At 72.3% G+C, this 226,873-nt stretch carries 201 protein-coding genes (2 of these 201 only partly in view); 100 read left to right on the plus strand and 101 right to left on the minus strand.

All coding sequences use genetic code 11. From position 1 onward, the window contains the following. The 3 genes from CG740_RS01080 to CG740_RS01090 form a co-directional block, all read left to right on the plus strand. Positions 1-144, plus strand: partial view of an ABC transporter substrate-binding protein gene (locus tag CG740_RS01080; RefSeq protein WP_100572951.1) — the end only. 1,152 nt of this gene lie to the left of the window's left edge; only the last 144 of its 1,296 coding nucleotides appear in the window; its start codon lies off the left edge, out of view; it ends in the stop codon at positions 142-144. A 75-nt stretch (positions 145-219) separates the two neighbouring features. Continuing rightward, on the plus strand, positions 220-1,134 hold the full coding sequence (locus CG740_RS01085) for a carbohydrate ABC transporter permease (RefSeq protein ID WP_100572952.1): 915 nt from the start codon (positions 220-222) through the stop codon (positions 1,132-1,134). Next, positions 1,131-2,051, plus strand: coding sequence for a carbohydrate ABC transporter permease (locus CG740_RS01090; protein WP_100572953.1), 921 nt, complete (start codon positions 1,131-1,133; stop codon positions 2,049-2,051). Before CG740_RS01085 ends, CG740_RS01090 begins: the two co-directional genes overlap by 4 nt. 43 nt (positions 2,052-2,094) lie before the next feature. Here CG740_RS01090 and CG740_RS01095 read toward each other — a convergent pair whose 3' ends face one another. Beyond that, positions 2,095-2,373 (minus strand): hypothetical protein, encoded by a 279-nt coding sequence (locus CG740_RS01095; RefSeq protein ID WP_100572954.1) that lies wholly within the window; start codon positions 2,371-2,373, stop codon positions 2,095-2,097. 53 nt (positions 2,374-2,426) lie between these two features. On the opposite strand from CG740_RS01095, the gene CG740_RS01100 reads away from it, so the two are divergent. The 3 genes from CG740_RS01100 to CG740_RS01110 all read left to right on the plus strand — a co-directional run bounded on the left by CG740_RS01100 (position 2,427) and on the right by CG740_RS01110 (position 5,612). Continuing rightward, the gene (locus tag CG740_RS01100) at positions 2,427-3,167 is read left to right on the plus strand and encodes a MerR family transcriptional regulator (protein WP_100572955.1); all 741 of its coding nucleotides are present in this window, start codon (positions 2,427-2,429) and stop codon (positions 3,165-3,167) included. 307 nt (positions 3,168-3,474) lie between these two features. Further along, positions 3,475-4,680 carry a T4 RnlA family RNA ligase gene (locus CG740_RS01105; protein WP_234375976.1) on the plus strand — a complete coding sequence of 402 codons (1,206 nt, stop codon included), beginning with the start codon at positions 3,475-3,477 and terminating at the stop codon, positions 4,678-4,680. Between the two features lie 8 nt (positions 4,681-4,688). Beyond that, positions 4,689-5,612 carry a phosphatase domain-containing protein gene (locus CG740_RS01110; protein WP_100572956.1) on the plus strand — a complete coding sequence of 308 codons (924 nt, stop codon included), beginning with the start codon at positions 4,689-4,691 and terminating at the stop codon, positions 5,610-5,612. 23 nt (positions 5,613-5,635) lie between these two features. On the opposite strand, the gene CG740_RS01115 is transcribed toward CG740_RS01110, so the two are convergent. After that, a complete protein-coding gene (locus CG740_RS01115; RefSeq protein WP_100572957.1) occupies positions 5,636-6,352 on the minus strand; it encodes a 2OG-Fe(II) oxygenase in 717 nt (238 codons plus the stop codon). A gap of 144 nt (positions 6,353-6,496) precedes the next feature. Next, positions 6,497-6,673 (minus strand): hypothetical protein, encoded by a 177-nt coding sequence (locus CG740_RS40195; RefSeq protein ID WP_167155607.1) that lies wholly within the window; start codon positions 6,671-6,673, stop codon positions 6,497-6,499. Between the two features lie 251 nt (positions 6,674-6,924). Between CG740_RS40195 and CG740_RS01120 the strand changes: the two genes are divergently transcribed. Next, positions 6,925-7,965: an NUDIX domain-containing protein gene (locus CG740_RS01120; protein WP_100572958.1), complete on the plus strand. Its 1,041-nt coding sequence runs from the start codon at positions 6,925-6,927 to the stop codon at positions 7,963-7,965. A gap of 270 nt (positions 7,966-8,235) precedes the next feature. Here the strand turns inward: CG740_RS01120 and CG740_RS01125 are convergent, their stop codons facing one another. After that, positions 8,236-9,600, minus strand: coding sequence for a dipeptidase (locus CG740_RS01125; RefSeq protein ID WP_100572959.1), 1,365 nt, complete (start codon positions 9,598-9,600; stop codon positions 8,236-8,238). Between the two features lie 218 nt (positions 9,601-9,818). Here CG740_RS01125 and CG740_RS01130 point away from each other — a divergent pair, with 218 nt between their 5' ends. The 5 genes from CG740_RS01130 to CG740_RS01150 all read left to right on the plus strand — a co-directional run bounded on the left by CG740_RS01130 (position 9,819) and on the right by CG740_RS01150 (position 16,361). Continuing rightward, complete coding sequence (locus CG740_RS01130) at positions 9,819-11,045, plus strand: geranylgeranyl reductase family protein (protein ID WP_376207715.1); 1,227 nt, start codon at positions 9,819-9,821, stop codon at positions 11,043-11,045. A 585-nt stretch (positions 11,046-11,630) separates the two neighbouring features. After that, positions 11,631-12,959 carry an ABC transporter substrate-binding protein gene (locus tag CG740_RS01135; RefSeq protein WP_234376057.1) on the plus strand — a complete coding sequence of 443 codons (1,329 nt, stop codon included), beginning with the start codon at positions 11,631-11,633 and terminating at the stop codon, positions 12,957-12,959. Between the two features lie 96 nt (positions 12,960-13,055). Further along, positions 13,056-14,072: a carbohydrate ABC transporter permease gene (locus tag CG740_RS01140; RefSeq protein ID WP_100572962.1), complete on the plus strand. Its 1,017-nt coding sequence runs from the start codon at positions 13,056-13,058 to the stop codon at positions 14,070-14,072. Beyond that, entirely contained in the window at positions 14,069-14,959 is an 891-nt protein-coding gene (locus tag CG740_RS01145) for a carbohydrate ABC transporter permease (protein WP_376207481.1), read from the plus strand. The genes CG740_RS01140 and CG740_RS01145 overlap by 4 nt, the downstream gene beginning before the upstream one ends. Positions 14,960-15,032: 73 nt before the next feature. Further along, positions 15,033-16,361 (plus strand): alpha-glucosidase/alpha-galactosidase, encoded by a 1,329-nt coding sequence (locus CG740_RS01150; RefSeq protein ID WP_100572963.1) that lies wholly within the window; start codon positions 15,033-15,035, stop codon positions 16,359-16,361. Here the strand turns inward: CG740_RS01150 and CG740_RS01155 are convergent. Beyond that, on the minus strand, positions 16,351-16,806 hold the full coding sequence (locus CG740_RS01155) for a nitroreductase family deazaflavin-dependent oxidoreductase (RefSeq protein WP_100572964.1): 456 nt from the start codon (positions 16,804-16,806) through the stop codon (positions 16,351-16,353). The genes CG740_RS01150 and CG740_RS01155 overlap by 11 nt on opposite strands. A gap of 169 nt (positions 16,807-16,975) precedes the next feature. Between CG740_RS01155 and CG740_RS01160 the strand changes: the two genes are divergently transcribed. From CG740_RS01160 to CG740_RS01170, 3 genes are all read left to right on the plus strand, one after another. Continuing rightward, positions 16,976-17,674, plus strand: a complete 699-nt coding sequence (locus CG740_RS01160; protein WP_100572965.1) for a TetR/AcrR family transcriptional regulator — start codon at positions 16,976-16,978, stop codon at positions 17,672-17,674. Between the two features lie 166 nt (positions 17,675-17,840). Next, positions 17,841-19,103 carry a sensor histidine kinase gene (locus tag CG740_RS01165; RefSeq protein ID WP_100572966.1) on the plus strand — a complete coding sequence of 421 codons (1,263 nt, stop codon included), beginning with the start codon at positions 17,841-17,843 and terminating at the stop codon, positions 19,101-19,103. Further along, positions 19,100-19,765: a response regulator transcription factor gene (locus CG740_RS01170; protein WP_100572967.1), complete on the plus strand. Its 666-nt coding sequence runs from the start codon at positions 19,100-19,102 to the stop codon at positions 19,763-19,765. Before CG740_RS01165 ends, CG740_RS01170 begins: the two co-directional genes overlap by 4 nt. Here the strand turns inward: CG740_RS01170 and CG740_RS01175 are convergent. Beyond that, the gene (locus CG740_RS01175) at positions 19,726-20,013 is read right to left on the minus strand and encodes a DUF6332 family protein (RefSeq protein WP_100572968.1); all 288 of its coding nucleotides are present in this window, start codon (positions 20,011-20,013) and stop codon (positions 19,726-19,728) included. The two genes, CG740_RS01170 and CG740_RS01175, sit on opposite strands and share 40 nt — an antisense overlap. 157 nt (positions 20,014-20,170) lie before the next feature. Here CG740_RS01175 and CG740_RS01180 point away from each other — a divergent pair, with 157 nt between their 5' ends. After that, entirely contained in the window at positions 20,171-20,626 is a 456-nt protein-coding gene (locus CG740_RS01180; RefSeq protein ID WP_100572969.1) for a MarR family transcriptional regulator, read from the plus strand. 133 nt (positions 20,627-20,759) lie between these two features. Here CG740_RS01180 and CG740_RS01185 read toward each other — a convergent pair whose 3' ends face one another. Then, a complete protein-coding gene (locus tag CG740_RS01185; RefSeq protein WP_100572970.1) occupies positions 20,760-21,974 on the minus strand; it encodes an MFS transporter in 1,215 nt (404 codons plus the stop codon). Positions 21,975-22,185: 211 nt separating this feature from the next. Between CG740_RS01185 and CG740_RS01190 the strand changes: the two genes are divergently transcribed. Beyond that, positions 22,186-23,406 (plus strand): ROK family protein, encoded by a 1,221-nt coding sequence (locus tag CG740_RS01190; RefSeq protein WP_100572971.1) that lies wholly within the window; start codon positions 22,186-22,188, stop codon positions 23,404-23,406. Here the strand turns inward: CG740_RS01190 and CG740_RS01195 are convergent. The 3 genes from CG740_RS01195 to CG740_RS01205 form a co-directional block, all read right to left on the minus strand. Then, complete coding sequence (locus CG740_RS01195; RefSeq protein WP_100572972.1) at positions 23,394-24,278, minus strand: phosphotriesterase family protein; 885 nt, start codon at positions 24,276-24,278, stop codon at positions 23,394-23,396. The genes CG740_RS01190 and CG740_RS01195 overlap by 13 nt on opposite strands. After that, positions 24,272-24,841: a DUF4865 family protein gene (locus CG740_RS01200; RefSeq protein WP_100572973.1), complete on the minus strand. Its 570-nt coding sequence runs from the start codon at positions 24,839-24,841 to the stop codon at positions 24,272-24,274. Before CG740_RS01200 ends, CG740_RS01195 begins: the two co-directional genes overlap by 7 nt. Positions 24,842-24,956: 115 nt before the next feature. Next, entirely contained in the window at positions 24,957-25,526 is a 570-nt protein-coding gene (locus tag CG740_RS01205; RefSeq protein ID WP_234375978.1) for a TetR/AcrR family transcriptional regulator, read from the minus strand. 167 nt (positions 25,527-25,693) lie between these two features. On the opposite strand from CG740_RS01205, the gene CG740_RS01210 reads away from it, so the two are divergent. Further along, positions 25,694-25,996, plus strand: a complete 303-nt coding sequence (locus tag CG740_RS01210; RefSeq protein WP_100572975.1) for an SHOCT domain-containing protein — start codon at positions 25,694-25,696, stop codon at positions 25,994-25,996. Between the two features lie 93 nt (positions 25,997-26,089). On the opposite strand, the gene CG740_RS01215 is transcribed toward CG740_RS01210, so the two are convergent. Beyond that, complete coding sequence (locus CG740_RS01215) at positions 26,090-26,614, minus strand: ATP-binding protein (protein ID WP_100572976.1); 525 nt, start codon at positions 26,612-26,614, stop codon at positions 26,090-26,092. Positions 26,615-26,777: 163 nt separating this feature from the next. Next, positions 26,778-27,107: a hypothetical protein gene (locus tag CG740_RS01220; protein WP_100572977.1), complete on the minus strand. Its 330-nt coding sequence runs from the start codon at positions 27,105-27,107 to the stop codon at positions 26,778-26,780. Positions 27,108-27,326: 219 nt separating this feature from the next. Here CG740_RS01220 and CG740_RS01225 point away from each other — a divergent pair, with 219 nt between their 5' ends. Continuing rightward, positions 27,327-28,427: a PLP-dependent cysteine synthase family protein gene (locus tag CG740_RS01225; protein ID WP_100572978.1), complete on the plus strand. Its 1,101-nt coding sequence runs from the start codon at positions 27,327-27,329 to the stop codon at positions 28,425-28,427. A 61-nt stretch (positions 28,428-28,488) separates the two neighbouring features. Further along, complete coding sequence (locus CG740_RS01230; protein ID WP_100572979.1) at positions 28,489-29,394, plus strand: universal stress protein; 906 nt, start codon at positions 28,489-28,491, stop codon at positions 29,392-29,394. A gap of 70 nt (positions 29,395-29,464) precedes the next feature. On the opposite strand, the gene CG740_RS01235 is transcribed toward CG740_RS01230, so the two are convergent. Both CG740_RS01235 and CG740_RS01240 read right to left on the minus strand, forming a co-directional pair. Continuing rightward, positions 29,465-29,947: an SRPBCC family protein gene (locus CG740_RS01235; RefSeq protein ID WP_100572980.1), complete on the minus strand. Its 483-nt coding sequence runs from the start codon at positions 29,945-29,947 to the stop codon at positions 29,465-29,467. 83 nt (positions 29,948-30,030) lie between these two features. Then, positions 30,031-30,894, minus strand: a complete 864-nt coding sequence (locus CG740_RS01240) for a DeoR/GlpR family DNA-binding transcription regulator (RefSeq protein ID WP_100573592.1) — start codon at positions 30,892-30,894, stop codon at positions 30,031-30,033. A 187-nt stretch (positions 30,895-31,081) separates the two neighbouring features. On the opposite strand from CG740_RS01240, the gene CG740_RS01245 reads away from it, so the two are divergent. After that, complete coding sequence (locus CG740_RS01245) at positions 31,082-33,433, plus strand: hypothetical protein (protein ID WP_100572981.1); 2,352 nt, start codon at positions 31,082-31,084, stop codon at positions 33,431-33,433. Here the strand turns inward: CG740_RS01245 and CG740_RS01250 are convergent. The 4 genes from CG740_RS01250 to CG740_RS01265 all read right to left on the minus strand — a co-directional run bounded on the left by CG740_RS01250 (position 33,403) and on the right by CG740_RS01265 (position 38,007). Continuing rightward, positions 33,403-35,805, minus strand: a complete 2,403-nt coding sequence (locus CG740_RS01250; protein WP_100572982.1) for a right-handed parallel beta-helix repeat-containing protein — start codon at positions 35,803-35,805, stop codon at positions 33,403-33,405. The two genes, CG740_RS01245 and CG740_RS01250, sit on opposite strands and share 31 nt — an antisense overlap. A gap of 113 nt (positions 35,806-35,918) precedes the next feature. Next, positions 35,919-36,515 (minus strand): Rv1733c family protein, encoded by a 597-nt coding sequence (locus tag CG740_RS01255; RefSeq protein WP_324901051.1) that lies wholly within the window; start codon positions 36,513-36,515, stop codon positions 35,919-35,921. A gap of 147 nt (positions 36,516-36,662) precedes the next feature. Further along, complete coding sequence (locus tag CG740_RS01260; protein ID WP_100572983.1) at positions 36,663-37,496, minus strand: MOSC domain-containing protein; 834 nt, start codon at positions 37,494-37,496, stop codon at positions 36,663-36,665. Between the two features lie 58 nt (positions 37,497-37,554). After that, on the minus strand, positions 37,555-38,007 hold the full coding sequence (locus tag CG740_RS01265) for a DUF6643 family protein (protein ID WP_100572984.1): 453 nt from the start codon (positions 38,005-38,007) through the stop codon (positions 37,555-37,557). A gap of 768 nt (positions 38,008-38,775) precedes the next feature. Here CG740_RS01265 and CG740_RS01270 point away from each other — a divergent pair. Next, positions 38,776-40,134, plus strand: a complete 1,359-nt coding sequence (locus CG740_RS01270; RefSeq protein WP_100572985.1) for a TerD family protein — start codon at positions 38,776-38,778, stop codon at positions 40,132-40,134. 16 nt (positions 40,135-40,150) lie between these two features. On the opposite strand, the gene CG740_RS01275 is transcribed toward CG740_RS01270, so the two are convergent. Beyond that, positions 40,151-41,326: a glycosyltransferase gene (locus CG740_RS01275; protein WP_100572986.1), complete on the minus strand. Its 1,176-nt coding sequence runs from the start codon at positions 41,324-41,326 to the stop codon at positions 40,151-40,153. A gap of 80 nt (positions 41,327-41,406) precedes the next feature. On the opposite strand from CG740_RS01275, the gene CG740_RS01280 reads away from it, so the two are divergent. The 6 genes from CG740_RS01280 (at position 41,407) to CG740_RS01305 (ending at position 47,963) form a co-directional block, all read left to right on the plus strand. Continuing rightward, positions 41,407-42,189, plus strand: coding sequence for a glutamate racemase (locus tag CG740_RS01280; protein WP_199846290.1), 783 nt, complete (start codon positions 41,407-41,409; stop codon positions 42,187-42,189). Between the two features lie 46 nt (positions 42,190-42,235). Beyond that, positions 42,236-42,823, plus strand: a complete 588-nt coding sequence (locus tag CG740_RS01285; RefSeq protein WP_100572987.1) for a hypothetical protein — start codon at positions 42,236-42,238, stop codon at positions 42,821-42,823. Positions 42,824-42,937: 114 nt separating this feature from the next. Further along, positions 42,938-44,584, plus strand: a complete 1,647-nt coding sequence (lnt, locus tag CG740_RS01290; protein ID WP_100572988.1) for an apolipoprotein N-acyltransferase — start codon at positions 42,938-42,940, stop codon at positions 44,582-44,584. 34 nt (positions 44,585-44,618) lie between these two features. Continuing rightward, on the plus strand, positions 44,619-45,101 hold the full coding sequence (locus CG740_RS01295) for an NUDIX hydrolase (protein WP_100572989.1): 483 nt from the start codon (positions 44,619-44,621) through the stop codon (positions 45,099-45,101). Positions 45,102-45,157: 56 nt separating this feature from the next. Next, a complete protein-coding gene (locus CG740_RS01300; RefSeq protein ID WP_100572990.1) occupies positions 45,158-45,961 on the plus strand; it encodes a 3-hydroxybutyrate dehydrogenase in 804 nt (267 codons plus the stop codon). Between the two features lie 85 nt (positions 45,962-46,046). Next, positions 46,047-47,963 (plus strand): GAF domain-containing protein, encoded by a 1,917-nt coding sequence (locus CG740_RS01305; protein WP_100573595.1) that lies wholly within the window; start codon positions 46,047-46,049, stop codon positions 47,961-47,963. A 66-nt stretch (positions 47,964-48,029) separates the two neighbouring features. On the opposite strand, the gene CG740_RS01310 is transcribed toward CG740_RS01305, so the two are convergent. Continuing rightward, positions 48,030-49,421 carry an MFS transporter gene (locus CG740_RS01310; RefSeq protein WP_234375979.1) on the minus strand — a complete coding sequence of 464 codons (1,392 nt, stop codon included), beginning with the start codon at positions 49,419-49,421 and terminating at the stop codon, positions 48,030-48,032. Positions 49,422-50,005: 584 nt separating this feature from the next. On the opposite strand from CG740_RS01310, the gene CG740_RS01315 reads away from it, so the two are divergent. Together CG740_RS01315 and CG740_RS01320 are read left to right on the plus strand one after the other, a co-directional pair. After that, the gene (locus CG740_RS01315) at positions 50,006-51,313 is read left to right on the plus strand and encodes a GAF domain-containing SpoIIE family protein phosphatase (RefSeq protein ID WP_100572991.1); all 1,308 of its coding nucleotides are present in this window, start codon (positions 50,006-50,008) and stop codon (positions 51,311-51,313) included. An 88-nt stretch (positions 51,314-51,401) separates the two neighbouring features. Then, on the plus strand, positions 51,402-51,758 hold the full coding sequence (locus CG740_RS01320; protein WP_100572992.1) for an STAS domain-containing protein: 357 nt from the start codon (positions 51,402-51,404) through the stop codon (positions 51,756-51,758). A 179-nt stretch (positions 51,759-51,937) separates the two neighbouring features. Here the strand turns inward: CG740_RS01320 and CG740_RS01325 are convergent, their stop codons facing one another. Continuing rightward, positions 51,938-52,912 (minus strand): SGNH/GDSL hydrolase family protein, encoded by a 975-nt coding sequence (locus CG740_RS01325; RefSeq protein WP_199846291.1) that lies wholly within the window; start codon positions 52,910-52,912, stop codon positions 51,938-51,940. Between the two features lie 732 nt (positions 52,913-53,644). Here CG740_RS01325 and CG740_RS01330 point away from each other — a divergent pair. Further along, entirely contained in the window at positions 53,645-55,630 is a 1,986-nt protein-coding gene (locus CG740_RS01330; protein ID WP_234375980.1) for a CASTOR/POLLUX-related putative ion channel, read from the plus strand. A gap of 28 nt (positions 55,631-55,658) precedes the next feature. Next, positions 55,659-56,228 (plus strand): potassium channel family protein, encoded by a 570-nt coding sequence (locus tag CG740_RS01335; protein WP_100572994.1) that lies wholly within the window; start codon positions 55,659-55,661, stop codon positions 56,226-56,228. Positions 56,229-56,330: 102 nt separating this feature from the next. On the opposite strand, the gene CG740_RS01340 is transcribed toward CG740_RS01335, so the two are convergent. From CG740_RS01340 to CG740_RS01355, 4 genes are all read right to left on the minus strand, one after another. After that, positions 56,331-59,384 carry a hypothetical protein gene (locus CG740_RS01340; protein WP_100572995.1) on the minus strand — a complete coding sequence of 1,018 codons (3,054 nt, stop codon included), beginning with the start codon at positions 59,382-59,384 and terminating at the stop codon, positions 56,331-56,333. Then, positions 59,385-61,247 carry an HSP90 family protein gene (locus tag CG740_RS01345; protein WP_100572996.1) on the minus strand — a complete coding sequence of 621 codons (1,863 nt, stop codon included), beginning with the start codon at positions 61,245-61,247 and terminating at the stop codon, positions 59,385-59,387. 246 nt (positions 61,248-61,493) lie between these two features. Then, on the minus strand, positions 61,494-62,471 hold the full coding sequence (locus tag CG740_RS01350; protein ID WP_234375981.1) for a hypothetical protein: 978 nt from the start codon (positions 62,469-62,471) through the stop codon (positions 61,494-61,496). 175 nt (positions 62,472-62,646) lie between these two features. Further along, entirely contained in the window at positions 62,647-63,486 is an 840-nt protein-coding gene (locus CG740_RS01355) for an SDR family oxidoreductase (RefSeq protein WP_100572997.1), read from the minus strand. 92 nt (positions 63,487-63,578) lie between these two features. Between CG740_RS01355 and CG740_RS01360 the strand changes: the two genes are divergently transcribed. After that, positions 63,579-63,950, plus strand: a complete 372-nt coding sequence (locus CG740_RS01360) for a winged helix-turn-helix transcriptional regulator (RefSeq protein WP_100572998.1) — start codon at positions 63,579-63,581, stop codon at positions 63,948-63,950. Positions 63,951-63,982: 32 nt separating this feature from the next. Here CG740_RS01360 and CG740_RS01365 read toward each other — a convergent pair whose 3' ends face one another. Next, positions 63,983-65,077: a PAS domain S-box protein gene (locus CG740_RS01365; RefSeq protein ID WP_234375982.1), complete on the minus strand. Its 1,095-nt coding sequence runs from the start codon at positions 65,075-65,077 to the stop codon at positions 63,983-63,985. A gap of 378 nt (positions 65,078-65,455) precedes the next feature. Here CG740_RS01365 and CG740_RS01370 point away from each other — a divergent pair, with 378 nt between their 5' ends. Genes CG740_RS01370 through CG740_RS01380 form a run of 3 tightly spaced genes read left to right on the plus strand, consistent with a single transcriptional unit; the run spans position 65,456 to position 70,154 of the window. Beyond that, a complete protein-coding gene (locus CG740_RS01370; protein ID WP_100573000.1) occupies positions 65,456-66,829 on the plus strand; it encodes an ATP-grasp domain-containing protein in 1,374 nt (457 codons plus the stop codon). Then, positions 66,826-68,835, plus strand: a complete 2,010-nt coding sequence (locus tag CG740_RS01375) for a PEP/pyruvate-binding domain-containing protein (protein WP_100573001.1) — start codon at positions 66,826-66,828, stop codon at positions 68,833-68,835. Before CG740_RS01370 ends, CG740_RS01375 begins: the two co-directional genes overlap by 4 nt. 32 nt (positions 68,836-68,867) lie before the next feature. Then, entirely contained in the window at positions 68,868-70,154 is a 1,287-nt protein-coding gene (locus CG740_RS01380) for an MFS transporter (protein ID WP_234375983.1), read from the plus strand. Positions 70,155-70,201: 47 nt separating this feature from the next. On the opposite strand, the gene CG740_RS01385 is transcribed toward CG740_RS01380, so the two are convergent. The 5 genes from CG740_RS01385 to CG740_RS01405 all read right to left on the minus strand — a co-directional run bounded on the left by CG740_RS01385 (position 70,202) and on the right by CG740_RS01405 (position 73,980). Next, positions 70,202-70,840 carry a hypothetical protein gene (locus tag CG740_RS01385; RefSeq protein WP_100573003.1) on the minus strand — a complete coding sequence of 213 codons (639 nt, stop codon included), beginning with the start codon at positions 70,838-70,840 and terminating at the stop codon, positions 70,202-70,204. A gap of 142 nt (positions 70,841-70,982) precedes the next feature. After that, positions 70,983-71,393 (minus strand): VOC family protein, encoded by a 411-nt coding sequence (locus CG740_RS01390; RefSeq protein ID WP_100573599.1) that lies wholly within the window; start codon positions 71,391-71,393, stop codon positions 70,983-70,985. A 10-nt stretch (positions 71,394-71,403) separates the two neighbouring features. After that, on the minus strand, positions 71,404-71,934 hold the full coding sequence (locus tag CG740_RS01395; RefSeq protein WP_100573004.1) for a helix-turn-helix transcriptional regulator: 531 nt from the start codon (positions 71,932-71,934) through the stop codon (positions 71,404-71,406). Between the two features lie 57 nt (positions 71,935-71,991). Beyond that, positions 71,992-73,119 carry a mechanosensitive ion channel family protein gene (locus tag CG740_RS01400; protein WP_100573005.1) on the minus strand — a complete coding sequence of 376 codons (1,128 nt, stop codon included), beginning with the start codon at positions 73,117-73,119 and terminating at the stop codon, positions 71,992-71,994. A gap of 300 nt (positions 73,120-73,419) precedes the next feature. After that, entirely contained in the window at positions 73,420-73,980 is a 561-nt protein-coding gene (locus CG740_RS01405) for a hypothetical protein (RefSeq protein WP_100573006.1), read from the minus strand. A gap of 391 nt (positions 73,981-74,371) precedes the next feature. Between CG740_RS01405 and CG740_RS01410 the strand changes: the two genes are divergently transcribed. The 3 genes from CG740_RS01410 (at position 74,372) to CG740_RS01420 (ending at position 79,483) form a co-directional block, all read left to right on the plus strand. Further along, positions 74,372-74,578, plus strand: coding sequence for a cold shock domain-containing protein (locus tag CG740_RS01410; RefSeq protein ID WP_100573007.1), 207 nt, complete (start codon positions 74,372-74,374; stop codon positions 74,576-74,578). 130 nt (positions 74,579-74,708) lie between these two features. After that, the gene (locus tag CG740_RS01415; RefSeq protein WP_100573008.1) at positions 74,709-76,931 is read left to right on the plus strand and encodes an NADP-dependent isocitrate dehydrogenase; all 2,223 of its coding nucleotides are present in this window, start codon (positions 74,709-74,711) and stop codon (positions 76,929-76,931) included. 242 nt (positions 76,932-77,173) lie between these two features. Continuing rightward, positions 77,174-79,483: a glycosyl hydrolase family 18 protein gene (locus CG740_RS01420; RefSeq protein WP_100573009.1), complete on the plus strand. Its 2,310-nt coding sequence runs from the start codon at positions 77,174-77,176 to the stop codon at positions 79,481-79,483. A 45-nt stretch (positions 79,484-79,528) separates the two neighbouring features. Here CG740_RS01420 and CG740_RS01425 read toward each other — a convergent pair whose 3' ends face one another. Together CG740_RS01425 and CG740_RS01430 are read right to left on the minus strand one after the other, a co-directional pair. Next, positions 79,529-80,437: a DUF4436 family protein gene (locus CG740_RS01425; protein ID WP_159030183.1), complete on the minus strand. Its 909-nt coding sequence runs from the start codon at positions 80,435-80,437 to the stop codon at positions 79,529-79,531. Between the two features lie 67 nt (positions 80,438-80,504). Then, on the minus strand, positions 80,505-81,584 hold the full coding sequence (locus CG740_RS01430) for an esterase-like activity of phytase family protein (RefSeq protein WP_100573011.1): 1,080 nt from the start codon (positions 81,582-81,584) through the stop codon (positions 80,505-80,507). Positions 81,585-81,869: 285 nt separating this feature from the next. Here CG740_RS01430 and CG740_RS01435 point away from each other — a divergent pair, with 285 nt between their 5' ends. Further along, complete coding sequence (locus CG740_RS01435) at positions 81,870-83,150, plus strand: cytochrome P450 (protein ID WP_100573012.1); 1,281 nt, start codon at positions 81,870-81,872, stop codon at positions 83,148-83,150. A 39-nt stretch (positions 83,151-83,189) separates the two neighbouring features. Here the strand turns inward: CG740_RS01435 and CG740_RS01440 are convergent, their stop codons facing one another. After that, complete coding sequence (locus CG740_RS01440; protein WP_100573013.1) at positions 83,190-84,683, minus strand: hydrolase; 1,494 nt, start codon at positions 84,681-84,683, stop codon at positions 83,190-83,192. Between the two features lie 265 nt (positions 84,684-84,948). Here CG740_RS01440 and CG740_RS01445 point away from each other — a divergent pair, with 265 nt between their 5' ends. Then, a complete protein-coding gene (locus CG740_RS01445) occupies positions 84,949-85,968 on the plus strand; it encodes an alpha/beta fold hydrolase (protein ID WP_100573014.1) in 1,020 nt (339 codons plus the stop codon). 46 nt (positions 85,969-86,014) lie between these two features. Here CG740_RS01445 and CG740_RS01450 read toward each other — a convergent pair whose 3' ends face one another. Further along, positions 86,015-87,493 (minus strand): peptidoglycan D,D-transpeptidase FtsI family protein, encoded by a 1,479-nt coding sequence (locus tag CG740_RS01450; RefSeq protein WP_100573015.1) that lies wholly within the window; start codon positions 87,491-87,493, stop codon positions 86,015-86,017. Positions 87,494-87,872: 379 nt separating this feature from the next. Between CG740_RS01450 and CG740_RS01455 the strand changes: the two genes are divergently transcribed. The 3 genes from CG740_RS01455 to CG740_RS01465 are packed head-to-tail and all read left to right on the plus strand — an operon-like array spanning position 87,873 to position 90,188. Then, complete coding sequence (locus CG740_RS01455) at positions 87,873-88,655, plus strand: GNAT family N-acetyltransferase (RefSeq protein WP_100573600.1); 783 nt, start codon at positions 87,873-87,875, stop codon at positions 88,653-88,655. Then, positions 88,652-89,449: a lysophospholipid acyltransferase family protein gene (locus tag CG740_RS01460; protein WP_100573016.1), complete on the plus strand. Its 798-nt coding sequence runs from the start codon at positions 88,652-88,654 to the stop codon at positions 89,447-89,449. The genes CG740_RS01455 and CG740_RS01460 overlap by 4 nt, the downstream gene beginning before the upstream one ends. A 31-nt stretch (positions 89,450-89,480) precedes the next feature. Beyond that, complete coding sequence (locus CG740_RS01465) at positions 89,481-90,188, plus strand: class I SAM-dependent DNA methyltransferase (protein WP_100573017.1); 708 nt, start codon at positions 89,481-89,483, stop codon at positions 90,186-90,188. A gap of 15 nt (positions 90,189-90,203) precedes the next feature. Here the strand turns inward: CG740_RS01465 and CG740_RS01470 are convergent, their stop codons facing one another. The 8 genes from CG740_RS01470 to CG740_RS01505 form a co-directional block, all read right to left on the minus strand. Next, positions 90,204-92,411, minus strand: coding sequence for an NPCBM/NEW2 domain-containing protein (locus CG740_RS01470; protein WP_100573018.1), 2,208 nt, complete (start codon positions 92,409-92,411; stop codon positions 90,204-90,206). Positions 92,412-92,569: 158 nt separating this feature from the next. Then, positions 92,570-92,917, minus strand: coding sequence for an SH3 domain-containing protein (locus tag CG740_RS01475; protein WP_100573019.1), 348 nt, complete (start codon positions 92,915-92,917; stop codon positions 92,570-92,572). A 167-nt stretch (positions 92,918-93,084) separates the two neighbouring features. Next, a complete protein-coding gene (locus CG740_RS01480; RefSeq protein ID WP_100573020.1) occupies positions 93,085-94,353 on the minus strand; it encodes a cysteine desulfurase in 1,269 nt (422 codons plus the stop codon). Continuing rightward, a complete protein-coding gene (locus CG740_RS01485) occupies positions 94,340-95,806 on the minus strand; it encodes a family 2B encapsulin nanocompartment shell protein (protein ID WP_100573021.1) in 1,467 nt (488 codons plus the stop codon). Before CG740_RS01485 ends, CG740_RS01480 begins: the two co-directional genes overlap by 14 nt. A 199-nt stretch (positions 95,807-96,005) precedes the next feature. Beyond that, the gene (locus tag CG740_RS01490; protein ID WP_100573022.1) at positions 96,006-97,319 is read right to left on the minus strand and encodes an ROK family transcriptional regulator; all 1,314 of its coding nucleotides are present in this window, start codon (positions 97,317-97,319) and stop codon (positions 96,006-96,008) included. Positions 97,320-97,481: 162 nt separating this feature from the next. Then, on the minus strand, positions 97,482-97,946 hold the full coding sequence (locus CG740_RS01495; RefSeq protein WP_100573601.1) for an NUDIX domain-containing protein: 465 nt from the start codon (positions 97,944-97,946) through the stop codon (positions 97,482-97,484). Between the two features lie 84 nt (positions 97,947-98,030). Next, positions 98,031-98,474 carry a VOC family protein gene (locus CG740_RS01500; protein ID WP_159030184.1) on the minus strand — a complete coding sequence of 148 codons (444 nt, stop codon included), beginning with the start codon at positions 98,472-98,474 and terminating at the stop codon, positions 98,031-98,033. 29 nt (positions 98,475-98,503) lie between these two features. Next, a complete protein-coding gene (locus CG740_RS01505) occupies positions 98,504-99,307 on the minus strand; it encodes a GNAT family N-acetyltransferase (protein WP_100573023.1) in 804 nt (267 codons plus the stop codon). A 557-nt stretch (positions 99,308-99,864) separates the two neighbouring features. On the opposite strand from CG740_RS01505, the gene lysA reads away from it, so the two are divergent. Beyond that, entirely contained in the window at positions 99,865-101,205 is a 1,341-nt protein-coding gene (gene lysA, locus CG740_RS01510; protein WP_100573024.1) for a diaminopimelate decarboxylase, read from the plus strand. Positions 101,206-101,331: 126 nt separating this feature from the next. Here lysA and CG740_RS01515 read toward each other — a convergent pair whose 3' ends face one another. From CG740_RS01515 to CG740_RS01525, 3 genes are all read right to left on the minus strand, one after another. Continuing rightward, positions 101,332-103,323 (minus strand): potassium channel family protein, encoded by a 1,992-nt coding sequence (locus CG740_RS01515; RefSeq protein WP_389375297.1) that lies wholly within the window; start codon positions 103,321-103,323, stop codon positions 101,332-101,334. Beyond that, on the minus strand, positions 103,323-104,654 hold the full coding sequence (locus CG740_RS01520) for a uracil-xanthine permease family protein (protein ID WP_234375986.1): 1,332 nt from the start codon (positions 104,652-104,654) through the stop codon (positions 103,323-103,325). The genes CG740_RS01515 and CG740_RS01520 overlap by 1 nt, the downstream gene beginning before the upstream one ends. Before the next feature lie 65 nt (positions 104,655-104,719). Further along, positions 104,720-105,856 carry an aryl-sulfate sulfotransferase gene (locus tag CG740_RS01525; RefSeq protein ID WP_100573027.1) on the minus strand — a complete coding sequence of 379 codons (1,137 nt, stop codon included), beginning with the start codon at positions 105,854-105,856 and terminating at the stop codon, positions 104,720-104,722. 134 nt (positions 105,857-105,990) lie between these two features. On the opposite strand from CG740_RS01525, the gene CG740_RS01530 reads away from it, so the two are divergent. Continuing rightward, positions 105,991-106,554 (plus strand): helix-turn-helix domain-containing protein, encoded by a 564-nt coding sequence (locus CG740_RS01530; protein ID WP_100573028.1) that lies wholly within the window; start codon positions 105,991-105,993, stop codon positions 106,552-106,554. Positions 106,555-106,590: 36 nt separating this feature from the next. Here CG740_RS01530 and CG740_RS01535 read toward each other — a convergent pair whose 3' ends face one another. The 8 genes from CG740_RS01535 to CG740_RS01570 all read right to left on the minus strand — a co-directional run bounded on the left by CG740_RS01535 (position 106,591) and on the right by CG740_RS01570 (position 112,913). Then, positions 106,591-107,025 carry a MarR family winged helix-turn-helix transcriptional regulator gene (locus tag CG740_RS01535; RefSeq protein ID WP_100573029.1) on the minus strand — a complete coding sequence of 145 codons (435 nt, stop codon included), beginning with the start codon at positions 107,023-107,025 and terminating at the stop codon, positions 106,591-106,593. Between the two features lie 141 nt (positions 107,026-107,166). Continuing rightward, positions 107,167-107,718: a PadR family transcriptional regulator gene (locus tag CG740_RS01540; RefSeq protein WP_100573030.1), complete on the minus strand. Its 552-nt coding sequence runs from the start codon at positions 107,716-107,718 to the stop codon at positions 107,167-107,169. Between the two features lie 90 nt (positions 107,719-107,808). After that, positions 107,809-109,830, minus strand: coding sequence for an NADPH-dependent 2,4-dienoyl-CoA reductase (locus CG740_RS01545; protein ID WP_100573031.1), 2,022 nt, complete (start codon positions 109,828-109,830; stop codon positions 107,809-107,811). A gap of 162 nt (positions 109,831-109,992) precedes the next feature. Further along, on the minus strand, positions 109,993-110,406 hold the full coding sequence (locus CG740_RS01550) for a PTS-dependent dihydroxyacetone kinase phosphotransferase subunit DhaM (RefSeq protein WP_100573032.1): 414 nt from the start codon (positions 110,404-110,406) through the stop codon (positions 109,993-109,995). After that, positions 110,403-110,999, minus strand: a complete 597-nt coding sequence (gene dhaL, locus CG740_RS01555) for a dihydroxyacetone kinase subunit DhaL (protein WP_100573033.1) — start codon at positions 110,997-110,999, stop codon at positions 110,403-110,405. The genes CG740_RS01550 and dhaL overlap by 4 nt, the downstream gene beginning before the upstream one ends. A gap of 21 nt (positions 111,000-111,020) precedes the next feature. Then, complete coding sequence (dhaK, locus tag CG740_RS01560; protein ID WP_100573602.1) at positions 111,021-112,013, minus strand: dihydroxyacetone kinase subunit DhaK; 993 nt, start codon at positions 112,011-112,013, stop codon at positions 111,021-111,023. A gap of 108 nt (positions 112,014-112,121) precedes the next feature. Beyond that, entirely contained in the window at positions 112,122-112,370 is a 249-nt protein-coding gene (locus tag CG740_RS01565; RefSeq protein ID WP_100573034.1) for a type B 50S ribosomal protein L31, read from the minus strand. 27 nt (positions 112,371-112,397) lie between these two features. Next, entirely contained in the window at positions 112,398-112,913 is a 516-nt protein-coding gene (locus CG740_RS01570) for a DUF5709 domain-containing protein (protein WP_100573035.1), read from the minus strand. 181 nt (positions 112,914-113,094) lie between these two features. Between CG740_RS01570 and CG740_RS01575 the strand changes: the two genes are divergently transcribed. Further along, a complete protein-coding gene (locus CG740_RS01575) occupies positions 113,095-114,051 on the plus strand; it encodes a TIGR01777 family oxidoreductase (RefSeq protein ID WP_100573036.1) in 957 nt (318 codons plus the stop codon). Here CG740_RS01575 and CG740_RS01580 read toward each other — a convergent pair. Next, entirely contained in the window at positions 114,048-114,989 is a 942-nt protein-coding gene (locus CG740_RS01580) for a tellurite resistance/C4-dicarboxylate transporter family protein (RefSeq protein ID WP_100573037.1), read from the minus strand. The two genes, CG740_RS01575 and CG740_RS01580, sit on opposite strands and share 4 nt — an antisense overlap. A 149-nt stretch (positions 114,990-115,138) precedes the next feature. On the opposite strand from CG740_RS01580, the gene CG740_RS01585 reads away from it, so the two are divergent. The 3 genes from CG740_RS01585 (at position 115,139) to CG740_RS01595 (ending at position 118,424) form a co-directional block, all read left to right on the plus strand. Beyond that, the gene (locus CG740_RS01585; RefSeq protein ID WP_442802790.1) at positions 115,139-116,284 is read left to right on the plus strand and encodes a hypothetical protein; all 1,146 of its coding nucleotides are present in this window, start codon (positions 115,139-115,141) and stop codon (positions 116,282-116,284) included. Positions 116,285-116,435: 151 nt separating this feature from the next. Next, entirely contained in the window at positions 116,436-116,813 is a 378-nt protein-coding gene (locus CG740_RS01590) for a DUF488 domain-containing protein (protein WP_100573038.1), read from the plus strand. A gap of 51 nt (positions 116,814-116,864) precedes the next feature. Continuing rightward, positions 116,865-118,424: a bifunctional phosphatase PAP2/diacylglycerol kinase family protein gene (locus tag CG740_RS01595; protein ID WP_100573039.1), complete on the plus strand. Its 1,560-nt coding sequence runs from the start codon at positions 116,865-116,867 to the stop codon at positions 118,422-118,424. 6 nt (positions 118,425-118,430) lie between these two features. On the opposite strand, the gene CG740_RS01600 is transcribed toward CG740_RS01595, so the two are convergent. Further along, positions 118,431-119,567 (minus strand): MFS transporter, encoded by a 1,137-nt coding sequence (locus CG740_RS01600; protein WP_442802791.1) that lies wholly within the window; start codon positions 119,565-119,567, stop codon positions 118,431-118,433. A 189-nt stretch (positions 119,568-119,756) separates the two neighbouring features. Here CG740_RS01600 and CG740_RS01605 point away from each other — a divergent pair, with 189 nt between their 5' ends. From CG740_RS01605 to rho, 3 genes are all read left to right on the plus strand, one after another. Then, complete coding sequence (locus CG740_RS01605) at positions 119,757-120,503, plus strand: AraC family transcriptional regulator (RefSeq protein ID WP_100573604.1); 747 nt, start codon at positions 119,757-119,759, stop codon at positions 120,501-120,503. Positions 120,504-120,532: 29 nt separating this feature from the next. Next, positions 120,533-121,375 carry a carboxymuconolactone decarboxylase family protein gene (locus CG740_RS01610; RefSeq protein ID WP_100573041.1) on the plus strand — a complete coding sequence of 281 codons (843 nt, stop codon included), beginning with the start codon at positions 120,533-120,535 and terminating at the stop codon, positions 121,373-121,375. A gap of 397 nt (positions 121,376-121,772) precedes the next feature. Further along, complete coding sequence (rho, locus tag CG740_RS01615; RefSeq protein WP_442802792.1) at positions 121,773-122,912, plus strand: transcription termination factor Rho; 1,140 nt, start codon at positions 121,773-121,775, stop codon at positions 122,910-122,912. Positions 122,913-123,056: 144 nt separating this feature from the next. Here rho and CG740_RS01620 read toward each other — a convergent pair whose 3' ends face one another. Together CG740_RS01620 and CG740_RS01625 are read right to left on the minus strand one after the other, a co-directional pair. Next, complete coding sequence (locus tag CG740_RS01620; protein WP_100573042.1) at positions 123,057-123,254, minus strand: hypothetical protein; 198 nt, start codon at positions 123,252-123,254, stop codon at positions 123,057-123,059. A gap of 102 nt (positions 123,255-123,356) precedes the next feature. After that, the gene (locus CG740_RS01625) at positions 123,357-123,776 is read right to left on the minus strand and encodes a CBS domain-containing protein (protein ID WP_100573043.1); all 420 of its coding nucleotides are present in this window, start codon (positions 123,774-123,776) and stop codon (positions 123,357-123,359) included. Positions 123,777-124,001: 225 nt separating this feature from the next. Here CG740_RS01625 and CG740_RS01630 point away from each other — a divergent pair, with 225 nt between their 5' ends. Then, entirely contained in the window at positions 124,002-125,192 is a 1,191-nt protein-coding gene (locus tag CG740_RS01630) for an acyl-CoA dehydrogenase family protein (protein ID WP_100573044.1), read from the plus strand. Positions 125,193-125,369: 177 nt separating this feature from the next. Here the strand turns inward: CG740_RS01630 and CG740_RS01635 are convergent, their stop codons facing one another. The 6 genes from CG740_RS01635 to CG740_RS01660 all read right to left on the minus strand — a co-directional run bounded on the left by CG740_RS01635 (position 125,370) and on the right by CG740_RS01660 (position 134,284). After that, a complete protein-coding gene (locus tag CG740_RS01635; protein ID WP_234375988.1) occupies positions 125,370-126,482 on the minus strand; it encodes a type IV pilus twitching motility protein PilT in 1,113 nt (370 codons plus the stop codon). Continuing rightward, on the minus strand, positions 126,479-130,375 hold the full coding sequence (locus CG740_RS01640) for a hypothetical protein (protein WP_234375989.1): 3,897 nt from the start codon (positions 130,373-130,375) through the stop codon (positions 126,479-126,481). The genes CG740_RS01635 and CG740_RS01640 overlap by 4 nt, the downstream gene beginning before the upstream one ends. Next, positions 130,372-130,896: a type II secretion system protein gene (locus CG740_RS01645; protein ID WP_100573046.1), complete on the minus strand. Its 525-nt coding sequence runs from the start codon at positions 130,894-130,896 to the stop codon at positions 130,372-130,374. Before CG740_RS01645 ends, CG740_RS01640 begins: the two co-directional genes overlap by 4 nt. Continuing rightward, on the minus strand, positions 130,893-131,273 hold the full coding sequence (locus CG740_RS01650) for a type IV pilus modification PilV family protein (RefSeq protein WP_234375990.1): 381 nt from the start codon (positions 131,271-131,273) through the stop codon (positions 130,893-130,895). The genes CG740_RS01645 and CG740_RS01650 overlap by 4 nt, the downstream gene beginning before the upstream one ends. A gap of 50 nt (positions 131,274-131,323) precedes the next feature. Beyond that, positions 131,324-132,535: a type II secretion system F family protein gene (locus CG740_RS01655; protein WP_100573048.1), complete on the minus strand. Its 1,212-nt coding sequence runs from the start codon at positions 132,533-132,535 to the stop codon at positions 131,324-131,326. Positions 132,536-132,610: 75 nt separating this feature from the next. Further along, positions 132,611-134,284 carry a GspE/PulE family protein gene (locus CG740_RS01660; RefSeq protein WP_234375991.1) on the minus strand — a complete coding sequence of 558 codons (1,674 nt, stop codon included), beginning with the start codon at positions 134,282-134,284 and terminating at the stop codon, positions 132,611-132,613. Between the two features lie 445 nt (positions 134,285-134,729). Here CG740_RS01660 and CG740_RS01665 point away from each other — a divergent pair, with 445 nt between their 5' ends. From CG740_RS01665 to CG740_RS01675, 3 genes are all read left to right on the plus strand, one after another. Further along, on the plus strand, positions 134,730-135,074 hold the full coding sequence (locus tag CG740_RS01665; protein ID WP_234375992.1) for a competence type IV pilus major pilin ComGC: 345 nt from the start codon (positions 134,730-134,732) through the stop codon (positions 135,072-135,074). Between the two features lie 257 nt (positions 135,075-135,331). Next, positions 135,332-136,150: a prepilin peptidase gene (locus CG740_RS01670; RefSeq protein WP_100573050.1), complete on the plus strand. Its 819-nt coding sequence runs from the start codon at positions 135,332-135,334 to the stop codon at positions 136,148-136,150. A gap of 166 nt (positions 136,151-136,316) precedes the next feature. Further along, positions 136,317-136,874: a PadR family transcriptional regulator gene (locus CG740_RS01675; RefSeq protein WP_234375993.1), complete on the plus strand. Its 558-nt coding sequence runs from the start codon at positions 136,317-136,319 to the stop codon at positions 136,872-136,874. A gap of 444 nt (positions 136,875-137,318) precedes the next feature. Here the strand turns inward: CG740_RS01675 and CG740_RS01680 are convergent, their stop codons facing one another. Next, positions 137,319-138,551, minus strand: coding sequence for a hypothetical protein (locus CG740_RS01680; RefSeq protein WP_234375994.1), 1,233 nt, complete (start codon positions 138,549-138,551; stop codon positions 137,319-137,321). A gap of 299 nt (positions 138,552-138,850) precedes the next feature. On the opposite strand from CG740_RS01680, the gene CG740_RS01685 reads away from it, so the two are divergent. From CG740_RS01685 to CG740_RS01700, 4 genes are all read left to right on the plus strand, one after another. Next, the gene (locus CG740_RS01685) at positions 138,851-139,486 is read left to right on the plus strand and encodes a hypothetical protein (RefSeq protein WP_159030185.1); all 636 of its coding nucleotides are present in this window, start codon (positions 138,851-138,853) and stop codon (positions 139,484-139,486) included. 71 nt (positions 139,487-139,557) lie between these two features. Further along, a complete protein-coding gene (locus tag CG740_RS41485) occupies positions 139,558-141,135 on the plus strand; it encodes a prepilin-type N-terminal cleavage/methylation domain-containing protein (RefSeq protein ID WP_100573053.1) in 1,578 nt (525 codons plus the stop codon). Between the two features lie 186 nt (positions 141,136-141,321). After that, a complete protein-coding gene (locus tag CG740_RS01695; protein WP_100573054.1) occupies positions 141,322-142,212 on the plus strand; it encodes an oxygenase MpaB family protein in 891 nt (296 codons plus the stop codon). Between the two features lie 18 nt (positions 142,213-142,230). Further along, positions 142,231-144,447: a serine/threonine-protein kinase gene (locus tag CG740_RS01700; protein WP_100573055.1), complete on the plus strand. Its 2,217-nt coding sequence runs from the start codon at positions 142,231-142,233 to the stop codon at positions 144,445-144,447. Positions 144,448-144,532: 85 nt separating this feature from the next. On the opposite strand, the gene CG740_RS01705 is transcribed toward CG740_RS01700, so the two are convergent. Beyond that, on the minus strand, positions 144,533-145,657 hold the full coding sequence (locus tag CG740_RS01705; protein ID WP_100573609.1) for an FAD-dependent oxidoreductase: 1,125 nt from the start codon (positions 145,655-145,657) through the stop codon (positions 144,533-144,535). Between the two features lie 119 nt (positions 145,658-145,776). Between CG740_RS01705 and CG740_RS01710 the strand changes: the two genes are divergently transcribed. Beyond that, a complete protein-coding gene (locus CG740_RS01710) occupies positions 145,777-146,502 on the plus strand; it encodes a TetR/AcrR family transcriptional regulator (protein WP_100573056.1) in 726 nt (241 codons plus the stop codon). 24 nt (positions 146,503-146,526) lie between these two features. Here CG740_RS01710 and CG740_RS01715 read toward each other — a convergent pair whose 3' ends face one another. After that, a complete protein-coding gene (locus tag CG740_RS01715) occupies positions 146,527-147,258 on the minus strand; it encodes an SDR family oxidoreductase (protein ID WP_100573610.1) in 732 nt (243 codons plus the stop codon). Positions 147,259-147,352: 94 nt separating this feature from the next. Here CG740_RS01715 and CG740_RS01720 point away from each other — a divergent pair, with 94 nt between their 5' ends. Together CG740_RS01720 and CG740_RS01725 are read left to right on the plus strand one after the other, a co-directional pair. After that, a complete protein-coding gene (locus CG740_RS01720) occupies positions 147,353-148,204 on the plus strand; it encodes a LysR family transcriptional regulator (RefSeq protein ID WP_100573057.1) in 852 nt (283 codons plus the stop codon). 234 nt (positions 148,205-148,438) lie between these two features. Beyond that, entirely contained in the window at positions 148,439-150,004 is a 1,566-nt protein-coding gene (locus CG740_RS01725) for a phytoene desaturase family protein (RefSeq protein ID WP_100573058.1), read from the plus strand. 63 nt (positions 150,005-150,067) lie between these two features. Here CG740_RS01725 and CG740_RS01730 read toward each other — a convergent pair whose 3' ends face one another. Then, positions 150,068-151,837: a serine hydrolase gene (locus CG740_RS01730; RefSeq protein ID WP_100573059.1), complete on the minus strand. Its 1,770-nt coding sequence runs from the start codon at positions 151,835-151,837 to the stop codon at positions 150,068-150,070. Between the two features lie 196 nt (positions 151,838-152,033). On the opposite strand from CG740_RS01730, the gene CG740_RS01735 reads away from it, so the two are divergent. From CG740_RS01735 to CG740_RS01745, 3 genes are all read left to right on the plus strand, one after another. Then, entirely contained in the window at positions 152,034-153,143 is a 1,110-nt protein-coding gene (locus CG740_RS01735; RefSeq protein ID WP_100573060.1) for an NAD(P)H-dependent flavin oxidoreductase, read from the plus strand. Beyond that, positions 153,140-154,690, plus strand: a complete 1,551-nt coding sequence (locus CG740_RS01740; RefSeq protein WP_100573061.1) for an acyl-CoA synthetase — start codon at positions 153,140-153,142, stop codon at positions 154,688-154,690. Before CG740_RS01735 ends, CG740_RS01740 begins: the two co-directional genes overlap by 4 nt. An 81-nt stretch (positions 154,691-154,771) precedes the next feature. Continuing rightward, on the plus strand, positions 154,772-156,283 hold the full coding sequence (locus CG740_RS01745) for an acyl-CoA synthetase (RefSeq protein ID WP_100573062.1): 1,512 nt from the start codon (positions 154,772-154,774) through the stop codon (positions 156,281-156,283). Between the two features lie 46 nt (positions 156,284-156,329). On the opposite strand, the gene paaK is transcribed toward CG740_RS01745, so the two are convergent. Then, the gene (paaK, locus tag CG740_RS01750) at positions 156,330-157,622 is read right to left on the minus strand and encodes a phenylacetate--CoA ligase PaaK (protein WP_100573063.1); all 1,293 of its coding nucleotides are present in this window, start codon (positions 157,620-157,622) and stop codon (positions 156,330-156,332) included. 224 nt (positions 157,623-157,846) lie between these two features. On the opposite strand from paaK, the gene CG740_RS01755 reads away from it, so the two are divergent. Further along, complete coding sequence (locus CG740_RS01755) at positions 157,847-158,791, plus strand: alpha/beta fold hydrolase (RefSeq protein ID WP_100573064.1); 945 nt, start codon at positions 157,847-157,849, stop codon at positions 158,789-158,791. Here CG740_RS01755 and CG740_RS01760 read toward each other — a convergent pair. Further along, positions 158,746-160,368 (minus strand): acyl-CoA synthetase, encoded by a 1,623-nt coding sequence (locus CG740_RS01760; RefSeq protein WP_100573611.1) that lies wholly within the window; start codon positions 160,366-160,368, stop codon positions 158,746-158,748. The two genes, CG740_RS01755 and CG740_RS01760, sit on opposite strands and share 46 nt — an antisense overlap. 168 nt (positions 160,369-160,536) lie before the next feature. Between CG740_RS01760 and CG740_RS01765 the strand changes: the two genes are divergently transcribed. The 5 genes from CG740_RS01765 (at position 160,537) to CG740_RS01785 (ending at position 165,105) form a co-directional block, all read left to right on the plus strand. Further along, positions 160,537-161,337 (plus strand): crotonase/enoyl-CoA hydratase family protein, encoded by an 801-nt coding sequence (locus tag CG740_RS01765; protein WP_100573065.1) that lies wholly within the window; start codon positions 160,537-160,539, stop codon positions 161,335-161,337. A 207-nt stretch (positions 161,338-161,544) separates the two neighbouring features. Then, entirely contained in the window at positions 161,545-162,507 is a 963-nt protein-coding gene (locus tag CG740_RS01770; RefSeq protein WP_100573066.1) for a Zn-ribbon domain-containing OB-fold protein, read from the plus strand. Continuing rightward, positions 162,507-163,568: a thiolase domain-containing protein gene (locus CG740_RS01775; protein ID WP_100573067.1), complete on the plus strand. Its 1,062-nt coding sequence runs from the start codon at positions 162,507-162,509 to the stop codon at positions 163,566-163,568. The genes CG740_RS01770 and CG740_RS01775 overlap by 1 nt, the downstream gene beginning before the upstream one ends. After that, entirely contained in the window at positions 163,565-164,731 is a 1,167-nt protein-coding gene (locus CG740_RS01780; protein ID WP_100573068.1) for a thiolase domain-containing protein, read from the plus strand. Before CG740_RS01775 ends, CG740_RS01780 begins: the two co-directional genes overlap by 4 nt. 107 nt (positions 164,732-164,838) lie before the next feature. Further along, positions 164,839-165,105 carry a DUF397 domain-containing protein gene (locus CG740_RS01785; RefSeq protein WP_376207347.1) on the plus strand — a complete coding sequence of 89 codons (267 nt, stop codon included), beginning with the start codon at positions 164,839-164,841 and terminating at the stop codon, positions 165,103-165,105. A 113-nt stretch (positions 165,106-165,218) separates the two neighbouring features. Here CG740_RS01785 and CG740_RS01790 read toward each other — a convergent pair whose 3' ends face one another. Then, positions 165,219-166,292, minus strand: coding sequence for an isoafricanol synthase (locus CG740_RS01790; RefSeq protein ID WP_100573069.1), 1,074 nt, complete (start codon positions 166,290-166,292; stop codon positions 165,219-165,221). A 300-nt stretch (positions 166,293-166,592) separates the two neighbouring features. Between CG740_RS01790 and CG740_RS01795 the strand changes: the two genes are divergently transcribed. The 3 genes from CG740_RS01795 to CG740_RS01805 all read left to right on the plus strand — a co-directional run bounded on the left by CG740_RS01795 (position 166,593) and on the right by CG740_RS01805 (position 171,774). Further along, the gene (locus CG740_RS01795) at positions 166,593-169,481 is read left to right on the plus strand and encodes an ATP-binding protein (protein ID WP_100573613.1); all 2,889 of its coding nucleotides are present in this window, start codon (positions 166,593-166,595) and stop codon (positions 169,479-169,481) included. A gap of 193 nt (positions 169,482-169,674) precedes the next feature. Beyond that, a complete protein-coding gene (locus CG740_RS01800) occupies positions 169,675-170,175 on the plus strand; it encodes a hypothetical protein (protein WP_100573614.1) in 501 nt (166 codons plus the stop codon). A 270-nt stretch (positions 170,176-170,445) separates the two neighbouring features. After that, positions 170,446-171,774, plus strand: coding sequence for an N-acetylmuramoyl-L-alanine amidase (locus CG740_RS01805; RefSeq protein WP_100573070.1), 1,329 nt, complete (start codon positions 170,446-170,448; stop codon positions 171,772-171,774). 85 nt (positions 171,775-171,859) lie between these two features. On the opposite strand, the gene CG740_RS01810 is transcribed toward CG740_RS01805, so the two are convergent. Further along, on the minus strand, positions 171,860-172,990 hold the full coding sequence (locus CG740_RS01810) for an aminoglycoside phosphotransferase family protein (protein ID WP_100573071.1): 1,131 nt from the start codon (positions 172,988-172,990) through the stop codon (positions 171,860-171,862). 233 nt (positions 172,991-173,223) lie between these two features. Here CG740_RS01810 and CG740_RS01815 point away from each other — a divergent pair, with 233 nt between their 5' ends. Next, a complete protein-coding gene (locus CG740_RS01815) occupies positions 173,224-174,717 on the plus strand; it encodes a DNA-binding protein NsdB (RefSeq protein WP_100573072.1) in 1,494 nt (497 codons plus the stop codon). Positions 174,718-174,798: 81 nt separating this feature from the next. Here the strand turns inward: CG740_RS01815 and CG740_RS01820 are convergent, their stop codons facing one another. Together CG740_RS01820 and CG740_RS01825 are read right to left on the minus strand one after the other, a co-directional pair. Further along, a complete protein-coding gene (locus tag CG740_RS01820; RefSeq protein ID WP_100573073.1) occupies positions 174,799-176,232 on the minus strand; it encodes a PP2C family protein-serine/threonine phosphatase in 1,434 nt (477 codons plus the stop codon). A 190-nt stretch (positions 176,233-176,422) separates the two neighbouring features. Further along, positions 176,423-177,052: a DUF1275 family protein gene (locus CG740_RS01825; RefSeq protein ID WP_100573074.1), complete on the minus strand. Its 630-nt coding sequence runs from the start codon at positions 177,050-177,052 to the stop codon at positions 176,423-176,425. Between the two features lie 195 nt (positions 177,053-177,247). Between CG740_RS01825 and CG740_RS01830 the strand changes: the two genes are divergently transcribed. Both CG740_RS01830 and CG740_RS01835 read left to right on the plus strand, forming a co-directional pair. Continuing rightward, entirely contained in the window at positions 177,248-178,018 is a 771-nt protein-coding gene (locus tag CG740_RS01830) for a DUF2127 domain-containing protein (protein ID WP_100573075.1), read from the plus strand. A 100-nt stretch (positions 178,019-178,118) separates the two neighbouring features. Continuing rightward, positions 178,119-178,517, plus strand: a complete 399-nt coding sequence (locus tag CG740_RS01835) for a hypothetical protein (RefSeq protein WP_100573076.1) — start codon at positions 178,119-178,121, stop codon at positions 178,515-178,517. Between the two features lie 4 nt (positions 178,518-178,521). Here the strand turns inward: CG740_RS01835 and CG740_RS01840 are convergent, their stop codons facing one another. Further along, entirely contained in the window at positions 178,522-179,526 is a 1,005-nt protein-coding gene (locus tag CG740_RS01840) for a cytochrome c oxidase assembly protein (RefSeq protein ID WP_234375995.1), read from the minus strand. Between the two features lie 209 nt (positions 179,527-179,735). Between CG740_RS01840 and CG740_RS01845 the strand changes: the two genes are divergently transcribed. After that, on the plus strand, positions 179,736-180,968 hold the full coding sequence (locus tag CG740_RS01845; protein ID WP_100573616.1) for a cytochrome P450: 1,233 nt from the start codon (positions 179,736-179,738) through the stop codon (positions 180,966-180,968). Positions 180,969-181,010: 42 nt separating this feature from the next. After that, positions 181,011-181,202 (plus strand): ferredoxin, encoded by a 192-nt coding sequence (locus tag CG740_RS01850; protein WP_100573077.1) that lies wholly within the window; start codon positions 181,011-181,013, stop codon positions 181,200-181,202. Between the two features lie 18 nt (positions 181,203-181,220). On the opposite strand, the gene CG740_RS01855 is transcribed toward CG740_RS01850, so the two are convergent. The 3 genes from CG740_RS01855 to CG740_RS01865 form a co-directional block, all read right to left on the minus strand. Next, on the minus strand, positions 181,221-181,793 hold the full coding sequence (locus CG740_RS01855) for a TetR/AcrR family transcriptional regulator (protein WP_100573078.1): 573 nt from the start codon (positions 181,791-181,793) through the stop codon (positions 181,221-181,223). Then, positions 181,790-183,265 (minus strand): MFS transporter, encoded by a 1,476-nt coding sequence (locus CG740_RS01860; RefSeq protein ID WP_100573079.1) that lies wholly within the window; start codon positions 183,263-183,265, stop codon positions 181,790-181,792. The genes CG740_RS01855 and CG740_RS01860 overlap by 4 nt, the downstream gene beginning before the upstream one ends. A gap of 119 nt (positions 183,266-183,384) precedes the next feature. Continuing rightward, complete coding sequence (locus CG740_RS01865) at positions 183,385-184,926, minus strand: alpha/beta hydrolase (protein WP_100573080.1); 1,542 nt, start codon at positions 184,924-184,926, stop codon at positions 183,385-183,387. Positions 184,927-185,155: 229 nt separating this feature from the next. Between CG740_RS01865 and CG740_RS01870 the strand changes: the two genes are divergently transcribed. Continuing rightward, positions 185,156-185,995 (plus strand): hypothetical protein, encoded by an 840-nt coding sequence (locus tag CG740_RS01870; protein WP_159030186.1) that lies wholly within the window; start codon positions 185,156-185,158, stop codon positions 185,993-185,995. A gap of 161 nt (positions 185,996-186,156) precedes the next feature. Here the strand turns inward: CG740_RS01870 and CG740_RS01875 are convergent, their stop codons facing one another. Together CG740_RS01875 and CG740_RS01880 are read right to left on the minus strand one after the other, a co-directional pair. Continuing rightward, positions 186,157-186,843, minus strand: a complete 687-nt coding sequence (locus CG740_RS01875) for a transcriptional regulator (RefSeq protein ID WP_100573082.1) — start codon at positions 186,841-186,843, stop codon at positions 186,157-186,159. A gap of 120 nt (positions 186,844-186,963) precedes the next feature. Beyond that, on the minus strand, positions 186,964-188,082 hold the full coding sequence (locus tag CG740_RS01880) for a hypothetical protein (protein WP_100573083.1): 1,119 nt from the start codon (positions 188,080-188,082) through the stop codon (positions 186,964-186,966). A gap of 236 nt (positions 188,083-188,318) precedes the next feature. Here CG740_RS01880 and CG740_RS01885 point away from each other — a divergent pair, with 236 nt between their 5' ends. The 4 genes from CG740_RS01885 to CG740_RS01900 are packed head-to-tail and all read left to right on the plus strand — an operon-like array spanning position 188,319 to position 191,307. Then, complete coding sequence (locus CG740_RS01885; RefSeq protein WP_100573084.1) at positions 188,319-188,798, plus strand: MarR family winged helix-turn-helix transcriptional regulator; 480 nt, start codon at positions 188,319-188,321, stop codon at positions 188,796-188,798. After that, complete coding sequence (locus CG740_RS01890) at positions 188,795-189,649, plus strand: ATP-binding cassette domain-containing protein (protein WP_100573085.1); 855 nt, start codon at positions 188,795-188,797, stop codon at positions 189,647-189,649. Before CG740_RS01885 ends, CG740_RS01890 begins: the two co-directional genes overlap by 4 nt. After that, positions 189,609-190,487: an ABC transporter permease gene (locus tag CG740_RS01895; protein ID WP_100573086.1), complete on the plus strand. Its 879-nt coding sequence runs from the start codon at positions 189,609-189,611 to the stop codon at positions 190,485-190,487. The genes CG740_RS01890 and CG740_RS01895 overlap by 41 nt, the downstream gene beginning before the upstream one ends. A 19-nt stretch (positions 190,488-190,506) precedes the next feature. Beyond that, entirely contained in the window at positions 190,507-191,307 is an 801-nt protein-coding gene (locus tag CG740_RS01900; protein WP_100573087.1) for a methyltransferase domain-containing protein, read from the plus strand. Positions 191,308-191,329: 22 nt separating this feature from the next. On the opposite strand, the gene melC2 is transcribed toward CG740_RS01900, so the two are convergent. The 5 genes from melC2 to CG740_RS01925 form a co-directional block, all read right to left on the minus strand. Beyond that, entirely contained in the window at positions 191,330-192,157 is an 828-nt protein-coding gene (melC2, locus tag CG740_RS01905) for a tyrosinase MelC2 (RefSeq protein WP_100573088.1), read from the minus strand. A 54-nt stretch (positions 192,158-192,211) separates the two neighbouring features. Then, positions 192,212-192,583 carry an apotyrosinase chaperone MelC1 gene (melC1, locus tag CG740_RS01910; RefSeq protein WP_100573617.1) on the minus strand — a complete coding sequence of 124 codons (372 nt, stop codon included), beginning with the start codon at positions 192,581-192,583 and terminating at the stop codon, positions 192,212-192,214. Positions 192,584-193,059: 476 nt separating this feature from the next. Further along, positions 193,060-194,151 carry a phosphatidylinositol-specific phospholipase C domain-containing protein gene (locus CG740_RS01915; RefSeq protein ID WP_100573089.1) on the minus strand — a complete coding sequence of 364 codons (1,092 nt, stop codon included), beginning with the start codon at positions 194,149-194,151 and terminating at the stop codon, positions 193,060-193,062. A 201-nt stretch (positions 194,152-194,352) separates the two neighbouring features. Continuing rightward, positions 194,353-194,799: a subtilase-type protease inhibitor gene (locus CG740_RS01920; protein ID WP_100573090.1), complete on the minus strand. Its 447-nt coding sequence runs from the start codon at positions 194,797-194,799 to the stop codon at positions 194,353-194,355. A 407-nt stretch (positions 194,800-195,206) separates the two neighbouring features. Further along, positions 195,207-196,373 (minus strand): D-alanyl-D-alanine carboxypeptidase family protein, encoded by a 1,167-nt coding sequence (locus CG740_RS01925; protein ID WP_100573091.1) that lies wholly within the window; start codon positions 196,371-196,373, stop codon positions 195,207-195,209. Positions 196,374-196,656: 283 nt separating this feature from the next. Here CG740_RS01925 and CG740_RS01930 point away from each other — a divergent pair, with 283 nt between their 5' ends. The 4 genes from CG740_RS01930 to CG740_RS01945 all read left to right on the plus strand — a co-directional run bounded on the left by CG740_RS01930 (position 196,657) and on the right by CG740_RS01945 (position 199,799). Next, positions 196,657-197,889, plus strand: coding sequence for a carbohydrate-binding protein (locus CG740_RS01930; protein ID WP_100573092.1), 1,233 nt, complete (start codon positions 196,657-196,659; stop codon positions 197,887-197,889). Positions 197,890-198,079: 190 nt separating this feature from the next. After that, entirely contained in the window at positions 198,080-198,574 is a 495-nt protein-coding gene (locus CG740_RS01935) for an LPXTG cell wall anchor domain-containing protein (protein ID WP_159030187.1), read from the plus strand. Positions 198,575-198,642: 68 nt separating this feature from the next. Continuing rightward, entirely contained in the window at positions 198,643-199,299 is a 657-nt protein-coding gene (locus tag CG740_RS01940) for an RNA polymerase sigma factor (protein ID WP_100573094.1), read from the plus strand. After that, positions 199,296-199,799 carry a hypothetical protein gene (locus tag CG740_RS01945; RefSeq protein WP_100573095.1) on the plus strand — a complete coding sequence of 168 codons (504 nt, stop codon included), beginning with the start codon at positions 199,296-199,298 and terminating at the stop codon, positions 199,797-199,799. The genes CG740_RS01940 and CG740_RS01945 overlap by 4 nt, the downstream gene beginning before the upstream one ends. A gap of 2 nt (positions 199,800-199,801) precedes the next feature. Here the strand turns inward: CG740_RS01945 and lepB are convergent, their stop codons facing one another. From lepB to CG740_RS01965, 4 genes are all read right to left on the minus strand, one after another. After that, a complete protein-coding gene (gene lepB / locus CG740_RS01950) occupies positions 199,802-200,644 on the minus strand; it encodes a signal peptidase I (protein ID WP_100573096.1) in 843 nt (280 codons plus the stop codon). 147 nt (positions 200,645-200,791) lie between these two features. After that, positions 200,792-201,901 (minus strand): alpha/beta hydrolase, encoded by a 1,110-nt coding sequence (locus CG740_RS01955; protein WP_100573097.1) that lies wholly within the window; start codon positions 201,899-201,901, stop codon positions 200,792-200,794. 185 nt (positions 201,902-202,086) lie between these two features. After that, positions 202,087-202,368, minus strand: a complete 282-nt coding sequence (locus CG740_RS01960) for a hypothetical protein (protein WP_234375996.1) — start codon at positions 202,366-202,368, stop codon at positions 202,087-202,089. Between the two features lie 108 nt (positions 202,369-202,476). Next, positions 202,477-203,001, minus strand: a complete 525-nt coding sequence (locus CG740_RS01965) for a YceI family protein (protein WP_100573098.1) — start codon at positions 202,999-203,001, stop codon at positions 202,477-202,479. Positions 203,002-203,169: 168 nt separating this feature from the next. On the opposite strand from CG740_RS01965, the gene CG740_RS01970 reads away from it, so the two are divergent. The 3 genes from CG740_RS01970 (at position 203,170) to CG740_RS01980 (ending at position 207,061) form a co-directional block, all read left to right on the plus strand. After that, complete coding sequence (locus tag CG740_RS01970; RefSeq protein ID WP_100573618.1) at positions 203,170-204,375, plus strand: sensor histidine kinase; 1,206 nt, start codon at positions 203,170-203,172, stop codon at positions 204,373-204,375. Between the two features lie 5 nt (positions 204,376-204,380). Further along, on the plus strand, positions 204,381-205,034 hold the full coding sequence (locus CG740_RS01975) for a response regulator transcription factor (protein WP_100573619.1): 654 nt from the start codon (positions 204,381-204,383) through the stop codon (positions 205,032-205,034). A 314-nt stretch (positions 205,035-205,348) separates the two neighbouring features. Beyond that, positions 205,349-207,061 (plus strand): ricin-type beta-trefoil lectin domain protein, encoded by a 1,713-nt coding sequence (locus CG740_RS01980; RefSeq protein ID WP_234375997.1) that lies wholly within the window; start codon positions 205,349-205,351, stop codon positions 207,059-207,061. Between the two features lie 9 nt (positions 207,062-207,070). On the opposite strand, the gene CG740_RS01985 is transcribed toward CG740_RS01980, so the two are convergent. Further along, a complete protein-coding gene (locus tag CG740_RS01985; RefSeq protein WP_100573100.1) occupies positions 207,071-207,670 on the minus strand; it encodes a Type-2Aa cytolytic delta-endotoxin in 600 nt (199 codons plus the stop codon). A gap of 281 nt (positions 207,671-207,951) precedes the next feature. Here CG740_RS01985 and CG740_RS01990 point away from each other — a divergent pair, with 281 nt between their 5' ends. The 3 genes from CG740_RS01990 (at position 207,952) to CG740_RS02000 (ending at position 212,635) form a co-directional block, all read left to right on the plus strand. Beyond that, on the plus strand, positions 207,952-209,439 hold the full coding sequence (locus CG740_RS01990) for an aldehyde dehydrogenase family protein (RefSeq protein ID WP_100573101.1): 1,488 nt from the start codon (positions 207,952-207,954) through the stop codon (positions 209,437-209,439). Positions 209,440-209,529: 90 nt separating this feature from the next. Next, on the plus strand, positions 209,530-211,071 hold the full coding sequence (locus CG740_RS01995) for an APC family permease (protein WP_100573102.1): 1,542 nt from the start codon (positions 209,530-209,532) through the stop codon (positions 211,069-211,071). Then, a complete protein-coding gene (locus CG740_RS02000) occupies positions 211,052-212,635 on the plus strand; it encodes a GMC family oxidoreductase (RefSeq protein ID WP_100573103.1) in 1,584 nt (527 codons plus the stop codon). The genes CG740_RS01995 and CG740_RS02000 overlap by 20 nt, the downstream gene beginning before the upstream one ends. 59 nt (positions 212,636-212,694) lie before the next feature. Here the strand turns inward: CG740_RS02000 and CG740_RS02005 are convergent, their stop codons facing one another. Then, on the minus strand, positions 212,695-213,168 hold the full coding sequence (locus tag CG740_RS02005) for an Lrp/AsnC family transcriptional regulator (protein ID WP_100573104.1): 474 nt from the start codon (positions 213,166-213,168) through the stop codon (positions 212,695-212,697). Positions 213,169-213,227: 59 nt separating this feature from the next. Here CG740_RS02005 and CG740_RS02010 point away from each other — a divergent pair, with 59 nt between their 5' ends. Then, a complete protein-coding gene (locus CG740_RS02010) occupies positions 213,228-214,445 on the plus strand; it encodes a trans-sulfuration enzyme family protein (RefSeq protein WP_100573105.1) in 1,218 nt (405 codons plus the stop codon). 79 nt (positions 214,446-214,524) lie between these two features. Here the strand turns inward: CG740_RS02010 and CG740_RS39510 are convergent, their stop codons facing one another. After that, positions 214,525-215,043: a hypothetical protein gene (locus CG740_RS39510; protein ID WP_159030188.1), complete on the minus strand. Its 519-nt coding sequence runs from the start codon at positions 215,041-215,043 to the stop codon at positions 214,525-214,527. Between the two features lie 237 nt (positions 215,044-215,280). On the opposite strand from CG740_RS39510, the gene CG740_RS02020 reads away from it, so the two are divergent. Beyond that, positions 215,281-217,512, plus strand: a complete 2,232-nt coding sequence (locus CG740_RS02020) for an RICIN domain-containing protein (protein ID WP_100573107.1) — start codon at positions 215,281-215,283, stop codon at positions 217,510-217,512. 9 nt (positions 217,513-217,521) lie between these two features. Here CG740_RS02020 and CG740_RS02025 read toward each other — a convergent pair whose 3' ends face one another. Then, positions 217,522-217,908 carry a PPOX class F420-dependent oxidoreductase gene (locus CG740_RS02025; protein WP_100573108.1) on the minus strand — a complete coding sequence of 129 codons (387 nt, stop codon included), beginning with the start codon at positions 217,906-217,908 and terminating at the stop codon, positions 217,522-217,524. Positions 217,909-218,140: 232 nt separating this feature from the next. Here CG740_RS02025 and CG740_RS02030 point away from each other — a divergent pair, with 232 nt between their 5' ends. Further along, positions 218,141-219,184 (plus strand): methyltransferase, encoded by a 1,044-nt coding sequence (locus CG740_RS02030; protein WP_100573109.1) that lies wholly within the window; start codon positions 218,141-218,143, stop codon positions 219,182-219,184. A 28-nt stretch (positions 219,185-219,212) separates the two neighbouring features. On the opposite strand, the gene CG740_RS02035 is transcribed toward CG740_RS02030, so the two are convergent. From CG740_RS02035 to CG740_RS02055, 5 genes are all read right to left on the minus strand, one after another. Next, positions 219,213-219,683, minus strand: coding sequence for a hypothetical protein (locus CG740_RS02035; RefSeq protein WP_100573110.1), 471 nt, complete (start codon positions 219,681-219,683; stop codon positions 219,213-219,215). Between the two features lie 83 nt (positions 219,684-219,766). Further along, positions 219,767-220,207: a hypothetical protein gene (locus tag CG740_RS02040; protein WP_100573111.1), complete on the minus strand. Its 441-nt coding sequence runs from the start codon at positions 220,205-220,207 to the stop codon at positions 219,767-219,769. A gap of 37 nt (positions 220,208-220,244) precedes the next feature. Beyond that, positions 220,245-220,985 carry an SDR family oxidoreductase gene (locus CG740_RS02045; protein ID WP_100573112.1) on the minus strand — a complete coding sequence of 247 codons (741 nt, stop codon included), beginning with the start codon at positions 220,983-220,985 and terminating at the stop codon, positions 220,245-220,247. Positions 220,986-221,087: 102 nt separating this feature from the next. After that, on the minus strand, positions 221,088-221,510 hold the full coding sequence (locus CG740_RS02050) for a hypothetical protein (protein WP_159030189.1): 423 nt from the start codon (positions 221,508-221,510) through the stop codon (positions 221,088-221,090). Between the two features lie 52 nt (positions 221,511-221,562). Further along, positions 221,563-222,039, minus strand: coding sequence for a MarR family winged helix-turn-helix transcriptional regulator (locus CG740_RS02055; RefSeq protein ID WP_100573114.1), 477 nt, complete (start codon positions 222,037-222,039; stop codon positions 221,563-221,565). Positions 222,040-222,173: 134 nt separating this feature from the next. Between CG740_RS02055 and CG740_RS02060 the strand changes: the two genes are divergently transcribed. Further along, a complete protein-coding gene (locus CG740_RS02060; RefSeq protein ID WP_100573115.1) occupies positions 222,174-222,590 on the plus strand; it encodes an organic hydroperoxide resistance protein in 417 nt (138 codons plus the stop codon). 16 nt (positions 222,591-222,606) lie between these two features. Here CG740_RS02060 and CG740_RS02065 read toward each other — a convergent pair whose 3' ends face one another. From CG740_RS02065 to CG740_RS02075, 3 genes are all read right to left on the minus strand, one after another. Beyond that, entirely contained in the window at positions 222,607-223,560 is a 954-nt protein-coding gene (locus tag CG740_RS02065; RefSeq protein WP_100573116.1) for an NAD-dependent epimerase/dehydratase family protein, read from the minus strand. Between the two features lie 270 nt (positions 223,561-223,830). Next, the gene (locus CG740_RS02070; RefSeq protein ID WP_100573117.1) at positions 223,831-225,339 is read right to left on the minus strand and encodes an MFS transporter; all 1,509 of its coding nucleotides are present in this window, start codon (positions 225,337-225,339) and stop codon (positions 223,831-223,833) included. A gap of 138 nt (positions 225,340-225,477) precedes the next feature. Continuing rightward, positions 225,478-226,873, minus strand: partial view of a carboxylesterase/lipase family protein gene (locus CG740_RS02075; protein WP_100573118.1) — the 3' portion only. 149 nt of this gene lie beyond the right edge of the window; the window shows 1,396 of its 1,545 coding nt (coding positions 150-1,545); its start codon lies off the right edge, out of view; the stop codon is at positions 225,478-225,480.

Below are 226,873 nucleotides of genomic sequence, written 5' to 3' on the forward strand. Positions count from 1 at the left end.
CTGGACCGCGACACCCGGCCCGACTTCGCGTCCACGGTGATGATCCCGGCCATCCAGAAGTTCATCGGCAACCCGAAGGACGTGGACGGGCTCGTGAACGACATCGAGCGCCAGAAGAAGAGCATCTTCGCCTCGGAAGGCTGAGGGCCGAGGGCCGCAGCCCGCCCCGCTCCGCTCTTCCAACCAACCCGCTCCCGTTGCGACTTGGAGTACTCAGCCGTGGCGCTCACCACCGCGCGGCGCGGTGGGCGACGGGGTCCCAGGCGGTTCACCGCCCGCGATCTCCTCGTCCTCGGCGTGCTGCTTGGTCTGCCCGTCCTGCTCGACATCGCCATCGTGTGGGGCCCGACCCTGGCCTCCGTCGTCCTGTCCTTCACCAGCTGGGACGGAGTCGGTCCCGTCAAGTGGGTCGGCACGCGGAACTACACCGACCTCTTCACCAACTACCCGCCGTTCTGGCCGGCGGTCCGGCACAACCTCATGTGGCTGGGTGTACTCGGCTTCGTGGCAACGCCGTTCGGTCTGCTGCTCGCCGTGCTCATCGACCGGGGCGTGCGGTTCAGCCGCTTCTACCAGTCGACGCTGTACATGCCCGTCGTCCTCTCCCTCGCCGTCGTCGGCTTCATCGCGCAGCTCGTCTTCTCCCGGGACCAGGGCGCGCTGAACGCCCTGCTCGGCAACACGGACCACCCGACCGACTGGCTCGGCGACCCCAGCCTCAACATCTGGATGATCCTGCTGGCCGCGGCCTGGCGGCACACGGGGTACGTGATGATCCTGTACCTGGCGGGTCTGAAAGCCGTCGACCCCTCCCTCAAGGAGGCCGCGGCCATCGACGGCGCGAGCGAGCGCCAGACCTTCTTCCGGGTCGTCTTCCCGACACTGCGGCCGGTCAACGTGATCGTCGGGGTGATCACGGTCATCGAGTCGCTGCGCGCCTTCGACATCGTGTACGCCGTCAACCACGGGCGCAACGGCCTCGAAGTGCTCTCGGTACTCGTGACCGACAACATCATCGGCGAGGCCAGCCGCATCGGGTTCGGCTCGGCGATCGCCGTGGTGCTGCTGACCGTCTCCCTCGGGTTCGTCATCACGTACCTGGTCCAGGAGATCCGAGGGGAGAAGAACCGATGACCACGACCTCTACCGCGTCCCCAACTCTCGTACAGCAGCAGCCCGTTGGCGCCGGACGGCATCGCGTGCGGCCGGGCCGCCTGGGTGTGCACGCGTTCCTCATGGCCGTCTCGCTCGCCTTCCTCGCCCCGCTGCTGCTCGCCGTGTACGCATCGCTGCGCCCGTACGAGGAGACCTCGCGCGACGGCTACTTCTCCCTCCCCAAGCACCTCTCCTTCGCGTACTACAAGCAGGCGTTCAGCGACTCGGGCATGACGAAGTACTTCGTCAACACCCTGATCATCGCGGTGCCGGGGGTGGTGCTCGTCCTGTTCTTCGCCGCGTTCGTGGCGTTCGCCGTGTCCCGCCTCCAACTGCGCGGCAGGGTGGTCCTGTTGATGCTGTTCACAGCGGGAAACCTGCTTCCGCAGCAGGTGATCGTGACCCCGCTGTACGTGGTGTTCAACCGTATTCCGCTGCCGTACTGGATGTCGGACTCGATGACGATGTTCGACTCGTACTGGGCCGTCATCGCCGTCCAGGTGGGCTTCCAGATCGGGTTCTGCGTCTTCGTCCTCGCCAGTTTCATGCGCACCCTCCCGCAGGAGATCCTGGAGGCCGCGATCGTCGACGGCGCCGGCGTGTGGACTCAGTACTGGCGGATCACCCTGCCCCTGTGCCGCCCGGCTCTGGCGGCCCTGGCCACCCTCCAGTTCACGTGGATGTACAACGACTTCCTGTGGGCCCTGGTCTTCATGTCCGACGGCGACAAGCTCCCCATCACCTCGGCCCTGAACAACCTGAGGGGGCAGTTCTTCACGGACTACAACCTGCTGGCGGCGGGCTCGGTCATCGTCGCCCTGCCCACCCTGATCGTGTTCCTGCTCCTGCAACGCCACTTCATCGCGGGGCTCACGCTGGGGTCCAGCAAGGGGTGAGCGGACCGGGACGGTGCCGGTGCCGCTCCGGACATGTCATCGGTCATGGCCGGCGCCCGTAGCCGAGGAGCCGTTCCAGCTCCGTCCCGGCGTCCTCGCTGCCGGCATCCGAGAGCCGTTGCAGCTCGTGCAGGTCGCGCCGTTCGACGGCGCGCCGGGTCAGCAGTCGCCCCGCCTGCTCGCTGCCCTCGTCGAGCAGTTCCGACAGCTCGTCCAGGCGGTCGCCTGCGTCGGCGAGGTCGGCGAGACGGTCCAGCGCCCTCTCGTTGCCTTCGTCCGCAAGCGCGCGGAGGACATTTTCAGGGAACTCGTGATCGGCCATGGGAGTAGCCTGCGGCCTTGCCCCAGGGGCAAGGTCAAGCACGATGATGGGGGATGCTCACGATCGGACAGCTCGCCCAACAGGCAGGCGTATCGACCAAAGCCATCCGCGTCTACCACGCCAAGGGCCTACTGCCCGAAGCCGACCGGGACGCCTCCGGATACCGTCGCTACGACGCGCAGGCGATCATCGACCTGACCCGGATCGTCACCCTTGCCCAAGCCGGTGTCCCGCTGGCCCGCGTCCGGGACGTGCTGGACGCCGACGCCGACCGGGCCGCAGAGGAGCTCGACCGGATCGACGCCGAATTGTGCACGGGCATTCGCCAACTCCAGCAACGCCGGGCCCGGCTGCGCCATCTCGACCGGCCCGAGCGCCTCTGCCTGCCTCCCGAGGCCGTCGAATTCATGGACCGGCTCCGTGCCATCGGCCTGTCCGAACGCCACGAGCACGCGATCCGTGACGGCTTCATCCTCGGCCACGCCCTCGCCCCCGACCTCACCCGCGCCATCCTGCCCTCGCGCACGGCCCTGTTGGTCGACGCCGAGTACGTTGCCGTCCTGCGTGGCTATGACGCCGCCATTGATTGGAGCCCGGACGATCCCCGGCTCAAAGGGCTTGCCGACGCGGCGACCCGGATCGCCCTGCGCATGACGCTGGTCTCCGACCTTCCGGGCTTCGACCGTGTGCCACCGGGGACCGTCAGCCTCCTCACCGGGCACCTCGGCATCGACAGCCCCGCCTGGGCACGCCTCGACCAACTCATCACCCGGCAGCTCGCGACGGCCACGTAAGTCCCCGTCACTGCCACGGAAGCCCACCCGACCGCTGCCGACGTCCGCACTGCCGCCACCGAAGGCCGCCCCCCCACTCGGACGAACCGTTGGCGCGCTCGCCCAACCGTGTCCGTCCCCGGATGCGGGCGCGGACGTGGGCGTCGACGTAGACGCGGTCATGTGGACCATAGCCGCAGGTCAGACACATCGGCCACGGGTTTTCATACGCATTGCCGGCGGCTGCGGCGGGCAGATCGAAAATCCCTGGCCCATCCGCTTCCCCGCGGTCAAGCTGCTGTCGACAGCCCACCTATCGGGAGCAGCAGTGATCGACCTCGACCGTCTCATTCCGTCCGCGCGACTGGCCTCCGCCGTCGCCGCGGGGCACGTGGTGCGCAAGGCGCATCCCGAGCTGCCGCTCTCCCTCTACTCGTACAGCAGGGCGTGCCAGTACGAGCAGGCGTGGGACGAGGTCACCACACGGTGCCGCGGGCTCGTCGTGGACGACGAGCGGGGGGTGGTCGTCGCGCACTGTCTGCCCAAGTTCTTCAATGTGGGCGAGCACAGCGCCGGCCGGCACTACGCGCCGCCGCTGCCCGACGAGCCCTTCGAGGTGTTCGACAAGGTCGACGGGTCGCTGGGGATCGTGTTCCACTACGCGGGGCGCTGGCGGGTCGCCTCCCGGGGGTCGTTCACGTCCGGGCAGGCAGCCTGGGCGGGCGCCTGGCTCGACGGGCGGGACACCGGAAAGCTGCGGCCCGGGGTGACGTACCTCGCGGAGATCCTCTACCCGGAGAACCGGATCGTGGTCGACTACGGCGGCCGGCGCGACCTCGTGCTGCTCGCCGCGTACGAGTCGACGGGCGAGGAGATCGCGCTGGACCGGGCCGCCGAGGACTGGGCGGCCGTCGGGTCGGTGGCCCGGTCCTGGCCCGCGGTGCCGCTCGCGGAACTCCTGGCGCGCACCGGCTCCAACGCGCACGCCGACGGCCGCGAGGCCACCGGCACCGACGCCGAGGGCTATGTCGTCCGGTACGCCTCCGGGCTCCGGGTCAAGGCGAAGATCAGCGAGTACGTGCGGCTGCACAAGGTGCTGACCGGCATCACCGAACGCGACATCTGGCGCTTCCTCGGCATCCGCCGGTTCGCCGGGCGGGACCCCAAGCGGGTCGCGCAGGCGATCGGCTGCGGGTCCGGCGAGATCGCCGCACTCACCGCGGACGGCGCCGACCCGCTGGAAGTTATGCTTCAGCAGGTCCCCGACGAGTTCGACACCTGGGTGCGGAGCGTCGCGGACCGCCTGGACGCCGAGGCCGCCGAGGCGGCCCGGCTGGCCGCCGAACGGTTCGCCCAGATCGCCCATCTCGCCCAGGACCGGGGCGCGTTCGCCCGCGCCGTCCAGCGAATCCCGGACCGTACCGTACGGGCGTCCGTGTTCCAGCTGCTCGACGGCCGGGACATCGACCTGCTGATCTGGCGGTCCGTCAAGCCGACGGCCGCCGACCCGTTCACGAACGACGAAGAAGGCTGAACCCCGCCATGCCCACCGTGCACGTCATGACCGGACTGCCCGCCTCCGGCAAGACCACCGCCGCCCGCAAGCTCGTCGCCGACTCCGACGGCCGGTGCCGTCGCGTCAACCTCGACGACCTGCGCGCGATGTTCGACGACGCGGGCGTCCGGCGCGAGCGGTCGCACACCGCCGAGCAGAGCGTCCTCGCGGTGCAGGACGCGGCGGTGCGCGAGACGATCGCCGCCGGGTTCGACGTCGTCGTCGACAACACCCATCTCACCTCGCACATCCCCAAACGCCTCAAGGCGGCCGTGGCCGGGCGGGCCCGCTTCGTAGTGCACGACTTCACGGACGTGCCCGTCGAGGAGTGCCTGCGCCGCGACGCGGCCCGTGCGAACCCCGTCGGCGAGGACATCATCCGGCTGCTCGCGGACAAGCACGCCAAGGCGGTGCGGGGCGGCTGGCGTCTGACGGACGCCTGGATGAACGACTCCGTCGTGCTCGCCGAGGTCGAGCCGTATGTGCCGGACACGTCCCTGCCCGGTGCGGTGATGTGCGACATCGACGGCACGCTCGCGGTCAACATCGGCCGGAACCCGTACGACTTCACGCGTTGCGAGCAGGACGGCCTCAACGGCTCCGTCCGCGACGCCCTGATCGGCTTCCGGCAGGCGCACGGGGACACGATCGTCCTGCTGTCGGGCCGGGGCGAGGAGTACCGGCCCCAGACCCGGGCGTGGCTCGCGGCGCACGGCGTGCCGTACGACGAGCTGTGGATGCGGCCGGCCGGTGACGGGCGGCGCGACGACGTGGTGAAGGCGGAGCTCTTCGACGCCCATGTGCGTCACCGGTTCCACGTACGGGTCAGCCTGGACGACCGCGACCGGGTGGTTGCCGTGTGGCGCCGTCTCGGGCTGCCCACCTGGCAGGTCAACTACGGTGCTTTCTGAGGGAGTTCGAGCCGGACGAGTCCCTATGACGCGTCGTGGAAGACGAGGCCGAGGGTGCGCCGGCGGCCCGAACGTACGGCGCTGACCCCGTGCCGCACCGGCGCGGCCGACCAGCCGCGCCGGGAGGCCACCGGCCGGTCCCGGGTGGTGAAGATCAGCCCGTGGCCCTGGGGAACCAGGGTCGCGGTGCCCCGTGACTGGGCGCGCGGGCGCTGCTCGACCAGGAGGAACTCGCCGCCCGTGTAGTCGGTGCCGGGCGCGTCCAGGCCGATGACGACCTGGAGCGGGAAGACCGCCTCGCCGAACAGGTCGCGGTGCAGGGCGTTCCAGTCGCCGGGACCGTACCGCAGGAGGATCTGCGCGCACTTGGCCTGCCCCGCCGCGTGGCAGTGGGCCAGCCACTCCTCCAGGGTGTCGGGCCAGGGGGCCGGCCGCCCGAGCCGCGCGGCCCAGTCGCGGGCGATCGGAAGCAGCAACGGGTAGAAGGCGGCCCGCAGTTCCCGCACGAGGCCGGGCAGCGGCTCGGCGAAGTAGCGGTACTGACCGGATCCGAAGCGGTAGCGGGCCAGATCGACGGTCGAGCGGAACCGTTCGGTCCGGTCGTAGCCGTCGGCCAGGGACCGGCACTGGGCCGCGGTGAGCAGCCGGTGCGTGGGCGCGCAGCCGTGGGCGTCGAGTTCCTCGACGATGCCGGGCCAGTCGCCGGCGCCCACGCGCTCGGCGGTGCGGGTGCTGGACATGGGGACCCTCCGATGTGCGGGGCGGCGGGCGTGGAGCCCGGGCCCGAGCGGTGCGATACATCGAGGGTGGCCCGTGGTGTGCGCCGTGACCGGCGGGAATCGGACGTCGCACCACGGCGGCCGGGGGACCGGCCGCCCGGGGCGTCAGACGGCGGGCTCCGGTGCGGGGCGCGGAACGACGACCAGGAAGGCGTCGCTCTCCAGGTCCATCACGACCTCGGCCGCCAGCCCCTCGTTCCTGCGGTCCCGCGCGAACTCCTCGGCAGGCCAGTGGCCGCGCGGACCGCCCGCGGGAAAACGTTCCAGTACTGTACGACGCATTTTTCGCGCCCCCTTGTGTCTCTTTCGGCACTCGCACAACGACATCCGCGCCGTCGGCGTTACGGCCCCCCGTGACCGGTGCCCGTACCTCAGGACGCCTGCGGGGGCTCACCGGTGGCACCCCGCAAGCAACAGCCCGGCCACAGTTGTGTGCGCGATCAAGGACGGTCGAGGACGGCCCGAGCCCCGCGCGGGGTTTCCGTGGCAGGGTGTTGCGGGCAGTCCACTGGGGGCTACGAAGAGGGGGAACCGTGATCGTCTGGGTCAACGGCGCATTCGGCGCGGGCAAGACGAGCACCGCGCGCGAGCTGATCGACCTGATCCCGAACAGTACGTTCTACGACCCCGAGGTGATCGGCGGGGCGCTGCGGCAACTGCTGCCGCAGAAGCTGCTCGACCAGGTCGGCGACTACCAGGACCTGCCGATCTGGCGGCGGCTCGTGGTGGACGGCGCGGCCGCACTGCACGCCGAGGTGGGCGGCGTCCTCGTGGTGCCGATGACGTTGACGCGGCAGGAGTACCGGGACGAGATCTTCGGGGGGCTCGCGGCCCGCCGGATTCCGGTACGGCATGTGCTCCTCACCCAGGAGGAAACGATCCTGCGCGGGCGGATCGCGGCGCGCGTGGAGATCCCCGACGATCCCGAGGCCGACGAGCAGCGGGTCCGCACCTGGGCCTACGAACACATCGAAGCGTTCAAGGAGGCGCTCGGCTGGCTGACCGCCGACGCGTACGCCGTCGACAACGGCACGCTCACCCCGCGCGCGACCGCCGAGCGCATAGCCGACGCGGTCCGCTCCGGTGCGGCCCGCGTCTGCGACATCGTGCAGACCCCCGAACCCACCGCCGAGACGCTCGCCGCCGGGGTGCTGCTCTTCGACGAGGAGGACCGGGTGCTCCTCGTCGACCCCACGTACAAGCCCGGCTGGGAGTTCCCCGGCGGTGTGGTCGAACGGGGCGAGGCCCCCGCCCGGGCCGGGGTGCGCGAGGTGGAGGAGGAACTCGGCGTCCGGCTCGGCCGGGTGCCCCGGCTCCTGGTCGTCGACTGGGAACCACCCAGACCGCCCGGCTACGGCGGTCTGCGGCTCCTGTTCGACGGCGGACGGCTGGAGGGCGCACGGGCCGGCGAAGTACTGCTGCCGGGCGCCGAACTGCGCGGCTGGCGCTTCGTCAGCGAGCAGGAGGCGGCCCAACTCCTGCCGCCCGCCCGCTTCGAGCGGCTGCGCTGGGCACTGCGGGCCCGGGAGCGGTCGACCGTGCTCAACCTGGAGGCCGGAATCCCGGTCGGCTGAGGCCCGCAGGACGGCCGGCGCGTTCACAGTCGGCGTGTTCACGGCCGGCGTGTTCACGGTCGGCGTGTTCACAAGGGGGGTGGGGCGGATCGCCGCACCCGAAGCAGGCGGTGTCCGCGGCGAGCGCGCCCGCCGAGGACACCGCGCCGAAGGGGTCGTGATCCCTGCGGCGGACGTACGCCGCCGACGAGGTCCGCCGCAGGGATCCGCGCTCCGGGCGATGTCCGGCCGAACGCTCGACGCCCGGCCGGCTCCGCCGTCAAGGAGGGCTCAACTCCGCTTGGACTCCGCGTAGTTGACCAGGAAATGCGCCTCCGCGACCGACAGGCGCTCCAGCTCCTCGGGGGACACGCTCTCGTTCACGGCGTGGATCTGCGCCTCGGGCTCGCTGAGACCGATCAGCAGGATCTCGGCCTGCGGGTAGAGCGCGGCCAGCGTGTTGCACAGCGGGATCGAGCCGCCCATGCCGGAGGACTGCATCTCCTCGCCCGGGTAGGCCACCGCCATCGCCTCGGCCATCGAGGTGTACGCCGGGCTGTTGATGTCCGCGCGGAACGGCTGGCCCTGGCCGACCTGCTCGAAGGAGACACGGGCGTTCCACGGCACGTGCTTCTCGATGTGCGCGTACAGCAGCTTGGTCGCCTCGGCCGCGTCCTGGCCGGGCGGCACCCGCAGGCTGACCTGCGCACGGGCGGTCGCCGGGATGGACGGCGTGGCGCCGGCGACCGGGTGGCAGTCGATGCCGACGACCGTGACGGCCGGGCGGGCCCAGATGCGGTCGGCGACGGTGCCGGTGCCGGGCAGCGCCACCCCGTCGAGGACCTTGGCGTCCTGGCGGAACTCGCCCTCCGGGTACCGAAGGCCGTCCCACGCCGAGTCGGACGGCAGGCCCTCGATGACGGTCTGGCCGTGCTCGTCGCGCAGCGAGTCCAGAACGCGGATCAGCGCGGCCAGCGCGTCCGGGGCCGCGCCGCCGAACTGGCCCGAGTGCAGGTTGCCCTCCAGGGTGTCGATCCGTACGCGGATCATCGTCATGCCGCGCAGCGTCGCCGTCACCGTGGGCAGGCCGACCCGGAAGTTGCCCGTGTCGCCGATCACGATCGCGTCCGCCGTGAGCAGCTCGGGGTGCGCCTCGGCGTACTGCTCAAGGCCGCCGGTGCCCTGCTCCTCCGAGCCCTCCACGATCACCTTGACGGTGACCGGGACCCCGCCGCCCGCCTTCAGGGCGCGCAGCGCGAGCAGATGCATGATGAACCCGCCCTTGCAGTCCGCCGCGCCGCGGCCGTACCAGCGGCCGTCGCGCTCGGTCAGCTCGAACGGCGGGGTCAGCCACGCGGACTCGTCCAGCTTCGGCTGCACGTCGTAGTGCGCGTACAGAAGCACGGTGGGCGCGCCCTCGGGGCCGGGCAGCAGGCCGTAGACCGACTGGGAACCGTCGGGGGTGTCCAGCAGGGCCACGTCCTGGAAGCCCTCGGTGCGCAGCGCTTCGGCCACCCAGTTCGCGGCGGCCTCGCACTCACTGCGCGGCGCCACCGCCTCGTCCGCCACCGACTGGAACGCGACCAGCTCCGTCAGCTCCGCCTTGGCTCGGGGCATCAGCGCTGCGATGGTCTCGGCGATCGGATGTGCGGTCATGGGCACGCTCCTCGTGGGTGCGACGTTGTAAGTACGGACACACATTGATGTATGCGCGTGTACGACGGAGATACGGCCGATCCTCCCACAGCGGGCCGGGACGGTAGGGCGGGGCTACTGCCCCGTAGGATGCGGACGTCAACACGAGCCACTGGTCGGACGGGGAGCAAAGGCACATCGTGAGCAGCGAGAACACAGACGCCGGGACGGACGGACCGCTGGAGGAGAACCAGGGCGAGCCCAACGCCGAATCGGTGACCGGGCCCATCGAGGGGCCCGTCTGGGACGTCGTCGTGGTCGGCGCCGGGCCGGCCGGAGCCTCGGCCGCGTATGCGGCGGCCGTCGCGGGGCGCAAGGTGCTGCTCCTGGAGAAGGCCGAGCTGCCCCGCTACAAGACGTGCGGCGGCGGCATCATCGGGCCGTCGCGCGACGCCCTGCCGCCCGGCTTCGAACTGCCGCTCCAGGACCGGGTGCACGCGGTCACCTTCTCCCTCGACGGGAAGCTGACGCGTACGCGCCGGTCCAAGAAGATGCTGTTCGGCCTGATCAACCGGCCGGAGTTCGACGCCGGCCTGGTCGCCTTCGCCGAGAAGGCGGGCGCCGTCATCCGCACCGGTGCCACCGTCTCCAAGGTCGAGCAGCACGGCTCGGCCGTGCCCGACCGGCGCACCGTCGCCGTGGTCCTCGCCGACGGCGAGACCGTGCTTGCCCGGTCCGTGGTCGGCGCCGACGGCAGCGCCAGCCGCATAGGGGCGCACGTCGGTGTGAAGACCGAGCAGGTCGACCTGGGCCTGGAGGCCGAGATCCCGGTCCCGGCGAGTGTCGCCGAGGACTGGAAGGGCCGGGTCCTCATCGACTGGGGCCCCATGCCCGGCAGTTACGGCTGGGTCTTCCCCAAGGGCGACACCCTGACCGTCGGCGTGATCTCGACGCGCGGCGAAGGCGCCGCCACCAAGCGCTACTTGGAGGACTTCATCGCCCGGCTCGGCCTCGCCGGGTTCGAACCGGCCATCTCCTCCGGGCACTTGACGCGCTGCCGCAGCGACGACTCGCCGCTGTCCCGCGGCCGGGTCCTGGTCTGCGGTGACGCGGCGGGCCTCCTGGAGCCGTGGACGCGGGAGGGCATCTCCTTCGCGCTGCGCTCGGGCCGCCTCGCCGGCGAGTGGGCGGTACGCATCGCCGAGTCGCAGGACGCGGTGGACGCCCGTCGGCAGGCGCTGAACTACGCCTTCGCCATCAAGGCCGGGCTCGGTGTCGAAATGGGCGTGGGCCGGCGGATGCTGACCCTCTTCGAGAAGCGCCCGCTGCTGCTGCACGCCGCGATCACCGGCTTCCGCCCGGCGTGGCGGGCCTTCGCGGACATCACCCGCGGCGCCACCACCCTGGCCGGCCTGGTGCGCAGCCACCCGATGGCGCGGCGCGCGCTGGACGCCGTCGACCGCTGACCCGCACGGGCGGGGCCGGAGCCGCTCCGGGTCCGCCCGGCGGTGCCGGCCGCCGCCCCGCCACCGCGCCGCGCGCCGGGTTCCACGGGCGGGCGCGGGACCCTTGACGTCCGCCCGCGCGGGGCGCTTTCATCCCACAGTGGCCCGGACCGCCGCGCGGTCCCGCCGCCAGAGGTGCGCCCAGCCGGCAGGGCCCCGACCGGGGTCCCGGGCCGGCCCGAGTCGCCAGGGCCGATACGCGGGCCCGAGGCGGGGACGTACCCGCGAGGGATGGAGCGGACCGTGCCCGCCGACCCGAACCGCGCCGCCACCGCTCCGCCCCGCTCGCCCCGGGACCGTGCCATCGCTGCTCCGCCCAGCGCGTCCCGGGACCGTGCCTCCGCTGCTCCGCCCAGCTCGTCCCGGGACCGTGCCACCGCTCCGCCCAGCTCGTCCCGGGACCGTGCCGCCACCGCTCCGCCCCGCTCGTCCCCGGACCGGGCCGCCGGCGCTCGGCCCCGCTCGGCACCGGACGGCTGCCTCGCCGGTGTGTCCCGCCGGGCCCCCGACCGCTCCGCTTCCCCGCCCCTGGCCCGCCCCCTTCCCGTGCCCTCGCTCCCACATCCCGCCCCCGGCCGCCGCGCGGTCCTGCGGGCCGGGGCGGGCTGTGCGCTGGGCGCGGTCGCGGCACCGGTCCTCACGGCCTGCGGATCGTCCGGCGGGGACGGGACCGGCCCCGACGGCAAGGTGGGCGTGGAGCTGTGGCACGGGCAGACCGACACCCTGAAGCAGTCCATCGAAGCCCTGGTCGCCGAGTTCAATCGCACCCACCCCACGATCCACGTCGACCCCGGCGGGGGAGCCACGGCCGATGTGATGCTCCAGAAGGTGACCGCCGCGCTCGCCTCCGGGTCCTACCCCGACATCGCCTACGTCTTCGGCTCGGACATCGCGAGCATCGCCCGCAGTCCCCGCGTCCTGGACCTCACCAGCGCCCTGCGTGCCCCCGGCCCCGTCCCCTGGAACGCCTACTGGCCCTCACTGCGGGAAGCCGTGACCATCAATGGCAAGGTGCGGGCCGCGCCCGCCCTGGTCGACTCCCTCGCGGTCATCTGCAACACCCGCCTGTTCCGGCGCGCGGGGCTCGCACTTCCCCAACCCGGCTGGTCCTGGGCCGAGTTCATCGACACCGCCCACCGGCTCACCGACCACTCCCGGGGTGTCTTCGGCACCGGCTGGCCCGGCGTCGGAGACGAGGACACCACCTGGCGGCTGTGGCCGATGGTGTGGGACCTCGGCGGCGAGATCATCGCGCCGGACGGCAGGAGCATCGGTTTCACCGAACAGGGTCCCCGGGCCCTGGAGACCGTCGCATCGCTCGCCACGGGCAACACCGTCTACGTCGACCCCAAACCGGGCAGCGCCCAGCTGTACCAGGTGTTCCTCTCGGGGCGCATGGGCATGGTGCTCGGCGGCCCCTGGTCGCTGCCGGACATCGTCGCGGCCAAGGTGGACTACACCGTCGTCCCCCTGCCCTCCTTCAGCGGCCGCCCGGTCACCATCTCGGGCCCCGACACCTGGACCGTCTTCGACAACGGCTCCGCACGTTCCAGGGCCGCCGTCGAGTTCGTACGCTGGCTCAACGCGCCCGCGCAGGACGTCACTTGGGACATCGGAGCGGGGAGCCTGCCGCTCAGCACGCAGAGCGCGCGCCTACCCCGGTGGCTCGACCACTCCGCGGCGACCGTCGGGCTCCCGGAGTTCACCAAGGCCCTGGAGTCGGCCCGGGTGCGCCCGGTGCACCCGGCCTACCCGGCGATCTCGCAGGCGGTCGGCGAGGCCGTCGTGAGGATGCTGCTCGGCCGTTCGTCCCCGGAGCGGGCCATGCGCGACTGCGCCGAGAAGGCCGACGCCGCCCTGCTGATCCCGCGCTGAACCCGACCCCTGGCCGAACCCGACCCCTGGCCGAACCCGACCCCTGGCCGAACCCGACCCCGCGCCGAAGCCGATCCCCGACCGGAAGGGCCCGAGATGCGAACCACCGGGCAGCGCACCCCGCGCCCGCTCACGCTCGACCCGGACCCGGCGCGCGACCCGGACCGGGCAGCCCGCGTGGCCAGGCGCCGCCGGGCGCGCGGCGAGACCGCGACCGCCTGGGCGTTCGTCGGCCCGGCCGTCCTGGTGATCATCGGGCTCGGCGTCGTGCCGCTGCTGTGGTCGCTGCTGCTGTCGTTCCGCGCGGACGACCTGGTGACGCCGGGCCGCTGGGTCGGGCTCGACAACTACCACGCTCTCACCAAGGACCCGGCATTCCGCACCGCCGTGAAGAACACCCTCGTCTACACGGGCGTCTACGTCCCCCTGAGCCTGGCCGCCGGTCTCGCGCTCGCCCTCGCGCTGAACCGGCGGATCCACCTCGTCGGGCTCTACCGCACCCTGGTCTTCATCCCGTTCGTGGTCTCCGCCACCGCCCAGGGCGTGCTGTTCTCGTTCATCTTCGACCCGGACTTCGGCGTCGCCAACGCGCTCCTGCACCACATCGGGATCTCTCCGCAGGGCTTCCTCGACGACCCGGGCCAGGCCCTGTCCGTCCTGCTGCTCATCTCCCTGTGGAGCGGCATCGGCTTCTGCGTCATCGTCTATCTGGCCGCCCTCCAGGACCAGCCCGCCGAACTCGTCGAATCGGCCCGCCTCGACGGGGCCAACCGGCGCCAGGTGCTGCGCCATGTCACGCTGCCCTCGCTCACCCCGGTCACCGTCTTCCTGGTCCTGTGGCAGTTCATCACCGCGCTCCAGGTGTTCGACCTCGTCTACGTCACCACCAAGGGCGGTCCGCTGGGAGCCACCACCGTCATCGTCTACTTCGTGTGGGAGCAGGCCTTCCAGAACTTCACCGCCGGATACGGCGCCGCGGCGGCGTATGTCCTCGCGGTCGGCCTGATCGCGGCGGCCGTCGTCCTGCGCCTCTACCGGCGCCCTCGCGGACGTACGGCGTCAACAGCCTTATTGGACAACGGTGTTGAGCACGGGGGAGGAGTGAGTCGATGAGCGCGTCCGCCATGACCACCGTGGGGGCGGCCGTCGCCGTGGACGCCCGCGATCCCGGAACCCGGCGACGACGACGGCTGCCGTTCAGTCCGTGGCACCTCCTGCTCGCGCCGCTCGCGGCCGGCTTCGCGCTGCCGCTGGTGTGGCTGATCGTCAGTTCCGTGATGAGCGACGCCGAGATCAACCGCTTCCCGCCCGCGCTGTGGCCGCACGGCATCGACCTCGGCGGGTACCGGTACGTCCTCGGCAACGCGATGTTCCCCCGCTGGTTCCTGAACTCCTGTGTCGTCGCGGCCGTCGCCGTCGCCTCGAACCTCGTGCTGGGCGCGCTCGGCGGCTACGCCTTCGCGCGCATGCGGTTCGCGGGGTCCCGCCTGCTGCTCGGTCTGATGCTCGCGACGATGGCGGTGCCGTTCCAGCTGACCATGATCCCCACGTTCCTGGTGATGAAGTGGCTCGGGCTCATCGACACCCTCGGTGCCCTCATCGTGCCGTCGCTGGTCACCCCGTTCGCGGTGTTCCTCTTCCGGCAGTTCTTCCTCTCCCTGCCGAGGGAACTGGAGGAGGCGGCCTGGATCGACGGCTGTTCGCGGCTGCGGGTCCTCGTCTCGATCGTGGCGCCGCTCGCCCGCCCGGCGCTCGCCACGGTCGCGGTCCTCACCTTCCTCACCACCTGGAACGACCTCTCCTGGCCGCTCATCGCCATCAACCACGACGCGCAGTACACCCTGCAGCTGGGCCTCACCACGTTCCAGGGCCAGCACCACACCAAGTGGTCGGCGGTGATGGCGGGCAATGTCATCACGGTCCTTCCGGTGCTGCTCGCGTTCCTGTTCGCGCAGAAGACCTTCATCCAGTCGCTGACGACGAGCGGCCTCAAGGGCTGACGGTCGCGGCGCCGAAGGTCCGGCGGCCGCACACCTGCGGTCGCCGTCGTCCGAGCCGTCCGGGAGGACACGCATGACCGAGACCAAGATCGCCTTCATCGGCGCGGGCAGTGTGGAATTCACCCAGGGCCTGCTCGCCGACCTGTTCGCCTTCCCCGAGTTCGCCCGTGCCCGCATCGCGCTCCACGACATCGACCCCGAACGCCTCGCCACCAGCGAGGCCGCGGCCCGCCACATCGCGGCCGAGCGCGGCGCCGAGCCCCGCATCGGCGTCCACCCGGAGCGACGCGCGGCCCTTGAGGGCGCCGACTTCGTCATCAACACCGTCCAGATCGGCATGAGCGAGGCGACCCGCACCGACTTCACCGTCCCGGCACGCTACGGACTGCGCCAGACCATCGCGGACACCCTCGGGATCGGCGGCATCTTCCGCGCCCTGCGCACCTTCCCGCTGTTGCGCGCGCTCGCCGCCGACATGGCCCAACTCTGCCCGGACGCACTCCTGTTGAACTACACCAACCCGATGGCGATGAACCTGCTCTATCTGCACCGGGTGGCGCCGGCGCTGCGGGCCGTCGGCCTGTGCCACTCGATCCACTGGACGATGCACGACCTGTCCGCCCTGATCGGCGTCCCCTTCGAGGAGGTGTCCTACCTCGCGGCGGGCGTCAACCACCAGTCCTGGGTGCTGCGTTTCGAACGCGCGGGACGGGACCTGTATCCCCTCCTCGACGAGGCCATCGCCAAGGATCCCGAACTGCCGCGCCGGGTACGCGTCGACATGTACCGCAGGCTCGGGCACTATCCGACCGAGACCAGCGAACACTCCTCGGAGTACGTGCCCTGGTATCTGCACCACGACGAGGAGATCGAGCGGCTGCGGCTGCCGGTCGGCGCCTACCTCGACATGACCGAGGAGAACCTGGCCGCCTACGCCCGCACCCGGGACGCGCTCGCCGCGGGCCGTCCGCTCCCGGTGGAGGGGACCATGGAATACGCCCCGCAGATCATCCACAGCGTCGTCACCGGCACCCCGCGCAGGGTCTACGGCAATGTGCCCAACCGCGGCCTGATCGACAATCTTCCGGCCGACGCGGTCGTCGAAGTCCCTTGCCTGGTGGACGAGTTGGGCGTTCAGGCCACCGCGGTCGGTGCGCTGCCGCCGCAGTGCGCCGCGCTCAACCGGGCGTATCTGTCGGTGACCGACCTCGTGGTGCGGGCCGCCGTGCTGGGGGAGCCGCGCCACATCCGGCACGCCGCGATGTGCGACCCCGCGACGGCGGCGGCGCTGCCCGTCGAACGGATCTGGGAGCTGTGCGACGACCTGGTACGGGCCCATGGGCCCTTGCTGCAACCGGAGTTGCGGGTGCTGCTCGGGGGTTCGGGCGGGGTCACGGGGTGATGGTGATCCGGAAGACCGGGTGGTCGGGGGCGATCCGCCGCAGTTCCGCGTCGCTGGAGTCGGGTCCGACGCCGTTGAAGAAGACGCCGACCTCGGCCTTCCAGCGCTTGAGGTAGGCGCGCAGCAGGGCGGGCTTGTCGTCGTCGGCGACCTCGACGGCGGTGAACGCCTCGGCCGCCCTGCCCAGGCGCAGCTCGCCGCCGCCGGCCGCCCGCATGTTGTGCGTCCACTGGACGTGGCCGCGCGGGGCGACCAGGAACTGCTCGCCCTCGAAGGTCAGCAGGTTGACGGGGGTCGTGCGCCATTCGCCGCTCTTGCGGCCACGGACCGCGAGGACGCGCGAGCCCCAGACGCTGATGCCGCGACGGGTCATCCACGCCACCGCCCGGTCGAAGACATTGACCGTGAACCAGCCGGGCTTCTGGACGTGAGCGGAAGCGGACATGGTGTTTCTCCCCTGACTGTTGCGAGAGCGGTGCTCTCGTTCATGAGCAGTGTGCACCGGAGACGCGCTCCAAAGCAAGAGCACTGCTCTCGTGCGCGTGCGATGCTCCGATCTGTGGGCGGAAGTCGCGTTCTTGGCCACTGCTCTCCTTGCTGGCAGACTGGCCCGCATGAACACCGTCCAGGGAGCCCGCGCAAGGGCACGTGCCGAAGTCACCGCCGCCATCAAGGACGAGGCCAGGAGGCAGCTCGCCGCGGACGGCGCCGCGAAGCTCTCACTCCGTGCCGTCGCCCGCGAGCTGGGCATGGTCTCCTCGGCGCTGTACCGCTACTTCCCCAGCCGGGACGACCTCCTGACCGCCCTGATCGTCGACGCGTACGACGCCGTGGGCGAAGCCGCCGAAGAGGCGCTCGCGCAGCAGCGGCCGGACGCGTCCCCCGCGGCCCGCTGGACGGCCGTCTGCCGTGCGGTACGCACCTGGGCGCTCGCCCACCCGCACGAGTACGCCCTCATCTACGGCTCGCCCGTCCCCGGCTACACCGCCCCCGAGGCGACCGTCGTTCCCGCCTCCCGGGTCGGGCTCGTTCTCATCTCGATCGCCCGCGACGCCCACCTCGGCAAGGGCGTCGCACCGCCGAAGCCCCCCGCGCGGCTGCTGGCCGAGGGTGAGCGGATGGCCGCCGACTTCGCCCCCGATCTGCCCCCGGCCGTCGCGGTCGCCCTCGTCGCCGCCTGGGCCCAGCTGTTCGGACTCATCTCCTTCGAGGCGTTCGGCCAGTTCCACCGGGTGGTCGAGGAGCGCGAGGCGTTCTTCACCCACGCCGCCGAGCAGCTCGCCCGCGCGGTGGGCCTGGTACTCCCCGCATAGTGCGCTCGTCGTACTCCCCGCACAGTGTGCTCGTCGCCTCTGCGGGTGCCGCCGGCCGGCCCCGTACTCCCCGCGCAGTCCCCGGCCCCGTACTCCCCGCGTAGTACACGCGATCACCTCGCCCGGCTGACGCCCCGGCGCCCGGCGCCGGTCTAGCGTGGCCGGTATGGAAGAGCAGCAGTCACCGCGCGACGCCGGCCGCGGCGGTCCACCCTGGCGAGGTGCGGGGCCGCCGCCCCTCGTGCGGCGCTGGGTGCGGGGGGCGGACGGCGAGGAGGCGCGGCCCGCCCGGCTGCCGTGGGCGTCGACGGTCGCGGTCACCGCGGTGGTGCTCGCCGGCTCCCACTTCGCCGGGCACGCGCAGACGGGCCGCGCCCCGCTCGACGCCTTCGCCCACGCGCTGCTGCTCGCGGCGTGCGCGGTACTCCTGATCCGGCTGCGGCACCCCGTCGTCGCGGTGTTCGGCGCCTCGGCCGCGGCCATGGTCTACCTGGGCGCCGGATACCCCTACGGCCCGGTCTTCCTGCCGGTGGCGCTCGGCTGCTTCACCGCGGTCGTCGCGGGCCGCCGCCGCCAGGCCTGGGCCGCGGTCGCCATGTTGTGGCTCGGGCACCTGCTCGTGGCCCACTGGCTCTACCGGTGGCTGCCGCCCGAAGGCGACTCGGCCGCACCCTGGGGGCAGGAAGTGGGCATCGCCGCCTGGGCGGTGGCCGTCGTCGCGGTCGCGGAACTCGTCCGGGCGCGCCGCGAGCAGTGGGCCAAGGAGCGCGCCGGGCGCGCCGCGGCGGCCAAGCGGCGGGCCGACGAGGAGCGGCTGCGCATCGCCCGGGAACTGCACGACGTGCTCGCCCACAGCATCTCCGTCATCAACGTCCAGGCCGGGGTCGGACTCGCCCTGCTCGACTCGGACCCCGAGCAGGCCCGCATCGCCCTGACCACCATCAAGTCCGCGAGCAAGGAGGCGCTCGGCGAGGTGCGCCAGGTCCTGGAGACCTTGCGCGCACCGGGCGAGGCCCCGCGCTCGCCGGCGCCCGGTCTCGACCGGCTGCCCGAACTCGTCGAGCAGGCGGCGAGTGCGGGACTCACCGTCGCGACCACGACCACCGGCCGCCACTCGCCGCTGCCGCCCGGCGCCGATCTGGCCGCCTTCCGCATCGTGCAGGAAGCCCTCACCAACGTCGTGCGCCACTCCGCGGCCCGCACCGCGCGGGTGGCGGTCGGCTACGAACCCGGCGCGCTCGTGCTGCGGATCGAGGACGACGGGCCGCCGTCCTCGGACGCGGCCGGGGGCAGCGGGAACGGGCTGATCGGGATGCGGGAGCGGGCCGCCGCGCTCGGTGGCACCATCGACGCGGGTCCGGTCCCGTCCGGCGGCTTCCGTGTGACGGCCCGGCTTCCGCTGACCGCCCCGCTCAAGGAGACCTCGTGATCCGCGTACTGCTCGCCGACGACCAGCTCCTGGTGCGCGCCGGATTCCGGGCACTCCTGGACGCCCAGGGCGACATCGAGGTGGTGGGGGAGGCCGCCGACGGTGCGGAGGCGGTGGGCCTGGTGCGTGAACTGCGGCCGCATGTCGTCCTGATGGACATCCGGATGCCCCGGCTCGACGGCCTCGCCGCGACCCGCGCCCTCACCGGTGACCCCGGCCTCTGCGAGGTGAAGGTGGTCATGCTCACCACCTTCGAGCTGGACGAGTACGTCTTCGAGGCGATCCGCGCGGGCGCCTCGGGATTCCTCGTCAAGGACACCGAGCCGGACGAACTGCTGCGCGCGGTCCGGGCGGTGGTCGACGGCGACGCGCTGCTCTCGCCGGGGGTGACGCGGCGGCTGATCGCCGAGTTCGCCGCACGCTCGAAGGAGCCGGCCGCCGCGGAGGACCTCGCCCGGCTCACCGAGCGGGAGCGGGAGGTGATGGCGCTGGTCGGCATCGGCCTGTCGAACGAGGAGATCGCCCGCCGCCTGGTGGTCAGCCCCTTGACGGCGAAGACGCATGTCAGCCGGGCGATGGTGAAGCTCGGCGCCCGCGACCGGGCCCAACTGGTCGTGCTGGCCTATGAGTCGGGGCTGGTGCGCCCCGGCTGGCTCGGCTGACGGGGCCTTCGGTCGGACCCGTACGGGAAGCGCCACAGCACGTGGACGGTCCGCCAGACGAAGACGACCAGGGCACTGCCGCCGCCGAGGAGCAGCAGCACCCGCCGCAGCGGGTGCGGCAGTTCGAGGGCGTAGCCGCAACCGGCGATCGCGCCGAACACCACACCGGCCGCGAACAGGGCACTGGCCAGCGCGTATCCGATCTCGATCGTGATGGCGTCCCGCTCGGCCCGGCTGCGTGTCCCCATGCGCGAAGTCTCACAGCAGGTACGGCCGGCGGGCAAACCTCACCCGTCGGCCGTCCCACCCGGATGCCCGCACCATAAGGGTGCATGTGGATGCATAGAATGCATTTGCATTTAATTCACATGCAATGAAGTGTGTGGTCTCTGCTAGCGTGCGCCCATGGCAGTTGAGAAGCCCGAGTGCCTGCCCGAGCGTCTGCTCGCGCAGGAGTGGCGGGACATACTCGATGTTCACGCGCGCACGATGTGCGAACTCGACCGTGAGCTCCACGCGTTCGGACTCGGCGCGAGCGACTTCGAGGTACTGGACCTCCTCGCCCAGGGGCGCGACGGGGACGACAGGGGTGACGGGGGCAAGGACCCGTACGGCTCGTTCCGCGTGCAGGAGCTGGCGTCGGGGATCCATCTCAGCCAGAGCGCGCTGTCCCGCGTGATCGGCCGCCTGGAGAAGGACGGCCTGGTGGCGCGCGGGATGTGCGCCCAGGATCGGCGCGGGGTGAGGGTGGAGATCACCGACGCGGGCCGCGTCCGCCACAGCGAGGTGCTGCCGATCCAGCGCGCGGTACTCGCCCGCATGCTGGGTTCCGGCCGCGGCCGTGACGCCGTACGGCCCTGACGTCCCCGAGCCGGTCCCGGCGCAACGTCCCTGAGTGGGCCCGCACTCGACCAGTCGACCTTTCTGCTCAACCCCCTTGCGGCGCAAGTGAGTTGGACTCACTGTGCTCCCCGCGACGCCCCGCGCCGCGGGCTCAGGCCCCGGGTGCGGTCGCGTTGCGTGCGGTCCAGCCGATGAGTGCGGCGCCCGCGGCCAGTACGGCGACCGTGGTCAGGGCGAGCGGCAGCGAGGCCCACTCGGTGATGAGCCCGATGGCCGGTGGCCCGAGCAGCATGCCGCCGTAGCCGAGTGTGGAGGCGGCGGCCACTCCGCCCGGCCCGGCGATCGCGCCCGCCCGGGCCACGGCCACGGGGAAGATGTTGGCGAGGCCGAGACCCATCACGGCGAAGCCGGCCAGGGCGAGCCAGATCGTCGGGGCGAGCGCGCCGAGCAGCATTCCGGCCGAGGCCGTGAGCCCGCCCGCGACCAGGGTGCGGGTCTGGCCCAGGCGTTCCAGGAGTGCGGTCCCCGAGAGGCGGCCGGCCGTCATGGCCAGCGCGAACAGCGAGTAGCCCACGGCCGCGACGCCCGGCGCCGCGGCCAGGTCCTGCTCCAGGTGGAGCGCGCCCCAGTCGGCCATCGCACCCTCCCCGTAGGCGGTGCACAGTGCGATCAGGCCGAAGAGCAGCACCAGGCGCCGGGCCCGCCCGCCGAGCCTGTGTCCCTCGGCGTGCGGTGTGCTCGGCCGCACCGGCGCCGGATGGCGCAGCAGCACCCGCCCCGCGAGCGCGGTCACCAGGAGCCCCACGCCGGCCAGGCCCAGCAGGTGCGCGGCGGGGGAGAGGCCGCCGGCGACCAGCGCTCCGAGGCCCGCGCCGACCATGCCGCCGAGGCTGAACGCCGCGTGGAAGCTCGGCATCACCGGGCGGCGCAGGGCGGCCACCAGGTCCACGGCCGCGCTGTTCATCGCCACGTTGATGCCGCCGTAGGCGGCTCCGAACACCAGCAGGACCAGGCCGAGCGCGAGCGCCGAGTGGGTTTGTGCGGGCAGCGCGATGGCGAGGGCCAGCAGCGCACCGCACACGACGGTCACCGGGTGGCTGCCGAAGCGGCGGCAGAGCCGGCCGGTCAGCACCATCGTCACCACCGCCCCGGCCGAGACCCCGAGCAGGGCCAGGCCCAGCTCGCCGGCGGAGGCGCCGGTCTGCTGCTTGATCGCGGGAATGCGGACGACCCAGCCGGCGAACAGGAAGCCGTCGAGGGCGAAGAACACGGTCAGGGCGGAGCGGAGGCGGGACAGGGAAGCGGTGGCGATGTCGTTGCCAGGACCCCCCGGAGCGGCCGTCCGTACTTTGTTTAGTAGCGGCACAAAGTCAGGATAGGGGTAGCGCGGGCGCCTCATCAAGCCGCGGCCGCGACGGCGGCGGGCCGGATCACCGGACCTGCCCGCCTTCTGCGCCTCGGCCCCATGTCGCCTCCCGGACCGCCCCCGGTCCCGGTATTCGGCGCCGGGCCCCCGGCAACCCGGGACTCCGCGACGCAGGGCCGACCACGCCCGGGATCATGGGAGACTCGCCCCCATGAACGGCAAGGCGACGACCACCCGGACCAGGCTGGACAGGGGCCGCAGCGCGCTCGGGCCCGCCCTCGAACTGGTACACACCGGCCGCGCGCCGACCCGTGCCGTGCTCACCTCCGAGCTGGGCGTCACCCGCGCCACCGCGGGCGCGGTCGCCGCCGAACTCGAAGCGCTCGGTCTGATCCAGGTGGACTCACGGCCCGCGGCGGCCGGCTCCCAGGGGCGCCCCTCGCACCGGCTCGCGGTCAATGACTCGGGGCCGGTGGCGCTCGCCGCCCAGGTGCACGCGGACGGCTTCCGGGCCGCGCTCGTCGGCCTCGGCGGGGAAATCGTCGCCACCGACCCCGGCTGTGTCACGGTCTCCGCCGACCCGGCCCAGGTGCTCGGGGAGGTCGTCGACGCGGGCGCGGCCCTGCTCAGGGGGAGCGGTCGGCGCTGTGTGGGGGCGGGGCTCGCCGTGCCGTCCGCCGTCGCCGAACCGGAGGGCACCGCGCTCAACCCGCTGCATCTGGCCTGGCCGGCCGGATCACCGGTGCGCGAGATCTTCGCCGAGCGCGTGCGCGCGGCCGGCATCGCGGGCCCCGCCTTCACCGGCAACGACGTCAACCTCGCGGCCCTCGCCGAGCACCGGCACGGCGCCGGGCGCGGGGCCAGGGACCTGCTCTGCGTCGCCACCGGCCATCGCGGCGTCGGCGGCGCTCTGGTCCTCGACGGCCGCCTGCACAGCGGGAGTTCGGGCCTGGCCCTGGAGGTCGGCCACCTCACCGTGAACCCGGACGGCCGCCCCTGCTACTGCGGCAGCCGCGGCTGCCTGGACGTCGAGGCGGACCCGCTGGCCTTCCTCACGGCGGCGGCCCGCGCCCCCGGACCCGAGGTGTCGCTCCTCGAACAGTCGCGGGCGCTCCTGCGCCACGAGTACGCGGACACCTCGGTGCGCCGCGCCGCGGAGGAGCTCATCGACCGGCTCGGCCTGGGCCTCGCCGGTCTGGTCAACATCCTCAACCCGGACCGGATCATCCTCGGCGGACTGCACAAGGCGCTCCTGGAGGCCGACCCGGAACGGCTGCGCGCCGTCGTCGCCGACCGCAGTCTGTGGGGCCGCAGCGGCGGCGTCCCCATCCTCGCCTGCTCCCTCGACCACAACAGCCTGGTCGGCGCCGCCGAGCTGGCCTGGCAGCCGGTGCTCGACGACCCGCTGGGGGCGCTGGCTCACCAGGCGTAGACGCGTGCCGGGTTGGTGATCAGGATCTGCTCCAACAGGCCCTTCCCCAGGTCGAGTTCGAGCCTGGGTGCCACTCGGCGCAGCAGATGCGGCATGCCCGGCGTGTCCGGCGTGACGGTGTCCCCGCCGAGCAGCAGCCGGTCGGCGAACCCCGCGTCCGCGAGCGCCCGCAGGGCGTCCGGCATCCGCCAGTCCGTGGCGTGGTTGGCCCGCGAGGGGCCGTCGAAGGCGAGGTTGGCCCCGGCCCCGGCGGCGAGGCGGTGCACGGCGAAGTCGGGGGAGCGGTTGAGGTGCCCCAGGATCACCGAGCCCGGCGCCACCCCCAACTCCCCGCACAGCAGGTCGAGTACGTCGAGTGCGCCGGTGCCCAGCTCCAGATGGACGGCGATCGGCGCGCCCGTCCGCCGGTGTGCGTCGGCGGCGCCCCGCAGGGTGAGCACGGCGTGTTCGTCGAGCCCGTGGAAGCCGCCCGCCACCTTGATCAGGCCGGCCCGCACCCCGGTCTCACCGATGCCGTCGGTCAGCTCGGAGACGAACAGCTCGGCGAGCCGGTCGCGTACGGAGGCGAGCAGCGCGTCCGTGTAGTGCGCGGCTTGGTGCAGTCCGGTCGCGGCGATGATGTGCACCCCCGACTCCCGCGAAAGCGCGGGCAGTTCGGCGATGCGCCGCCCCATGCCGTAGGGCGTCCACTGGACCACGGCGCCGCCGCCGAGCGCGCCGAACGCGGCGAGCCGCGCCGCCGCGTCCTCGACGTCGTCCATCTCCTGGCCGGGCAGCCGGGGGCTCCGGATGAAGAGATGGTCGTGGGCGTCGACGACGCCGAGCCGGTCGGCCGCCACCTCGCCGAGAACCGTGTGTGCCGCGCTCACCAGTGCCGCCCCGACCGCAGCCCCGCGCGCCCGGGCGCCGACAGGTGCAGCACCTCGTACCGGTCGCCCCCGTCCGCCGGCGCCGGCCCCGCCCAGAGCGTGAGGCGCACCAGCTCCCAGCGGCTCGGGTCGATGCCCAGCGCGCTCGCCACCACCCCCGGAGCCGCCTCCTCGGCGACCGCGTCCGCCACGAACCGGGCCGGCTCCACGCCGTCCGGCACGGCAGTGCGCCGCACGGTCGCTGCGGTGGGCGGGGCGGCGGACGCGGGTCCCTCCCTATGGGCGAGGCCCGTCCAGTGCCGTACCCGGGGGCGTCCGAAGTCGTCGACGACGCCCTGGAAGCCGGGGCCCCACAGGAAGGAGTTCATGCCCTCGGCGGTGGCCCAAAGGTAGAACGGGGCATAGGAGTTGACCGGCGAGTCGGCCCCGCGCTCGCGCATCAGATAGGCCTTGAGGCCGAGGCCCGGGAAGTCGTCCAGGAGGTGGCCCCGGGTGGCGACCCGCTGGCGGATGATCCCCATGTCGTAGTCGGCGGGCAGCGTGATCTCGTACTGCATGGCGTGCATCGCGTACTCCTCGGGCGGCGGGCTGTGGGCGCGTACTCCCTTGGGTCCAGTACTCCCTTGCCTTCGCAGGGAGTTGGAGAGGCGCCGCTTCAACGGACTTGGCCGGGCGGCCGGTTCAGCGGGACCCGGCGGGCGGGGCGAGCAGCGACAGCAGACCCCGTACGCCCGCGTCGAACGCCTCGGGCGAGCCGGAGGCGCGGGCCAGCACATAGCCGCCCTGAACGGTCGCGATGACCGCCGAGGCGATCTCGCGCGGCACCACGTGCGTCGCGAACTCGCCCCGGTCAAGGCCCTGTTGGACGATGTCCGTGAGCCGTTCGCGCAGCCAGTCGAGTGTTTCGTCGACCGGGGCGCGCAGAGCGTCGTCCGCGATGATCTCGGGGTCCATCGTGAGCCGTCCGACCGGGCAGCCGCGCAGTACGTCGCGCTCGCGCAGCAGATATGCCGCGATCCGCTCGTACGCCGCGCCGTCGCCGGCGAAGGCGGCCCCGGCCGTGGCCCGCATCTCCTGCGTCGTGCGACGGATCGCGGCGAGGGCCAGATCGGGCTTGCCCGCGAAGTGGTGGTACATGCTGCCCTGCCCGGCACCCGCCTGCTGCTGGATCGCCCTGGGGCTGGTGCCCACATAGCCCCGCTCCCACAACAGCTCCCGGGTGGCGTCGATCAGGCGCTCCGAAGTGCTCATGGCGTCACTGTACATACCAGTAGGTACAGAATCCAGAGCAGGCGTCGGCTTCCGTTCTACTTCCGCCGGGGTATGCCGACTGCCGCCGGCCGTACGACGACGCGCGCCCCCTCGCGGCGGGAGGCTCGAAGCGTGAACCATCCACTCCACCGAGGGAGCTGACCGAGATGAACACCCTGGCCTACGCAGGACCCGGACCCTGGATCCTCTTCGTTCCGCTGGTCTGGGCGGCCGTGATCCTCACCGTGGTGATCTTGCTGCGCCGCGCCGGATGGCGGGGGCGCCGCGGGCCGTGGCGGCCGGCGGCGGAACGCCCCGCCCTGGACGACCGCTCGCCCATCGCCGTGCTCGGCCGCCGGTTCGCCTCCGGCGAGATCGACGAGGAGGAGTACTGGCGCCGCATCTCCGTCCTGGAGGAGCACTTCGGGCGCGTGGGTCCGGGCCCGGGCGGAAAGACCGGCGCGGCCTGAACCGGGCGCCCGCCTCCACCCGGTGGCGCGGCCCGACCGGGCGCTCGTCTCCACCCGGTGGCGCGGCCCGATCAGGTCACCCGCCCCGTCCGGTCAGCCCGCGACGGGTGACCGGGTGGCGGCGCCGGTGCGCCCGCGTCCCGCGTGCCGGGGTTGTGCCTCGCGGAAGGCGGGGCCGGGCGCGACGTCGTACAGCGGGTACGGAGGCAACGACACGGCGGGCGAGGGCGCGGCGAGCGTGAACCACACGGTTTTGCCCGCCTCGCCGACCGGGCGCACGCCCCAGCTCTCGCTGACCGCCGCTATCAGCGCCAGGCCGCGGCCGTTGGTGGCGAGGGCCTCGGCGTCCCGCAGGGCGGGCAGCGTCGGATCGTGGTCGTGCACGGAGATGGTGAGCCGGTCGAGCAGCAGCTCGATGGCCACCGTGCACATCTTGTCCGGCTCGGCGTGCCGGTGGACGTTGGTGAGCAACTCGGTGACGCCGAGCGCCGCCTGGTCTATCAAGGGATCCATATGCCAGTAGCGCAACTGCGCCGATACGATTCTGCGGACCTGACCGATCCGCGACGGCAGGGCTTGGAGCTCCACCGTGCACTGCCTGCTTGGCTGGCTGATCACGGTTGCGACTCCCCGAATGTGGTCCGGAAGTAGCTGTCTGGTCCGGCGACCCCGCTCGGAACCTTGCTCGGAGCGTCACCGCCGGTAAACCCTCAGTGATGTGACACCAGCGTGGCCCAGGGGCTGACACTGCGCAACTCGCACGACCCGGAACTCACGCCCCTCAGCCGTGAGCGCCGTGGGTCGTCTGCCGGATGGCTTGCAGGAACCGCTGGGTCAGCTCGGAGCCGCGCGCGTGGTCCGGCTCCTCGCCCATCGTCAGCCGGTAGCGCGTGCCGTTGAGGCGCGCCACCGTACGGTCGTCCTTGGCGAGCCAGGGAAGCCACGGCCGTGCCGCGCTGACCGCGTCGACGGGCGCGCTGTCGATCTCCCGCCCGTTGCTGGTGAGCAGCGCGAGCCGCCCGTCCTTGATGAGCACCTGGCCGGCTCGGGTCAGCGAACGGGTCCACCGCTCGATCCGTACACCCTTCGCACTGAACTCGGGTTCTGCCATGACCGTCCGGCCCCCTTCGCATCGCTCCTGGTGGGCAGTCTGCACAACGTCGAGCCTACGCACCAGGGTGCGGTGGGGATCGGGTCCGGGCCAGTGCCTTCCAGCGCTCACCAGACGTCCCACAAGCCACTCCTATGGATGCGCAAAGGGAACGTTTGTGCAGGTGGGAGGGGTATCGTCGAACGCGGGGGCGACGCTGGGAAACGACTGAGGAGTGGCATGGAAACCATCGATGTGGACCGCAGTGACCCGGCGTACCGCGCCTGGCTGAAGGAGGCCGTGCGCAAGGTCCAGGCCGATGCCAACCGCTCCGCCGACACCCATCTCCTGCGCTTTCCGCTCCCCGAGGCCTGGGGCATCGACCTGTACCTGAAGGACGAGTCGACGCATCCCACCGGCAGCCTCAAGCACCGCCTCGCCCGCTCGCTGTTCCTCTACGGCCTGTGCAATGGCTGGATCCGGCCGGGCAAGCCGGTCATCGAGGCGTCCAGCGGTTCGACCGCCGTGTCCGAGGCGTATTTCGCCAAGCTGATCGGGGTGCCGTTCATCGCGGTGATGCCCCGGACCACCAGCGCCGAGAAGTGCCGTCTCATCGAATTCCACGGAGGGCAGTGCCACTTCGTCGACGACTCGATGAAGATGTACGAGGAGTCCGCCGCGCTCGCCGCCGAGAGCGGCGGCCACTACATGGACCAGTTCACCTACGCGGAGCGGGCCACCGACTGGCGCGGCAACAACAACATCGCCGAATCCATCTACCAGCAGCTCACGTTGGAGCGCTACCCCGAGCCCACCTGGATCGTCGCCACGGCCGGCACCGGCGGCACCTCGGCGACCATCGCGCGCTATGTGCACTACATGCAGCACGACACGATGATCTGTGTGCCCGACCCGGAGAACTCCTGCTTCTTCGACGGCTGGACCAGGGGCGACATGCTCGCCTCCAGCGACTGCGGTTCGCGCATCGAGGGCATCGGCCGGCCCCGTATGGAGCCGAGCTTCATCCCCGGCGCCATCGACCGGATGATGAAGGTGCCGGACGCGGCGAGCGTCGCGGCGGTGCGGGCCCTGGAGAAGGCGATCGGCCGCAAGGCGGGCGGCTCCACCGGCACCGGCCTGTGGAGCGCGCTGCGGATCGTCGCGGAAATGGTCGCCGAAGGCCGTACCGGCAGCATCGTCACCCTGCTCTGCGACCCGGGTGACCGCTACCTCGACAAGTACTACTCGGACACCTGGCTCGCCGAGCAGGGCCTGGACATCGCGCCCTACGCCGAAACGCTCGACACCTTCCTGGAGACCGGGGTCTGGCCCGCTCGCTGAACCGGCCGGAACGGGACCTTCTGCCCGTGCGGGAGCCCGGAACGCGTGCCAGTGTGACGTCATGGACACGCGCCCGGTAGTTGTCGCCGTAGACGGATCGGACCACAGTCTGCGGGCCCTGGAGTGGGCCATCCCCACCGCCCGCAGACTCGGCGCCGAGCTGGTCATCGCGCACGTCCTGCCCGACCACACCCAGCTCTGGGTGGCTCGGCGCGCGGCCCTCGGCCCGGGGCCCGAGCTCAACGATCCGGTGACCGACCGGGTCCGCGCCGCCCTGTCGGGGCGCGACCGGCTCCCCGCGGTGCGGTTCGACTCGCTGGAGGGCGAGGTGGCCGACGCGCTGCACGGCCTGGCCCAGGGCGCCCACCTGCTGGTGATGGGCTCGCGCGGGCGCGGCGGCTTCGCCAGCCTGCTGCTCGGCTCCAACAGCCTGGCCGTGGCGACCCGGGCGCCCTGCCCGGTGGTCGTGGTGCCGCGCCTGGCCCGCACGGGCGAGGACGAGCGGTCCAACGGCCGGGTCGTGCTCGGGCTCAACCTGGCCGACACCGTGGACGACGTCGTCGAGTTCGCCTTCGCGGAGGCCGGATCGCGGGGCGTCCCGCTCCAGGTGCTCTCCGCCTACCCGGCCCCGCCCCCGGCCGCCCTGATGGTCGCGGGCGAGTTCCCGCCGGGGCGGCTCGACGCCGACCAGTACGAGCCCGCCGAGCGGGACGTACGGCGCGAACAGGCCGACCGGCTGCGCCCGTTCCAGGAGCGCTTCTCCGACGTCGAGGTGGACGCGGTGATCGCGCCCGCCGACGCCGCGGGCCATCTCGTCGATGCCTCCGCGTCGGCCGCCCTGATCGTGGTGGGCCGTCACCGCAGGCGCCTGAAGCCGGGCTCCCTCCTGATGGGCTCGGTGGCACACGCGGTGCTGCACCACGCGGAGTGCCCGGTGGCCGTGGTGCCGGTCCGCGACGAGGGCTGACCCGCCGCGCGGAGCGACGGCGGCGCGGGCATCCGCCAAGGGACGCCGGAACAGGGCTGGTCGAGGCCGGTCAGGTCGCGGTCGTTTGCGCCAGCAGACGGTCGAGGCCCCGCATCGCGCCCCTGAACGACTGCCCGATCCCCGGCCGTGCCGTGCGCATCGTCAGGCGGAACAGGGCCGGCCCGTCGACCGCCATCGTCCAGCGGACCCGGGTGCCGGAGCCGTCCGGGGAGAGCCGCCAGTCCTCCAACATGGCGGCCACACCAGGGGTGTTGGTCTCGTCGATGCGGTAGGCGTACCGCTCGCCCGGAACCGTCGCCATGATCGTCTCGCGGAAGAACACCCCGCCGCGCAGCCGGACCTCGCGCCCGGCCCCGCCGTCCACAGGACGGGCCGCGACGACCGAGGAGAACCAGGCCGGGGTCTGGGACACCTTTTCGGCGAGGGTCCGGTAGACGGCGTCGGGCGCCGCCGAGACCCGGGCCGCGTACACCAGGCGTACCGGCGCGGAATCGACGAAGTCGAGCTCCACGGGCCTGAGTCGGCGAGCCATGACGCATACCTCCGGGCGGTCGGGTGCTCGGGCCGCCCGGACGAGCCGGGGCGGGCGGCCCGCACACCATAGCTGGCGGTCCGTCAGATGTCTTCTGCGGTACCGCCGTTGTCGGCGCCGTTGTCCGCGCCTTCGCCCGCCACCACGAGGTCCCGCAGGTGCTCGGACATCTGCGCGCGAGACCCCTGGGAGAGGCCGGCGTCCGTCACCAGGGAGTCGACCTGGTCGAGCGAGGCGAACGAACTCAGCCCCACCGTGCCCCACTTGGTGTGGTCCGCGATCACCACGACCCGCCGCGCGGACTGCACGAACCGCCGATTGGTCTCCGCCTCCGCGAGGTTGGGCGTGGAGAGCCCGGCCTCCACCGAGATGCCGTGCACCCCGATGAACAGCACGTCGAAGTGGAGCGAACGGATCGCCGCGTCCGCGACCGGCCCCACCAGGGTGTCGGAGAGCGTGCGCACCCCGCCCGTGAGGACCACGGTCGCCGCCCCCGGGCGCGGCGACGCCGCCGCCGAGGCGCGCTGGGCGGCGTGGAACACATCGGCGACCTGCACCGAGTTGGTCACCACCGTCAGCTCCGGAACGTCCACCAGACGCTGGGCCAGCGCGTACGCCGTCGTGCCGCCGGCCAGGGCGATGGCACTGCCGGGCACGGCCATCCTGGCCGCCTCCCGCGCGATGTCCTGCTTGGCGCTCAGCTCAAGCGTCGACTTCGCCTCGAAGCCGGGCTCGTGCGCCGTGGCCTCCGCGACCGGCACCGCCCCGCCGTGCACCTTCTCGATCACGCCCTGGCGCGCCAGCGCGTCCAGATCCCGGCGGACCGTCATGTCCGAGACGTTGAGCCTCCGGGTGAGCTCGTTGACCCGGACCCCGCCACGCCGTCTGACCTCATCGAGGATCAGCGCGCGACGCTGCTCCGCGAGCAGATTCTGGTGGTCGCTCACTGCCGGGCCGGCCCCTTCCACATCGTCGAACACACTTGCCGGGCACATCCGCACCCCCGGTCTACGGACACCCATCCTGTCACGGGGAGATTCGGTGAGAGCACTGCACCAAGACGTCCCGATCCGAGATCCTGATGTCCCGTGCCACCCGCGCCGCCGTCCCGCCCCACGAGAGCGAGCCGCAGAAGTGTCCCGTGCCACCGCCGCCGCCCCCTCCGGCGCCGCCGCCGTCGAAAGCGCCGGACCGGCCCTCGAACTGCTGGTCCACGGCGTCGGCGGCACCACGCCGGAGGCGATGCTCGGCGACCCGCGCACCGTGCGCGTCACCGGCGACGACACGGCCGCGATCCACCGCTGTGCCGGCGATGTCGACGCCGAGGCGCACCCCGAGCGCTACCGCGACCGCCCGGTGCCGGAGGCGTACGTCTGGTGCAACCTCACCTCCGGCAACAGCGCCCGCGCCCTGTGGCTGCTCCTGCTGCCCTTCATGGTGATCAACCTGGCGCACTGGATGCGGCCGCCCGCCGAGGAACCGCGCTGGGCGATCCGGCTGTACGGCGTGCTCGTGCGGCTCGTCGCGCTGAGCCTCACCGTGCTGCTCGTGGCCGCCGCCTGCGAGGTCGCGCTCGACCTCACCGCCTGGCAGTGCGCGGGCACGGCCGCCTGTTCGCGCTCCTGGTACTGGCTGGGCTTCACCTCCGTGGCCCACCACGGCTGGTGGGCCCAGCCGGGGCGCCGACTGGCCCTCGCCGCGCTCGCGCCGACCGCCCTGACCGTGCTGCTCTGGTACCTCTCCAACCGGACCTGGAGCGCCTACGAGTCCCAGCAGCCGCTCAACGCCGACCCCGCCGGGGACGCCACCGAGGCCGTGCGGCCCGCCTTCAGCCGGCCCGGATTCTGGTACGGCAGGCGCCTGGTGGCCCGGCTGCGCGCCGCCCACACCGCCGCCGGGTTCCTGACCACCGCCGCGGCGGTCACCGCGGCCGCCGCCCGCTACGACCGCGCCTCCACCAGCGCCGTGTTCGCGACGCTCGGCCTCCTCGTCGAGGCGGCGCTCGCCGTCGCGGGCCTGGTCGTGGTGTGGGTGGTGTGCCGTCGCGGACGGACCGAGACCCATCTCGACGAGCGCCTCGACCGGGCCGTCACCGCCTGGCTGCCCCTGTTCTCCCTCGCCCTGCTCGCGCTCGCCGTGCTGTACGCGGCCTGGAACCGCGCCGACTGGACCTCGTCCGGCACCCTGCCCGGCGACCGGGCCTTCGGCTTCCTCACCTTCGCCCAGGGGATGCTCGTGGTGGCGCTCGCCGCCGTCGCCTGGCATCTGCGCCGCCGGGCTCCCGGCGAGCGCACCGCCCTACGGGGGCTCGGCGGCCCCGCCGTGGCCATGCTCGCCTGCGCGCTCGGCGGGGTGATGACCGGTGGCGTCGCCCAGCGCGTCGCCGACTGGGTGGACCGCGGCGCGACCCCCGGCATGGACCCCTCGTCCCCCAACGGGCCGCCCCCGCTGCTGACTTGGCAGGCCTCGGTGATCCCGGCCCTGATCGCCGTGCTGATCCCAGTGATGCTGTACTTCGCCGTACGCACCTGGCGCACCGCACGCGCGGACGCGCCCCGCGTCATCGCGGACTACCCCACCGAGCGGCCCGACACCGGCCGCACCCGCCGCATCGCAGCCGCCCGCGCCATGGCCCGGCTCACCGACCGGGCCCCGCTCCTCCTCGGTATCGTCGCCGGAGCCTCGCTGCTGCTCGGCGCCGCGGCCCTCGCGGGCGCCTGGTGGGCCGGCCAGGTACCGGCCAGGGCGGCCGACGCGGCGCCCACCCCGGTCGCCTTCGGTGCGGACGCAGCGCAGTCGCTCGGGTCCTGGTGCACGGGCTTCGGCTTCCTGCTGTTCGTCACCTGGGGCAGGCGCGCCTACAAGGACGCGGCGGCCCGCCGCACCGTCGGCATCCTGTGGGACGTCGGCACCTTCTGGCCGCGCGCCGCCCACCCCTTCGCGCCCCCGTGCTACGCCGAGCGCGCCGTGCCCGACCTGGCCTGGCGGATGAACACCTGGACCGGACGGACCGGCGGCCGCCTGGTGATCTCCGGGCACTCGCAGGGCAGCGTGCTCGCCACGGCCGCCGTGTGGCAACTGCCCGCCGGCACCCGGCGCCGGGTCGCCCTGCTCACCTACGGCTGCCCCGTGGAGCGACTGTACGGACGCTGGTTCCCGGCGTACTTCGGTCCCGCGCAGCTGGCGGCGCTGCACCAGGAGGTGCACTGCTGGCGCAACCTGTGGCGGGCCACCGACCCCATCGGAGGCCCGGTCCGGGTGATCGGCGACGTCGACAGGGGCCCGCTCCTGGACCCGGTCGCCTACGGCCGGACCGACCTGCACCCGCTGCCCGCACCGATCCTGGGCCACTCCGACTACCAGGCCGATCCCGCCTTCGCCCGGGAACGCGCGCTATTGCTGGTCGAGTTGGCGCACGGAGTGCCCAACCAGCGTGCCGATCAGGGCAGTTCGAATCAGGGCAGTTCGGGAAGATCGTCCGGGTAGAGGAGGGTCAGATCGTCGGTGCTGGCGTCGGCCAGCTGGGCGACCCGGCCCGCATGGCGCTCCACCATCGACTCGAAGGTCTGCCGCGCGGTGCGCCCGTTGCCGAACGCGGCACCCCGGGGGAGGGCCGTGAAGTACTTCACCAGGCTCTCCGCGGTGCCCGTACCCAGCCGGTACTCGTGCTCGTCGGCCTGCTGCTCCACGATGCGCAGCAGCTCGTCGGCGGAGTAGTCCGAGAACCTGATGGTCCGTGAGAAACGCGACGCCACACCGGGGTTGACGCTCAGGAAGCGCTCCATCTCCGCCGTGTACCCGGCGACGATGACCACCACCGCCTCCCGGTGGTCCTCCATCAGCTTCACCAGCGTGTCGATGGCCTCCCGGCCGAAGTCACGCCCCGAGTCCTCCGGGGAGAGCGCGTACGCCTCGTCGATGAACAGCACACCGCCGCGCGCCCGGTCGAAGGCCTCCTGCGTGCGGATCGCGGTCGAGCCGATGTGCTCGCCGACCAGGTCGACGCGGGACACCTCCACGAGGTGCCCGCGCTCCAGGACGCCGAGGGAGGCCAGGATCTCTCCGTACAGGCGGGCCACCGTGGTCTTGCCGGTGCCGGGGGAGCCGGTGAAGACCAGATGGCGGCGGGCCGAGGCGGCCTTGAGGCCGGCCTGCTGCCGCTTGCGGCCGACCTCGATCATGTCGGTGAGCGCCCGCACCTCGCGTTTGACGCTCTCCAGGCCCACCAGGGTGTCCAGTTCGCCGAGGACCGCGCCGGAGTCGCGTGCGGGCTCGGCCGCGGGCTGCGGCGGTGCCGCCTCCACGGCCCGCTGGTCGGGCACGGCGGAGAGCAGGCCCATGGTCTGCGTCGCGCTCTGCACGGCGGGCGGCTCGGGCACGCCCGCGGTCGCACCGCTCTCGTCACTGGTGCAGTCCTCGACCACCGCGCCGTCCTCGGAGAACTCGTAGCCCCGGCGCGCGCAGCGCTCGGTGCGGCAGCGCGTCAGCGTCGTACGGCAGCCGTCGATGACGTGGAAGCCGAAGCCGCCGCTGCCCGTCACGCGGCAGGCGTGGAAGGTGCCCCGGCCCTCGGCGGAGACGTAGAAACCGGCCTCGGCCGGTGAGGTGACCGTGACGCGCTCGATGCGCGGGTCGGCGCCCTTGGTCACGATGACGCCGGTCTGGGCGCCGTCGATGGTGCAGCCCGCGAGTGTGCCCCCGCTGCCGTGGTCGCGGAACCAGGCGCCGGTGGCGGCCTCCCTGATCCGGCAGTCGTCGAGCTGCGCGGTCGCGCCGTCGCTCACCGACACCGCCGTGTTGCGCACCTGGGTGAGGTCGCTGTCCACGACGTCGGCGCGCGAACCCCGGTCGAGCACGAAGATCGCATCGGGTACGTCATGGACGCGGCAGCCCTCCAGGACCGCCGTCGCCCCGTCGCTGACCCAGACCGCCGGATAGTCGCCCGTACTGTCGTGGATCTCGCACTGGTTGGCGTCCACCCGGGTGCCCGGGTCCCACACCGACAGGCCGTTGCGGCCGAAGCGGCGGACCTTGGTGCGGGTCAGGGTGAGGACCGAGCGGGAGCGCAGGTCGACCGCGTTCTCGGGGATGTCGTGGATGTCGCAGTCGGCGAGCGTGAGCACCGCGTCCGTGTCGAGGGTGATGCCGTCGGCGGAGGTGCGGTGCACCGTGCAGTCGGTGAGGTGGGCCGCGGCGCGCGAGGCGATCAGGACGCCGGCGCCCTTGATCTCGTACACCTCGCAGCCGAGCGCCTCCAGGCCGCTGCCCTCGCCGCTGACCGTGAGACCGGCGCCACTGGAGTGGTGCACCCGGCAGCGCTCCAGGCGGGGGTGGCCGGCGCTGTGCACGGAGACCCCGGACTGCCCGGCCGCGACGACCTCGCACTCCTCGAACACCCCGCCCGCGCCATCGAAGACGCCGATGCCGACGCCGCCCGGGTTGTCCACCGTGCAGCGCCGCACCGTGGGCCGGGCCCCGCCGCGGACCTCGATGCCCACCGCGGAGCGGGTCACCACGCGCAGATCGACCAGCTCGGGCGCGCCGTCCTCCACCAGGAGCGCGGGCGCCGCCGCGTCCTGGCCCTCCAGATACAGGTCTCGTACGGTCGCCGAGGCCCGCACGGTCAGGGCCACCCCGTCGACGGGGGCGATCCGGACCGAGCCGACGGCGCCCTCGGGGCCGCGCAGCGTCACCGAGCGGCGCAGCACCAGGTTCTCCCGGTAGGTGCCGGGGGCGATGGTCAGGACGTCGCCGTCGCCCGCGGCCTCCAGGGCCGCGGCCAAGGAGGCGTACTCACCCGTGCGGCGGCGCCACCTCGACGTGCCGGTGTGCGTCACCTGGACCGTGCCCTGAGCCATTGTGCTGCCGTGCCCCCACCTCGTGCGTGCGTCCTCGCGCACACCTCGGCCGTGGCCTCGTATGTGCGGCTGATGGTCCACCGTAGCGCGCGCGGGCCCGGTGAGTTGACCGGTCAGCTGCCTGCGCCGGTCCGGCCCCAGTCCGGACCGTACCGGGCCCACGCGCGGTCCAGTCGCTCGTACCGCCGACGTATCAGGCGCCATACGATCAACCGCCGTGTCCCCTCGATGAGTCCGGCGGCCATCGCGGCCGCGCAGATCCCCGAGAACACCGCGTGCGTCGCCGCCGCGCCCGTCGTCATCGGGTGGGGCACCGGGCTGCCGTGGTCGTCGGTCCACAGCCGGAAGGTGGCGCCGGGCGCGGGAGCCTTCAGCGATGTGCCCAGGGTGCCGCTGTGTGAACTGCCGTCGTGCGCCGTCCAGTTGGCTATGACCTTGGTGCGGGTGACGCGGCCCATCGAGCCGTCCGGCTGGGCCGGCCCCGTCTGCCGCTCGGCGCGGGCCACCACGACGGCCGCCGTGACATGCCGGTGCCGCCGCTGCTCGGCGAGGGCCTGGCGCAGCGAGGCGTCGGTGAGCGAACCGCACAGGGCCCCCACCGCCGGCACGGCGAGCGCCATGACGACCAGCGTCACCAGCGCCAGCCAGGCCTCCGCCAGGTCCGTCCGGCGGCGCAGCGGATTGTGCCGCCAGCGCCACACTCCCGACATCGCTCGCACGGGCCACGCACCCCCTTCCGCCTCCGGGCCGCCCCGGGGCGGGGCGGCGAGCGCGGGTGACGCGAACAGGGACCTCATCCACCCGGCTCGACTGTTCAACGCATGCGCTACCCACAGGAGTTCCCGCGTGGCGCAGAGCTATGCGAGGACCTTCATCGCGTCCCCCACGCGGATGGTGCCGGTGTTCTCCGGGATCACCAGGACGCCGAACGCCAGCGAGCCGCCGATCCTGCGGTGCCGGGCCAGCGTGCGCAGGGGCTCCTTGCCGCGCACCGCGGTGGCCTGGTCGGTGGTGGTGATGACACAGCGGCCGCAGGGCTTCGCGAGGCGGAAGGAGACGTCGCCGATCACGATCCGCGACCAGCTGTCCTCCGCCCACGCCTCGGTCCCGTCGAGCACCACGTTGGGCCGGAACCGGTTCATCGGCAGGGGGCCCTCATGGGGGCGGTCGCCCTGATCTATCAGGGAGTTGAGCGCGTCGAGCGACGCACGGGTGGCGATCTGGAGCGGAAAGCCGTCGGCGAAGCTGACCGTCTCGCCGTTCGGCGCGTACTGGGGGTTGATCGTTCTGCGGGACGCCGGGTCGTCGAGGTGCGTCAGGCGCACGTCGGCGCCCAGAAGGTCGCTGAACCAGGCATGGGCCGCGTCGGCGGCGGCCACCGCCTCGAACTTGGTGCCGAACAGGGTGACGCTCGTGGTGGCCAGTGGCTCCGGCGGCTCGACGGCCAGATCGGCGCGGCCGGGCGCCGACAGGCGCACGCCGCCGCCCGGCAGTGTGGCGGCACTGCTCAGGGCGAGCTCGGGCCGCTCGCGTTGCGTGACGGCCGTGCCGTCCGTGTCCACCAGCATCCAGCGTCGGTCCCCGGCGAGCCCCCATGGCTCGACCACCGCTTGTGCTGCGTCGTATCCCCCGACCGACTTGACGGGATGGACGCGTATCCCGTGGACGACAGCGGAAAGGCCGTTGTTCATGTAGACATCCTGCCAGCCGCCCCGGACGGATGCCCGGGCGGCCGGTCCCCACCGTCGATCAGTACCCGGTGCCCTGGTACGGCCGGTTGTACGGGTCCTCGTACGGCGTGGGCGCCGGCCGGGGCGCGGCGGGCCGCATGGCCTCGTACCCGGTTCCCATCGGGCGCTGCGGCATCGCCTGCTGGCCCTGGTAGCCGCGCGGGGCCGAGGGCTGCTGGGGGATGTACGGGGCGGGCGCGTGCTGGAGCGGCACGGGCTGGGGGGCCGGCTGCTGGTATCCGTACGACGAGGCGTAGGACGGGCTCGGCTGCGAGGGGGCGGCCGGCAGTGCGGGCAGCGCCGACGGGAGGGCCGGCAGATAGTTGCTGCCGGTGTCATAGAGGGAGGGCACTCGGATCGGGGCGATCTGAGGCGTGCCCCGCTCTGCGACGAGGGAGTCGTAGATGGGGGTGTCCGGGAAGGACGGCGCGGAGTAGTAACCGCCGCCATAGGTGGAGCGGGGGGAGGTCATGGCACATAAGTTAAGCCCACGATGTGGCCGTTGGGGAGTCCCAATCCCGGTGTCATCCCATTTGCTCTGGTTTAACCAGTCTGACCTGCTGAAACGCCGCAGATGAACTCTTGGTCCCCGAGGGTTCCGCGAGGGCTCTTCGTTTGACGCGAAGCGACGGAGGGTCAACCAAGGGTGACAGTCGCGGGTTGCTCGCCGCCCGGCCCGCCCGGCCGTGCGCGCCGCGACTCGGCCGGGCGGCCGGCCCTGGACATGTCCGATGGGGCAATTCACCTTTCAGGCGGCTGTGGTTGGGGCGATGCAAACGATTGACTGCCCGTCAGGTCCGGCCCTGCGAGCGTTCCGCCGGGAACCTCGGAGTGGCCCCTGACGCCGCCGGGGTCGGGTCATCGGCTTCCTTTCATATCGCCAAGTGCTTTTCGACCGGCTCGGCGGCAGCGTTCTTATTCATGACGGAAGGATTGATGACGGAAGGATTCGCGACGAGAGGATTCGCGACGGGAGGCCGGCCGCCGAGCGGGGCGCATGGCGGAAATGAGTTCCCAAGGCCCTCTGCTGCGCGGAAGTTGGCAATCTGCACTGCTCCGCGTGCGGGTGATGCCGGGAACGGGCGATTCCCGCGCCCCGTGCCCAAGACGTGCCGGCCGCGCGTCACCCCATCCGCCCCGGGGGCGACAACGACGGCCCGGCCCCCGGCGGGGGTAGGTGCCCGGCGGTCGATCGCGCGTTAGGTTGGCGGGCAGAAACGTGCGGGCACCGCCGGGAGCGATGGGGGAGAGCATGTCCATGCTAAAAGGAGCCAATGTCCCGGTGCCTGCGCACTCGGTGCGCATCGAACTCGCCTGGCGAACCGGCCCCGGTGTCCCGGACGTCGACGCCTCGGCGCTCCTCCTGACCGGCGGCCGGGTCCGCTCCGACGCCGACTTCGTCTTCTACAACCAGCCGGCCCACTCCTCCGGCGCGGTACGCCACGAAGGCAAGCGGTCCGGTTCGGATGCCGTCACGGACACCCTCTTCGTCGACCTCTCGCGGATCGAGCCCGCGGTCGAGCGCGTGGTGCTCGCCGCCTCGGCCGACGGCGGCACGTTCGGCCGGGTCCCGGGGCTCGGTATCCGCGTCCTGGACGCGTCGGGCGGCGCGGAACTCGCCCGCTTCGACAGTCAGGACGCCACCGTCGAGACGGCCTTCATCCTCGGCGAGCTCTACCGCCGCCAGGGTGCCTGGAAGTTCCGCGCGGTCGGCCAGGGCTACGACAGCGGACTCGAAGGCCTGGCGACGGACTTCGGCATCAGCGTCGACAGTCCCCAGAAGTCGGCCGCCCCCCAAGCCCCTCACGCTGCGCCCCAGCAGCCTGCCGCATCCCCGGCTCCGTATCCGGACGCTTCCCGGTCCCCCTACGCGCTGCCGACCGCGCCCTTCACCCCGTCGGCCCAGCCACCGACGCCGACCGCTCAGGTCCCCCTGCCGCCCACCGCGCCGCCGACACCGGTGCGCCTTTCCAAAGTCACCCTCACCAAAGAGGCGCCGCGCGTCTCGCTCGCCAAGCAGGGCGGCACCTCGGGCGCGATGCGGGTCAACCTCAACTGGCAGAGCCGCAAGCAATTCAGCGGCTGGGGAGCCAAGTTGGGGCGGGCGGCGGCCAACCACTCCGATCTCGACCTCGACCTGTGCGCGCTGTACGAACTCGCCGACGGCCGCAAGGGTGTGGTGCAGGCCCTGGGCAACGCCTTCGGCGCGCTCCACCAGCCCCCGTACATCCACCTCGACGGCGACGACCGCACCGGCGCCGTCGAATCGGGCGAGAACCTCACCGTCAACCTCGACCAGAAGGACAAGTTCCGTCGCCTTCTGATCTTCGTCACCATCTACGAGGGCGCCCGCAGCTTCGCCGATCTGCACGCCACGGTGACGCTCCAGCCGCAGTTCGGTGCGCCCATCGAGTTCTTCCTCGACGAGTGCACCGTTCCCTCCACGGTCTGCGCGCTCGCCCTGATCACCAACAACGGCGGCGACCTGGTCGTCCAGCGCGAGGCCCGCTATCTGGTGCCCGCACGCGGTGTCAGCCCGCAGCGGACCATAGACCAGGCCTACGGCTGGGGCATGAACTGGACACCCGGCCGCAAGTGACGCCGCTCAGCGGCCCTCAGCGCCGTTCGGGCGCGGTCTCGGGGCGGGCGTAGGTGCGCCCCTTCCAGGCCGCGCCCCGGCCCCGGTAGTGCTGCACCGCCGAGTCGACCGTCATCAGCAGGTAGAGCAGCGCCGTGAACGGCAGCGTGGGCGCGAGCACGAGCGGCTGGCGGTAGTAGCGCAGCATCGGCACATACGTACCGGTCATCACCAGCCAGGCGAGCCCGCCCGCCCACGCGGCCGCCGGACTGCCGCCCGCCAGGCCCGCGGCGAAGGTGAGCGGCGGCGCCAGGTAGACGAGCGCGAGGCCCGCGACCGTGCCGAGCAGTACCGGCGGGCTGTGCCGCAGCTGCGCGTACGCGCTGCGCGAGACCATCCGCCACAGGTCCGCGAGCCCGGGATAGGGACGCACGCTGTCCACCCGGTCGGCGAGGCCGAGCCAGACCCGCCCGCCGGATCCGCGCACCGCGCGCGCCACGGACACGTCGTCGATCACCGCCTGGTGCACCGCCTGCGGAATCCGCGCCCGCTCGGCCGCCTCCGTACGCAACAGGACGCAACCGCCGGCCGCGGCCGTGGCCCGAGGCCTGCGGGCGTTGATCCAGCGGAACGGATACAGCTGGGCGAAGAAGTACACGAACGCCGGAACGATCAGCCGCTCCCAGCCGCTCGCCACCCGCAGCCGGGCCATCTGCGACACCAGGTCGAAACCGCCGCCGCGCGCCGCGGCCACCAGCTCGCGCAGGCTGTCCGGCCGGTGGGCGATGTCGGCGTCCGTGAGCAGCAGGTACTCCGGCTCGTCCGCCCGCGCGAGCGCCATGCCCTGCCGCAGCGCCCACAGCTTGCCGGTCCAGCCGGGCTCCGGCTCACCGGGGGCGACCACGGTGAGCGGCAGGCCGGGGTGCTGCTCGGCGAGGGAGCGGGCCAGTTCCCCGGTGCCGTCCGAGCTGCCGTCGTCCACCAGGAAGACCCGCGCGCGGCCCGGATAGTCCTGGGCGAGCAGCGACGGAAGGCTCAGCGGCAGTACCTCCGCCTCGTCGCGGGCCGGCACCACGACCGCGACATCCGGCCAGTCCTTGAGCTCCGCACGCGGCGGCAGCCGCTGGTCGGTGCGCCAGAAGGAGCCCTGGCCGAGCAGCAGCCAGAGCCAGACGACCAAGGACAGCAGGGCGATCCACGCGAGGGCGCTCATTCGCCGCAGTCTGCCCCACGAGCCGTGCTCCGCACGGGACCTCGGCCGGTTTCGCCGGGGCCGTCGACTATGGTGACCGGGTGAAGATCGCGCTCATGGACTCCGGAATCGGCCTGCTCGCCGCGGCCGCGGCGGTACGCCGGCTACGGCCCGACGCCGAACTCGTGATCTCGTCCGACCCGGACGGCATGCCCTGGGGCCCCCGGACCCCAGAGAGCGTCACGGAACGTGCCCTCGGCGTGGCCGAGGCGGCGGCGTCCCTGCGCCCGGACGCCCTGATCATCGCCTGCAACACCGCCTCCGTGCACGCCCTGCCCGCGATCCGCGCCGCCCTGGAGCCCGGCATCCCGGTGATCGGTACCGTCCCGGCGATCAAGCCGGCCGCGGCCGGCCGCGAGCCCTTCGCGATCTGGGCGACCCCCGCCACCACCGGCAGCCCGTACCAGCGCGGGCTCATCCGCGAATTCGCCGACGGCGTCCCCGTCACGGCGGTGCCCTGTCCCGGTCTCGCCGAGGCCGTGGAGCACGCCGACGACGCCGCCATCGACCGGGCCATCGCGCTCGCAGCCGCCCTCACCCCGCCCGAGGTAAGGACCGTCGTCCTGGGCTGCACCCATTACGAGCTGGTCGCCGAACGCATCCGTACGGCCCTGCGCCCCGAAGGCGGCCCCCTCACCTTCTTCGGCAGCGCCGAAGCCGTGGCGGCCCAGGGACTGCGACGTGCCGGGATCCTGCCCGCCCCTGACGCAGCGCAGGTCGGAGGCCTGACCGTGCTTCTCAGCGGACGCATCGGCACCCTTCCCGAGGTGGCTCTCGCCTACCCCGAAGGGCGTCTGCTGCGGGCGGTCAGCACCGCTCACTGACAGGGGAGCGGTGCCTTCACAGCGGAACCTGAGTACGCTGCTAAGCATGAGGGAACCGTCCCCGGAGTACCCCGCGTCCCCCGAGCCCCACCCTGGATCCAGCGCCTCCGAGCAGCTGCCAGAGGTCTGGACCGGCCGGGCGACCAACCGCGTCCAGTGGCTTCTCGCGGTCGGCGGCGCGGCCTGCATCGCGCTCGGCGTCGAGCTGGCCGTCGACTCGACCTGGACGTCGGGCATCCTGCCCCTGCTGATGTCCGTGATCGGCTGCCTGGCGGCCGGAGTCCTCGTCCTGTTCGGGACGCTCGCCTTCGTCCACGTGGCGGTCAAGGTCGACGGCGACCGCCTGGAAGTGCGCTGCGGCCACATCGGGCTGCCGCGTCGGACCATCCCCTTGGACCTGGTGGTCGGAGCCGACTTCGTGCCCCGCGTCACCCCGCGCCAGTGGGGCGGCTGGGGCTACCGCTGGCGGCCCGAGATCGGCACCGCCGTCGTCGTACGCCGGGGTGAGGGCGTGGCGCTCAAGCTGGGCGACGGACGCGTCTTCACCGTGACCGTCGACGACGCGGAAGCCGCCGTACGGGTCATCCGCGACCGGCTGCGGCTGCTCGGCACCAAGAAGGCCGCCGAGGCCTGAGCGGCCCGGCCCCCGCAGGGCCGACAGAGACCCGGCCATCCCGGGCCCCCCGGGCCGGGGGACCCCGCGGACCGGGATCCCACGAACACAGATACCCGCCGTAGACTCCGCCGGGTGAGCACCACCAAAACCCCCACCACCGAGCCGGAACAGCTCGGACCCCAGCCCCCCGCGCCCGCGCGGCTGCGGGCGCTGGCGCACCGTCTCGTCCGGCCCGCCGTGGCCGCGGTGGGTGGAGTGCTCCTGTACCTGAGCTTCCCGCCGCGCCCCCTGTGGTGGCTGGCGCTCCTCGCGTTCGCCGTCCTCGGCTGGGTGCTGCGCGGCCGGACCTGGAAGGCCGGCCTCGGCCTCGGCTACCTCTTCGGCCTCGGCTTCCTGCTCCCCCTCCTCGTGTGGACCGGAGTGGAGGTCGGCCCCGGCCCCTGGCTGGGGCTCGCCGCCATCGAGGCGCTGTTCATCGGGGCCGCCGGCGCCGGCATGGCCGCCGTCTCCCGGCTTCCGCTGTGGCCCGTGTGGTCGGCCGCCCTGTGGATCGCGGCCGAGGCGGCCCGCGCCCGGGCTCCGTTCGGCGGTTTCCCCTGGGGCAAGGTCGCCTTCGGCCAGGCCGACGGAACCTTCCTGCCCCTGGCCGCGCTGGGCGGCACGCCGGTCCTCGGCTTCGGCGTGGCACTGTGCGGCTTCGGCCTGTACGAGTGCCTGCGCCAGGCGCTGCGGCTGCGCGGTACCGCAGGCGTCCGCACAGGGGCGGGCGGTGCCGGAAGCGTCCGCAAGGGGGCCGCGGCGGCCGCGCTGCTCACCGTCCTCGTGCCGGTCGCCGCGTCCTTCGGGGCGCGCGGCCTGGTCAGCGACTCGGCCGAGGACGGCACCGCGACCGTCGCGGTGATCCAGGGCAATGTGCCCCGGCTCGGGCTCGACTTCAACTCCCAGCGCCGGGCCGTGCTCGACTACCACGTACGCGAGACCCTGCGGCTCGCCGACCGGGTCAGGGCGGGCAAGGAGCCGCAGCCCGACTTCGTCCTGTGGCCGGAGAACTCCTCCGACGTCGACCCCTTCGTGGACGACGACGCCCGTGCCGTCATCGACCAGGCCGCCAAGGCCGTGGGCGCCCCCATCTCGGTGGGCGCGGTCGTCGGCGGCTACGGCACCAAGCTCTACAACGAGCAGGTGCAGTGGGACCCGAAGCTGGGGCCCGTCGCGACGTACGACAAGCGGCAGATCCAGCCGTTCGGCGAGTACATGCCGCTGCGCGGCCTCATCAGCACCTTCGCCCCCGGCTACACCTCCATGGTCCGCGAGGACTTCAGCCGGGGCACCAAGCCGGGCGTGTTCACCATGTCCGGTACCAAGGTCGGGATGGCCACCTGTTACGAGGCGGCCTTCGACTGGGCGGTGCGCGACACCGTCACCGCGGGCGCCCAGCTGATCTCCGTGCCGAGCAACAACGCGACCTTCGACCGCAGTGAGATGACCTACCAGCAGCTCGCCATGTCCCGGGTGCGGGCCGTCGAACACAGCAGGACCGTCACCGTCCCCGTCACCAGCGGCGTCAGCGCCGTGATCATGCCCGACGGCAAGGTCGTACAGAAGACGGCGATGTTCACCCCGGCCTCGCTCGTCGCCAAGGTGCCACTGCGCTCCTCGCAGACGCCCGCGACCAAGCTGGGCACCCTGCCCGAGTGGGCGCTCGTCGCGGTCGCCGCCGCGGGCCTGGCCTGGGCGGTCACCCGGACGGTGCGCGGCCGTCGTGGCACCGAGGCCTGACCGGCCGGTGCCGGGCGGTCGTTAGGGTCGGGGCATGGCAACTCCTGATTTCATCCGCGACGTCCGGGCCCTCGCCGGGCACCACCTGCTCCTGCTGCCGGGCGTGACCGCGATCGTCTTCGACGACGAAGGCCGGGTCCTGCTCGGCCGCCGCGCGGACAACGGCCAGTGGGCGACGGTCGGCGGCATTCCGGAGCCGGGGGAGGAGCCCGCCCACACCGCGGTCCGCGAGGTGTACGAGGAGACCGGCGTACGCTGCGTCGCCGAGCGGGTCGTCCTGGTGGAGGCCGCACCCACCCCGGTGACCTTCCCCAACGGCGATGTATGCCAGTTCATGGACATCACCTTCCGCTGTCGCGCCACCGGCGGTGAGGCGCGCGTGAACGACGACGAGTCCCTGGAAGTGGGCTGGTTCGCCATCGACGCCCTGCCGCCGCTCAGCGATGCCGGGCTGTTCCGCATCGCGCAGGCCCAGACGGACGGCCCTACATGGTTCCAACCCAGTGCTGGGCTCTGAAGTATGTGCGCTGACCACATGGGTGGGTGAGGGGCCGCCTGCCTAGGGTCGGGAACATGACCGCCTCCCTCGCCCCCGCGCCCCTCCCGCACTCCGTCACCGTCGATCTCGGGGACCGCACCGCGCTGGTCACCGGCGCCGCGGGCGGCATCGGCCGCGCCTGCGCACTCCGGCTCGCCGCGGCCGGCGCCACGGTCAGGGCGGTGGACCGGGACGCGACGGGCCTCAAGAGGCTCACGCTGCGTGCCAACGGCCTCAGCGGCACGGTCGAGCCGGTCGTCCTCGACCTGACCGACCTCGACGCGGCCGAGCGGGCCGCCGCCGGAGCGGACATCCTGGTGAACAACGCAGGGCTCCAACTGGTGCGCCCCATCGAGGAGTTCCCACCCGAGGCCTTCCACACCGTCCTCACCGTCATGCTCGAAGCGCCCTTCCGGCTGATCAGAGGGGCGCTGCCCCACATGTACCGGCGGGGGTGGGGCCGGATCGTCAATCTGTCCTCGGTGCATGGGCTGCGGGCCTCTGCCTTCAAGTCGGCCTATGTGGCCGCCAAACACGGGCTGGAGGGCCTCTCCAAGACCGCCGCCCTCGAAGGCGCCCCGCACGGGGTCACATCGAACTGCGTCAACCCCGGATATGTGCGTACGCCGCTGGTGGAGCGGCAGATAGCGGACCAGGCCGCCGCACATGGCATTCCCGAGGACCGCGTCCTGGCCGAGGTCCTCCTGAAGGACGCGGCGCTCAAGCGGCTCGTCGAGCCGCACGAGGTCGCCGAAGCGGTCGCCTATCTCTGCACCCCGCAGGCGTCCTTCATCACCGGCACCTCGCTCGCGCTCGACGGCGGCTGGACCGCGCACTGAACCGATCTCCTGCCTTGTCCGGTCCCGCTCAAGAGTTGTCCACAGGCCTGGCGAGGCCGCCCGTCCGGCAGGTATCCCTGTGACCATGTCCCACGATCACCCGCAGCCCAGTGACCATCCGGAAGCCCCCTACCTGGCCCTCCTCGCCCGCGGCGCCCCGGCCGAGGCGTACGACCGTCCGGCGCTCCTGGCCCGTGCCGACGGCGCGCGGCCCGAGGTGCTCGCCCGCCTGGACGCGGCGAAACAACTCGCCCTGCGGGTACGGGCCGACCTCGAAGGGCGCAGACGCCGTGAGGCCGAACTGTCCGCGCTCTTCGAGACCGCGCACGACCTCGCGGGCCTGCGCGATCTGGACGCGGTGCTGCGCGCCATCGTGCAGCGGGCCCGCTCGCTGCTCGGCACCGAGGTCGCCTACCTCAGCCTCAACGACCCGGCGGCGGGCGACACTTACATGCGGGTCACCGAAGGGTCGGTGGCCGCCCGCTTCCAGCAGCTGCGGCTCGGCATGGGCGAGGGGCTCGGCGGCCTCGTCGCGCAGACCGCCCGCCCCTACGTCACCGCGAGCTACTTCGACGACGAACGCTTCCAGCACACCAGCACCATCGACTCCGGTGTGCGCGACGAGGGACTCGTCGCCATTCTCGGGGTCCCGCTGATGCTCGGCAGCACCGTCATCGGGGTGCTCTTCGCGGCCGACCGCCACCCCCGCGTCTTCGCCCGCGAGGAGATCGCCCTGCTCGGCTCGCTCGCCGCGCATGCCGCCGTCGCCATCGACACCGCCAATCTGTTGGGCGAAACCCGTTGCGCCCTGGCCGAGTTGGAGAAGGCCAACGAGACCATCCGGGACCACAGCGCGGTCCTGGAACGGGCGTCGGAGGTCCACGACCGGCTCACCGAACTGGTCCTGCGCGGCGGCGGAGTACGCGACGTGGCCGACGCGGTGTCCGAAGTCCTCGACGGTACGGTCGAGTTCGCCGACGCCGAGTCCGCGCAGGCCGCGCTGCTCCAGCTCAGCGGCAGCGACGGGCACGCCCTGCGGCACGGCGAGGACTGGCTGGCCGGCGTCTCGGCCGGGGGCGAACTCCTGGGCGCGCTCGTCCTGCACGGCCAGCCGAACCTCGACCCCGTCGACCGGCGCACCCTGGAGCGGGCCGCCATGGTCACCTCCTTGCTGCTGCTCGCCCGGCGCTCGGCGGGCGAGGCCGAACAGCGCGTGCGGGGCGAGCTGTTGGACGACCTCCTGGACGCGCCGGACCGGGACCCCAGTCTGCTGCGGGAGCGTGCCGCCCGGCTGCGGGCCGACCTCGACGCCCCGCACGTGGTGCTCGCCGCCCGCATCGACGGCCTCGGCCCGGGCAGCGCCGCGCGCCGCACCGCGGAGGGCCGGCGCATCGGTTCCGCCGCGGCCTACCTGGCCACGACCCGGCACGGCCTCGCCTCCACCCGCGACGGCGGCGCGGTGCTGCTGCTTCCGCTCGGCCCCGGTGACACCCCGGCCGAGGTCGCGCGGGCGGCCGCGAAACAGCTGGGCTCCGCCCTGCACGAGCCGGTCACGGTCGGTGCCTCGGCCGTGGTGGCGGCGCCGGCGACGACACCGCCCGCGATCGCAGCCGCCTACGCCGAGGGCCGCCGCTGCCTGGAGGCGCTGCGGCTGCTCGGCCGCGCGGGGGAGGGCGCCGCCGCCCAGGACCTCGGCTTCCTCGGACTGCTGCTCGCGGACACCCGCGACATCGCCGGCTTCGTCGACCGCACGATCGGCGCGGTGGTGGCGTACGACAGGAAACGCGGCACCGACCTGGTCCGCACCCTCGACGCGTACTTCGCGAACGGCATGAGCCCCGCCCGCACCAGGGAGCATCTGCACGTCCATGTGAACACCGTCGCCCAGCGCATCGAGCGGATCGGTCGACTGCTCGGCCCCGACTGGCAGTGCCCGGCCCGTGCCCTGGAAATCCAACTGGCCCTCCGCCTCCATGTGGCGGCACCAGCCATGACGCCCTGAGGGGTGGGGCACCACCACAGCGCCGCCCCACCCCCCCAACGGGTGCCCGTTGTCTCCGCCCCCGCCTCAGTCGCCCGTCGCCGCACCGCGCGTACCTGCCACCGACTCCACTCGGGGACGGCCCTGCGCCCGGTTCCCCACACTCTCCAGATCCCGCTCCCGGGTCTCTTTCGCGCACCCGATGGCGACGACGGTGAGCAGCACGGCCGCGATCACATAGAGGGCGATCGGGGTCGACGTCCCGTAGTCGGAGAGCAGCGCCGTCGCGATGAGCGGCGCGGGCGCACCGGCCGCGACGGAGGAGAACTGCGCCCCGATGGAGGCCCCCGAATACCGCATCCGGGTCGCGAACATCTCCGAGAAGAACGCCGCCTGCGGTGCGTACATCGCCCCGTGGAAGACGAGCCCGACCGTGACGGCGAGGACCAGGTTCCCGAACCTGGCGGTGTCGATCAGGGCGAAGAAGGGGAACATCCAGGCGCCGACGCCGAGGGCACCGATCAGATACACCGGCCTGCGCCCGATCCGGTCCGAGAGCGCGCCCCACGCGGGAATCACGGCGAAGTGCACGGCGGAGGCGATGAGTACGGAGTTGAGCGCGGTCTGCTTGGCCATTCCGGCGGACGTGGTCGCGTACACCAGGATGAAGGCGGTGATGACGTAGTAACTGATGTTCTCCGCCATCCGCGCACCCATGGCGACCAGCACATCGCGCCAGTGGTCCCGCACCACGGCGACCAGCGGCGGCTTCTCGGTCACCTGCTCCGCCGTGCGTGCCTCGGCCCGCGCCAACGCGGCCTGGAACACGGGGGACTCATCGACGGAGAGCCGGATCCACAGACCGACGAGGACCAGCACACCGGACAGCAGGAAGGGTATGCGCCAGCCCCACGCGGTGAACGCGGCGTCGCTCAGCAGCGCCGTCAGCGCGGAGAGCACCCCGGCGGCGAGCAACTGCCCGGCTGGGGCGCCGGTTTGGGGCCATGAGGACCAGAACCCGCGCCGCCGGGCGTCTCCGTGCTCCGACACCAGCAGCACGGCTCCGCCCCATTCGCCGCCGAGCGCGAAGCCCTGCACCAGGCGCAGCGCGGTGAGCAGGACGGGCGCCGCCGCCCCCACGGTGGCGTGGGTGGGCAGCAGTCCGATGCCGAAGGTGGCCCCGCCCATCATGAGCAGGCTGACCACCAGGAGCTTCTTGCGCCCGAGCCGGTCTCCGTAGTGCCCGAACACCAGCGCCCCGAGCGGCCGCGCCGCGAAGCCGACGGCGTACGTGAGGAACGAGAGCAGCGTGCCGACGAGCGGGGCGGACTCCGGGAAGAACAGCTTGTTGAAGACGAGCGCCGCGGCTGACCCGTACAGGAAGAAGTCGTACCACTCGATGGTGGTCCCGATGAGGCTGGCGGCCACGATGCGGGAGAGGTTGGCGGGGGGCGGGGCAACGGTTGCGGGGGAGGACATCGGCACCACTTCCCGGTGTTCGACGGGGACGATTGACGTGTCGCCACACCGTAGGAACGCGCAGGTCAGAGGCGTATGTGGTGGGACACCATAGTTCTGGGCGATGGAGTGCGTGCGCCAACCATGCCGAGGGCGCAGGGCTCTTCGGAACGGATGATGCTCGTGGTCGCCGCCTCCGCAGCTCGCTGCGCTCTTCCACCGGGCCCACCAGCGCGGTGCCCGTGTGCCGAGGCGATCGAAATCGAGCCGGGCTATCGAGCCGGGTTATCGAGCCGGGTTACCGAGGGGACGAGACGACCGAGGGACGGCGGGCAGTCGACTGCCTCCTGGAGAGCGTTCGGTGCAGTGGGGGCATGGCCAACCACGCGTCCGCTCCTGATGTTTTGGAACCGACCTGGGCCGGCCCGGCGAGGGCACTGCGGCCGGTGCGGTATCCCCGTCCGCCTCCTGGCAGGAGTGGTCCGTGGGGCCGTGGCTGACACCGACCGGGCGGCTGTGATTGGCTGGCCGGCGGGATCCGGCGGGATCCGGCGGAGGGCGGGAGACAGAGACAGGTTGTGAGTGTTTTGGGGTATCCCGGCGGGATGCGGCAGGACGGGCTGCCGGCGGTGCTGTCGGACCCGGTCAGGCTGGCGGCGCTGGAGGCCAGCGGGATGGTCGGCAGCGCCCCGGAGCAGGTGTTCGACGACCTGATGCGGCTGGCGGTGTCGGTGACCGGGTCGGCGATCTCCGCGATCACGTTCGTCGGGGAGACACGGACCTATTGGAAGTCGGTGCCCCACCTGCCCTACGGCGGCGTTGAGGCGTGGCAGAACGCGGTGGGCGACAGCTTCTGCTACTTCGCCGTCGGCGCGGACGGGCCGTTCATTGTCGAGGACGCGGAGAACGACCCGCGCACTGCCGGGCACCGGGCGATCGGCCCTTGGGGCGTGGGCGCCTGGGCCGGATTCCCGATCGTCACCACCGACGGGCACGCGATCGGCACGATGTGTGTGATCGACGCCAACCCCCGCCCATGGCAGCGACAGGAACTGGAGACGCTCGCCATCCTGGCCCGGGCCGTGTCCAACGAGATCAACCTACGCACCACGCTGAACACCGCGCAGAGCGCCCTGGCCACCGCGCAGAGCGCCCTGGCCACCTCCCGGGACCTGGCCCGCAGCCTTCAGGACAGTCTCCTGCCGCCGGTGCTGCGGCCGGCACCCGGCCTGGACGCCTCGGCCCGCTACCTGCCCGCCACCGGCGAGGCGGAGGTGGTGGGCGACTTCTACGACCTCTTCAACGCCCGTGGCCCGTGGTGGACAGCGGTCATGGGAGACGTGTGCGGCAAGGGCACCGAGGCGGCCAAGGTGACCGCTCTGGCCCGCTACACGCTGCGCGCGGACGCCGGAGACCACCTTTCTCCAGCGGTCGTACTGGACCGGCTGAACGCGGCCATGCTCGCCCAGCACGCGCCGCGTTTCCTGACCGCGGTGCAGGCGACGTTCCGCACCACTCCCGCGGGCGCGGCGGGGCGGCTGTGCCTGGCCGGACACCCCCCGGCCCTCATCCGCCGTGCCGACGGCCGCGTCCAGCAGGCCGGCGTCCCAGGCACCCTGCTCGGTATCCTGCCTGCCACCCGTCTCACCGACGTGCGGTTCCGCCTCGGCTCCGGGGACCTGCTGTTCCTCTACACCGACGGCGCCTGCGAAGCACGCCCCGACCCGCGCGGCTCGCTGCCCCACCGGCCGATCTTCGACGAGGAAGCCCTCGCTCAAGCTCTGGCCGACACCCACGGCATGGACGCGGCCGCCACCAATGCCCACATCGCCGACGTCCTGGCCGGCCACCACGGCGGCTGGGCCAGCGACGACACCGCCCTGCTCTCCCTGCGCGTCCCCCCGCACCCCTGATCCCCAGGAGGCGCGACAGCCTTCGCCGCGGAACCGCCGACGCCGGCCTGCACATGAACCGCGCGACAGCGGACAGAAGGCACATGACATGCAGGAGCGCCCGCTCGAAGATCTGCTCGTCCGGATCACCGAGCACACCCGTCCGAACGCCTGCGTCCTGGCTCTGCTCGGCAGCACCGGAGCGTGGAACTCCACTGCTCTGGAGGGGGCGTTCCACGACGCCCGCGCAACCGGGCGCCCCCTCGTGGTCGACCTCACCGGCCTGCGGTTCGGCGACGAAGTCCTCCTCGGCCTTCTCCTTCACGCGTACGCATCCCCTCAGGGACTTGTGCTGCTCGGCCCCGTCACGGGCCACTTCGCCCGCCGTCTGCACCGCTCCTGCGTCGACGACCTCTTCCACACCCAGAACACCCTCGAACTCGCCCTCGCCCAGCTCCCCACCTGATCCCGCACAGCCGCGGAACGGTTCCGGCGGACGGCGGACGGCGGACGGCGGACGGCGGACGGGGCCACGGAGCCGTCGGCCTCCTTGGCCGGCCGAGTCCGGGCTCCGCGGAGTTGCCTCCGGGCCGGGGGCCGGAGGCAACTCGTTCCGGGTGCGAGGGCGGGGGTGCCGGGTGCGGGTCAGTCCTTCGGGGCGACGGCGTCCAGGATCGCCGAGGTCACGTGGTCGGCGGCGTTTTGGTGGCCCTTGGCGTTGGGGTGTACGAGAGCCGGCCGGTTGTGTTCGTCGAGGACGCCCTCGACCCATTTGCCGGCATCGCAGACGCTGTGGTTCTGGGTGGAGTCGTAGAGGTCGACGAAGGCGGCGGCGTCCTGGGTTCCCGTCGACTTCTCGATGGTCTTGTTGAGGGGCTCCAGGACGTCCTGGCGCAGCCAGTCCAGGTCACCGGGGGTGATCGAGAGGAACTGGTGCGGGTGGTTGTACTGGCACTTGGCGGTGTCCTTGGGGATGATCGTGGGGTAGCCGATGGCCAGGATCTTGGCGTGCGGGCCCTTCTCGTGGAGCTTGGCGAGCATCGCGTCGTAGTCCCTGCTCACCTTGGCCAGCCTGCCGGGGACGGAAGCGGCCAGTTCGTCCTTGCACGGCGTGCCCGCGCCGCCGCTGCCCTGGCCCAGTTCCAGGCACTTGAAGAGGATGTCGCCGAACCCGAGGGTGTTGCCGCCCACGCCGACGGTGATCACGTCGGTGCCCGACTTGACCGCCTCGGACTGGGGAGGCACCGGGGCGAAGGGTGCCTCCGGGTCGGGGTTGCCCGGCACGCTGCGGCCGATCGGCTTCTGCGCTCTGAAGGTGACGTCCTCGATCGTGGCGGCGCCGCAGCTGACGTCGGTCAGTTCGAACAGGGCGCCGAGGTCGCGGTGGATGATCTGGGGGTAGGAGCGGTCGGTGCGCTCGCAGCCGTCGCGGGGGACTTCGAAGATGTCGCCGGCTGCCTGGATGACACCGGCGGTGTAGGAGTCACCCAGGGCGACCCAGTCGTAGTCGGCAGCCGCGGCGGCGGACTGTGCCCCGGCGAGTTGTGCGGGAGCCAGTGCGCCGGCGGTGAGGGCCGCCGCCGATCCGAGCAGGGCCAGTCGAGTGCGAAAACGTGCCACGAATCCTCCAAGAACAGGGGCTTTGGCGTCGCTTTGACCCTACAGAGAACGTCATGTGAGGTAGTAGATCCAATACGGACAGTCACCAGGTGTGGAGTTCAGGGGTGTTTACTGTCGCGGCGGCCAAGTTCTGAATGGATGGGCCCGGTATCCGGACTGTCTGCTTCCGAGGCTCGACCGGCCCCGCACGGTATGGGTTGCTCACGCGTCGGCCTCGACCGGTGAGCGGCCGCCTCGGCCCGCTCGGAGACCTCTCCCGCCTGTCTCATTCGTGATCACGAAGTCCCGGCCGGACACCCCGGGGCGTTCATCGCCCGCAGGTGAGCCGAACGCCCTCGGCGAGACGCGCAGTACTGCGCAACTCGCCCCGCCCGCCGCCCTCCCGGCCGCCTCGGGCAGCTACAGCGGCGGCCCGCCGTGCGCGGCGCCACCATCGCACCGGCCGCGCAACCCCGGCATGTCCAGCACCTACCGGAACCTGCCCGAACGCGCCTTCTCGGCACCTCCCGCCTGAAGCGGCCGGGCGCCCGGCCCCGTGTCGGCTTGCGCGGGTACTCGATCGGGTTGATCCGGCGCGTGCGGTGCGTAGTCCGCCTGAACGCGGGACAGCAATCGCACCGAGGTTCCGCCGGCAGAGTCGGAGCTCCCCGGGGAGGGGGAGTACCGGTGCTGCGACGGGCCGTCGAGGCCGAGTTGGGGTGACGCATGCGGACAAGGAGTCAGCGGGCGGGCGTGCGGAGGCGATTTCGCTACTGGTTCGACACCATGATGTCGCGTGGCATGGGGACGCTGATCGGCTGGATGACCGCGGCCTGTTTCGCTCTCGTCGTCCCGGTGTCCGTGCTCCTGGTGTGGACGGACGAGAAGGCGCCGCCAGGCCTGGGCGACCGGCTGGCCGACATCTGGCAGCACGTCGGAGCCGCCTTCCGGCTGGGCGGCGACCTGGGCCCACCCCTCTACGTGCTGTTCTCCGTGCTGCTCGCGCTGATGGCCCTGCTGTTCACTTCGACGCTGATCGGTCTGATCACCAACGGCGTCGACCGCAGGCTCGCCGAGCTGCGCAAGGGCCGCTCCATCGTCCTTGAGGACAACCACACGGTCGTCTTCGGCTGGTCCGAGCAGGTCTTCCCGATCGTGGCCGAGCTCGTCCTCGCCAACGCGAACCGACGCCGTGCGGTGGTGGTGATCCTGGCGCCCAAGGACAAGGTCGAGATGGAGGACGAGATACGGGCCAAGGTGGCACGCCGCGGGTCCACCAAGGTGGTGTGCCGCACGGGCAGCCCGACCGACCCCGCCGACATCGCCATCGTCTCCCCGGCGACAGCCCGCTCGTTGCTCATCCTCGCGCCGGGCGGGCCGGACGGTGACTCGGGTGTCGTGAAGACCCTGCTGGCGCTCGCTCAGGTACAGCGGGCGGCGGGCGAATCGCGCCACATCGTGGCCGCTCTGGAGGACGGCCAGAACCATGCCGCGGCTCGCCTCGCCGCCGGCCCCGACGCCTGTGTGCTCGACATGGACAGCATCACGGCCCAGCTGATCGTCCAGACCTCCCTCCAGCCCGGCCTCTCGTTCGTCTACCACCAGTTGCTCAGCTACGCGGGCGACGAGTTCTACCTCACGGCCGAGCCCCGGCTGGTGGGCAGGACGTTCGAAGAGGCGCTCATGGCCTATGCCACCTCATCGGTGGTCGGGCTGCTGCGCGAGGACGGACGCGTCGACCTCAACCCGCCGTGGCGCTCCCTCATCGGTGACCGGGACCGGATCATCGCCATCTCGCGGGACGACGACACGGTCATCGTGTCCGAACCGCCCCACCACATCGACACCGGCGCCATCATCCCGCCGCGGCCGATCAGCAGAACCCCGGTGCGGCTCCTGGTGCTGGGCTGGAACCGCCGGGCGGCGACCGTCATCGAGCGGCTGGACGGCCACGTCGTCGAGGGGTCCACCGTGGACGTGGTGACGCGGCAGCCGGAGGCCACCGGCCGAGCCGGACGGACGGCGGACGGCCCGACCCGCCTCCGCGTCACGGCCGTCGAGGGCGATCCGGCGCAGCCCGGGACACTGTGCCGGCTCGACCTGGCCCGCTACCACCGCATCGTGCTGCTCAGGCACGACACGGTGAACGCACAGCAGGCCGACAACCGCACCCTGGTCACGCTGTTGCACTTGCGGGAGCTGGGCCGGGCGGCGGGGAGCGAACCGGCCGTGGTCACCGAGATGGCGGACGACCGCAACCGGGAACTCGCCCCGACCAGCCCGAGCCACGACTTCATCATCAGCAGTCGTCTGATCAGCAGGCTCATGACCCAGATCTCCGAGAGCCCGCACCTGGCCCGCTTGTTCGACGAGCTGTTCGGCGCCGAGGGCAGCGAGATCCACCTCCGCCCGGCCGAGGGCTATGTGGCTCTCGGCCGCGACCTCGACTTCTACACGGTCGTCGAAGCCGCCCGTCGGCAGGGCCATATCGCCATCGGATACCGCCTGCACGGCGAGACCACGGTGGCCCCCGCCTTCGGGGTCCGCCTCAACCCGGACAAGAGGCGGTCCCGCCGATTCGCCCCGGGCGACAGCATCATCGTCCTCGCCGGGGAACGACCCCCCGGCAGCGACGCCCTCGCCCTTCCCGGCAGTCGGGCAGGCGGCGACGAGGCCGGACGGACACCTACGAGGCGCGGCGGGCCGGGCGGGCCGGGCGGGCCGTGTCACCATGCATAGCCACGTATCGCTTATCGCGGGAGCGCCCATGGAACGTGCAGGCTCCGCAGCCGGCCGGCTGTCCCGCGTGGTCCATGCGCTGCGTGCCTTGGGGTCGGCGGTCCTGGTGACGGCCCTGTACTACGCGGCGCCGCTCGACTGGGGCGTCGGTGTGGGCACGGTGGCGGTGCTTCTGGGGGCGCTGGCCGTGTTCGGGTGGCTGCTCGCCTGGCAGCTCGGCTCGATCGCCCGCGCGCGCTATCCGTGGCTGCGGGCCGTGGAGGCGCTGGCGACGGCGGTGCCCCTCTTCCTCGTTCTCTTCTCGGCCAGCTACTTCCTGCTCGCCCATGACGTCCCGGGGTCCTTCTCGGAGCCCCTGACGCGGACGGCCTCGCTGTATTTCACGATCTCGGTGTTCGTGACCGTCGGCTTCGGCGACATCGTGCCCACCAGCGAGGCGGCCCGGGCCCTGACCAGTGTGCAGATGATCGTCGATCTGGTCCTGCTGGCGGTGCTCGGCAAGGCCGTCTTCGGCGCGGTGCGGATGGGCCTGCGCCGCAGAAGCGCGGGGCCCGGGCCCGGCCCGCGGCCGGGCCGGGGGCCGGCAGGCCTGCCGTAGTGCGGACCGCGCCCGGGGCACCCTCGCGCGTCGGCCACCCGGCGCACCGGTGGCCGTGCGGCTCGGGCCCCGCCGGGTCCCTGACGCGGCGGGGCCGGGTGCTCAGCCCTGGCGGCGCTGGTACTCCTGGCGCAGCGCGTCGAGGATCTGGGCCGCCTCGGCGAGGTCCGCCTCGCGGGCCCGTGCCGCCGCCGCGGTGAGCCGGGCGATGGCCTCGGGGAAGCGTTCGAGGCCGTTGCCCTCGATCAGGGCCGCGATCCGCAGCGCCTCGGCACGCGGCACCTCGCCCCGCTCCCCGCCCAGCTCGTAGCGCGCGACCGCGGCCTCCGCCTCCGCCAGCGCCTCGGGGAAGGACTCGGCCTCCGCCAGGACGCGGGCCCGGCGGTAGTGCACCGCGCCCCGCTCGTACCAGGGGGCGAAGTCGTCGGTGTCCTCCGGAACCGCGGCCGCGATCTCGTCGGCCCGAACGAGGTGCTCCAGCGCCGCGTCACGGCCGTCGGGCCCCTTGAACAGCATGGTCAGACGCGCGAACTCGCACATCATGTGCATGAGCAAGGACGGGTTCGGCGCCACCGCGTGCGCGGCGACGGCACGTTCGTACGCCGTGCCCGCCGCGTCCCAACGGTCGGCCATGGCCAGCGTGGTGGCCGTCTCCGCAGCCACCAGGGTCTGGAGCCGGGGCTCGTCCTCCCACGCGGCGGTGACCGTCGCGAGCCGCAGGAACTCCTCCGACGCGGGCAGGAACTCCTCCAGTTCCCGCAGGCCGCGCGCCAGCGTCAACCGGGCCTGGGCGACCAGCCGTTCGTCGAGCGAGGGCGCCGCGTCCTCGGACACGATCGACTCCAGTACGGCGACGGCGTCGGCCTGCTGTCCGCCGCGCGCCAGGACATCGGCGAGCTGGAGACGCAGACCGGCCGCCTCGTTCTGCTCGCCCTCCTGGTCGAATCGGGCCGCCGCCTCCGAGAGGTGGCGTACCGCACCCCCCGTGTCCCCGAGGTGGGACGCGGCGTGGCCGAGCATGGCGTACGTGGGGGCCAGCGCGAAGTGGGTGTCGTCGTAGCGCACCGCCTCCACCACCGCCCGGTGCAGCAGTTCCGACGCCTCCGCCGGCTGGTCCACAGTGAGCAGGACCTGGCCGAGCAGGGCGAGCGGGCGGGTGCCGCGCCACGGCTGCCCGGAGGCCTCCACGTCCTTGAGCGCCGCACGCAGCTCCGTCTCGGCGCGGGCGCTGTCGCCCCGGCGGATCGCGACGTCCGCCACGAACTGCCGTGCGTTGGAGACCTGGTGAGGGATCATCAGGTGTTCGGCCTCGGTGTGCAGGGTGCGGGCGGCCTCCTCGAACCGCGCCACGGCGGAGTCCGACGGCTCCGGCAGTTGCCCCACCAGTTCCTGGTAGGCGGCGAAGGCGCAGGAGTACAGCACGGTGAGGTACTCCAGCACCCGCTGCTGCCCGACGTCACCGTGCGAGGCGGTCTCACCGGCCGCGGGCGACGCACCGCTGAACGGCGTCTCGGTCTTGAGCCGCTCCGCCTGACGCAGGGCGTCGTCGATGCCGGCCCGGACCGCGTCGGCGTCCAGCCGCCCCGTGCCGTGTTCCGCTGTCGCTGTTGCCGCATCCGGGGCCTCGGCCGAGGAACCACCGGCCGCATCCTCGTCCGTGCCCTTGTCATGAGTGGTCGCCCAGGCGAGGACGCGGGTGCGGGCGGACAGCGCCTGCCAGGACATGCCCAGTTCCGCGAACAGCCCGGCGGCCCGCTCCAGTTCGGTGATGCTCTCCGCGTCGCGGTTCTCGCGGCTGAGCCGGTAGGCGCGCTGCTCGGCCAGCTCCGCGTGCAGCAGGCCCTCGGGACCCAGACGGTCGTCGTGCGCCCCCGTGCCCTCGGCGAGACGTTCGCCGGCGCGGGCCCACAGCCGTGCGCTCCCCGGATGCCCCATGGCGGTCGTGCGCCGCGCCTCGTGCACCAGGGCGACGAAGTCCTCGGGCACCTCCAGCGCGGACGCCGGTGCGGGGGCGGGGGCCGTCGCGGTCCCCGCCGTGCCCGGGCGGACGGCGGCGGCGCGCAGCCCGAGCGGCAGCGGCTCCTCGGTCAACGGGGTTTGTTCCAGGCGCAGTCGGCGACTGTCCGAGACGGCGGTGGTGCCGTTGCGCGTGTCGAAGGCCCGGCCGAGCCGGTCCGCCTCGGAGCGTACGTGGGTGAGCAGCGCGCCCGCGGTCCAGTTCCGTCCGGGCGGGCCCGCGACGGCGGTGTCGAGGTGGCCGTCCGCCACGAGCCGGGCGAGCAGCACCTCGGCGCCGGTCAGGAAGTCCAGATGGGCCAGCGGAGCCCCGGTCGCCTCGAACAGGGGGCGGTTCTCGGCCAGGATTTCGAGTCCCCGGCCCTCGTTGCGCGAGAGCGCGCAGAACTCCAGGTGCAGACCGACCTCCTGCTGCATCCCCGGGTTTCCCCGCACCTGGCGGTAGCCGGTCAGATGGTGGGAGCGGGCCTCGTCGAAGCGGCCGGTGCGCAGCAGCGGCAGCAGGGCGCGTGCCTGGCTCATCTGGGGCTCTTCGGTGCAGGCCGTGTCCTCGGTGAGCACCGGGCGCCAGGTGTCGAGCGCCCCGGCGTCGTCGCCCGCCAGCACCTGGTGCGTGGCGAAGTGCCGGGTCTCGCAGGCATCGCAGTCGCTCAGCTCGGTACGGGGGCGGGTGGCCCACAGGTCGTAGGCGTCGAAGAGGCCGATGCCCGTGTGGCGCGCCACGTGGTAGCGCATCGCCGCCACCGGCTGCATGCCGTGCTCCGCCTCCCGGTAGCGGGTGCGCATCTGGTCGATCCAGCCGTGCACCGTGGCGAGCGGCACCTCGGGCACCTGCAACAGCGATGTCGTCACCCACTTGAAACGCCAGAAGACCTGGTGGGCCTCCCACGGGCTGAAGGCCTCGGGCGCGGTGTCCCACAGCTTGAGCAGCCGGGCGAAGGCCACGGGCGACTTGCGGTGCTCACCGGTGAACTCGTACGCCGACATCAGCTCAAGAAGGGCCGTGACGACGACGTCCGGCTTCTCGAAGGGCTCGGCCGCCTCCACGAGTTCTTCGGCGGTGATGGTGCGCTGGAGGCCGTGCGGGCGTTCGTTGTTCTCGCGCAGCGCCTCGACGACGGCCTCGGGAGTGTCCAGCATCTACAGTTCCTTCCGGGGCTCGGAGCCGGGTGCCGCCGTGCCGGAGTGGTGCATGGCGTGGGTGAGCAGATTGATGAAGGCCCGGTTGAGCAGTGCGCTCTCGCTCGCCCGCAGGGGGCGGCGGCTGAGCAGCAGGGCCTGGCCGTAGAGGGCCTCGGCGGCGGCGACCGCCAGGTCCCGGTCGGTGATCGTGATGGCTTGGCGGACCAGCGGGTTGAGATGGTTCAGGACGAGCTGGGCGCGCGGCGATTCGCGGCGCAGCGAGCCGAGGATGTCCGCCCACAGGCCGTCGCTCTCGGCGGCCAGGCTCGACCGGGTCCGCTCGTGCCGCGCCTCCCGGTCGTCCAGGAGCAGCGCCGGAGCGGTGACGGGCTGGAAGTCGCGCAGGACCACGTCGCAGTCGTGCACGCCGACGGTGTCCCGGGCGATGGCGAGGAAGGCCGCCGCGCGCAGTTCGGCGGCCGGGTCCACGGCGTCGAGGTGTGCCGTGACGGTGGCCGGGTCGAGGTCGGTGACCGCCGTGCCGGGGCGGATCTCGGGCAGCCGGTGCACGAGGTCCCGGTCGTAGGTGTACCCGCCGTTGACGACGCCGAGGCCGGCGGCCGATGCGATCGGGGCGACCTGGCGGAACTCCTCGACACTGCGGGCGACCAGCAGGGTGGGGTGCTTGCGCGCGAACTCCTCCAGCGTGACGTTGCCGTCCGTGGTCTCGAACGGCAGCCACGGCAGCACGATGCGCAGCAGCTCGTCGTCGTAGCGGGCGAGCGCCTTGACCGCCAGGTGGTGGGTGTCGATGAAGCGGTGCAGCAGGGACGGGTCGCTTGCCGCGAGGCCGGTCAGCCAGTCGCGGATCCGGTCGCCCAGCGCGTCCCGCACCGCGGACAGGGTGCCGTCCTCGTACAGCGCCTCCCGGGACGCGGTCGGCCGCAGGCTGGTGGTGTCGACCACGCAGCGGACGAAGAAGGCCCATTCCGGGAGCAGTTGGGGTGCCTGGTCGGTGAGCAGCATGCCCTTGAGGTGCACCCGGTGCCCGGCCCGCTGGGCGGGGCTCATGGCCGTGGGCAGGACGTAGGCGACGCCCCGCAGGCCGGCCGCCGGCAGATCCAGCTCGATCGTGTCGAGCGGGGTGAAGTCGAACAGGGCGCGGCAGTACGCGGTCATCGCCTCGCGGCGGGCCACGGGTGAACGGTGGCTCCGCTCCCACGGCGGAGCCTCGTTGACCTGGTGGGTCTCGCCGCGCGGTCCGACAACGGTCACCTCGTGCCGCAGCAGACCGCCGTAGTGGCGGGCCAGCGAGACGACCCGCTCCGGTTCCGTCCACTGCGCGGTGTCGGCCCGCGGGACGAGCCGGACGGTGGTGCCCGGCTCCGGCACGGCCGAGGCCGGCAGGGTGCGGATGGTGTAGCGGCCGTCGGAGTGCCCGCGCCATTCGACGGCGGGCGCCGACGGATCGGCGGCGGTGCGGCTGAGCACCGTGATCTCGTCCGCGACGACGAAGCACGCGAGCAGCCCGATGCCGAACTGGCCGATGAACTCGCCCCGTGCGGCGTCGAGTCCGGCCCCGTCGAGCGCGCCTTCGGTGGTGCGCTTGGAGCTGCGCCCGATGGTGGCGAGGAAGCGGTGGACGTCGGCCTCGCTCAGCCCGATGCCCGTGTCGGTGACGGAGAGGGTGTCACCGGTGCGCACCGTGATGGTGCCGGCCGCGCCGGGCTCGATCGCCTGACGTGCGGTGATGGCGTCCACCGCGTTCTGGAGCAGCTCACGCAGGTAGACACGCGGGCTTGAGTAGAGGTGGTGGGAGAGCAGGTCGACCAGGCCGCGCAGGTCGACCTGGAAGGTGTGGGAGGTCTCGGATGGAGGCACCTGGTGAAGTCTTTCGGTGGACGCGTTCCCCGTGCGGCGCGGTGGTGATGGGCGCCATGGGGGACGGAGCGGAAGGGGAAACGGAGTACGGGAGGACGGCGGCCCGCACCGGCGCGGGCCGGGGCCCGAACGCTCGCGGCACGGCCGCGGCCGCCGGACGTCTTCGTGACGTGCGCCGTCAGACGGCCTCAACAGAAGCCCTGACAGGCGTTTCTGACGGGTCGTCACTGACAAGCGCCAGGAAGGCTATCGGCCGGCCGCCGAGCGGTGCTCCTTGTAGGCCGCGGCGGGATCGGAGCCGTTGATGTAGTACCAGGGGGACTCGGTGACCCGTCCCTCCGAGGCGGTGAAGCACTCGCGGGCGCCGGCGCTGTCCCCGGCCAGCGAGAACGCCATGGCAAAGGTGTTGAGGACCTGGAGCCACCCGCCGGAGCGGACGAAGTCCGGGTGCCGGAAGGAGTGGTCCGCGGCTTCCCGCAGCGATGCCGTCACCTCGGGCCGGCGCATGTACGCGGCGTCCGCACCCCGGTCCAGGTCGAGCCAGTGCTCGATGTGCGCCATCGCGACGAGGTGGCCCAGCGCCGTTCCGCCGGGCGCGGCGAGCAGCGCGTCACGCGCGAAGGCGTGCATCTCCTCGTGCGAGCCGCTCCACTTGGCGCAGACCTGCTGCAACTGCTGCTGGTGCACGCCCAGATGGTACGGATCACGTCGTACCGCGGCCTCGAACCGGCGCCGCGCGGTGAGCTGGCCGACCTGGAGGCCCCGGCCCGTCATCTGCAGTCCGAGCCAGGGCGAGACCCAGCCCGGCTCGCGCTCCGCCACCTCGTAAAGCCATTCCTCCGCGGTGCGCAGCCGCGAGTGGAACAGCTCGAACTGGTCGCGCGAGACGTGCTGCGCCCGCGCCCCGGTCCGCGCCTCCCAGCCCCAGCTGATGTGGCGGAACCCCGCCACCAGCTTCGGGAGCGCCGCCTCGGGCTCCGCCTCGACGACCCCGGTGATCCACCGCTCGACCCCCGCGGTGTCGCCCACGGCGCGCACCAGCTCGGTCCGGTCCTCGCTCTCCGGCCGGGCTTCGAGCACGCGCCGTACCGTCGCCCAGTCCCCGGACGCGGCTGCCGTACGCACCCGTGCCACCTCGGGATCCCCCGAGTCCTCCTGTACGCGTGCGACGGGCCGGCCGGCCCACTTCCCCAGCGTGAGCCCCCATTCACGGAGCACCGCCATGTCCCCACCCCTTGTTGTGTGCAAACGGGGAGGCAATTGTCACTCCCTTGTGAAGGTAGTGATTATCACGGGTGACTGACAATCGCACATGGTTTGGGGCGTGGAGCCGAGGTCACAGCGTGCGGGGCCGTGTCGGCTCCCCGTGCCGACAAGGCCCCGCACGCTGTGCCGCGACTCAGCGGAAGGCGGCGATGTTGCGGTCGACCCAGTCGGCGAAGGGGCGCGGGGCGCGGCCGAGGACGCGTTCCACGTCCGGGCTGATCCGCCGTTCGGCGGGGGTCGGGTCGGCGAGGATGTCCAGGGTGTCGTCGGCGAGTTCCGCCGGGACGAACCGGGTCATGGCGGCCCTGGCCTCGGCGCGGGTGAGCTCGTGGAACCGGATCGGTGAGCCGAGCGCTGCGGCGATGGCCCCGGCCTGCTGCCGTGGCGTGATCACCTCCGGCCCGGTCAGCTCGAAGATCCCGCCGGTGTGCCGGTCGTCGAGGAGGCAGGCCGCCGAGACTTCGGCGATGTCCGCCGGGTCGACGACCGGTACACCGATGTCGCCGAAGGGCGCGGCGACCGTCGCTTCGGTGCGGACGGACTCCGCCCAGGCGAAGGCGTTCGAGGCGAACCCGCCCGGGCGCACGACGGCCCAGTCGAGACCGGAGGCGCGCAGGGTGTCCTCCACCGCCCGCATCGCGATCCGGGACGGGCCGTCCGGCCGGGTCGAGACGCCCTGCGAGGAGAGCAGGACGACGCGGCGTACCCCCTGGGCCGCCGCCAGGCCGATCAGATCGGCCGGCCGCGCGTCGGGGGCGTGCAGGTCGCCCGAGAGCAGGAGGAACAGGGCCTTCGCCCCCTCCAGTGCGGGTACGAGGCCCGCCGGTTCGGCCAGGTCGGCCGAGAAGTGGCGGACTCCCTGGGGTACTTCGGCCGAGCGCCGCGAAACGGCCGTCACCTGCTCGCCCGCAGCGGCGAGGGCCTGCGTCAAGGGCCGTCCGATGTTTCCGGTGGCTCCGGTCACCACGATCATGTTCAGCTCCACATGCGTTGAATGCCAGTGGGGTTGACGCTAGGAGCCGGGCTTACTTTTCGTAAGAACGTACCCGGAGGTAAGCTCCGGGCATGGAGGAAGGCGCGCAGGTGAAGCCGGTGGTGTCGGGGCCGAGGTATGAGGTGTTTCACACGGACTGCCCGGCGCGGGACATGGTGGACCATGTGACCAGCAGGTGGGGCATCTGGGTGCTGATCTCCTTGCGGGGCGGCGACCTCCGGTTCTACGAACTGCGTGACAGCATGCGGGGCGTCAGCGAGAAGATGCTGGCCCAGACCTTGCGCGCGCTGGTCCAGGACGGCCTGGTCCGGCGCGAGGTCGAACCGACCACACCGCCCCAAGTCACCTACGGGCTCACCGAGTTCGGCCGCGACATCGGCGAGCCGCTGACGGACCTGTTCGACCGGATCACCCGGCGGCTGCCGCCGCGCACCACGGCCTAGCGCCGCGGTCAGGGGTGGTTCCGGCGGTCCCCTCACGCCGTACTGAGCGGATGCGTGGCCGTCGCGGAGCGCGGAGGCCAGGCCTCGGGGGAGAGGATGCCGAGGACATACGCGCGGGCCACGAGGGCGGGGCGGGTCGCGGCGCCCAAGAGGTCGCGCAGGCGGCTGAGGTGGTAGTCGACCGTCTGCCGGGACAGTTTCAGCGAGGTGGCGATGTCTCCGTTGCTGCTGCCCGCCGCGAGCAGGGAGAGGATGCGGATCTGAGCCGCGGTGAGCGCGGGGTGGCTCGCGTGCGCGAGGCTCTGGTGGGTGACGACGGCCCACACCTGCCGGGCGTGCGCGGTGGAATGGCCGACCGTCGTCAGATGGAGCTGTGCTCGGCGCTGGCGCCCCTCCGCGTCGACCAGCACCGCTGATGTCTCCACGCGTCTGGTGCGGCGCGCTATCAGACCCTTCCACCTGCGGTGCAGCCGGTCGAGACCGGGGTCGGGCGCGAGCAGGGTGTGGGCGCGGCGGCCGACCAGCTCGGGCAGGCCGAGCTGGAAGACCTCGGCCGCCGCCGCGCTCGCCTCGACGATGCGCCCGTTCGCCGAGAGGAGCGCACACGGCAGACCGCTGTGGTCCCGTAACGCCTGGAGGTTGTCCTCGGCCTCCTGCCACTGGACCCTGGTGCGGAGCTGGTCCGTGATGTCGACGTAGATCCCGGCGACACAGGTCCGCCCGTTCTCCCGCACCGGGAACCGGTGGCCCACCGCCTGACCCGGACTGCCGTCCGGGCGCCGGTAGTCGAGGGTGTGCCGCACCGGCGTCCCGCGGCCGAGTATCTCCTGGTCGAGGGCCCGGAACTGGACGGCCTCGGCCGGGGCGTCGAAGTCCTCGATGTACCTGCCGACCAATTCCTCCGGGACGGTGCCGTAGAGGTGGGCGTAGGCGTGGTTGGCCCACAGATAGCGGCCCTCGCCGTCCCGCAGGAACGCGGCGGCCGGGGCCAGATCGGCGAGCCCCGCGAACGTGTCGTAGCGCTGGGGGACTTCGGAGGCCGTGCGGGTGGGCGCGGGGTGGCCAGGGGCTTGTGCCCCGCCGTCCCGGGCATCGGCGAGCAGTGCCTTGAGGCTGGAATCGTCCACAGCGGTCTCCGTCCGTATGCAACCGGCTGACGCACAGTCACATGCGATGGGTATCCCGTGCCGATCCCGCGCATGCTCGGTTCTCGGCCGAAGTGGAGGCCGTCCGAAAGTCCCGCGGAACTCTGCCGGTACCCCAACACGGTCTGCGACTCAGGCATTTGCCTGAACGGCAGACGTCCCCAGCGGTGCCGAGGGCGTCTGTCGGGTGGTCCCCTTGAGTGTGCGGGTGAACACGCCCCGACACATACACCGGGCCTCCCCCACGCCCGACGCACATCCCCGGTCCGTACGACGACGCGTACGGCACACGCCCGGCACGTGCGACACGTACGACACGTACGGGGCGCGTGCCACCAAGACGAATGGAGACGAACTTCCGTGAGCAAGGTGCTGTTGGTGCATGCCAAGGGTGGTCCGCCGCTCGGTCACGTCCTGTCCCGGACGGCCGCGAGGGCGGAAGTGCATCTGCTGGCGCTCAGCGCTCTTCCTCCCACCGTGGCGGGTGCCGCCCGGAGACTGTGCGCCTCGGTCGTCACGCCCACCGACGCGCAGCGCTCCGACCTGGTGTCACTGATCGTGTCGCGGGCCGAGTCCGTGGGGGCGGACGCGGTGCTCACCTTCTCCGAGTACGCGGTCGTGGCGGTCGCCGAGGCCTGCGAGGCGCTCGGGCTCGCGGGGGCCGGCGGCGCCGCCGCGCTCGCCCGCGACAAGCGTCTGATGCGGCGCACCTGGCAGCAGCACGGCCTGCCGCAGCCGGAGTTCCGTGCCGTCGCCACGGAGGAGGACCTGCACGAGGCGGCCCGCGCGCTGCCCTGCCCGATGCTCCTCAAGGCGGCCTGGAGCGCGGGTTCCACCGCACACCAGATCATCACCGCCCCGCACGAGGCATCGGCCGCCTGGCACCGTTCACGCCAAGTCATGGCCGAATCGGCACAGTTGGGCTACGCGGAACTCCATGTCGCGGAGGCGGAAGCCGACTTCGTCGTGGAGCAGATCGTCACCGGGGCCGTCGCGGACTGGTTCGACGAGCCCGGCTGGGGCGACTACGTCAGCGTCGAGGGCGTGGTCGCCGACGGCACCTTCCATCCGGTCTGCCTCAGTGGCCGGATGCCCACGGTCGAGCCGTTCACCGAGCGTGCGGGCATCACCCCCGCCCTGCTCTCCCCGGACGCACAGGACCGGATCGTGGCGCTGGCCCGGCAGGCCGTCGACGCCCTGGGCCTTCGCGACTGCGGGACGCACACCGAGATCAAACTGGGCCCGGACGGCGCCATGTGGCTGATCGAGACGGCCGCCCGGTTCGGCGGCGCGATGACGGTGCCGCAGATCGAGGAGGTCTTCGGGCTGGACCTCGTCGGCATGCTGGTCGACCAGCTCCTTCGCCGCCCGGTCGCGTGGCCGCAGCAGGCCCTCACTCCGGCCCGGGCGCGTGGCGCGGCCGGCTCCCTCGTCGTCCTCGCGGTCGACGGCCGGGGCGAGGCCTGGCAGGACCGCAGGGTCTGGGACTTCCCGGCGGTCGCCCAGCACGTGCCGCTCAGCCCGGGCAGCGAGCTGTCCGTGGTCGCGGAGAGTTCGCTCGCCGACGGCGACCTCGTGCCGGTCTACGACCCGGCCGCCGGAGCCAACACGATGGCCGCCCTGTGCCTGCTCTCCGCCACCGATCCCCGCACGGTGCTGCGCGACTTCGAGACACTGGTGGACGCCCTGCCGCGGGTGCTGCCCGCCGCCCACCGCGCGGAGGTCTCCCTGTGACCACCGCACTGTTCACCGACGCACCCGGCCCGGCCGCGGACCGCACGGTCATCGGCGAGAACCTGTCCCTGCCGCTGTTCCGCACGCTCTCCGGAGTCCTGGCCGGCCACCCCTACCTCAAGGTCGTCGTCGACCGCGCCGAGAACGTCTGGCACCTGCTCGACACGGCCGCGCACCCCTTCCACGTCAACTACATCGCCACCCGCGTCCTCGGCATGGAACTCGCCGAACTGGACGCGCGGCTGGACGAGTTCAACGCCTCCGTCTACATGGATCCCGAGCGCCGCTTCCTGCTCGGCGTGCTCTCCCTGCACACCGACGAGGACGCGGAGGGCCGCGAACGCACCTTCCTCGTCCTGGAGACGACCGAGGCCGACACCATGAACGGCCAACTCCTCGCGGACTTCTACGAGTTCGTCCGCTCCCGGGTCGACGGCAGGCTCCCGGTGCTGCTCAAGCCCGCCAACCACGGGCAGGAGGAGGAACTGGCGGCGATCAGCGAACTGCGGGTGCCGCGCATCCTCAGCCACGAGCTCTTCGGCAGCCGGACCCGCACCCCCCTGAACCCGGGCGAGGCGACCGGACGGCTGCGCCACTTCCGTACGCACGAGGAGTACGCCGCGGCGGAGGCCGGGCTCGGCTGGGCGGACATCGTGGCGATGCCGTGCCTGCCGGACGACGTCCCCCGGGTCGCCGGATTCCTCAACACGGCCCCGATCACGCCGCTTTCGCACACCAATGTCCTGGCGTCCGGCTGGGGGATACCCAACGCGATCGTGCTCGACCTGGACCAGCTCGTCGGGGCCGACGGCCTGGACGGCGCCTGGATCCGCTACCGCGTCTCGGACGACGAGATCCGTGTGGAGCGCCTGGACCGGGAGCCGGAACTGAGTGCTCCGGCCTGGCACCAGCAGCGCATCCGCCTGGAGCCGCCCCTGCTCGAAGACGCGCCCGTCCTGTCCCTGCACCGGCTGCGCGCCGCCGACCGCGACCGGTACGGCACCAAGGCGGCCAACCTCGGCGAGCTGCACCACGTACTCGACAGCCGGACGGCCGACCTGACCGCGTTCTACGGGCGGCCCCGCCCGCCGCGCGAGGACCTCTACGGGCATCTGGCCGCCCGCCTCGGCGCCGACGGCGCGTCCTTGCCCGAACTGCGCGCCGCGGCGGCCCAGTTCGTGGCCACCACGGTCGGCGCACCGGACGGCGTGGCGCTGCCCTTCGCGCTCCAGCAGCACTTCCTCGCCTCGTCGCCCGCGCTCCAGCAGGGCATCGGCAAACTGAAGATGGCCCTGGAGCTCGACGCCACCGAGGTCCTGGACTCGCTCTGCCTGCGACTCCAGCAACTCATCCGGCACACACCCGTACCCGAATCCGTCACCCGGCAGATCCTCCAGGCGTTCCCCGCCCCCGCGGCCGCACGCGGACGCCTGGTGGTGCGCTCCTCGTCCAACGCCGAGGACCTGCCGGGCTTCTCCGCGGCCGGTGTCTACGACTCCGTCACCGCGGTCCACGGCACCGACGAACTCCTGGACGCCGTACGGCAGGTGTGGGCCTCCCTGGTGTCGCCCCGCAGCGTGCGGCTGCGCCACCAGGTGGGGATCTCGCTCGACGACACCTACATGGGCGTGATCATCCAGGAGTATGTGCCCGCCTCGCTCGGCGGCGTCCTGGTGACCTGCGACCCCACCCGCCGCGAGGACTTCCGCAACGTCTACCTCAACTGCTCACCGGGATCCCCGGAGCAGGTCGTCGACGGCTCGGTCCTGCCGCAGCAGTACCTCTACAACACGGTGGAGGGCGGCGGGCGCACGGTGGCGCTCGGCTCCTGGGGCGACGGGCTGCCCGCCGCCACCCGGGCCCGGCTGTCCGATCTGTCCCTGACCGGGCGGCTGTTGCAGTCCCACTTCAGCGAGGACGACGTGGACCGGCCGCTGGACATCGAGTGGCTGATGACGGACCGGGGCGACTTCCGGCTCGTCCAGATCCGCCCGTACGCGCTGTGAGGGCGCCGCTCGCGGGGAGGCGGCCCGGCGCCGTGCCGGGGGCCGGCCTCACCGGCACCGCCCGCCGGATCGTCCGGCTCAACTACGGCTTCCAGCTCCTCTTCAACCTGCTGTGGTGGATGCCGGTCTTCTACGCGTACCAGCGCGAGGCCGGCCTCTCGGACGGGCAGATCTTCGGCATCCAGAGCATCTACTACGTGGCCTTCTGCCTGTTCGAGATCCCGACCGGGCTGATCGCCGACCGCATCGGCGCCCGCAACTGCCTGCGCGCCGGGGCGGTGGTGATGACGGCGGCGAACCTGGCGCCGGTCGTCAGCGCCTCGTACACCGGCTTCCTCGTCCACTTCCTCGCCATCGCCGTGGGCCGCTCCCTCACCTCGGGTGCGGCGAGCGCCTATCTGTACGACGGGCTGCGGGCCGAGAAGTGCGGCGAGCACTATCTGAAGGCGGAGGGCACCGCACGGGCGCTCGGTCTTGCGGCGAAGGTCGTGTGCTGGCCGCTGGTCGGGCCCCTGATGGCCGTCGCCCATGCCGCGCCCTACGTCCTCAGCGCAGCCAGCGCCGCCGGCTCCCTCGTCTGCGCCGTCGCGCTGCCCCGGATCGCCGGGCCCGGCCCTGGTGCGGTGGAGGCGAACGGCGGGCGCAGGGGCGGCGCGTTCCTGCGGGACGCCGGTGCCGCGCTGCGCTGCGTCGCCGCCTCGCCGTGGCTCGCCCTGGTGATGGTGCAGGGCGTGGGGATCTTCACGCTGTCCCGGATCTGCCAGGTCAACCTGTTCCAGCCGATCCTGCTCGACCACGGCATCGGCGAGGCCTCCAGCGGCGGAGTGCTCGCCGCGATGACGGTGGCCGAGGCGATCGGCTCGGCCCGCCCCCAGTGGCTCGGGCGACGGCTCACCCCGGTCGCCTGGGTGTCGGTCCTCAGCGTGGCGCTCGCCGGCACCCTGGCGGCCATGACGTTCGGCGGGGCGTGGACCGTGATCGCGCTGCTCTGCCTGTTCGCCGTCGCGACCGGGTTCGCGTACCCGGTGCAGCGCAAGCTGGTGAACGACGCGATGCCCGCGCACGCGCCGCGCGCCACGCTCCTGTCGGTCGAGAGCATCGTGGACCGCGCGGTGTGCGCCCTGGCCGCCGTCGCCGCGGGCGCCTACCTCTCCGCCGGGCGCCTGGACGCACTGCTCTGGCACAGCGCGCTCGCGACCGCCGTACTGCTCGGAGTCTTCCAACTGCTCCAGCACACCGGGGTGGTGAAGCGGGACCGGGCCGGGGGCGGGCGCCCCGCGCCCCGGCCGGCGGACGCGGCCGGGGCGCGCTCCCGCTGAGGCACGGGTGCCGGTTCCCCAGCGGGAGCGGGGCACGCGGGCGGCGCTCAGCGGGCCCCGCGGCCTAGGAGTTCGACCAGGCCCACCGGCAGGAACTCCGGCCGGTGCGGCCGGCCGACCTGGTAGGGCACGAAGCCCTGCGCGGCGGCGGCACCGACCTCCTCGGCCGTCTCGGCCTGGTAGACGAGCCGGCAGTGCCCCGAAGCGGCCATGGCACGCTGCCACAGGGCAGGTGCCGGCTTGCGCTCCGCTTCGGTGCGCGGAGTGAGGATCCGGTCGCCGAAGTCCCGCCAGGCGAAGGGCGCGGGGCCCCGCCAGGTGGCGTCGACCTCCTGTCGCAGACGGGCGGCGCGCTCGGCGTCGGTCGCACCCCAGGAGGGCGGGACGTTGGTGATGAGGCCGACCTCGATGTGATGCTCGCGCAGGGCACGCAGATAGCCGGCCGCGCCGGACAGATAGGAGGTGCTGCCGTCCTCGGCGGTATGCACCAGGGTCTCGCCGAGGTCGAAGTACACGACGGGGCAAGGGTGTTGGGCGTTCGCGGGCCTGGTGGCGCCCTGGCTCGGGGCGCCGCCGCCGGTCGGTGGCGCCGCGGCACTGGCGGTGGCGCACAGCACGGTCGATGCCAGGGCCGCGCCCAGCATGAGGCCTGCCCGGCCCCATCCCTTGTGGGGGGTGGTGAACATGGCGATGGTGCCCTTCTCCCGGCGCGCCGCGTGGGTGGGCGGTGCGCGATGGCCTGCATGTGACCTGTGCATGACATGCAGGTGTCGCGCAGTCTCTCACGCGGCGGCCGGTCGGCCCCGGCGATCGGGCGTATTCGCCGGGCTACTTCTTGGGCTCCTGCTGGATGCGGATCAGATTGCCGGAGGGGTCGCGGAAGGCGCTGTCGCGCGGACCCCAGGGCTGGTCGATGGGCTCCTGGAGCACCTCGGCGCCCGAGGCCCGTACCTTCTCGAAGGTCGCGTCGAGGTCGTCCGTGCGGAAGACGAACATCGGCAGGACGCCCTTGGTGAGCAGCTCCTGCATCGTGTCGCCGTCGGCCTGCGAACGGCCCGCGTGCGGCTCCGAGAGGACGATTTCGAGGCCCGGCTGGGTCGCGCTGCCGAGCGTCACCCAGCGGTGGCCGCCGGAGGAGACATCGTTGCGCACCTCAAGCCCCAGGGCGTCGCGGTAGAAGCCGAGCGACTCGTCGGGGTCGTTGACGGTGATGTGGCAGTACTGGAGAGCGATGGTCATGCCGTCCACGTTAGGCGGCGGCGTTGTCGCCCGCTTCTCGGATCCTGCTGGGTGTGGTGGGCGCGCCGGGTGAACCCGGTATGCCCGAGGTGCCCGGTGTGATCGGCGTGTGCGTGGCGGCCCTCGCGCCCGTGATGCTCGGGGGAGTACGCGTCGGACGCGTCCGCACCTTGGCCACGCACGCGGGCATCGCCGCCACCGCCTCGTGGGCCCGGCCCCGGTAGGCGCTCGGGGTCTCGCCCACGACCTCGGTGAACCGGGAGCTGAACGAGCCCAGCGACGTACAGCCCACCGTCATGCACGCGTCGGTCACGCTCATGCCCCCGCGCAGCAGCGCCATCGCCCGCTCGATCCGCCGGGTCATGAGATAGCTGTACGGGGTCTCGCCGTAGGCCGCGCGGAACTGTCGCGAGAAATGCGCGGGGGACATGAGAGCGTGCCGGGCCATGGTCGGGACGTCCAGGGGCCTGGCGTACTCGCGGTCGATGAGATCGCGCGCCCGGCGCAGGTGCGTGAGGTTGGCGAGCTCTTCCGGCGTCATGCAAACGACGCTACCACCGCCCACCGACAACGCACCTGACCTGCGAGAACAGCCCTCTCAGCGCGGCGGTTCCACGGGCTCGGAAAGCCCCGAGAGGGCCGCCGGCGGCGCCTCGCGCTGGTGCGGGAACGCGGTTGCCTTCGCGGGCGGCCCGGGCACGTCCTGCTGGAGGGAGACCGTCCGGGCCGGAGCCGGAATCGAGATGCCCTCCGCCCGGTAGCGCCGGTGCAGCCGCTTGATGAACTCGTGCTTGATCCGGTACTGGTCGCTGAACTCGCCCACCCCGAGGATCACCGTGAAGTTGATCCGGGAGTCCGCGAAGGTGTGGAACCGGACGGCGGCCTCGTGGCCGGGCAGCGCGCCCGAGATGTCCGTCATCACACTGTCGACGACGTCCAGAGTGACCCGCTCGACATGCTCCAAATCGCTGTCGTAACCCACCCCTGCCTGCACCAGGACCGTCAACTCCTGTTCCGGGCGGGCGTAGTTGGTCATGTTGGTGCGGGCGAGCCGGCCGTTGGGGATGATCACCAGGTTGTTGGACAGGTTGCGCACCACCGTGTTGCGCCAGTTGATGTCGACGACATAGCCCTCCTCGCCGCTGCTGAGCCGGATGTAGTCACCCGGTTGCACGGTCTTCGACGCGAGGATGTGGACCCCCGCGAAGAGGTTGGCGAGGGTGTCCTGGAGGGCCAGGGCGACGGCGAGACCGCCCACCCCGAGGGCGGTGAGCAGCGGGGCTATGGAGATGCCCACCGATTCCAGGGCGACCAGGACGCCCATCACCACGACCACGACCCGGGTGATATTGACGAAGATCGTGGCCGAGCCCGCCACCCCGGTCCTGGACTGCGCAAGGGACTGGACGAGCCCCGCGATCACCCGGGCCGCGGTGAAGGTGATGACGAGGACGAGCAGGGCGGTCAGCGAGTGGTTCACGATGCCCGCGACCCGGTCCGTGAGCGGCAGCGCGGAGGCCGACACCGCCGTGCCCGCGATGGCGGCCGCCCAGGGGGCGATGGTGCGCAGCGCGTCGACGATGATGTCGTCGCCGGTCCAGCGCGTTCTGAGGGCGTGCTTGCCCAGCCATCGCAGCAGCACCCGCAGCAGCAGCCCGGCGGCGATGCCCGCCGCCAGCGCGATGCCCGCCACCACCCAGTCGTGCAGGACCAGACTCCGGTTCAACGGACATCCTCCGGGCGGCCGGGAACGCAGGGTCGGACGAGGAGTGCCGTCGACCGCCGTATGTGATGTGTCGTCACCTTGCCACCTGTCAGATCGTGTTGCCCGGACCCTCGTTCGGGTGGACGCAGCCGTCGGACACCGGAACGGGCTGCCATCCTGCCCCATGGGCCGGGCGCCCCCGCAGGTGGGCCGGGTGGATCGGGGAGCGCCGCGCGTCCCGGGCCGAATCCGCCGGCCGGGCCTTGGCGGGAGCCGATCTGCCGACCAGGCCCTGGCGGGAGCCGATCCGCCGGCCAGGGCCTAGTGGGGGCCGGACACCTCGAACACCGCGCGCGCCGTCTCGCCGTCCACCCGGGCGGCCAGCTGCCGTAGGGCCGTCTCGCCGCATCGCAGTACCTTCCGGTCGCGGCTGGTGCGCGCGTCCCGGTCCAGGACGTGCCACAGCGGGGGATTGGCCACGAGCACCTTCGGGTCGATCTCGACCCGGTTGCCCTCGGCGTCCCGCAGGACCAGCCGCTGGGCGACCCCGTCGGACCAGCGCACCGAGACCAGGCGGTCGGTGCGTACCTCGGTCCGGCGCAGCAGCCCGCGCGCGACCAGCCGGCCCGGAGCGGCCGACACCCGGGCGGGCCAGAGCACGGCGAACAGGAGCGCGGCGAGCAGGCCCCACAGCCCGCCGCGGGCGAGGTCGAGGGTTCCGGCCAGGGCGTCGACGGTCAGGAGGAGGCCGAGCAGCACCGCCGAGCAGCCCACCGCCGAGCGGGCCTCCCCGGCCCAGGTGGTGTCGTACACCACGGCTTCGGCACCGCGGGGCGACGCGGTGCCGGGTCCCGCCGCACTGCGGGTGATCTGTTGTCCCATGGGGCGGGACGCTAGGGGTGCCGACCACATATGACCGTGTACTTTGACGGGTCGCTGATGCGTCCGCCGCCCGAATTGACGCGGGACATACGCGGCTCTTACGCGGGGCAGGCCCTCCCCGCAACCCGGGCGGCGGGTGGCCCGGGGGAGGTATCAAACGCGGACCACGGCGGTATACCTACCGGCAAGGAACCCGTCCGATCCGACGCCGCGGCCGGCCGTCGCCGGCGCCGCGGACGGTTCCGCCGCACGGACGGCGGGCGCCCCGTCGAGGGCAGGCCCTGCTGCGGCGCGGGAGTCCGCGTCCCGTCCCCATCCTTGGCGAACCCAGCCGGTTCCGCCTGTCCCGGCTCGCCCGCGGGCCGTGGAGCGATCACCCGAGGAGTGAGGCATGAACGAACGATGTGACGGGATCGTCCAGTACTTCGACCGGGAGAAGGGGTACGGATTCGTCGTGCCGATCGGGCACCGCGACGGCATCTACGTGCGCCGGGAGGACATCGAGGGGGAGACCAGGACACTGTCCGAGGGCCAGCAGGTCTCCTTCGTCATAGAGCTGGGCCGCGGCCGCTTCGAGGCCCGTGCGGTACGCCCGTGAACCGAGGGCCGCCCGGGGCCCCGCCGAGCCCTCCTTGCCGGGGGGCCGGGCCGGGGGCCCGTCGTGACCCGGTCCGATCACGAGATATCTTGATGTCGAGCAATGTTGCAGACGTGGAGCGGAGCACCCGGTGACTGACTCGACCATCATCTACACCCACACTGACGAGGCGCCGGCCCTGGCGACGCATTCGTTCCTGCCCGTGATCCAGGCGTACGCCTCGACCGCAGGTGTCACTGTGGAGACCCGTGACATCTCGCTGGCGGGGCGCATCATCGCGAGCTTCCCCGAGTTCCTGGAGGAGGGCCAGCGGATCGACGACGCCCTCGCCGAGCTCGGTGAGCTGGCCAAGACGCCCGGCGCGAACATCATCAAGCTGCCGAACGTCTCGGCCTCCATCCCGCAGCTCAAGGCGGCCGTCGCCGAGCTTCAGGCCCAGGGCTACGCGCTGCCCGACTACCCGGACGACCCGAAGAGCGACCAGGACAACGACGTCCGCGCGCGCTACGACAAGATCAAGGGCAGCGCCGTCAACCCGGTCCTGCGCGAGGGCAACTCCGACCGCCGCGCCCCCGCGTCGGTCAAGAACTACGCCAAGGCCCACCCGCACCGCATGGGCAAGTGGACCGCCGACTCGAAGACGAACGTCGCCACCATGGGCGAGAACGACTTCCGGTCCACCGAGAAGTCCACGGTCATCGCCGAGGACGGCTCGCTGCGCATCGAGCTGGTGGCGGCCGACGGCACCACCACCGTGCTGCGCGAGTCGGTACCGGTCCTGGCCGGCGAGGTCGTCGACGCCTCCGTGATGCACGTGGCCGAGCTGCGCCGGTTCCTCACCGCGCAGATCGCCCGCGCCAAGGCCGAGGACGTGCTGTTCTCGGTGCACCTGAAGGCCACCATGATGAAGGTCTCCGACCCCATCGTCTTCGGCCACGTGGTGCGTGCCTTCTTCCCGAAGACCTTCGACAAGTACGGTGACGTGCTCGCCGCCGCCGGTCTGTCCCCCAACGACGGCCTCGGCGGGATCCTCAAGGGCCTCGACAACGTGCCGCACATCGGCGCCGAGATCAAGGCGGCCTTCGAGGCCGAGCTGACCGAGGGCCCGGCCCTCGCGATGGTCGACTCCGACCGCGGCATCACCAACCTGCACGTGCCGTCCGACGTCATCGTCGACGCCTCCATGCCGGCCATGATCCGCACCTCCGGCCACATGTGGGGCCCGGACGGCGCCGAGGCCGACACCCTCGCGGTGCTCCCGGACAGCAGCTACTCCGGTGTGTACCAGGCCGTCATCGAGGACTGCCGCGCCCACGGCGCCTTCGACCCCTCCACGATGGGCTCCGTGCCCAACGTCGGCCTGATGGCGCAGAAGGCCGAGGAGTACGGCAGCCACGACAAGACCTTCGAGGTCCAGGCCGCGGGCACCGTCCGCCTCGTGGACACGGCCGGCAACGTCGTCCTGGAGCAGGAGGTCGCCGAGGGCGACATCTTCCGCGCCTGCCAGACCAAGGACCTGCCCATCCAGGACTGGGTCAAGCTCGCCGTCACCCGCGCCCGCGCCACCGGCGACCCGGCCGTGTTCTGGCTGGACGAGGGCCGTGCCCACGACGCCGTCCTCATCGAGAAGGTCCGCACCTACCTCGCCGAGCACGACACCGAGGGCCTGCGGATCGAGATCATGTCCCCGGTCGAGGCGACCGCGTTCTCCCTGGAGCGCATCCGCCGCGGCGAGAACACCATCTCGGTCACCGGCAACGTGCTGCGCGACTACCTGACCGACCTGTTCCCGATCCTGGAGCTGGGCACCAGCGCCAAGATGCTCTCGGTGGTCCCGCTGATGAACGGCGGCGGCCTCTTCGAGACGGGCGCCGGCGGCTCCGCCCCCAAGCACGTCCAGCAGCTGGTCAAGGAGAACTACCTGCGCTGGGACAGCCTGGGCGAGTTCCTCGCGCTCGCGGTCAGCTTCGAGCACCTCGCGACGACCACGGGCAACGCGCGCGCCCAGATCCTCGCCGACACCCTCGACCGCGCCACCGGCACCTTCCTCAACGAGGACAAGTCGCCGAGCCGCAAGCTCGGCGGCATCGACAACCGCGGCAGCCACTTCTACCTCGCCCTGTACTGGGCGCAGGAGCTGGCCAAGCAGACCGAGGACACCCAGCTCGCGGAGGCGTTCGCGGCGCTGGCCAAGACGCTGGGCGAGCAGGAGTCGACCATCGTCGACGAGCTCATCGCGGTGCAGGGCTCGCCGGTCGACATCGGCGGCTACTACCAGCCGGACGCGGCCAAGGCCTCCGCGGTCATGCGTCCCTCGAAGACGCTGAACCAGGCCATCGCCACCCTCGCCTGACTCCAACTCCCCTGCGGGGGAGCGCAGTTGAGCACGCCGCCGCCCCGGCCGGATTCCTTCCGGCCGGGGCGGCGGCGTGGTACGGCCCGGGGGTGTGGTCCGTCGGTCCGTACTGCGCGACCCGTTGACCGATTGGTCCAGACCTTCTACGGTGCGTCGCATCGGGCGGGTCACCCGCACCGCTCCGCAAGGCACACGGTTCTGCACAGCCCTGGCACCCCCACCTCACCGCAGGGAGAACCATGTCCGCACCGCGTTCCGCCCCCGCGCGCCGCCGGCGAAGACTCGCCGCGCTGCTGGCCGCGCTCCTGCTGCCGCTCGCCGCGCTCACCGGGCTCGGCGCGGCCCCCGCCGCGGCCGCCTCCGGCCTGACCGCCACCTTCGCCGCCCAGGACAACGGGTCCTGGTGGAAGGGCACCTTCGTCGTGCACAACGCCACCTCGGCGCCGGTCACCGGCTGGGCCCTGGAGTTCGACCTGCCCGCCGGGGTGGGCATCACCGGCCACTACAACGGCGACGCGACCGTCACCGGCCGGCACGTCAGCGTCAAGAACGCCTACTACAACGCGACCGTCCCGCCCGGCGGTTCCACCGAGCCCTACAGCTACTGGTTCGTGGCGAACGGACCGCTCGGGGCGCCCACCGGCTGCACCGTCAACGGCGACAAGTGCGACGGCACCCCCGACACACCGCCCACCGCCCCGGGCAAGCCGCAGGCCACCGCCGTGACCGCGCACAGCGTCTCGCTGGCCTGGAGCGCCGCCACCGCCGGCGACCACCCCGTCGCCTCGTACGAGGTGCTCACCGGCGACACCGTGCTCGCCGCCACGGCCACCACCTCCGCCACCGTCACCGGCCTGACCCCGGCCACCGGGTACTCCTTCACCGTCCGGGCCAAGGACACCCGAGGCAACCCGGGCCCGCGCAGCGCGCCGCTGGCGGTGACCACCGTGGACCCCGCATCCGATCCGGTGCCGCCCGGCGCCCCGGGCGACCCGCGCGCCACCGCGAAGACCTCCACCAGCGTCACCCTCGCCTGGGGCGCGGCCACCGACAACATCGGGGTGGTCGCCTACGACGTCTACCGCGACGGCGCCCTCGCGACGACCGTGGCCGCACCCGCCACCACCGCCACCGTGCCCGGCCTGACCCCGTCGACCACGTACACCTTCACCGTCAGGGCGCGCGACGCCGCCGACAACGCCTCCGCCCCCTCGGCCGCGCTCGCCGTGACCACCGACGACCTCGTCGGCCAGGGCACGTACCTGAAGGCCGGTTACTTCGCCCAGTGGGGCATCTACGGCCGCCAGTACTTCGTGAAGAACCTCGACACCTCGGGCGCCGCGGCCAAACTGGACGTGCTCAACTACGCCTTCGAGAACATCGACCCCACCAACCTCACCTGCCAGGCCGGTGTCACCAAGGGGGTCAGCGGCAACCCGCAGGACCCCGACGAGGGGACCGGTGCGGGCGACGCCGACGCCGACTACGGGCGCGCCATGACCGCCGCCCAGTCCGTCGACGGCACCGCCGACGACGGCTGGGGCCAACTGCGCGGAAACTTCAACCAGTTGAAGAAGCTCAAGGCCAAGTACCCGAACCTCAAGACCGTCGTGTCGATCGGCGGCTGGACCTACTCCAAGTTCTTCTCGGACGCCGCCGCGACCGACGCCTCCCGCAAGAAGTTCGTCAGCTCCTGCATCGACGTGTGGATCAAGGGCAATCTGCCGGTCTACAACGGCGCGGGCGGACCCGGCACCGGCGCCGGGGTCTTCGACGGCATCGACATCGACTGGGAGTGGCCCGGCACCGACGGCCACCCCGGCAACCACTACTCCACCGCCGACAAGGCCCATCTCGCCCTGCTGCTCGCCGAGTTCCGCAAGCAGCTCGACGCGCTCGGCGGCCCGCACCGGCTGCTCACCGCGTTCACGCCCGCCGACCCGGCGAAGATCGCCGCCGGCTGGGACCTCACCCAGGGCTCGGGGGTCTTCTCCTCGCTCGACTACGCCATGGTCCAGGGCTACGACTTCCACGGCTCGGGCAGCGACAACTCCTGGGAGCCGAACCGCACCGGCCAGTCCGCCAACCTCCACCCCGACCCCAAGGACCCGTACCCCTTCCACTTCAGCGTCGACGCGGCCGTGGCCGCCTATCTGTCCGCCGGCACCAACCCGCGCAAACTCGCCGTCGGCTTCCCGTTCTACGGGCGGGGCTGGAAGGCGGTCGCGGACGGCGGCGCGCACGGGGCCTGGCAGAGCGCCGACGGGGCCGCGCCCGGCCAGTTCCCCGAGGAGGCGGGGGTGCGCGGCTACGCCAACCTGATCGCCTCGGTGCCCGGCATGACCGTCTACCACGACGACCAGACGGTCGCCACGTACGGCTACACCGGGGACGGCGGCCAGTGGTGGTCGTTCGACGACGCCTGGTCGATCGGCCACAAGACGCCGTACATCAAGAACAAGAACCTGCTCGGCGCCTTCGTCTGGGAGATGTCCGGCGACACCCCCTCGGGCACCCTCATGAACGCTCTCGACGCGGGCCTCAAGTAGCTGACGGCGGGCGGGAGTTGACCCCCGCCCGCCCCCGGGCCGGATTCAGTGGCCGCCGTCGCCGCCCGCGTCCCCCGCGGCGTGTGCGTCGGTGTGGTGGTCGGCGTGCACCTCCGGGGCCTCGTCGCCCCGGTGGCGCGTCTCGGTGATGATGCCGGTCACCGCGACCGCCACCAGACAGGCGGAGATGATCGCCTCGGCCCACAGGAACGCCGCGTAGTCGAGCAGGCAGCCCACCGGCGGCCCGCCGGGCGCCGCGTTGCGGAACCCGGCGAGCGCGAACAGGGTCGCCGCCATCCAGGCCATCGCCGGCCAGACCAGGCCCCGGCGCTGGTCGACGATCACCCAGGTCGCGCCGAGCACCGCGAGGGCGAGCCCCCACATGATGAACATCATGAACCAGGCCAGGATGAAGGTGGCCCGCGAGCGGCTGACGCGCACCTCGAACGCGACGAAGCCGTGGTCCTGGCTGCGGCCGACGACCGTCGGCTTGAAGAACGCGTCGACGTCCCGCAGCGACAGGGAGACCGGCACCTCCTTGCCGGCCGCCTCGGCGGAGAAGCCGATGAGCGTCGAGTACCGGTCGAAGGGGTAGTCCGAGACGGATCCGCCGTCCAGGCTCACCTTCACGTCCTCGTAGCTGACCTGCCGCCCCGCCTTGAAGTCCAGGGTGCCCCGGATCAGCGAGGAGGTCTCTACCCGCAGGTCGACGGCCGGGGTGTACGGGTCGCCGTTCTCCCGCAGCGAGCCCTGGGGGAGCACCAGGACCCGCAGCGTCAGCTCGCGGGCGACCGGGTCGACCTTCTGGATGCTGGTGTCGATGTACACGCCGTTCGCCGTGCGGGTGTCGCCCACGAAGTGCTCCTGCTGGCGCACATCGCGTTCGTTGAAGTAGAGGAGCACCCCCACGACGGCGGCCAGCAGGATCACGAGCAGTGAAATGACGTGACGCACGAAATACTTGTTCGGTCTAAAACGGGCCATAGGCGAATGAATACACCCCGGGGCCTCGCCGGGCGGGTCAGACGTGGCGGGGCAGCCGGACCGTCAGTGCGTAGAGGCGGGTGGTCTGCACCGGGTTCTCGTTGTCGTCACTGACCAGCAGGAGGCGCAGCCGGCCGTCCCGGGTGCGGCCCGTCACGGCCAGGCCCTCGATGTTGTCGAGCAGCGGGTTGGGCTGCGGCTGCTTGGCGGTGGCGCCGAGGGAGGGGCAGGCGCCGATGTCGGCGAGCAGCGTCTTGCGGACGGTACGGGCGGGGCCGGGCAGGTTCTCGACCTTGCTGACATCGCTCGCACCGCGCGGGTCGGCGAGGAAGAGGCGTACCGAATTGCCCACGCCCGCGGTGAAGCCGCGCTCCAGGACGAGCAGCCGGCCGTCGCCGGTCGCGGTGATCTCCGAGACGCCCGCGTTCGGCTCCACGGGGTAGGCGTACTGCCCGGCGAGCGTGAAGTCGCCCTTGGCGGAGCCCCGGTGCCAGGTCTGGAACCGGACCAGGGAGCGGCCGGCCGCGTCCTTGGCGTCGCCGGACAGCGGGGCCTCCATCGAGGCGATCAGGGTGTGGCCGCCGGGTTGCAGGGCCAGCCCCTCGAAGGTGGCGTTGGCGATGGCGCGCCCGGCCGGGGCGACCCGCAGGGCGTCCGGGACCGGCAGCCGGCCGAGGATCTTGCCGTCGCGGTCGTAGTGCCGTACCGACGGCTCGGTCTCGGAGGTGACCAGACGGGTGCCGTCGCGCTCGACGACGACGGCCTCCGAGTCCAGTGGCGCGCCCCTCTCGTCCGCGAGCGGCACGACCCGGGTGGGAGCTGCGGCGAGGTTCCTGCCGACCTTCAGGTCGAACAGCTGGGAACGGTCGGACAGCGCGGCGATCGTGCCGTCGGTGTCCACGGCGAGACCGGACAGGTTGCCGACGACCGTGCCCCGGAACAGCGTCTTGTCCAGGCTGTCCGAGAAGCCGTCCAAGGCCGTGGAGGCGGAGCAGGCGTGCCGGGCGTGCGGGGCGCCGACGGCTGGCCGGACCGCGGCGGTCGCGTCGGTGACGGTCACACAGGCGGCGACGGCCAGCGAAGCGGTGGCGGCGGTGACGAGGGTGCGCAGACGCACGGTTCCTCCCGGGTCGGATGCGGATGGCACCACACAGTAGATCGCCTTGTGTGAAGGGCGAGTTGAGTCGCGCCGTCGTGCACACGAACGCCGGACCGCCGAGCGGATCCCGGCCGGGCCGGACGGGGTGACGCCCCCGCACCGTGCCCCCGCCGGGCCGTCGCCGCCGCACCCCGCGGGGGAGCCGGGCACCTGGCGGACGGAGCGGCGCCCGGGGCCACTTATCCTGAGCCACTCAGTCCGTACCCGGCGTCCTGGCCGCACAACTTGTCCTTGGAGTCCGCCTTGAGGGTAAATCTCCGTTCCCGAGTCACCCTGTGGCTCGGGCGCACCTACCTAGCCAGGATCCAGAAGCGCGGCATCGGCCCCGGCACGATCTCGCTGCTGCCCGACGCGCTGCTCATGCCGCTGCGCCGCAACGGGCTCGACCCGGTGCCCGAACTGACCGTTCGGCAGGCCGAGGAGCCGGTCACCAAGGTGCCGCTGCCCTTCGGCATGGACGCCTGGGTGGTCACCGGGCACGACGCCGTGAAGGCCGTGCTCGGCTCGGCCGACGGGTTCAGCAACGACTTCACCCACCTCGCGGGCAACGCCGGCGTGGTGGAGGAGCAGCATCCCGGCGGGCTGGGGTTCAGCGATCCGCCGGTGCACACCCGGCTGCGCCGCATCCTGACGCCCGAGTTCACCATGCGGCGCCTGCGCCGGCTGACCCCGCGCATCGAGGCGCTGGTGGAGGAACGGCTCGACGCCATGGAGGCGGCCGGCGGCACCGTCGACCTGGTCGAGGCCTTCGCGCTGCCCGTCCCCTCGCTGACCATCTGCGAACTGCTCGGCGTGCCCTACGAGGACCGCCATGACTTCCAGCAGCTCGCCATGGAACGCTTCGACCTGTTCGCCGGGGCCACCGCCCCGCTCGGCGCGATGTCCGCCTCGCTGTCCTACTTCCGCGACGTGGTCAAGAAGCAGCGTGAGAACCCGGGCGACGGCCTGATCGGCATGATCGTCAAGGAGCACGGCGACAGCGTCGGAGACGACGAGCTCGCGGGGCTCGCCGACGGCGTCCTGACCGGCGGCTTCGAGACCACCGCGAGCATGCTGGCGCTCGGCGCCCTGCTGCTGCTCCAGGACCCGGACGCCTTCGCGCGAATAGCCAAGGACGAGGAGGCGGCCGCGGCCTTCGTCGAGGAGTCGCTGCGCCACCTCACCGTCGTCCAGCTGGCCTTCCCGCGCTTCGCCCGCGAGGACGTGGAAGTGGCCGGCCGGCTCATCCCCAAGGGCGACATGGTGCTGTGCTCGCTCAGCGGCGCCAACCGCGACGCCGCCCACATCCCGGACGGCCACCGCTTCGACCCGCACCGCAAGGCGGCCGGCCATCTCGCCTTCGGCCACGGCATTCACCGCTGCATCGGCGCCGAACTCGCCCGCATGGAACTGCGCGCCGCCTTCCCCGCCCTGGCCCGCCGCTTCCCCGACATGCGCCTGGCCGTCCCGGCGGACGAACTCGCCTTCCGCAAACTGTCGATCGTGTACGGGGTCGAGTCGCTGCCGGTACGGCTGCGCGGCTGACGCCCTCCGCCCGGGCCGGAACCCGGGCGGCGCGCCCGGTCAGCTCACCGTGAGCGCGGTGTCGTCGATCACGAACGACGTCTGGAGCTTGGATCCCTCCGTCGCGGTGAACTTGAGGGTCACCGTCTGCCCGGCGTACGCGCCCAGGTCGAAGGTGCGCTGGGTGTAGCCGCTCGCCGCGTTCAGGTTGGAGTACGTCCCGAGGGTGGCCAGGACCGACCCGCCGCTGTTCAGGACCTGCACCTTGAGGGTGTCGTACGCCGTGCTCGACGTCTCGGCCGTGTCGATGTGCAGCTGGAAGCCGAGCGAGGCGGCACAGCCCGCCGGGATGGCCACCTGCTGCGCCAAGGTGTCGGTGTGCGCCGTCCCCTTCCCGCCGAGCCACGCCTTGTACGCGCCGGTGCGGGCGGGCTCACCGCTGCTGGTGTTGATGATGCGGCTGGTCGCGGTCCAGCCCGAACTCCCCGATTCGAAGCCGGGGTTGGCGAGGAGCTGGGCGGCGGTGCAGCCGGGGGCGGGGTCGCCGCCGGTGCCGCCGGCCGCGCCCGACAGCCATGCGGTGGCGTTGAGCGCGAGGGCGGCGTCGGTGCCGGCCGGGTCGTTCCAGCCGTCGTACAGGGTGTTGCCCGACTGGCCGGTTCCGTCGTCGATGGGCGAGCTGTCGCCCCAGAAGGCGATGCGGCCACTGCCGAAGGTGCTGGTGGCGAAGAACGCGCCGGTGGTGCCGGAGTAACCGGTGCGGTAGACCTCGCCCTTGGCGGCCGGGTTGTCGGCGGGCTTGAGCGTCACCGTGGTGCCGTTGCGGATGATGCTGCCGGTCACCTTGCCGAACGAGCCGTTGAGCACCGGGTCGGCGCTGTCGGCGACGGCCCTCGGGTTGTCGGTGGCGATGTTGAGCGCGTCCACCGAGAAACCGAACGGGTCCGTGCTGTCGACGGAGTTGTTGGACATCAGGTCGTTGATGACCTTCACCGCGTCCGCGCCGTCGTTGTTGCGGTCGGAGCCGGTGTGGTCGGAGATGAGGAAGAGGCCGCCGCCGTTCTTCACGAACTGCATCACGGCGGTCTTCTCGGCCGCGCTGAGCAGCACGTTGGGCTCCGGCAGCACGAAGGTGTCGAAGTTCTTCAGGTCGAGCGCGGAGGACGTGCCGTAGGTGATCGTGTTGCCCGAAGGCAGCGTCTTGAGGGCGTAGTCGCCGCTCTTCTGGAGCGCGACACCCCAGGAGGACAGGGCGCCGGTCCAGTCCGTCTCGGCCGAGGGGGAGGGATTCTGGGCCAGCGGGTCCGGCTGGCTGGTGCTGATGATCCAGTCGGCGTTGCCGGCCGTCTCGGCCTTGGAGTTGTCGAACAGCACCCGGTGCGGGGCCGCCGCGGCGGCGACAACCGGCGCGGACGCGGTGGGCGGGGTGGCTGCCTGGGCGGCGGCGCCACCGGCGACGACCAGCGCACCGAGCGCGGTCAGCACGCCGGCGGCCTTGCGGCGCGGAAGAGCGGTCCGGCGGCGCGAGGGAGCGGAACTGCTGGCTCCGAGCATCCTGCGTACCTCCATGAGGGGTGGGGGCAAGGTGGTGGGGACACCAAGTCTGCGCGCGTAGAACGTCGTTGTACGGACTCCGGGGCAGCGCGCGGTTGAACCGTACATGGCGGAAAGGGTGCGGCGGCAGGTCTTAGCCGTGGCGAAATCTGTCGGTAATCGTGGACGCGCCGCAGGTTCTACGCTCGTTGGCGTGACCCGGGCCGGGGACCGGACGGGAGCGCGCACGGGGCCGTGGTGCGGGCGGGATCGGGGAGGTTCGTCGATGGCTGCTGGCGCCAGTCCGCGTCCGGTGGGCGAGCAGGACGTGCGGCTGCGCCACCGGGTGGTGCACGGCTACCGCCGGGCGTACCGCACGGCGGGCCAGGGGCCGCCCGTCGTGCTGATCCACGGAATCGGCGACTCGTCGGCCACCTGGACCGAGGTCATCCCCGGCCTCGCCCGCCGCTACACCGTCCTCGCTCCCGATCTGCTCGGCCACGGCGCCTCCGACAGGCCGCGCGCCGACTACTCGGTGGCCGCCTACGCCAACGGCCTGCGCGATCTGCTCGGCGTACTCGGCGTCGAGCGCGCCACCCTCGTCGGCCACTCGCTCGGCGGCGGCGTGGCCATGCAATTCGCCTACCAATACCCCGAGTCGACCGAACGGCTCGTCCTGGTCGGTGCCGGGGGAGTGGGCCGCGAGGTCAACCCGGTGCTGCGCGCCGCCACGCTCCCCGGCGCCGAACCGGTCCTCGCGCTCCTCGCCCGGCCCGCGATGCGCCGGCCCGCCCGGCTCGTCATCGAACTGATGCGGTTGCTCGGCACCGACCTCGGCCTGGACGCCCCGGACCTGCTCGGCCTGGTGGACGCGCTGCCCGACGCGAGGTCCCGCAGCGTCTTCGTGCGCACCCTGCGGTCGGTCGTCGACCCGCACGGCCAGGTCGTCACCATGCTCGACCGCTGCTATCTGACCGCGGGCATGCCCACCCTGCTGATCTGGGGCTCGCGCGACAGTGTCGTCCCACCGAGCCACGGCCGGCGCGCCCACGCCGCCATGCCCGGCAGCCGTCTCGAAGTCTTCGAAGGCGCCGGGCACTTCCCCTTCCACACGGACCCGGCCCGTTTCCTCGCCCTCGTCGAGGACTTCATCGCGACCACCCCGCCCGCCGACTGGAGTGCCGAACACTGGCACGGCCTGTTGCGCGCGGGCCGCGACGGCACAGCGGTTGCGGAGCCCGACCCCACTCAAGAAGCCATCGCGGCAAGGGAGTTGAGGCGGGAGAGCGAACGCAGCGCGACCTGACGCCGGTCCGCCGATCAGCCCCGAGCCGTGCGGACAGGCCCTGGCGTCACTTCTTCATGACCGCCTCCATCACCGACTTGGCGATCGGCGCACCCAGCTTGCCGCCGGCGATCTCCGAGCGCTGGATGTCCATGTCGGAGGGGTCGACGAAAACGGCCACCGCCACCGGTGAGGTGCCGTCGCTCTGCTTGGCGTACGACACGAACCAGGCGTAGGGGCGCTGCTCGCGCACATCGGCGCCGTGCTGGGCGGTGCCGGTCTTGCCGCCGACGGTGACGCCGTCCATCCGCACCTTCTTCGCGGTGCCGTCGCTCGCGGTGAACTCCATCATCTCCTGCACCTTCTTCGCGGTGCCCTCGGAGACGGCCTGGTTGAGGACTTCGGGCTTGGCCTTCTCCAGCGAGGAGAGGTCCGGGCCGCGCAGTTCGTCGACCATGTACGGCTTCATGACCTTGCCGTCGTTGGCGATGCCGGCGGTCACCATCGCCATCTGGAGCGGGGTGCTGGTCAGGCTGCCCTGGCCCATGCCGGTCAGCGCCGTCTGCGGCTTGTCCAGCTTGTCGGGGTAGCCGCTCTTGGCCGTACGCACGGGGACGAACTGCTCCTGGTTGAACCCGAACTTCTCGGCCGTCTCGCGCATCTTGTCCTTGCCGGTCTTCAGCGCGGTCTGGAGGAACACGTTGTTGCAGGACCACTGCATGCCGGTCTTCAGGGACACCTTGTCGCACAGCGCGTTGTCGACGTCGTTGCCGACCTGGGTGGTACTCAGCGGCAGCGTGTACGGCGCGGGCGCGTCCGGCATGGCGGCGTTGATGTCGGTGACCACGCCGTGCTCAAGCGCGGCGGCCGCGGTGAGGATCTTGAAGGTCGAGCCGGGCGGATACACCTCGCGGATCGCCCGGTTGTTCAGCGGCTTGCTCTTGTCGGCGTCGAGCTTCTGGAACTCCTCGCCCTCCTTCTTGGAGATCCCGGAGAAGACCGAGGGGTCGTAGGAGGGGGTGCTCGCCATCGCGAGGATCTTCCCGGAGCGCGGATCGAGGGCGACCACCGCACCCTTGGCCTTGAGTTTCGTCAGACCCTCGTACGCGGCCTTCTGCGCGGCCGGGTCGATGGTGGTGATCACATCGCCGCCGCGCGGGGTCTCCCCGGTGAACAGGGACTTGGTCCGGTCGAAGAACAGCCGGTCGTCCTTCCCGTTCATCACCTTCGCGTGCACGCCCTCCAGGAAGGTGGCCCCCTGCGCCTGGGAGAGGTAGCCGGTGACGGGCGCGTACATCGGGCCGTCCTTGTAGGTGCGCTTGTACTTGAAGTCGGAGCCCGGCGTCGCCACCGACCCCGTGATCGGCTGCCCGCCCACCACGATGTCACCGCGCGGCTGGGCGAACGCGTCGATCTGCACCCGCCGGTTGTGCTCGTTGTTGGCCAGGGTGTCGCCCTTCACGAACTGGACCCATGTCGCCCGGATCAGCAGGGCGAACACCATGACCCCGCAGAAGGCGGCTATGTGCCGCAGCGGCTTGTTCATCACGCTCCCAGAGACGTACCGAATGGGGTTCAACCGGACATGTAGTGATCAGCAGAACAGGTCCGGCACCCGGATGTCCAAGAGCGCTCAGCCATCCCCTGTCATAGGGATTCGACTATCAGTGCAGGTCATGGCGGCATGAGCGGCCGTCGCGCGTCCCGCGCGGCGATATGGCTGTTACGGAAGGGTCATAAATCGGTCATGTGTCCAGTGCCACCGGCCGGGCCCCGGGTGCCTTCGGGCCGGGCAATGCCCGACCTCACGTCGTGTGCAATTCACCGGGAGCACATATGGCGATCCCATACTCACAGCGCGGAAGCCCATGCGGAAACCACAGAGGGATTCGACTGTGCCCCACGTCGCGGAGAACGCCACATCCATGCTCTCGATATCCACCGCACCCGCCGCCACCGGTTCCTACACCACCTCCATCGCGGACACCGAAGAACAGATCCGGGCCGCACAGCGGCTGCGGTACCGCGTCTTCGGCGAAGAGATGGGAGCGGCCCTCGCCACCCCGCTGCCCGGCCACGACATCGACGCCTTCGACGCGCTGGCCGACCACCTGATCGTGACCGACACCACGACCGGCGAGGTGGTCGGCACCTACCGGCTGCTGCCGCCCGGCCGGACCCAACGCTCCTACGCCGAGGCCGAGTTCGACCTGGCCTCGCTCGCCGGGCTGCGCCCCGCGATGATCGAGGCCGGGCGTTCCTGTGTGCACCCGGACCACCGCTCGGGCGCCGTCATCAACCTCATGTGGTCCGCGCTCGCCCGCTATGTGCTGCTGTCCGGGCACCGCTATCTGGCGGGCTGCGCCTCCGTACCGCTCGCCGACGGCGGCGCGGCCGCCTCCAGCGCCTGGCTACTCGGCAACGCCAGGCACTCCTCGCCCCCCGAACTGCGGGTCCACCCCCACCGCCCGTGGCTGCCGACGGCCCCGGCGCCGGGCCGCCCCGGCTACGCCGACCTGCCACCGCTGCTGCGCGGCTACTTCCGGCTCGGCGCTTGGATGTGTGGGGCGCCCACATACGACCCCGAGTTCAATGTGGCCGACTTCTTCGTGCTGCTCGACATGGACCGGCTCGGCGAGCGCTACCGCCGCTACTTCCTCGGAGACGCTTCCCGGCCCGGAGACGCCCGGCCCGGAGACGCCCGATGAGCCCCTGGTCGGTGGCGGCGCCCTGCACCCCGGACTGTCTGGACGACAGCACACCCCGGGTGCCGCTCACCGAGACGGCACGCCGGTACGCGGCCCTCACCCACACCCTGATCCGATCCGTGGCGACGGGCGAGCGGCTCGCCGACCCGCGTGTGCTGCGCGGCCAGGCCCGGGCCGTCCTCCACGCCCTGGGGGTGCGCCTGGAGACCGGGCCGCCGGTGCCGGGGATCACACCCGGCGCGCTGGTCGTCGCCAACCACATCTCCTGGCTCGACGCCGTGGCGCTGCTCGCCGTCGAGCCGGTCACCGTCCTCGCCAAGCGCGAGGTCGGCCAGTGGCCGGTGGTCGGCACGCTCGCCCGCCGCATCGGAACCCGCTTCATCGACCGCGGCGCCGTACGTGAACTCCCTGACGCCGTAGCCGAGTTGACCGATCTGCTGCGCTCGGGCCGGTCCGTCCTCGTGTTCCCGCAGGCCACCACCTGGTGCACCGTCGCGGGCGGCCGGTTCCACCGGGCCGCGTTCCAGGCCGCAGTCGACGCGGGCGCCCCGGTGCGGCCGATGACTGTCGACTACCTCCAGGGCGGCGTCCCCACCACGGTCGCGGCCTTCCTCGGCAGCGACGACTTCACGACGTCGTTGCGCAGGGTGGCCCAGGCCCGTGCCCTGAGTGTGCGGGTCACCGCACATCCGGAGCTGCGCGGCACCGACCGCCGCACCCTGGCCGCCGCGGCCGCCGCCGCCGTGTGCGGCCCCCGTCCGCCCGCCCACACCGCCACGCGCGTAGCCGCCTGAACGGGCCGTCCGCCCTCTAAGCTGGGCAGCCATGTTCACACCCGAGGGTCCCAGCTTCCGTGAGCTCGCCGTCCAGGCGCTGTCGTCCGTCGAGCACGGCTACGACCTCCTGGCCCCGAAGTTCGACCACACCCCGTTCCGCACCCCGGAGTCGATCCTCGACGCCACCGCCGACGTGCTCGCCGGACTCGGCCCGTTCGGCCGGGGTCTCGACCTGTGCTGCGGCACCGGCGCCGGCCTCGATGTGCTGGGCCGGGTGTGCCGGGAGCGGATCACGGGCGTCGACATCAGCGCCGGGATGCTGGAGGTCGCGGCCTTGGCGCACCCGGGGGCGGACCTGCTGCGCGGCGACGTGCGGGAGCTGCCGCTCGGCGCGGACTACGACCTGGCCGTCAGTTTCGGAGCGTTCGGCCACTTCCTGCCCCGGGAGCGGCCGAACCTCTACGCCCAGGTGTACGCCGTGCTGCGCCCCGGCGGCCGGTTCGCGTTCCCGGTGGCCGCCCCGGCCCGGCCGGGCAGCCCGGGCCATCTCGCTCTGCTCGGCTTCGACGCGGCCATGCGGATCCGCAACGCGCTGTGGCGTCCCCCGTTCGTCATGTACTACCGCGGCTTCGGCCTCGCGGACCTGCGCCGGGAGCTGGCGACGGCCGGATTCGCGGTCGAGCTGTACGCCCTGGAGGCGCTGGGGCGGCGCCCCGACGGCAGCCCGCGGGCCCGACTGGTCGTGGCCACGAAGTAGGCACGGCAAACCCCTTCAGCCACAGGTGAGTTGCGGCGTGGCCCAGTCCGCGTGGTCGTAGTCGACGCCGTCACCGGCGTCCGTCACGACGAGCCGCAGCTCGTTCGCGCCGCTCACGTCGGCACTGATCGCCTTCGCCGCGTCCGCTCCGGTGACCTTGCCGCTGTCGGCGGCGAGCACCCCGTCCCGGTACACCTGGAAGACGACCGAGCCCTTCGCGCCCACCTCGTCGTCCACGCCCACGCTCGACCGGAACGCGCTGCAGGTCCCCCCGAGGTAGTACGTCACCGTGGACGCCGCGTGCGTGCCGAGGCCCTTGGCGTAGACGGTGCCGCCCACGGTCAGGGGCTTGCCGTCGCCCGCGGCCTGTTCGCCGTTGCTGCGGTCGCGCTCGACCGGGCCCCAGCCGCCGGCCGCCGAACTCCACGCCAGGTCGCTCAGGGCGTGGGTACCGGCGGACGGGCCCTGGCCGCAGGCCAGTTGGGGGCCCGCCCAGTCGGCGTGGTCGTAGGTGATGCCGTCCCCGCCGTCGGTCACGACCAGGCGCAGCGTGCCGCCGCCCCGCAGGTCCGCCGCGAGGTGCGCGGGCGGATCGCTCGCGGTGCGCAGCCCGCTGTCGGCGACGAGCGTCTGATCCCGGTAGATCCGGAACACCACCGAACCGCCCGCCGTCGACTCGTCGTCCACGCCCACGTCGACCGTGAGCGAACGACAGCCGCCGCCCAGGTAGTACGTGATGTCCGAGGCGGCATGGGTGCCCAGGCCCTTGGCGTACGTGGTCCCGTTGATGGTGAGCGTCCGGCCGTCGCCCGCGGCCTGTTCGCCGTTGCTGCGGTCGCGCTCGACCGGGCCCCAGCCGTTCACGGCCGACGTCCAGGGCAGGTCGCCGAGCTGGTTCAGGCCGGTCGGCGGCGGCACGGGGGAGCCGGGTGTCACCCGGTACATCACGGTGCCGTGGGCCGGAACCGACGCGCTGATGGGGCCCGTGGTGCTGCTGGTCTGCTTGGACCACAGGTCTTTGAGCGCATACGAGGACGCGCCGCCGATCCCGAGGGCGTCGACGCTCGTCGAGACGGTCCGGGCGGAGGTGTTCTCATTGGTGAGCGTGACCGAACGGCCGCCGTCCGCAAGGGGTTTGGACATCACCACCAGACCGCCGGAGCTGGACACCACCGTGCCCTGCTTGCCGAGCGGGTCCTGGTCGACGGCAATGACGTCGGTGTTCTTGAGGATCGCGAGCGTCGCCGCGCTCGGGTTGCGCAGATCGCTGCCGATGAGCAGCGGCGCCGCCATCTGCGACCACAGGCTGAAGTGGGTGCGGTACTCGGTGTCCGTCATGCCGCCGTTGCCGACCTCCAGCATGTCCGGGTCGTTCCAGCCGCCGGGTCCGGCGTAGGGGGCGAGCGACTGGTTCTGGTGCGCGATGTCGATCATGCTCGACCAGGAGTCGCTGATGTCGCCCGTGGTGCGCCAGGAGTTCCCGGTGCCCGAGGCCCAGTTCCAGGGCTGGTTGGAGCCCCATTCGCAGATGCTGTAGAGGATGGGCCGCCCCGTCGCCTTGAGCGCGTCGCCCATCGCCTTGTACCGCTGCTTCGCGTCGGCGCCGGTGTTGTTGCAGTTGTCGTACTTGAGGTAGTCCACGCCCCAGGAAGCCCACAGATTCGCGTCCTGCTGCTCGTGACCGAGGCCGCCGGGGAAGCCCTGGGTGTCGCAGGTCTTGGTGCCCGCGCTGGAGTAGAGCCCGAACTTGAGGCCCTTGGCGTGCACATAGTCCGCGACGGCCTTGATGCCGTGCGGGAAGCGCACCGGGTCGGGGACGAGGTTGCCGTTGGCGTCCCGGTTCGGCAGCGCCCAGCAGTCGTCGATGTTGACGTAGGTGTAGCCGGCGTCCTTGAGGCCCTGCGCGACGAACGCATCCGCGACGCCCTCGACCATCGACTCGTTGAACTCGCCCCGGCAGTGCGTGGAGTTCCAGTTGTTGAACCCCATCTGCGGGGTGCGCGCGAGACCGTTGTCCACGGCCGCGGCCGGCGGCGCGGCCGCCACCTGCACGGCGACCGTCACACCGCCCGCGAGGAGGGCGAGGGCACCCAGTGAAGCGGTGAGGCGCTGTCTGAAGATGTTCAGTTCGGCAGTCAAGTGCGGCTCCGTTGAAGGTGATTGGCGCACAAACGAACGGTGTCGAACGAAAGCAACCACATCACAGCGCCCGGGCAAGTGCATGTCAAGAGAAGCGGCCGGTGCGTCGCCACCGCCCGTCCGGACATGCGAGAGCCCCCACCGCACCGGCGGTGGGGGCTCCGTCGCGACGGACACGGACACGGACACGGACACGGACACGGACGGCGGACGCCGTGCGCCGGGGGATTGGCAGTCGGGGACTAGCAGTCGGGGACGTGTCCCCACACGTCGACGTACGAGGCGCTGACCCAGCCGCGCGCGTTGCCCAGCCAGTACCACCAGTCGGTGCCGTTCACGTCCGTCCCGTACGTCTTGCACTCCACCCGGTCCCGGGCGCCCGGCGACAGACTGGTCACCACATCGGAGCGCAGCGTCGGGTCCTCCCGTACGTTCAGTTCGATGCGCGAGGTCACGGTGCCCCACACAGGTCCGTCGTCACGGTGTGCCGGGGCCGCGGTGGCGGTGACCGCCAGGGCGACGCCGCTCGCGGAGAGACCGCAGGCGAGCAGGCCCGCGGTCAGTGCTCGACGGGTGCGTCCGGTGTGCATGAGCGACTCCCTTCGTCACTGCTGCCCCCTGGGATGCGCGGGCCGTCGCCGGCCGGCACCCCTCGACGCGTCCCCTCCATCACACACCAGGCCCCCTGGGGGCGCGACCCGAGCGGCGGGGGCCCGGGATCCCCCGGGATCCCGGGCCGACCGGCGGGCGGGCCGCGTCAGGGCGACTCGTGCAGGCGCAGCAGCGACGCCACCAGCTCGTCCACCTCCTCCGGGGTGTTGTACAGCGCGAAGGAGGCGCGGGCCGCCGACTCCAGGCCGTAGTGGGCGAGCGCCGGCTGCGCACAGTGGTGGCCGGCCCGGATCGCGATGCCGTCCCGGTCCAGCCAGGACGCGATGGCCGCCGGGGTGTGGCCCGCCATCGTGAAGGTGAGCACCGCGATACGGCCCGGCGCCGACCCCAGGATCTCCAGGCCCGGCACCATCGCCATCGCCTGCCGCGCGTACGCCGTCAGCTCGTTCTCGTACGCCGCGACCGCTCCGCGGTCGAAGGACGTGAACCAGTTCAGGGCGGCGAGCAGCCCGACCACGCCGGCGATGTTCCCGGTGCCGGCCTCCATGAGGTGGGGCACCGGGGCGAACGTGGTGCGCGCGAAGGACACCGAGTCGATCATGTTGCCGCCGCCCTGCCAGGGCCGCAGGCCCGCGAGGACCTCCGGCTTGACGTAGAGCGCGCCGATACCGGTGGGCGCGTACAGCTTGTGCCCGGAGAAGGCGTAGAAGTCCGCGTCGAGGCCGGTGACGTCAACGGGCAGGTGGGCCACCGCCTGTGCGCCGTCGACCAGCACCTTCGCCCCGTAGCGATGGGCGAGCGCGGTCATCTCGCGCACCGGCGGGACCGTGCCGAGTACGTTGGAGGCCTGGCTGACCGCGACGAGCCGGGTACGGCACGAGAGCAGGTCCGCGTAGGCGTCCTGGTCGATCTGCCCGTCCGGCAGGAGCGGCACCGGGACGACACGGGCCCGGGTCTCGCGCGCGATCAACTGCCAGGGGACGATGTCCGAATGGTGCTCCAGGACCGGCACGAGGATGTCGTCGCCGGGGCCCAGAAGGGCCCGCCCCCAGCTCTGCGCGACCAGGTTCACGGCCTCGGTCGTGCCCCGTACGAACACGATGGACTCGGGCGACGGCGCTCCCAGGAAGTCCGCGACGGCGGCCCGGCCCGCCTCGTACATCTCGGTGGCCTCGCGGGCCATGGTGTGCGCGCCGCGGTGGATGTTGGAGTTGGACGTGCCGTAGTAGCCGGCGATCGCCTCGATGACCTGGCGCGGCTTCTGCGTGGTGGCCGCGTTGTCCAGCCAGACCAGCGGGTGCCCGTTGACGGTGCGGTGCAGGATCGGGAAGTCCTTGCGCGCCGACTCCGGTGTGAATGCGCCCGGTTGGCGCCCGGGCGACGCGACCCGCTCCACAACCTCAGGAGTAGTCATGGTAGTTGGACACCTCGACGTTCTGGAGCACGGCGATCGCGTCCTCCACCAGGACGGCCGTGTTGAAGTACGCGGTCATCAGGTACGAGGTGATGCCCTTCTGGTCGACCCCCATGTTCCGCATGGACAGGCCGGGTTCGACCTCGTCGGGGACCGCGGCGGGCCGCAGCCCGACCACGCCCTGCTCGGCCTCGCCGATGCGCATCAGCAGGATCTCGGTGGTGCCGATGGCTCCGCCGCCCGAGAAGCGGACCTTGTCGGAGGGCAGCAGCGGCACTCCGCGCCAGGTGAGCAGCGGGCTGCCGTACCGGCTGTCGGTCACCGGCGGCACGCCCCGACGGGTGCATTCGCGGCCGAAGGCGGCGATCGCGCGGGGGTGTGCGACGAAGAAGCCGGGTTGCTTCCACACCCGGGCCAGCAGCTCGTCGAGGTCGTCCGGGGTCGGCGAACCGGTGCGGGACTGCACGCGCTGGCCCGCGGAGACGTTGTTCAGGAGGCCGAACTCGGGGTGGTTGAGCAGGGCAGCCTCCTGCCGCTCGCGCAGCGCCTGCACCGTCAGGTTGGACTGGGCGCGCGTCTGGTCGATCGGGCCGTTGTACAGGTCCGCGACCCGGGTGTGGATGCGCAACACCGTCTGGGCGAGCGTCATGTGGTACTCGCGCGGCGCGTCCTCGTAGTCCACATAGGTACCCGGCAGCTCGACCTCCCCGACGTGCCCGGAGCTGAGGTCGATGGGCGCCTCCGCGCCGGGCCGCACCCCGTCGCCCGAGGCGTACGCGTCCATCGCGGTACACAACTCGGGACTCCGGTCCGCGAGCCGGGCGAGGGCCGCCCGGTCGGCGCACAGGGCCGTGCCCGGGGTGAGCGCCTTGACGCGGTACGGCATCGGCTCGCCGCGGGTCCAGGAGTCGAGGCAGAAGAACTGGCCGTCGCCCACGACTTCGAGCAGCGCGTCCTCGCCGTACCGGCCGGTGACGCGCTTCTCCGCGCGGCCCTGCACCAGAACCCACAGCCGGTCCGCGGGATCCCCCTCCTGCACGAGCACCTGCCCGGCGTCGAACGTCACCGGGGTGAAGGCGCCGGCGAGTTCGCCCAGGAGGTCGTCCCCGGCGTCGCGCAAGTAGGGCAGCTCGCGCAGGTCGCCCGGCATGACGCACGGGGTGCCGTCCTCGTCGTACGTGCTGATCCGGTCGTCGCCCAGGACGAAGGACCGGCGGCGGTTGACGCGGTAGACCCCGGATTCGACGTCCACCCAGGGCAGCGCGCGCAGCAGATAGCGCGGGGTGATTCCGCGCATTTGCGGAACGGTCTTGGTGGCGGTGGCGAGTTGCCGCGCGGCGTCCGGGCCGAGACTCGACCGACCATTATTCACAGGAGTGTTCACCAGTACCTCCACGTCGGGGTTGGACGACAACCGATCGTGTTCCTGGAATTTCGGAGCCACAAGGGGCATGTGCCCATGGCAGTCTTGAAAAGGCGCCGACGGGGCCATGAAAAACCGCCCCGACGCAGGTCGGGGCGGTTTGGGTGCATCGCAGAACAGACGCAATTCAAACTGACTGAACGGCTATTACATCCTAAAAGCACGACTTATGGGAATGCCCATTCCGGTCGAATGAGGAGATCGACGGCGTGAATTCGACGAACGCGGGTCAGCGGGCCGCCCGCTCCTCCACAGCGGTGCGCCAGGCCGCCTTTTCCGCGGGTGTTTCCTGTTCGGTCGCGGGGGCGCGCCGGCCGCCGCGGGCGAAGAAGCCGGCCAGCGGCAGGGTGGCCGCGCCCACGGTGACGGCGTCCGGGCCGAGCCGGCCGAGTTCGATGGTGACCCGCTCGGCCGGGTGGCGCAGTGCGTAGGCGGTGGCGTGCCGGCGTACCGACTCCAGGATGTGCGGGCCGAGTTGGAGTCCGGCCCAGCCGCCGATCAGAATGCGCTCCGGGTTGTAGAGGTTGATCAGATCGGACAGCCCGGCGCCCAGGTACTCGGCGGTCTCCTCGATCACCCCGAGCGCGACCGGACTCGCGGCGACGCCCGGGTCCGTGGGGTAGGCGGCGGCGAGGAGGGCGGTCACCGCGGTCTCCTCCCCGGTGTCGGGGGGCAGTTGGGCCCCCGCCTCGCGCCAGCGCTGGATGAGGGCCTCGGCGCCCGCGTACGCCTCCAGGCAGCCGAGCGCGCCGCACCGGCAGCGGCGGCCGCGTACGTGCACGGTGGTGTGGCCCCATTCGGCGGCGCTGCTGTGCGCGCCTCCGTAGATCGCGCCGCCCGAGATGATGCAGGCGCCGACACCCGAGCCGAACAGGACGATCGCCGCGTCGGAGGCCCCCCGGCCGCCGCCGAACCACAGCTCGGCCTGCCCCAGCGTCTTGGTGCCGTTCTCGATGAAGTAGCGCGTATCGGCGGGAAGTCGCAGGCTTTCGCGCAGCAGGGACTCCAGCGGCACCGCGTCCCAGCCGATGGTCTGGCCGTGCACCACGGCCCCGTCGGGGGAGCTGCGGTCGACGATGCCCGGCACGCCGACACCCACGCCGAGCAGGCGGGCCGGATCCAGACCGCTCTCGTGCAGCACGGCCGCGACGCCCTCGCGGATGTGGCCCACGATGTGGTCGACGTCGTAGCCGCCCGCGTCCAACGACAGCTCCACGCGGGCGAGTTCACGCAGGACCAGGTCGAACAGCTCGACCCTGACCCGGGTCTCGCCGACGTCCACGCCGATGAGGTGGCCGCAGCCGGGGGCGACCCGGAGCAGGGTCCGGGGCCGCCCGCCGTCGGAGTCCACCACCCCGGCGTCCTCAAGGAGGCCGTCCGCGACGAGTTCGGCGACGACGTTGCTGACGGATCCTGAACTCAGTCCGGTGGCGGGCCCCAGTGCCTGGCGGCTCATCGGCCCGTCGAAGTACAACCGCCGCAGCACCGCGCTGCGGTTGTCCCGGCGCAGGTCGCGGACGGTCCTTCTGTTCGGTGTGGCCATGTGGCTCCCTCCCTGCGTGCAACATACCGGTGCGAGAGCCCGTGCCGCGCCCTTGTCCCTGGTCTTAACTCATGCCCTAAATTAAGCCATGAGGTTGAAGGGCGCGTGCGAAGGGCGGCGAACTCGTACCGAAGGCCGCATGCGTGGGGGGCGCGGGACCTGTCAGGCCAGATGTGCCACGAGGCGCTCCAGGAAGGCCTGCTGGCCCTTGATGAGCAGCGGGGCCGCGGCCCCGGGGGACAGCCAGGCGAAGCGGTCCATCTCCGGGAACTCGCACAGGGTGCCCGAGCCGCGCGGCCACTCCATGGTGAACGTGCCCGGCACCACGTCCGCCGGATCCAGGTCCCCCGCCACCGCCCACGCCGTCACGGTCTTCCCGGAGCGCTGCACGATCTCGCCCAGCGGCACCCAGGCACCCTCGGGCGCGGGAAGGCCCAGCTCCTCCTCGAACTCGCGCCGGGCCGCCGCCTCGGGCCGCTCCTCGGGGCCGTACTCACCCTTGGGGATCGACCAGGACCCGGCGTCGCGTCCCGAGTGGAACGGCCCGCCCATGTGCCCGACCAGCACTTCGAGCCCGCCCGCCACCCCGCGGTACACCAGCAGCCCCGCGCTGCGCTTTCCTGCCATGCCGCCAGTCTGCGGGCCCGGCCCGCTCGGCGCCATGGGGCGGAGGTGCCGGCGTGGCGATCGTACGTCCTGGCGCCGTGCCGGCTAGGACCGCACGTCCCGGGCCGGGGTTTCCGGCCCGGTCCCGGGGCCGGAGTTCTCCGAGCGCTCGGCCGACACGGCGAGCGTGAAGGAGTGGCCGGCCGGGTCGGCGTAGACGCGTTCGTCGCGCGGCCCGTTGTTGTCCTTGGTGTCGACGGGCATGCCGCCAAGGGTGATCACCTCGCGCTCGGCGGCGTCCATGTCGCCGAGCGCCACGACGATCCTGAGGTGCGCCTGCTGCGAGTCCTCGGGGCGCGGCCAGCTCGGCGGCGCGTACCCGTGGTCGCGGCGGATCGCCAGATGGACGCCGTCGCCGCCGATCACCTCGACGAAGTCCGGGTTCTCGGCGGTACGAGTCTCGCCGCCGAGCAACTGCGCGTAGAACTCGGCGAGTTCGACGGGCTCGGCACAGTCCAGTACGAGGATGCTGGTCTTGGGTACGCTCATGCCGGACGAGTTCCCCCGCCGGGCCCCGCCTAACCGGCGCGGGCGGGGCCCCGGCACTCGTCCGGCGCACGGTCGCCGTCCGTGACCGCCGCGCCGCTCGCGTAGTGCACGTACTCGCGCACCAGCCGGAACCCGGCCGTCCAGGCCAGCAGCCGGCTCGGCCGGTCGTGGCGGGAGCAGGTCCAGCTCACCCCGCGCCCCCGGGCCGTGATGTCGCGGCTCAGCGCCAGCACGCAGTGCGGGGCGAGCCGCTGGTGGCGCCGGCCGGGAGCGGTGAACACGGCGATGTCCTCGTAGGCGGCACCCCGGAAGTACGTGCAGGCGAGGGCCAGCAGTCTCTCCTGGCGGAAGGCTCCCCAGGCGTGCCCGGACCGGGCGAGGCCGGAGGGCCCGCCCCAACTCGCGTGGATCCAGGCCGAGTCGGCGGGAAGGGCGGCCAGTGCGGGCGCGTCCGAGGAGGTGAGCGGACGGATCGTCACGGTACGCGGCGGGCGCGGGGGAGCCGCGGGTTGCTGGCGCACATAGACCATCCGCTCGCGCGGCACCACCTGGTCGAAGGCGTCGGCGAGGAACGGCAGGAACGAGGCGGGCGCGTCGATGCGGCGATGGGCCAGCGGTGTGAGGTCCCCCGGTTCGAGGGAGTCCGGGTCGCCGCGCAGCAGCACATGGCGCGCACAGTCCAGGGCGAGCACGCGCGGACGCCCGGCACGGTCGGCCAGGGCGTGCCCGTTCCCGGTGGTCAGTACGTGCTCGGCCAGCGCCGAGGGGCCGGGTTCCGTGGCGTCCAACTGGGCCACAAGTGAGGCGAGTTGGGGTAAGGCGAGTTCGATCACGTCGGGCTCCGTTCCGGTGGCGGGAGGTCGGGCCCCGGGCCCGGCGAGCGGTGCGGCAGGCAGGGGTCCGAGGTGCTGCGCACGGGGGTGCGGTGCGGGCTGTGCGGTGCGGCGCGCTGCGGTTGGGCGGCCGCCTTTGCTTGTGCTTTGCCGTGAGGGATGAGTACCCCGTGCGCGGCGAGGTAAGGGCGCGGCCTCCTCGGGATCCGGTGCGTCACGCCGCGCGGTCCCGCCGGGGAGACGGCCCCGACGGGACCGCGCGGCGCCCTGGCAGGCAAGGAAAGCAGGTCCCGGGCGTCCCCGGCGTCAGCATCGCGTCAGTGTGTGCCCGCTTCCCGTCAGCGTGGCGTCAGGACGCCGGGCGGTCGGGGCGCCCGGGCGTAGCGTCGCCGACGTGCCCCGGCCCGCCTCCCCGTGCCGGGGCCGCCCCACCCACCGCGCGGATCCTCCAGAAGGCATCCATGGCACGGCCCGCCGGTGCGGCGACGACCCCGACCCCGGGGAACGCCGCGCCGGCGGGCCCACGCGGTGGATCGCCCGACAAGGAGCACCTGGCCATGACCACCATGAACCTGCCGGCCGCCGCCCCCGCCCACACCACGGACGACCTTTCCGTGTGGCCGGCCTCCACCTCCCGGCTCGGCCACGGCGGACTCGCGGTGGGCGCCGTCGCGCTCACCGAGATCGCCGAACGCTTCGGCACACCCGCCTATGTGCTGGACGAGGGCGAGGTGCGCGAACGCTGCCGCACCTATCGCAGCGCCTTCCCCGAGGCCGAAGTCCTCTACGCCGCCAAGGCGTTCCTGTGCCGGGCCATCGCCCACTGGGTGCGGGACGAGGGACTCGGCCTCGATGTGTGCTCGGCCGGCGAACTCGAACTCGCCGTCACCGCCGGGTTCCCGGCCGACCGCATCGTGCTGCACGGCAACGCCAAGTCCCCGCACGACATCGAGGCCGCGCTGCGCCTCGGCGTGGGGCGGATCGTCATCGACAGCCCCTCCGAGATCGCCCGGCTGGCGGCGGCGGTCGGACCGGGCGGCCACCAGAAGGTGATGCTCCGGGTGGTGCCCGGCATCAGCGCGGGCGGCCACGACAAGATCCGTACCGGCACCGACGACCAGAAGTTCGGCCTCTCCCTCACCGACGGCCATGCCCAGCACGCCATCGCCCGCATCCTGGGGCAACCGCAGCTCGAACTGACCGGCCTGCACTGCCATTTGGGCTCACAGATCACCACCGTCAAGCCCTATCTGTCGGCGGTGCGCCGCATGGTCGGCCTGATGGCCCGCATCCGCGACACCCACGGCGTGGTGCTGCCCGAGCTGGACATGGGCGGCGGTCACGGCGTCGCCTACCGCCCCGGCGAGGACGCGCTGGACATCACGGCGCTGGCCCGCCGGATGCGTACCGAACTCGTCGAGAGCTGCGCGGCGGCCTCGCTCACGGTGCCCCGGCTGCTCGTCGAGCCGGGCCGCGCCGTGGTGGGGCCGGCCGGTGTCGCGCTGTACCGGGTGCTCGCGGTCAAGCGCACCGGCGACAACCTCTTCGTCGCGGTCGACGGCGGGATGAGCGACAACCCGCGACCCGCCCTGTACGGAGTGCGGTACGCGCCCCGCCTCATCGGGCGGGCGGCGACCGCCGAGCCCCGCAGGGCGACCGTCGTGGGACGGCACTGCGAGGCGGGCGACGTCCTGGCCGCGGCGGTGGACCTGCCGGGCGACATCCACCCCGGGGACCTGCTGGCCGTGCCGGTCGCCGGCGCCTACCAGCTGTCGATGGCGTCCGGCTACAACATGGTGGGACGCCCCCCGGTGGTCGCCGTCGCCGACGGCCACGCCCGGCTCCTGGTGCGCCGCGAGTCGCTCGACGACTTCCGCAGCCGCGACGTCGGGCTGTGAGGCGGGCCCGGTCGCGGCACCGGGTGTGAGGCGGCCGGGCCCGGTTCCGCGTGTGAGGCGGCCGGCCCGGTTCCGGCACCGGGAGTGGGGCGCGCCCCGCCTTCGGCGTCCGACCGTGCGCCGCCCTCACGACGGTCGCTGCGCCACCCGGGAGGCGGGGCGGCGGCCGAGGAGTTCGGCCAGGCCGCGCCGGGTCGCGGCGAGCACCACCCGGTCCTCGGGCCGCAGCACATAGCCGGGCGGCACCTGCCACACCAGGTCGCCGGGAGAGCCCGCACGGCCGCGGCGGGTGGCGCCCAGATCGGGCACCCGCTCGCCCGGCGAGGACGTGTCGAGCGCGAGGACCCGCCAGGCCCCCTCGCGGAACGCCTCCTCGACCGTATGCCCCTCCAGCTGTGGATGTCCCGCGACATCGACGGCCGCGAAGAGCAGCACCTTGCGCTCCACCGGTATGGCGCCCAGGATCTGACGACCCATCATGGCGCTGGCGAAGGCCGGCGCCGCCAGGTGCGAGACGCTGCGGCTGCGCGTGAGGGCCCCCGGGTGCGCGGCACGCAGGGTGCGGTGGACGGCGGTCGCGAAGTCGTCGTCGTACAGGCGCATCACCACGCGCAGATCGGGCTTCACCGAGCGGGCGTACAGCGCGGCTTCGAGGTTGGTGGTGTCCGAGCTGGTCAGCGCGAGCAGCGCGTGCGCCCGGTGGATGCGGGCGGACTCCAGGAGCCCCTCCTGGGTGACGTCGCCGATGACGGTGGGGACCCGAAGGCGCCTGGCGAGGGCTATGCCGCGGGCCTCCGGGTCGGCTTCCACGCACACCACGGGGATGTCGAGTTCGCGCAGCCGCACCAGGACCCGCGCGCCGATCTTGCCCATGCCGAGCAGCACCACATGCCCCGAGAGCCCGCGCGGGGGCCGGGGCAGCGCGGAGGCGTTGCGGAAGGTACCCAGGCCTTCGAGGACGGCGGCCACGAGAATCGGCAGGAGCAGCAACCCCACCAGTCCGGACAGGAGTTGGAGGATCTGCCGCCCCACCGGCTGGCCCTTGGCCGGGTCGTCGATGGCGAAGATGTCGAGCAGCGTCAGATAGGCGGCGTGCAGGGGATCGGCGCCGGTGGTGAGGCAGGTCGCGACGGCGAGTGCGAGCACCGAGGCGACGATCCCGGCCAGCGACCAGCGGAGCCGCCGCGAGAACAGCCTGCCCAGGGGTGCGCTCAGATCGGTGAGGCGGCCCGGCGACTGGGCGGGCCCGGTGTACGTGACGGTCTCCAGGACCACCCGGCCGCGGTTTGCGGCCTCCTCCATCGAGCGCTCGCCCGGCAGCAACCGGGGCCCCTCCGAGCCGCTGCGGTCCGAACCCTCCGCCCCCGCGGGGTCGTTGGTGGTCGACGACAGAAGGGCCAGGGTGCACAGACCGGGGTCGGTGACCTCGCCGGGCCGCGGCGGCGGACGCTGCCCCGCCCGCAGCAGCACCCCGTCGGCGTGCACGACCTTGCTGGTGCCCGCGAGCGCCGTCGCGGCGAGTGCGGGCGCCGCGGTGTCGGCGTCGGACAGGACCGTGGTGGAGGCCTCCGGGGCGCCCGGGTCCGGGCCGGGCGTGGTGAGGGCCGCGGCCTGGTCGAGCAACTCCTGGAGATATTGCCCGAGTTTGCGGTTGTAGAGGCGGATCACGAGCCGCACGCGCGGATTGAGGCGCCGGGCGATGAGGGCGGCCCGGATGTTCGTCTCGTCGTCGCGGTGGACCAGCGCCACGGCCGCGGCCTGACCGATGCCGGCCTCCACGAGCGTCTCGTCGTTGGGTTCCACCGCCTCCACGAGCCGGTTGTCGCCGGCCCCGTCCGGGGCGGTGGCCGGGGTGCGCAGCATCACCGAGGACACCCGGCCGAACAGCGCGGAGGCCCTGGTGCGGCCGCCTGCCGGGAGCCGGGACGCGGGAGTTCCGTCGACCGGTGGAACGACGAGGATCACCCGCTCCCCGTACACCTCGCGCAGTTCACCGGCGAGCCGGTGGGCCAGCGCGCCGTCGCCGCTGACGATCATGTGTCCGACGGGCGGCCTGGGTCTCGACGGAGACGGAAGCGGCTGTTGAGGTAGTGAGGGCACACCCAGACCTTGCCCCATCAGGTGGTGCCGCGTCGACGCCCCGCCGGTCCCGGGGGCACCGGCTCCACAACTGCCTTGTCGCGCCCGGCTGTTGTGAACAGAATGTGCAGCAGCACGGCGGCGAGTGTGCCCGCCACCACGCCACTGCCCGCGACCGTGCGCACCCAGCCGGGGAACCCGTCGTAGAGGGCGGGTGCGAGCAGCGGCAGCAGGCCGATCGCCAACGCCAGGGCCGCGACGAGGGAGTTGGAGCGCTCCCCGAGGTCGGAGCGGGCGAGCATCTCCACGCCCATGACGGCGATGACCGCGTACACGACCAGCGCCGAGCCGCCGACCACCGCGGTGGGCAGCCCGGCCACCAGGCGCGTCAGCGGGGAGAGCAGCCCGGCGACGACCAGCAGGCCACCGGCCGCGGCCGTCACATAGCGGCTGCGCACCCCGGTCAGGCGGCCGATTCCGATGTTCTCGGAACTGGTCACCATCAGGGACGTGCCGAAGAGGGCGCCGACGAGGGACACGAGCGCGTCCGCGCGGGCCACCCTCGGCACATCCCGTCCGGGGTCGGGCGCGCGGCCCGCCGTCTCGCTGTTCAATACGGTCTGGCCGGTGATCTCGGCCAGCGTGGTGAGGCTGAACACCAGGAGCGGCAGGGCCGCGAGCGGATCGAACTGCGGGGCCCCGTAGGGGAAGAGGTCCGGCAGGGCGAAGCCCGAACCGGCGGCCGGGGTGAACGCGCCGAGGCCCGTGGTCACCGCGACGAGCGTGCCCACCGCCATCCCGATGAGGACGGCGGTACGCCGCCACGCCCCGCGCAGCACGAGGTGGGCCAGGATCGTCGCGGCCACGGTCACCGCGGCGAGCAGGACCGCGCGCGGGGCGGCCGTTCCGCCGGGGCCGGTGATGAGCTGGGCGGCGACCTTGACCATGGAGATGCCGATCAGGAGCACGGTCACTCCCATCACGAGCGGCGGGAAGAGCCGTACCACCCGGGCGTACAGCGGCAGGACGGCGAGCAGCAGTGCGGCGGCGAGCAGCACCGAGCCGCTGGCCACCGCGGGGCCGTGGTCGCGGGCGATCTGGAGGAACAGGGCCGCGGCCGCCCCGCCCGGCAGCATCACGAACGGCAGCCGCGCGCCGAACTTCCAGACGCCGAGCGACTGGAGGAGCGAGCCGGCGCCGCACAGCACCAGCACCGCGCTGAGCAGCGAGGCGGTGGTCGGCGGCGGCAGCCGCAGGGCAGCTGCCGTGAGGAAGACGGTGGACACGGGGGCCGCGACCATGGCGAGCACATGCTGAAGGGCGAGCGGCCCGAGTCGCGCCGGAGATATGCGCTCATCGACGGGGGACACGTCACAAGGGGAGCCACTCGCAACGGAGTTCGGGGCTTCCGGAGCGTTCGGGGAACCGGGGGAGGTCATGGGCGGGCCGCCAGCCAGGGCAGCTGCTCGGGGGTGTAGCGGTAGGCGCGGAACACCGCGTTCGGCTCGGCGGGGAAGAGCCGGCGGACCTCGGACTCCTCGTAGCCGCCGAACTGCGGCACCACGAACTCCCAGCACAGATAGCCCTCTTGGGTCACCTCGAAGAGGCGCCCCGCCGGGGAGTCGGTGATGAGCGTGTTGCCGCCCGGCAGCCTCTGGGCCGATCCCATGAACGGCGCGAAGAACGACTCGCGGGCCGGGTCGTGGTACTGCCACACCACCGCGCGGCTCTCGCGCTCGATCTCGATGACGCGCGAGTACGGCACGTCGTGGCCCGGCCGGAAGACGCCGTTGTCGAAGACGAGGATGTTGCCGTTCGCCAGCTCGGTGGGATGGTGCTGCTGGGAGACCGAGCCGGGCTCGGTGCGCCACAGGATCTCGCCGGTGTCCCGGCTGATGACGACCACCGCGGACACGCTGCGCAGGCTGGCCAGGACGTTTCCGTCGGCGAGCGGGGTCACGCTGTTGATCAGCGGCCAGTGCTCACGGGCGTAATCGGGGTGCAGCGGGAACTCGGCGCGGTCGAGGTGGTCGGCGGCCCGCCACGACCACAGCTCGGCGCCGTCGGGTCCGACCTCCTTGATGGTGTCGGCCCACACCGTGTCCCCCGGGGCCTCGGAACCCGCCACCCCGCCGAGGACGGCGGCGGCCCGCTCGCCGCGCAGGGGTTCGAGCGCGGTGTACAGGACGTGCCCGTCGCCGAGGTGGTGGGCGTCGTGGTGCTGGAGGGGGTCTCGGTGCTCGCGCAGGACCGTGCCGTCCGGCGAGGCCTCCAGCATCACGCCGCCCCGGTACTTGTGCCACATCGGGAACAGCGCCTCCTGGCCCGGCAGCACGCCGTTGTACGCCAGGTTCCCGTTGCCGAGGATGCGGGCGTGCCGCCCCGGCCGGTAGGGGAGGTGCCAGGTGTGTACGGCCTGGCCGCGCAGGTCCACCAGATACACCTCGCCGTCCGAGGTGAGCGGGGCGTAGAGCGTGAAGCCCGGGCAGGCCGCGCCCGGGTCGAGTGCGATGAGACCGGTGCCGCGGCGGCGGCGCTGGTTCTGGTCGACGACGGTCGGACGAGCGGTCACGACGACTCTCCTTCAAACTTTCTTTGATGGCTTCAAACAGCTTCGAAGGTAGAGGCGTTGTGTGTCAGCGGTGTGACGGGAGTGCGAAACCTTCCGGGCCCTGCGTAAGGTGATCCCCAGGGAGGGCGGTGCCGATGAACGACGCAGGTGACAAGGGTGCGGGGCCGCGCCTGGGCGAGGCGGTCCGGCGTCGGCGCCGGGGGCTGGAGTTCACGCTCGCGGCCGTCGCGGAACGCAGCGGCCTCTCGGTCCCGTTCCTCAGCCAGATCGAGAACGAGCGGGCCCGCCCCAGCATGCGCTCGCTCCAGCGCATCGCGGACGCCCTGAACACCACCGCGGTGGAACTGCTGGCCGCCGCCGACGCCACCGAGCGGACCGTCGATGTCGTACGGGCCGGCGACGACGCGGGCCTCTCCGCGGATGCCGGGGTGCGCCCGCTGGTGCGCGGCCGGCATCAGATGCATGCCCTGGAGTTCACCGGGGAGCGTGCGGCGGACCGTGAATTCCTGCACCACAACGACGAGTTGATGTACGTGGCCGACGGCGCGGCCGAGGTCGAGGCGGAGGGGCGGGGCTACAGCCTGTCCAAGGGGGACACGCTCTACCTCACCGGCGGGGTGCGCCACCGCTGGCGGGCGACGCTGCCCGGTACGCGGGTCCTCGTCGTCGCCGTCTCCGACCACGTCGAGGGATCGTGAGGGGCGCCGCGGTCGATGGGGGAGAGGCCTTGGCTCTCAACTGCCGCCTTCGGCACGGCTGTTGTAGCGCAGCAGATATTCCGCGAAGCGGTCGAGGTCCTGCGGGGCCCAGTCGGCGAGGCGCTCGTGGAAGGCCTGGCGGCGCAGCTCCGCCGCCTCGGCGAGTTTGGCGGTGCCGGCCGCCGTCAGCTGGAGCAGCTGGATGCGGTGGTCGTCGGGATCGCTGATCCGCTCGATGAAGCCGAGCTTCTCCAGGGCCGCGATCTGCCGGCTGATCGTCGACTTGTCGAGCATGTAGTAGGCCGCCAGATCGGTCGCCCGGCAGCCCTGCTGGTCCTCCAGGTGGGAGAGCAGGGTGAACGAGACGAGCGAGAGCTCCGGGTGCATCCGGGCGGCGGCGGCCCGGGCGCGCCGGGCGAACGCGGTCAGCTCACGCTGGATGGTGACGACCGACTGGTCTCGGCTGAGCACGACTGATCCCCTTTCGTCTCCACGGACCGGTTGCAGAATACAACGTCACGATGGATGCGCGGAACGCCACGCCGGGCGGCCCGCCCGCCTGCCTCGCCTGCCGGTGGAGCCGCCCCTGCGCGAGCGGCTCCGGCTACGCCTCTACGGGAGCGCATCCACGGGCTCCTCGCCCAGGGTGTCGAGCGCCTCGGTCAGCCAGCCGATCCAGAACGTCTCCAGTTCGATGCCGCCGCGCAGCACCAGATGCCGCAGCCGGTCCCGCTCGCTGTCGCGCTCGGGCGGGAAGTCCTTGGTCTCAATACCCTGATACATCGTCAACTTGTCCCGGTGCAGGGCCAGATGACGCTCCAGCTCGTCGCGCAGTCCGCCCGTCCCGACCACCGCCGCCGCCCGCATGCGCAGCAGCAGCGGGTCGCGCATCGGCTTCGGGTCCTGGGCGGCGGCCGCCCACTCGGTGAGCTCCGCACGGCCCGCGGGCAGTACCTCGTACTCCTTCTTCTGGCCCCGCGCCGGCGCCTCGGCCGGCAGCGCCCGGATGAAGCCGGACTGCTCCAGCTTCGCCAGCTCGCGATAGATCTGCTGGTGCGTGGCCGACCAGAAGTAGCCGATCGACTTGTCGAAGCGGCGCGTCAGCTCAAGCCCCGACGAGGGCTTTTCGAGCAGTGCGGTCAAGATCGCGTGGGGCAGGGACATGACCGCATCCTAGGTTCGGGCCGATCCGGGGGCCCGCATCGCCGGGTTCGGGCCGATCCGGGGGGCGGCCCGAACCCGGCGCCCGGCCCCTCAGAGCGTCGCGGCGAGCCGGGTGCCCTGGTCGATGGCGCGCTTGGCGTCCAGTTCGGCGGCCACGTCCGCGCCGCCGATCAGGTGCACGGTCGCGCCGGCCGCGCTCAGCTCCTCGTACAGGCCGCGTCGCGGTTCCTGACCCGTGCACAGCACGACCGTGTCGACGGGGAGCACGGTGGAGGTGCCGTCCACGGTGATGTGCAGGCCCTCGTCGTCGATGCGGTCGTAGCGCACGCCCGGCACCATGGTCACGCCGCGGTGCTTGAGTTCGGTGCGGTGGATCCAGCCGGTCGTCTTGCCGAGCCCGGCGCCGACCTTGGTCGTCTTGCGCTGGAGCAGGTGCACCTGGCGCGGCGGCTTGGGCCGCTCCGCCGCACGCAGCCCGCCGCGCTCGCCGTAGGTGGTGTCGACGCCCCACTGCCGGAAGTACGTCTCGGCGTCCAGGCTCGCCGCGTCCCCGCCGTCGGTGAGGAACTCGGCCACATCGAAACCGATGCCGCCCGCGCCGACGACCGCGACCCGCTCGCCCACCGGGGCCCCGTCGCGCAGGACGTCGAGATAGGTGACCACGCTCGGGTGGTCCGAGCCCGGGATCCCGGGGGCGCGCGGGGTGACGCCGGTCGCGATCACGATCTCGTCCCAGCCGCCCGGGATCAGGTCGGCGGCGCTCACCTCGGTGTTCAACTCCACGTCCACGCCCAGCAGTTCGAGCTGGGTGCGGTAGTAGCGAAGGGTCTCGTCGAACTCCTCCTTGCCGGGCACCCGCTTGGCGATGTTCAGCTGGCCGCCGATCCGGTCGGCCGCGTCGAACAGGGTGACGGCGTGGCCGCGTCCGGCCGCCGACACGGCGAAGGCGAGCCCGGCGGGCCCCGCGCCGACCACGGCCAGGCGCTTGCGCAGCTTGGTGGGGGCCAGGACCAGCTCGGTCTCGTGGCAGGCGCGCGGGTTCACCAGGCAGGAGGTGATCTTCCCGCTGAAGGTGTGGTCGAGGCAGGCCTGGTTGCAGCCGATGCAGGTGTTGATGGTCTCGGGGCGGCCCGCGCCCGCCTTGGCCACGAACTCGGGGTCGGCGAGGAAGGGGCGCGCCATCGACACCATGTCCGCCCGCCCCTCGGCCAGCAACTGCTCCGCCACCTCGGGGGTGTTGATGCGGTTGCTGGTGATCAGCGGGATCGACACCGACCCCATCAGCTTCTTCGTCACCCAGGTGTAGGCGCCCCGGGGCACCGAGGTCGCGATGGTCGGGATGCGCGCCTCGTGCCAGCCGATGCCGGTGTTGATGATGGTCGCCCCGGCCGCCTCGATGGCCTGCGCGAGAGCGGTGACCTCGTCGAAGGTGGAGCCGCCGGGCACGAGGTCCAGCATCGAGAGCCGGTAGATGATGATGAAATCCGGGCCGAGGCGCTCGCGGGTGCGGCGCACGATCTCGACCGGGAAGCGCATCCGGTTCTCGTAGGAGCCGCCCCAGCGGTCGGTGCGCCGATTGGTGGCGCCCGCGATGAACTCGTTGATCAGATAGCCCTCGGAGCCCATGATCTCGACGCCGTCGTAGCCGGCCGACCTGGCGAGGCCCGCCGCCCGGACGAAGTCCTCGACGGTCCGCTCGACCTCGTCGTCGCTCAGGGCGTTCGGCACATACGGGCTGATGGGCGCCTGGAGGGCACTGGGTGCGACCAGGTCCTCGTGGTAGGCGTACCGGCCGAAGTGCAGGATCTGCATCGCGATCCGGCCGCCCTCGCGGTGCACCGCCTCGGTGACCACCCGGTGCTCGGCGGCCTCCGCCTCGGTGGTCAGCCGGGCGCCGCCGGGGTAGGGCCGCCCCGCGTCGTTCGGGGCGATGCCGCCGGTGACCATGAGGCCGACCCCGCCGCGGGCCCGCTCGGCGTAGAACGCGGCCATCCGCTCGAAGCCGTTCTCGGCCTCTTCGAGACCGACGTGCATCGAGCCCATCAGCACCCGGTTGGGCAGCGTGGTGAACCCGAGGTCCAGGGGGCTCAGCAGATGGGGGTACGCGGTCATGGGGGCGCCTCCGGGTGGGATGTCGTCGCCACCCGTTGTAGACCAGCACCCCCCGGTTATGCAACAAGTTGCATAACACTGAGGTGCCGCTCACACCCGAAGAGACCGCACGCAGAGATCCCGCACGGGGCCGCCTTCCGGTGCCCGTGTGCCGCCGCCCCCTCAGACCTTCCGGTACCCGTACGCCTCCTCCGCCGCGGCCCGCACCGCGTCCAGATCCGCCCCGGCCGAGGCGCTGACCACCGCGGCCACCGCACCCTCCACGAAGGGGGCGTCCAACAGCCTTGTCCCGTCCGGGAGTTCGTCGCCCTCGGCGAGCAGCGCCTTCACCGTGAGGACCGCGCTGCCCAGGTCCACCAGGACGGCCACACCCGCGCCGCGGTCCACGGACCCGGCCGCCCGCACGATGAGTTCCTCGCTGGTGCCGAGCCCCCCGTCGGGCAGCCCGCCGGCCGGCGCGACGGGCGCGGTGGCGCCGCCCCCGGCCAGGCCCACGGCCAGCTCCGCGACGGCCGCCGCGACCGCCGCGCTGTGCGACACCAGGACCACCCCGACCAGGGGGGCCTGCCCGCTCACGCGGCGGCCTCGGCCAGTGCGCCGATCAGCAGGGCGGACGAGGTCGCCCCGGGATCCTGGTGGCCCACCGAGCGCTCCCCGAGATAGCTGGCCCGCCCCTTGCGGGCGATCAGCGGCACCGTCGCGAGCGCCCCGCCCCCGGCCGCCTCGGCCGCCGCCGCGAAAGACTCGCCCAGCGCCTCGACGGCGGGCAGCAGCGCGTCCAGCATCGTCTTGTCCCCGGCCGCCGCGCCGCCCAGCTGCGCCACCGCCGTGACCCCGGCGCCGAGCGCCTCGGCCAACTGCTCCCGGCTCACCTCGGCCGCCTCCCCGAGCGCCTTGCCGGTGCGGCGCAGGAGCGTCCCGTACAGCGGCCCCGAGGCGCCGCCGACCGTGGAGATCAACTGCCGCCCGGCGAGGGCGAGTACGGCTCCCGGGGTGTCCGGCGCCTCCTTGTCGAGCACCGCTGTCACGGCCCGGAAGCCGCGCTGCAGATTGGCCCCGTGGTCGGCGTCGCCGATCGCCGAGTCGAGATCGGTCAGCCGGGATGCCTCCCGGTCCACCGCGGCGGCGGTGGCGGACATCCAGCGGCGCATGAACGCGGCGTCGAGCACAGGTCCTCCCTCAGACATCGGTCAGCAACCCCAGCGCAGCGCGGGCGTGTTGACGGGCGCGTCCCACAACCGCAGCAGCTCCTCGTCGGCCTGACACAGCGTCACCGAGCAGCCCGCCATGTCCAGCGAGGTCACATAGTTCCCGACGAGCGTACGGGCGACCGGGACACCGCGCTCGGCCAGCACCCGGTGCACCTCGGCGTTGAATCCGTACAGTTCGAGCAGGGGAGTGGCGCCCATCCCGTTGACCAGGAGCAGCACGGGGCTGCTGGGCCGCAGATCCTCCAGGACGACGTGCACGGCATAGTCCGCGATCTCCCGCGAGGTCATCATCGCCCGCCGCTCACGTCCCGGCTCGCCGTGGATGCCGACTCCCAACTCCAGCTCGCCCGGCGGGAGTTCGAAGGTGGGGCCGCCCTTGGCGGGGGTGGAACAGGCGGTCAGGGCCACGCCGAAGCTGCGCGAACTCCCGTTCACCTGACGGGCGATCGCCTCGACGCGTTCCAGGGGCTGCCCCTCCGCGGCGGCCGCCCCGGCGATCTTCTCGACGAACAGGGTCGCGCCGGTCCCGCGCCGTCCCGCCGTGTACAGGCTGTCGGTCACCGCGACATCGTCGTCGACGAGCACCTTGGCGACGCTTACGCCCTCGTCCTCGGCCAGCTCGGCCGCCATGTCGAAGTTCAGTACGTCCCCGGTGTAGTTCTTGACGACGAAGAGCACCCCGGAGCCGCCGTCCACGGCTGCCGCGGCCCGCACCATCTGGTCCGGCACCGGTGAGGTGAACACCTCGCCCGGGCATGCGGCGGACAGCATCCCGGGCCCCACGAAGCCGGCGTGCAGGGGCTCGTGCCCCGAGCCGCCGCCCGATACGAGGGCCACCTGTCCGGCCACCGGCGCGTCCCGCCGGACGACCACGCGGTTGTCGACGTCGACCGTGAGTGAGGGATGCGCCGCGGCGATGCCGCGCAGCGCGTCCGCCACAACCGTCTCGGGCACGTTGATGAGCATGTTCACCATGACCTCCAGGGCGAGGCGTGCGGAGTGTGACCACTCCAGTATCACGCGACGTCCCCTCCCGGGGCGGGGCCGTTCAGGGGCGCCGGGCCGGGCGGCCCGGCAGGGTCATTCCTTGCCCTCGTAGCGGCGCTCGAAGCGGGCGATCCGCCCCTCCGGGTCCACGGTCCTGGCCCGGCCGGTGTAGAAGGGGTGGCTCTCCGCGGAGATCTCCACGTCGATGACCGGGTAGGTGTTGCCGTCGTCCCAGTCGATGGTCTCCTCGCTCGTCGCGGTCGACCGCGTCAGGAAGGCGAATCCGGCCGCCCGGTCACGGAAGACGACCGGCTGGTACGAGGGCTGCTTGTCGCGCTGCATGGGTGCTCCGGGGGAGAGGGGTTTCGGTCAGCGGTTCTCGCCGGACTGGGTGCCGGAGGGGGCCTCGTATCCGTCGAGGTAGTCGGTGTCGTCCTCGTCGACGATGTGCATGGCCGCCTCCTCCGCGGAGGCCGCGGCGCCGTCGATGCCCACGTCGGTGGCGAGCATCCGGGTCTCGTCGTCGGGGTGGGCGCCCTCGTCGGGGGCCACCAGGCGTCCGGCGCGGGCGCCGCCGACCTCGTTGTCGCGCGGCTCGCCGTCGGTGTCCCAGGTGTCGCCCATGCCGTCGCCTTCGGCCTCCGCGACCTCGGCGACCTCCTCGGACAGGCGCTGCTCCAGGCTGTCGCCGCGCAGCCGCTCGGCGGCCGTCACCCCGGTGCGCTCCACGGCCCACGGGCGCTCCGGCGGCGAGTAGCCGACGTCCAACGGATCCGACGGGCCGTCGTCCAGCGTGTCCTCGGCGCCCAGGATGCCCTCGTCGTCCTGCACCTCGGACCCGTCGGGCTGGTAGACCTCGTCCCCCCACGCCTCACTGTCGACCACGGCTACCTCCTGGGTTGCGGCCGGTGGCTCGCACGCCGCGCGGTCCGATCCGGCAGCCGCTCCCAGTCTTGGCCCGCCCGGAACCCGGGCACCACCGCACGCGAGCCACCCGGGTGATCGCCAGCCGTGTTGAACGTGTTCAATTCGGTGCGCTAGGGTCGCTACGGATCAAGGGGGCGCAATGAAGATAGTGATTCCCGGCGGTACCGGGCAGGTCGGAGCGATCCTGGACCGGGCCCTGACGGCCGCCGGCCACGACGTGGTGATCCTGACCCGGCGGCCGCGTCGCGAGCGCGAGGTGGGCTGGGACGGCGAGACGCCCGGCGCGTGGGGGGACGTCATCGACGGCAGCGACGTCGTCGTCAACCTGGCCGGCCGCAGCGTGAGCTGCCGCTACACCGAGGCCAATCTGCGCGCCATGATGGACTCGCGGGTGCGTTCGGCCCGGGTCGTCGGGGACGCGATCGAGGCCGCCCGGCGCCCGCCGGGGCTCTGGCTCCAGATGAGCACCGCCACTGTCTACGCCCACCGCTTCGACGCGGCCAACGACGAGGCGAACGGGATCGTGGGCGGCGCCGAGCCGGACGTGCCCGGCTACTGGGGGTTCAGCGTCGAGATCGCCCAGGCCTGGGAGGCGGTGCAGGAAGAGGCCCGCACGCCGAAGACCCGCAAGGTCGCGCTGCGGACGGCGATGGTGATGAGCCCGGACCGCGGAGGCGTCTTCGACGTGCTCCAGAGACTGGTCCGGCTCGGTCTCGGCGGGCCGGTCGCGGGCGGCGCCCAGTACGTGTCCTGGATCCACGAACGCGACTTCGTCCGGGCCGTCGAGTTCCTCGTCGCCCGCAAGGACCTGGCCGGCCCGGTGAACCTGGCCGCGCCCGTCCCGCTGCCGCAGCGCGAGTTCATGCGCGCCCTGCGGACGGCCCGGGGCGTTCCGGTGGGCCTTCCCGCGACGAAGTGGATGGCCGAACTCGGCGCGTTCGCCCTGCGCTCGGACACCGAACTGCTCCTCAAGAGCCGCCGCGTCGTGCCGGGGCGGCTCCTGGAATCGGGCTTCACCTTCGCGTACGAGGCGTGGCCGGCGGCCGCGGCCGACCTGGTGCGGCGTGCGCGTGCCGAGCGCGGAGGCTCCAACTAGCCGGTGTGCGAGGCGAGTTGGGTGCGGACGAAGCCGGCGAGCGCGAGCAGCCAGCCGGCCACCGCGATTGCGAGCACGACCGCGCCGAGCGTGTGCAGCGCGCCGATGCCGGTGGCGTCCGAGGTGAACAGGGCGGCCGCCGCCGTCATTCCGACCGGGAAGACCGTCGACCAGCGCCTGATGTCGTAGCGCGGGCGCGGCCGGTACGCCTCGGCGGCGAGCAGCAGCCCGCACGCGGTGAGATTGAGCCCGAGCAGCACCAGCGCGGCCGTCCGCAGCGCCGTGTGCGCGGCGCCCGTCCACAGCGGGCAGAGGGCCAGTTTCGAGGCGGTGACCGCGGAGATGGCCAGGGCGCCTCCGCCGATCCACTGGTCGCCGGCGCCGACCCGTACCTCGCGGACGTCGAACCGCACCAGCGCCTCGCCGTAGAGGACCAGGCCGGCGCCGAACGCGACCAGGGCCGCCCAGCCCAGCCATGCGACGCCGTCCGCCAGGGACAGGGTCGCGGCGAGCACGCCGAGGCCCTGGGTGGCGACGCACACCAGGAACGCCGCGCCCGGCATCCGGCGCTGCCAGTGGCGTACCACCGCGATCAGGAGCACCGGCCAGAGCGCGGCCGCCAGTGCGAGCAGGGCCGCGGCCGCCGACTGCCAGCCGAGGGCCGACAGGCGGGTGCCGAGCACCGTGGTCGCGGCGACGGCGGTGAGCGCGGGCGGGGTGTCCGCCTCGCCCGACCAGCGGTCCCGGTCGCGCGCGAGCCTGGTGAGGAAGTCCCCGGCCAGCAGCAGCCACAGCGCGGCCGCGAGCGCGAGCGCCACCCGCGAGAGCCCCTCGTGGCCGGTCAGATGCAGCCCGACGGAGATGATCGCGGTGGCCATCACGGCGGCGCCGGCCGCCGGGGGCAGCTCTGCCCACCACCGGTTCGCCTGGCCGTCCATGGCCCCATCTCAACGCGGCCGGATCCCGGTCGCCACCGTGGTGGCTTCTCCGAGGAGATGCTTGTATAGTACAACTGATAGCAGTTGTAAAAGCCAACCATTGGATCGCGGCCGTTCCCGGCAGGCGATCCGGTCAGAAGGGTCCTGTCATGTCCGGAGGCCACAAGGCCGGTAGGGTCACCGCGCCGGGCGACGTGCGTACGGCGCCGTCGAACCCCGCGCTGCGACACGTCCTCACGCATCTGATCACCCCGCTCCTGATGTGCCTGGGCATGGGACTCGCCTACCTGGGCGCCTTCGCCACCCCCGAGCCGCACCACCTGCCCGTCGCGGTCGTCGGAGCGGGCCCCGAGGCGAAGGTGTTCGCACAGACCGTGAAGGACGAGGCGGGCGACCAGCTCGACGTCCGCACGCTGCCCGACCGCGCCACCGCCGTCCACCAGCTCAAGGACCGGGACATCTCCGGCGCCTACGTCCTGGACGCCAAGGCCCCCGAACTCGTCGTCGCCTCGGCCGGGTCCGACATGAGCGCCACGGCCGTCGAGAAGGTCTTCACCTCGGCGGCCACCGCCCAGGGCGTCCCCCTCAAGGTCACCGACGTCGTCCCGCCGGTCTCCGGCGACCCGACGGGCTCGGGCATCTTCTTCCTGCTCATCGCCGTGAGCATCGGCTCGTACGCCTCCGTCGCCGTGCTCGGCGCGGCCGGCGCCGGGCTCTCGCTGCGGACCCGGGCGGCACTCGTGGCCGGGGTCTCCTTCGTGGTGTCCCTCATCGGAGCCGCCTTCGCGGGCCCGCTGTTCCACCTCGTCGACCACGGCCTGTGGGGCGTGTGGGCGATGTCCTGGCTGTACTCGGCGGGCATCCTCTTCCTCGGCGCCGGGCTGCACACCTTCCTGAAGCGCTGGACCACGCTCGCCGTGATGGTGCTCTTCGTGATGCTCAACTTCACGAGCTCCGGCGGATTGTTCCGGCCCGAATTGCAGGACGGCTTCTTCGGTGGTCTGCACGCCTTCTGGAACGGCGCCGGCCTCGTCGAAGGCATCCGCGACCTCGTCTACTTCGACGGTCACGGCCTCGCCCGCAACGTAGGCGTGCTCGCCGTCTGGTTGCTCCTCGGCATGGTCGTGATGGCCATCGCGGGTGCGGTCGAACGACGCCGGGCCCCGGTCGGGTCCGTCACCCCTGTCACCCCCGCGTCCCCGGTTGCGGCTCCGGCCGCAGCACCGGCGCAGTCCCCCGAGGAGGCGGAGGAAGAGGCAGAGGAGGAGGAGATCGAGGAGACCGTCGGCGTCTGATCGCTTCCGTTCTAGCCCCGGGCGGTCCGGCTTCGGCCGGGCCGCCCCTCTTCCGGCCCGGCCGCGCGCCCGCATCGGTCGCGGAACGCGCGGGCCGTTGACAGGGTTGGACCGGCACACAGCGCTGGGGAGCGACAGCCGGGAGGCAACGATGCCGAGCAGGAACACACCGCGGGTCCGCCGCGTCTACGACCCGCCCGAGGAAGCCGACGGCGTACGCGTCCTGGTCGACCGGCTCTGGCCGAGAGGACTGTCCAGGGAACACGCGGCCGTCGACGAATGGCCCAAGGACCTCACGCCGTCGACGGAACTGCGCCGCTGGTACCACGAGGACCGCACCCGCTTCGCCGCGTTCCAGGAGCGGTACGAGGCCGAACTGGCCGGCCCCGGGCAGGTCCGCGCGCTCGGCCATCTCGCGGCCCTCGCGAAGGACCGCACCCTCACCCTGGTCACCGCCGTCAAGGACATCGACCACAGCCATGTGCCGACGCTCCTCGCGGCCCTCGGGCGGAGCCGCCCGTCCGGGTGAACCCGGCGGGCGGCCGCTGGCCATCCGGGCTAGGCAGGACGCATGTCATCGATGTCACGGATGGGCGCCATCGACCGCCGCTGGTTCGAGCGGGTCGCGACCGTACGCCTGGCCGGCGCCGACCGGGTGCTGCCCCGGCTGAGCCACGCGGCCAACCACGGCAAGCTGTGGTTCGCCGCGGCCGGCGTGCTCGCGGTGGCCGGCGGCCCCACCGCCCGCCGGGCCGCCCGCCGCGGGATCGGCGCGCTGGCGCTGGCCTCGCTCACCGCCAACACCGCCGCCAAGTACGCGACCCGGCGCCGGCGCCCGGTCATCGACGCGGTGCCGCTGGTGCGCCGCCTCGCGAAGGCGCCCGGCACCACCTCGTTCCCGTCCGGGCACTCCGCGTCCGCCGCCGCCTTCGCCGCCGGGGTGGCGCTCGAATCGAGCCGGTACGGGGCGCTGGTCGCCCCGCTCGCCGCGGCCGTCGCGTTCTCGCGCGTCTATGTCGGCGTGCACTACCCGGGCGACGTCCTGGCCGGGTGCGCGCTCGGCGTGGCCGCGGCCGCCGTCACCTGCTACTGGTGGCCGCCCCGGCCCCAGCCGCTGCACCCCCTGCACACCCGTGCCGCGGCGCCCGCACTGGCCCGGGGCGAGGGGCTGGTGGTGGTCGTCAACTCCGGCTCCGGCAAAGGCGTTCCGGGCCGACTGCCCGCCCAGGACCACCTGCGACTGCTGCTCCCGAAGGCCGAGATCGTCGAACTCGGACCCGGTGACGACCTCGGTGAACTCCTCGACGAGGCCGTCGCCCGCGCCGCTCAGCTCGACCGCGTGCTCGGCGTGTGCGGCGGCGACGGCACCGTCAACGCGGCCTCCGAACGCGCCGCCCGCGAGGGCCTCGCCCTCGCCGTGTTCCCGGGCGGCACCTTCAACCACTTCGCCCTCGACGCGGGCGTGGCCGCCTTCGAGGACACCGCGTACGCCCTCGAACACGGCGAGGCGATCCGGGTCGACCTGGCCCGGGTCAGGGACGGGTCGGGCAAGGACGTCACGGCGTTCGTCAACACGTTCAGCATCGGCCTCTACCCGGACCTGGTGCGGATGCGCGAGGGCATGGAGGGCCGGATCGGCAAGTGGCCGGCCGCGGCGATCGCCCTGGTCCGGGTGGTGCGCACCGCCGCACCCCTCCGCCTCCGGGTCGACGGCCGCCCACGAGCGCTGTGGCTGCTGTTCGCGGGCAACGGCCACTACCAGCCCGAGGGGCTCACCCCCACACACCGGCCGCGCCTCGACGAGGGCCTCCTGGACGTACGTACCGTCGACGCCGAAGCACGGCTCGCCCGCACCCGGCTCGTGGTCTCGGCCCTGGCCGGGGCGCTGCGCCGTTCCCACGTCTACCGGGGCGAGCGGGTCCGCTCGGTCCGGCTCACCGGCCTCGACAACGTGAACTCCCTCGCCTACGACGGGGAGACGGCGACCGCGCCGGACGCCTTGCTGCTCGACAAGGCGGACCGTGCGCTCATCGTCTACAGCCCCGCCGAACCCCAGGACGAACTCGCCCAGCGCGCCCGCACCGCCACCGCCGCCATCGCCGCCGGCGCCACCGCGAGCCGCGCCCGGCCGAGGCCTTGATACGGATCAACTCTGCTGTTGTGCAAGGGAGTTGGCGGGCTGCGCTATCGGCCCGGGTTGCGCGGGCTCCGGCAGTCGGCGGGTCAGGAGCCAGGCCAGTACGGGAAGGACGACGAGCGGGGCCAGGGCCGTACGCAGCGAGGTCGCGTCGGCCGCGGCCCCGATCAGCGGGCTCGCCACCCCGCCCACGCTGACCGTCAGGCCGAGCGTGACGCCGCTCGCGGTGCCGATCCGGCTGGGCAGATAGTCCTGGCCGAGTGTCACCTGCAACGAGAACGGCACACACAGGGCGGCCGAGGTCAGCGCGACGAACAGATAGAAGGCCGGCCCGGGCACGAACACCACCCCCGCCACCGCCGGCACCGCGGCCGCGTACGACCAGCACACCACCCGTACCCGGTCCCAGCGGGCCGCGAGCCTGCCGCCCACCACGGTGCCCGCCGCCCCGCCCGCGTACAGCGTGAACAGGGCGGCGGAGCCGCCGAGTTGACCGACTCCGACTCGCTGACGTGCGTACAGCGCGACGAACGCGGCAAGGCCCACGAAGACCAGCGAGCGGCACACCACGGCCAGGGACAGCTTCACGAACGCGGCCCGGTCGTCCCGCCCGACCACCCGGACCGACCCCGCCCCGGGCCGCCCCGGCAACCGCAGCGCCCGCAGGGCGAGCGCACACAGCACACTGCCGAGCGCGGCCGGCACCACGAGCAGCGGGGCCGCGCGCAGGCCGCCCGTCCCGACCACCCCGGCGACGAGCAGCGGAGCCGTGGCGAAGCCCAGGTTGCCGCCGAGCGAGAACCAGCCCATCGCCGTGTGGCTGCCCGCGCTCGCGAGCCGGGCCACCCGGGCGGACTCCGGGTGATACGCGGCCACGCCCACCCCGGAGACGGCCGCCATCGCCAAGGTCGTGGCGTACGCACCGCCCCAGGCGCTCAAGGCGATGCCGGCCCCGGCCACGGCCGTACTCACCGGCAGCAGCCACGGCATCGCCCACCGGTCGGTCAGCGCGCCGAACAGCGGCTGGACGATCGAGGAGAGCAGCGAGGCGGCGAGCACGATCCCCGAGGCCGCCGCATAGGAGTAGGCGCGCTCGGCGACGAAGAACGGCACCAGGGCCGCGACCGCCCCCTGGTACACATCCACACAGGAATGCCCGACGGCCAACAGGAGCACCGGCCGCCCGGACCCCGCACCTCCCCGGGCCGACGCCCCGCACACCGGATCTTTCCCGCGCTCATCACGCACTTCCCCGCGCCCATCGCGCTCTCCGTTTCGCACGTCCCGATCATCGCGAGCGGCGGTGGTGTCGCGCTTCCGATAAATTGCCAACTGATGCCGAACATCCGCCACACCCCCGTCGCCCCCACCCGGGCCCAGCGGCTGGCCCCCGGGGACACCATCGACGCCCACCGGCACGACGACCACCAGATCGTCTACGCGGGACGAGGAGTCCTCGCCGTCACGACCGAAGCGGGCACCTGGGTGGCCCCCGCGACCCGCGCCATCTGGGTGCCGGCCGGAACCGTGCACGCGCACCGGGCGCACGGCAGCCTCGAACTGCATCTGATGGGGATCGCGGCCGACGAGAACCCGCTGGGCCTGGACGCGCCCGCCGTGCTCATGGTCGGACCGCTGCTGCGTGAGCTGCTCCTCGCCCACACCCGGTCGCCCCACGACGACAGTCCCGAGAGCACCCGCCTGCGGGCCGTGCTGCTCGACCAGCTGCGCGCCTCGCCGCAGCGGCCCGTCACCCTGCCCGCACCCACCGACCCGCGCCTGGTCGCGGTGTGCGCGCTGCTCGAAGCCGACCCGGCCGACCGGCGCGGGCTCGCCGAGTTCGGCCGGCTGGTCGGCGCGAGCGAGCGCACCCTGACCCGGCTCTTCCGTGCCGACCTCGGGATGACGTTCCCGCAGTGGCGCACCCAGCTCCGCCTCTACCTGGCACTGCGACTGCTGGCCGAGGGCACACCGGTCACCACCGTGGCCCATCGCTGCGGCTGGTCCTCGACCAGCGCCTTCATCGACGTGTTCCGCCGTGCGTTCGGCCACACGCCGGGCGCGCACCGCCGCTTGCGTTAGAGCACGCTCCAACTCGTAGCGTCTTGTCCATGAACAGCGCAGACCACACAGCCGACATCCCCGCCGCCGCGTCCGGCGCCGAGACCACCGACGAGCGGTTCGAGCGCGGACTCGCGCTGCTCCGCACCATCGGCGGCCAGGAGCACCCGGCGGTCCTGGACAGCCTGGCCGACATCGCGCCCGCTCTCGGCCACATGACCGTCGCCTTCGGGTACGGCGATGTGATGTCCCGCCCCGGACTCACCCTGCGCCAGCGGGAGATCGCCACCGTCGCGGCCCTGGCCGCCATGGGGAACGCGGCGCCCCAGCTGCGCTTCCACATCGACGGCGCGCTCAACGTCGGGGTCAGCGCCGCCGAGGTGGTGGAGATCCTCATCCACACCGCGGTGTACGCCGGCTTTCCGGCCGCGCTCAACGGCATCGGCGCCGCCCGCGAGGTCTTCCAGAGTCGCCCGGACGTCGCGGCGACGCCGGTCGACAGCGAGCCGCTGCCCGGTGACCGCTACGAGCGCGGTCTTGCCAAGCTGGCCGAGGTGGACGGGCACGCGGGTGACCAGGTCGTCGCCTCGCTGCGGGACATCGCGCCCGATCTGGCGCGCTACATCATCGAGTTCGCCTTCGGCGACATCTATGCGCGCCCCGGGCTCGACCTCAAGTGCCGCGAGATCGCCAGCGTCGCCATGTGCACCGCACTCGGCACGGCCGCGCCCCAGCTGCGCGTCCACATCCACGGTCTGCTCAACGTGGGAGGTACGCGCGAGGAGGTCATCGAGGTCATCACCCAGATGGCGGGCTACGCGGGCTTCCCCGCGGCGCTCAACGGCATCGCCGCGGCACGCGAGGTCTTCGAGGAGCGCGGCGCGGGGGAATGACCGGGACCGGGGTCGGGGTCGGGGTCGGGGCAGGCGTAGGCGCGGTCCTCTCGTCTCGGCTCAGCTCGCCTCGGCATCAACCGCCCAGCAGCCCAAATAGCTTGCTCGGCAAGGGAGTTGAACCGGAACCGCGATCGGGAACGGCGACCGGAGGCGACCGGAACAGCGATGGGACCAGCGATGGGACCAGCACCCGGAACAGCGAAATGCAGCGACGCGGCCTGCCCCATGGGCGCCGAGGGTGCTACTGTGCCAGCAGCACGTGTGTACGCCCCTTCTTCGCGGCGTCCGTGCTCGTTTCCTCCCGGTACCGCCTCCAGCGCGGCGCCCGCTGTTCCTCTCCCGGCCGTCGTACGGCCCGGACTTCTCCTGCGCCCGTCGCGCGAAGGGACCCCCTGTGCTGAGCACGCTCGAACACCCCACCCCCACCCCCACCCCCGTCCACCACGACCAGCCCACCCGGCCCCCGCTCGCCGGCGTCCTGGACCTCACGGCCGGCCAGGGCAGGCTCCGGACCACCGGGTACGCCCCCGGCCCCGGCGACCTCAAGTTCCCGCCCGCCCTCATCCGCCAACACGCCCTGCGCAAGGGCGACTTCATCGAATGCGAAGGCCCCGCGGCCGAGCGGATCGTGCGGGTCAACGGTCACCCCGTCGAAGCGCTGCGCCGCCGCCCGCACTTCGCCGACCTCACCCCGCTGCACCCCCGGGAGCGGCTCCGTCTGGAGACCCGGTCCGACCGGCTCGCCACCCGCGTCGTCGACCTCGTCGCACCCGTCGGCAAGGGCCAGCGCGGTCTGATCGTCGCGCCGCCCAAGACCGGAAAGACCCTCCTGCTCAAGGAGTTGGCGCAGGCTGTCGCCGAGAACCACCCCGAGTGCCATCTGATGGTGGTGCTGATCGACGAACGCCCCGAGGAGGTCACCGACATGCTGCGCTCGGTCCACGGCGAAGTACTCGCCTCGACCTTCGACCGGCCGCCCAAGGAGCACATCGCGCTCGCCGAGCTGGCCATCGAGCGCGCCAAGCGCCTGGTCGAGCAGGGCAGGGACGTCGTGGTGCTGCTTGACTCGCTCACCCGGCTGTGCCGGGCCCACAACAACGCGGCCGGTTCGGGCGGGCGCACGCTGAGCGGGGGAGTGGACGCGGCCGCGCTGCACGGACCCAAGCGCCTCTTCGGCGCCGCCCGGCTCACCGAGGAGGGCGGCTCCCTCACCATCCTCGCGACCGCCCTGGTGGACACCGGATCGCGCGCCGACGACTTCTTCTTCGAGGAGCTCAAGAGCACCGGCAACATGGAACTGCGGCTGACCCGCGCCCTCGCCGAGCGACGGCTCTTCCCCGCCGTCGACATCACCCCCTCCGGCACGCGCCGGGAGGAACTCCTCCTGAAACCAAGCGAGTTGAGCGCCGTGCGCGGACTGCGCCGGGCTCTGCACCATCAGGACGCGCACGGCGCCCTGGAGGCACTGCTCGACAAGATGAAGCAAACCCCCGACAACGCGGCCTTCCTGCGGCAGATCCGCCTCACCGCCTGAAGGCCTGACCGCTCGACGGACTCGACGAACCTGGACGATATGTCGGACGGCGCCCGGCCGGACGAGCCGGACGGCGCCCGGCCGGGCACGTTCGACCGGCCCGGGGGCGCCGTCGTCGCGGCCGTCACCGGGCCGGGAGGTCCCTCAGGGAAGCAGCTTGTCGAGAGCGGCGGGCCCCTCGGCGGCCAGCTTGCGCTCGGCCCAGGCCAGATTCTCCGGGGTGACGTCCCGCCCGGACGCGAGCACGATGTCCTCGGCGGTGACCTCGCCCCCGGATCCCGTGTGCAGCAGGGCGTCCGGGGTCACGGGCTCGCGCGGGCTGGAATCGGACCGGTCGTTCATGCCGCCTCCTGTGTTCGTCCGGTAATGCACCATTCTCGCCCCCGCCTACCCGGGCCGCATCCGGCCCACACGCCCCATCCGCACGGGCGGGCGGGGCCGGACTCAGGAGGCCGCGTACACCCGGCCCGCGTACGACGAGAACGCCTCGGCGGTGAGCCTGCGTGCCAGGTCCGCCTCGGTGATCATGCCGACCGGGACACCGTCCTCGACCACCACGATCCGCCGGATGCGCGCCTCGCTCATCGCCTTGACCGCGAGCGAGGCATCCGCGCCGGCGTCGACGGTGTGCACACCGCCCTCGGCCAGGTCGCCGGCGGTCACCTTCGCGGCGTCCTTGCCCGCGGCGAGCGCCCTGACGACGATGTCGCGGTCGGTGACGATGCCGGCCAGCTCGCCCGCGCTGCCCTTGACCGGCAGCGCGCCGATCCCGTGGTCGCGCATCAACTGGGCGGCCCGGTCGAGCGTTTCGGTCGCAGGGATGCAGCGGACGTCCGGGGTCATCAGGTCGCGGGCAGTGGTCACGGAAGCCTCCGGTCCAGGGGTGCGCAAGGGGTGCGGGCTCGACGCCCGCGCCTCGGCCATGCTCGCCGCGCGCAGGTCCTTCGGCGACCGCTCGGCGCCGATCGGGTGTCCGGCGCACCCCCGGGCCCGACGGCCCGCCGGGCGCGGGAGCGACGCTCCCCTTCCAGATTCTTGAAACGCGTTCTACTGTGTGCGCCGCCGTACCGCGACCGTCCTGGAGGGGCCGTGCACCTCGAATACACGCCTGAGCAGCAGCAGTTGCGCACCGAGCTGCGGACCTACTTCGCCGAGCTCGTACCGGACAACGTCTACGCCCGGTACGCCGATCCGGCCGCCCAGAAGCGGTTCTACCGGGAGACCGTACGGCGGCTCGGCGGCGACGGCTGGCTCGGCGTGGGCTGGCCCAAGGAGTACGGGGGACGCGGACTGAGCCCCATGGAACAGTTCATCTTCTTCGACGAGGCCGCCCAGGCCGGGGTCCCGCTGCCGCTCATGGCCCTGAACACCGTCGGTCCGACGATCATGCAGTTCGGCACGGACGAGCAGAAGGCCTATTTCCTGCCGAAGATCCTCTCCGGCGAGATCGACTTCGCCATCGGCTACAGCGAGCCCGACGCCGGGACGGACCTCGCGGCGCTCAAGACCCGCGCGGTGCGCGAGGGCGACGAGACCAGCGGCACGTACACCGTGAACGGACAGAAGATCTGGACCACCAACGGAGACACCGCCGACTGGGTCTGGCTCGCGGTCCGCACCGACCCGGACGCTCCCGCGCACAAGGGCATCACCATGCTCCTCGTGCCCACCTCGGACCCCGGCTACAGCTGCACCCTGATCAACACCCTCGCCTCCCACGACACCACCGCCAGCTACTACGAGAACATCCAGGTCCCCGCGTCGCGCCGGGTCGGCGAGGAGAACAAGGGCTGGCGGCTCATCACCAACCAGCTCAACCACGAGCGGGTCACCCTGGCCGCGCACGGCACGATGGCGATCCGCGCCCTGCACGACGTGCAGCGCTGGGCCGCCGACACCAAGCTCGTCGACGGCCGCCGGGTCATCGACCTCGGCTGGGTCCGCCGGAACCTCGCCCGCACCCACGCCCGCCTGGACGCGATGAAGCTGCTCAACTGGCAGATGGTCAACGCCGTCCAGGAGGGCACCCTCACCCCGCAGGACGCCTCCGCCGTCAAGGTCTACGGATCGGAGGCCCGCCGGGACGCCTACGCCTCCCTCATGGAGGTCGTGGCGGCCGCGGGCCCGATGAAGGAGGGCTCCGCCAAGGCCGTCCTGCACGGCGAACTCGAACGGGGCTACCGCTCGGCCGTGATCTTCACCTTCGGCGGCGGCAACAACGAGATCCAGCGCGAGATCATCGCCTGGATCGGCCTGGGGATGCCCCGCGTCCGGCGCTGACGGCCCGTGCTGCTGACGGCCCGTGCTCATGAGCGGCCTCATGAGCGGCCGGGGCGTGCGGCGCGGGTGTCGTCGAGCGAGGAGGATCCGGGCGATCGGGTCCCGTGCGATCGACCTCCGGGCTCCTGGCTGCCCCCGGAGACGGGCCGTCCCGTGGAGACGTGATCCCCCGGGCGGTCAGACGCGGCCGGCCGGTACGTGGGGCCGCCGGATGTCGTCGGGGTGGGCCGTGCACAGCACCGCCTGCTCGTAGGCGATGGTGCCTGCCGCGACGAGCGCGTTGAGGCCGGACTCCAGGGTCTGCATGCCGTCACGGTGGCCGGTCGAGATCATGTTGCGGATCTGGCGGGTCTTGCCCTCGCGGATCAGGTTGCGGATCGCGGAGGTGGCGACCAGCACCTCGAAGGCGGCCACCCGGCCCCCGCCGGTCCGGGGGATGAGCGTCTGGTTGAGGATGCCGACCAGGGTGTGCGCCAACTGCAGCCGGATCTGCGGCTGTTGCTCGGCGGGGAAGACATCGACGATGCGGTCCAGGGTCTGCGAGGTGTCGTTGGTGTGCAGTGTGGCGAACACCAGGTGCCCGGTCTCGGCGATGGTCAGGGCCGCGGAGATGCTCTCCGGGTCGCGCATCTCGCCGAGGAGCAGGACGTCGGGATCCTCGCGCAGGGCCGAGCGCAGCGCGGCGGGGAACGAGTCGGTGTCGGTGCCCACCTCGCGCTGATTGACCGCCGATCGCTTGTGCCGGTGCAGATACTCGATCGGGTCCTCGATGGTGAGGATGTGCACCGACCGGTGCGTGTTCACATGGTCGAGGAGCGCCGCGAGGCTGGTCGACTTCCCCGATCCGGTCGGCCCGGTGACCAGCACGAAGCCGCGCGGCAGGCCCGCCCACCCGATGACGACCGGGGGCAGCCCGAGCTGCGCGGACGACGGCACGTCGAACGGGATGATCCGCAGCGCCAGCGCCGACGCGCCGCGCTGCACGAAGGCGTTCCCGCGCAGCCTGGCCCGCTCCCCCCAGCTGAACGCGAAATCGACCTGCTTCTCCCGGCGGAACCGCTCCGTGAGCTCCTCGCCGAGCACCCCGGTCACCAGACGATCGACCTCCGGCTCGGTCAGCGCGGCCCCCTCGACCGGTCGCAGGGCGCCGTCGACGCGGAGGAACGGCGCGGATCCGGCGGTGAGCAGCAGGTCGCTGCCGCCCCGCTGCCACAGCTCACCGAGCAGTTGGTCGATGATCGCGGAGTTCGGCCCGGACATGGTGGTCTCCCAGGTGGTGTGCTTGCTCATGGCAGGACCGTCCACTGCTTGACGGTGCCGGCGTGGCCGTCGAAGGACACGGCGGCCCGGACCAGCGGCCCGGACAGCAGATCGATCCCGGTGCCTGCGAGGTGCTCGGTCGCGCCGCCGCTCCCGGCGGTGACGCTGTAGGTCACGGTCAGCCCGGCCACCTGCGAGGCCTCGGTCAGGCCGCACGGTGCCAGGTCGAGCCGGTCGGTCACCGGGCCGCCCGAGCCGGGGTGGACCGGTACGTCCAGGGCGTGATCGACGCCGGCACAGGTGCTGCCCGGAAAGTCCACCGACACCTTCACCGCCTTCACGTCGCCGTCGTCGTGGTGCGCCACGTGCAGGACGACGTGGTCGAGCGGTCCGGTCGCGGCCGGTTCCGGCCGGGCGTAGCCGCCGAAGGTGAGGGAGGCTCGGCCACCGCCCGGGACGGTGGCGTCCGTGACGTCGACGGGCGCGCCGGGAGCCGGGGTGGTGAACCCGGTGCTCGCGGTGACCGCCGCCGGTCGCGCGGTCACGGCCGGATAGGTCGTGAACAGCACCGGCTCCGGCGGGATCCCGATCACCGGGCGGAGGTACCCGCCGGCCGGACCGATGCCCAGCTCGATGGTCCGGGCGATGATGCCGCAGGTGACGACCTGCGAGCCGACCTGGCTCATCGACAGGTCGACGGCGGCGGTCGGGGCGTAGACGGTTCCGTTGATCACCAGACGGCTGTGCTCGGTGCTCGTGTCGGCGTCGTCGGTCGACTTCAGCACCGCGCACCGGCTGCCCGCGGTGAGGCAGCCGGACAGAGGTCTGATGGACGGGGCCCGGAACACGATGTCGAGTTCGACTCCGTCGAGCCGGTCGGCTGCGGCGGTAGCGCCGGTGGCCAGCCGCGCCGCATAGTCGACCGCGAGTCGGGACAGCTGCGCGCCCTGTGCGACCCCGCAGGCGCCCAGGTCGACGACGTCGGTGCCGAGCGCCCCTTGATGGGCGGTCAGGGCGTGGCTCGCGTCGCAGGCGGTACCGGTCCCGGAGACGCTCAGCGCGGTCACGGGAGGCTGCTTCGGCGCGGGCGGTGCCGCGGTGGTGTCGTCGTCCTGGTGCGCCACGCGCAGGACGACCCTGTCGATCACCGCCCCCGCCGGCAGGGGCGGTATCGCGAACCCGCCGAGCCGGACCGACGCCGACGGGGCGGCCGTGGAGAGCGTCGCGGTCGAGGCGGTGGCGTCGATCGCCCGCGTGTGGTCGGGGTCGGGGAACGCCGCGGCGGTGGGCGTCGCGGTGCTGATCGCCGTGGTGGGCCGTACCGCGATCGGCGGCCGGTGGGTCAGTTCCAGGGTGACGCCGTCGAGCTGATCGGTGGCGGTGGTGCCGCCGGCGCCGAGGGTGGCGGTGTAGGTCACGACCAGGCCGGTCAGCTGTGCGGGATCGGTCAGCCCGCAGGTGGCGACCAGGTCCAGGGTGTCGGTGGCCAGGCCGCCCTGGTGCACGGCGAGATTCCGCGCGGTGGTGCAGGCGCGGGGTATGCCGGGCCCGGCCAGGGTGATCGCGGCCGTCGGCGGCGGCCCGCCGGGCGCCCCGGGATCGTCGCGGTGCGCGATGTGCAGCAGGGCCCCGTCCAGGACCGAGCCGGGCGCCACCGCGGGGGCGTCGTAACCCCCGAGGCCGATGGTGGCGGTCGGCGTGGTGACCGGGTCGAGGGTGGCGCGGGCCGTGTCGGCGCCGTCGATAGCCTCGGCGCTGGCCGGGTCGGTGAACGTCGTCGACTCCGCGCTGGTCGCCGGCCGGGGCGCCGGGGGGTCGTAGACGACTTCGAGCCATATGCCGTCCAGGGAATCGGAGCCCGCGTCGCCGCCCCCCTTCAGCCCGGCGGCGTAGGTCGCGGTCAGCCCGGTCAGCCGCGCGGGGTCGGTGATGCCGCACGCCTTGAGGTCGACGCGGTCGTCGCCGAGGACGGCCCGTGCGGTGAGCGGCAGTCGGGTGCAACCGGCACCGCCGCCCGCGGGGAGGACCTCGATCTCGGGCGCCGCCGCGTCGCCGCTCTCCCGATGGGCCACCCGCAGCACGGCGGAGTCGATCGTCGACCCCGGCGGCAGGGGCGGCTGCCCGAAGCCGGCCAGGGTGATCGACGCGGACCGGGCCGCCGTGCTCAGATCGGCGCCGGCCATCAGCGGGGCCGGCTGCTCGCCGATCTCCAGGGCGTTGTCGGGATCGGTGCCGGCGGCGGTGAACCCGGTCGACGCGGTCACGGCCGTGGGCTTGGACACGGTCGGCGTACGGTAGGCGACCTCCAGCCAGATGCCGTCCAGGCGTTCCGTGGCCGTGGTGCCGTCCGAGTCCAGGGTGGCGGTGTACGTCACCGTCAGGCCGGCGAGCCGAGCCGGGTCGCCGAGCCCGCACCTGCCCAGCAGATCGATCGGCGGATCCGGAGCGAGCGCCGGGTGCCGGGGCAGGTTGTCGGTGCGGCAGGTGTCCCCGCCGATGGCGGTGGTGACCTTCACCGCGCCGGGGGCGGTCAGGTCGCCCTGGTCCTGGTGCTTGACCCGCAGCGTCGCGCCGGTGATGACCGAGCCGGGCGGCACCTGCGGGGTGAATCCGGCGAGCTGCATCGAGGCCGTCGGACGTTTCGTCGGGTCGAGGACGGCGTCGGCCGTGCACTGCGCCGTTCCCGTCGGCTGCGCACACCCGGGCGGGGTCGGCTGTTCGCCACCGGTCAGGGCATGGTCGGGGTCGGCGAAGCCGGTGTTCGCGGCCACCGCTGTCGGCTTCAGAGTGTGTGACGGCTTCGGTGGCTGGACCCCGTACACCGCCACCTGCTGCGCGCCCGGGGTCACCGGGGCGCACAGTTCGGCGTGTCCGCGGTCGACCTGGAACCGGCTGCCGCCGCCCATCATGACCTCGACGCCTTCGGGCCGAGTCCTCTCGCACGCGCCCGGGCTGGGGATGGCCGGGCGGGTGGCAGCCGAGGGGGTCCAGCCGGCCGGGGTGCCGCCGACCACACTGACCGTGGGGTCGTCGACCGTCCAGACCGCGGTGCCGCCGGTGAAGGTGAAGTCGAAGTAGTAGAGGCCCGGTTGGAGCCACACGACGACGTTGTGGCAGTCGCCGCCGGTGAGGCGGGTGAGGGCGCGGGCGTCGTCGTAGTAGCCGGGCTGCAACCGCACCAGCCAGGAGGCGGGATCGGGGCACGCGGGCACAGTCCGGCGGGGCGGGACGGCCGTGGCGGGCGGGGTGTAGTCCGGGTCGGCGCCCATGACCTCGTCGGCGGGGGCCGGCGGGGTGTCGTTGGCGCAGTCGTGCGCGTACGGCAGCTGGCTCGGGGGGAGTCGGGTCTGCGACACGGCACTGGAGCAGTCGCCGACGGCGGACACATCGCCGGACACCACCATCGAGGCGCCGGTGCCGGTGGTGATGTTCGAGTGGGAGAACACGCTGCCCTGCACGCGCAGCCCGTGCGCGGTCACGTTGACGCCGTCCGTCGCCGCCCGGCCCAGGCTGCGCAGCGCGTCCTGCGGTTGGGTGGCGCGCGTGGTCGAGGGAGACGTGTTGAGGGGGTCGCAGTGGACGATCATCCGCCGGCCGTTGATCGGCGGGGCGGTGTAGTCGGCACACGGGTTGCCCTGCGAGAAGTTCTTGATCGCGAGCTGTGTGGCACCGTCCGCGCTGTAGCTCCGCCTGCCCTGGTCGACGTACACGCCCGCGGCCTTCAGGCCGGTGCCGGCGAAGGACAGGACCGCCACGGTGACCAGGCCGAAGACGACGACGAAGACCAGCGCGAGCATCAGCGTCGCGCCCTGTTCGTCAGGGCCGCCCGCTCGGCGCGGACACGGGCGGTCGGTCGCGGCGCGCCGCGACGCATACGGGCGGCCGGTCGCGGCGGGCCGGGGACGACGCTGCCGGCCGGTCATGACGCGCTCGATCGTCGGACGGCGGTCAGGTCCGTCGGGGGTACGGCGGGGTCGCTCTGCACGGTCAGCGTTACCTCCATGGGCGAGGTGCACGAGGTCTCGGCACCACAGCTCAGCGTCACCGGACGGGTCGATGCGGCGTTGTCGAAGCGGCCCAGCAACGTGGTGACGACACCGGCGTCGGTGCACTTCACCCGGCTGAGGGCGCCGGTCGGCCGGTCGTAGCTGTAGACGATGTCGGCGCCGGGCCGGCTCAGCTGGACGATCACGTCGGTGACGCCGCACGCGGGGGCGGTCGTGACGCTGTCCGCGCTCTGCACATCGCCGTAGAAATACCGGTTGAGTGTGCCCACCGCGCTGGTGGCGGCCACCCGCTTCCCGGTACCGGTGGTGAACCGCAGTCCGAGGATGATCGCCTTGGGCAGCAGTGCACCGACGATGCCCACGATGACGATCGTGACCAGCAACTCGGTCAGGGTGAACCCCAACTCCGAGCGCCCGGCGTGCCGTTGAGTCCTCATGACGGCATCGACTCCCGCTTGACCACTTCGAGGGTCGCGTCCCGGACGGGCCGAACTCCGGTCTGGCGCACGGTCAGTGTCACCTTCTGCACTCCGGTATCGGCCGTCGGGCAGGGCTCGCCGAACGCACCCACCCCGTCCCAGTACTCGACCTTGACGCTCACGGTGTACCCGGCGGGCGTTGTCGGAGTCCGGTAGTCACGCGCGCAGGACACATACGGGTCGTCGACGACCTGCTCGGCGGCGCTGCGGATGACCGAGTCGGCGGTGGTCACCTTCGCCTGGGTCACCGAACTGATGATCGCGGTGCCGATGCCCCCGAGGATGGTCACGAAGGCGACGCCCATGAGCACCACGGCCACGAGAACCTCGACCAACGTCTCGCCCTCTTCGCCGCGGTGGCGCCTCGGGCGGCGCGCCGGGCCGGTCACTGGACGGTGACCTGGCTGTAGACCCCGTAGATCGCCGAGATGAGGGCGACGGCCACGAACCCCACGACGACCCCCACCATGATCACCACGGTCGGTTCGAACAGGCTGGTCAGCCGCTTGAGTTTGTGCTGGAGTTCCTTCTCGTAGAACTCCGACACGTTGTCGAGCTGGTCGTCGAGGGTTCCGGTCTCTTCCCCCACGCGCATCATCTGGGTGACCGCCCCGGGGAACAGTCTGGTGCGGGCGATCGGCCGGGAGATGCCGCCGCCTTCGAGCATCTCCGTCCGGGCGGTCCCGATGGACCGTTGGTACACCAGGTTGTTGGCGCCCGCGCTCGCCAGGCCGAGCGCCTCCGGCAGGGGTACGCCGGCCTTGATCATCGAGGTCAGGATGCGGCAGAACCGTTCGATGACCATGAAGCGGACCACATCGCCGACCACCGGCGTCGCCAGCAGGCAGCGGTCGCGCAGCATCCGTCCCCGTTCGGTGCGCAAACCGGCGAGCAGGGCCGCCACGAGCGCGGCGAGCACGCCGACGATGACCGGATACCAGGCCGTGACGAAGTCGGTGAAGCCCAGCAGGATCCGGGTCGGCAGCGGCAGTTTCGCGTGGAAGGACTCGAAGAACACCTTGAACCGGGGCAGTACGAAGACGACGAGCACGAGGACGACGGCGACGGCCAGCCCCATCACCAGGATCGGATAGGTCAGAGCGGAGCGGATGCTGCGCCGCCCCTCGACGTCGCGCTCGATGTAACGCCCCAACTGGGCCATCACCACGTCGAGTTCACCGGTCGCCTCGGCCGAGCGCAGAACGGCTGTGTAGAACGCCGGGAGTGCCGTGGTGTGGGCGGCCATCGCGGCGGCGAAGCTTTCGCCGAATCGCAGCGAGTCCATGGCGTCGACGAGGATCCGGCCGAGCTTCTTGTCCTTGGTCTCGGCGCGGATGATCTCCAGGGCGTCCAGGATGGGCACTCCGGCCTTGATGAAGGCGGCCATCTGGCGCGAGAAGTTGCTCAGCTCGACCAGGTCGACCTTTGCCGCGGTGAGTTCGAGTTGCAGCAGATTGCGGCCCACGGCCCTGACCGACCGCACGTCGTAGCCCTGCCGGGCCAGGCTGTCGGTCACGCCGTCGACACTGGAGCCCTTGAGCACACCGGTGGCCCGTTTCCCGTCCGGGCCGACCGCGACGTACTTGAAGGTGGCCATGCCGATGTACTCCTGGTTTCCGGTGCAGAGGTTCGGTTCGTCAGTGCTGGGCCGAAGCGGTCGGAGAGCCGGGCCCTAGACCACGTACACGCTGGACATGATCTCGGCGATGGTCGTGACGCCCTCCTCCACCAGACGGACGCCGCCGTCCAGGAGGGTGTCCATGTGCTGCTCGCGGGCGGCCCCGCGCAGGCTGTGGATCGGCGCCTTCTCGACCAGCAGCCGCTTGACCGCGTCGCTCATCACGAGGAGTTCGAAGACGCCGATGCGTTCCTGGTAGCCGGTCCGGGAGCAGAAGTTGCAGCCCCGGCCCTGCCAGAACCCGCTGTCGGTCGAGCCGCCGGCCTTGGCGAAGAAGGCCAGCTCGTCCACGCCCGGCCGGTAGGGCTCGCGGCACTGGTCGCAGATCCGCCGCACCAGTCGCTGGCTGACGACACCGGCGACCGTGGAGGTGATCAGGAACGGCTCGATGCCCATGTCGGCGAACCGGTGCAACGCCGAGCAGGCGTCGGCCGCGTGGATGGACGACAGGACGAAGTGGCCGGTGAGGGCGGACTCCACCGCGATCCGCGCCGTCTCGGCGTCCCGGATCTCGCCGACCAGGATCACGTCGGGGTCCTGCCGGAGGATCGAGCGCAGCCCGGTCGCGAACGAGATGCCCGCCTGGTCGTTGATCTGGATCTGGTTGACCGACGGGAACACGTACTCCACCGGGTCTTCGATGGTGGTGATGTTGCGCTCGCTCTGGTTCAGCTCGCCGAGCGTGGCGTACAGGGTGGTCGTCTTGCCGCTGCCGGTCGGTCCGGCACAGGCGACCATGCCGTAGGGGGAGCGCAGCAGCGACGAGAACCGCTCGTAGGTCGCGGCGGGCATGCCGAGCTCGGCGAGGCGGAACAGGGTGCGGTTGCGGTCGAGCAGCCGCAGCACCGCCTTCTCGCCCCAGATGGTGGGACTGGTCGCGACCCGGATGTCGACCGACCTGCCGTCGATCTCGGTGGCGATCTGCCCGTCCTGCGGGCGCCGCCGGTCGACGATGTTCATATTGGCCATGATCTTGATCCGGCTGACCAGGGACGGGCCCATGTTCTCCGGCAGGCTCAGCACGTCGTGCAGCGCGCCGTCGATGCGGTACCGGACCCTGACCCGGTCGGCGTGCGGTTCGATGTGGATGTCCGAGGCCCGGTCCCGCAGGCCCTGGGTCAGCATGAGGTTGACCAGGTGGACGACCGGGGCGTCCTCGCTCACCACCCTGGCCCCGGAGCCGGCGGCTCGGCCGGTCTCGGTCGCCTCGAAGGCCTCGACCAGGCTGCCGACGCCGGCCAGCGCCCGGTAGGTGCTGTCGATCGAGCGCAGGATGTCCGAGGGAGCCGCGATCGCCAACCGCACCCGGTCCGGTGCGACGGCCCGGCCGACCTCGTCGAGTACGCGCGGGTCGCCCGGGTCGCCCGCGGCGATCAGCAGCGTGCCCTCGGCCCGCCGCACGGCGACGACCCCCAGCGAGCGGGCCAGCGCCTCCGGCACCCGGGCGGCGGCCTCGGGATCGGGTTCGCTCTGGCGCAAGTCGGCTACGGGGACGTCGAGTTGAACCGACAGTGTCTCGATCAGCGACCGCTCGTCGACCATGGCGAGTTCGACCAGCAGGGCGCCGAGCCGCTTGCCCGACGCCGACTGCTGAAGGAGCGCCTCGTCCACCTGCGCCGGGGTGAGCAGCCCGCGCCGCACCAGCAGTTCCCCGATACGCGGCCGCACCTCCTGCGCGGATGACGACCTCCCCGGGCCGGACCTCGCGTCCGGGACCGGTTCGGCCGCCGGGGCCGCGGACGGCTCCGGGGCCCCGGCGCCCTCGGGCCGGGTGCCTTCCTCGCCCACAGGGCTCGTCGCCTCCGCGCGGCGACGCAGAAGCCGGCGATTCGCCAAGGAACCCACCCCTTTCGCGCATCCAGAACGCGGCCGATCCCTCGCCGCGCGTGCATCCGCAGTACTGTCAGCTGCTGATTAGTCAGCGGGATACTACAGCACGCCAGCACGCGTTCCTGTGCGCCTTCCGGGCGAGGGCAGCCCTTGTAACTGCGAAGTGCGCTCCGTAGTCTACGGCTGATTAATCAGGAAGTGACTATCGCCTGGGCTTGTTCGAGCCGGGCGCCGTAGATGGAGAAAGATGTTCAGATACCCACAAGCCCCGTCGCGTCGGCGCATGCGTGCACCGAACGAGAGGGCGGAGGCCGGCTTCACGCTCATCGAACTTCTCGTCGTGATCGTGATCCTCGGCATCCTGGCCGCCGTCGTCGTCTTCTCCGTCCGCGGCATCAATGACAAGGGCCAGAGCTCGGCGTGCAAGACCGACAAGTCCACGATCCAGACCGCGGAGGAGGCGTACTTCGCCAATGGCAGCCACAACGCGTACGGCACCATGGCCGACCTGGTGAGCGGTGGGTTCCTGTCCACCGAATCCTCTTGGTACGTCGTCAATCCGAAGGGTGCCACGTACGAGATCACGCCGAGGAAGCTCGACAACGACCAGAACAACCCCTGCACCTGAGGCGGGGGCACGGGGGAGACCGCACCCGACGGCGCCGGTTGACGGCCGTCGGGCGGTCGGGTCGGCCAGGTGGCCGTGCACGCGCCATCCGGCGAACGACGGCCGGCGGCATCGGCGACAGTGCCGCAGACCCGAACCGCTCCTTCGCGTGAACCGGTCCGCACGCGAACTGCCTTGCGTGCCAACCGGCTTGAGGGCGGCTGGGTAGGGCGGGGCCAGTGGCGACGCACCCGTGGGGTGCGGCACCATTACGTCCCATGTCATCCATATTTGTCGCATTGATCGGTCTGCTGGGGCTCGCGGTGGGGTCGTTCCTCAACGTCGCCGTCTCCCGGGTGCCGGAAGGCCGTTCGGTCGTGCGGCCCCGCTCCGCCTGCCCTCGATGCGCCGCACCGATCGCGGCCCGGGACAACATCCCCGTCGTGTCCTGGCTCCTGCTGGGTCGGCGCTGCCGCGCCTGCCGGGTTCCCATCCCCGCGCGTTACCCGCTTATGGAAGCGCTCACCGCGATCCTGTTCCTGGCCGAGGCGCTCCGCTTCGGCCGGTCGGAGGCGCTCCCGGCCGAACTGGTCTTCACCGCAGGGCTGTTGGCCCTGGCCGCCTGTGACGCCGAACGGTTCCTGCTCCCTCGGCGGCTGATCTACCCGACCCTCGGGCTCACCGCCGCTTGTCTGCTCGCGGCCGCGGCGACCACCGGCCAGTGGCAACGGCTCGGCACGACCGCGCTCTGCGGAGTGGGCGCGTTCGCCGCCTTCTTCGCCCTGCACTGGATGCGTCCGGCCTGGCTCGGCTTCGGCGATGTGCGCCTGGCCGGCCTGCTCGGCACCGGCCTCGGCTGGCTCGGTCCTTCCTATCTCGTCCTCGCGCTGCTGGCCGGGAGCGTCGTCGGGCTGCTGGTGGGCGTCGTGCTCATGGCGGCGGGGCGGGCGACCCGCCATACCCGACTGCCCTTCGGGGTGTTCCTCGCCGTCGGCGCCATCGCCGCCATCCTCGTCGGCGCACCCGTCGTCCACTGGTACGAGAGCCTGAACGACCTGTACGCGATGGACGCGGGGCTCGCAACGGCCCGCCACTGACCACGGTCATCCCGGCCCGGGCGCCGGTCGCGGGCCGCTCCGACGGCGGGCGCGACGGACCCGGGACGGCGGCCCTGGGCATACCTACAGGGTCGCTCGCCGGATGGGCGCCGAAGACTGTTCCATCGCACAACCGTCCGCCGGACCAATTGGTACCCTGGTCACCATGGCGAAACCTGACCGACCTGATCTGCCACTGGCCGAGTGGATCGTGCTCGCACTCGTGGCCGAACGACCGAGCCACGGCTTCGCCATCGCATCCCTCACCGCGGAGGGCACGGAGATCGGTGAATTCTGGTACATCTCGCGCCCGATGGTCTACCGGTCGATCACGCGGCTCGTCGAGCGCGGACTCATCACGCCGGTCGGCGCCGAGGAGAGCGATCGCGGTCCGCAGCGCATGATCTACGCCACCACCCGCACGGCGAAGACGGCCGTCAGCCGGTGGCTCAGTGAACCGGTGGCCCACCTGCGCGACATCCGGGCCGACTTCACCAGCAAGCTTCTCCTGCTCCAGCGCCGCGGCCTCAGCCCGGCTCGCCTGGTCGAACGCCAGCGGGTCGTCCTCGACGGGATCGAGGAGTCGCTGCGCGCCAAGGAACCCGTCGACGACCACCTTGCCCGCGCGATCTACGACTGGCGGCTGGAGATCGTCCGCGCCGCGCGCCAGCTTCTCGACGCGGTTGACGCCGACTCGACGAGGCCGGCCGTCAAGACCGGCTGACGGCACGCTCGTCGTCGTCCGCCTCCCGGCACAGAGCGGCGTCGTCACCGCCACGCGCCACGACTCGGTCCGCCCGGCACCACGACGCACTGGGCACCACGGCAGTGACCACCACGGCAGTGGGCACCACGGTGGTCGGCATCTCCGCAGCCGATGCCCCGATGCCCCGACGCCACCGCCGCAACGGCCCGCACCTGCGAGGCCGGCGTCTGACCCGCCGGCCGTGGACCGTGCTCGACAGCGCGTGCGCGCCGACGACGGCCGCTGACGACGGGGGCCGTCAACTGGCCGATGCCGCAAGGCAGTTACCCCTTTGCCGGGTACGCGAGGCGGGATGGCGGAGCGTGGCCCGATGCCCGGTGGCGGCGTACGCGACGTGCCGGGGCCGTCGGCGGGCGCTGTTCGCGCCCGGCCGACGGCCCGTTGCCCAGTGCTCCGGATCGCCTAGTAGCCGTAGGCGGCGAGGGTCGACTGGATGGTGGTGTTGCCGTCCCACTTGGTGTTGAACAGGTCGTCCCAGGCGGCCTGCGCACCGGCGTTGCCGCCGCTCAGGGCGACGCCGTACTGCTCGATGTCCCCATAGCCCGAGTACGCGCTCGGGTCGACGTCGGTCCATGTGTTGGGGTCATTGCCCGTAGTGCCGTTCAGCGAGCTCGACGTCCAGCTCACGTGCATGATGTTCGACTTCGCGACCAGGCCCAGCTGGGTGTTGCCGCCGGCGTTCGCCGTCACCGCGCCACGCACCTGGCTGATCCCGGATTCCAGGCGTACCTTGCACGCCGTCCCGGCGCTGTCGCACGCGCTGCCGGTGAACACGTTCTGACCCGCCCCGCTGGTGGTCCACGTGAACCCGTTCTGGATCAGCGCCTGCTTGGACGCCGCGCCGAACGGCGCGGTGGCCGGGTCGGCGACCGCGATCCGGTGCCCACTCGTCGCGAGCCAGCTCACCACCCCCGACATCGTCGTGGGCGCACCGCCGGAGACCGGCGACGCGTCACACCGGGGCGACTGCGCCTTGCCGTTGCCGCTGCCGTTGGCGTCCGCGCCGAACGCCAGGGGCGGAGTCGCGCCGTTGGACGGGTCGTCGCCGTGGGTCGAGCCCGCCCAGCTGCCGCTACAGCTGTAGATCGCGAGGTGTCCGATGGCCACGGCGTGCTTGCTGGAGATCGAGCCGTTGCACTCGACGCTCCCGCTCGCCGTGCACGTCCCGCCGTCCGCGGTCGGGATGACCGCGTCCACGTTGGTCTCGTCCGCCGACAGGAACGCGTCGATGTGCAAAGGCCCGTTGACGCAGTTGTTGGACGACGAGGGATCGCACGTGGTGTACGGTCCGGCGCTCTTCAGCTGCTGACGCAGACTGCCCGACGTGATCCCCCGCATCGTCGAGGTGTCGATCGCCGGCTTGTTCCAGAACCCGCCGACCTGGGACGAGGTGTTCGCCGTGAACGCCGTGAACGAGCCGAGCGACTCGATCGTGCTCTTCATGTCCTTGGTCGCGGGATACATGTTGTTCGCGATACCCACCTGGGAACCCGTGCTGGCGAACACGGTGGGTGCACCGGCGGCGATCAGCGTCGTCGCGAGCGCGCCCACCGCGAACGCGTTCCGCACCCGGCGCATGGCGGTGAAGCCGGCGTGCGCCGCGGTACTCCGGGCGCGTCTGAACCTTCGTTGCATTTGCTACTCCTAGTCGATCCGGTTGGCGGCGACTGCCGCCCGGGCACCTGCTGGGGGCGTGGGCGCAAGTCGGTGAACTCCGGTGCGTCCGCCCGGTTTCCCGGCATGACGGTGCCTCGCAAGCCCTAGATGGTGCGCACTTGGAGCCTCAGTAGTCAATGATTGACAACCGGAGTCCCGGTGGATGTAATGCACGGGTATCCCAGCCCGTGGCAGGCCGGCGGCCACGGGCCGTCGGCCACCGCGGGACGTACAGAAGGGGCTGGCGGCACGATGGGCAGAGGCATGTGATGGCACTGTTGAGCAGATGGTCGCGCTCGCGCGCGGTCCGGCGGGGTGCGCTGGTTCTCGCGTTGATCGCGGTGGCGTCGGTCGTCACGGTGATCGTGCGCGGTGGTTCGGACACGTCCGCCCCGGACCAGCGGGCCGACCCCGCGTGGTGCACACCGGGCACGCAGCGCAGCGCGCTCTGCCCGCACGGCAAGGCGTTCGACGCGAAGGAATACACCACCCACGGCAACGCCTTCGAGTGCGTCGGTTTCGCCAGTCAGGCGGATGCGCAGGCGGTGCTGCGGGCCAACCCCAGCGATCCGAACCACCTCGACGACGGAGGCGGCGTCGCATGTCGTGGACTCCCGCAGCCACGCGACACCAAGCCGGTCGCCGCCGTCGCCCAGCACCACAAGTGCGGTCCTGACGACCCCCGCAGCGCGCTCTGCCCGCAGCCCGAGCGGTCGTTCGACGCCCGCTACTTCCTGCGCTACGGCAATGACGCCTACGACTGCGCGGACTTCGCCAGCCAGGCGGACGCACAGGCCGTCCTGCGGTTCGAGCCGACCGACCCGAACCACCTCGACCGCGCCGGAAAGGGCATCGCGTGCCCGGACCTACCGGGAGCCAGGGACGTCAAGCCCGTGCGCCGGGGGACACCGTGACACGGCAAGGGCTCGCGCGTGCGCTCGGGCCGAACGCCGTGACCCATCGATCGAAGGAAGCCCCGACCGCCATGCCCTCGGCCCACCGCCTCTCCGCACTGCGCGCCAGACGCCAGGACGGCTTCACGCTCATCGAGTTGCTCGTGGTCATCGTGATCCTCGGCGTCCTCGCCGCCATCGTGGTCTTCTCCGTCAGGGGCATCGGCGACAAGGGCCGCGCGAAGGCGATCGCCGCGGACGCGGCCACGCTGCGCACGGCGGAGGAGTCCTACTGCGCGAAGCACGGACACTATGGGACGGCCGATGACCTGACAGCCGACGGGCTGCTGTCGGGCGAGCCGACCTACAACATGGTGGCGGTCGGCGAGGAGAACAAGTGCGGCCGGGGCGAGAAGTCGTCGTTCACGCTGTATGACACCTCCACGCCGACGCAGAGCGGGGCGGACGCGATCCGGGCGGGCACGAGTCCGGCCGACCTCGCGGTCGACGAAAAGGCCGATCGCGTGTACGTCGTGGGCACCGGCAGCAACGACGTGACCGTGATCGACGGCCGGACCGACACCCCGATCGGCTCTCCGATCGACGTTTCCAGCGCTGTGTCGAGCCCCACCCGCATCGCGGTCGCCCCCGGTACGGGGCAGGTCTATGTCGGGGGCACGGGCGGTGTCGCGATCATCGACACGACCAAGGGCAACCAGGTGACCCGCGTCAGCGGCTACACGGCGACCGTCGGCGCGCTGGCCGCCTCTCCCGAGAACGGCGACGTCTATGTCGGCGGCGGTACCACCGGCACCTCGGCGGTCGCCCACATCGCGGCCGGCAGCTCGTCGGCGACGCCGATCACCCTGCCCGCCGCGGGAATCGTGGGCGCGACCCTCGGCATGGACTTCTCCTTCGACCCCGTGCACCACGCCGTGTACCTCGTCAAGAGCGGTGTCGGCCGCGGCACGAGCCTCGCCGCCAGCATCGGCCTCTTCGCCATCTCGTCGGACACCCAGGCCGTCGCCGTCGTGGCGCAGTTCCCCACGGAGTCGTGCAGCGCCAATGCCGGGGACGTCCTCCTCGCGAACAGCGCCCGTGGCGCCGTCGCGGTCGATCCCGGCCGCAACCGGGTCTACCTGCTCGCCAAGAGGTGCGTTCCGGACCCGGCGAATCCCTCGGGCGCCCGGAAAGCCGTGGCGACGACGATCGCCATCAATCCCGCCGACGGCACTTCCACCGCGATCAACGACCCGGTGGGATCAACCCTCACGCCCATCTCCGCGGTCTACAACTCCACGGCAGGGTCGGTCTACGTCTTCCTGGACGGCGGGTCGAGCTGCAACAACACCGGCGGCCGCATCGACCGGATCGCCGGGACGACGGTCACGGGGCAGGTGTCGGTCTGCGGCAAGTCGAACGCGCCCGGGAACATGGCGCACATGGTCACCGTGCTGAAGAACTTCAACAGGGTCTTCGTCGCGCAGATGAACGCGCTCGGCGCACCGGGCGGCCTCGGAGTGTCCGACGGCGGCACACTGCTGCCGCAGGCTCCGGTCGGCACGTCCCGCCGGTTCGCCGCGGTGGCCGCGAACAACACCACCGGAAAGGTGTACGCGGTCGATCCGGACAACGGAACGGTCGCGGTGTTCCGGGCGGGATCCGCCTAGGCCGGTCCCGGGCCGGCCGCGAAACCTCCGCCGGGCTCGGACCACCGCCAAGCCGTCCGGCGGCCGAGCCCGGCGCCGGAACCGGACCGGGACCGACGCGGCGGTACCCCCGCCGCCGGGTGCCGACTAACCTGCTGGTGTCACCGGCACGCCCGGTCCTGAGCGCACGGCCACTGGAGGTGGCGGATGGCGGACGCCGACCCGGGGTACTTCGGGCCCGATTCGGTCACCTGGCACCTGCACAGCGACCCCATGATGTGGATCGCCGGCGTCCGGGCGCTCTACCTCCAGGCGCTGCACCCGCGGGCCGTGCGCGGGGTCATGCAGAACTCCGACTTCCGCAAGGACGCCTGGGGACGCCTGATGCGCACCGCCAACTTCGTCGGGACGCTCTCGTACGGCACCAAGGAGGACGCCGAACGGGCGGGTGCGCGGGTGCGGCGCATCCACGCCCGGCTCAAGGCGGACGACCCGGTGACGGGGGAGCGGTTCGGCATCGACGACCCCGAGCTGCTCCTGTGGGTGCACTGCGCGGAGATCGACAGCTACCTCGCGGTCGTGCGGCGCTCCGGGTTCCGGCTCAGCGACGCCCAGGCGGACCGCTATGTCGGCGAACACCGCGTGGACGCGCGTCTGGTGGGGCTCGACCCGGCGGGCGTGCCGGGCAGCGCGGCCGAACTCGCCGCCTACTTCGCCTCCGTACGGCCCCGCCTCGCGGTCACCGCCGACGCACGGAACGTCGACGACTTCCTGCGCCGGCCGCCCACCCCCTGGCCCCTGGTCCCGGCGCGCGAGCTGGTGTGGCGACGGGTGTCCGCCCTCGCCTACGCCTCGCTGCCGCCGTACGCCCATGAGCTCTACGGCCGGCCCGCCCCCGCCGCCGGCGCCGTGGACCGCCGCCTGCGGTTCACCGGGACGGTGTTGCGCAGGATCCCCGCCACGGTGCGCTGGCAGCTTCCGCCCCGGCACGTCCTGCGGGCGGTCGCCCGGCTCGGACCCGAGACCCGGCCCGCACCGTACAAACTTCGCGAACAGGCCGCCATACTGGACGGGCCGGGGAGGGCGCATGGTCAGTGACGGGGGCGACGGCACCAGATGGCGGACACCAGGCTGATCCACGGCCGCTACCGGCTGCTCGATCCGATCGGGCGCGGCGGCATGGGGGAGGTGTGGGCGGCCCGCGACGAATCGCTGGAGCGACGGGTCGCGGTCAAGCTGCTCAAACCGCTCGCCCCGGGTCACGAGGAGTCGTTCACCCGGGTGCTCAGGGAACGCTTCCGGCGCGAGGCCCGGGTCGCCGCCGCGCTCCAGCACCGCGGGGTCACCGTCGTCCATGACTTCGGGGAGTACGAGGGCGGGCTCTACCTCGTCATGGAACTGCTCGACGGACGCAACCTCAGCCAGCTCCTCGACGACAACAAGCGGCGCCCGCTGGCGGTGGAGGCCGTCGTCGACATCGCCGAACAGGTCGCGGCGGCCCTCGACTACACCCATCAACAGTGCGTCGTGCACCGGGACTTGAAGCCGGCCAACATCATGCGGCTCACCGATGCCGCGGTGAAGATCTGTGACTTCGGCATCGCCCGGCTCGGCGCCGACATCGGTTTCACCAGCCGGCTCACCGGTACCGGCATCGCCATGGGAACCCCGCACTACATGTCGCCGGAGCAGATCGCCGGCACCGAGGTCGACCACCGCAGCGACCTGTATTCGCTCGGCTGCGTCCTGTACGAACTCTGCACCGGGGCGCCGCCGTTCGACCTGGACGACGCCTGGGCGGTGCTCGTCGGCCACCGTGACACCGTGCCCCGCCCCCTGCGCGAGCACCGGGCCGAACTCCCCGGCTTCCTCGACCGTGTCGTACTCGACCTGCTGGCGAAGGATCCGGGCCAACGCCCCAGCGATGCGGGGGAGTTGGCGCGCCGGTTGGCGGCGGGACGGGCCGGGGCGGGACCGCTCGGCGGCCCGGCCCGGTCGTCCTCGCGCCCCGCGTCCCGGTTGCCGTCCTGGACCGAGGGGATGACCACCGGCCACAAGGCGACGCGCACCTTCTCGCCGGCCGTCGACCCCGACCCCACCGCCGGCCTCACCGGCGAGTGGACCGTGCCGGCCGCCGCCCGGCACCGCACCCCGGCCACCCCCGCACCGAGGGAGGCCGCGCGGCCCACTCCGGCGGCCAAGGCGCTCGCCGCGCTCGACAGCCGCCACCGCGCGGGGCTCAGCCTCGGCCGGCTCGGCCGCTGGGCGGAGGCGGGCGAGGTGCACCGGGCGGTGGCGGCCGAGCGGGCCCACCTGCTGGGGCCGGACCACCCCGACACCCTCGCCAGCCGCTACGAGATGGGCTTCACGCTGAGCCGGACGGGCCGGGCGGCCGACGCGCTGCGCGAGTTCGGCAAGGTCGCCGAGGGCCGGGCCCGCTCGCTGGGACCCGACCACCCCGAGACGCTCGACGCACGCCAGGAGACGGCGTACGTCCTCGGCCGGCTCGGCCGTCACTTCGAGGCGCACCAGGTGTACGTCGCCGTCCTCGCCGCCCGCGAGCGCACCCAGGGCCCCGACGACCCGGACGCCCTGCGCTGCCGGCACAATCTCGCCTTCAACCTCAGCCGGCTCGGCCGTCTGGAGGAGTCCTGCGCGATGGCCCAGGACGTGGCGGCCGCCCGCGCCAGGGTGCTCGGCCCCGGCCACCCCGACACCCTGGTCACGCAGTACGAAGTCGCTTACGCGCTCGGCCTGTTGGGGCGCTGGGTCGAGGCGCTCGCCGCCTATCGCGAGGTCGCCCGGGGCCGGGCGGCGGCACTCGGCCGCGATCACCCCGACACCCTCGCGGCCCGCTACGAGATCGGCGTCAGCCTCGGCCGGCTCGGTCGCAGCCCGGAGGCGCTGGAGCTGTACCGGGAGCTGGTGGCGGACCGGCTGCGGGTCAGCGGGCCCGAGGACCCCGAGACACTGCGCGCCCGCCACGGCCTCGGCGTGAACCTCGGCCGCCTGGCCCGCTGGGAGGAGGCCCTCGAAGAGGCCCGCGAGGTGTGCGAGCTGCGCGTACGAGTGCTGGGGCCCGAGCACCTCGACACCCTGGTCAGCCGTCGCGAGGTCGCCGTGGGTCTGGGCTGGCTCGGCCGCTGGGCCGAGGCGCTCGACGCCTACCGCACGGTGGCCGAAGCCCGCGAACGCGTCCTGGGCGCCGACCACCCCGACACCCTGGCCAGTCGCAACGACCAGGCCAACTGCCTGGAGCAGCTCGGCCGCGGCCCCGAGGCGGTGGAGCTGTACCGCAAGGTGGCGGCCCTGCGCCGAGCCGGCCACCACTGACCCGGGCAGGGTTGCGCCGGCCGGGGGCGAGCCGGTGTCGGGGCGGCCGTGCGCTGGGCCGACCGCCCGAGGCCGGCCTTCGGCGTCAGGACAGTTCCGCTTCGGGGGCGAAGGCGGGCAGCCGCTCAAGACTGGCGCGCACGGCCTCGGCGCCGTACACGAGCATCTGCCGTTCGTAGTCGTCGACCGCACCGAGCAGTCCCCGGCGTCCGTCGTCTGCCGCGATCAGGCAGCGGCGCAGCAGGTCGGCATCGCGCAGCGCGGTGTTGGCGCCGTTGCCGCCGGTCGGGGAGGTGGCATGGATCGCGTCGCCGAGCAGGGTGACCGGGCCGGACGGCCAGCGCCCGCCGGGTTTGACGGTCCGGATGGACAGCAGGGTGCTGTTGTCCGGGTCGGCCCGCCCGATCAGCGCGCGCAGCTCCGGGTGCCACCCCTCCATCCTGGACAGCGCGGCGTCCCGCGCGGTCACGTCCCGCGGCGAGTCGTCCGGTGGCAGGATCATGGCCCAGCGCACGTAGTCGCCGATGTCGGGCAGTGTGACCTCGGGGGCCAGTCGCTCCGCGGCCTGTCCGGGCGGGGTGGGGAAGCGCATCGCGCCGAGCAGCAGGCTGACGCGGCCGTCCGTGATCTTCGAGCCGTAGGTCGCGGACAGGCCCGCGAACTCTTCGGTCAGCGGGGTGCGGCCGATGACGAACCGGACGCCGGTGTCGGTCGGGACGGTCTCCGGCGACAGCACCCCGCGGACAGTGGAGGCCACGCCGTCCGCGCCGACGAGCAGGTCCGCGGTGGCCGGGTCGCGGCGGGCGAACCGGGCCTGGACCCGGCCGTCGGCCAGCACGTGGTAGCCGGTCAGCGCGGCATCGGTGTGCACGCTGAGGCCGGTCAGCAACAGGTGCCGCAGCACCTGCCGATCGACCACGATGCCGGTGCGGGCCGCGCCGAGCCGGCCGATCTCGTTCAGCCGCGGGTCCAGGACCAGCTGCTCGGCGGAGGCGGCCATGACGATCTCGTCCAGCAGTGGGTGCCAGCGCGCCGGCAGGCAGTCGCGCACCGCCTGGAACCCGATCGGGTCCAGCACCAGCCGGTAGCCCTGGAACCGGGCGCCTATCCCCGGGTCGCGCTCGAACACGTCGGCCTCGATCCCGGCACCACGCAGACCCTGTGCGAGAGCCAGGCCTCCCAGACCGGCTCCGACCACGCCAACGCGCATCACATACCTCCAGGACAGCGGCCAGGGCATCGGCCAGAACATCGACACGAACTAAGTTCGTTTTGGCGAACTAAGTTCTACTCAACGAACTAAGTTCGTGTCAAGGTACAGTGGCCCGTATGACCGCCGATCCCCGCCGGAGCCGTTCAGCCCGCCATGCCCAACCCACCGCGGAACGCGCCGCGCCGGCGCCGCGCAAGGAGCCGATCACCGTCGGACGGATCGCCGACGCCGCCCTGGAAGTGGTCGCGACCGAGGGGTACGACGCGCTGACCGTCCGCCGGGTCGCCGCCGTGCTCGGCACCGGTCCGTCGTCGCTGTACGCGCACATTGTCAACAAGGACGACATCGACGATCTGCTGATCGGCAGGCTCTACGCCTCGATCGTGCTCCCCGAGCCGGACCCGGCCGCCTGGCGCGAACAGTTGACGGGTGTGTACACGCAGATCCGCGATCTGTACCTGGAATACCCCGGGGTCTCGCGCGCCGCGCTGGCCATGGTGCCGACCAACCTGGAAACGCTGCGGGTCGGCGAGGGAATCCTGGCGATCCTGCTCGCGGGCGGGATCGAACCGAGGACCGCCGGATGGGCCCGCGACGCGCTCTCCCTCTACGTCAGCGCCTATGCGCTGGAGCAGTCGATGGTCCGGCGACGGCGCCGGAGCCAGGATCAGGAATGGGTGCTCGGCGACAAGGAGTTGTTGGACCGCTTCACCGCACTGCCGGCGGAGCGATTCCCGCAGACACGACGCCATGCCGCCGAGCTGATCTCCGGTACCGGACACGACCGCTTCGCGTTCACCCTCGGACTGCTCCTGGACAACCTGCGGCCGGCCTCGGACTGACGCGGTGGTGACCGTGAGGGGGTATCACCAGGGCACTACGCCGGCGTCGTTGAAGAACTTGCCGGTCGGGCCGTCGTCGGGCAGCGTCGCGAGTTCGATGGCGATCGCCGCACCCTGTTCGGGGGTGCGCACCCCCTGGAAGCCGTTGAGGTCGGTCGCGACGTAGCCGGGACAGCCGGCGTTGATCAGGATGTTCGTACCGCTCAGCTCCCGGACGTACTGGAGGGTGACGGCGTTCAGGAACGTCTTCGACGGCGCGTACGCCACGGCCACCGGCCCGGCCGTCCGGTCCGCGTCGGGTGCTGACTGGCGGGTGAGGGAGCCGACGCTGCTGGACATGTTCACGATCCGCGGTGCGGCGGAGCGGCGCAACAGGGGCAGCATCGCGTTGGTGACGCGGATGACGCCGATCACGTTGGTCTCCACGACCGTCAGGACGGTGGCGGGATCGACCCGGGTGGGCTCCTGCGGCATGCCGCCCGTGATGGCGGCGTTGTTGACGAGCACGTCGAGGCGCCCCGAGCGTTCCTCGATCAGCCGTGCGGCGGCGCTCACGCTCGCGTCGTCGGTCACGTCCAGAGGCACGCCGAACGCGTCGACGCCGTCCGCGCACAGCCGCTCCACCGCCGCCGCACGCCGCTTCTCGTCGCGGGCGCCGACGCCCACGCTCCACCCGAGGGCGCCCAGGCCCCGGGCGATCTCGTAGCCGATTCCCTTGTTCGCGCCGGTGACCAGCGCGGTCGTTCGTTCGCTCATGGAGACCATGCTGCTCCTGGATCGCGCGGGGGTCCAAGACCGATCGGGTGCGCGGCGATACCGGCAGGGTATTGATCCGCAGTAGCCTGGCCGGATGGAGACCCGGGAGCTGCGCTACTTCGTCGCTGTCGCCGAGGAGCTGCACTTCGGGCGCGCCGCGCGGCGGCTCGGGATGGCGCAGCCGCCTCTGTCGCGGGCGATCCAGCAGCTCGAACGCCGGCTCGGGGCGGCACTGCTGGACCGGACCAGCCGCAATGTCACGCTGACGGAAGCCGGCTCGGTGCTGCTGGCCGAGGGCCGGGCGGCCCTCGACGCGGTCGACGCCGCCGAGCGCCGGACCCGCCGCGCGGGCCTCTTCGCGACCGGCCGTCCCGGCCTGGCCCTGGTCACGAAGGCCAGCGCGTCCAGGGAACTGCTGGCCGAACTGCTCGACGCGTACGCCGCCGAACCCGGCGCGGTCCCCGTCGACGTCATCCTGTGCGGCCCGGCCGAGCAGCGACGACTCCTGCGCGAGGGCCGGGCCGACGTGGCGCTGCTGCACCGGCCGTTCGACTCGACGGCCGGGCTCCACACCGAAGAGCTCGGCACGGAGGGCCAGGTCCTGGTCCTGCCGGCCGGGCATCCGCTGACCGTCCGGGCCCATGTGCACATGGCCGACATCACCGCCCTGCCGGGCCTGCCCCTGCCACGCTGGCCCGACCCCGACGGGGCCTATCCGCCCGGGCCCGGCCCAGAAGTCCGAGACCAGGCACAGCTGTTGCAGCTCGTCGCCCTCGGCCGCGCGTGCGCGGTCGCGCCGGAGTCGTGCCGGGCCCAGCTGCACGACGACCTCGCCGCCGTGCCCGTGGTGGACGCGCCGGCCGTCACCACCGTCATCGCCTGGCCTGCGCACAGCCGGTCCAGAGCGGTCGCCGACCTCGTCCGGACCGCTACACGTCTCCCGTAGTTCCCAGTTCCCACCCGCCCGGCCGGGTTCCGCCCACCGTGTCCCGGCTCGGACCGGGGCGGCGAAGCGGGGCAGTGAACCGGGGCGGCGAAGTGGGGCAGTGAACCGGGGCAGCGAATGGGGGGGCAGCGGACCGGGGCAGCGAAACCCGGGGCTTCCCCGGCGGTGGCGGCCCCCGGCAGTCCCGGCCCGCGGCGGGGTTCCGCGCGCGATCATCCCGTGTTACCAAGGGGCATGCCCGCACGCACCGCGTTCGCCCGTGAGGTCTACGACGCCGTCATCGTCGGCGGCGGTCACAACGGCCTGGTCGCCGCCGCCTATCTGGCCCGCGCCGGGAAGTCCGTCCTGGTGCTCGAACGGCTCGGCCGCACCGGTGGCGCGGCCGTCTCCACGCGCCCGTTCGCGGGGGTGGACGCCCGGCTCTCGCGTTACTCCTATCTCGTCTCGCTGCTGCCCCGGAAGATCGTCGACGATCTCCGGCTCGACTTCGCGGTCCGCAAGCGCACCGTGTCCTCCTACACGCCGACCCTGCGCGAGGGGCGTCCCGGCGGTCTCCTGGTCGGCGGCGGAGCGGACCGTACCGCCGCCTCCTTCCGCCAACTGACCGGTTCGGACGCCGAGTTCACCGCCTGGCAGGCGTTCTACGCCACCATGCGGCAGGTCGCCGAGCGGGTCTTCCCCACCCTCACCGAGCCGCTGCCCACCGCCGCCGCGCTGCGTGCGCGGGTCGGTGACGACGCGGCCTGGCGGATGCTCTTCGAGGAGCCCATCGGCGTCGCCGTGGAGGACCGCTTCCGCGACGACCTGGTCCGCGGAGTCGTCCTCACGGACGCCCTGATCGGCACCTTCGCCGACGCCCACGACCCCTCCCTCGCCCAGAACCGCTGCTTCCTCTACCACGTCATCGGCCAGGGCACGGGCGACTGGGACGTCCCGGTCGGCGGCATGGGCGCCCTCACCGACGCCCTCGCCCAGGCCGCGCGCTCGGCCGGCGCGGAAATCGCCACCGGGCACGAGGTGACCGCGATCCGCACCGACGGGACCGAGGCCGAAGTCGACTACGCCACGGCCGAGGACACCGGCGCGGTGGCCGCCCGGCACGTCCTGGTGAACGCCTCGCCCCAGGCCCTCGCGGCGCTCACCGGGCAGGCGCCGCCCGAGGCCGCCGAGGGCGCCCAGCTAAAGGTCAACATGCTGCTCAGGCGGCTGCCCCGGCTCCGCGACACGTCCGTCGACCCGCGCGAGGCCTTCGCCGGAACCTTCCACATCGCCGAGGGATACGGCCAGTTGGCGACCGCGTACGCCGAGGCCGCGCGGGGCCGACTGCCCGCCGCCCCGCCCTCGGAGATCTACTGCCACTCCCTGACCGACCCGACGATCCTCGGTCCCGAACTCGCCGGGCAGGGCTACCAGACCCTCACCCTGTTCGGTCTGCACACACCGGCCCGGCTGTTCGCCGAGGACAACGACAAGGCGCGCGAACTCCTCCTCGCCGCGACCCTCGCCCAACTGGACGCCCATCTCGACGAGCCGCTCGCCGACTGCCTGGCCCGGGACGCCGACGGCCGCCCCTGCATCGAGGCGAAGACGCCGCTCGACCTGGAGCGCGATCTGCGGCTGCCCGGTGGAAACATCTTCCACCGCGCACTCGCCTTCCCCTACGCCCAGGCGTCGACCGGCCGCTGGGGCGTCGAGACGGCCCACCCGAACGTCCTGCTGTGCGGGGCCGGTGCCGTACGCGGCGGCGGGGTGAGCGGCATTCCGGGGCACAACGCGGCCATGGCCGTCCTCGGGCACTGACGCGGAGCCTTCGCCGCCGGCCGGCGAGCAGGGGCGGGTCCGCCAACTGCCGCCGAAAGGACGTCAGTTCGTGGATCTCGTCCAGCCGGCCGCCTCGATCCGGGCGGCATCGGTCGGCCGCAGCTCGTCGAACAGCACCCGGCCGCCGTCGGCAACCCGCAGCCCGTCGACATACACCCCGCGCCCCACATACCGCGGCCCGGTCGTGTACCGCCAGCGCAGCCGCACCGACCGGTCCCGCCAGGCGGCCAGGTCCGCGCCCGCCTCGTGCCAGACCCGCCCGGACCACCCGGTCACCGACCCGCAGGGATGCTCCCGGGGTGCTCCGCCGGGGCTGAGGGTGGTGAACGGTACGGGCCGCCAGGTCGCCCCGGTGTCCGTCGAGGCCTCCAGGGCGAGCGTGCCCACGCCCGGCTCGGTGTCCCACCACAAGGAGAGGCCGAGTCGCCCCCGGCCGGACCCGAACCGGCATGCGGGCAGGGTGAGCGTGGCCGTGGTGGCGGGCTCCATCCCGGCGAACCAGGCGGCGCCGCCGTGCGCGGTGCGGACCGGGACGGCCCGCGCGAGCGCGTCGCCCGCGGCCACCCGAGGTGCCGATCCGGTACGCCAAGTGCGCACCGGGTGAACGGAGTTGGCGAGCACCACCAGGAAGGTGTCGGTGCTGGGGTCGATGACGACGCTGGTGCCGGTGAACCCGGTGTGCCCCGCGCTGTGCGGCGTGGCCATCGCGCCCATGTACCAGTGCTGGTAGAGCTCGAAGCCCAGGCCGTGCTCATGGCCGGGGAAGGCCGTGTTGAAGTTCCTGAACAGCAGGTCGACGGAGGCGGGGCGCAGGATGCGGGCCCGGCCGTAGGCGCCGCCGTTCAGGAGCGTCCGGGCGAGGACCGCGAGGTCCCAGGCGCAGGAGAACACCCCGGCGTGGCCCGCGACCCCGCCGAGGCAGTACGCGTTCTCGTCGTGGACCTCGCCCCACACCATGCCCCGGTCGATCCCGGACCAGGGCTTGCGGGCGTCCTCGGTCGCGGCGATCCCCGGCTTCCAGGACGCGGGCGGGTTGTAGCGCGTGCGGCGCATCCCGAGCGGAGCGGTGATCCCGTCGTGGAGCAGGGCGTCCAGGGGGCGGCCGGTGATCTTCTCCAGGACCAGTTGGAGCGAGATCAGGTTGAGGTCGGAGTAGAGATAGGCGGTGCCCGGCGGGCTCGCCGGAGGCTCGTTCCGGACGAGTTGCAGCCGGTCCTCGTGCGTCGCCGCCCCGTAGAGCGGGATCCAGGACGGGAAACCCGAGGTGTGCGTGAGCAACTGCCGTACCGTGACGGCCTGTTTGCCCGCCGCCCCGAACTCGGGCAGATACGCGGCGACCCGCTCCTCCAGGGCGAGCGCGCCCCGCTCGATCTGCTGGACGGCGAGCAGCGAGGTGAACAGCTTGGAGAGGGACGCCAGGTCGTACACCGTGTCCTCGGCCGCCGCGATCCGCCGGCCGGGCGGGAGTTCCACCGCGGTGTCGCTCTTCTCGTCGTACGCCGCGTACCGGACCGCGTCGCCGATGGCCTGGTGCAGGGCCACCGTGCCGCCGCGCCCCGCGAGCAGCACCGCCCCCGCGTACCAGGGGTGGTCGGGGGAGGGGCCGAGGAACGTCCGGGCGTCCGCCACCAGGCGGTCCAGGTGCTCGGGGAGCAGCCCGGCCCGCTCGGCGGAGCCGCGCCGCAGTGTGCGGCCCCGGCCCGCGGCCACCGCCGTACCCGGTGGGGAACCCGCCATCAGCGCACCTCCCAGCGCCATGGCCGCACCGGCCAGCCGTCGTCTGCCGAGGCCGCCCCGGACTTCCCCGGCCATCGCCACGCACCCTTCTCGACGCGCCGGTCCGACGCGGTGAAAGTATCTTTCGCGATCACATCGCGCTCCGGAAACTTTCTGCCCCGGCCGTGCCCGTGTCAATGATCCGGCGCACCGCGCCGCCCGGCGCAAAGAAACTGACGCAGCATCAGAAAATCTCTTCCTTCGTCGCCCCCGCTGCGGCATCCTGCGCCCCATGCAGACGGAGCTGAGCAAGAAACTGGGAGTCGAGCACGCCGTCTTCGGCTTCACGCCGTTCCCTGCGGTGGCCGCGGCCATCACCCGGGCCGGCGGATTCGGTGTGCTCGGCGCGGTCCGCTACACGGCCCCCGACGACCTCGCGCGCGACCTCGACTGGATGCAGGAGCACACCGACGGACTGCCCTACGGCCTCGATGTGGTGATGCCCGCCACCAAGGTCGAGGGGGTCGGCGAGGCCGAGATCGAGGCCATGATCCCCGAGGGGCACCGCCAGTTCGTGCGGGACACCCTCGCCAAGCACGGCGTGCCCGAACTCGCCGAGGGCGAGGCCTCGGGCTGGCGCATCACGGGCTGGATGGAGCAGGTGGCCCGCAGCCAGCTCGACGTCGCCTTCGGCTATCCGATCAAGCTGCTCGCCAACGCGCTCGGTTCGCCGCCCGCCGATGTCGTACGGCGCGCCCACGACCAGGGCGTGCTCGTCGCCGCGCTCGCGGGCAGCGCCCGCCACGCCCGCCATCACGCCGATGCGGGCATCGACATCGTGGTGGCCCAGGGCTACGAGGCGGGCGGCCACACCGGAGAGATCGCCACCATGGTGCTCGTCCCCGAAGTCGTCGAGGCGGTGGGCCCGCTCCCGGTGCTCGCGGCCGGCGGCATCGGCAGCGGCGAGCAGATCGCCGCCGGGCTCGCGCTCGGCGCCCAGGGCGTCTGGCTCGGCTCGCTGTGGCTCACGGCCACCGAGGCCGACCTGCACTCCCGCGCGCTGACCGGCAAGCTCCTCGCCGCCGGATCCGGCGACACCGTCCGCTCGCGCGCCCTCACCGGCAAACCCGCCCGCCAGCTGCGCACCGAGTGGACCGACGCCTGGGACGACCCGGCCGGACCCGGCACCCTGCCCATGCCGTTGCAGGGCCTGCTCGTCGCCGAGGCCGTATCACGCATCCAGAAGTACGAGGTCCAGCCGCTGCTCGGCACCCCGGTCGGGCAGATCGTGGGGAGGATGACCGCCGAGCGCACGGTCCAGGAGACCTTCGACGAGCTGACGCGCGGCTTCGAGCGCGCCGTCGACCGCATCAACCGCATCGCCGGGAGGGACGCCCGATGAACCAGCCGCCCAACGGATTCTGGGCCCAGGCCGCCGCCGACCCCGAACGCCCCGTCCTCATCGCCCCGGACGGCGAGGAGTGGACCGCGGGCCGGCTGCACGGCGCCGTCAACCAACTCGTCCACGGGCTGCGGGCGGCGGGCCTGGAGCGCGGCGACGCCTTCGCCGTGGTGCTGCCCAACGGCGTCGAGTTCTTCACCGCCTATCTCGCCGCGTCCCAGGCCGGGTTCTACCTGGTACCCGTCAACCACCACCTGGTCGGCCCCGAGATCGCCTGGATCGTCGCGGACTCCGGCGCCAAGGTCCTCATCGCACACGAGCGGTTCGCGGACGCGGCCACCGCGGCGGCCGACGAGGCGGAGCTGCCCGCCTCCCACCGCTACGCCGTCGGCGCGGTCCCCGGCTTCTCGCCGTACGCCCAACTCCTGTCCGGGCAGCCCGAGTCGGTACCCGGCGACCGCACCCTCGGGTGGGTCATGAACTACACCTCCGGCACCACCGGGCGCCCGCGCGGCATCCGGCGCCCGCTGCCCGGCAAGCTGCCCGAGGAGACCTACCTCGGCGGCTTCCTCGGCATCTTCGGCATCAAGCCGTTCGAGGACAACGTGCACCTGGTGTGCTCACCGCTCTACCACACGGCCGTCCTCCAGTTCGCGGGCGCCTCCCTGCACATCGGGCACCGCATCGTCCTGATGGACAAGTGGACGCCCCAGGAGATGCTGCGGCTCATCGACGAACAGGCCTGTACCCACACCCACATGGTGCCGACCCAGTTCCACCGGCTGCTCTCGCTCCCCGCCGAGGTGCGCGAACGCTACGACGTGTCCTCGATGCGGCACGCCATCCACGGCGCCGCGCCCTGCCCCGACCACGTCAAACGCGCCATGATCGAGTGGTGGGGAAGCTGCGTCGAGGAGTACTACGCGGCCAGCGAGGGCGGCGGCGCCTTCGCCACCGCCGAGGACTGGCTGAAGAAGCCCGGCACGGTCGGAAAGGCCTGGCCCATCAGCGAGTTGGCGATCTTCGACGACGACGGCAACCGGCTGCCGGCGGGGGAGCTGGGCACGGTCTACATGAAGATGTCGACCGGCGGCTTCAGCTACCACAAGGACGAGACCAAGACGCGCAAGAACCGCATCGGCGACTTCTTCACCGTCGGCGACCTCGGCTGTCTCGACGAGGACGGCTACCTCTTCCTGCGCGACCGCAAGATCGACATGATCATCTCGGGCGGTGTCAACATCTACCCCGCCGAGATCGAGGCCGCGCTCCTCACCCACCCGGCCGTCGCGGACGCCGCCGCCTTCGGCATCCCGCACGCCGACTGGGGCGAGGAGGTCAAGGCCGTCGTGGAGGTGGCCGAGGGCGTCGGGGCGGGCGACGACCTCGCGGCCGCGATCCTCGCCCACTGCGAGGGCCGGCTGGCCGCGTACAAGCGGCCCAGGACCGTCGACTTCATCGAGACGATGCCGCGCGACCCGAACGGCAAGCTCTACAAGCGAAGGCTGCGCGAGCCGTACTGGGAAGGCCACGAGCGGGCGATGTGACCCGGCGCGCCCCGCCCCGCGAGCCCCAGTCCGGGCGGCCGGACGGTTGACCCCGGCCGTCCGGCCGCCCAGGATCCAGCCATGGACGACGTACGCAGCAGCACCGTCGACGGCATCGTGCGCCGCAGCGCCCGCCGCACCCCGCACCACACCGCCCTGCGGTACGGGGAACGCGCCTGGAGCTATGCCGAACTGGACGCGGCCGTCTCCACGGCGGCTGCCTTCCTGGCCGGCCTGGGTCTGCACAAGGGCGACCGGGTCGCCGCCTACGGCCACAACTCGGACGCCTACCTGATCGCGTTCCTCGGCTGCGCCCGGGCCGGGCTGATCCATGTGCCGGTCAACCAGCACCTCACCGGAACCGACCTGACGTACATCCTGGAGCAGTCCGGCGCCGCCCTCGTGCTCGCCGACCCGGCGCTCGCCGCACAGGTGCCCGCCGGCTTCGCCGTACGTGCGCTGCGCGACGCCGGGGACTCGCTGCTCGCGGCTCTCGCCGAGCCGCGCGCGTACGCCGGCGCGAGCCACGGGGACGATCTGGTCCAGCTGCTCTACACCTCGGGCACCACCGCCCTGCCCAAGGGCGCGATGATGACCCACCGGGCCCTCGTCCACGAGTACGTCTCCGCCGTCGCGGCCCTCGATCTGCGTGCCGCGGACCGGCCCGTGCACGCGCTGCCGCTCTACCACTCGGCGCAGACGCACGTCTTCCTGCTGCCCTACCTCGCGGTGGGCGCCGAGAACACGATCCTGGACGCGCCGGACCCGGGCCGGATCCTCGACCTCGTGGCGCGGGGACTGCTCGACTCGCTGTTCGCGCCGCCCACGGTATGGATCGCCCTCGCGGCCCATCCCGCCTTCGCCACCAGCGACTTGAGCGCTCTGCGCAAGGCGTACTACGGAGCCTCGATCATGCCGGTGCCGGTCCTGGAGCGGCTGCGCGCACGGCTGCCGGGACTCGCGTTCTACAACTGCTTCGGGCAGAGCGAGATCGGTCCGCTGGCCACCGTCCTCGGTCCCGAGGAGCACGAGGGGCGGCTCGACTCGTGCGGGCGGCCCGTGCTGTTCGTCGAGGCCAAGGTCGTGGACGAGAGCGGCAAGGAGGTGCCCGACGGCACGGCGGGCGAAGTGGTCTACCGCTCACCGCAGTTGTGCGAGGGCTACTGGCACAAGCCCGCCGAGACCGAGGAGGCATTCCGGGACGGCTGGTTCCACTCCGGTGACCTGGCCGTGCGCGACGACGCGGGGTACTTCACCGTCGTCGACCGGGTGAAGGACGTCATCAACTCCGGCGGCGTCCTGATCGCCTCGCGCCAGGTCGAGGACGCGCTGTACACCCATCCGGCGGTCGCCGAGGCGGCTGTCGTGGGGCTGCCCGACGAGCGCTGGATCGAGGCGGTCACCGCGTTCGTCGTGCGGCGGGAGGGACGGGAGGGAGCGAACGGACCGGTGACCGAGACGCAACTCATCGACCACGCGAAGGAGTTGCTGGCCCACTTCAAGGCGCCCAAGCGGATCCTGTTCGTGGACGAGCTGCCGCGCAACGCCAGTGGCAAGATCCTCAAGCGCGAGCTGCGCGACCGGTTCTCCTGAACACCGCTCGCTCCGGGCCGGGCCGGGCCGGGTCGGGGGGCGGGCGTCAGTCGCGCGCCTCGCGCAGGTCGACGATGCGCTTGAACTTGCCCACCGAGCGCTCGATGGTCTCCGGGTCGACGATCTCCACCGCCACGGAGACGCCGATCCCGTCCTTGACCGCCGCGACGATCGAGCGGGCGGCGTCCGCACGCCGCTCGGGCGTGGTGTCCGCCCGGGCCTCCACCCGGACCGTCAGCGCGTCGAGCCGGCCCCGGCGGGTCAGGCGCAGCTGGAAGTGCGGGGCGAGGCCGGGCGTGCGCAGCACGATCTCCTCGATCTGGGTGGGGAAGAGGTTCACCCCGCGCAGGATGACCAGGTCGTCGCTGCGCCCGGTCACCTTCTCCATCCGCCGGAACACCCGGGCCGTACCGGGAAGGAGCCGGGTCAGGTCCCGCGTACGGTAGCGGATCACCGGCATCGCCTCCTTGGTCAGCGAGGTGAAGACCAGCTCGCCGCGCTCGCCCTCCGGCAGCACCTGGCCGGTCAGGGGGTCCACGACCTCCGGATAGAAATGGTCTTCCCAGATGTGCAGCCCGTCCTTGGTCTCCACGCACTCCTGCGCGACACCCGGGCCCATGACCTCCGACAGGCCGTAGATGTCGACCGCGTCGATCGCGAACCGCTCCTCGATCTCGGTGCGCATCTCCTGCGTCCACGGCTCCGCGCCGAAGATGCCCACCTTGAGCGAGGTGGTGCGGGGGTCGACGCCCTGCCGCTCGAACTCGTCGAGCAGGGTGAGCATGTAGGACGGGGTCACCATGATGATCTCGGGGCGGAAGTCCTGGATGAGCTGGACCTGACGGGCCGTCATGCCGCCGGAGGCGGGGATCACCGTGCAGCCGAGCCGCTCGGCCCCGTAATGGGCGCCGAGCCCACCGGTGAACAGGCCGTATCCGTACGCCACATGGACCTTGTGGCCCGGCCTGCCGCCCGCCGCGCGGATCGAGCGGGCCACCACGTCCGCCCAGGTGTCCAGATCCCGCTGGGTGTAGCCGACGACGGTCGGGCGGCCCGTCGTGCCGCTGGAGGCGTGGATGCGCCGGATGTCGCTCTCGGGGACCGCGAACATCCCGAACGGGTAGTGGTCGCGCAGATCGGACTTGGCGGTGAAGGGGAAGCGCGCGAGATCGGCGAGCGAGACGCAGTCCTCCGGGTGCACCCCGGCCTTGTCGAAGGCCTCCCGGTAGAACCCGACGTGCTCGTAGGCGTGACGCAGCGAGGCGCGCAACCGGTCGAGCTGAAGGGCCTGGAGTTCCGGCCGGCTCAGCCGCTCGCCCTCGTCCAGCTCAGGTGCCATGGGTGCGCTCCCGTCCTCGCTCCGCCCCGCGGGAGGGCGACGAAATCGGACGACCGATCATTCGGTCGATCTGTGTCGGATCAGTAATTCAGCAGCCCGCGGCGTCCGTCAAGGCCTGTGGACGAGTCGGCCGGCCCCGCGTCGGCGGGAGGCGGCCGGCCATGATCGCACCGTGGGCGAAACGGGATTGCCGGGGGCGGCGGACTGCTGTGAGGATCGGCCGCATGCCCCGGTTCACGACGTACGACGGAATTCCGATCGCCTATCACGTGCGCGGCGACGGCGAGGTGCTGATCTGCCTGCCCGGCGGCCCGATGGCTTCCTCCGCCTATCTCGGGGACCTGGGTGGACTCACGGCCCACCGGCGTCTTGTGCTGCCCGACCCGCGGGGTGCCGGGGCATCGGGCGTGCCCGTCGACCCGGCGTCCTACCGCTGCGACCGGCAGGTGGCCGACGTGGAGGCGCTGCGCGTCCACCTCGGCCTCGACCGCCTCGACCTGCTCGCCCACTCCGCCGCCGGGAACCTCGCGCTCCTGTACGCCGCTCGCCACCCCGACCGGGTCGGCTCGCTCACCCTGGTCGCGCCCGGTGTCCGTGCCGTGGGCATCGAGGTGACCGAGGACGACTGGCGGGCGGCCGTCGCCCTGCGGGCGGGCGAACCCTGGTACGCGCAGGGCCGCGCGGCCTTCGAGCGGCTCTGGGCGGGGGACGCCACCTGGGCCGAGGTCCTCGACGTCATCAGGCCCTTCGCCTACGGACGGTGGGACGCGGCGGCGCAGCGGCACGAGGCCCTCACCCGGGCCGCGCGGGACCGGGCCGTGGCAGGCGCCTACTACGCGGACGGCGCCTTCGACCCGGCGGCCACCCGCGCCGCGCTCGCCGGGCTCGACGTGCCCGTCCTGGTGATCGCGGGCGAGTACGACGGCGGACCGACGCCGACCCGCGCCGCCGAACTGGCCGCGCTCTTCCCGGGCGCCGAACTCGTCGTACAGCCGGGCGCCTGTCACTCCCCGTGGATCGACGCCCCCGAGGCCTTCGTGCGCACGGTCGCCGCCTTCCTCGACCCGGACGTAGGCACGCTCGTCGCCGACGGCGTCCGGCTCGCCGACCGGGTGCCGCCCGATCAGGTGCCGTCGGCCTCGGCGGCGACCGAGCGGGCCCAGCGGTAGTCCGCCTTGCCGCTGGGGGAGCGCTGGATGCCGGGGGTGATCACCAGCTGGCGGGGGACCTTGTAGCCGGCGAGGCGGGTGCGGCAGTGGGCCTGGATCCCCTCCAGTGTCGGCTCGGCCGCGCCGTCGCGGACCTGGACGACCGCCGCCACATGGCTGCCCCACTTGGCGTCCGGCACCCCGGCCACCAGGGCGTCGTACACATCGGGATGCGCCTTGAGGGCCTGCTCGACCTCCTCCGGGTACACCTTCTCGCCGCCGGTGTTGATGCACTGCGAGCCCCGTCCGAGGACCGTGACGATGCCGTCCTCGTCGACGGTCGCCATGTCGCCGAGCAGTACCCACCGCTCGGCGCCCTTCTGGAAGAAGGTCTCGGCGGTTTTCGCCGGGTCGTTGTAGTAGCCGAGCGGGACGTGCCCGCGCTGGGCGAGCCGCCCCACCTCGCCGATCGCGACCGGCTCGTACGATGCCGGATCCACCACCTGCGTACGCTCGTTGACCTCCAGGCGGAAGCCCTTCTCGGGGCCCGAGTCGTCCGTGGCCTTGCCGTTGGAGCCGGACTCGGAGGAGCCGAAGTTGTTCAGGATCAGCGCGTTCGGCACCAGGGCCTGCAACTGGGCGCGCACCGTGTCGGACATGATCGCCCCGGACGAGGAGACGCTGAACAGCGAGGACATGTCGGTGCCCTTGAGCGGACCGTGCAGCGCGTCGACGAGGGGCCGGAGCATCGCGTCACCGACCAGGGACACGCTGGTGACCCGCTCCTTCTCGATCGTGCGGAGCACCTCCTCGGGGACGTACTTGCGGTGGATGACCACCCGCTGGCCGTAGTTGAAGGCGACGAACGAGGTCAGCGTGGAGGTGCCGTGCATGAGCGGGGGAGCGGGGAAGAAGGTGAGGCCCGAGCCGCTCTTGGCGACCCGCTCGGCCAGTTCCTCGGGGCGCTTCACCGGCTCGCCGGCCGGCTCCCCTCCGAACAACCCCGCGAAGAACAGGTCCTCCTGACGCCACATCACCCCCTTGGGCATCCCGGTGGTGCCGCCCGTGTAGATGATGAACTGGTCGTCGGCCGAACGCGCCGCGAAACCCCGCGAGGGGGAGCCCGCCGCCTCGGCCTCCGTGAACGCCGTCGCGACGAGGGCCGGAGCGCCGTCGGGGGCGGCCCCGACCCGGACCAGGTGCCGCAGCCTCTCGGTGCGGGGCAGTGCGCCCGCGACCCGCTCGGTGAACTCGGCGTCGAAGACGAGCGCCGCGAGGTCGGCGTCCCGGTAGAGGTAGACCAACTCCTCTTCCACGTAACGGTAGTTCACGTTGACCGGCACCAGACGCGCCTTGAGCGCGGCCAGCACGGTCTGCAAGTACTCGATGCCGTTGTAGAGGTGCAGGCCCAGGTGCTCGCCGGGCTTCAGGCCCGCGTCGATCAGATGGTGCGCGAGCCGGTTGGCACCCTCGTCCAGTTGGCGGTAGGTCAGCCTGCGTTCGGCGCCCGTCCCGGGATGGTCGATGTACACGAGCGCTTCGCGGTCCGGGACCACGTCGACGACGGACTCGAACAGGTCGGCAAGGTTGTACTCCACCATTCCTCCTGACACCGCGCCCCGACTGAACTCGGGGGTCATCAGAACAAAGCCGCGCACAACTGGGAAGGGGTGCCGCAGAAGAAAACTGACTGAGTGTCAGAAAACTATTGAACTGACACCGCCCCTACTGCAACCTGTTCTAGGTCTTGAGACGGGAGGACGGCAATGGGCGGTACGGAACACCTCACGGTGCGTCGCGAGGGCGCCACCTTGGTGCTCACCCTGAACCGGCCGGAGGCGAAGAACGCGCTGTCGCTTCCGCTGCTGGTCGGGCTCTACGACGGCTGGCTGGAGGCGGACGCGGACGACTCGATCCGCTCGGTCGTGCTCACCGGCGCGGGCGGCGACTTCTGCGCCGGCATGGACCTCAAGGCCCTCGCGGGCCAGGGCATGGCGGGGGACCAGTACCGGGACCGGCTCAAGGCCGACCCCGATCTGCACTGGAAGGCGATGCTGCGCCACCACCGGCCCCGCAAGCCCGTGATCGCCGCCGTCGAGGGGTACTGCGTGGCCGGGGGCACCGAGATCCTCCAGGGCACGGACATCCGCGTCGCGGGGGCCGGGGCGACGTTCGGACTCTTCGAGGTGAAGCGCGGGCTCTTCCCCATCGGCGGCTCGACCGTCCGCCTCCAGCGGCAGATTCCGCGCACGCACGCGCTGGAGATGCTGCTGACGGGGCGGCCCTACGGTGCGCAGGAGGCGGCTCGGATCGGACTCATCGGGCGGGTGGTGCCGGACGGCACGGCGCTGGACGTGGCGCTGGAGATCGCGGCGCAGGTCAACGCGTGCGGTCCGTTGGCCGTGGAGGCGGTCAAGGCGTGCGTGTACGACACGGCGTCCATGAGCGAGGCGGACGGCCTTGCGGCGGAGCTTGAGCGGGGGTGGCCGGTGTTCGCCACGGCCGATGCGAAGGAGGGGGCGCTGGCCTTCGCCGAGAAGCGGCCGGCCGTCTATCGGCGGGCCTGAGCCCGCACCCCGGTCCTCCGGGGGTTGCAAATCCTGGGGCTCCGCCCCGGGCCCCGTTCGCGCCTGAAGGGCGCTCGTCCTCAAACTCGCCCAAGGCCTCAAGGCCCAGGGGGACCCCCATGACGGGCTGTAGGTGACCCAGAGCCTCCGACGCCGGACGGGGTGTCGGTGACGCCCGGGAATCGACCGTATTTAAGGAGTTGGATCATGGCTGGCTCTGCTGGGCCCGAGGTGCTGCGGGCGCCGCTTGTCGTTGAGTTTCCCTTCACCCGGTCCCTCGGACCGGTGCAGAGCGCCTTTCTCACGGGGCTGCGGGAACGCACCGTGCTCGGGGTGCGCACGGGTGACGGGCGCGTGCTCGTGCCGCCCGTCGAGTACGACCCGGTCACCGCCGAGGAGATCCGCGATCTCGTCGAGGTCGGCGCCACCGGCACCGTCACCACCTGGGCCTGGAATCCCGCCCCGCGCCGCGACCAGCCCCTCGACCGGCCCTTCGCCTGGGTACTCGTCCAGCTGGACGGAGCCGACACCGCGCTGCTGCACGCCCTGGACGCGCCGGGCCCCGAGGCCGTGCACTCCGGGATGCGGGTCCGTGTCCGCTGGGCCGCCGAACGCACCGGCGCCATCACCGACATCGCGTGCTTCGAACCCGGCGGAGAAGGGGATCCCGGGCGTCGACCCGAGCCGCACAGCGGCGCGTTCAGCGACCCCGTCACCGGGATCGTCGCGGCCGCGCGGCTCGACTACACCTACAGCCCGGGGCGCGCGCAGTCCGCCTACATCAACGCGCTCTCCGCCCGCCGGACCGTCGGCGAGCGCTGCCCCTCCTGCCGCAAGGTCTACGTGCCGCCGCGCGGCGCCTGCCCCACCTGCGGGGTCGCCACCGAGGAGCGGGTCGAGGTCGGGCCCGCCGGGACCGTCACCACGTACTGCATCGTCAACATCAAGGCGAAGAACCTCGACATCGAAGTGCCCTACGTCTACGCGCACATCGCGCTCGACGGTGCCGGGCTCGCCCTGCACGGGCGCATCGGCGGCATCCCGTACGACCAGGTGCGGATGGGTCTGCGGGTCGAGCCGGTGTGGAGCGAGGGCGGCCGCTACCCCGATCACTACCGGCCCACCGGCGAGCCCGACGCCGACTACGAGACGTACAAGGAGCTGATCTGATGGCGCCCACACCTGCCACCCGGGACGTGGCGATCGTGGCGTTCGCGCAGAGCGACCACCGGCGCCGCAGCGACGAGGTGTCCGAGGTCGAGCTCCTCATGCCGGTCCTGCACCAGGTGCTTGACGCCACCGGCCTGAAGACCAGCGACATCGGCTTCACCTGCTCCGGCTCCAGCGACTACCTCGCGGGCCGCGCCTTCTCCTTCACCATGGCGCTCGACGGCGTCGGCGCCTGGCCGCCGATCTCCGAGTCCCATGTGGAGATGGACGGCGCCTGGGCGCTGTACGAGGCCTGGGTGAAGATCCTCACCGGCGAGGCCGACACCGCGCTCGTCTACGGCTACGGCAAGTCCTCGCCCGGCGAGGTGCGCGACGTACTGACCCGCCAGCTCGACCCGTACTACGTGGCGCCCCTGTGGCCCGACTCGGTCGCCCTCGCCGCCCTCCAGGCGCAGGCGCTCATCGACGCGGGGGAGACCGACGAGCCCGCGCTCGCCGCGGTCGCCGCCCGCAGCCGGGACGCCGCGAGCGCCAACTCCCATGCCCAGGTGCGGGGTTCGCGCCCGCAGGGCGACTACCTGGTGCACCCGTTGCGGACCGGGGACTGCCCTCCGATCGGGGACGGCGCCGCCGCGGTGATCCTGGCCGCCGGCGACCGGGCCCGCGAACTGTGTGCGCGGCCGGCCTGGATCCGCGGCATGGACCACCGCATCGAGGCGCACGGACTCGGCGTGCGCGACCTCACCGACTCGCCGTCCGCCCGGCTCGCCGCCGAACGGGCCGGAGCCTTCGAACGGCCCGTCGACACCGCCGAGTTGCACGCGCCGTTCACCTCGCAGGAGGTCGTCCTGCGCAAGGCGCTGCGGCTCGGCGGCGACGTCACCGTCAACCCGTCCGGGGGTGCGCTCGCCGCGAACCCCGTGATGGCGGCCGGACTCATCCGGCTCGGCGAGGCCGCCGCCCGCATCCACCGGGGCGAGTCCGACCGCGCCCTCGCGCACGCCACGTCCGGCCCCTGCTTGCAGCAGAACCTGGTCGCCGTCCTGGAGGGGGAGTCATGAGCAAGGAACCCGTGGCCGTCGTCGGCGTCGGCCAGACCAAGCACGTGGCCGCACGGCACGACGTCTCGATCGCCGGCCTCGTGCGCGAGGCCGCCCAACGGGCGCTCGACGAGGCCGAGTTGACGTGGGCGGACATCGACGCCGTGGTCATCGGCAAGGCGCCCGACTTCTTCGAGGGCGTCATGATGCCGGAGCTCTACCTGGCCGACGCGCTCGGCGCGGTCGGCAAGCCCATGCTGCGGGTGCACACCGCGGGCTCGGTCGGCGGCTCGACCGCGCTCGTCGCCGCCAACCTCGTCGCCGCCCGGGTGCACCGGACCGTGCTCACCCTCGCCTTCGAGAAGCAGTCCGAGTCCAACGCCATGTGGGGCCTGTCGCTGCCGATTCCCTTCACCCAGCCGCTGCTCGCGGGCGCCGGCGGCTTCTTCGCCCCGCACGTGCGGGCCTACATGCGGCGCACCGGCGCCCCCGACACGGTGGGTTCCCTGGTCGCGTACAAGGACCGGCGCAACGCCCTGAAGAATCCCTACGCGCATCTGCACGAGCACGACATCACCCTGGAGAAGGTCCAGGCCTCGCCGATGCTGTGGGACCCGATCCGCTACTCCGAGACCTGCCCGTCCTCGGACGGTGCCTGCGCGATGATCCTCACCGACCGCGCGGGCGCGGCCCGTTCGCCCCGGCCCGCGGCCTGGGTGCACGGCGGCGCGATGCGCAGCGAGCCGACCCTGTTCGCGGGCAAGGACTTCGTCTCGCCGCAGGCCGGCAAGGACTGCGCGGCCGATGTGTACCGTCAGGCCCAGATCGCCGACCCGCGCCGCGAGATCGACGCCGTCGAGATGTACGTGCCGTTCTCCTGGTACGAGCCGATGTGGCTGGAGAACCTGGGCTTCGCCGCCGAGGGCGAGGGCTGGAAACTCACCGAGTCCGGTGTCACGGAGCTCGACGGGGACCTGCCGGTGAACCCGTCGGGCGGCGTCCTGTCCACCAACCCGATCGGGGCCTCCGGCATGATCCGGTTCGCCGAGGCGGCCCTCCAGGTGCGCGGTCTGGCCGGCGAGCACCAGGTGGAGGGGGCGCGCAAGGCGCTCGGCCATGCCTACGGCGGCGGCTCGCAGTTCTTCGCGATGTGGCTCGTCGGGGCCGAACCCCCCGCCGGCTGAGGCCCGTTCAGGACGGGCGGGCCCGGTACTCCTTCCGTGGCCTGTCCGTCCCCGCGGACGATCGCTAGGGTGGCCCTCGGACGACAGAACCGGGGAGGAGCACGGACGTGGCTGACACCAGCACCACCCAGCACACCTTGCGGACCCTTGCGGGTCACACCCGTTCCGGCTGGGACAAGCCGGAGCTCGACCTCAGCGAGGCCGAGTGGCAGTCGAGCAGTCAGGGGGCGGGGGACGTCCAGATCGCCTTCGTCGAGGGCTTCATCGCCATGCGCAACAGCGGCAGCCCCGGCAGCCCGTCGCTGATCTTCAGCCCCGCCGAGTGGCGGGCCTTCATGATCAACGCGCGCGACGGCGCGTTCGATCTCACCTGAGCGCTCCGCCGGAGCCGCGGCCGCCGGGAGGGGCGGGGATCCTCCCGGCGGCACCGGCGCGATGGAGGGCCTGCCTCCTCCTCAACGCCCGCCCTGGTGGCGGGCATTGGGCATCAGGCGCCCTCCCGCTCCTCCGTGGCCTGCTCGGGGAAGAGCCGGGCCCAGGGCCGCTGGCGGCCCTCGCTGACGGCGGCGATACCGGCCTCGCCGTACCGTGCGGTCTCCAGGGACCACGCCAGGTTCCCGCTCATCAGGGCGCGCATGCCGTCGACGTAGTCGGCCACATGGGCCCGCACCTGCTCGGGCAGCGCCGTCTTGTCGAGCTGCGCGGTGAGCTCGACGGTCAGGTCCTGGAAGCGCGCGATCCGGGAGTTGGCCATGGTGGCCACCCGGCGCAGGGCCTGCTCGACGGTGCACATCTCCTGCCGCAGCAGAATGATCACGCTGTTGTTGACGTCGCCCGCCGCCAGCTCCTTGTCCACGGACACCATGTCGTTGACGAAGATCACCACATCGGCGGTGATCTCCCGCATCTCGGCCAGCGGCACGCCCTCGTGCAGCTCCCTCGGCAGCGTGTAGCCGCCGCAGCGTTCCACGAGGTCGAGGCAGGGCTGCACACCGATCGAGTCCCGGCGGCCGCGCAGGAAGCCCGGCAGCGAGAGCGTGCCGTTGCGGGTGCGGTTCAGCGCCTCCCAGTGATACGCCGTCAGATACTCGCGCCAGTGCGCCCGGAAGCGGTCCTGCCACAGTAACGGCGTGCCCGCGGTGACCCGTTGCCAGAGATCGCGAAAGCTTTCGGCCAGTCGGTTGGTCGTCCCGCCCGGGACCGGAGGCTCGTCACCCATGGTGCGCAACACCGTGTCGATCTGGCGCAGCACCAGGTCCGGGCGCTTGCCGAGCGGCCCGTCGAACTGGTCGTCGAAGACGAAGAACCAGGCGTTGAGGTCGGTCGCCAGTGCGAGATGCGCGTCCGAGGCATCCGGATAGAAGTACGCCATCAGGCGTTCCAGACCCATCGCGTCGTACTCGGCCGTGGCCTGCTCCCCGGCCAGCATGCCGAACTCGTACAGCCAGTCCAGCGTGTGGCGCCGGGCCACCGCGTCCCGGGGGTGCCTGCGGGCCGGAAAGGGGATGTCGACGAGACCGGTCCGCGTCCGGGCCGACCGGACCCTGCCAGTGCTGCCCATGCGGCACCGCCTCCTTAGTACTCCGTACGTAGTTCAATCATCAAGGTGAGGACGGCCGGAGGCCAGTCGCACGCTGGCGGAGTCCGACAGCGTGGAGGGGGCGTGCGAGGCCCTCACTGGCGCCCCACCGGGACATTTCGATGCCAACCACCCACGGATTCAGCCAACTTAAACAGTCAAGGAGGAGACGGAAGCCGGGTATTCATGTCACGGTACGTGTCCGGGGCGTAGGCTCGGTGCTACTGCCAGAAGGGGACCGCTGTGGCGGAGACGAAGGGCCGGGGCGGCGTGCCGCACCGGATGCTCTTTGAGCGCGACGAAGAACTGATCCTGTTCGACAGCATGTTGAACGACCTGTGCGGCCGGGCAGGGGAGGGAAGCGCGCCCAACGGCGGACTGCTCGCCATCGCCGGCTCGGCCGGACTGGGCAAGACCACACTGGTGGCCGAGGTCCGCCGCAAGGCCGCGGCCCGCGGCTGCACCCTGCTGGCCGCCCGCGGCAGTGAGCAGGAGGAAGGCGTCGCGTTCCACGTCGTACGCCAGCTCGTGCAGCCCGTCCTCGCCGCGAGCAGCGAGGAAGAACACCGCAAGATACTGGGGAGTTGGTACGACATCGTCGCACCGGCGGTCGGCCTGGTCGCGGGACAGAGCGGCGTGGTGCCCGACCCGCAGGGTGTGCGGGACGGCCTCGACTGGCTCGTCACCCGCTTCGCGGTCCAGTACGCACCCGTGGTGCTCGTGGTGGACGACGCGCACTGGGCGGACGAGGAGACCCTGGCCTGGCTCACCTCCTTCGCGCTGCGCGCATCGGACCTGCCGCTGCTCATCGTCGTCGCCTACCGGCCCGAGGAACTGCCGCGGCACGCCGCCGAGTTCCGCCGGCTCGCCACCCGGCACGGCTCACGACCGCTGGACCTGGCGCCGTTCACCCCGGCCGCCGTCAGCGACCTGGTGCGGGACGTGCTCGGGGAGGGCGGCGACGAACTGTTCGCCCGCGAATGCTGGGCCCTGACCGCGGGCAACCCGTACGAGGCCGTCGAACTCGTCGCGAGAATCCGCGACCGCGGCATCAAACCGCAGTACGCCAACGCCACCGAGCTGCGCGAACTTGCCTCCGCCGTACGCGGCAACGGGCTCATCGAGCGCCTTGAGCGGCTCGGCCCCTCCGCGTTCCGGCTCACCTGGGCCGTCGCCGTGCTCGGCACCGACGCCCGCCGCGAGATGGCGGCCGGGGTCGCGGGGCTCGGCGCCGAGGAGTTGGCCGATGCCATCGACAAGCTGCGCGACGCCCGCATCCTGGCGCCTGCGAGCGAGCACCAGGACCGGCTCGACTTCTTCCACCCGCTGGTCGGCACCGCCGTCTACCGGGCCATACCGTCCGCCATGCGCGTCGCGATGCACGGCCAGGCCGCCTTCGCCGTCAGCGAGGCCGGACTGGGTGCCACCTCCGCGGCCCGGCACATCCTGGAGATGCACCCCGAGAACGACCGGTGGGCGGTGCGCCAGCTGCGCGCGGCCGCCCGCGACTATCTGCGGGCCGGTGCCCCGGACGCGGCCCGGCGCTGCCTCGCCCGCGCCCTGCGCGAACCTCCCACCCTGGAGGAGCGCGCCGAAGTCCTCTTCGAACTCGGCTGCTCGGCGCTCCTGAACGAGCCGGCCACCACCGTCAACCATCTCAAGGCGGCCCTCGAAGAGCCCGAACTCGCCCCGGAATTGCGCGAAGCCGTCACCTACCGGCTCGCCCAGGCACTGGCCCACACCGACCGGCTGAGCGAGGCCGCCGCCGTCGTGGGCGCCGAGGCCAAGAACTCCACCAGTGCCCGCACCCGGCTGCGCATGCAGGCCGAGAGCTTCCAGTGGAACGCCTTCCGCGCCGACGAGGAGGACTCCCCGGCCCGCTCGCGCAGCCTGGCCCGGCTCGCCGAACACCTCTCCGGGCGCGGCAAGGCCGAGCGCTACATCCTCGGTCTGCGGGCCTGGGACGCGATGGTGCGCGGTGAACCCGCCGAGACCGCGCTGCACTATGCCGAGGAGTCGCTGAAGGACGGTCTTCCCTGGACCGACGACAACTGGGGCTTCGAGGTTCCCGTCCTGGTCGCGCTCACCTTCATGTACTGCGACCAGCCCGGCCGCGCCGACGACCTGTTCACCCAGGGCATCGCCGACTGTGAACGCAAGGGCTGGCGCGGCGCCCACCTCTCCTTCGGCCTGACGCTCCTGGGCTACATCAAGTTCCACCGGGGCCGGCTCTCCGAGGCCGAGGACCTGGTGCACAGCGGACTGCGGATCGCCGACCGGGTGGGCCACCAGGTCCCCGCGCAGTGGTTCGCGCTCGGCATCCTCATCGAGATCCTGCTGGCCCGCGGCCGGGTCCAGGACGCGCAGGAGCTCTCGGACACCTACAACTACGGCCAGGTCGTCCCGAACGCCGTGGTCTACCCCGACTCCGAGACCGTCTACAGCGAACTCCTGATCGCCCGGGGCCTGCGCACCGACGCCGAGGAACGGCTGCGCGCGGTCGGCCGCAGGCTGGAGCCGCGCGGCATGCGCAACCCGATGTGGTGCCCGTGGCGCCCACTGCTCGCGCAGACGATCGCCCACACCGATCCCGTCGAGGCCGCCGCGATCGAGCAGGAGGGCATCGAGATCGCCCGGCGGTTCGGCACCCCGGGCGCCGTCGGCCGGGCCCTGCACGCGGCCGCCAAGGTGACCTCCGGCGCCGACAGCCTGGCCCTGATGGCCGAGGCGGTCCGGCAGCTCGAACGGTCCCCGGCCGCCTACGAGCTGGCCCAGGCCCTGGTCGACCACGGCGCGATGCTCAGCCGCGCCGGGCTGCCGCAGGACGCGGCCGACCTGCTGATGCGCGGCCTGGAGAGCGCCGCCCTGTGCGGGGCCGACGCCCTGGCGGCCCGGGCCCGCGAGGAACTCGCCGCCTCCGGGCTCCGCCCGCTTCAGCTGCGGGCCGTCGACTCGGACTCGCTGACCTCCCAGGAGAAGGCCGTGGCCGAGCGGGCCGCCCAGGGCTGGGAGAACCGGCGCATCGCCGAGGAGCTCGGCACCAAGGAGCGCACGGTGGAACTGCTGCTCTCCGGCGCCTTCCGCAAGCTCGGCACCAACCGCGACGGGCTCGCGGGACTGCTGCCCCGACAGCCCCGCGGCTCCGGCGTCCGAGGAGTGCCCGGAAGCTGATCAGCCCGGCCCTGGCCCCGGCCCCCCGCCACCCACTGGCAGGGGGCCGGGGCCGTGCCGAGCCGGCATGCCCGCGGCCGGCCGGAACCCGGCCGTCCCGCGCCCCACCACCCCGCAGGAAGCCGGGCACCGACCCGCCCAGGCGTCCGGGCCCGGCTCCGGCGGGGCGCCGCGGGCACGTACCATTGACGGCATGTCCTTCCTCCGCCGCCGCAGCGCCGCCACTCCCGCGGGCCCGGACTTCGATGTCCTGGCCATGGACCCGGGTGACTGGCCCGGCAACCTGGGCGCCGGTCTGCTGCCCGCCCCCGACGGCAGCTGCCAGGGTGTCTTCCTGCGCTACGACCTGTTCGGCGGCCGCGGCCCCGCGATGATCATCGGCAATCTGCCGGAGGGCTCCCCGGCCCGCGAGATGGCCGAGGGCCAGGTCCCCTTCGAGGTCGCCCAACTGCTCGTCGCCCTGGAGAACGACGAGCCGATCGAGGTCGTCGGCACCGAGGACATGCCGGTGATGCAGGGCGACAACCTCCTCATCGTGCGCCGCCTCAAGCTCTCCGAAAGCCGCATCTCCTGCGTGCAGTTCGACCGCAGCGACAACGTCCTGGTCACGATCGCCAGCTGGGACCGGCCGATCACGGACGACCTGTACGCCCTTCTGAAGCCGCTGCCGGCGGAGCTCTTCCAGCAGAGCTGACCCCTCCGGCGAAGCCGAGCGGACACCCGCGCACGGGCCGACGGCCCGGCACCTCCCGTCCGAGGTGCCGGGCCGCTTTCATGTCCCCGTTGAAGCCGCCACGCCACCAGCAGGTCAGAGCCGCCGCCACAGGTCTTGTCCACTGATACAAGTCGGCGCGCCCGAGGGGTACTTGACGAGCCGTCATGCCAGGTCGCACTGTGTCCCGCGCGCACCAGCGCGCGGCTGCGGCGGGGGAGCCCCCGCACCTTCCGGCAAGAAGGGTTGTCCATGACGTCCAAGCAGAGGATCAGACTCGCGCTCGCGACGGCGACGGCCGGCGCCCTGTGCCTGGCCCTGGCCCCCGCCACCCAGGCGAGCGCGGCGGGCTCGGGCACCGAATGCCCCCGCGTCCTGAAGTGCGACTGGGTACCGGCGGCCTACCAGCAGACCGGCGACCCCGCCAACAAGGAGGCGTACGGCAACTACGACGTCTCCGACCGGCCGGGCACCAACAGGATCAAGTACATCGTCCTGCACGACACCGAGGAGACGTACGCGACCACCCTCAAGATCTTCCAGGACCCCAAGCGTGCCGCCTCCGCGCACTACGTCGTGCGGTCCGCCGACGGCCATGTCACCCAGATGGTGAAGACCAAGGACGTGGCCTGGCAGGCCGGCAACTGGTACATCAATTCCGACTCCGTCGGGATCGAGCAGGAGGGCTACGCCACCGACGGCGCCACCTGGTTCACCCCCGCGATGTACCGCTCGACCGCGGCCCTGGTGCGCTACCTCGCCGACAAGTACGACATCCCGCTGGACCGTCAGCACATCCTCGGACACGACAACGTGCCGCCCACCACGGCCGGCGGCACCGCGGCCATGCACTGGGACCCGGGGCCGTACTGGGACTGGAACTACTTCATGGGTCTGCTCGGCCACCCCACCGAGCCCACCGGCCGACCCGGCGGCCCACTGGTCACCGTGAACCCGGTGTTCAAGCAGAACATCCAGGCCTTCCGCGACTGCGAGAAGAACGTCGACCTGCCCGCCCAGCCCTCCAGCGCGGTCCCGCTGTACACCCAACCCTCCACCACCGCACCGCTGTTCGCCGATCCCGGCCTCCACCCGCCGGGCCAGAGCGGGACCAACTGCGCGGGCGACTGGGGCAGCAAGATCAGCGCCACCCAGCAGGCCGTGGTCGCCGAGCGCAAACCCGGCTGGACCGCGATCTGGTGGTACGGACAGGAGGCCTGGTTCCAGAGTCCGGCGCACACCCGCACCACCACCGCGACCGCCGGTTATGTCGTACGCCCCAAGCAGGGCCGCACCGACGTCCCGGTCTACGGCACGGCCTACCCGGCGGCCGGCGACTACCCCGCCGACTTCACGGCGCCGAGGGTGAGCACCCCGCTCGCCTACACCATCAAGGCCGGACAGTCCTACCCCGGCGGTGCGCCGACCCCGACGGGCTACTACTACGCCCCCACCATCGACTCCTCGTACCCCTACGATCACACGTACTTCCCCGGCAGCACCCGTTATGTGACCGTGCAGATCGGCCATCGGATCGCCTTCGTCAAGGCCTCCGACGTCGACGTGGTGCGCGTTCGCTGAAACGGCGGCCCGGGCCACGACAGCGGGCCGCGCGTCCAGTGTGTCGGCACTGGACGCGCGGCCCGTCCTCCCCCCTGCCCGGCCGTCAGCGCGTGCCGACCGCCGCCCGCACCGCCCGCCGCGCCAGCGCGCAGTCGTCGTGCAGCCTGCGCAGCAGCAGCCGCTGCTGCTCCCCGGCGGACAGCACCCCCGGGGCGCTCGGTGCCGGGCTCGCCGGTGCGGCGTCCCGCATGGTGCGCTGCACCGCCGTCTCGTAGGTCCGGATCTCGCGGGTCAGTACGAGCATCAGGTTCACCAGGAACGCGTCCCGCGCCGCGGGGCCCGCCTCCTGGGCGGCCGAGGCGATCTGGCGCCGCTCCATCGGGGCTTCGCCCAGGACGGCCCAGAGCGTCGCCAGGTCGTACCCGGGCAGGTACCAGCCCGCGTGCTCCCAGTCGACCAGGACCGGGCCGGCCGGTGAGAGGAGGATGTTGGACAGGAGCGCGTCACCGTGCGAGAACTGCCAGTCGACCCGGCCCGAGAGGGCCAGACCGTGCACCAGTTTCTGAAGGTCGCTCAGATCCCGGTCGGTGAACAGGCCGAGCTCGTGGTAGCGCGCGATCCGCGGCGCGTAGTCCAGGGGCCTGCCGAACATCTCGGCGGGCGGCCGCCAGGCGTTGACCGCCCTGACGGCCCCGAGGGCGGCCCGCACATCGGCGCGCGGGGGAGCCTCGACCGGGTGTCGGGTCAGGGCCGCCGCCCGCCCGGGCATCCGCTCGATCACCAGGGTGCAGTTGTCGGGATCGGCGGCGATCAGCCGCGGCACCCGCACCGGTGGGCGGTGCCGGACGAACGCGCGGTAGGCAGCTATTTCGTGCCGGAACCGCTCGGCCCAGGCGGGCGAATGGTCCAGTAAACACTTGGCGACGGCCGTGGTGCGCCCTGTCGTGCCGACGATCAGCACGGAGCGTCCGCTGTGCCGCAACACCTGCACCGGGTTGAACTCCGGGCAGATCCGCTGCACCGAGGCGATCGCGATGCGCAGCTGGGCGCCCTGGGGGCCGGAGAGGTCGATTCTCCCGCTGAGCGGCTGCGGGGCCGCCCCGGGCCGGCGCGGCATCCGGCCGGCGCCGTACGCCGAGCCGGCCTGGCTGGGGTCGAGGTACGGTCCGCCGCCCGCTCCCAGGGGACGGTGCGGCCGGGGCGGCGTGGACACGGAGGACGATGCTGTGTACATGGGGGTGACAGATCCCTTCGTGTGCCGGCAAGTTGCGTGCGCTACCCGTCCCGGTGGCCGAGCCGCACCCTGGGGAATGAGGTCCGGCCCCCGGGTCGGGGTGGCGCTCTCTTACCTGACACCCGGCCGCGGGTGGCACACCATCTGGCGTGCCCTGGCGAACCCTGGCGAATAGTCGCGCCGCATCTGACAGGGGATTACTGTCAACTCAGCCGAGAACCTGGGGGCTTGACGTGAGCGGACAACCCAACACCCGCCTGAACGACCTGTTCGGCCTCGCCGGATGGTCCAAGGGCGAACTCGCGAGAATGGTGAACCGGCAGGCGGCGGCCATGGGCCACCCCCAACTGGCCACCGACACCTCGCGGGTGAGGCGTTGGATCGACATGGGGGAGACCCCGCGCGATCCGGTGCCCCGGGTGCTGGCGGCGCTGTTCACCGAGCGGCTCGGCCGTGTCGTGACCATCGAGGACCTCGGGTTCGACCGGCACGGGCGCGCCAAGAAGCGGAACGACGTCAGGAACAGCAAGAATCCGGACGGCCTTCCGTGGGCGCCCGAACGGACGGCAGCGGTCCTCACCGAATTCACGGGAATGGACCTCATGCTCAACCGACGCGGTCTGGTGGGCGCGGGCGCCGCGCTCGCCACCGGCTCAGTACTCAGCAGCGCCATGCACGACTGGCTGCACACCGACCCCGTACTCTCGGCCGACGCTCCCCGCCCCCACGACCCCCTGCACGCCGACCCCGCCGGGTTCGACCGCTACGAGGCCGCTCCCATCGGGTCGCAGGAGATCGACGCGCTGGAGCGCTCGGTCGAGGTGTTCCGCGCCTGGGACGCCTCCCGGGGCGGCGGACTCCAGCGCAAGGCGGTGGTGGGCCAGCTCAACGAGGTGGGCGGCATGCTCGCCTACCGCCACCCCGACCATCTCCAGCGCCGCCTGTGGGGCGTCGCCGCCAACCTCGCCGTCCTGGCGGGCTGGATGTCGCACGACATCGGCCTGGAACCCACCGCACAGAAGTACTTCGTCATCGCGGCTCACGCGGCCCGCGAGGGCGGTGACCGCCCGCGCGCCGGCGAAGCCCTCTCACGGGCCGCCCGCCAGATGGTCCACCTGGGCCGCCCCGGCGAAGCACTCGATCTGATGAAGCTCGCCAAGTCCGGTTCGGGCGAGGAGACGCTGCCGCGCACCCGGGCGATGCTGCACACCATCGAGGCATGGGCCCAGGCGTCCATGGGGCGCGGCCAGGCGATGCGGCGCACCCTCGGCGAGGCGGAGGAGCTCTTCGTCTCGGACAAGGGCGATGTGCCGCCGCCCAGTTGGATGCAGATGTTCGACGAGGCGGATCTGCACGGCATGGAGGCGCTGGCCTTCCGCACGCTCGCCGAGCACGACCCGGCCGCGGCCACCATCGCGCAGCACCACGCCAAGCAGGCGCTCGCGCTGCGGGTGGGCGGCCGTCAGCGCTCGAAGATCTTCGACTACATCTCGCTCGCCTCGGCCTGCTTCATCGCCGACGACCCGGAACAGGCGGACCGCTACGCCCGCTTGGCCCTGGTGTCGATGGGGGAGACCTCCTCGCACCGCACCTGGGACCGGCTGCGCGAGATGTACCGGCTCACCAACCAGTACGCGAGCCACGGCAAGATCCAGGATCTGCGGGAGGAGATCCAACTGGCGCTGCCCCAGGCCCCGTTGAAGCGGAGTCGGGTGGCGGACATCTAGAAGGGGGTTGTACGCCCGAAACGTACAACCCCCCGGCTCAAGGGCCGTTCACGGCCGCCCGTGTGTCAGGTGGCCGGTGTGTCAGGACCCGATGCGGGCCACCAGCACACAGGCGTCGTCCTCGCGCTCGTGCTCGCCGAACTCCTCGACGATCATCCGTACGCAGTCCTGGGCCGTACGGCCACCGTCGAAGAGCGGGGCGAGTCCGAGCAGCCTGCGCTGTCCGTCGTCGTCGCGGGCGCTGTGCCGGGTCAGCCCGTCGGTGGCGAGGACGAGCAGGTCGCCCGGGAGAAGGGCGGCCTCGGTCTGACTGTATGCGGCCCCCCGCGTGGCACCGAGGAGCATCCCGTCCGGTGCTCCGAGGGCGCGCCCCGTCCCGTCGCGGAAGAGCAGCGGGGCGGGGTGGCCGGCCCCGGACCAGACGAGCGTGCGCCCGGCGGGCTCGTAACGGCAGCAGACCGCGCTGCCGAGGGCGGGCTGCACGGTCTGTTCCAGGAGCTGATTGAGGTGGCCCATCAGGGCGGCGGGACCGATGCCCGCGACGGCCATGCCGCGCAGGGCACCGAGCAGCATCGCCATCGCGCCGGTCGCCGTCACGCCGTGGCCGGTGAGGTCGCCGACGGTCAATAACGAGGATCCGTCGGGCAGTTCGAGCGCGTCGTGCCAGTTGCCGCCGATCCGGGCACTGGAGGAGGACGGCAGATAGTGTGCGGCGATGTCGAGCGCGCCGGGGCCGCCCTGCGGGAGTCGCAGGGAGCCGCGCCACGGCGGCAGTACGGCCTCCTGCAACTCGACCGCGAGCCGGTGTTCGGTCCGGGCGATGTGGTGCCTGCGCTGGAGGTCGTCGCGGCTCTCCCGCACGGCGCGCTGACTGCGTCGCAGCTCGCTCACATCGCGCAGAACGGCCCACATCGAGGCGGTGCAGCCCTCGGCGTCGAGCACCGGCTCACCCATCATGTGGAGCGTACGGACCTCGGCGTCGGGCCGTACGATCCGGAACTCGCCGTCGATCGGCCTGCCGTCGACCAGGGCGCCGGTCACCATTGCGGTGAGCAGGGCCTGGTCCTCCTCGACGACCACGGCGGGCAGTTCGTCGAGGGACATGCCGCCGCTCCCGGGGGCGCGGCCGAAGATCTGGAACAGCTCCTCGGACCAACTCACCGCGTCGTTGAGCAGGTTCCACTCGGCGCTGCCGACCCGGCTGAGCAGGGTGACGGCCTGCGGCCCCTGCCCGAAGGCGCTCTCGACGGCGTGCGCCGCCGCGTCCTCGGCCCGGGCGGCCGGACCGTCGCGCAACTGGTCCAAGTGCGAGCCCAGATCGTCGAGTTGATGAACCGCCAGATCGCACAGGGCGCGCTGCCAGCGGAGCTGGGCGTCGTCCTCGTCCACGAGCGCGTCGCGGCGCACCGCGTCCACGCCGCCGCGCAGTCGGCGGGTCTGCGTGATCAGTGCGTCGACCGTGCCCCGCTCGGGCGGTTGGGGAGCGGGACGGTCCGCGAACAGATGGGACGGCATGACGTTCTCCGATGCGGCCGCGGTAGAGCCTGGTCTGGTGAAGTGGACCGGTTACGAGGGTTGCACAGGGAGCGATGCCCCGTAAGGGATTTGGCAACACTCGATACGGTGGTGCTTCTGACATATGCCAAAGGCGACCGGTTTCGCCCCGTACGAGCGGGCCCGGGCGCCGGGCATATGCGGATCGGCGTCATCCGCGCACGGGCAGCGCGAAAGCGGCCGCACACAGCGCGACACCCGTCACACCCGCCGCCGGCGAGCAGCACCACACCACCAGGGAGGTGAGGGCGGCCCCCGCCAAGACGGCCACCAGCCGCCCGGCGACCCAGCGGTCGGCGTGCTTCGCCTCGCGCTTCGCCAGCCGCCCGGCGAGGTTCGTGAACGTCCCCGTGAAGTAGGTGGTGGGGGTGCCCCAGGCCCGCGCCTGTACGCCCATCGCGAGGGCCGCCGCGAACAGCAGCACCAGCTGCGGGCCGAGCGACCGCCCGGCGCCGAGCCCCCAGCCGGCCGCGGCCAGGGCGAGCAGCGCGGTCTGGGCGGCGAGCAGCGGACGCGGTGCGAGGCGCGTGGTGGCGAGCGCGGCCCCGGCCGCCCCGAACGCGTACCCGGCCAGGGCGACCACGGCGCGTGGCACCGCCCCGCGGTCCCCCGCGCCCACCGACGCGCCGACCAGAACGAGGTTGCCGGTCATCACCCCGGCGAACACTTTCCCCAGACAGAGGAAGGCGAAGGCATCGGTGGCCCCGGACGCCGCCGAGAGCACCAGGAGGAACCGCTCGTCGGACCGGTCGGCGTTCGGTGTCGTGATCGCGGAACTCATCCGGGCATTCTCGCCCTCTCAGTGCGTGTGGACCTGCCGCGACGGCACGGACGCGGACAGCGGATCCGTATCCGGCCGAAGCGGCGCGGGAGCTCCCCGCACCGGACCCGACCCCGTGGCGCGTCCACGACAAGGGTCCACTACGGTCCCTGTGAACACACCGGTCCGCCGCGCGGGCCCCACGGGAGGAAGAGCATGAAGATCGACTGGGACCGGCGCACCTGCGCGCGCCGCGGCCATGTGACGTACGCGCCGCAGGAGGCCGGGCTGCGCGACCGGTTGCGCGCCGAAACCGGTCTGGGCGAGGCCTGGCGCTGTCTGCGCTGCGGCGACTTCGCCCTGGGCGAGCCGCACGGCTCAGGACCCGCCGAGGACGCGCCGCTCGTGCCGCGCGGCAAAGTGCTGCGCGATCTGTTCATCCTGCGCTTCCTGGCCGTCGAGCGGGCCGTGCGCGGCCTGTTCATCGTGCTCGTCGCCGTCGCGGTGTGGAAGTTCAGCAACAGCCAGGACGCGGTGCGCCGGTTCTTCGACGAGTACCTGGACGTGTTCCGGCCGGTCTTCCGCCACTTCCACTACGACCTGGACCACTCGCCGGTCGTCGGCACCATCCAGAAGACCTTCGACTACAAGCACTCCACCCTGCTGATCGTTGCCGTGGCGCTGCTCGTCTACGCGCTGATCGAGATCGTCGAGGGCGTCGGCCTGTGGCGCGCCAAGCGCTGGGCCGAGTACCTCACCGTCGTCGCGACGGCGATGTTCCTGCCGCTGGAGATCTACGAACTCACCGAGAAGATCAGCTGGGTGAAGATCGTCACGCTGACGATCAACATCCTCGCGGTCCTCTACATCCTGCTCGCCAAGCGCCTGTTCGGCCTGCGGGGCGGGCACGCCGCCTTCGAGGCCGAGCGGCACAGCGCCTCACTCATCGAGGTGGAGAGCTCGGCCGGTGTCGCGGCGCACCGATGAGGTGTAACTCGCCGACCGGGGGTACGGGTTGCCCGACGGGTACAGATACAGACAGTGTGCGGCGGCCCGCCGCACCGAGCGTCCTTGGGGGATGACAAGCATGAACGAACCGCACTCCACGCCCACGCACCGGACCGGGCGGCTGCGCCGGGTGGCCGTGCTGCTCACCCTGGTGCTCGGCACCGCGCTCGTGGCGGGCCCGGTGACGGCCGAGGCCGCGCCGCGCACCGCCGTGGTCGCCGCCTCGGCCGCCGCGGCCCCGCAGGCCGCGTCCGTGAGCGAGCCGGCTCAGGCCCAGGCACGCGCCGGGCAGCACACCGTCGCCGGCAAGTCCGTCGTCACCGCGTCGAAGAAGACGAAGAAGACCAAGAAGAAGGGCGGCTTCTTCAAGAAGCTCGGCATCTTCCTGCTGATCATCGTGATCCTCTTCATCGCGCTGATCGTGTTCGTGATCTGGTTCATCGTGAGCCGGCTGCGCAGGCGCCGCGACCGCCACTGACCGGTCAGTCGCCGGGCCGCCGCGGGCGCATCCGCTGCCCGACCGTCCCGCCGTCGGTCTCCCACCAGGGCCGGACCAGCTCCGCCTCCTCCGGCCGCCCCCCGACGGGGGCGGCCGGAGCCAGTTCCGCGTCCAGTCGGCGGTCCAGCACGACGCGCTGGGCGCGGTCGGCGCGCGACCACTGCACCAGGATGGCGAGCAGGAACGGCAGCGACACCAGCTCCGCGATGGAGACCATCGCGCCGCCGCCGAGCTGCTGGTCGCGCTGGACGTCGGGCGCCCACGCGGGCGCGTGGTGCAGGTACCAGGCGCCCGCGATCAGGGTGCCGTGGGTCATCACGACGATGCCGGGCACCGCGTCGACGAGCCCGTCGAGGAAGACGAGCGCGGCCCGCACGGGATGGCTGCACCAGGCGGGCAGCGCGTCCTCGCGGGTGAGCACCGGCAGCACGAACAGGCTCCCGGCGAGCAGCAGTTGGAGATACATGAGCTCGTGCAGCGCGCTGTGGCGCAGCGCGCTCTCGAAGTACGGCGTGAAGTAGATGCAGAGCTCGGACGCGAGCACCAGGACGGTGCTCACCAGCGGGAAGGTGAGGAAGCGCACCAGGCGTCCGCTCATCGCGCGCTTGAGGCGCCCCGCGCCGCGCTCGGGCAGCGCGAGCATGCCGAGCCGCAGCGGATCGCCGAGCGCCAGGCCGAGCGGCGCGATCAGGTCGAGCAGGACGTTCTGCACGGCGGCCGGCCAGAACAGCTCGGTGTCGTACACCGCGAGCGCCGACATCGTGGCGACGGCCAGGCTGCCGAGGCCGAGCAGCGCGAAGGCCGCGATGCGCGGCAGCGGCCAGCGCTCGCCCCGGCGGCGCAGCCGGACCACGCCCCCGGCGTACAGGCCGCCCAGGACGGCGATCAGCAGCAGCGCGGCCACGTCCGGCCGCCACACCGAAAGCAGCCGCCCCGTCGTCAGCTCGGGCAGGCTCCCCGCCGCCACGCTCAGCGTCATACCGGACATCCGGGCCCATCTCCTCACCGGCCCGCACCGCACGACGAGCCGTCCACACGCTAGCCCCGCCGCCCGGCCACCCCCGCACCGGGCCCCCGGGGCCCCCGGGCGCGTTCGGCCGAAGGTGTGGATTCGGCCGAAGAACGCGTAGACGTCATAGGTGCCTGAGGCATGTAGTGGAGATCGGCAAGACGGATCCCTTCGCTTGCGAGGTCTACATGACAGGCAGCAAGACCAGCGTCACCACGGACCACTCCGCCACCGACACCGGCAGCGTCGACTTCCCGCAGGACCGCAGCTGCCCCTACCACCCGCCCACCGCCTACCAGCCGCTGCGCGACGAACGCCCGCTGGCCCGAGTCCGCCTCTACGACGGGCGGACCGTGTGGATGGTCACCGGGCTCGCCGAGGCGCGCGCCCTGCTGGCCGATTCCCGGTTGTCCACCGACCGGGAGAACGAGGCCTTCCCGTTGCCGACGGCCCGGTTCGCCGGGGTCACCAGGCGACGCGTCGCGCTGCTCGGCGTCGACGACCCCGAGCACGCCACCCAGCGCCGGATGCTGATCCCCAGTTTCACCCTCAAGCGGACGGCCTCGCTGCGGCCGCAGATCCAGGAGACCGTGGACCGCCTCCTGGACCGGATGGTCGCGCAGGGGCCCTCCGTCGACCTGGTCACCGCGTTCGCGCTGCCGGTGCCGTCCATGGTGATCTGCGCCCTGCTCGGCGTCCCGTACGAGGACCACGAGTTCTTCGAGGGCCAGTCCCGCAAGCTGTTGCGCGGGCCGGAGCCCGCCGACATCGAGGCGGCCCGCGACGCCCTGGAGGACTACTTCGTCAAGCTCATCGACCGCAAACAGAAGGAACCCGGCGACGGACTGCTCGACGAGCTGATCGAGCAGCGCCTCAACGAAGGCGCGCTGGACCGCCAGGAGTTGGTGGACTTCGCGACGATCCTGCTCGTCGCGGGCCACGAGACCACCGCCAACATGATCTCGCTCGGCACCTTCACGCTCCTCCAGCACCCGGAACAACTGGCCGAGTTGCGCTCCGACGCGGCGCTGATGCCGGCCGCCGTCGAGGAGTTGCTGCGCTTCCTGTCGATCGCGGACGGGATGCTCAGGGTGGCCCTGGAGGACATCGAGATCGGCGGCCGGACCATCCGGGCGGACGAGGGCGTCGTCTTCTCGACGTCGGTCATCAACCGGGACAGCGCCAGCTACGACGAGCCCGACCGGATCGACTGGCACCGCTCCACCCGGCACCACGTCGCCTTCGGCTTCGGCATCCACCAGTGCCTCGGCCAGAACCTGGCGCGGGCCGAGATGGAGATCGCGCTGCGCTCGCTCTTCGACCGGCTGCCCGGGCTGCGCCTCGCGGTGCCCGCCGCGGCGATCCCGTTCAAGCCGGGCGACACCATCCAGGGCATGCTCGAACTCCCCGTCACCTGGTAGCGGGACGGGGACCGGATGGGAACGAGAGGAAAGGAGCCGCGCATGCGGATCGGCATCGACACGGACGTCTGTATCGGCGCGGGCCAGTGCGCACTGACCGCCCCCGGCGTCTTCACCCAGGACGACGACGGGTTCAGCGCGTTGCTGCCCGGCCGTGAGGACGGCGCCGGCGACCCCCTGGTCCGCGAGGCCGCCCGGGTCTGCCCCGTGCAGGCGATCACCCTGGACGACTAGCGAAAAACCCGGTTCCGGTCAGTCCTCGGAGCCGGTGATCAGACGCTGCACAGCCGGCGCGTAGAGGTCCGCCAGCTGCTCGGGCGTGGCGCGTTCCCCGGCGCCGGGCCGGTGCAGGCTGAGGGTCGCGCCCAGGCCGAGCAGCAGACCGGCGATCAACTCGGCCCTCAACTCGCTGTCCCCGCCGCGCAGTTGACGAGCCAGCCGGGACGTGACCTGCTCGCGGAACCGCTCCCGCAGCAGGGTCCGTTCGTCCATGTTGCCCAGCGAGAACACCGCGCGGAGCAGCGGATCCCCCTGGTCCTCGCGCCGCATCCGGACCAGGGTCAGGACCAGGTGCCGCCCGAGCGCCTCCAGTGGCGCCGAGAACAGCGCGTCGGCGGCCGGCCCGAAATCCGCGACCGTGTGGAACAGCCGCTCCTTGCTGCCGAACCGCTTGACGATGAGCGAGGCGCTGACTCCCGCGTCGGCGGCGATCGAACGCATGGTGACCTCCGCGTACGGGCGCAGCGTGAACGCCCGCCGGGCCGCCCGCAGGATCGCGTCCTTGCCCGTCCCGGCCCCGTCCCCGGTGGGCTGCTGCCCGGTCATGCGCTCTCCTCGGCCGTCGTACGTCCCGTCGCGCCCTCGGCGCGGTCCGCTCCGACGGTAGCGGTGGTGGGCGTGGTGCGGCCCGGCAGGAACAGCGTGGCGACCAGGGCCGCGAGCGCGGCACCGGCGGCGATCAGGAACACCAGGAGGTAGGCGTGCAGGGTCGGCGCGGTGCGGCCGCCCACCTGGAAGGTGACGTTGGCCAGGATCGCGGCGACCACCGCGCTGCAGCAGGCCTGGCCGACCGAGCGCATCAGGGTGTTGAGCCCGTTGGCGGCGCCCGTCTCGCTCACCGGGACCGCGCGCATCACCAGGGCGGGCAGTGCCGAGTACGCGATCGCGGTGCCGCAGGCCACCACCGTGGCCCCCGCGATGATCAGGGGCAGGCTGTGGCTGGTGAAGAACCGCACCCCGTAGCCCACGGCCATGATCGCCGCGGCGAGCGCGAGCGCGGCCTTCGGCCCGTACTTCGCCGAGATCTTGGCCGACACCGGGGAAAGGGCCACCATCGCGAGACCGCCCGGCAGCAGGCAGAGGCCGCTGACCACGATGGACGCGCCGAGCCCGTACCCGGTGGCCTTGGGCTCCTGCACCATCTGCGCGGTGACGAGGGAGTTGGCGTAGAAGGCGAAGCCGATCAGGAGGGCGGCCACATTGGTGAGCAGGACGGCGGGCCGAGCCGAGACGCGCAGGTCCACCAGGGGGGAGCGGGTGCGCAGTTCGTACGCGCCCCACAGCGGCCAGATCACCACGGCCGCGCCGAGCAGGGCCAGCGTGCGCGGCGAGGTCCAGCCCCAGTCGGCGCCCTGGGTGATGGCGAGCAGCACCGCGACCAGGGCCGCCGAGAGGCCGAGCGCGCCCACCCCGTCGAACCGGCCGCGCGAGCGCAGGGGCGACTCCGGCACGACCCAGAGGACCAGGACGATGTCGAGCACGCCGAGCGCGGCCGAGGCCCAGAACATGGTGTGCCAGTCGAAGTGCTCGACGACCAGGGCCGCGACCGGCAGTCCCACGGCCGCGCCGATGCCGAGCGTCGAACTCATCAGGGCCACCGAGGACAGCACCTTCGCGGGCGGCAGTTCGTCGCGCATGATGCTGATGCCCAGCGGAATCACGGCGAGGGCCGCCCCCTGGAGGGCGCGGCCCGCGATCAGGACCCCGATGTGGGAGCTGACCGCGCACATCACGGAGCCCGCCGTGAGCACCCCGAGCGAGACGAGCAGCAGCCGGCGTTTGCCGTACATGTCCCCGGCCCGGCCGAGCACCGGGGTGAACACCGCCCCGGTCAGCAGCGTGACCGTGACCAGCCAGCTGGCCGCCGCCGGAGTGCTGCCGGTGAGGGCCGGCACATGCGGGAGCAGCGGCACCACCAGTGTCTGCATCACGGCCACGACGACCCCGCAGAACGCCAGGACTCCGACGAAGAAGCGGGGACGCGGCGGATCGGCGGGCACGGGTATCGCTGGGGGCATGACTCTCCGTACGGCTGGAGCGCGGACAGGGGTGCACAGATGTTCACCCCCAGGGTAAACGCTTGTGCACCCCTCGTTCCCCGCCCCGGGCCGGAATCCTGGCCAGGGGCCGGGCAGGCTCAGCCGCGCGCGGCGGGTCCGGGCAGCGGCACGCCCGGGCAGCCGGTGTCCTGCGCGGGGAGCGCGCCGTCGAGGAGGTAGTCCTCGACGTGGGCGTCCGCGCACGCGTTGCCGTTCTGGAACTGGCCGTGGTCGCCGTCGGGCACGGTGATCAGGCGCGATCCCGCGAGCGCGCGGTGGGCCCGCAGCGCCCCCTCGTAGTACGCCGCCGGATCGTGGGTGGAGTTGAGCATGAGGACGGGCGGCAGCCCCTTGCCGGTCACCTCGATCTGCGGAGCCCTGGTGCGCGGCCAGTTCGAGCAGATCGCCGCGAACGTCAACTCCCGTGCTCCGGCAAGGGGGTTGACACGGGTGGCTTGGGCGCTCTCGTTCACCCAGTAGCGGCGGTCGCGCTTCCACGGGGTTTCGCCGCAGGTGACCGCGGTGAAGTCGGCGAAGAAGTTGGCTCCCATGGAGTGGCGCAGCTGCTGCGCCGCGGTCCTGCGCGCGTCGGCGGACGCGGCCCCGGGGTCTTCGAGCAGGACCAGCTGAGCCGCGAGCGTCTGGAACCCGCCGTCCGCCGTGTACATCGCGTTGGTCGCGGCGACATCGAGCTGGTTGGGGGTGACCGTCGTGCCGTCGAGGTCGAGCGGGCGGTCGCGCAGCGCGGCCCGCAGCCGCTCGTAGGAGGCCTCGGCCTCGGCGGGCGTACGGCCCTGGTGGTACGCGGCGTCGTTCTTCGCCAGCCACGGCAGGAAATCCTGCTCGAACCGGCGCTGGAAGCTCATCGGCTGCCCGGCCAGGAACGACTCCCAGCCGCGGGTGAAGTCCACCGTGCTGTCCAGGACGACCCGGTCGACCCGCCGCGGGAACTCGGTCGCGTAGTACGCCCCGAGGACGGTGGCGTAGGACGGGCCGTAGTAGGACACCTTGTCCACGCCGAGCAGTGAGCGGTACAGGTCCATGTCGTGCACGGCCTGGTCGGTGGTGAGGTACGGCAGGAGTCCGCCCGAGGCGCGCTCGCAGTCCGCGACGAAGTCACGGGCCCGGTCGAAGGTGGCGTCGATCGCGCGCGGCGAGCGGTCCCGCAGATCGCCACTGGTGAACAGGGCGTCGACCTTGTCCTGGTCCGAGCAGACCACGTTGGTGCTCGCCCCCACGCCGCGCTGGTCGAAGCTGACGACGTCGTACGCCGCCGCGAGCTTCGGGCTGAGCCCGGTGAGAGTGGCCGGACGCTTCAGGCCCGATGCCCCCGGCCCGCCCGCCGCCATCATGAGCACGCCCCGGCGCTTCGACGGGTCGGCCGCCCGGTGCCGGGAGACCTCGACGGTGAGGCCCGGCCCGGCGCCGGGGTGGTACCAGTCCCGCGGCACGGCCATCGGCGCGCACTCCAGCTCGCCGCCGGAGCACGACTGCCAGTCGAGCTTTTGCAGACGGTACCGGTCGGGCACGGGCGGGGCGCTGTCGGCGGCCCTCGCCGCCGCCCCCGGCAGGGCCGCGGCGGCGAGCATCCCGCACGCCACGGCGGCGGCCCAGCGGCTCGTCTTCCTGATCAACTGCATGTGTTTCGCTCCCCGTTGGGATCGCTCCCCTTGCGGTGAATCGGTCACCAGGGATCGTCCCGCGCCCCGGCCGGTGCCCTCGATCCCGCCACCACCCCGATCCGGGGTGGCACGAATGCCACCCCGGGGGTGGCACGGGGGGTACCACGCCGGCGATCAAGGGTCGCCGCTTCGCCCAGGACTGCCCGGTCGGTCGTCAAGTCCCGCCGGGTGCAAGGAGAATGGGCCGATGAACGCATCTCGAAGGATCGTGAAAGTGGCCGCTCCCGCGCTGGTGGCGGTCGCGGCGGGGGCGGTGGCCGTGGCCACGCTGACCGCGCGGTCGCCGGACGGCGACGGCATGGCGGCGCGCCGGGCTTCTCCGGGACAATCCGCAACTCCCTTGATATCGGCGTCGGTTGGCGGCGGAGACGATCCCGCGGGCTGGAAGCTGCCGATCGAGACGTACATGTTCAGCAAGTCGCAGGTCCACACGATGAACAGCAGACGGGCCGCGCTGATGGCCGACTGCGTGAAGCGCGCCGGCCTCCCGGCACCGGACCCGGCCCCCGACGCCCCCGACCTCGACGGGCGGACCGAGACCGATCTGCGCTACGGGATCCACGACGCCGCCCTGGCCGCCCGGCGCGGCTACCACCCGGACGCCGCCGACCAGGAGGCGCACGACCGAGCGATCGCGGCGGGTGCGGCGGTCCCGGCCGGAGCGGACGGGGCCGTGGTGCGCGGCTGCTCCGATGAGGCCGGTGTCACCGTGCCCGCGCCCACCCAGGCGGAGGTGGTGGAGGCGATCGCGCGTGACTCCTACGCGCGATCGGCCAGAACCCCCGACGTCACGGCGGTCTTCGCGCGCTGGTCGGCCTGTATGAAGGCGAAGGGCTACTCCTACGCCCAACCGATGGACGTCAACGACGACCCCCGCTTCCACGACCGGGACGGAGTCCGGGATGCGGAGATCGCCACGGCGACGGCGGACGTCGCCTGTCGCCGGCGGATTCCTGTGGCGAAGGTGTGGTTCGAGGCCGAGTCGGCGTTGCAGACGGAGGCGATCAAGGCGAACAGGGCGTCCTGAACACGGTCCGGGCCGGCATCGAGGAAGCCGTCGGCCGGGCCGCCGCACCCGAGGGTTCCTGAGTCCCAGGCTGCGGCACCCCGGCGCTCCTGGGCCCGGGGCTGCCGCGCCCGAGGCTTCCCGGTGACGAGGCCCCGGGCGGTTCCGGCGCCCGGGGCCTCCTAGTCGGCGTCGGCGTCGGCGTCCGCGAGCGTGTTCCAGAACATCGACTCGTAGGTCTGGAGCAGCCGCCCGTAGTGCGCCCCGCTGCCGAGGCCATCGCCGTGCGCGTCGTCGGAGCCGGCCGCGACGGCGGCCACCGCCCGCTGTTCGAGCTCGGGGGCCGGTCCGGCGAAGAAGTCGAAGAAGCCGCACGCCTCGTCGGCGAAGCCGTAACGGGTGCGCAGCGCCGCGCCGATGCGGGCGCAATAGCCGCCCCAGGCCGCGAAGTTGGCGGTGAGGGCGAGGGCCACGCTCGGCGGCTCGCCGTTCAGGGCCAGCCAGGACACATAGGCCGGGTAGGCCTGGCAGCCCGCCCGCGGCAGGTACTGACCGACGGCCTCGGGGGTCAGCCCGCAGGCGCGCTCGTAGGCCGCGAGCCGGTCGAGGGCCAGGGTCTCGCCCTCGGTGAGCGTGCCGAAGAACGCCGCGCACGCGCTGCCGGGCCCCGAGCGCTCAGCCAGGAACGCGAAGGCGCGCCGGTCCGGCGCGATGATGTGGCGCTGCTCCAGGGCGAGCCCGGCGAGCGCGGACAGCGGCGCCGTGCCGGCCTCGACGAGCGGCAGGAGGCGGTTGTCGTGCGGCCCGGGCGCGAGTTCCGCGGCCGTCGCCGCGATGATCTCCTCGGCCGGACGCCTCTGACGAGTCATGGGGGACCTTCTTCGCCGGTCTGCCGATGCGGTCGCCGACAGCCTCTCACGCGGTACGGGCCGGGGCTGAGCCATCCGGCCCCGGGCCGTGCGCCACGCGTCCGCGGATGCGGCCGTGCGTCACGCGCCGACGGAGGCGGGCCGCTGCCGTCGCCGCCGGTCGCGGGTGCGGTCGCGCTGCGGCCACAGGAGTACGTACACCGTCGACACGAGCACGAAGGCCAGCCGGATCAGCCCGCGTGCCGCGTCGTCCGGCACCACGAACACGCTCCCGTACAGGGTCAGCAGCGCGAGCCAGCTCCACCAGGGCACCAGCCTGCGCTGACCGATCACGTCCCACAGCAGGGTGCCGAGCAGGACGGAGGCGGTGTAGTACGTGTAGACGCTGGGGTCGAGCACGATCCGCGCGTTGGCGCCGAGCAGCACCACCGCCGCCCACCGCCCCCGCCACACCGCGATCGCGCCGAGCAGCAGGCCGAGCGCGGCCTGAGCGGGCCGGTCCCAGCCGGGCGTCTCGGCGTCGGCGACACCGAGCCAGCGCAGTGCGGACGCGGGCTGGTTGGGTATCGCGAAGCCGGCCGCCGACATCGAGTGCGGATTGCTGAGGAAGAACGGCGCCCAGGCGATGGCGAGCACCGCGGCGCACCACAGCCCGGCCCGCAGCCACTGGTGCCGCGGCAGGGCGAAGAGCAGCGCGGCGAACGTCACCGCGGTCGGCTTGGAGTCCATGGCGAGCGCCAGCCACACGCCGGTGCCCACCGGGCTGCCCCGGGTCACCGAACGGACCGCGAGCGCGGTGAAGAACAGCGCGAGTACGTCGTCGAGGTGGCCGAAGCGCACCGACACCTCGATCCACATCGGGATGAAGGCGAGCCCCGCGATCAGCACCCGCTGCCGCAGCCGCTGGTGGTTGGTGCCGGTTCCCAGGAAGTGCCAGGCGGCGCTGCGCCCGGCGATGACCACGATGACCAGGCCGAGCACCGACATCAGGAGCGCCGCGAGGAACTGCCCGGTCCGCTCGGGGAACGGGTTGAAGAGGCCCGCCGTCAGAAAGCTGACCGGGCCCATCTGGAGCTCGGGATGGTGGGCGTAGAGATTGAGCCCGCCGGTGCCGTCGCCGGACGGGCCCTGGTAGATGAGCTCGCCCCCGGCCCGCAGATAGTGCCAGGAGAAGCCGCCGTTGGGCTCCACCACGGCGAACCAGAGCGCGGTCCATGCGGAGAGCAGGATGAGGTGCATCCTCTGACTGATGGCCGGCACGTTGTGTTCAGCTCCCGTTTCCCTGCCCGATGCGAATGACCTTCCGTGGAGCACGCGGGGCCCCGGGGAAAGATGTCATGCGGCGCCGGTTCGTTCGCACAGCGGGCCCACATGTGCTGATCGCCACACTCCCCAGCGGGTTTGACCCCGCTCCGGGGCTTCGCGGCGACGACGCCCCCTGGTCATTAGCTCTGAGTGAGAGATAAAATGGGGACATGGCCGCCGATGAGCCCGAACCGGAAGCGCCCGAACCGCTCGACGACTCCTTCGCCGATGTGCTCGCCGCCGTCCAGCGGCTCGTCCGGCGCCGGCTGCGCCGCGGGCTGAGCGCGCCCCGGCTGCGCGGCGCCCACATCGAACTGCTCGGACTGGTCGCCGCCCGGCCCGGCATCGGCGTTTCGGCCGCCGCCAAGGAGCTCTACCTGGCGGGCAACTCGGTCTCCACGCTGGTCAACCAGCTGGTGAAGGGCGGATATCTGAGCCGCGAGACCGATCCGGGCGACCGCCGCTCGGCCCGGCTCCACGCCACCCCGGCCGCCCTCGACCGCCTGCACGACTGGCAGCGCCGCCGGGCCGCGCTCGTCCGGGAGCAGGTGGCGCGCCTCGACCCGGCCGACCGGGCCGCGCTGGCCGCCGCGATGCCCGCACTGCGCCGGCTCGCCGAGAACCTGCACGAGGAAGCGGAGGGGTCATGAGTGACGACGACGCTGCGAACGACGGCGCTGCGGTGCGGTGCGACGGCCTGGAGTACGCCTTCGGGCAGACCAGAGCCGTCGACGGGCTCGACCTGGCCGTCGCCACCGGCGAGGTCTTCGGGCTGCTCGGCCCGAACGGCGCGGGCAAGACCACCGCGATCCGCTGCATCACCACCCTGCTGCCCGTACCGGCGGGCCGGGTCCGGGTGTTCGGGCACGACGCGGCCAAGGAGCGGATGGCGGTGCGCCGGCTGCTCGGCTACGTACCGCAGCAGCTGTCCGCCGACTCCGGTCTGACCGGGCGCGAGAACGTGGCCCTGTTCGCCCGGGTCTTCGACGTGCCCCGCAAGGAACTCGCCCGGCGCGTCGAGCAGGCCCTGTACGCCGTCGGCCTGACCGAGTCCGCCGACCGGATGGCCAAGACGTACTCGGGCGGCATGATCCGCCGCCTCGAACTGGCGCAGGCGCTGGTCAGCGCGCCCCGTCTGCTGATGCTCGACGAGCCGACCATCGGGCTCGACCCGATAGCCCGCACCAGCGTGTGGGAGCACATCAACGCGGTACGCCGGGCCACCGGCATGACCGTCCTCGTGACCACCCACCACATGGACGAGGCCGATCAGTACTGCGACCGCCTGGCGCTCATGCACCGCGGACGGATCCGAGCCCTGGGCACGCCCGAGGGCCTCAAGGCCGAACTGCGCGAGCGCCGCGGCCCGAGCGGCCCCGATGACCCGCCGCCCACCCTGGAGGACGTCTTCCGCGACGTCGCGGGACGTGGGCTCGACAGCCAGGGAGGTGACTTCCGCGATGTCCGCAGCACCCGCCGCACCGCAACCCGCCTCGGCTGAGGCCTCCGGCACCGCTGGGGGCGAGAAGGCCGGCGCCCTCGATCTGCTGCTCGTCCCGCCGCGGGCCCGCACCGGCTGGCGGCTGCTGCCGGCCCGGGTCGGCGCGCTGTGCAGGGTCGAACTGCAAAAGCTCCGGCACGACCGGGCCGAGCTCTACACCCGGGCCGTACAGCCCGCCCTGTGGCTGCTCATCTTCGGTGAGACGTTCACCCGCATCAAGGCGATCCCCACCGGCGGCATCCCCTACATCGACTATCTGGCGCCCGGCATCATCGCCCAGTCCGCCATGTTCATCGCCATCTTCTACGGCATCATGATCATCTGGGAGCGGGACTCGGGCATCCTCACCAAGCTCCTCGTCACCCCCACCCCGCGCTCCGCCCTCATCACCGGCAAGGCCTTCGCGGCCGGCGTCAAGGCGCTGATCCAGGCGGTCGTGGTGATCGCCATCGCGGCCCTGCTCGGCGTGGCCCTCACCTGGAACCCGCTGCGGCTGCTCGGCGTCGCCGCGGCCGTGGTCCTCGGCTCGGCCTTCTTCTCCTGTCTGTCGATGACGATCGCCGGGATCGTGCTGACCCGCGACCGCCTGATGGGCATCGGGCAGGCCATCACGATGCCGCTGTTCTTCGGCTCCAGCGCCCTCTACCCGGTGTCGATCATGCCGGGCTGGCTCCAGGCCGTCAGCAAGGCCAACCCGCTCAGCTACCAGGTCGACGCGCTGCGCGGACTGCTGCTCGGCACCCCGTCCCATCTCGCCCTCGACTACGGGGTGTTGCTGCTCGCGGCGGCCCTCGGCATCCTCGCGGCCTCCTCGCTGCTCGGCAGGCTGGCCCGCTGAGGCTGCCATCATGATCCCCATGACCGAGGACGACGGATACCTCCTGGACAACCGGCAGGCCGAGGCGGGGGAGCGGTTCGACGCGCTCGCCGAGCTCTTCGACGCCGCCACGTTCCGCCACTTCGACGCCCTCGGCCTGACCGCCGGGCACCGGGTCTGGGAGGTCGGCGCGGGCGGCCTCTCCGTGCCGAGGGGTCTGGCCGAACGGGTCGGCCCCGAGGGGTACGTCCTCGCGACGGACCTCGACACCGGCTGGCTGACCGGAGTCACCCCGCCGCCCCGTGTCGAGGTGCGGCGGCACGACGTCGGGCGCGACGAAGCGCCCTCGACGGCCTTCGACTTCGTGCACGCGCGCCTGGTCCTGGTCCACGTCACCGACCGGGCCCGGGCGCTGCGCACGATGGCCGGGGCGCTGCGCCCCGGCGGCGTCCTGCTCGTCGAGGACGCCGACCCCGCACTCCAGCCGCTGCTCTGCCTCGACGAGTACGGCCCCGAACAGGAACGCGCCAACCGGCTGCGCCGCGCCTTCCGCCAACTCCTCGCCGAGCGCGGCGCCGACCTCTCCTACGGTCGCAAACTCCCGCGCCTGCTGCGGGAGTTGGGCCTTGAGCAGGTCGAGGCCGACGCGTACTTCCCGGTCACCTCGCCGGCCGGCGCCGTGCTCGAAGCGGCCACCGTGCGCCAGGTCAGGGGCCAGCTCGTCGACAGGGGCCTGGCCGACGACGAGGAGATCGAGCGCCATCTGGCGAGCGTCGCCGCCGGCCGTCTCGACCTGGCGACCTCGCCGATGATCTCCGCCTGGGGCCGCCGCCCGGCCTGAGCACGACCGGCGGCCGGGACGGCTAGGCCGCGGTGTCGTACGTGTAGTAACCCCTGTGGTCCAGCATGTCCGCCGGGGTCACGTTGTTCCACGGCCGCATCGTGTCGTGCAGGTCCACGACGTCCCGCGTGCCGGCCGCCGGCAGGTACGGCGAGGCCGGGTGCTTGGCCTGCCACTGCGACCACAGCTTGTCGACGAACGCGTGGTGCATCCAGAACACCGGGTCGTTGGGCGAGGCCCCGGTCGCCATCTGGCCGCCCACCCACACATGGACGCGGTTGTGCAGATTGACCCCGCGCCAGCCCTCCAGATGGTTGCGGAAGCCGTCGGAGGCACTGTTCCACGGCGCCATGTCGTACGTCGCCATGGCGAGGACGCTGTCGACCTCGGCGCGGGTCGGCAGCTGGGCGACCGAGGCGCCGAGCGCCCGGCGCAGATAAGTGCGGCCGTCCACCCGGACGTTGAGGGGCCAGCCGCCCGCGCTCTGCGCGAAGGGCCCGTCCATCACCTGGCCGTCCCGGCTGCGGCCGGTGCCGCCGAGGAAGTCGGCCGCCCACAGCGAGGCCGTCGGGGTGCGGTCCACCGTCCAGTCCCAGTACGGCAGGGTCACCGACGGGTCGACCGACTGGAGGGCCTGCTCGAACTCGATGAGGAATCTGCGGTGCCAGGGCAGGAAGGACGGCGAACGGTGGCCGACCCGGTCGCCCGTGTCGGTGTCGCTCATGATGAACGCGTTGTGCGTGCTGACGAAGGTGTCGTACCTTCCGCTCCGCTTCAGCTGGAGCAGCGCGTCGACGAGTCGGCGCTTCTCGGTGGCGGTGAGGTCCGCCTGGTTCTTGCGAACGGCCATGGCTGTGCTCCTGGTTGGGCGTGGGACGAGAGGGGGACGGCGGTGGTGGCCGGATCAGGCGAGCGGGACCAGGGAGGCGCCCTGGAGCTCCACCACGGCGGCGCGGGCGACCGCGCGGGGCGTGGCGAAGGTCTCGTAGTGGTTCACGACGCTGATCCAGGTGCCGTCGGCGTTCCGCATCACATGCAGCTCCTGGCCGTCTATGCGCACGCCGTAGCCACCGCCGTGGTGCAGGTGCCCGGCGGCGGGCGCGCCCTGTATCCGGCGGCCCTGGAACACCTCGTCGAACGCCTCGGGCACGTCATGAGCCGCGTGGGTGTCCAACTGGCCGCTCGGTACGGCGGCGTGGGCACTGCCCGCCAGGGCGAGTCCGGCGAGGGTGCCGGCGGTGACGCCGATGGCCTGGCGGCGGGTGGGTCGGGACAGTCGGGAGGGTTGAGACATGGCAATCCCCATTGCTTCGCGGCGAGTTGGCGCGCGGGCCCGCCGGGAGGCATTCGACCGGCCTGGTCACGGCCGGGATGCCCGGCGAACCGGTGCGGATCCATCCCTACCGGTCGGGGCGGCGTGGCAAGAAGCGGCGAGCGGACGGTTGGCCGCTATGCGGACATGTCCCGATTCGAAGTGCAGGGTTCAACAAGGGGGATCTTGCTGAACCCGCGTCACTTGGGCGTCGCTGGTGAAGATTCTCTCTGGCATATGCCAAGTTTGTGAAAATCTTGTTGCTGTGCCGTGGCGGATGTGTCTGGCCTCACGTGCGCAACCTGACCGGAAACGCGCACCGAGGACCGGCCAGTGGCCTGAACCGGCTCGGGGGAGGGAAGCGGAACGGCGGCCCGACCCGGCTCTCCTGTCGTGCGAGCGGGGTCGGGCCGCCGTTCCCTCCGGCCGGTGGAGCCGGACTACCCCACGCCGCGCGGCAGGGCCAGCGACTGGACCTGGGGAAGCGAGGTCCAGTCGTTCGAGGCGACGCTTGCGTGGGCCGCGGCGAGGCGGGCCACCCGCGCCTGTGCGTCCGCCGGTGAGGGGTTCTTGTCGTCGAGGGCCGGCGCGACGTTCTGCGCGTCGGTCATGACGACGAAGTAGTGGTGGGTGTCGTACCAGGCGGTGTCGATCGTGCCGCCGAGATACGTCGCCGCATCCCCGTCGAAGACGACGAACCACGGGCGGATCGAGGTGTCCGCGTAGCGCGAACGGGGGTCCCCGGCTTGGGCGTTGTGGACCGCGGGGAAGACCTGGGCCTGGCCGGTGCGGCCGGCCGCCGCCAGATCGCGCAGGTGGCGCGCGTACTCGACGTCCGTCCACAGGGTGTCGGTGGGGTTGCCCTCCTCGACCGTGCCCGGGATCACTTCGAGCATCACCTTGCCCGCGAGCGCCTGACGGGTCGGCCAGTTGCCGGCGACCGAAGCCTCGTCGAGCGTGGCGTACTGGCCGCCGCCGGGCTTGGCGAGCAGGTCCGCCGGGCGGAAGACCGCCGAGCCGAGGTGGTCGCTGATCGTCTGGTCCAGCTTGGCCGGGCTCATGCCGTAGGTGGTCTGGAAGCCCGCCTTCATCTCCAGCTTGATGACGAGCGGCGGATGCCCGGGGTGGGCGCCGAGCCACACCCGTACGTCGTCCAGGCAGCTCTCCAGGTTCTTGTTGGCGCCGCCGGTGTAGAGCTGGGCGGGGGTGGCGGCGTTGACGCAGTTGTTGCTGTTGCCGAGGGGGTTGGAGTGGCTGACCTTCCACTCCTTGGTGATGAAGTCGTCCCAGACGTCGAGCTCGATCATCGAGGTGCCGGAGTCCAGGGCCTGTGCCAGATAGGGGAAGGCCGCCGGGTCGTAGGTGTTGTGCAGCCCGGAGACGGTGGCCCCGGACAGCGGCAGGGTCTCGGGTCCCGCCGCGGATGCGCTGCCGCCGGCGCCCGCCGCGGCGAGGGCGAGGCAGGCGGCGAGCGCGCCGAGCAGGGTGGTGCGCGGCCGGGGCGCGAATCGTCTGGGCCGGGGATCCGACACGGGTCCTCCTAGTGGGGGGTGACTCTCCGTCAGGACAGTTCCATCGCCGAGTGAAGCGACGAAGACATGTCAAGTAACACGAGTTGGAATCCTTCTGTCACCCCCTGCGGCCGGTCCGGTCGCAGTTGGCGCTCGTGGGTGTCGACGGGGTCAACCTGGCGTCGGGAAAGGGGCGTTGGGTACTGCCCCGGTGCCGAGCGCCTAGAAGTTGAACACGGCCTCGGAACCGGCCGCCTTCAGGCAGGAGTTGGCGTACGTCTGCACATGGCTGACGCGCTTGCCGTTCCAGACGCCGTCCGCCCGCACGGTCACCGGCTGCCACACCTGGGTACACAGGCGTGGGGCGCCACTTGCGGCGAGGGCGGTGAAGTCGCCCTGCACGTTCCTGAGTTCGGCGCAGGCAGCGGCCGGGGCGGGGTGGGTTCCGGAGGGAGTCGGGGCGCAGCTGAGGGTGACGGCGCGCTGGACGGAGGCGCCCTCGTCGCCGGTGCCGGGCTCGATGCTGATGACGAGCGCGGACGGCGGGTACAGGCTCAGCGGCTTCGCGGCCTCGGCCGGCGCCGCGGCCGCGCTGCCGAGTCCGGTGCCGATGAGTCCGTTGGCGAGTAGGGCGACGGCGACGGCGCCGACTGCTGCGATCTTCCGCATTTCGAACACTCCTGGGGTTGGTTTCCGAAGAACGAACAGGAGTCTGTACCGCGGTGGGCGGTCCCGTGCGCCACGCCGGACACATTCGGTCACGCGAAGTAACTCACCGAAGCCGCATCGATGCAGGCGGCCGGACGGGAGCGCAGGTCGCCGAGTCGGTCAAGGTCGGCCAAAAGAAAGGCATGAAGAGGTATATGAAGTCGATTTCCAGGCAATGAATGGGTGAATTCTGGGAATCTTAGGCCTGTTTGAGGGCTGGTCAGATTCCGCAATCCGCCGTCGAGGGCCGCGCGGAGGGCGCCCTCCGGGGATCGGCCCGCCCGTCCGGGTCCGTCGTCCGAGACCGCCCGGGACCGACGCCCCGGCGCGCTCCGGTCCGTCTTTCGGACGCCCGCCCTCCGGCGGTGTCACTCCGCGGCACGCCTCCGCTCCGCGCGGGCGCGGACGACGCGTCGCCGGCGCACCACCAGGAACACGGTTCCGGCCACGGCGAGACCCGCCGCCGCCGAACTCGTCAGCGTCCAGCCGGGCTCTTCGTCGTCCACGGGAGCCTCGGGCTCGACGGCTGCGGCCTGCGTGATCCGCGCCTGCCGCTGCGGGGACTTGGCCCGTACGGGTTCGAGGGAGCCCACCGAGTCGACGTGGTCCCAGGCCGCGAAGCCCCAGTCCAGCAGGGTGCGGGCCTCGTCGTAGACCTCGAAGCCGCCGCCGGCCTGCGGGTTCATGACGGTCACCAGCAAGGTGCGGTCGCCCTGCTTCGCGGCCGCGATCAGCGTGTTGCCCGCGTTGGTCGTGTAGCCGTTCTTGACCCCCACGATCCCGGGATAGCGGGACACCCCGTCGGAGCCCGAAAGCAGCCGGTTGGTGTTCATGATCCCGTACGAGCCGCCGCCGCCGGGGAACTGCGCGGACGCCGTCGAGCAGTACTCGGCGAAGTCGGGACGGGCCAGGCCCGCACGCCCGAACACCGCGAGGTCGAACGCCGAGGAGACCTGGCCCGGGCTGTCGTAGCCGTCGGGCGAGACGACCTCGGTGTCCAGGGCTCCGAGCCGCCGGGCCTGGGCCTGCATCTGCGCCGCGGTCTCCTCCCAGCCGCCGTTCAGCGAGGCCAGCACGTGGACGGCGTCGTTGCCCGAGCTGAGGAAGACGCCGCGCCACAGGTCGGCCACCTGATAGGTGTGCCCGGCCTCCACCCCCACCAGGCTGCTGCCCGGGCCGATGCCGGCCAGCTCCTGCTCGGAGACCGTGTGCCGGTCCTCGGCGTGCAGATGGGGGAGTGCCGTGACCGCGAACAGCGTCTTGAGGGTGCTGGCCGGCGGCAGCTTGCGGTGGGCGTCCCGGGCGGCGAGCACCTTGCCCGTGCGGGCGTCCGCGACCACGTACGACAGGGCGGACACCTCGCTCGGAAGGGCGGGAGCCCCCGGCCGCAGACTGACCTGCTGGCCCGTTCCCGTTCCCGTTCCCTGCGCGGGCGCGGAGGCGGAGCTGTCGGGCGTCGGGGCGAGGCAGCACAGACCGATGGCGGCAGTGGCGGTGAGTGCTGCCATGGAACGGAAACCGGATCTGATGACCATTCAGCCACCGTAGGAACAGAACGGACATCACGCAGGTCGGCTTGTGCCGTCCGGCCTACACGGGAGGCACTCGACCGGGCGGTTCCGCCCCGGCGGGCGGGAACCCGCGCGGGCTGTCGGGTTCACCGGACGGGGCCCGTACGGAAGGCGTCCGCCCGACGGCTCCGTTCACCGGTCCGGCGGTCATTGTTCAAGGAAGAGCAATGGTCTAGTCCAAGTCGTTGACGTGTTCCGGCCACCGCTCAATTCTGGGAGCCCCTCCCCTCCCCCAGGAGACCCCGACATGAAGCCACTTCGTGCTCTCCTGTGCGGCGCCGCCAGCGCCGCACTCGCCGCGGCCGGGCTCACCGCCCTCGTCGCGGGACAGGCCTCCGGCGCGACCGCGGACGCCGCCGGGCTCGGCGGCCGCTGGTACGCGGCCGCGCCGTATCTCATGCCGCTCGACAACAACCCGCCCGACGCCTCCGCCATCATGGACGCCACCGGACTCAAGGCCTTCCAGCTGGCCTTCGTCCTCGCCCCCAACGGCGGTGGATGCAGCCCCACTTGGGGCGGAACGGCCCCTGTCTCCTCCGACACCGCGGTTGCCGGGATCATCGGCTCGATCCGCGCCAAGGGCGGCGACGTCTCGGTCTCGGTCGGCGGCTACGGCGGCACCAAGCTCGGCCAGAACTGTGCGGACGCCGCCTCCACCGCCGCCGCGTACCAGCAGGTCATCACCAAGTACCAGCTCAAGGCGATCGACTTCGACCTCGAAGAGCCGGAGTACGAGAACACCGCCGCCATCTCGCACGAGATAGGCGCCGCCAAGATCCTCCAGCAGAACAACCCCGGCCTGTATGTGTCGGTGACCACCGCCGGGACCGCCGACGGCACCGGCTGGTTCGGCAAGCAGATGCTGAACGAGGCCAAGACCCAGGGCTTCGTGCCGGACAACTTCTCGATCATGCCCTTCGACGGCGGATTCAGCGGAGCCGCCGCCCAGACCAGCGCCCTCACCAACTTCAACTCCGTACTCCAGTCGACCTTCGGCTGGTCCGCCGCGACGGCCTACGCCCACGAGGGCTTCTCCGGCATGAACGGGCGCAGCGACTCCGGCGAGTACTTCTCGCAGGCCGACTTCCAGACCGTGCTCGACTACGCGACCAGCCACGGCATGGCCCGCTTCACCTTCTGGTCCCTCAACCGCGACCGGCAGTGCACCCCGCCCGACAACAACGGCACCACGTCGGGGGTGTGCAGCAGCGTTCCGCAGGCGGCCTGGGACTTCGCCAAGTACTCGGTGAAGTTCGCCGGAGCCACCCCGCCCAACTCGCCCCCGCCGTCCTCCCCGCCGCCCTCCTCGCCCGGCGGCGGCACCTGCGCGGTGGCGGCCTGGAGCTCGGGTGCCGTCTACACCCAGGGCAACGAGGTCTCCCACAACGGCCACAAGTGGAAGGCCAAGTGGTGGACGCAGAACGAGGAGCCCGGCACCACGGGGGAGTGGGGGGTCTGGCAGGACGAGGGCGCCTGCTGAACCCCGCGGGGGTCCGGCGGGACGAGGGCACCCGCCGAACTCCGCGGCGGACCGGGGGCGCCGCTCGCCGCCGCCCGCCGTCGCTCCGGAAATATTTCCGGAGCGACGGCAACCCCCGGAGCCGCCGCACGTCGTCAGGGGTGAAGGCGCGGAATTCCGCGCCGCCTTGCCGACCGTGGAGAAGCACAACGTGACCGTCCCCCTGCACCGTCCCGCCCGGCCCGTCCGCCGCCCCCTCGCCGGGGCCGCCGCGGCGACCGGACTGCTCCTCGCCCTCGCCGCCCCGGTGTTCGCCGGCACGGCCCACGCCGACACGCCGTCCCCGCGGCCCGAGCGCGCGGCCCCGGCCGCGGCGGCCGAGCCGAGCGCCGCGCCCGCCTCGCCGGTCAAGCGGGCGGGTGAGAGCAAGCGGCCGGCCGCGGCGCCGGCCAAGCCCGAGGCCAGCGCCCCGCCGACCGGAACCGCCGCCCAGGAGCCCGCGCCCGTGCCCCCGTCCGCCGGGCAGGCCGAGCCGAGCGCTGTGCCCAGCGCACCGGCCGCGGCCCCCGCGCCCGCGGACCAGAAGGAGCTCGCGCATACTGGTGCGTCCACCACCACCAATACGGTGATGGGCGTCGGAGCGGGCGCGCTGATCCTCGCGGGCGCCGGAACGGTCATCGCCGTACGGCGACGCCACCAGAACTGAGTACCGAGGCACCCACCGCCCCGCCCCCTCGTCAGGGGGCGGGGCACGCCCGCGTAACCGAGGAACCGATGGAGCACACCGCCGCACCGCACCCGGCACTCTTCACCCCGCGCGCGCTCGCGCCCTGGTGGCGCGGACTGCTGTGGCGGGGCCGCGCCGCAGCGGGCGCTCCCCGTGCGCGGACGCCCTCGGCCGGGCCGTCCGGCGTGTTCACCGGGGCCCGCGCTCCCGGTGCCGTGCCGCCGACCGTCGGCGAGCTCTACCACGCGCACCGCCTCAAGATGGTGCGTCTGGCCGTGATGCTGGTCGACGACCGGGCCACGGCCGAGGACGTGGTGCAGGACGCGTTCACCGCCCTGTACCGGCGCCACGGCGACCGCATCGACGAGATCGACAACGCGCTCGCCTATCTGCGCACCGCCGTGGTGAACGCCGCACGGTCCGTGCTGCGCCGCCGCCGCACCGCCCGCGGCTACACCCCGCCGCACGAACCCGACGCGCCCTCCGCCGAGGAACGCGTCGTCCTCGACGAGGAACACCGCGAAGTCCTCGCCGCTCTCGGGCAGTTGACGGCCCGTCGGCGCGAGGTACTGGTCCTGCGGTACTGGAGCGACCTCACGGAGGCCGAGATCGCGACCACCCTCGGCATCAGCCGGGGGTCGGTGAAGTCCATCGCGAGCCGGGCACTGGACTCGCTGGAGAAGATCCTGGAGGCACGGGCATGAGCGGCCACTGGAGCGGGCCCGACACCCCCGAGCGTCCCGTCGAGCGCCGGCTGCGCGAGGCGCTCGCCGCCCGCGCGGAGGGCATCGCCGTCGTCGATCTGCGCCCCGCCGATCCGCCGGGTCCCCATCTGCGCCGCACCCCCCTGGCCCGGTTGCGCCGACGCCGCTTCCTGCTCCCGCTGGCCGGGTTCGCCACGGCCGCCGCCGTGGCGATCGGCTGGTTCACCCTGGCCCCCGCCTCCGCGCCGCCGCGCCCGCTGCCGGCCGCAACGCCGGGACCGGTGGAGCCCCCGCCGAGCCCCGGGTCCTCCGCAGCGCCCGCGCCGATGCCTTCACCGGTGCCGCCCAGCCGCACGCCATCGGCCGACCGCTCGAAGGCGCCGCGCGGGGCGACGACGCCGACGCCGACGCCTCCGCGCCCGCCGGCGGCCCCGAGCGCCGGATCGCCGGCGCGGGCGACACCGGACGGGCCGGCCCCCTCCAGGGCGCCGGCCCCCTGAGGTCAGTGGACGCGGGCCGCGGCGCGCCGGCGCCGCCACAGCGCCACGGGCACGGCACCCGCCAGCGAGAGCCCGCCCGGTGCGAGGGCGGCCCGCGTGTCGATGCCGGGCTGGTCGAAGGTGCCCGGGACGGGCAGTGTCGTCCAGCGCGAAAGCGGCCACGCGACCACGAACGCACGGCCCACGGCCTCGTCGACCGGCACGAACCCGTGGTTCTTGTCGGCCTGGTGGTAGCGCGAGTCCTCCGAGTCCTGCCGGTGGTCGCCCATCATCCACAGCTTGCCCTGGGGGACCGTCACCCTGAACTGGCCGCCCCGCTGGTCGACGCTGCACGGCGTGTTCCCGGGAAAGACGTACGGCTCGGTGAGCGGCTTGCCGTTGACGGTCAGCGGGCCGGTGCCCTTGCACTCCACGGTGTCGCCCCCGACCCCGATGACGCGCTTGATCAGGTCCTGCTCGTTGGCCGACGGCATCACGCCGACGAACGACAGGACCTTCTGCACCACGTTCGGATGGGAAGTCGGCTGCCCGGTGAGCCAGTTGTCCGGGTCGTGGAAGACGACGACCTCGCCGCGCCCGGGCTTCGCGCCGAACCACGGGGTCAGCTTGTCGACCAGGACGCGGTCGCCGGGCTGGAGCGCGTTCTGCATGGACTCGGAGGGGATGGAGAACGCCTGCACCAGGAACGTCTTGATGAGCAGCGCGAGCACCAGCGCGACCACGACGAGGATCGGCAGCTCCCGCCAGAAGGAGCGGTGTCTGCCGGGGCCGGAGCGACGCGGTCCTTCGGGCCCCTCACCCTCGGCCCGAGGGCTCCCGTCCGCGCCGACCGCTGAATTCCCCACGCCCGCTCCTTCGTCCGTACCGCATCCACGCGCCGATGGCGTGGATCCACGACCTGCCCGGTGAACGGTAGTTCCCGACGGCCCCGATCCACGGGGGCGCCGGGCGGTGTCCGGTCGCGTTCCTGCATCCGAAGGACGCGGGGCGGGTCAGGAGGAGGGCTCGGGGCCCTGCATGTGCTCGCTGATCCACTGGATGAGGCCGCCGTTGGCCATGTTCGGCACATATGTCTTGGCGTTGTGGCCGCCGCCCTGGATGACGCTGATCTTCGTCTTGATCGGGCCCTTGCCGTACTTGGCGATGAACTCCTCGATCTTCGGCTTGGCCTGGGCGTCGGAGCCCACGGTGCCGACCTGGAAGGCCAGATAGACATCGGGGCTCTTCGCCGCGATCAGCTTCTGGGCCAGCAGATTGGGGTTGTTCTCGCCCTTCTCCTTGTCGTGTCCGGCCCACAGTCGGGAGTCGGGGACGATGTCCGGGCCCGAGGCGATGACGGCCTTGAACTGGCCGGGCTTCTGCAACACGCTCTTGAGACCCGCGAAGCCGCCGGTCGAGGAGCCCATGAAGGCCCAGCCGTCACGGGACTTGACCGTACGGAAGTTGGCCTTGATGAGGTCGGGCACGTCCTCCGTCAGCCAGGTGCCCATCTTCGGCTGGCCGGGGATGTCACTGGCGTCCCAGTACAGGCCGCCGGTGTCCGGGTGGGGGTTGAGCACCGGCATCGCGAGGATGAACGGCAGGCTCTTGCCCTCCTTGGACCACTGGGAGATGCTCGACTCCAGCTTGAGGTCCGTGCCCATCCAGTAGTTGGTCGGGTAGCCGGCGCCGCCGGGCAGCGCCACCATGACCGGGAAGCCGCTCTTGGCGTACTTCGGGTCCTTGTACTCCGGCGGGACCCAGACCCAGACCTTGCCCGTGAAGCCGGACTTCTTGCCCTCCAGGGTCGTCACGGCGATCTTGGTGCCGTTCTCCGGAACCGTTCCGGCCACCGTGAACTTGGCCTCGGGCCCGGTCGGCATGAGCACCTTGGAGCTGCTCGCCTTTCCGTCGCCGCCCGGCTTGTCACCGCCGGCTCCGGTGCCACCCTGGCCAAAACTGATCGCGTCGCCCTTGTCGGAGAAGACGTCGAAGTAGTTCAGGACGGGCCACGCGATCAGGCCGAGCACGGTGACGGCGGCCACGCCGAGTATCCAGCGCTTGGCGCGGCTGGCCCGGCGGTGGCCCCGAGACTGGTAGGCCCCGTGGCGGGGGTGGGTCATCGCTGTCGCTCCGGGTGGTTCCGTGGCCCAAGGGCATGCCTGTTCGTTCCACCTGGGCTGATGGGCAGGAGCGGCCAAAGGGTTCCGGATTTGTCTTACAAATCTTGTGAATGTGACCGATCGAGCCACCCGCGCGGCGGATTCCCCGGCCCGCCCGGGCCCGTACGGGCGACGGCACCCGGAGGTCAGGCGGGCAGAGGATGCCGGACCCACACATGGGGCTCCACATGACTCACCCGGTCGTGACGGGTGTCACAGTGCACCCGAACCAGGGCGGCCGGGACCTCGATCTCGCCGTCGCGGTCGAAGGGCAGCCCCGTCCAGCGGCGCCACTCGGCCGTGGTCCCGTTCACCGTCATCGACGCGGCGGCCGCCTTCACTATGGTGCCGCCCGCCTTGACGTGGACGCGCAGCCACGGATCGGCGGGCAGGCCGTCGTCCCTGACCTCGCGCAGATATTCGGCCATGGGCAGCCGGGGCCGCAATGCTCGGTCGCCACCATGGAGTACTGCGGGAACTCCTCGGGCACCCGGGTGAGCAGGGCGTAACCGATCAGGTCCCGGGCTATGACAGCGCTATGAGCGGACGCAGTGGACCCGTATGGTCACCGTGAGGTGGCGCCCGGCCAGGCCGCGCGCGGCGGTCACTCCGAACTCCGTCCGGTCGATACGGGTCGTGGCGCGGGCGCTGAACGATCCGGTCGGCGATGCCGATTCCTCGATGGACTCGATGGAGAGGGACACCGGGCGCGGGACACCGCGGACGGTGAGGGTGCCCGGCACCGACGTGCCGTCGAGGTGCTCCGCGGTGAAGGTCATGAGCGGATGGCGTTCGGCGTCCAGAAAGCGCGCCGAACGTACGGCAGCGTCCCGCTGCTTGTTGCCGGTCCTGAAGCTCGCCGCGTCGATCTCGGCCCGTACCCCCGAGCCGCCGAGCGGCTCCGCGATGTCGACGCCGCCGGAGCGGATCGTGAAGCCGCCGCGCACCGGGAGCAGCCCGAACATGTGCCGGGTCGTGAATTCGACGGCCGAGGCGCCCGGGTCGATCGTGTAGTGCCCGAGGGCGGGCGCCGCCGTGGTCCTGTTCTCGTTGGTCTCCATGCCTCGATGGGACCGCGAGGCGGCTCCCGTGCGCCAGAGCGGAGGGGAGGGAGCCGGGACGACGAAAGGCGGGCTGGACGGGACGGCATACGACTTTCGTAGGGTGTGCCGGGGACGGAGGTCTCCTTCTCGGGGGCCACCGCCCGGAATTGACCTACCGTGAACGGCATGAGTGACGGACCGTGGCACCTCCGGCATCCGCTCGCCGTGGACACGGCGATCGCCGTCTGCTTCACCGCGACCGACCTCGCGCTCACGCTGGTCGGCGCGACCTGGTGGCCCGAGCGCCCCGGCACCCTGGCCTGGGCCCTGCTCGGCGCCCAGGCCCTGGCCTGTCTCTCCGTCGTGGCCCGTCGCCGGGCGCCCCTGACGGTGGTCGCGGTCCTCGGCGCCTTCACGCTCGCCGTGACCCTGCTGATCTCCCCCGTGCACGCCCTGACCCCCGCCAACCCCGGCAACGTCTGGGCCCCGTTCTCGACGGCACTCGCCGCGTACGGCCCGGTCTTCTACGGCAGGACCGCCCGCAACCGCCGCACCGCGTTCCTGGTGCTCGGCCTCTTCACGCTGGTGGTCGCCCGGGCCTGGGAGCCGTCCATCACGGTTCTCACCATCGGCCTGCTGCGCACCGCGGTCGGCCCGCTGCTCGCCTTGTACTTCGACGCGCGCAGACGGCTGGTGTGCGCCCTGACCGAGCGCGCCGAGCGGGCCGAGCGGGAGCGCCATCTGCTCGCCGAGCGGGCGCGCGCCGAGGAACGCGGTCGCCTCGCCGGGGAGATGCACGACGTGGTCACCCACCGGGTCAGCCTCATGGTGCTCCAGGCCGGCGCCCTGCGCGTGACCGCGTCCGACGAGGCGACCCGGCGGGCGGCGGAGGAACTGCGGGCGGCCGGCTGCCAGGCGCTGGAGGAACTGCGGGACCTGGTCGGCATCCTGCGCACCGCGCCGGAGGAGGACCGCACCCCGTCGCCCGACGGGCTGGCCGCGCTCGTCGCCGAGTCGACGGCCGCGGGCGTCCCCACCGCGCTGATCGAGACGGGCGACCGGTCGCTGGCCTCACCGGTGGTCGGCCGCACCACCTACCGCATCGTGCGCGAGGCGCTGACCAACGTGCACAAGCACGCCTGCGGCGCCCGCGTCACCGTCACCGTGGCATACGACGAGGGCGGGGTGCGCGTCACCGTCCGCAACACCCGGCCGAGCGGGAGCCCCGACAGCGAGCTGGTGCGCACGGGGTCGGGTCTGGGCATCGCCGGGCTGCGCCGGCGCATCGAGCTGGTCCACGGCAGCCTGCGGGCGGGCCCCGAACCGGGCGGCGGGTTCTGCGTGGCCGCCGAACTGCCCGCCTATGTGCCGACAGCGGAATCAGTGGGGTGAGGGCCGTGGTGCGTGTGGTGGTCGTGGACGACGAGGCGATGGTGTGCGGGTTCCTGCGCACCATCCTCGGCTCCGCCGACGACATCGAGGTGGTAGCCGAGGCGCACGACGGGGCGGCCGGCATCGAGGCGGTGCTGCGGCACCGGCCCGATGTCGTCCTCATGGATCTGCGCATGCCGGGCATGGACGGCATCACCGCCATCGAACGGCTGGCCCGGCGCGACGCGCAGCCACCGCCCATCGTGGTGCTCACGACCTTCGACGCCGACCAGTACGTCCTGCGCGCGCTGCGCGCCGGAGCGACCGGCTTCCTGGTGAAGTCCACGCCGCCGGAGGAGCTCATCGGCCTCGTCCGGGTGGCCGCCGAAGGGCACACCGTCCTGTCGCCCGCCGCCGCCCGGCGGCTCATCGCGGCCTCGACCGACGGCCTGTCGGCCCGCGACCACGCCCGCGAACGCGTCGCCCTGCTCACCGAGCGGGAGACCGAGGTCCTCGCGGGACTGGGGGAGGGCCTCTCCAACGCGCGGATCGCGGCCCGGCTCCACCTGTCGGAGGCGACCGTCAAGGGATACGTGTCACGCACACTCGACAAACTGGAATGCGCCAATCGCACCCAGGCCGGACTGCTGGCCCACGAGGCGGGCATCGTAGCGACGTAGTCGCAATCCCCAACCAGCTTTATCCGTAACCCAGTTGACGCTCCGCCGGGTCCGGCCCGCGCGGTCGCGCACGGAGCGCCGCACTGCCGACGGGCGGCCCGGGCGCGGACACGCCGTGGCAATGCGGGGCTCGGCGCCGACGGGGGCGGATGCTTGTTTCTGCTCGTCCGACGGGAGCCGTTGACAAGAACGAGCATCAGTACTGCACTGGCGGGTGCCCTCCGGCAGGCTCGTGCCGGCGGGATCGGCACCTTCCCCTGCCTCCTACGCATCCCGCCCGGGCCGCGACCGGCCGGGCCAGGAAGGAATCTGTCGTGCCGTCACTTCCTACCCGGCGCAGGAGACTCGCCGCCCTGCTCGCCGCACTCCTGGCCGTACCGCTGGCCGCGACCGGTGCCCATGCCGCGGCGCCCCCGGCCCCGGCGCAGCCCGCGTCGCCCCAGAGCGGCAGGCTCGCCGCCACCCCGCCGATGGGCTGGAACAACTGGGCGCACTACATGTGCGACATCAGCGAACAGACCGTGGTGCACAACGCCGACGCACTGGTCTCCTCGGGCCTCGCCGCCAAGGGCTACAAGACGGTCACCGTGGACGACTGCTGGATGGCCAAGACCCGCGACGGCCAGGGCAACCTGGTGGCGGACCCGGTCCGCTTCCCGCACGGCATGGCCTGGCTCGGCTCCTATCTGCACGCACGCGGCCTGAAGTTCGGCATCTACGAGGACGCGGGCTCGGCCACCTGCGAGGGCTACCCGGGCAGCGGACGCCCCCAGGGCGGCGGCCCCGACCACTTCGCGCAGGACACCGCCACGTTCGCGTCCTGGGGCGTGGACTACCTCAAGCTCGACGGCTGCAACATGTACGTCGCTCCCGGCCAGACCAAGGAGGAGGCCTACCGCCAGGCCTACGACGCCGAGTCCGCGGCGCTTGACGACGCGGGCCGCGACATCGTCTTCTCCGAGTCGGCGCCCGCCTACTTCCAGCCGAACGGCGAATGGGGCAGCCCGGACTGGTTCTCGGTCCTTTCCTGGGTCGGCGGGGACGGCCAGCTGTGGCGCGAGGGCACCGACATCGTGGTGTTCAACCCGCAGAAGCCCACGGCGAGCCGCTGGGCGAGCGTGCTGTGGAACTACGGCTACAACCGCTGGCTCGGCCGCTACGCCGGGCCCGGCAACTGGAACGACCCCGACTTCCTGCTGGCCGGCGACCCCGGTCTGACCGCCGACGAGTCGCGCAGCCAGGTGGCGCTCTGGTCGATGATGGCCGCCCCGTTCATCCTCTCCTCCGACGTGGCCGCCCTCACCCCGGCCGGGCTCTCGGCCCTCGGCAACGCCGGGCTGATCGCCGTCGAACAGGACCGCATGGGCCGGCAGGCCGCCGTGGTCGCCACCAACGGCACCACCGACGTCCTGGTCCGCCCCCTCGCCAACGGCGACCGGGCCGTCGCCGTGCTCAACCGGTCCTCCTCGGCGCGCAACGTCTCCACGAGCCTCGCCTCGATCGGCCTGCCCGGCTGCACGGTGAGCGCCAAGGACCTCTGGAGCGGGGCGAGTTCGAGCGTCTCGTCCGCGCTGGCCGCGAACATCCCCGCGCACGGCACGGCCATCTGGCGGCTCACCCCGGGCAGCGGCTGCGCGCCCGCCGTGCCCACGGGGCAGCTCACCGGCAACGGCGCCAACTGCGCGGACGTGTCCAACAGCGGTACGGCCGACGGCACCCCGGTGATCCTCTTTCCGTGCACGGCCAACGCCAACCAGCGCTGGAGCCTGGCCGACGACCACACCGTACGGGCGCTCGGCAAGTGCCTGACGGCGAGCGGTTCCCGTGCGGGTGGCTCCGCGGTCCTGTCGGCCTGCACGGGTGCGGACGCCCAGCGCTGGACCACCGGCGGGGACGGCGCACTGGTCAACGCCGGATCCGGGCTCTGCCTCGATGTGTACGGCGGCGGCACGGCGAGCGGCACCAGGCTCGACACCTGGACCTGCGGCAGCCACCAGGCCAACCAGACCTGGGCGCTGCCCGTGTGACGCCCGGCGTCAGCTCGCGGCCGCGAGCTCCTGTCGCACGCTGATCGCGTCGAGGCGGATGGTGACCGCCGCGGTGTCCTCGGCGCCCAGCGACAGGAGCTCCGCCCGGCCGGCGGCCACGGTCACCTCGACGCGGAACGCGACGACGTAGAGATGGCCGCCCGTCTCCTCGTCCTGGAGCGCGAAGAGCAGGTGGTAGAAGTACCGCGTGCCGTCCGTACTCTCCTGGAAGGCGAGATGGGCCGCGTCCCGCTGTGCCCCGAGGCCCAGGAACACCCCGGCCAGAGCGTCGTCCGCCTTGTCCCAGAACGATGGGTTCTCAAATGGTTCGACCAGGGCCTGGCGCACGGCCTGCCGCAGGGTGAGGACCATGACCTGGAGGGGGGCGGTCTCCTGGAGGCCGAAGCCGGGGATGATCTTGACGACGGAGCTGTTCGGCAGGCTCCGGGCGGCCGCGCGCACGGCCCCGAAGTCGAAGCCCGCGTCCGCCGCCGGGGCGACCGCCCTCTGAAGGGCTTCCTCGGCGGCCCGTACCTGGTCGAGGGCCTCCGGGCCGACGTCGACGACCGTCTTGAAGGCGGCCGTTGTGGTGGTGGCCCGGTCAACCATGGCTGCTCCCGCTGGGGTTGGAAGTGATCAGTTTCGGCCGCGTCAGTATGCCGAAGCGGTTCTGAGCGGGCGGACCGGTCTCATATTCCGTACGTGAAATGCCGCAGGGGAGTGGGAGATTGACTCCGCGTGACCGAACGTGACCAGTAACACCGCTCTGACCTGCAAGGACCACGCAAAGTGACGCCGGTCACTTCGGGTAATTTTTTCGGCATGTTCCCCGCATGCCGGGGCAGGGGCGGTGGTGGCCCTGTCCCAGACCGCATCGGAGGACCCGAAACATGCCCGAGCTCTTCATCGACGGCCAGTGGAGTGCCGCCGTCGACGGGCGGACCCGTGAGATCCGGTGTCCCGCCGACGGCACCCTGGTCGCCACCGTCGACGAGGCGGGTCCCAAGGACACCGCGCACGCCATCGCCGCGGCCCGAGCCGCCTTCGACCACGGACCGTGGCCGAGGACGGCCCCGGCCGAGCGGGGTGCGCTGCTGCTTCGCGTCGCCGATCTGCTCGTGCGTGACAAGGAACTCCTCGCGCGCGCCGAGTCCCTCGACACCGGCAAGCGCCTCGTCGAGTCCCGCTACGACATGGACGACATCGCCAACTGCTTCCGCTACTTCGCCACCCTCGTCGCCGCCGAGGGCGCCGGCCGCGTCGTCGACACCGGCAACCCGGTCGTGGACAGCCGCGTCGTGCACGAGCCGGTCGGCGTGTGCGGCCTGATCACGCCGTGGAACTACCCGCTGCTCCAGACCGCCTGGAAGGTCGCCCCGGCGATCGGCGCCGGCAACACCTTCGTCCTGAAGCCCAGCGAGCTGACCCCGCACACCGCCATCCACCTCATGAAGCTGCTGACCGAGGCGGGCCTTCCGGCGGGCGTCGCCAACCTGGTGCTCGGGGCGGGCGCCGAGGCGGGCGCGCCGCTCGCCGAGCACCCCGACGTGGACCTCGTCTCCTTCACCGGCGGCCTCGTGACCGGTCGGCGCATCATGGCCGCCGCCGCCCCCACCGTGAAGAAGACCGCGCTCGAACTCGGCGGCAAGAACCCCAACGTGGTCTTCGCCGACGTGGCCGCGACCGAGGCGGGCTTCGAGGCGGCCGTCGACAACGCCCTGACCGCGGTGTTCCTGCACTCCGGTCAGGTCTGCTCGGCCGGCACCCGGCTCCTGGTGGAGGACGCGCTGCACGACCGGTTCGTCGACGAACTCGTACGCCGGGCCCAACTGATCCGGCTCGGCGGCCCGTTCGACGAGCGCGCCGAGACCGGCCCGCTGATCTCCGCCGCCCACCGCGACAAGGTCGAGGCGTACGTCGCCGCCGGTGTCGCCGAGGGCGCCGTCCTGCGCTGCGGCGGCGAGCGCCCCAACTCCGGCGGTCTGGAAGGCGGTTACTACTATCCGCCGACCATCCTCGACGAGTGCCGGGCCGACATGGGCGTGGTGCGGGACGAGTCCTTCGGGCCGGTCCTGACCGTCGAGCGCTTCACCGACGAGGACCAGGCCGTGCGCCTGGCCAACGACACCGTCTACGGCCTGGCCGGCGCGGTGTGGACCACCGACGAGGCCAGGGCCCGCCGGGTGGCGGCCGCGCTGCGGCTCGGCACCGTGTGGATCAACGACTTCCACCCGTACGTCCCGCAGGCCGAATGGGGCGGCTACAAGCAGTCCGGGACCGGACGCGAACTCGGGCCCGCCGGCCTGGCCGAGTACCAGGAGACCAAGCACATCTGGCGCAACACCGCCCCCGAACCCCAGCGGTGGTTCGAGAGCTGACCCGCTGAACCCACGACCGGCCGTACCCCGCGGACGGCCGGTCACCGCACCGTGCCCCCTCCTGAATCCCTGCCTACTTGGAGTCTGGTCATGAGCATGACGAAGGATGACGACGATCTCCGGGAGTTCGGTTACAGACCCGAACTCAAGCGCACCCTCGGCAACTTCCACACCTTCGCCGCAGGCATCAGCTACATATCGATCCTGACCGGCACCTTCCAGCTGTTCTACTTCGGCTTCGGCTTCGGCGGCCCCGCCTACTGGTGGTCGTGGCCGCTGGTCTTCGTCGGCCAGCTGATGGTCGCCCTCTGCTTCGCCGAACTCGCCGCCAAGTACCCGGTGGCCGGCTCGGTCTACAACTGGGCCAAGAAGCTCGGCGGCCCGCACGTCGGCTGGCTGGCCGGCTGGATGATGCTGATCGCCTCGATCGTGTCGATCGCCGCGGTGGCCCTCGCCTACCAGGCGACCCTGCCGCAGATCTCCAAGGTGTTCCAGATCGTCGGCGACGGCACCGGAACCTACGACGTCGCCACCAACGCCGTGATCCTCGCCGCGGCGCTCATCCTCTTCACCACCCTGGTCAACGCGTTCGGCGTCAAGCTGATGGCCCGCATCAACACGGCCGGCGTCTTCCTCGAACTCGTCGCCACCGTCGTCCTGATCGTCCTGTTCGCCGTCCACGTGGTGCGCGGCCCCTCCGTCGTCCTCGACACCCACGGCCACGGCGGCAGCGGCAGCTTCGGCTACATGGGCGCCTTCCTCACCGCGGCCCTCGCCTCCGCCTATGTGATGTACGGCTTCGACACGGCCGCCTCCCTCGGCGAGGAGTCCGTCGACCCCTCCCGCAACGCGCCGCGCGCGATCCTGCGGGCGCTGCTCGCCTCGTTCGTACTCGGCGGCCTGATCCTGATCCTCGCCCTGATGAGTGTCTCCAGCCTCGACGGCAAGGGCATCACCAGCGACGGCCTCCAGTACGTGGTGCTCGACGTGCTCGGCGACACCGGCGGCAAGCTCATGCTGTGGTGCGTGCTGATCGCGGTCACCGTCTGCGCGCTCGCCGTGCACACCGCGGCCATCCGCCTCGCGTTCGCGATGTCCCGGGACAACAACCTGCCGGCCGCGTCCCTGATGGCCAAGGTCAGCCCGCGCTTCCAGACGCCCGTGCTCCCGGCCGTCGTGATCGGCGTCCTGGCCCTGGTGATCCTCCTGGTGAACATCCGCCAGCCGCAGATCTTCTCGGTGGTCACCAGCATCGGCATCATCATGATCTACGTCGCCTACCTGCTTGTCACCCTGCCGATGCTCATCGCCCGGCTGCGCGGCAAGTGGACCCCGGCCGGCGACGGCAAGTTCTCGCTGGGCCGCTGGGGCCTGCCGGTCAACATCCTCGGCGTCCTGTGGGGCGGCGCGATGACGCTCAACCTGGCCTGGCCGCGCGCCGAGGTCTACAACGCCACCGCCCCCTACCACTGGTACCTGCGCTGGGGCGCCTTCCTCTTCGTCGGAGCCGTCCTGCTCGGCGGCTTCGCCTACTACTGGTTCGTCCAGCGCCACAAGACGGGCGTCCTGGCCGGCCACGCCGCATCGGAAACCGAAAGTGAGTCAGAGACCCATGTCCACACAGCCCACTGAATCCCCCGTCCTCACCGAGGAGTTCGACTACGTCGTCGTCGGCGGCGGCACGGCGGGCAACGTGGTCGCGGCCCGGCTCAGCGAGGACCCCTCGGTCACCGTGTGCGTCCTGGAGGCCGGTCCCTCCGACGTCGGCGACGACAACGTCCTCAAGCTGGACCGATGGATGGGCCTGCTCGAATCCGGCTACGACTGGGACTACCCGGTCGAGCCCCAGACCCACGGCAACAGCTTCATGCGGCACGCCCGCGCCAAGGTGCTCGGCGGCTGCTCCTCGCACAACTCGTGCATCGCCTTCTGGGCGCCGGCCGAGGACCTCAACGCCTGGGAGGCGGCGGGCTGTTCGGGCTGGGGAGCGGCCGACATCTTCCCCCTGTACCAGCGCCTGGAGACCAACGACGCCCCCGGCGACCACCACGGCCGCAGCGGCCCGGTGAAGATCCGGAACGTCAAGTCGTCCGACCCCTGCGGTGCGGCGCTGCTCGAAGCGTGCGCCCAACAGGGCATCCCCACCACGCAGTTCAACGACGGCAGGACGGTGGTACGGGGAGCCAACTGGTTCCAGATCAACTCCGACGAGAACAACATCCGCCAGTCCTCCTCGGTGGCCTACCTCCACCCCGTGATGGACAAGCGCCCCAACCTCGTCGTACGCACCGGGGTGCGCGCCAAGAAGCTGATCATCGACGCGAACCGCCGCTGCACCGGCGCCGAGTACCTCGACCCGGACCTCATCCACACCCGTACCGTCACCGCACGGCGCGAGGTCATCGTGTCCTGCGGCTCGATCGACACCCCCAAGCTGCTGATGCTCTCGGGCATCGGCCCGGCCGCGCATCTGCGCGAGGTGGGCGTGGACGTCCTGGTCGACGCCCCCGGTGTCGGCGAGAACCTCCAGGACCATCCCGAGGGTGTCATCATGTGGGAGGCCAAGCAGCCCATGACGACGGCCTCCACCCAGTGGTGGGAGATCGGCATCTTCGCGGACACCGAACCCGGCCTGGAACGTCCCGACTTGATGTTCCACTACGGCCAGGTGCCGTTCGACATGAACACGGCCCGCTACGGCTACCCGACCACCGAGAACGCGTTCTGCCTCACCCCCAACGTGACGCAGGCCAAGTCCCGCGGCACCGTGCGCCTGCGCACCCGCGACTACCGGGACAAGCCGATGGTCGACCCGCGCTACTTCACGCACGAGCACGACGAGCGCGTCATGACGTACGGCCTCAAGCTGGCCCGGAAGATCGCGGCGCAGCCCGCGCTGAGCGGCTGGGCGGGCGCCGAACTCGCCCCGGGCCCGGACGTCCGCACCGACGACGAACTGCTCGACTACATCCGCAAGACCCACAACACCGTCTACCACCCCGCCTCCACGGTGAAGATGGGTGCCGACGACGACGCGATGGCGCCCGTGGACGCCCGGCTGCGCGTCAAGGGCATCGAAGGACTGCGGGTCTGCGACGGATCGGTCATGCCGGAACTCGTCACCGTCAACCCGTGCATCACCACCATGGCGATCGGCGAGAAGTGCGCCGACCTGCTGAAGGCCGACGCACGCTGACCCCCCGTCGACCGGTTCCGGACCTCCTGCACGGGGCCCGGGGCCGGTCCCCGCCCGGCCTAGGCCGGAGGCAGCAGGGGCCCGCAGTCCCACTGCTGGAAGATGAGCCGGGTCTCCACCCGGGCGACCTCCGGCCGTGAGGTGAACTCGTCCAGAACGAGCCGCTGAAGATCGGCCGTGTCCGCGACGGTCACATGCACGAGGTAGTCGTCGGGCCCGGTCAGATGGAACAGCGACCGGGATTCCGGCAGCGCCCTGACCCGCTCCACGAACGGGCCGATCAGATCGCGCCGGTGCGGACGCACCTGCACCGAAAGCAGTGCCTGAAGCCCCCGCCCCAGCTTCGCCGGGTCGACCCGCAGCTGATACCCGAGGATCACCCCGGAGCGCCGCAGCCGCGCCACGCGGTCCAGACAGGTGGAGGGCGCCACGCCCACCTCGGCGGCGAGATCGCGGTAGGTCATGCGTGCGTCGTTCTGCAAGAGGCGCAGAATGTGCAGATCCACCGGGTCCAGTACGACGGAATCGGCCATGGCCCGAACGTAACACGGGGTACGGCCCCGGAGGCCCGCCCACTGTTCACAGTGGACCCATGGACGCCGACACCACACCCGTGGACGCCAGAGCCGTGGACACCCTCGCCGTGCACGCCGGCCGCGAAGACCTCGCGGGCCTCGGGCTGCACGCCCCGCCGATCGACCTGTCCACCACCTACCCCTCCTACGACAGCAGGGGCGAAGCAGCCAGGATCGACGCCTTCGCCGCCACCGGCGAGGCCCCCGAGGGGCCGCCCGTCTACGGCCGGCTCGGCAACCCGACCGTCGCCCGCTTCGAGACGGCTCTGGCCACCCTGGAGGGAACCGAGTCAGCCGTCGCCTTCGCCAGCGGCATGGCGGCCCTGTCCGCCGTACTGCTCGCCCAGCACGCCACCGGCCGGCGCCACGTCGTCGCGGTGCGCCCCCTGTACGGGTGCAGCGACCATCTGCTGACCGCCGGACTCCTCGGCACCGAGGTCACCTGGGCCGACCCCGAGGCCGTCGCGGACGCGATCCGCCCCGACACCGCCCTGGTCATGGTCGAGAGTCCCGCCAACCCCACCCTCGCCGAGGTGGACCTGGCGGCGCTCGCCGAGGCCTGCGGCACGGTGCCGCTGCTCGTCGACAACACCTTCGCAACTCCCGTACTCCAGCGGCCCGTCACCAGCGGCGCCCGGCTCGTACTGCACAGCGCCACGAAGTACCTCGGCGGCCACGGGGACGTCCTCGGGGGAGTCGTCGCCTGCGACGAGGCCTTCGCCCGCCGCCTGCGTCAGATCCGCTTCGCCACGGGTGGCGTCCTGCACCCGCTCGCCGGCTATCTGCTCCTGCGCGGACTCTCGACCCTGCCGGTGCGCGTGCGGGCGGCGTCCGCCACCGCCGCCGGGCTCGCGGCCCGGCTCGCCGCCGACCCGCGCGTGCTGCGCGTCCACTACCCGAAGGTGGGCGGTGCCATGGTGGCCTTCGAGACGCTCGCCGACCCGCACGAGGTGATCGCCCGGGTCCGGCTGATCACCCCGGCCGTCAGCCTCGGCAGCGTCGACACGCTCATCCAGCACCCGGCCTCGATCAGTCATCGCATCGTGCCCGAGGACGACCGTGCCTCCTCCGGCGTCAGCGACCGGCTGCTGCGCATGTCGGTCGGCCTGGAGGACGCCGGGGACCTGTGGCGCGACCTGGACCAGGCGCTGGGCGATTCACTGGCAACACCCCTGCCAATCAAGGGAGTTCGGACGCTGCATGTGCCCGAGGGGGTGCAGTTCGCCGACGCGTGAGCCGAGCCGGTCCGGTGCCTCCGGGTGCCCCGAGGGCAGGTCGAGGCCGAGGTGCGCCCCAGGGCGGGGTGCCTCGGCCTCAGCCGTTCGTCTTGTTCCGGCTGAACTCGTCCGTGCCGAAGCCGTCCCAACTGACCTCCAGCTTGGCGCCGTTCATCCTCGCCGTGCCCTTGACCCGGGTGGTGTTCCCGTCCGCGCACTTCAGGCGCAGCGCCGTCGCCCCGGCGGTGCTGCTCGCCGTTCCGTTGCACAGGTGCTCGCCGAGCACCGAGGCCACCTTGCCCTTGATGACGAGTGCGACGGGCTTGCCCCGGGTCACGGCGACCCAGTTCCCGTCGAGCCCCTTGGCTCCGGGCGCCGCGCCCGCGGGGTCGCCTGTTTGCTTGCCCCGGGCGGGAGTTGAGGATCCTCCCGACCCCGCCGGTGCCTGCCCGGGCGCGCTGCTGCCCGGCGTCGCCTGCCCCGTTGCCTGCCCCGACGGCTGTCCCGACGGCTTGTCCGAAGCCTTGTCGGAGCCTCCGCTGCTGCACCCCGAGGCCACGAGGGCGGCGGCGAGCCCCACGGAGGCGAGGCCGGTGGTACGCAAGAACCTGTGCACTGCTGATCGTCCCCTTGCGACGCGCTTTTCCGGACGCGTCAAGCTACCAGCCACCCGCCCCGCCCATCGGAACTTCTTCCGTTCCTGAACTCTTGACGGGTTCGCCGGGTCCTCCTAACTTCACACCTTGAAGAAAGCCATGAACCCCACCCGTCACTCGTGATGACGTTCCACGGCTCGTAACTCCTCCCGTACACCCCCCACTTATCCGTGCACCCCGCGGTACAGGAGAGACGTATGAGAACTCCAGGATCCACCGGATCTTCCGGACCCCCGGCCCCGCGCCGCGCCACCCCCACCGTCCCGCTGCTCGCCCTGGGCGCCCTGCTCGCCTCTCTGGTGTCGGCGACCGCGCTCGCCCCCTCGGCGCACGCCGCCGACCTGCCGTCGGGCTGGGTCACCGTGGCCGCCAGGAACAGCGGCAAGTGCGTGGACGCGGCGGCGGCCGGTACCGCCGACGGCACGGCCGTCCAGCAGTACGCCTGCAACGCGAGCGCCGCACAGCAGTGGCAGTTCCAGACGACGAGCGACGGATACGTTCGCGTCAACAACCGCAATGACGCCGGCAAGGCCTGGGACGTCACCGACGTCTCGACCGCCGACGCCGCGCCCGTCCAGCTGTGGACGTACGGCGGCGGGGCCAACCAGCAGTGGCTGCCCGTCCAGGAGGCGGGCGGCAGCTACCACTTCGTGAACCGCAACAGCGGCAAGTGCCTCGACGTGCCGAGCGCCTCGACGGCGGACGGCGCCCGGATGCAGCAGTACGCGTGCAACGGGAGCGCGGCCCAGTCCTTCGCGCTGGACTCCGCGAGCGGGCCACAACCCCCCTCCGGCACACCGGACTTCGGGCCGAACGTCACCGTCTTCGACCCGTCGATGTCCGCCTCCGCCATCCAGGGCCGGCTCAACCAGGTCTTCGCCCAGCAGGAGAAGAACCAGTTCGGCGCACAACGCTACGCCCTGCTCTTCAAGCCCGGCACCTACAGCGCAGACGCCAACGTGGGCTTCTACACCCAGGTCGCCGGTCTCGGTCTCTCCCCGGACGACGTCACCATCAACGGCGCCGTGCACGCCGAGGCCGACTGGTTCCAGGGCAACGCCACCCAGAACTTCTGGCGCTCGGCGGAGAACCTGTCGGTCAACCCCACGGGCGGCAGCGACCGTTGGGCCGTGTCCCAGGCAGCCCCCTACCGCCGGATGCATGTGCGCGGCGACCTCCAGCTGGACGACGGCGGCTGGTCGAGCGGCGGTTTCATCGCCGATTCGAAGATCGACGGCCAGGTGCGCTCCGGCTCCCAGCAGCAGTGGCTCTCGCGCAACACCCAGTGGGGCAGCTGGAACGGCTCCAACTGGAACATGGTGTTCGTCGGCGACGTCAACGCCCCCGCCAACACCTTCCCCAACCCGCCCTACACCACGGTCGCGCAGTCACCCGTGACCCGTGAGAAGCCGTTCCTGTACGTGGACGGGGCCGGCGCGTACAAGGTGTTCGTGCCCGCCCTGCGGACCAACACCCAGGGCACGACCTGGTCGGGTGCCACCCAGCCCGGCAGCTCGCTCGGGATCGACACCTTCTTCATCGTGAAGCCGGGCGCCACCGCCGGCGCCATCAACCAGGCACTCGCCCAGGGCAAGAACCTGCTGTTCACGCCCGGTGTCTACCATCTCGACCAGACCCTGAACGTGAACCGGGCCGACACCGTAGTGCTCGGCCTCGGGCTCGCCACCCTGGTCCCCGACAACGGCATCACCGCGATGAGCGTGGCCGACGTCGACGGGGTGAACCTGGCCGGTCTGCTCATCGACGCCGGCACCACCAACTCCGGGACCCTGATGAGGATCGGGCGGAGCGGGGCGAGCGCCCGGCACGGCGCCGACCCGACCTCCCTGCACGACGTGTTCTTCCGCATCGGCGGCGCCGGAGTCGGCCGAGCCACCCAGAGCCTCGTCGTCAACAGTTCCGACGTCATCGGCGACCACATGTGGCTGTGGCGCGCGGACCACGGCAGCGGCGTCGGCTGGACCAGCAACACCGCCGCCAACGGCCTCGTCGTGAACGGCACCGACGTCACGATGTACGGCCTGTTCGTCGAGCACTACCAGCAGCACCAGGTCATCTGGAACGGCAATGGCGGACGCACCTACTTCTTCCAGAACGAGATGCCCTACGACCCGCCGGACCAGGGCTCCTGGATGAACGGCCCGACCCGCGGCTACGACGCGTACAAGGTGGCGAGCGGGGTGACCAGCCACGAGGCATGGGGGCTCGGCAGCTACTGCTACTTCAGCTCCAACCCCTCGGTGGTGGCCGAGCGCGCCTTCGAGGCACCCCCCGCACCGGGAGTCCGCTTCCACGACCTGGTGACGGTCTCCCTCGGCGGCACCGGCACCATCAACCACGTCATCAACACCAGCGGAGGGCCCTCCAACTCCGCGAACAATGTGGCCGACCTGGTCTCGGGCCCCTGATGGTCCCGCTCAGTCGTCGAGGGTGATCCGGACGGCCACCGTGCCCGTCGCGCCGCGCCGCAGCCGGCTGCCGAGCAGGGTGAGCCGTCCGATCACGCCGTACTTGCGGCGCAGCAGCGCCCGGCAGGCCTCGGCGGTCGCCGGGTCGCAGATCTCCGCGGTCGCGGGATGCGGCTCGCCCGTCGGGTTGCCGCGCACGTCGCAGGGGCCGACCAGCACATCGGACCGGTTGCGGATGCGCTTGACCTTCCAGGAGTCGGCGACCGTCCAGATCATCAGGGCATCGCCGTCCCGGACCACCCACACCGGGGTGGCGACGCCCGTGCCGTTCTTCTTGTACGTCGTGACGAGCAGGTACTTGCCGGCGCCGAGCCGGTTCAGTACTTCGGTGGGCATGGCGCCGTCCTCGGGTCCGCGGAGAAGCTGGAAGGCCCTTTCTAGCAGGTGGGCGCCGAGGGCGGCCGAACCGGAAGCCGCGGCGGCCCGTGCGGCGGCCCTGACCGGAAGGCGACTTGACGGTCCACCGGCCCGGCCGAAATCCGCACCGGCGCGCGGGACGCGCTGCGACCATGGGACGGCAGACCTCTGCCGCGGCAGAGGCCACCTCGCGTGACGACAGGAGCGACCGTTGGCGACCAGCTCGGACCACCCGCAGCACCCCACCGCCCCCACCGTCCCCGCCGGCCCCTCACCGCTCAACGGGCTGTTGTACGGACACATCTACTCGGCCGCCGTACGGGCCGTGGCGGTGCACCGCATCGCCGACCGCCTCGCCGACGGCCCCCGTGCCGTCGAGGATCTCGCCAAGGACTGCGGCCTGCACGCGGACTCCCTGCGGCGCGTTCTGCGGCTGCTCGCGATGCACGGCCTGTTCAGCCAGGACGGGAGCGGCGCCTTCGGCCTGACCGAGGCGGGACGGCCGCTGCGTACGGACGTTCCCGGATCGCAGCACGCGGCGGCCCTGTTCATCACCGACGAGATGCTCCGCCGGGCCTCCTACGGCATCACGGACACCCTGCGCACGGGGGAGACATCGTTCGAAGCCGCCTATGGGCGCCCGTTCTTCGAGCATCTGGCGGCCACGCCCGCAGCACGGGACCTGTTCGACGCGGGGATGGCCTCGCTGTCCGGCCGGGTCGTCGAGCTGGTCGCGGGCAGCTACGCGTTTCCCGACGGCGGGACCGTCGTCGATGTCGGCGGCGGCCGGGGTGGCTTCCTGCGCGCGGTGCTCAGCCGTGAACCGGGCCTGAACGGCGTGCTGTTCGACCGCCCGGACACCGTCTCGGACCATCTGCTCGACGCCGAGGAGCTGACCGGGCGCTGGAGGGTGGCGGCCGGCGACTTCTTCACCGGGGTACCGGCCGGCGGCGATCTCTATCTGCTCAAGAACATCCTGCACGACTGGGACGACGAGGACTGCCTGCGCATCCTGGGAGCCGTCCGCCGGGCCGCCGCCCCGGGCAAGCGGCTCCTGGTGGTGGACGCGGTCCTGCCCGACAACGGCGACCCGCACCCCGCCGTCGAGCTGGACATGATCATGCTCATGGTGCTGAAGGGCAGGGAGCGTACGGCCGCGGAGTTCGAGAGCCTGCTCACCCGGTCCGGCTTCCGCCTGAACCGGGTCCTGCCCACCCCGTCGCTGTCGTCGATCATCGAGGCGGAAGCGGTCTGAACGGCCCCGGCCACCGGCCGGCCGGCCGCTACGCCCCCGCGACGAGATCGCGGACGTACAGGGCGAGGATGCCGAGCAGGGCGAGGATGACGAGCCAGGAGGTGAGGCCGGTGTGCCGGCTCCTGCGCGCCGGCTTCGGCGTCCGTCCCGCTCTCGTCCTGCGTGGTCCGCCCGGCTTCGACGGGCGCGCGGCGCCGCGGGGGGCGGGCCCCGCGGCGGTCTCCGCGAGCAACCTCCGGCAGATCGCCGCGAGTTCGGCCCGGCCGACGGTGAGACTGGCCACCGCCTCCGAGCGGGCCGGGGCGGTGGTGCCGCCGTCCAGGATGCGGCCGGCCCGGATCAGGACCTGGTCCTCGCCGCCGGTGGGGGAGAGGCTGATCCAGCGCTCGACATGGGAGCCCCGGATCACCACGGTGCCCGAACGTTCGCGGTACAGCGTGTGCTCCCGCCACAACAGCTCGGCCAACTCGCCTGCTGTCTCCCGTAGTTGCGCGTTCACGCCACTTCCCCCCACACCCCTGGACCATCGAACAAGCATCGCACTCTAGCGGCAGTCGGGATGAGGTGCGAACCGGAAGTGGATCACCCCGCCGGTTCGACCTCCAGGTAGTGGTGCCGGCGCGGCCCGCGGTACTCCAGCGCCACCCACCCCAGCGTTCGCAGCGCCTCGGCACACCGCCGCAGCGCCTCGTTCGCCGTGTACTCGGCGCCGCTTCCGGGCGGGCCCAGCCATTCGACGCGGACCACGCGGTCGCCGTCCGCGGCACTGGCCCGATAGCCCGTGGCGCACCGCGTGCCGCCGCCGTCCACTGCGGAGGGCTCGATGCCCGAGGCCTCCAGGGCGAGGGCGACGGCCCGCAGCGGATTGCGCCGTTCCCACTCGGCGGGGCCCGATGTCCCCATGACCCGGCGGATGTTCAGCAGTCCGTCGAAGGCGATGCGTACGGCGGCCGCCCGCTCGGTGCCCCGCACCAGGGGCCCGTCCCCCGTGGCCGCCTCGAACGGCCGCGCCGCGTCAGTCATCCGACCGCTCCTCAACTCGCTCCCGGATCAGCACAGTTCACCTACCGCCGGAGACCCGCAGGATCGCGCCGGTGGTGTACGAGGCGTCGGACGACAGGAGCCAGGAGACGGCTGCCGCGATCTCGGACGCCTTGCCCGGGCGGCCGAGCGGGATGCTGTCGGCCATCCTGGCCGGGCGCCCGGGATCGCCCATCGTGGCGTGCATGTCGGTGTCGATCAGACCGGGCGAGACCGCGTTGACCCGGATGCGATCCCGGCCGAGCTCCTTGGACAGGCCGATGGTCAGTGTGTCGGTGGCCGCCTTGGACGCCGCGTAGTGGACGTAGTCGCCGGGGCTGCCGAGGGTGGCCGCCGCGGAGGAGATGTTGACGATGGCGCCGCCACCCGAGGCCGCCATGTCGCGGGCCGCGCGACGGCAGCAGAGCAGATAACCGAGCAGATTCACCTCAAGGACCCGGCGCAGGTCCTCGGTGCGGGCGTCGGCGAGCCGGGTGAGCGGGCCGGTGACACCGGCGTTGTTGACCAGGCCGGTCACCGGCCCCAGCTCCGCCGCGGCCGTGTCGAACAGCCGCTCCACGTCCGCCTCTTGAGAGGTGTCGGCCCGCACGGAGACGCAGCGGGCCCCGGCGGCGCGCACCGCCTCGGCCGCCGCCCGGGCGGCCTCCTCGTCGCTGACGTACCCGAGGACGAGATCGTGCCCGTCGGCGGCGAGCCGGGCGCAGGTCGCCGCGCCGATGCCCCGGCTGCCGCCGGTGACGAGGGTGACCGGACGTGCCATGTGCTTCTCCTGTGCTGGTTGGTGTGACCCCGCGCGCCCGCACCAAGTCTTACCGCACGGCCACCGGATCGGCACGCGGCCCCTGGCCCGTGGCCTTCGGGGTCATCCCGTACGCCACCAGACGGCCAGCCATCGTTCGTGGCGCTCCCGCGCGACCCGGGCGTCCGGGCCGGCCGGGCGGGCACCGAGCGTGATCCCGCACCGGGCACAGAGGTCGTGCTCCTCGTGACCGGTGAACCACCGGGTCGTGCCGGCCCGTCCGTCGCACGCCGGGCACGTTGAGGAGGGCTCGGCGGCGAGCCACAACTGCCGCGCGGCGCCGAGCTCTTCCACGGCTCGCACCAGGGACAGCGGATCCGCTGCGAGGTCCCCGGGCACACCGGCGCTGACGCAGAGGTGGTGATAGGTCGCCCGAAACCCGTAGGGAGCGAACATCACCACACAGGTGCGCAGGTTCGCGTGCCGGGCACGCGGCGTCAGCCGTACGTCGTGCACGCGCTGTCGGTGTGTCGCGAAGCCACTCATCGGCGCAGGCTATGCCGTGCCGTATGGGGTGCGCACATGAGTTGCGGCCTGGCTATGGGTGGGCCGCCGCCGCGGCGTCGAGGCCCTCGGTCAGGGTGGCCAGCAGGGCGCGCAAGGTGTGGAAGTCCTCGGGGGGCAGGTTGACCGCGCGCGCGATGTGCTGCGGCACCACCCGGGCGCGCTCCCGCAGGGCCGTGCCCTGGTCGGTGAGGCGGATGGTGACGGACCGCTCGTCCGCCCGGCTGCGGTGCCGCTCGACGAAGCCCGCCGACTCCAGGCGCTTGAGCAGCGGCGACAGCGTGCCCGAATCCAGCCGCAGCTTCTCGCCGATGCTCTTGACCGGCAGCTCGCCGTGCTCCCAGAGCGTCAGCATCACGAGGTACTGCGGATACGTCAGACCCAGGTCCTTCAGGAGCGTGCGGTAGACGCCGTTGAAGGCGCGCGAAGCCGCGTGCAGCGAGAAGCAGAGCTGGAGGTCGAGCCGCAGGTAGTCCTCGTCGTGCGGGCGGGCGGGGGGCGTGGTCACCATGCGACCAGGCTAACACCACGCCATTTAGTTGTGCACAACTTAATTGTGTGCTTCAGTTGGTTCCGGGCAGCCGACGCTTCCCCGTACGGACCCGCACCGGATCCGTACGGAGTCACATGAGAGGAACCGATCCCATGGACGCGCTCTACACCGCGGTGGCGACCGCCAACGGCCGCGAGGGCCGCACCGTCAGCTCCGACGGACAGCTCGACCTGCCGCTCGCCTTCCCGCCGGCCCTCGGGGGCGACGGCCGGGGCACCAACCCCGAGCAGCTCTTCGCCGCCGGGTACGCGGCCTGCTTCGCCAGCGCCATGGGCTCGGTCGCCCGTCAGCTGAAGCTCGACGTCAAGGACGTCTCGGTGACCGCCGAGGTCGGCATCGGCAAGGACCCGGCCGACGGCGGCTTCGGCATCGGCGTGGTCATGCGCGTCGAGCTCCCCGAGCACCTGGAGGGCGAGGCCGGCGCGAAGCTCGTCGAGCTGACCCACGCCGCCTGCCCGTACTCCAAGGCCACCCGCGGAAACATCCCCTTCGAGATCGTCATCGAGTAGCCGCGCGCGCCGGACGTCAGGCCTGCTTGGCCAGCAGGCCGCGGTACCACGCGAGCGTGGCGTCGACGGTGTCGCCCAGGGCGACCGGCGCCGTGCGGAACGCGGCCTCGAAGGCGCCCGAGTCCATGATCTGCGGCTCGGTGTGCTGATAGAACATCTCGGCGTACGCGCCCATGAAGACCTCGTCGAACGGGCCGAAGGCGCGCGGCGCGTTCAATGTGACGATCTTCAGCGGGCGGCCCACCCGGTCCTCGATCATGCCGAGGATCTCGCGGGTGGTCCGGGCCGGCGCCGTCGGGAGGTGCCAGACGCGGCCGTCGCCGTGCGGGCTCTCGCCGAGCGTGGCGAGGCCCGCGGCCACCGCGCGGATGTCGGTGTAGCTGTGCGGCAGGTCGATGTCGCCCATGGTCAGCACCTCGCCGCCGGTCAGCGCGCCGGGGAAGACCGCCGCGCCGAGCGTCGAGTTGAGGACGCCGGGACCGACGAAGTCGGCGGACCGGCCGAGCACCACCGAAGCGCGCTCCTCGCGGTGCGCGGCGAGATAGATCTCGTCGAGCTCGGCCCGCATCCGGCCCTTGTGGGTGGTGGCGCGCCAGGGCGTCTCCTCGGTCATCACCTCGCCGCCCGTCCTGCCGTACGGGTAGAGCGTGTCGAGCACGACCAGCCGGGCTCCCTCCGCCTCCGCGGCGCCGAGCACCGCCCGCTGGATCCGGGGCATGACCTCGACCTGGAGCTGGTAGGCGACGTTCACACAGTGGTAGACGACCCCTGCCCCGTGGACGGCGGCCGCGGCCCCCTCGGGTGTCGAGACATCGCCCCGCATCCGGTCGACTCCCGCCGGGGCGGCGCCCTGTCCGGCCCGGTCGACGAGCCGGACCGGGTGGCCGCGGTGGGCGAGCTCGGTGGCGAGGGCGGTGCCGGCCGGCCCCGAGCCGAGGACCACGTGCAGGTTGCTTTCGGTGTGTGCCATGACGCATCCCCTCCTGGCCGGGACGCTGCCGCGCCCGGCAGTGTTATGTGCAGTGCCGTTAGTTAGAGACTATAACTCTCGCTATTAGTCGACGCAATGACGTGATGCTGCTGCCCTGGCCGGTGATGGGTTGGCTGCTGGATCGGCCGGCGGGCTCCGGGGCCCGGGCTCACGGGCCCGGGCCCGTACGGCGGCATGCGAAAGCGGGCGGTGGCTCGTGCCCACCGCCCGCCGAAAGTGCCTCGCCCCTCCTCGGAGGGGGAGGCCGTCCTATGCCGCCGGCGCCCCCGGCGGTGTCGGGCCCTCACCCGTCGCGGCGAGGCGTGCCGACAGCGGGGCGGCGATGTCCTCCAGGGACTTGCCCTCGGCGTCGACCGCCAGGAAGGCGGCCACCACCCCGGCCGCCGTCATCAGGGCCGCCCCGATGCTGAAGGCGAGCACGGCATCGCCCACCACGCCGCTGGAGGTCAGCGCCGAGAAGACCAGCGGCCCGGAGATGCCGCCCGCCGCCGTCCCTATGGCGTAGAAGAGGGCGATCGCCATCGCCCGCGTCTCCATCGGGAAGATCTCGCTCACCGTGAGATAGGCGGAACTGGCGCCCGCCGACGCGAAGAACAGCACCACACACCAACAGGCCGTCATGGTGGTGGAGTTGAGCCATCCCTGGGCGAAGAGCCAGGCGGTGACGAACAGCAGCACACCCGAGAGCACATACGTCCCGGCGATCATCTTCCGCCGGCCCACGGTGTCGAAGAGCTTCCCGAGCAGCAGCGGACCCAGGAAGTTGCCGAAGGCGATGACGGCGAAGAAGTAACCCGTCGTGCCGCTGGAGACGTCGAAGAACTTCACCAGGATCGAGCTGAACCCGAAGGTGATCGCGTTGTAGAGGAACGCCTGCCCGATGAACAGGGAGAAACCGAGCACCGCCCGCTTGGGGTAGGACTTGAACAGCGTCCGGGCGATCTCCACGAAGCCCACGCTCGTGCGCTGCTCGATGGTGATGGAGCTGCCCGGCTCGGGGAGCCTTCTGCCGGTCTCCTCCTCCACCGTGTGCTCCACGTCGTCGAGCAGCTTCTCCGCGCCCTCCTCCTTGCCGTGGATGAACATCCAGCGCGGGCTCTCCGGCACATGCCGCCGCACCAGCAGGATCACCAGGCCGAGCACCACGCCGAGCGCGAAGGTGAGGCGCCAGCCGATGTCCTTGGGCAGCAGATCGGTGTTGAGGGCGAGCACCGAGAGCAGCGCCCCGCCCATCGCGCCCAGCCAGTAGCTGCCGTTGATGATGAGGTCCACCCGGCCGCGGTACTTGCTCGGGATCAGCTCGTCGATGGCCGAGTTGATGGCCGCGTACTCGCCCCCGATGCCGAAGCCGGTCAGGAAGCGGAACAGGAAGAACCACCACGCGGTGAAGGACAGCGCGGTCATCGCGGTCGCGGCGAGATAGACCGCGAGCGTGACCAGGAACAGCTTCTTGCGCCCGAAGCGGTCGGTCAGCCAGCCGAAGAACAGCGCGCCCGCGCAGGCGCCGGCCACATACAGCGCGGCGCCCAGGCCGGTGACCTGGGCGTCGCTGATGGCGAGCCCGCTGCCGGGCTCCGAAAGCCGGCTCGCGATGTTGCCGACGACGGTGACCTCAAGACCGTCCAGGATCCATACGGTGCCGAGGCCGATCACGATCATCCAGTGCCACCGCGACCAGGGCAGCCGGTCCAGTCTGGCCGGCACGGAGGTGGTGATCGTTCGCGGCCCCGTCCCGGGGCCCTGCACCGCATTGCTCATGAACTGTCTCCTGCCGCCGGGAGCCGAAACCGCACCTGCCGGACGCGTGTACCCGGCGTGCACCGGACATACTCCCCGCAACGCCCCGCGCCCGGCCGCACCCGGCGGACGCGGCGCGCCCCCCCCTGCGGGCCGCTCTCAGGAGGAGGCCACGGGATCGACGTCGGCGTTCAACTCCAGTGCGGTGAAGTCGTGTTCGGCCCAGATCCGGCGCGAGACCTCCTGCGGGTACGGCACGGTGTGCGGCTCGGCGGCGAACACCCGGGTCAGCCGTTCGCCGGTGCGGCAGGGCGCCCAGCCGGGATCGCCGTGCTCCGCGAACGCGTGCCACGCCCGGCCCATCGCCTCCGAGACGGCCCACGCGTCGGCGGGCGGTTCCTCCCCGAGCGCCAGGGTGGCGATGCCGCCGATCAGGTTGCCGAACACCAGCGGCACGTCCAGGCCGTGGCAGGCCCCGAGCGCCCCGCCGAAAGCGGGCGCCGGCCACGCCAGTTCGTAGAGGTACGAGGTGCCGCCGCCCGCCGTGTGCGCCTCGGCCAGCCGCAGGCTCGGCATCCGGAACAGCCAGTCCGACATCACCAGGTCCTGGAGCGTGGTCGGATCCGCGTCCGGGTGGGCCGCCCGATAGGCCGCCGCGCCCCCGCTCCCGGGCGCGAACCGCGACAGTACGGCGTCGGCCTCCTCCTGGGTGACCCTGCCGGAGCGGCCCGACATGACCGTGAACAGCTTCGCCTCGTCCCGGTTGTGACCCGCGATCAGCTCCACGTCCCTGCCCTGGCCGGCCCGCAGCGCCTCCCAGGGGGAACGGGGCAACACCTCGCCGTCGACCACCGGCGAGAACGGCAGATGGGCGTGGGCGATCTGCCCCCAGCGCGCCCCCCGACCGGTGATACCGCCGAGTACGGCGTCCGCCGCGTCGCGCAGCGCCTTGGGCGCGACCGGGGCCAGCGCCGCCAGGGTCGGGGGCAGTCCGAGCTCCGCGGCCACGCTCGCGCCGACGTCCGCGGCGAGCGCCGGGCCGAAGACCGAGCCGGGCACGCTCTGGGCCACCGCCCGGCGGAACAGGCCCGCGGCCCTCGGCATCGCGAGCAGCGCGGCGATGGCGCCGGCCCCCGCCGATTCGCCGAAGACGGTCACCCGGTCCGGGTCGCCGCCGAACGCCGCGATGTTGTCCCGCACCCACTCCAGGGCGGCGACCTGGTCGAGCAGCGCCCGGTTGGGCACCGCGCCCTCGAAGTGGCCGTACCCCTCCGCGCCGACCCGGTGGTTGAACGTGACGACGACCGCGCCCCGGCGGGCCAGCGCCGCGCCGTCGTAGGTGGGCCCCTCGGCCGAGCCGACCAGGTAGGCACCGCCGTAGATCCACACCATGACCGGCAGCCGGGCCGTCGCGGCCGGGTCCGGGGACCAGACGTTCACCGTCAGCCATTCGTCCGAGTCGCCGGTGTTCTCGGGCCCGGAGCCGAACCCGAGCCCGAGGGACTGCGGGGGAGTGGGCCCGAACGAGACCGCCTCACGGACGCCGTCCCACGGC

The sequence above is a fragment of the Streptomyces sp. CB01201 genome (assembly GCF_002803085.1).
Lineage (GTDB): Bacteria > Actinomycetota > Actinomycetes > Streptomycetales > Streptomycetaceae > Streptomyces > Streptomyces hundungensis.

What these genes read in the sequence shown, in the direction of transcription:
- CG740_RS01090 (WP_100572953.1), top strand. Translation starts at nt 1,131, where the DNA reads ATGACCACGACCTCTACCGCGTCCCCAACTCTCGTACAGCAGCAGCCC.
- CG740_RS01095 (WP_100572954.1), bottom strand. Translation starts at nt 2,373, where the DNA reads ATGGCCGATCACGAGTTCCCTGAAAATGTCCTCCGCGCGCTTGCGGAC.
- CG740_RS01100 (WP_100572955.1), top strand. Translation starts at nt 2,427, where the DNA reads ATGCTCACGATCGGACAGCTCGCCCAACAGGCAGGCGTATCGACCAAA.
- CG740_RS01110 (WP_100572956.1), top strand. Translation starts at nt 4,689, where the DNA reads ATGCCCACCGTGCACGTCATGACCGGACTGCCCGCCTCCGGCAAGACC.
- CG740_RS01115 (WP_100572957.1), bottom strand. Translation starts at nt 6,352, where the DNA reads ATGTCCAGCACCCGCACCGCCGAGCGCGTGGGCGCCGGCGACTGGCCC.
- CG740_RS40195 (WP_167155607.1), bottom strand. Translation starts at nt 6,673, where the DNA reads ATGCGTCGTACAGTACTGGAACGTTTTCCCGCGGGCGGTCCGCGCGGC.
- CG740_RS01125 (WP_100572959.1), bottom strand. Translation starts at nt 9,600, where the DNA reads ATGACCGCACATCCGATCGCCGAGACCATCGCAGCGCTGATGCCCCGA.
- CG740_RS01140 (WP_100572962.1), top strand. Translation starts at nt 13,056, where the DNA reads ATGCGAACCACCGGGCAGCGCACCCCGCGCCCGCTCACGCTCGACCCG.
- CG740_RS01145 (WP_376207481.1), top strand. Translation starts at nt 14,069, where the DNA reads ATGAGCGCGTCCGCCATGACCACCGTGGGGGCGGCCGTCGCCGTGGAC.
- CG740_RS01150 (WP_100572963.1), top strand. Translation starts at nt 15,033, where the DNA reads ATGACCGAGACCAAGATCGCCTTCATCGGCGCGGGCAGTGTGGAATTC.
- CG740_RS01155 (WP_100572964.1), bottom strand. Translation starts at nt 16,806, where the DNA reads ATGTCCGCTTCCGCTCACGTCCAGAAGCCCGGCTGGTTCACGGTCAAT.
- CG740_RS01160 (WP_100572965.1), top strand. Translation starts at nt 16,976, where the DNA reads ATGAACACCGTCCAGGGAGCCCGCGCAAGGGCACGTGCCGAAGTCACC.
- CG740_RS01165 (WP_100572966.1), top strand. Translation starts at nt 17,841, where the DNA reads ATGGAAGAGCAGCAGTCACCGCGCGACGCCGGCCGCGGCGGTCCACCC.
- CG740_RS01175 (WP_100572968.1), bottom strand. Translation starts at nt 20,013, where the DNA reads ATGGGGACACGCAGCCGGGCCGAGCGGGACGCCATCACGATCGAGATC.
- CG740_RS01180 (WP_100572969.1), top strand. Translation starts at nt 20,171, where the DNA reads ATGGCAGTTGAGAAGCCCGAGTGCCTGCCCGAGCGTCTGCTCGCGCAG.
- CG740_RS01190 (WP_100572971.1), top strand. Translation starts at nt 22,186, where the DNA reads ATGAACGGCAAGGCGACGACCACCCGGACCAGGCTGGACAGGGGCCGC.
- CG740_RS01200 (WP_100572973.1), bottom strand. Translation starts at nt 24,841, where the DNA reads ATGCACGCCATGCAGTACGAGATCACGCTGCCCGCCGACTACGACATG.
- CG740_RS01205 (WP_234375978.1), bottom strand. Translation starts at nt 25,526, where the DNA reads ATGAGCACTTCGGAGCGCCTGATCGACGCCACCCGGGAGCTGTTGTGG.
- CG740_RS01210 (WP_100572975.1), top strand. Translation starts at nt 25,694, where the DNA reads ATGAACACCCTGGCCTACGCAGGACCCGGACCCTGGATCCTCTTCGTT.
- CG740_RS01220 (WP_100572977.1), bottom strand. Translation starts at nt 27,107, where the DNA reads ATGGCAGAACCCGAGTTCAGTGCGAAGGGTGTACGGATCGAGCGGTGG.
- CG740_RS01225 (WP_100572978.1), top strand. Translation starts at nt 27,327, where the DNA reads ATGGAAACCATCGATGTGGACCGCAGTGACCCGGCGTACCGCGCCTGG.
- CG740_RS01230 (WP_100572979.1), top strand. Translation starts at nt 28,489, where the DNA reads ATGGACACGCGCCCGGTAGTTGTCGCCGTAGACGGATCGGACCACAGT.
- CG740_RS01235 (WP_100572980.1), bottom strand. Translation starts at nt 29,947, where the DNA reads ATGGCTCGCCGACTCAGGCCCGTGGAGCTCGACTTCGTCGATTCCGCG.
- CG740_RS01250 (WP_100572982.1), bottom strand. Translation starts at nt 35,805, where the DNA reads ATGGCTCAGGGCACGGTCCAGGTGACGCACACCGGCACGTCGAGGTGG.
- CG740_RS01255 (WP_324901051.1), bottom strand. Translation starts at nt 36,515, where the DNA reads ATGTCGGGAGTGTGGCGCTGGCGGCACAATCCGCTGCGCCGCCGGACG.
- CG740_RS01260 (WP_100572983.1), bottom strand. Translation starts at nt 37,496, where the DNA reads ATGAACAACGGCCTTTCCGCTGTCGTCCACGGGATACGCGTCCATCCC.
- CG740_RS01265 (WP_100572984.1), bottom strand. Translation starts at nt 38,007, where the DNA reads ATGACCTCCCCCCGCTCCACCTATGGCGGCGGTTACTACTCCGCGCCG.
- CG740_RS01270 (WP_100572985.1), top strand. Translation starts at nt 38,776, where the DNA reads ATGGGGGAGAGCATGTCCATGCTAAAAGGAGCCAATGTCCCGGTGCCT.
- CG740_RS01275 (WP_100572986.1), bottom strand. Translation starts at nt 41,326, where the DNA reads ATGAGCGCCCTCGCGTGGATCGCCCTGCTGTCCTTGGTCGTCTGGCTC.
- CG740_RS01285 (WP_100572987.1), top strand. Translation starts at nt 42,236, where the DNA reads ATGAGGGAACCGTCCCCGGAGTACCCCGCGTCCCCCGAGCCCCACCCT.
- CG740_RS01295 (WP_100572989.1), top strand. Translation starts at nt 44,619, where the DNA reads ATGGCAACTCCTGATTTCATCCGCGACGTCCGGGCCCTCGCCGGGCAC.
- CG740_RS01300 (WP_100572990.1), top strand. Translation starts at nt 45,158, where the DNA reads ATGACCGCCTCCCTCGCCCCCGCGCCCCTCCCGCACTCCGTCACCGTC.
- CG740_RS01305 (WP_100573595.1), top strand. Translation starts at nt 46,047, where the DNA reads ATGTCCCACGATCACCCGCAGCCCAGTGACCATCCGGAAGCCCCCTAC.
- CG740_RS01310 (WP_234375979.1), bottom strand. Translation starts at nt 49,421, where the DNA reads ATGTCCTCCCCCGCAACCGTTGCCCCGCCCCCCGCCAACCTCTCCCGC.
- CG740_RS01315 (WP_100572991.1), top strand. Translation starts at nt 50,006, where the DNA reads ATGCGGCAGGACGGGCTGCCGGCGGTGCTGTCGGACCCGGTCAGGCTG.
- CG740_RS01320 (WP_100572992.1), top strand. Translation starts at nt 51,402, where the DNA reads ATGCAGGAGCGCCCGCTCGAAGATCTGCTCGTCCGGATCACCGAGCAC.
- CG740_RS01335 (WP_100572994.1), top strand. Translation starts at nt 55,659, where the DNA reads ATGGAACGTGCAGGCTCCGCAGCCGGCCGGCTGTCCCGCGTGGTCCAT.
- CG740_RS01340 (WP_100572995.1), bottom strand. Translation starts at nt 59,384, where the DNA reads ATGCTGGACACTCCCGAGGCCGTCGTCGAGGCGCTGCGCGAGAACAAC.
- CG740_RS01350 (WP_234375981.1), bottom strand. Translation starts at nt 62,471, where the DNA reads ATGGCGGTGCTCCGTGAATGGGGGCTCACGCTGGGGAAGTGGGCCGGC.
- CG740_RS01355 (WP_100572997.1), bottom strand. Translation starts at nt 63,486, where the DNA reads ATGATCGTGGTGACCGGAGCCACCGGAAACATCGGACGGCCCTTGACG.
- CG740_RS01360 (WP_100572998.1), top strand. Translation starts at nt 63,579, where the DNA reads ATGGAGGAAGGCGCGCAGGTGAAGCCGGTGGTGTCGGGGCCGAGGTAT.
- CG740_RS01385 (WP_100573003.1), bottom strand. Translation starts at nt 70,840, where the DNA reads ATGTTCACCACCCCCCACAAGGGATGGGGCCGGGCAGGCCTCATGCTG.
- CG740_RS01390 (WP_100573599.1), bottom strand. Translation starts at nt 71,393, where the DNA reads ATGACCATCGCTCTCCAGTACTGCCACATCACCGTCAACGACCCCGAC.
- CG740_RS01395 (WP_100573004.1), bottom strand. Translation starts at nt 71,934, where the DNA reads ATGACGCCGGAAGAGCTCGCCAACCTCACGCACCTGCGCCGGGCGCGC.
- CG740_RS01405 (WP_100573006.1), bottom strand. Translation starts at nt 73,980, where the DNA reads ATGGGACAACAGATCACCCGCAGTGCGGCGGGACCCGGCACCGCGTCG.
- CG740_RS01410 (WP_100573007.1), top strand. Translation starts at nt 74,372, where the DNA reads ATGAACGAACGATGTGACGGGATCGTCCAGTACTTCGACCGGGAGAAG.
- CG740_RS01420 (WP_100573009.1), top strand. Translation starts at nt 77,174, where the DNA reads ATGTCCGCACCGCGTTCCGCCCCCGCGCGCCGCCGGCGAAGACTCGCC.
- CG740_RS01440 (WP_100573013.1), bottom strand. Translation starts at nt 84,683, where the DNA reads ATGCTCGGAGCCAGCAGTTCCGCTCCCTCGCGCCGCCGGACCGCTCTT.
- CG740_RS01445 (WP_100573014.1), top strand. Translation starts at nt 84,949, where the DNA reads ATGGCTGCTGGCGCCAGTCCGCGTCCGGTGGGCGAGCAGGACGTGCGG.
- CG740_RS01450 (WP_100573015.1), bottom strand. Translation starts at nt 87,493, where the DNA reads ATGAACAAGCCGCTGCGGCACATAGCCGCCTTCTGCGGGGTCATGGTG.
- CG740_RS01455 (WP_100573600.1), top strand. Translation starts at nt 87,873, where the DNA reads ATGCTCTCGATATCCACCGCACCCGCCGCCACCGGTTCCTACACCACC.
- CG740_RS01460 (WP_100573016.1), top strand. Translation starts at nt 88,652, where the DNA reads ATGAGCCCCTGGTCGGTGGCGGCGCCCTGCACCCCGGACTGTCTGGAC.
- CG740_RS01465 (WP_100573017.1), top strand. Translation starts at nt 89,481, where the DNA reads ATGTTCACACCCGAGGGTCCCAGCTTCCGTGAGCTCGCCGTCCAGGCG.
- CG740_RS01470 (WP_100573018.1), bottom strand. Translation starts at nt 92,411, where the DNA reads ATGCACTTGCCCGGGCGCTGTGATGTGGTTGCTTTCGTTCGACACCGT.
- CG740_RS01475 (WP_100573019.1), bottom strand. Translation starts at nt 92,917, where the DNA reads ATGCACACCGGACGCACCCGTCGAGCACTGACCGCGGGCCTGCTCGCC.
- CG740_RS01480 (WP_100573020.1), bottom strand. Translation starts at nt 94,353, where the DNA reads ATGACTACTCCTGAGGTTGTGGAGCGGGTCGCGTCGCCCGGGCGCCAA.
- CG740_RS01485 (WP_100573021.1), bottom strand. Translation starts at nt 95,806, where the DNA reads ATGCCCCTTGTGGCTCCGAAATTCCAGGAACACGATCGGTTGTCGTCC.
- CG740_RS01490 (WP_100573022.1), bottom strand. Translation starts at nt 97,319, where the DNA reads ATGGCCACACCGAACAGAAGGACCGTCCGCGACCTGCGCCGGGACAAC.
- CG740_RS01495 (WP_100573601.1), bottom strand. Translation starts at nt 97,946, where the DNA reads ATGGCAGGAAAGCGCAGCGCGGGGCTGCTGGTGTACCGCGGGGTGGCG.
- CG740_RS01500 (WP_159030184.1), bottom strand. Translation starts at nt 98,474, where the DNA reads ATGAGCGTACCCAAGACCAGCATCCTCGTACTGGACTGTGCCGAGCCC.
- lysA (WP_100573024.1), top strand. Translation starts at nt 99,865, where the DNA reads ATGACCACCATGAACCTGCCGGCCGCCGCCCCCGCCCACACCACGGAC.
- CG740_RS01515 (WP_389375297.1), bottom strand. Translation starts at nt 103,323, where the DNA reads ATGGGGCAAGGTCTGGGTGTGCCCTCACTACCTCAACAGCCGCTTCCG.
- CG740_RS01530 (WP_100573028.1), top strand. Translation starts at nt 105,991, where the DNA reads ATGAACGACGCAGGTGACAAGGGTGCGGGGCCGCGCCTGGGCGAGGCG.
- CG740_RS01540 (WP_100573030.1), bottom strand. Translation starts at nt 107,718, where the DNA reads ATGTCCCTGCCCCACGCGATCTTGACCGCACTGCTCGAAAAGCCCTCG.
- CG740_RS01545 (WP_100573031.1), bottom strand. Translation starts at nt 109,830, where the DNA reads ATGACCGCGTACCCCCATCTGCTGAGCCCCCTGGACCTCGGGTTCACC.
- CG740_RS01565 (WP_100573034.1), bottom strand. Translation starts at nt 112,370, where the DNA reads ATGCAGCGCGACAAGCAGCCCTCGTACCAGCCGGTCGTCTTCCGTGAC.
- CG740_RS01575 (WP_100573036.1), top strand. Translation starts at nt 113,095, where the DNA reads ATGAAGATAGTGATTCCCGGCGGTACCGGGCAGGTCGGAGCGATCCTG.
- CG740_RS01580 (WP_100573037.1), bottom strand. Translation starts at nt 114,989, where the DNA reads ATGGACGGCCAGGCGAACCGGTGGTGGGCAGAGCTGCCCCCGGCGGCC.
- CG740_RS01585 (WP_442802790.1), top strand. Translation starts at nt 115,139, where the DNA reads ATGTCCGGAGGCCACAAGGCCGGTAGGGTCACCGCGCCGGGCGACGTG.
- CG740_RS01590 (WP_100573038.1), top strand. Translation starts at nt 116,436, where the DNA reads ATGCCGAGCAGGAACACACCGCGGGTCCGCCGCGTCTACGACCCGCCC.
- CG740_RS01595 (WP_100573039.1), top strand. Translation starts at nt 116,865, where the DNA reads ATGTCACGGATGGGCGCCATCGACCGCCGCTGGTTCGAGCGGGTCGCG.
- CG740_RS01605 (WP_100573604.1), top strand. Translation starts at nt 119,757, where the DNA reads ATGCCGAACATCCGCCACACCCCCGTCGCCCCCACCCGGGCCCAGCGG.
- CG740_RS01610 (WP_100573041.1), top strand. Translation starts at nt 120,533, where the DNA reads ATGAACAGCGCAGACCACACAGCCGACATCCCCGCCGCCGCGTCCGGC.
- CG740_RS01620 (WP_100573042.1), bottom strand. Translation starts at nt 123,254, where the DNA reads ATGAACGACCGGTCCGATTCCAGCCCGCGCGAGCCCGTGACCCCGGAC.
- CG740_RS01635 (WP_234375988.1), bottom strand. Translation starts at nt 126,482, where the DNA reads ATGAGCAAGCACACCACCTGGGAGACCACCATGTCCGGGCCGAACTCC.
- CG740_RS01640 (WP_234375989.1), bottom strand. Translation starts at nt 130,375, where the DNA reads ATGACCGGCCGGCAGCGTCGTCCCCGGCCCGCCGCGACCGGCCGCCCG.
- CG740_RS01645 (WP_100573046.1), bottom strand. Translation starts at nt 130,896, where the DNA reads ATGAGGACTCAACGGCACGCCGGGCGCTCGGAGTTGGGGTTCACCCTG.
- CG740_RS01655 (WP_100573048.1), bottom strand. Translation starts at nt 132,535, where the DNA reads ATGGCCACCTTCAAGTACGTCGCGGTCGGCCCGGACGGGAAACGGGCC.
- CG740_RS01665 (WP_234375992.1), top strand. Translation starts at nt 134,730, where the DNA reads ATGCGTGCACCGAACGAGAGGGCGGAGGCCGGCTTCACGCTCATCGAA.
- CG740_RS01670 (WP_100573050.1), top strand. Translation starts at nt 135,332, where the DNA reads ATGTCATCCATATTTGTCGCATTGATCGGTCTGCTGGGGCTCGCGGTG.
- CG740_RS01675 (WP_234375993.1), top strand. Translation starts at nt 136,317, where the DNA reads ATGGCGAAACCTGACCGACCTGATCTGCCACTGGCCGAGTGGATCGTG.
- CG740_RS01680 (WP_234375994.1), bottom strand. Translation starts at nt 138,551, where the DNA reads ATGCAACGAAGGTTCAGACGCGCCCGGAGTACCGCGGCGCACGCCGGC.
- CG740_RS41485 (WP_100573053.1), top strand. Translation starts at nt 139,558, where the DNA reads ATGCCCTCGGCCCACCGCCTCTCCGCACTGCGCGCCAGACGCCAGGAC.
- CG740_RS01695 (WP_100573054.1), top strand. Translation starts at nt 141,322, where the DNA reads ATGGCGGACGCCGACCCGGGGTACTTCGGGCCCGATTCGGTCACCTGG.
- CG740_RS01700 (WP_100573055.1), top strand. Translation starts at nt 142,231, where the DNA reads ATGGCGGACACCAGGCTGATCCACGGCCGCTACCGGCTGCTCGATCCG.
- CG740_RS01705 (WP_100573609.1), bottom strand. Translation starts at nt 145,657, where the DNA reads ATGCGCGTTGGCGTGGTCGGAGCCGGTCTGGGAGGCCTGGCTCTCGCA.
- CG740_RS01710 (WP_100573056.1), top strand. Translation starts at nt 145,777, where the DNA reads ATGACCGCCGATCCCCGCCGGAGCCGTTCAGCCCGCCATGCCCAACCC.
- CG740_RS01715 (WP_100573610.1), bottom strand. Translation starts at nt 147,258, where the DNA reads ATGAGCGAACGAACGACCGCGCTGGTCACCGGCGCGAACAAGGGAATC.
- CG740_RS01720 (WP_100573057.1), top strand. Translation starts at nt 147,353, where the DNA reads ATGGAGACCCGGGAGCTGCGCTACTTCGTCGCTGTCGCCGAGGAGCTG.
- CG740_RS01725 (WP_100573058.1), top strand. Translation starts at nt 148,439, where the DNA reads ATGCCCGCACGCACCGCGTTCGCCCGTGAGGTCTACGACGCCGTCATC.
- CG740_RS01730 (WP_100573059.1), bottom strand. Translation starts at nt 151,837, where the DNA reads ATGGCCGGGGAAGTCCGGGGCGGCCTCGGCAGACGACGGCTGGCCGGT.
- CG740_RS01735 (WP_100573060.1), top strand. Translation starts at nt 152,034, where the DNA reads ATGCAGACGGAGCTGAGCAAGAAACTGGGAGTCGAGCACGCCGTCTTC.
- CG740_RS01740 (WP_100573061.1), top strand. Translation starts at nt 153,140, where the DNA reads ATGAACCAGCCGCCCAACGGATTCTGGGCCCAGGCCGCCGCCGACCCC.
- CG740_RS01745 (WP_100573062.1), top strand. Translation starts at nt 154,772, where the DNA reads ATGGACGACGTACGCAGCAGCACCGTCGACGGCATCGTGCGCCGCAGC.
- paaK (WP_100573063.1), bottom strand. Translation starts at nt 157,622, where the DNA reads ATGGCACCTGAGCTGGACGAGGGCGAGCGGCTGAGCCGGCCGGAACTC.
- CG740_RS01755 (WP_100573064.1), top strand. Translation starts at nt 157,847, where the DNA reads ATGCCCCGGTTCACGACGTACGACGGAATTCCGATCGCCTATCACGTG.
- CG740_RS01765 (WP_100573065.1), top strand. Translation starts at nt 160,537, where the DNA reads ATGGGCGGTACGGAACACCTCACGGTGCGTCGCGAGGGCGCCACCTTG.
- CG740_RS01770 (WP_100573066.1), top strand. Translation starts at nt 161,545, where the DNA reads ATGGCTGGCTCTGCTGGGCCCGAGGTGCTGCGGGCGCCGCTTGTCGTT.
- CG740_RS01775 (WP_100573067.1), top strand. Translation starts at nt 162,507, where the DNA reads ATGGCGCCCACACCTGCCACCCGGGACGTGGCGATCGTGGCGTTCGCG.
- CG740_RS01780 (WP_100573068.1), top strand. Translation starts at nt 163,565, where the DNA reads ATGAGCAAGGAACCCGTGGCCGTCGTCGGCGTCGGCCAGACCAAGCAC.
- CG740_RS01790 (WP_100573069.1), bottom strand. Translation starts at nt 166,292, where the DNA reads ATGGGCAGCACTGGCAGGGTCCGGTCGGCCCGGACGCGGACCGGTCTC.
- CG740_RS01795 (WP_100573613.1), top strand. Translation starts at nt 166,593, where the DNA reads ATGCTCTTTGAGCGCGACGAAGAACTGATCCTGTTCGACAGCATGTTG.
- CG740_RS01800 (WP_100573614.1), top strand. Translation starts at nt 169,675, where the DNA reads ATGTCCTTCCTCCGCCGCCGCAGCGCCGCCACTCCCGCGGGCCCGGAC.
- CG740_RS01805 (WP_100573070.1), top strand. Translation starts at nt 170,446, where the DNA reads ATGACGTCCAAGCAGAGGATCAGACTCGCGCTCGCGACGGCGACGGCC.
- CG740_RS01810 (WP_100573071.1), bottom strand. Translation starts at nt 172,990, where the DNA reads ATGTACACAGCATCGTCCTCCGTGTCCACGCCGCCCCGGCCGCACCGT.
- CG740_RS01820 (WP_100573073.1), bottom strand. Translation starts at nt 176,232, where the DNA reads ATGCCGTCCCATCTGTTCGCGGACCGTCCCGCTCCCCAACCGCCCGAG.
- CG740_RS01825 (WP_100573074.1), bottom strand. Translation starts at nt 177,052, where the DNA reads ATGAGTTCCGCGATCACGACACCGAACGCCGACCGGTCCGACGAGCGG.
- CG740_RS01830 (WP_100573075.1), top strand. Translation starts at nt 177,248, where the DNA reads ATGAAGATCGACTGGGACCGGCGCACCTGCGCGCGCCGCGGCCATGTG.
- CG740_RS01835 (WP_100573076.1), top strand. Translation starts at nt 178,119, where the DNA reads ATGAACGAACCGCACTCCACGCCCACGCACCGGACCGGGCGGCTGCGC.
- CG740_RS01840 (WP_234375995.1), bottom strand. Translation starts at nt 179,526, where the DNA reads ATGTCCGGTATGACGCTGAGCGTGGCGGCGGGGAGCCTGCCCGAGCTG.
- CG740_RS01845 (WP_100573616.1), top strand. Translation starts at nt 179,736, where the DNA reads ATGACAGGCAGCAAGACCAGCGTCACCACGGACCACTCCGCCACCGAC.
- CG740_RS01850 (WP_100573077.1), top strand. Translation starts at nt 181,011, where the DNA reads ATGCGGATCGGCATCGACACGGACGTCTGTATCGGCGCGGGCCAGTGC.
- CG740_RS01855 (WP_100573078.1), bottom strand. Translation starts at nt 181,793, where the DNA reads ATGACCGGGCAGCAGCCCACCGGGGACGGGGCCGGGACGGGCAAGGAC.
- CG740_RS01860 (WP_100573079.1), bottom strand. Translation starts at nt 183,265, where the DNA reads ATGCCCCCAGCGATACCCGTGCCCGCCGATCCGCCGCGTCCCCGCTTC.
- CG740_RS01865 (WP_100573080.1), bottom strand. Translation starts at nt 184,926, where the DNA reads ATGCAGTTGATCAGGAAGACGAGCCGCTGGGCCGCCGCCGTGGCGTGC.
- CG740_RS01870 (WP_159030186.1), top strand. Translation starts at nt 185,156, where the DNA reads ATGAACGCATCTCGAAGGATCGTGAAAGTGGCCGCTCCCGCGCTGGTG.
- CG740_RS01875 (WP_100573082.1), bottom strand. Translation starts at nt 186,843, where the DNA reads ATGACTCGTCAGAGGCGTCCGGCCGAGGAGATCATCGCGGCGACGGCC.
- CG740_RS01880 (WP_100573083.1), bottom strand. Translation starts at nt 188,082, where the DNA reads ATGCACCTCATCCTGCTCTCCGCATGGACCGCGCTCTGGTTCGCCGTG.
- CG740_RS01885 (WP_100573084.1), top strand. Translation starts at nt 188,319, where the DNA reads ATGGCCGCCGATGAGCCCGAACCGGAAGCGCCCGAACCGCTCGACGAC.
- CG740_RS01890 (WP_100573085.1), top strand. Translation starts at nt 188,795, where the DNA reads ATGAGTGACGACGACGCTGCGAACGACGGCGCTGCGGTGCGGTGCGAC.
- CG740_RS01895 (WP_100573086.1), top strand. Translation starts at nt 189,609, where the DNA reads ATGTCCGCAGCACCCGCCGCACCGCAACCCGCCTCGGCTGAGGCCTCC.
- CG740_RS01900 (WP_100573087.1), top strand. Translation starts at nt 190,507, where the DNA reads ATGACCGAGGACGACGGATACCTCCTGGACAACCGGCAGGCCGAGGCG.
- melC2 (WP_100573088.1), bottom strand. Translation starts at nt 192,157, where the DNA reads ATGGCCGTTCGCAAGAACCAGGCGGACCTCACCGCCACCGAGAAGCGC.
- CG740_RS01920 (WP_100573090.1), bottom strand. Translation starts at nt 194,799, where the DNA reads ATGCGGAAGATCGCAGCAGTCGGCGCCGTCGCCGTCGCCCTACTCGCC.
- CG740_RS01925 (WP_100573091.1), bottom strand. Translation starts at nt 196,373, where the DNA reads ATGGTCATCAGATCCGGTTTCCGTTCCATGGCAGCACTCACCGCCACT.
- CG740_RS01930 (WP_100573092.1), top strand. Translation starts at nt 196,657, where the DNA reads ATGAAGCCACTTCGTGCTCTCCTGTGCGGCGCCGCCAGCGCCGCACTC.
- CG740_RS01940 (WP_100573094.1), top strand. Translation starts at nt 198,643, where the DNA reads ATGGAGCACACCGCCGCACCGCACCCGGCACTCTTCACCCCGCGCGCG.
- CG740_RS01945 (WP_100573095.1), top strand. Translation starts at nt 199,296, where the DNA reads ATGAGCGGCCACTGGAGCGGGCCCGACACCCCCGAGCGTCCCGTCGAG.
- CG740_RS01955 (WP_100573097.1), bottom strand. Translation starts at nt 201,901, where the DNA reads ATGACCCACCCCCGCCACGGGGCCTACCAGTCTCGGGGCCACCGCCGG.
- CG740_RS01960 (WP_234375996.1), bottom strand. Translation starts at nt 202,368, where the DNA reads ATGGCCGAATATCTGCGCGAGGTCAGGGACGACGGCCTGCCCGCCGAT.
- CG740_RS01965 (WP_100573098.1), bottom strand. Translation starts at nt 203,001, where the DNA reads ATGGAGACCAACGAGAACAGGACCACGGCGGCGCCCGCCCTCGGGCAC.
- CG740_RS01970 (WP_100573618.1), top strand. Translation starts at nt 203,170, where the DNA reads ATGAGTGACGGACCGTGGCACCTCCGGCATCCGCTCGCCGTGGACACG.
- CG740_RS01985 (WP_100573100.1), bottom strand. Translation starts at nt 207,670, where the DNA reads ATGGTTGACCGGGCCACCACCACAACGGCCGCCTTCAAGACGGTCGTC.
- CG740_RS01990 (WP_100573101.1), top strand. Translation starts at nt 207,952, where the DNA reads ATGCCCGAGCTCTTCATCGACGGCCAGTGGAGTGCCGCCGTCGACGGG.
- CG740_RS01995 (WP_100573102.1), top strand. Translation starts at nt 209,530, where the DNA reads ATGAGCATGACGAAGGATGACGACGATCTCCGGGAGTTCGGTTACAGA.
- CG740_RS02000 (WP_100573103.1), top strand. Translation starts at nt 211,052, where the DNA reads ATGTCCACACAGCCCACTGAATCCCCCGTCCTCACCGAGGAGTTCGAC.
- CG740_RS02005 (WP_100573104.1), bottom strand. Translation starts at nt 213,168, where the DNA reads ATGGCCGATTCCGTCGTACTGGACCCGGTGGATCTGCACATTCTGCGC.
- CG740_RS02010 (WP_100573105.1), top strand. Translation starts at nt 213,228, where the DNA reads ATGGACGCCGACACCACACCCGTGGACGCCAGAGCCGTGGACACCCTC.
- CG740_RS02020 (WP_100573107.1), top strand. Translation starts at nt 215,281, where the DNA reads ATGAGAACTCCAGGATCCACCGGATCTTCCGGACCCCCGGCCCCGCGC.
- CG740_RS02025 (WP_100573108.1), bottom strand. Translation starts at nt 217,908, where the DNA reads ATGCCCACCGAAGTACTGAACCGGCTCGGCGCCGGCAAGTACCTGCTC.
- CG740_RS02040 (WP_100573111.1), bottom strand. Translation starts at nt 220,207, where the DNA reads ATGACTGACGCGGCGCGGCCGTTCGAGGCGGCCACGGGGGACGGGCCC.
- CG740_RS02045 (WP_100573112.1), bottom strand. Translation starts at nt 220,985, where the DNA reads ATGGCACGTCCGGTCACCCTCGTCACCGGCGGCAGCCGGGGCATCGGC.
- CG740_RS02050 (WP_159030189.1), bottom strand. Translation starts at nt 221,510, where the DNA reads ATGAGTGGCTTCGCGACACACCGACAGCGCGTGCACGACGTACGGCTG.
- CG740_RS02055 (WP_100573114.1), bottom strand. Translation starts at nt 222,039, where the DNA reads ATGGTGACCACGCCCCCCGCCCGCCCGCACGACGAGGACTACCTGCGG.
- CG740_RS02060 (WP_100573115.1), top strand. Translation starts at nt 222,174, where the DNA reads ATGGACGCGCTCTACACCGCGGTGGCGACCGCCAACGGCCGCGAGGGC.
- CG740_RS02065 (WP_100573116.1), bottom strand. Translation starts at nt 223,560, where the DNA reads ATGGCACACACCGAAAGCAACCTGCACGTGGTCCTCGGCTCGGGGCCG.
- CG740_RS02070 (WP_100573117.1), bottom strand. Translation starts at nt 225,339, where the DNA reads ATGAGCAATGCGGTGCAGGGCCCCGGGACGGGGCCGCGAACGATCACC.